Source organism: Comamonas guangdongensis, from assembly GCF_041079535.1.
Taxonomy (GTDB): domain Bacteria; phylum Pseudomonadota; class Gammaproteobacteria; order Burkholderiales; family Burkholderiaceae_C; genus Comamonas; species Comamonas guangdongensis.
On sequence record NZ_JBFYGN010000005.1, the window covers coordinates 57342 to 242811 of the forward strand.

152 protein-coding genes, 3 tRNA genes, 4 pseudogenes and 2 riboswitches (1 of these 161 running past the window's edge) are annotated in these 185470 nt (G+C 64.7%); of the genes and pseudogenes, 94 read left to right on the forward strand and 65 right to left on the reverse strand.

The features are described from left to right. Window positions 1–532: pseudogene (locus AB6724_RS05825) on the reverse strand (terminase gpA endonuclease subunit) (it extends 704 nt beyond the left edge of the window). A 113-nt stretch (window positions 533–645) separates the two neighbouring features. Here AB6724_RS05825 and AB6724_RS05830 point away from each other — a divergent pair. The 5 genes from AB6724_RS05830 to AB6724_RS05850 all read left to right on the forward strand — a co-directional run bounded on the left by AB6724_RS05830 (window position 646) and on the right by AB6724_RS05850 (window position 3996). After that, window positions 646–939: a hypothetical protein gene (locus AB6724_RS05830; protein ID WP_369337563.1), complete on the forward strand. Its 294-nt coding sequence runs from the start codon at window positions 646–648 to the stop codon at window positions 937–939. 1 nt (window position 940) lies between these two features. Further along, entirely contained in the window at window positions 941–1120 is a 180-nt protein-coding gene (locus AB6724_RS05835) for a hypothetical protein (protein ID WP_369337564.1), read from the forward strand. A gap of 68 nt (window positions 1121–1188) precedes the next feature. Further along, window positions 1189–1383, forward strand: a complete 195-nt coding sequence (locus AB6724_RS05840; RefSeq protein ID WP_369337565.1) for a hypothetical protein — start codon at window positions 1189–1191, stop codon at window positions 1381–1383. A gap of 220 nt (window positions 1384–1603) precedes the next feature. Next, the gene (locus AB6724_RS05845; protein WP_369337566.1) at window positions 1604–3094 is read left to right on the forward strand and encodes a Fic family protein; all 1491 of its coding nucleotides are present in this window, start codon (window positions 1604–1606) and stop codon (window positions 3092–3094) included. Between the two features lie 293 nt (window positions 3095–3387). Continuing rightward, window positions 3388–3996, forward strand: coding sequence for a DUF4337 domain-containing protein (locus tag AB6724_RS05850; protein WP_369337567.1), 609 nt, complete (start codon window positions 3388–3390; stop codon window positions 3994–3996). A gap of 8 nt (window positions 3997–4004) precedes the next feature. On the opposite strand, the pseudogene AB6724_RS05855 reads toward AB6724_RS05850, so the two are convergent. Next, window positions 4005–4121 (reverse strand): annotated as a pseudogene (locus AB6724_RS05855) (IS5/IS1182 family transposase); the annotation flags it as partial. On the opposite strand from AB6724_RS05855, the pseudogene AB6724_RS05860 reads away from it, so the two are divergent. The 4 genes and pseudogenes from AB6724_RS05860 to AB6724_RS05875 form a co-directional block, all read left to right on the forward strand. Further along, window positions 4117–4331 (forward strand): annotated as a pseudogene (locus AB6724_RS05860) (IS5/IS1182 family transposase); the annotation flags it as partial. The pseudogenes AB6724_RS05855 and AB6724_RS05860 sit on opposite strands and share 5 nt — an antisense overlap. A gap of 422 nt (window positions 4332–4753) precedes the next feature. After that, window positions 4754–5335, forward strand: a complete 582-nt coding sequence (locus AB6724_RS05865; RefSeq protein WP_369337568.1) for a helix-turn-helix domain-containing protein — start codon at window positions 4754–4756, stop codon at window positions 5333–5335. A gap of 68 nt (window positions 5336–5403) precedes the next feature. Further along, window positions 5404–6021 (forward strand): annotated as a pseudogene (locus tag AB6724_RS05870) (HipA N-terminal domain-containing protein); the annotation flags it as partial. Between the two features lie 97 nt (window positions 6022–6118). Next, a complete protein-coding gene (locus AB6724_RS05875) occupies window positions 6119–6592 on the forward strand; it encodes a HipA domain-containing protein (RefSeq protein ID WP_369337569.1) in 474 nt (157 codons plus the stop codon). Window positions 6593–6682: 90 nt separating this feature from the next. Here the strand turns inward: AB6724_RS05875 and AB6724_RS05880 are convergent, their stop codons facing one another. Next, the gene (locus AB6724_RS05880) at window positions 6683–6874 is read right to left on the reverse strand and encodes a hypothetical protein (RefSeq protein WP_369337570.1); all 192 of its coding nucleotides are present in this window, start codon (window positions 6872–6874) and stop codon (window positions 6683–6685) included. A gap of 331 nt (window positions 6875–7205) precedes the next feature. On the opposite strand from AB6724_RS05880, the gene dusA reads away from it, so the two are divergent. From dusA to AB6724_RS05895, 3 genes are all read left to right on the forward strand, one after another. Continuing rightward, a complete protein-coding gene (gene dusA / locus AB6724_RS05885; RefSeq protein ID WP_369337571.1) occupies window positions 7206–8222 on the forward strand; it encodes a tRNA dihydrouridine(20/20a) synthase DusA in 1017 nt (338 codons plus the stop codon). 158 nt (window positions 8223–8380) lie between these two features. Next, on the forward strand, window positions 8381–9826 hold the full coding sequence (locus AB6724_RS05890) for a polyhydroxyalkanoate depolymerase (protein WP_369337572.1): 1446 nt from the start codon (window positions 8381–8383) through the stop codon (window positions 9824–9826). A 27-nt stretch (window positions 9827–9853) separates the two neighbouring features. Continuing rightward, complete coding sequence (locus AB6724_RS05895; protein ID WP_369337573.1) at window positions 9854–10507, forward strand: RnfABCDGE type electron transport complex subunit B; 654 nt, start codon at window positions 9854–9856, stop codon at window positions 10505–10507. A 65-nt stretch (window positions 10508–10572) separates the two neighbouring features. Here the strand turns inward: AB6724_RS05895 and AB6724_RS05900 are convergent, their stop codons facing one another. Further along, window positions 10573–12063 carry a methyl-accepting chemotaxis protein gene (locus tag AB6724_RS05900; RefSeq protein WP_369337574.1) on the reverse strand — a complete coding sequence of 497 codons (1491 nt, stop codon included), beginning with the start codon at window positions 12061–12063 and terminating at the stop codon, window positions 10573–10575. 178 nt (window positions 12064–12241) lie between these two features. Here AB6724_RS05900 and dapC point away from each other — a divergent pair, with 178 nt between their 5' ends. The 5 genes from dapC to prmB all read left to right on the forward strand — a co-directional run bounded on the left by dapC (window position 12242) and on the right by prmB (window position 17869). After that, on the forward strand, window positions 12242–13447 hold the full coding sequence (dapC, locus tag AB6724_RS05905; protein WP_369337575.1) for a succinyldiaminopimelate transaminase: 1206 nt from the start codon (window positions 12242–12244) through the stop codon (window positions 13445–13447). Window positions 13448–13525: 78 nt separating this feature from the next. Next, window positions 13526–14359, forward strand: a complete 834-nt coding sequence (dapD, locus tag AB6724_RS05910) for a 2,3,4,5-tetrahydropyridine-2,6-dicarboxylate N-succinyltransferase (RefSeq protein ID WP_369337576.1) — start codon at window positions 13526–13528, stop codon at window positions 14357–14359. A 169-nt stretch (window positions 14360–14528) separates the two neighbouring features. After that, the gene (locus AB6724_RS05915) at window positions 14529–15695 is read left to right on the forward strand and encodes a PilT/PilU family type 4a pilus ATPase (protein WP_369337577.1); all 1167 of its coding nucleotides are present in this window, start codon (window positions 14529–14531) and stop codon (window positions 15693–15695) included. Window positions 15696–15734: 39 nt separating this feature from the next. Further along, the gene (gene dapE / locus AB6724_RS05920; RefSeq protein WP_369337578.1) at window positions 15735–16934 is read left to right on the forward strand and encodes a succinyl-diaminopimelate desuccinylase; all 1200 of its coding nucleotides are present in this window, start codon (window positions 15735–15737) and stop codon (window positions 16932–16934) included. Then, on the forward strand, window positions 16931–17869 hold the full coding sequence (gene prmB / locus AB6724_RS05925) for a 50S ribosomal protein L3 N(5)-glutamine methyltransferase (protein ID WP_369337579.1): 939 nt from the start codon (window positions 16931–16933) through the stop codon (window positions 17867–17869). The genes dapE and prmB overlap by 4 nt, the downstream gene beginning before the upstream one ends. Window positions 17870–17936: 67 nt before the next feature. Here the strand turns inward: prmB and AB6724_RS05930 are convergent, their stop codons facing one another. Next, on the reverse strand, window positions 17937–18779 hold the full coding sequence (locus AB6724_RS05930) for a ferritin-like domain-containing protein (RefSeq protein ID WP_369337580.1): 843 nt from the start codon (window positions 18777–18779) through the stop codon (window positions 17937–17939). Between the two features lie 471 nt (window positions 18780–19250). Here AB6724_RS05930 and abc-f point away from each other — a divergent pair, with 471 nt between their 5' ends. Then, the gene (gene abc-f / locus AB6724_RS05935; RefSeq protein WP_369337581.1) at window positions 19251–21251 is read left to right on the forward strand and encodes a ribosomal protection-like ABC-F family protein; all 2001 of its coding nucleotides are present in this window, start codon (window positions 19251–19253) and stop codon (window positions 21249–21251) included. Window positions 21252–21953: 702 nt separating this feature from the next. Here the strand turns inward: abc-f and phbB are convergent. From phbB to AB6724_RS05950, 3 genes are all read right to left on the reverse strand, one after another. Continuing rightward, complete coding sequence (gene phbB / locus AB6724_RS05940) at window positions 21954–22691, reverse strand: acetoacetyl-CoA reductase (RefSeq protein WP_369337582.1); 738 nt, start codon at window positions 22689–22691, stop codon at window positions 21954–21956. A 212-nt stretch (window positions 22692–22903) separates the two neighbouring features. Next, window positions 22904–24085: an acetyl-CoA C-acetyltransferase gene (locus AB6724_RS05945; protein ID WP_369337583.1), complete on the reverse strand. Its 1182-nt coding sequence runs from the start codon at window positions 24083–24085 to the stop codon at window positions 22904–22906. Between the two features lie 127 nt (window positions 24086–24212). Next, on the reverse strand, window positions 24213–26105 hold the full coding sequence (locus AB6724_RS05950; RefSeq protein WP_369337584.1) for a PHA/PHB synthase family protein: 1893 nt from the start codon (window positions 26103–26105) through the stop codon (window positions 24213–24215). Between the two features lie 180 nt (window positions 26106–26285). On the opposite strand from AB6724_RS05950, the gene AB6724_RS05955 reads away from it, so the two are divergent. Further along, window positions 26286–26597 (forward strand): hypothetical protein, encoded by a 312-nt coding sequence (locus AB6724_RS05955; protein WP_369337585.1) that lies wholly within the window; start codon window positions 26286–26288, stop codon window positions 26595–26597. On the opposite strand, the gene AB6724_RS05960 is transcribed toward AB6724_RS05955, so the two are convergent. Both AB6724_RS05960 and maiA (AB6724_RS05965) read right to left on the reverse strand, forming a co-directional pair. Beyond that, window positions 26508–27404: a purine nucleoside phosphorylase YfiH/LACC1 family protein gene (locus tag AB6724_RS05960; protein WP_369337586.1), complete on the reverse strand. Its 897-nt coding sequence runs from the start codon at window positions 27402–27404 to the stop codon at window positions 26508–26510. The two genes, AB6724_RS05955 and AB6724_RS05960, sit on opposite strands and share 90 nt — an antisense overlap. After that, window positions 27401–28066 carry a maleylacetoacetate isomerase gene (gene maiA, locus AB6724_RS05965; RefSeq protein WP_369337587.1) on the reverse strand — a complete coding sequence of 222 codons (666 nt, stop codon included), beginning with the start codon at window positions 28064–28066 and terminating at the stop codon, window positions 27401–27403. The genes AB6724_RS05960 and maiA (AB6724_RS05965) overlap by 4 nt, the downstream gene beginning before the upstream one ends. A gap of 161 nt (window positions 28067–28227) precedes the next feature. On the opposite strand from maiA (AB6724_RS05965), the gene AB6724_RS05970 reads away from it, so the two are divergent. From AB6724_RS05970 to AB6724_RS05980, 3 genes are all read left to right on the forward strand, one after another. Further along, a complete protein-coding gene (locus AB6724_RS05970; protein WP_369337709.1) occupies window positions 28228–28923 on the forward strand; it encodes a fumarylacetoacetate hydrolase family protein in 696 nt (231 codons plus the stop codon). Between the two features lie 127 nt (window positions 28924–29050). Further along, window positions 29051–29611 carry an NUDIX hydrolase gene (locus AB6724_RS05975; RefSeq protein WP_369337588.1) on the forward strand — a complete coding sequence of 187 codons (561 nt, stop codon included), beginning with the start codon at window positions 29051–29053 and terminating at the stop codon, window positions 29609–29611. 529 nt (window positions 29612–30140) lie between these two features. Further along, on the forward strand, window positions 30141–32597 hold the full coding sequence (locus tag AB6724_RS05980; protein ID WP_369337589.1) for a putative bifunctional diguanylate cyclase/phosphodiesterase: 2457 nt from the start codon (window positions 30141–30143) through the stop codon (window positions 32595–32597). Window positions 32598–32631: 34 nt separating this feature from the next. Here AB6724_RS05980 and AB6724_RS05985 read toward each other — a convergent pair whose 3' ends face one another. The 5 genes from AB6724_RS05985 to AB6724_RS06005 all read right to left on the reverse strand — a co-directional run bounded on the left by AB6724_RS05985 (window position 32632) and on the right by AB6724_RS06005 (window position 38772). After that, the gene (locus tag AB6724_RS05985; protein ID WP_369337590.1) at window positions 32632–35136 is read right to left on the reverse strand and encodes a YgiQ family radical SAM protein; all 2505 of its coding nucleotides are present in this window, start codon (window positions 35134–35136) and stop codon (window positions 32632–32634) included. Window positions 35137–35419: 283 nt separating this feature from the next. Beyond that, on the reverse strand, window positions 35420–35611 hold the full coding sequence (locus AB6724_RS05990; RefSeq protein WP_369337591.1) for a DUF2783 domain-containing protein: 192 nt from the start codon (window positions 35609–35611) through the stop codon (window positions 35420–35422). Window positions 35612–35622: 11 nt separating this feature from the next. Beyond that, a complete protein-coding gene (locus tag AB6724_RS05995) occupies window positions 35623–37332 on the reverse strand; it encodes an FAD-dependent monooxygenase (RefSeq protein ID WP_369337592.1) in 1710 nt (569 codons plus the stop codon). Window positions 37333–37540: 208 nt separating this feature from the next. Next, window positions 37541–38431, reverse strand: a complete 891-nt coding sequence (locus AB6724_RS06000) for a helix-turn-helix transcriptional regulator (RefSeq protein WP_369337593.1) — start codon at window positions 38429–38431, stop codon at window positions 37541–37543. Between the two features lie 170 nt (window positions 38432–38601). Further along, complete coding sequence (locus AB6724_RS06005; RefSeq protein WP_369337594.1) at window positions 38602–38772, reverse strand: hypothetical protein; 171 nt, start codon at window positions 38770–38772, stop codon at window positions 38602–38604. Window positions 38773–38944: 172 nt separating this feature from the next. Between AB6724_RS06005 and AB6724_RS06010 the strand changes: the two genes are divergently transcribed. Continuing rightward, on the forward strand, window positions 38945–39535 hold the full coding sequence (locus AB6724_RS06010) for an IMPACT family protein (RefSeq protein WP_369337595.1): 591 nt from the start codon (window positions 38945–38947) through the stop codon (window positions 39533–39535). A gap of 215 nt (window positions 39536–39750) precedes the next feature. Continuing rightward, a complete protein-coding gene (locus AB6724_RS06015) occupies window positions 39751–41376 on the forward strand; it encodes a diguanylate cyclase domain-containing protein (protein WP_369337596.1) in 1626 nt (541 codons plus the stop codon). Between the two features lie 91 nt (window positions 41377–41467). Here the strand turns inward: AB6724_RS06015 and AB6724_RS06020 are convergent, their stop codons facing one another. The 5 genes from AB6724_RS06020 to AB6724_RS06040 all read right to left on the reverse strand — a co-directional run bounded on the left by AB6724_RS06020 (window position 41468) and on the right by AB6724_RS06040 (window position 44848). Continuing rightward, window positions 41468–42565 carry an NAD(P)-dependent alcohol dehydrogenase gene (locus AB6724_RS06020; RefSeq protein WP_369337597.1) on the reverse strand — a complete coding sequence of 366 codons (1098 nt, stop codon included), beginning with the start codon at window positions 42563–42565 and terminating at the stop codon, window positions 41468–41470. Window positions 42566–42743: 178 nt separating this feature from the next. After that, entirely contained in the window at window positions 42744–42941 is a 198-nt protein-coding gene (locus AB6724_RS06025) for a hypothetical protein (protein WP_369337598.1), read from the reverse strand. Window positions 42942–43403: 462 nt separating this feature from the next. After that, window positions 43404–43838, reverse strand: a complete 435-nt coding sequence (locus AB6724_RS06030; protein WP_369337599.1) for a glycine zipper family protein — start codon at window positions 43836–43838, stop codon at window positions 43404–43406. A gap of 46 nt (window positions 43839–43884) precedes the next feature. Continuing rightward, window positions 43885–44055 (reverse strand): hypothetical protein, encoded by a 171-nt coding sequence (locus tag AB6724_RS06035; RefSeq protein WP_369337600.1) that lies wholly within the window; start codon window positions 44053–44055, stop codon window positions 43885–43887. A gap of 719 nt (window positions 44056–44774) precedes the next feature. Further along, window positions 44775–44848, reverse strand: a tRNA-Gly gene (locus AB6724_RS06040). A gap of 478 nt (window positions 44849–45326) precedes the next feature. Between AB6724_RS06040 and AB6724_RS06045 the strand changes: the two genes are divergently transcribed. Next, window positions 45327–46514 (forward strand): COX15/CtaA family protein, encoded by a 1188-nt coding sequence (locus AB6724_RS06045; RefSeq protein WP_369337601.1) that lies wholly within the window; start codon window positions 45327–45329, stop codon window positions 46512–46514. Between the two features lie 25 nt (window positions 46515–46539). Continuing rightward, on the forward strand, window positions 46540–47445 hold the full coding sequence (gene cyoE / locus AB6724_RS06050; RefSeq protein WP_369337602.1) for a heme o synthase: 906 nt from the start codon (window positions 46540–46542) through the stop codon (window positions 47443–47445). A gap of 173 nt (window positions 47446–47618) precedes the next feature. Here cyoE and AB6724_RS06055 read toward each other — a convergent pair whose 3' ends face one another. The 4 genes from AB6724_RS06055 to AB6724_RS06070 form a co-directional block, all read right to left on the reverse strand. Continuing rightward, window positions 47619–48599, reverse strand: coding sequence for a c-type cytochrome (locus AB6724_RS06055; RefSeq protein WP_369337603.1), 981 nt, complete (start codon window positions 48597–48599; stop codon window positions 47619–47621). 7 nt (window positions 48600–48606) lie between these two features. Then, complete coding sequence (locus tag AB6724_RS06060; protein ID WP_369337604.1) at window positions 48607–49326, reverse strand: c-type cytochrome; 720 nt, start codon at window positions 49324–49326, stop codon at window positions 48607–48609. A 195-nt stretch (window positions 49327–49521) separates the two neighbouring features. Continuing rightward, a complete protein-coding gene (locus AB6724_RS06065; protein ID WP_369337605.1) occupies window positions 49522–51270 on the reverse strand; it encodes an ATP-binding protein in 1749 nt (582 codons plus the stop codon). Further along, window positions 51270–51944 carry a response regulator gene (locus AB6724_RS06070; protein ID WP_369337606.1) on the reverse strand — a complete coding sequence of 225 codons (675 nt, stop codon included), beginning with the start codon at window positions 51942–51944 and terminating at the stop codon, window positions 51270–51272. Before AB6724_RS06070 ends, AB6724_RS06065 begins: the two co-directional genes overlap by 1 nt. A gap of 184 nt (window positions 51945–52128) precedes the next feature. Between AB6724_RS06070 and AB6724_RS06075 the strand changes: the two genes are divergently transcribed. The 4 genes from AB6724_RS06075 to AB6724_RS06090 all read left to right on the forward strand — a co-directional run bounded on the left by AB6724_RS06075 (window position 52129) and on the right by AB6724_RS06090 (window position 55877). Continuing rightward, window positions 52129–53520: a prolipoprotein diacylglyceryl transferase family protein gene (locus tag AB6724_RS06075; protein WP_369337607.1), complete on the forward strand. Its 1392-nt coding sequence runs from the start codon at window positions 52129–52131 to the stop codon at window positions 53518–53520. A 22-nt stretch (window positions 53521–53542) separates the two neighbouring features. Beyond that, window positions 53543–54370 carry a thiol:disulfide interchange protein DsbG gene (gene dsbG, locus AB6724_RS06080; RefSeq protein ID WP_439329832.1) on the forward strand — a complete coding sequence of 276 codons (828 nt, stop codon included), beginning with the start codon at window positions 53543–53545 and terminating at the stop codon, window positions 54368–54370. A gap of 72 nt (window positions 54371–54442) precedes the next feature. Continuing rightward, window positions 54443–54793, forward strand: a complete 351-nt coding sequence (locus AB6724_RS06085; RefSeq protein ID WP_369337608.1) for a DsrE family protein — start codon at window positions 54443–54445, stop codon at window positions 54791–54793. Between the two features lie 172 nt (window positions 54794–54965). Beyond that, the gene (locus tag AB6724_RS06090; RefSeq protein WP_369337609.1) at window positions 54966–55877 is read left to right on the forward strand and encodes an amino acid ABC transporter substrate-binding protein; all 912 of its coding nucleotides are present in this window, start codon (window positions 54966–54968) and stop codon (window positions 55875–55877) included. 61 nt (window positions 55878–55938) lie between these two features. Here AB6724_RS06090 and AB6724_RS06095 read toward each other — a convergent pair whose 3' ends face one another. The 6 genes from AB6724_RS06095 to AB6724_RS06120 all read right to left on the reverse strand — a co-directional run bounded on the left by AB6724_RS06095 (window position 55939) and on the right by AB6724_RS06120 (window position 68012). Further along, complete coding sequence (locus tag AB6724_RS06095; RefSeq protein ID WP_369337610.1) at window positions 55939–56979, reverse strand: patatin-like phospholipase family protein; 1041 nt, start codon at window positions 56977–56979, stop codon at window positions 55939–55941. Window positions 56980–56995: 16 nt separating this feature from the next. Further along, window positions 56996–59194, reverse strand: a complete 2199-nt coding sequence (gene ligA, locus AB6724_RS06100) for an NAD-dependent DNA ligase LigA (protein WP_369337611.1) — start codon at window positions 59192–59194, stop codon at window positions 56996–56998. Between the two features lie 202 nt (window positions 59195–59396). Next, window positions 59397–60707: a cell division protein FtsZ gene (locus AB6724_RS06105; RefSeq protein WP_369337612.1), complete on the reverse strand. Its 1311-nt coding sequence runs from the start codon at window positions 60705–60707 to the stop codon at window positions 59397–59399. 38 nt (window positions 60708–60745) lie between these two features. Further along, entirely contained in the window at window positions 60746–64273 is a 3528-nt protein-coding gene (smc, locus tag AB6724_RS06110; RefSeq protein WP_369337613.1) for a chromosome segregation protein SMC, read from the reverse strand. Window positions 64274–64510: 237 nt separating this feature from the next. Next, window positions 64511–64840: a YnfA family protein gene (locus tag AB6724_RS06115; RefSeq protein WP_369337614.1), complete on the reverse strand. Its 330-nt coding sequence runs from the start codon at window positions 64838–64840 to the stop codon at window positions 64511–64513. Between the two features lie 52 nt (window positions 64841–64892). Then, window positions 64893–68012: a bifunctional diguanylate cyclase/phosphodiesterase gene (locus AB6724_RS06120; RefSeq protein WP_369337615.1), complete on the reverse strand. Its 3120-nt coding sequence runs from the start codon at window positions 68010–68012 to the stop codon at window positions 64893–64895. A 573-nt stretch (window positions 68013–68585) separates the two neighbouring features. Between AB6724_RS06120 and AB6724_RS06125 the strand changes: the two genes are divergently transcribed. The 3 genes from AB6724_RS06125 to AB6724_RS06135 all read left to right on the forward strand — a co-directional run bounded on the left by AB6724_RS06125 (window position 68586) and on the right by AB6724_RS06135 (window position 70360). Next, the gene (locus tag AB6724_RS06125; RefSeq protein WP_369337616.1) at window positions 68586–69086 is read left to right on the forward strand and encodes a flavodoxin family protein; all 501 of its coding nucleotides are present in this window, start codon (window positions 68586–68588) and stop codon (window positions 69084–69086) included. A gap of 177 nt (window positions 69087–69263) precedes the next feature. After that, window positions 69264–69992: a DUF6348 family protein gene (locus AB6724_RS06130; protein ID WP_369337617.1), complete on the forward strand. Its 729-nt coding sequence runs from the start codon at window positions 69264–69266 to the stop codon at window positions 69990–69992. Window positions 69993–70042: 50 nt separating this feature from the next. Next, window positions 70043–70360, forward strand: a complete 318-nt coding sequence (locus AB6724_RS06135; protein ID WP_369337618.1) for a hypothetical protein — start codon at window positions 70043–70045, stop codon at window positions 70358–70360. Between the two features lie 19 nt (window positions 70361–70379). Here AB6724_RS06135 and AB6724_RS06140 read toward each other — a convergent pair whose 3' ends face one another. Beyond that, complete coding sequence (locus AB6724_RS06140; RefSeq protein WP_439329834.1) at window positions 70380–71834, reverse strand: short-chain fatty acyl-CoA regulator family protein; 1455 nt, start codon at window positions 71832–71834, stop codon at window positions 70380–70382. Window positions 71835–72029: 195 nt separating this feature from the next. On the opposite strand from AB6724_RS06140, the gene prpC reads away from it, so the two are divergent. From prpC to prpF, 6 genes are all read left to right on the forward strand, one after another. Beyond that, window positions 72030–73214: a bifunctional 2-methylcitrate synthase/citrate synthase gene (gene prpC, locus AB6724_RS06145; protein ID WP_369337620.1), complete on the forward strand. Its 1185-nt coding sequence runs from the start codon at window positions 72030–72032 to the stop codon at window positions 73212–73214. Between the two features lie 68 nt (window positions 73215–73282). Beyond that, entirely contained in the window at window positions 73283–73762 is a 480-nt protein-coding gene (locus tag AB6724_RS06150) for a GntR family transcriptional regulator (RefSeq protein ID WP_369337621.1), read from the forward strand. Window positions 73763–73807: 45 nt separating this feature from the next. Beyond that, window positions 73808–74785: a tripartite tricarboxylate transporter substrate binding protein gene (locus tag AB6724_RS06155; RefSeq protein WP_369337622.1), complete on the forward strand. Its 978-nt coding sequence runs from the start codon at window positions 73808–73810 to the stop codon at window positions 74783–74785. A gap of 44 nt (window positions 74786–74829) precedes the next feature. Then, window positions 74830–77478: a Fe/S-dependent 2-methylisocitrate dehydratase AcnD gene (gene acnD, locus AB6724_RS06160; protein ID WP_369337623.1), complete on the forward strand. Its 2649-nt coding sequence runs from the start codon at window positions 74830–74832 to the stop codon at window positions 77476–77478. 9 nt (window positions 77479–77487) lie between these two features. After that, a complete protein-coding gene (locus AB6724_RS06165; protein WP_369337624.1) occupies window positions 77488–78060 on the forward strand; it encodes a 2'-5' RNA ligase family protein in 573 nt (190 codons plus the stop codon). Between the two features lie 56 nt (window positions 78061–78116). Further along, on the forward strand, window positions 78117–79322 hold the full coding sequence (prpF, locus tag AB6724_RS06170) for a 2-methylaconitate cis-trans isomerase PrpF (protein ID WP_369337625.1): 1206 nt from the start codon (window positions 78117–78119) through the stop codon (window positions 79320–79322). Window positions 79323–79327: 5 nt separating this feature from the next. Here prpF and AB6724_RS06175 read toward each other — a convergent pair whose 3' ends face one another. The 3 genes from AB6724_RS06175 to AB6724_RS06185 all read right to left on the reverse strand — a co-directional run bounded on the left by AB6724_RS06175 (window position 79328) and on the right by AB6724_RS06185 (window position 85114). After that, window positions 79328–80743: an efflux transporter outer membrane subunit gene (locus AB6724_RS06175; protein WP_369337626.1), complete on the reverse strand. Its 1416-nt coding sequence runs from the start codon at window positions 80741–80743 to the stop codon at window positions 79328–79330. Then, window positions 80740–83886, reverse strand: a complete 3147-nt coding sequence (locus AB6724_RS06180) for a multidrug efflux RND transporter permease subunit (RefSeq protein ID WP_369337627.1) — start codon at window positions 83884–83886, stop codon at window positions 80740–80742. The genes AB6724_RS06175 and AB6724_RS06180 overlap by 4 nt, the downstream gene beginning before the upstream one ends. A 64-nt stretch (window positions 83887–83950) precedes the next feature. Continuing rightward, the gene (locus tag AB6724_RS06185; RefSeq protein WP_369337628.1) at window positions 83951–85114 is read right to left on the reverse strand and encodes an efflux RND transporter periplasmic adaptor subunit; all 1164 of its coding nucleotides are present in this window, start codon (window positions 85112–85114) and stop codon (window positions 83951–83953) included. A gap of 192 nt (window positions 85115–85306) precedes the next feature. On the opposite strand from AB6724_RS06185, the gene AB6724_RS06190 reads away from it, so the two are divergent. Then, window positions 85307–85870 carry a TetR/AcrR family transcriptional regulator gene (locus tag AB6724_RS06190; RefSeq protein ID WP_369337629.1) on the forward strand — a complete coding sequence of 188 codons (564 nt, stop codon included), beginning with the start codon at window positions 85307–85309 and terminating at the stop codon, window positions 85868–85870. Window positions 85871–85921: 51 nt separating this feature from the next. On the opposite strand, the gene prpR is transcribed toward AB6724_RS06190, so the two are convergent. Continuing rightward, window positions 85922–87955: a propionate catabolism operon regulatory protein PrpR gene (prpR, locus tag AB6724_RS06195; protein WP_369337630.1), complete on the reverse strand. Its 2034-nt coding sequence runs from the start codon at window positions 87953–87955 to the stop codon at window positions 85922–85924. Window positions 87956–88157: 202 nt separating this feature from the next. On the opposite strand from prpR, the gene AB6724_RS06200 reads away from it, so the two are divergent. Both AB6724_RS06200 and AB6724_RS06205 read left to right on the forward strand, forming a co-directional pair. After that, a complete protein-coding gene (locus AB6724_RS06200) occupies window positions 88158–89144 on the forward strand; it encodes a Bug family tripartite tricarboxylate transporter substrate binding protein (RefSeq protein ID WP_369337631.1) in 987 nt (328 codons plus the stop codon). Between the two features lie 142 nt (window positions 89145–89286). Next, window positions 89287–90147, forward strand: a complete 861-nt coding sequence (locus AB6724_RS06205; RefSeq protein WP_369337632.1) for an isocitrate lyase/PEP mutase family protein — start codon at window positions 89287–89289, stop codon at window positions 90145–90147. A gap of 126 nt (window positions 90148–90273) precedes the next feature. On the opposite strand, the gene AB6724_RS06210 is transcribed toward AB6724_RS06205, so the two are convergent. Beyond that, entirely contained in the window at window positions 90274–90876 is a 603-nt protein-coding gene (locus AB6724_RS06210; protein WP_369337633.1) for a TetR/AcrR family transcriptional regulator, read from the reverse strand. A gap of 150 nt (window positions 90877–91026) precedes the next feature. Here AB6724_RS06210 and AB6724_RS06215 point away from each other — a divergent pair, with 150 nt between their 5' ends. Beyond that, the gene (locus AB6724_RS06215) at window positions 91027–92241 is read left to right on the forward strand and encodes an MFS transporter (RefSeq protein WP_369337634.1); all 1215 of its coding nucleotides are present in this window, start codon (window positions 91027–91029) and stop codon (window positions 92239–92241) included. Window positions 92242–92247: 6 nt separating this feature from the next. Here AB6724_RS06215 and AB6724_RS06220 read toward each other — a convergent pair whose 3' ends face one another. Together AB6724_RS06220 and AB6724_RS06225 are read right to left on the reverse strand one after the other, a co-directional pair. Continuing rightward, on the reverse strand, window positions 92248–93534 hold the full coding sequence (locus tag AB6724_RS06220) for an MFS transporter (protein WP_369337635.1): 1287 nt from the start codon (window positions 93532–93534) through the stop codon (window positions 92248–92250). A gap of 19 nt (window positions 93535–93553) precedes the next feature. Next, window positions 93554–94039 carry a MarR family winged helix-turn-helix transcriptional regulator gene (locus AB6724_RS06225; RefSeq protein ID WP_369337636.1) on the reverse strand — a complete coding sequence of 162 codons (486 nt, stop codon included), beginning with the start codon at window positions 94037–94039 and terminating at the stop codon, window positions 93554–93556. A 183-nt stretch (window positions 94040–94222) separates the two neighbouring features. Between AB6724_RS06225 and AB6724_RS06230 the strand changes: the two genes are divergently transcribed. Then, window positions 94223–94705, forward strand: a complete 483-nt coding sequence (locus tag AB6724_RS06230; protein ID WP_369337711.1) for a PaaI family thioesterase — start codon at window positions 94223–94225, stop codon at window positions 94703–94705. An 85-nt stretch (window positions 94706–94790) separates the two neighbouring features. Here the strand turns inward: AB6724_RS06230 and AB6724_RS06235 are convergent, their stop codons facing one another. Beyond that, entirely contained in the window at window positions 94791–95720 is a 930-nt protein-coding gene (locus tag AB6724_RS06235; protein ID WP_369337637.1) for a LysR family transcriptional regulator, read from the reverse strand. Window positions 95721–95837: 117 nt separating this feature from the next. On the opposite strand from AB6724_RS06235, the gene AB6724_RS06240 reads away from it, so the two are divergent. The 5 genes from AB6724_RS06240 to AB6724_RS06260 are packed head-to-tail and all read left to right on the forward strand — an operon-like array spanning window position 95838 to window position 101491. Next, the gene (locus AB6724_RS06240; protein ID WP_369337638.1) at window positions 95838–96812 is read left to right on the forward strand and encodes a Bug family tripartite tricarboxylate transporter substrate binding protein; all 975 of its coding nucleotides are present in this window, start codon (window positions 95838–95840) and stop codon (window positions 96810–96812) included. Between the two features lie 2 nt (window positions 96813–96814). Next, the gene (locus tag AB6724_RS06245) at window positions 96815–97861 is read left to right on the forward strand and encodes a 4-hydroxythreonine-4-phosphate dehydrogenase PdxA (RefSeq protein ID WP_369337639.1); all 1047 of its coding nucleotides are present in this window, start codon (window positions 96815–96817) and stop codon (window positions 97859–97861) included. A gap of 60 nt (window positions 97862–97921) precedes the next feature. After that, on the forward strand, window positions 97922–99094 hold the full coding sequence (locus AB6724_RS06250; RefSeq protein ID WP_369337640.1) for an L-rhamnonate dehydratase: 1173 nt from the start codon (window positions 97922–97924) through the stop codon (window positions 99092–99094). A gap of 8 nt (window positions 99095–99102) precedes the next feature. Beyond that, window positions 99103–100032: a dihydrodipicolinate synthase family protein gene (locus AB6724_RS06255; RefSeq protein ID WP_369337641.1), complete on the forward strand. Its 930-nt coding sequence runs from the start codon at window positions 99103–99105 to the stop codon at window positions 100030–100032. Window positions 100033–100042: 10 nt separating this feature from the next. Further along, a complete protein-coding gene (locus AB6724_RS06260) occupies window positions 100043–101491 on the forward strand; it encodes an aldehyde dehydrogenase family protein (protein ID WP_369337642.1) in 1449 nt (482 codons plus the stop codon). 24 nt (window positions 101492–101515) lie between these two features. Here AB6724_RS06260 and AB6724_RS06265 read toward each other — a convergent pair whose 3' ends face one another. Then, window positions 101516–101767 carry a hypothetical protein gene (locus AB6724_RS06265; protein WP_369337643.1) on the reverse strand — a complete coding sequence of 84 codons (252 nt, stop codon included), beginning with the start codon at window positions 101765–101767 and terminating at the stop codon, window positions 101516–101518. A 139-nt stretch (window positions 101768–101906) separates the two neighbouring features. On the opposite strand from AB6724_RS06265, the gene AB6724_RS06270 reads away from it, so the two are divergent. The 5 genes from AB6724_RS06270 to AB6724_RS06290 all read left to right on the forward strand — a co-directional run bounded on the left by AB6724_RS06270 (window position 101907) and on the right by AB6724_RS06290 (window position 107745). Then, window positions 101907–102377, forward strand: coding sequence for a CopD family protein (locus tag AB6724_RS06270; RefSeq protein WP_369337644.1), 471 nt, complete (start codon window positions 101907–101909; stop codon window positions 102375–102377). A 242-nt stretch (window positions 102378–102619) separates the two neighbouring features. Then, window positions 102620–103159 carry a MarR family winged helix-turn-helix transcriptional regulator gene (locus AB6724_RS06275; protein WP_369337645.1) on the forward strand — a complete coding sequence of 180 codons (540 nt, stop codon included), beginning with the start codon at window positions 102620–102622 and terminating at the stop codon, window positions 103157–103159. 59 nt (window positions 103160–103218) lie between these two features. Further along, entirely contained in the window at window positions 103219–104694 is a 1476-nt protein-coding gene (locus AB6724_RS06280) for an efflux transporter outer membrane subunit (protein ID WP_369337646.1), read from the forward strand. A gap of 93 nt (window positions 104695–104787) precedes the next feature. Next, complete coding sequence (locus tag AB6724_RS06285) at window positions 104788–106116, forward strand: HlyD family secretion protein (RefSeq protein ID WP_369337647.1); 1329 nt, start codon at window positions 104788–104790, stop codon at window positions 106114–106116. Between the two features lie 12 nt (window positions 106117–106128). Further along, window positions 106129–107745 carry a DHA2 family efflux MFS transporter permease subunit gene (locus AB6724_RS06290; protein WP_369337648.1) on the forward strand — a complete coding sequence of 539 codons (1617 nt, stop codon included), beginning with the start codon at window positions 106129–106131 and terminating at the stop codon, window positions 107743–107745. 101 nt (window positions 107746–107846) lie between these two features. On the opposite strand, the gene AB6724_RS06295 is transcribed toward AB6724_RS06290, so the two are convergent. Continuing rightward, window positions 107847–108176 carry a tetratricopeptide repeat protein gene (locus AB6724_RS06295; protein ID WP_369337649.1) on the reverse strand — a complete coding sequence of 110 codons (330 nt, stop codon included), beginning with the start codon at window positions 108174–108176 and terminating at the stop codon, window positions 107847–107849. Between the two features lie 151 nt (window positions 108177–108327). On the opposite strand from AB6724_RS06295, the gene AB6724_RS06300 reads away from it, so the two are divergent. The 15 genes from AB6724_RS06300 to AB6724_RS06370 all read left to right on the forward strand — a co-directional run bounded on the left by AB6724_RS06300 (window position 108328) and on the right by AB6724_RS06370 (window position 126184). Next, on the forward strand, window positions 108328–109404 hold the full coding sequence (locus AB6724_RS06300) for an MBL fold metallo-hydrolase (RefSeq protein ID WP_369337650.1): 1077 nt from the start codon (window positions 108328–108330) through the stop codon (window positions 109402–109404). Between the two features lie 30 nt (window positions 109405–109434). Beyond that, on the forward strand, window positions 109435–109947 hold the full coding sequence (locus tag AB6724_RS06305) for an energy transducer TonB (protein WP_369337651.1): 513 nt from the start codon (window positions 109435–109437) through the stop codon (window positions 109945–109947). A 105-nt stretch (window positions 109948–110052) separates the two neighbouring features. Continuing rightward, window positions 110053–110164: riboswitch (glycine riboswitch) on the forward strand. Window positions 110165–110182: 18 nt separating this feature from the next. Further along, a riboswitch (glycine riboswitch) is annotated at window positions 110183–110291 on the forward strand. A 79-nt stretch (window positions 110292–110370) separates the two neighbouring features. Next, entirely contained in the window at window positions 110371–111507 is a 1137-nt protein-coding gene (gene gcvT / locus AB6724_RS06310) for a glycine cleavage system aminomethyltransferase GcvT (protein WP_369337652.1), read from the forward strand. Between the two features lie 118 nt (window positions 111508–111625). Next, entirely contained in the window at window positions 111626–112000 is a 375-nt protein-coding gene (gene gcvH / locus AB6724_RS06315) for a glycine cleavage system protein GcvH (protein ID WP_369337653.1), read from the forward strand. Window positions 112001–112045: 45 nt separating this feature from the next. After that, the gene (locus tag AB6724_RS06320; protein ID WP_369337654.1) at window positions 112046–112597 is read left to right on the forward strand and encodes a MolR family transcriptional regulator; all 552 of its coding nucleotides are present in this window, start codon (window positions 112046–112048) and stop codon (window positions 112595–112597) included. 92 nt (window positions 112598–112689) lie between these two features. After that, a complete protein-coding gene (gene gcvP / locus AB6724_RS06325; protein WP_369337655.1) occupies window positions 112690–115593 on the forward strand; it encodes an aminomethyl-transferring glycine dehydrogenase in 2904 nt (967 codons plus the stop codon). A gap of 138 nt (window positions 115594–115731) precedes the next feature. Further along, a complete protein-coding gene (locus AB6724_RS06330; RefSeq protein WP_369337656.1) occupies window positions 115732–117906 on the forward strand; it encodes a PAS domain-containing hybrid sensor histidine kinase/response regulator in 2175 nt (724 codons plus the stop codon). After that, window positions 117903–118568, forward strand: coding sequence for an RluA family pseudouridine synthase (locus AB6724_RS06335; RefSeq protein WP_369337657.1), 666 nt, complete (start codon window positions 117903–117905; stop codon window positions 118566–118568). Before AB6724_RS06330 ends, AB6724_RS06335 begins: the two co-directional genes overlap by 4 nt. 325 nt (window positions 118569–118893) lie before the next feature. Continuing rightward, window positions 118894–120012 carry a branched-chain amino acid ABC transporter substrate-binding protein gene (locus tag AB6724_RS06340; RefSeq protein ID WP_369337658.1) on the forward strand — a complete coding sequence of 373 codons (1119 nt, stop codon included), beginning with the start codon at window positions 118894–118896 and terminating at the stop codon, window positions 120010–120012. 101 nt (window positions 120013–120113) lie between these two features. After that, window positions 120114–121040, forward strand: a complete 927-nt coding sequence (gene livH, locus AB6724_RS06345) for a high-affinity branched-chain amino acid ABC transporter permease LivH (protein WP_369337659.1) — start codon at window positions 120114–120116, stop codon at window positions 121038–121040. After that, a complete protein-coding gene (locus tag AB6724_RS06350; RefSeq protein ID WP_369337660.1) occupies window positions 121040–122278 on the forward strand; it encodes a high-affinity branched-chain amino acid ABC transporter permease LivM in 1239 nt (412 codons plus the stop codon). Before livH ends, AB6724_RS06350 begins: the two co-directional genes overlap by 1 nt. Window positions 122279–122333: 55 nt before the next feature. Further along, the gene (livG, locus tag AB6724_RS06355) at window positions 122334–123101 is read left to right on the forward strand and encodes a high-affinity branched-chain amino acid ABC transporter ATP-binding protein LivG (RefSeq protein WP_369337661.1); all 768 of its coding nucleotides are present in this window, start codon (window positions 122334–122336) and stop codon (window positions 123099–123101) included. Between the two features lies 1 nt (window position 123102). Next, window positions 123103–123816: an ABC transporter ATP-binding protein gene (locus AB6724_RS06360; RefSeq protein ID WP_369337662.1), complete on the forward strand. Its 714-nt coding sequence runs from the start codon at window positions 123103–123105 to the stop codon at window positions 123814–123816. A gap of 88 nt (window positions 123817–123904) precedes the next feature. Beyond that, window positions 123905–124660 carry an SDR family NAD(P)-dependent oxidoreductase gene (locus tag AB6724_RS06365; RefSeq protein ID WP_369337663.1) on the forward strand — a complete coding sequence of 252 codons (756 nt, stop codon included), beginning with the start codon at window positions 123905–123907 and terminating at the stop codon, window positions 124658–124660. A gap of 540 nt (window positions 124661–125200) precedes the next feature. Next, window positions 125201–126184 (forward strand): Bug family tripartite tricarboxylate transporter substrate binding protein, encoded by a 984-nt coding sequence (locus AB6724_RS06370; RefSeq protein ID WP_369337664.1) that lies wholly within the window; start codon window positions 125201–125203, stop codon window positions 126182–126184. A gap of 162 nt (window positions 126185–126346) precedes the next feature. Here AB6724_RS06370 and AB6724_RS06375 read toward each other — a convergent pair whose 3' ends face one another. From AB6724_RS06375 to pobA, 3 genes are all read right to left on the reverse strand, one after another. Next, on the reverse strand, window positions 126347–126784 hold the full coding sequence (locus AB6724_RS06375) for a universal stress protein (RefSeq protein ID WP_369337712.1): 438 nt from the start codon (window positions 126782–126784) through the stop codon (window positions 126347–126349). A gap of 173 nt (window positions 126785–126957) precedes the next feature. Then, complete coding sequence (locus tag AB6724_RS06380; protein WP_369337665.1) at window positions 126958–127707, reverse strand: 2OG-Fe dioxygenase family protein; 750 nt, start codon at window positions 127705–127707, stop codon at window positions 126958–126960. A gap of 201 nt (window positions 127708–127908) precedes the next feature. After that, window positions 127909–129084, reverse strand: a complete 1176-nt coding sequence (pobA, locus tag AB6724_RS06385) for a 4-hydroxybenzoate 3-monooxygenase (protein ID WP_369337666.1) — start codon at window positions 129082–129084, stop codon at window positions 127909–127911. 180 nt (window positions 129085–129264) lie between these two features. On the opposite strand from pobA, the gene AB6724_RS06390 reads away from it, so the two are divergent. Further along, window positions 129265–130050, forward strand: coding sequence for an IclR family transcriptional regulator domain-containing protein (locus AB6724_RS06390; protein WP_369337667.1), 786 nt, complete (start codon window positions 129265–129267; stop codon window positions 130048–130050). A 127-nt stretch (window positions 130051–130177) separates the two neighbouring features. On the opposite strand, the gene AB6724_RS06395 is transcribed toward AB6724_RS06390, so the two are convergent. Next, on the reverse strand, window positions 130178–131089 hold the full coding sequence (locus AB6724_RS06395) for a LysR family transcriptional regulator (protein WP_369337668.1): 912 nt from the start codon (window positions 131087–131089) through the stop codon (window positions 130178–130180). A gap of 210 nt (window positions 131090–131299) precedes the next feature. Between AB6724_RS06395 and AB6724_RS06400 the strand changes: the two genes are divergently transcribed. Beyond that, complete coding sequence (locus AB6724_RS06400; protein WP_369337669.1) at window positions 131300–132304, forward strand: Bug family tripartite tricarboxylate transporter substrate binding protein; 1005 nt, start codon at window positions 131300–131302, stop codon at window positions 132302–132304. Between the two features lie 106 nt (window positions 132305–132410). Here the strand turns inward: AB6724_RS06400 and AB6724_RS06405 are convergent, their stop codons facing one another. Continuing rightward, window positions 132411–133751 (reverse strand): MFS transporter, encoded by a 1341-nt coding sequence (locus AB6724_RS06405; RefSeq protein ID WP_369337670.1) that lies wholly within the window; start codon window positions 133749–133751, stop codon window positions 132411–132413. A gap of 337 nt (window positions 133752–134088) precedes the next feature. Here AB6724_RS06405 and cyoA point away from each other — a divergent pair, with 337 nt between their 5' ends. From cyoA to AB6724_RS06440, 7 genes are all read left to right on the forward strand, one after another. Then, the gene (gene cyoA, locus AB6724_RS06410) at window positions 134089–135135 is read left to right on the forward strand and encodes a ubiquinol oxidase subunit II (RefSeq protein ID WP_369337671.1); all 1047 of its coding nucleotides are present in this window, start codon (window positions 134089–134091) and stop codon (window positions 135133–135135) included. A gap of 24 nt (window positions 135136–135159) precedes the next feature. Beyond that, the gene (cyoB, locus tag AB6724_RS06415; RefSeq protein WP_369337672.1) at window positions 135160–137163 is read left to right on the forward strand and encodes a cytochrome o ubiquinol oxidase subunit I; all 2004 of its coding nucleotides are present in this window, start codon (window positions 135160–135162) and stop codon (window positions 137161–137163) included. Further along, a complete protein-coding gene (cyoC, locus tag AB6724_RS06420; protein WP_369337673.1) occupies window positions 137156–137788 on the forward strand; it encodes a cytochrome o ubiquinol oxidase subunit III in 633 nt (210 codons plus the stop codon). Before cyoB ends, cyoC begins: the two co-directional genes overlap by 8 nt. Continuing rightward, window positions 137789–138196, forward strand: a complete 408-nt coding sequence (cyoD, locus tag AB6724_RS06425; protein ID WP_369337674.1) for a cytochrome o ubiquinol oxidase subunit IV — start codon at window positions 137789–137791, stop codon at window positions 138194–138196. A gap of 8 nt (window positions 138197–138204) precedes the next feature. Beyond that, a complete protein-coding gene (locus AB6724_RS06430; protein WP_369337713.1) occupies window positions 138205–138981 on the forward strand; it encodes an SURF1 family protein in 777 nt (258 codons plus the stop codon). 216 nt (window positions 138982–139197) lie between these two features. Continuing rightward, window positions 139198–140499 (forward strand): ATP-binding protein, encoded by a 1302-nt coding sequence (locus AB6724_RS06435; RefSeq protein WP_369337675.1) that lies wholly within the window; start codon window positions 139198–139200, stop codon window positions 140497–140499. Between the two features lie 14 nt (window positions 140500–140513). After that, the gene (locus tag AB6724_RS06440; protein ID WP_369337676.1) at window positions 140514–141050 is read left to right on the forward strand and encodes a response regulator transcription factor; all 537 of its coding nucleotides are present in this window, start codon (window positions 140514–140516) and stop codon (window positions 141048–141050) included. A 251-nt stretch (window positions 141051–141301) separates the two neighbouring features. Here AB6724_RS06440 and clpA read toward each other — a convergent pair whose 3' ends face one another. From clpA to dnaE, 3 genes are all read right to left on the reverse strand, one after another. After that, window positions 141302–143629, reverse strand: coding sequence for an ATP-dependent Clp protease ATP-binding subunit ClpA (gene clpA / locus AB6724_RS06445; RefSeq protein WP_369337677.1), 2328 nt, complete (start codon window positions 143627–143629; stop codon window positions 141302–141304). A 63-nt stretch (window positions 143630–143692) separates the two neighbouring features. Further along, window positions 143693–144061: an ATP-dependent Clp protease adapter ClpS gene (gene clpS, locus AB6724_RS06450; RefSeq protein WP_369337678.1), complete on the reverse strand. Its 369-nt coding sequence runs from the start codon at window positions 144059–144061 to the stop codon at window positions 143693–143695. Between the two features lie 193 nt (window positions 144062–144254). Further along, complete coding sequence (dnaE, locus tag AB6724_RS06455; RefSeq protein ID WP_369337679.1) at window positions 144255–147788, reverse strand: DNA polymerase III subunit alpha; 3534 nt, start codon at window positions 147786–147788, stop codon at window positions 144255–144257. Window positions 147789–148018: 230 nt separating this feature from the next. On the opposite strand from dnaE, the gene AB6724_RS06460 reads away from it, so the two are divergent. Further along, complete coding sequence (locus tag AB6724_RS06460; RefSeq protein WP_369337680.1) at window positions 148019–148813, forward strand: outer membrane protein assembly factor BamD; 795 nt, start codon at window positions 148019–148021, stop codon at window positions 148811–148813. A 53-nt stretch (window positions 148814–148866) separates the two neighbouring features. Here the strand turns inward: AB6724_RS06460 and yoaA are convergent, their stop codons facing one another. Next, window positions 148867–150882, reverse strand: coding sequence for a DNA repair helicase YoaA (yoaA, locus tag AB6724_RS06465; RefSeq protein WP_369337714.1), 2016 nt, complete (start codon window positions 150880–150882; stop codon window positions 148867–148869). 146 nt (window positions 150883–151028) lie between these two features. Between yoaA and AB6724_RS06470 the strand changes: the two genes are divergently transcribed. Continuing rightward, a complete protein-coding gene (locus AB6724_RS06470; RefSeq protein WP_369337681.1) occupies window positions 151029–151796 on the forward strand; it encodes a PP2C family protein-serine/threonine phosphatase in 768 nt (255 codons plus the stop codon). A 116-nt stretch (window positions 151797–151912) separates the two neighbouring features. On the opposite strand, the gene AB6724_RS06475 is transcribed toward AB6724_RS06470, so the two are convergent. The 5 genes from AB6724_RS06475 to AB6724_RS06495 form a co-directional block, all read right to left on the reverse strand. After that, window positions 151913–152686 (reverse strand): hypothetical protein, encoded by a 774-nt coding sequence (locus AB6724_RS06475; RefSeq protein ID WP_369337682.1) that lies wholly within the window; start codon window positions 152684–152686, stop codon window positions 151913–151915. 130 nt (window positions 152687–152816) lie between these two features. Next, entirely contained in the window at window positions 152817–153914 is a 1098-nt protein-coding gene (gene zapE / locus AB6724_RS06480) for a cell division protein ZapE (protein ID WP_369337683.1), read from the reverse strand. Between the two features lie 149 nt (window positions 153915–154063). After that, window positions 154064–155491 carry a dihydrolipoyl dehydrogenase gene (gene lpdA / locus AB6724_RS06485; RefSeq protein ID WP_369337684.1) on the reverse strand — a complete coding sequence of 476 codons (1428 nt, stop codon included), beginning with the start codon at window positions 155489–155491 and terminating at the stop codon, window positions 154064–154066. Window positions 155492–155579: 88 nt separating this feature from the next. Further along, on the reverse strand, window positions 155580–156824 hold the full coding sequence (gene odhB / locus AB6724_RS06490; protein ID WP_369337685.1) for a 2-oxoglutarate dehydrogenase complex dihydrolipoyllysine-residue succinyltransferase: 1245 nt from the start codon (window positions 156822–156824) through the stop codon (window positions 155580–155582). 151 nt (window positions 156825–156975) lie between these two features. Next, window positions 156976–159855: a 2-oxoglutarate dehydrogenase E1 component gene (locus AB6724_RS06495; protein WP_369337686.1), complete on the reverse strand. Its 2880-nt coding sequence runs from the start codon at window positions 159853–159855 to the stop codon at window positions 156976–156978. A gap of 226 nt (window positions 159856–160081) precedes the next feature. Between AB6724_RS06495 and AB6724_RS06500 the strand changes: the two genes are divergently transcribed. The 8 genes from AB6724_RS06500 (at window position 160082) to AB6724_RS06535 (ending at window position 171098) form a co-directional block, all read left to right on the forward strand. Then, window positions 160082–161272 (forward strand): AI-2E family transporter, encoded by a 1191-nt coding sequence (locus tag AB6724_RS06500; protein WP_369337687.1) that lies wholly within the window; start codon window positions 160082–160084, stop codon window positions 161270–161272. Between the two features lie 212 nt (window positions 161273–161484). Continuing rightward, the gene (gene fdnG / locus AB6724_RS06505) at window positions 161485–164550 is read left to right on the forward strand and encodes a formate dehydrogenase-N subunit alpha (protein ID WP_369337688.1); all 3066 of its coding nucleotides are present in this window, start codon (window positions 161485–161487) and stop codon (window positions 164548–164550) included. Window positions 164551–164560: 10 nt separating this feature from the next. Continuing rightward, window positions 164561–165493, forward strand: coding sequence for a formate dehydrogenase subunit beta (gene fdxH / locus AB6724_RS06510; RefSeq protein ID WP_369337689.1), 933 nt, complete (start codon window positions 164561–164563; stop codon window positions 165491–165493). Continuing rightward, a complete protein-coding gene (locus tag AB6724_RS06515) occupies window positions 165493–166119 on the forward strand; it encodes a formate dehydrogenase subunit gamma (protein WP_369337690.1) in 627 nt (208 codons plus the stop codon). The genes fdxH and AB6724_RS06515 overlap by 1 nt, the downstream gene beginning before the upstream one ends. Before the next feature lie 175 nt (window positions 166120–166294). Then, window positions 166295–167260: a formate dehydrogenase accessory protein FdhE gene (fdhE, locus tag AB6724_RS06520; RefSeq protein WP_369337691.1), complete on the forward strand. Its 966-nt coding sequence runs from the start codon at window positions 166295–166297 to the stop codon at window positions 167258–167260. A gap of 103 nt (window positions 167261–167363) precedes the next feature. Next, on the forward strand, window positions 167364–168815 hold the full coding sequence (gene selA, locus AB6724_RS06525; RefSeq protein ID WP_369337692.1) for an L-seryl-tRNA(Sec) selenium transferase: 1452 nt from the start codon (window positions 167364–167366) through the stop codon (window positions 168813–168815). A gap of 92 nt (window positions 168816–168907) precedes the next feature. Next, a complete protein-coding gene (selB, locus tag AB6724_RS06530) occupies window positions 168908–170854 on the forward strand; it encodes a selenocysteine-specific translation elongation factor (RefSeq protein WP_369337693.1) in 1947 nt (648 codons plus the stop codon). A 148-nt stretch (window positions 170855–171002) separates the two neighbouring features. Then, window positions 171003–171098 (forward strand) — tRNA-Sec (locus AB6724_RS06535). Here AB6724_RS06535 and yfiB read toward each other — a convergent pair. The 3 genes from yfiB to yfiR are packed head-to-tail and all read right to left on the reverse strand — an operon-like array spanning window position 171099 to window position 173367. Continuing rightward, entirely contained in the window at window positions 171099–171605 is a 507-nt protein-coding gene (gene yfiB / locus AB6724_RS06540) for an outer membrane lipoprotein YfiB (protein ID WP_439329833.1), read from the reverse strand. A gap of 2 nt (window positions 171606–171607) precedes the next feature. Beyond that, complete coding sequence (dgcN, locus tag AB6724_RS06545) at window positions 171608–172837, reverse strand: diguanylate cyclase DgcN/YfiN (protein WP_369337694.1); 1230 nt, start codon at window positions 172835–172837, stop codon at window positions 171608–171610. Then, on the reverse strand, window positions 172834–173367 hold the full coding sequence (yfiR, locus tag AB6724_RS06550) for a regulatory sequestration protein YfiR (RefSeq protein ID WP_369337695.1): 534 nt from the start codon (window positions 173365–173367) through the stop codon (window positions 172834–172836). Before yfiR ends, dgcN begins: the two co-directional genes overlap by 4 nt. Before the next feature lie 282 nt (window positions 173368–173649). On the opposite strand from yfiR, the gene selD reads away from it, so the two are divergent. Further along, on the forward strand, window positions 173650–174696 hold the full coding sequence (gene selD / locus AB6724_RS06555) for a selenide, water dikinase SelD (RefSeq protein WP_439329835.1): 1047 nt from the start codon (window positions 173650–173652) through the stop codon (window positions 174694–174696). 168 nt (window positions 174697–174864) lie between these two features. Continuing rightward, window positions 174865–176124: an NAD(P)/FAD-dependent oxidoreductase gene (locus AB6724_RS06560; protein WP_369337697.1), complete on the forward strand. Its 1260-nt coding sequence runs from the start codon at window positions 174865–174867 to the stop codon at window positions 176122–176124. 63 nt (window positions 176125–176187) lie between these two features. Here AB6724_RS06560 and AB6724_RS06565 read toward each other — a convergent pair whose 3' ends face one another. The 7 genes from AB6724_RS06565 to AB6724_RS06595 all read right to left on the reverse strand — a co-directional run bounded on the left by AB6724_RS06565 (window position 176188) and on the right by AB6724_RS06595 (window position 181293). Continuing rightward, complete coding sequence (locus AB6724_RS06565; protein WP_369337698.1) at window positions 176188–176664, reverse strand: Lrp/AsnC family transcriptional regulator; 477 nt, start codon at window positions 176662–176664, stop codon at window positions 176188–176190. Between the two features lie 44 nt (window positions 176665–176708). Beyond that, a complete protein-coding gene (locus AB6724_RS06570; RefSeq protein ID WP_369337699.1) occupies window positions 176709–177494 on the reverse strand; it encodes an amino acid ABC transporter ATP-binding protein in 786 nt (261 codons plus the stop codon). 3 nt (window positions 177495–177497) lie between these two features. Beyond that, on the reverse strand, window positions 177498–178166 hold the full coding sequence (locus tag AB6724_RS06575; RefSeq protein WP_369337700.1) for an amino acid ABC transporter permease: 669 nt from the start codon (window positions 178164–178166) through the stop codon (window positions 177498–177500). A 145-nt stretch (window positions 178167–178311) separates the two neighbouring features. Beyond that, complete coding sequence (locus tag AB6724_RS06580) at window positions 178312–179142, reverse strand: transporter substrate-binding domain-containing protein (RefSeq protein WP_369337701.1); 831 nt, start codon at window positions 179140–179142, stop codon at window positions 178312–178314. A 466-nt stretch (window positions 179143–179608) separates the two neighbouring features. Next, window positions 179609–179685: transfer RNA gene (locus tag AB6724_RS06585), tRNA-Gln, on the reverse strand. Between the two features lie 133 nt (window positions 179686–179818). Beyond that, window positions 179819–180721 (reverse strand): LysR family transcriptional regulator, encoded by a 903-nt coding sequence (locus AB6724_RS06590; protein WP_369337702.1) that lies wholly within the window; start codon window positions 180719–180721, stop codon window positions 179819–179821. 23 nt (window positions 180722–180744) lie between these two features. Then, window positions 180745–181293, reverse strand: coding sequence for a MarR family winged helix-turn-helix transcriptional regulator (locus AB6724_RS06595; protein ID WP_369337703.1), 549 nt, complete (start codon window positions 181291–181293; stop codon window positions 180745–180747). Window positions 181294–181560: 267 nt separating this feature from the next. Between AB6724_RS06595 and AB6724_RS06600 the strand changes: the two genes are divergently transcribed. From AB6724_RS06600 to AB6724_RS06615, 4 genes are all read left to right on the forward strand, one after another. Next, window positions 181561–182688: a cupin domain-containing protein gene (locus tag AB6724_RS06600; RefSeq protein ID WP_369337704.1), complete on the forward strand. Its 1128-nt coding sequence runs from the start codon at window positions 181561–181563 to the stop codon at window positions 182686–182688. A 146-nt stretch (window positions 182689–182834) separates the two neighbouring features. Next, window positions 182835–183542 (forward strand): fumarylacetoacetate hydrolase family protein, encoded by a 708-nt coding sequence (locus AB6724_RS06605; RefSeq protein ID WP_369337705.1) that lies wholly within the window; start codon window positions 182835–182837, stop codon window positions 183540–183542. A 5-nt stretch (window positions 183543–183547) separates the two neighbouring features. Then, window positions 183548–184192 carry a maleylacetoacetate isomerase gene (maiA, locus tag AB6724_RS06610; protein WP_369337706.1) on the forward strand — a complete coding sequence of 215 codons (645 nt, stop codon included), beginning with the start codon at window positions 183548–183550 and terminating at the stop codon, window positions 184190–184192. Window positions 184193–184330: 138 nt separating this feature from the next. After that, the gene (locus AB6724_RS06615; RefSeq protein ID WP_369337707.1) at window positions 184331–185308 is read left to right on the forward strand and encodes a Bug family tripartite tricarboxylate transporter substrate binding protein; all 978 of its coding nucleotides are present in this window, start codon (window positions 184331–184333) and stop codon (window positions 185306–185308) included. The last annotated feature ends 162 nt before the right edge of the window (window positions 185309–185470 follow it).

The following is a 185470-nucleotide window of genomic DNA, read 5'->3' on the forward strand; positions in this document are numbered from 1 at the left end:
CCCAATTGGACTCGCTGGTGGGGTTGCCCTGGATGACCTGGTGGGCGACGGCCCAGCTTTCAAGACCACGGCCCCAGGCCCCGATGGCGATCTCTCACCGGTCGCGCTGCACGTCGACCCCGGCGGTGAGCAACAGCGCGCTGGCGGGCACGCGGCCCAGGGGGTAGTCGTCGGCCCGGGCCGGCAGTGCGTGTTCGTCGCTGCTGTCGCCTTTCAGCTCCCAGGTCTCGCCCAGGGTTTCGTTGGTGAAGCCGGTCATGGGCCCCACGTCGCCAGCCTGCAGGGCGCGGTGTGCCTTTTCAAACTCGTCCACGGGCTGACCCAGGAGTACGGGGCTCAGTGGGCAGAACTCATTCACCCAGCAACGGCCGGAGCTGCTCAAGGCCGGCCCGAGCTTTCCGCTGCCCGCGGACTTCCTCCCAGCCCAGCCCAGGCCAAGAGGCAGGCAGGCGGCGGCGTAGCAACGCCAAACAACACCTGATCGCAAATTCGGTTGACGAACCGAACAGGCAAAATTTAAACTACTGTACATATGCACAGTACTGATCAAAATAACAGCAAAATACTGAACAGCATGCCGCTCCAAGCATATGCCCTTACCCGCAGGGCTGAAGCGGGGCCATCAAGAAAGAGTGCGAGCCGGGTGTGGACCTTGGCAATGCAATGCCGCCACCGACAGACCGAAAGCCGGGCATCGCACTCTTTCTTGATGGAGCTGCCGCACAGCAGCCGTCAACGATTCTTGCCAGTAGCGAAGCGCATTCACTCCGCTCCCTTCGTTGGTTTCGCGCGCCCTCCGGGGCACTGGCCTTTTATCTCTGCGGCCCGCCGCCGCGGGTTTTCTTCTCGGCTCAAGGAGTTCTCATGCTGTACGGCACCGTTCCTCAACCCATCGACGAAGACCTCGTGCAGCGCCTGCGCGAGAAGGGAGGCCTGTGAAATGGCCGAACGTCCGCTCCCTGGCGCTGACGCTGCTGCTGGCAGCCCTGCTTCTGCTCGCCCCAAGCTTGGGACAAAACTTCTGATCGCCGCGCAATGGGGCCTGACCGTGCTGGGCATCTTCTGCCTTGTCGGCGCGGCCGTGGTCATCGCCATCACGCCCAGCGCCTGGCCGCTTTGAGCGTCGGCACCCTCAAATTCGATAGCTGCAAGCGCTTGCCGCACAAGCGCCAGACACGGAGCACGAACATGGAAAAAATCTTTGAAACCCTGGCCCTTGTGGCCGCCATCTTCATGGGTGTCCTGTGGCTGGCCAGCCCTGCCGCTCAGGCGGACGAGCCGACGACCATCGCCAAATCCCAGCGCGACGAATTTGCCTGCCCCGGCATGCATGCGGAATGGCTGGACGCCCACACCGTGCAATGCCTGCGCGAAAAGCCCTGAGCCCCACCGCCCTCGCCCGCCCATGCACCGCATCGATACCCTGCTGCAAGAGTTGCGACGCAACCAGCGCCAGCGCAGCCACCTGGATTGGCCTCGCGGGGCTAGCCACCTTGAAAATAGAAAAAATCCCAATTTAGGGCCAGGAAGTAATTTTTTCCTTGCTGAAATAGCAAAAACTGCGTTTAGGATTCGCTAAATCATTTTTTCTGCAAAGGACGCGATGGCATACCACCGCAAAGTCGGCTACGCCCATTTGCGCGACAAGCTCGACACCGGGGCTTTTGAGCCGGAGCGCCCCGCCAAAGTCTACCCCGTACAGAAGTTTGTGCCTTTGGCCGAGTGCCTGCAAGTCCCCGAGCAGTCGGCTCCCGCAGCCGATGCCAGCCCGCTGGAGCACTTGCTGTTCGCGCTCAAGCACGAGGACCTGGACCTGCAGGCCGCCATTCTGGCGCTCAAGAAAATCGATGCAGCACCGCTGGTGGCTCAATTTGCCGCCGCTCCCAGCAGCCGTTTTCTGCAGCAGGCTTGTTTTCTGTGGGAGGTCGCAAACCGCCAGCAACTGGATGCCCCCCTGGCCAAAGGGCCCACCTTGCCGCTGTTCGATCCGGCCACTTTCCTGACCGGCCCATCGCAGAAATTCACACGTTGGCGAGTGGACTTCAACGGTCTTGGTTCGCCCCAGTACAGTCCTAGCGTCCGCCTGACGCCCGAAATCAAGGCTCTGCTCAACGCAGACATTCTTGGCCAGGCCCGCGAGTTCATCCAGTCCATCGACCCGGAAATGGTGCAGCGAGCCGTGCGCTGGGCCTACCTCAGCGAAACCGAGGGCTCTTATGCAATCGAACGTGAAGCCCCCACCGGGAACCGGACCGAAGCCTTTGCCCGGCTGCTGGCCCGCGCCCACGAAGAAGAACAGCTCACCGAAGACTATCTGGCCGTGCTGCAGAACCTGACCGTGCAATCGGCCATCGACCACGCCGTGCAATACCGCCACCGGCAAAACTGGCTGCGGCGGGACAGCAGCGTCACCTATGTCCCGCCCGCGCCAGAGCACCTGATCCCCGTCATGGAGGGTCTGCTGGCTCTTGCCAACCGCAAGGACGGCCATATCCCTCCGCTGGTGTTGGGCTCGCTGGTCAGCTTCGGTTTCGTGTTTGCCCACCCGTTCATGGACGGCAACGGCCGTCTGTCACGCTTTCTGTTCCACAAAATGGCCTGCCGTGACGCCAATCTGCCTAACGGCCTGGTGCTGCCCATCTCTACCGCCATGGCCCGGCACGAGGACCGCTACCTGCAGGCCCTGTGCTCGTTCTCGGCCCCGGCCCGGGAGCTATGGACGGTTGCCAAGGTCTCCGATCTTGAATACGAATGCAGTTTTGACGGCTCGCCGGAGATCTACCACTACTGGGATGCGACCCAGTGCGTGCAATTCGGCCTGGAAATGGCCAAGGAAGCACTGCAGCACGACCTGCACACCGAGGTTCAGTTCCTAGGCCAGTTCGACCGCGTGTACAAGCACGTCAACAAGGCCATCGATATGAACAACAACCTCATGAACACCCTGGTGCAACTGCTGGTCAAGAACCAGGGCCGGCTGTCGAACAACAAACGCAAGATGTTTTCCGCCAAAGGCTACCCGGAAGCCGTGCTCGACGAAGCCGAACGCATTGCGCAAGCCACGCTGCAGCAAGAAGACGAATACCGCGACTGATACCGCACCTCGCAAGCTTTTTCATCGCCAAGGAGCTTCGACGGCCGCGAGCGTCGCTTCAGCCATGTCCGTGCCAAAGCCTTTCGGGTGAAAGTCCGAGCCTTTGTGTGCGCAACAACGTTCTTGTCCTCTGGTGGATCCGGGCCGTGCATGCGGCTCGGCCGTCCGCCCGCTTCCTGGGCCAGTTTCAGCAGCGCTTGGTGGACAGGCGGTGTTAGCGGCTCCAAAGCCCTGGGCTGCAGTCATACCGGCCCCATAATGCGCCACCCATTGCTATCAAGGAGTTGGCACCTATGTCTTCCGACGGTTTTCACGTCCATGGCCCGCACGATCACGAACTTGAACATGCCGCCGAGGGCGAGCATGGCCAAACCGCCCACCACGGCATCGGCGGCGGCAGCCTGACCAACCAGATCGCCATGTGCACCGCAGTCATCGCCACGGTGGGCGCCATCTTCTCGTACATGGGTGGTGCGACCCAGGCCAATGCCGGGCTGTACAAAAACGACGCAGCCATCAAGAAGACCGAGGCGGCCAACCAGTGGGCCTTCTACCAAGCCAAGAGCACCAAGCAGTCGATGTCCGAGTTCGCGCGCGATCTGGTGGCCACGGATGACAAGCGGGCAGCCTACCAGGCCAAGGTGGAGCGCTACGAAAAGGAAAAGGATGACATCAAGCGCGATGCCGAGCGTCTGGAAGCGGAGGCCCGGCACTGGGACGAGCAGTCCGAGATGCAGATGCACCTACATCACCGCTGGGCCCAGGCTACCACCGCACTGCAGGTCGCCATTGCCCTCGCAGCCATTGCGCTGCTGACCAAGAAGAAGTGGCTCGAATACGCCATGCTGGGCGTGGCCGTGCTCGGCCTGGGCGTGGGCGGGCTGGCGATGCTGCATATCTAAGAACGTGTCTACGATCTCCTGAGCAGTAGCGCCAGGAATGCGAGATGGACGAACTGCAGGCTGGCGTTGATCAGCCGCCCGCAGTTCTTCCGCAGCCTAAGACTCTTCTCCAGCCACGCAAAGCTGCACGCAAGCAAAGGCTACGACTACAAGCACTGCCGTGCCGAGGCATCGCCAGCCGGATTGCAAGGCGAGGAGTCGAGAGCAGCGAAAAACTCGGCCAGCATCGCTGGGGCGTGGAGAAAGCACGCGGATGGTTTGCAGGCTTTAACAAGCTGCGTATCTGCTTTGAAAGGCGGTCGGACATCCACGAAGCGCTGCTGAAACTGCGCGCGGTAGGTTGCGTTGCGTCGCTCGGCATCGAGCTGCAAGAGCTGCAGCGCCAAGACCGCCAGCGCAGCCGCCTGCTACGCGCTATTGAAAGCAAAGCAGCTAGCGCAAGCCGATCAACGCTATCGGTAGAAAACTACTTTCAAATGCAGATAGAGCGAGCGCCGCACGCTCATAAACTTCGCAAGCAAAGCCACGCTCAAGTATCATCTATTCATAGATGAATTAAATTGCGATAAATATGCATATCTATGCTGCATGGAGATAGACGGCGTGGCTCTCCGGTAGCGGCCGGCCCCCGGCATCAAACGCATTGATGGCACACCCTCAGCACAAAAACAATTCATAGATTTGCATGTTTTAGCCAAAACATTAACATCTATGCATGCCACGCCAAAACACACCGCCCGCAGACTACCCGCAAGCCGTGCTCCAGCAGATCGAGCAGCTTGCACAGAACATCGTCATCGCCCGTAAACGGCGCGGCGAGTCGCAGGCGCAGTGGGCCAAGAAGCTGGGCATATCGCAACCCACCATGGCGCGCATCGAACGCGGCGACCCATCCGTCGCCATGGCCTCGTATGTGATGTGCATGTGGCTGATCAATCAGGCTGGCGGGCTGGCCGACCTGATCGCGCCGCAGAACGACCATGCGGCGCTGGAGAAGGAAGTGGCCAAGGTGAGAGCCAAGCGCAAGCCTGCTGCCAGCCCTGCCCCATCGATGCCCTCAGCAGCCCAAACCCCTGTTGCTAGCAAACATGCGCTAGCTGCCTCGCAGAAAACGCCAGCCGTCCAAATTGGAGCGACCGTTCGAAACATGCCTACGGGGCGAATCGAGGAAGCGATGTCAAAGCTCCCAGGCGCTCAGATAGGAAAAGCTCTGTCGCCCGGTCTCGAAGCTGTGATGGCATTTCACAACTCACCGACCGGGCAAATGTTCAAAACTGCCAACAAAAATTCGGATGGCCTGGCCGCCCTCCTAGCCAAAACAGACCCTAAAAAGAAATGACCCAGCCCGCCATCAACGCCGTCTCGCCCCGCACCTACGTGCCGCAAGACCAGCTCTATGTGTGGGTCATGGTCAACCCCGCGGCGCCCACGCTGGTGGGCGAGGTCAGCCTCTCGCAGCTGGTGGCCGACTGCGCCACTTTTACCTACACGGCGGACTGGTGGAACTTTGCGCTCAGCGAAGACATGCCCATCGTCCAAGGCCAAGTCTTCAGCACCGGCGAGAGAAGCACCGCCCCCGGCGCGATCGACGACGCCCGCCCGGACCGCTGGGGCGAGCGCATCATCCGCCACATCGACCGGCCTGCCCGCCTGTCCATCCTGGAAATGCTGCTCTTCGCGGGCGACGACCGCTTTGGCGCGCTGGGCGTGTCCACCTCGGCAGAGCAGTACATACCTCGCTACCTCGGGCCCTATCCGCAGTTAAAGGATCTGGCCCAGCTCGCCGCCGCGGTGGAAGACGTGCAGACCCAGGCCCCGATCACCGCAGAGATACAGCGCCTTATCCAGCCCGGCGTCACCCTCGGCGGCGCGCGGCCCAAGGCATTGCTGCAGACGGATAACGGCCCCTGCGTCATCAAGTTCAGCGAGCTGGACGACCCCGTGGACACCCCGCTCATCGAGCACGCCACCATGACGCTGGCCGCCCAGGCCGGCATGTATGTGGCCGACACCGCCGTGCTGCCACTGCCGCCACGCTACGGCAAGGCGCGGCACGCACTCACCATCGAGCGGTTCGACCGCCTGTGCCCCCCCCCAGTCCGCCCACACCGCCCTGCGCGCTGTGGGTCTGGAGCAAAGCTACAGCAATCTGGCCACCATCCTGCTGAGGCTGGGCCACCCGGACCGGCAGGCCGCCATGCGCGAGGAGCTGTTCAAACGCATGGTCTTCAACATCCTCATGGACAACACCGACGACCACGAGCGCAACCACAGCATCAGCCTCAATCTGGCAGACGGCTACTACGACCTCACGCCCGCCTACGACGTCGTGCCCAGCCTGCAAAACCTGGGCTATCAGGCACTCATCGTGGGCACCGCGGGCTCCGAATCCAGCCTTGAAAACGCGCTTACCCAGATCAACGAATACGGCATCAAAATGCCCCGCGCCGTCGAGCTGACACGGCAAGTGGCCGCCGCCGTCGATCGCTGGGCCGCGCACTTCACGGCCCTGGGCGTCAGCCAGTCCGATATGGAGCTGCTCGCCTCCAGCATCGACCGAGATGCGCTCAGATCGCAGAGACAGGCCTTTCTGTAAAAGCCAACCTCTTCCGCCCAAGCAAAAGCCCGCAAGGTTCCAGACCCGGCGGGCTTTTTTGATCACCAAGGAGTCTTGATGACCGACACCTCAGACCGCGACGAACTGGTGCGCCTGGCTGGCGAGCAGGCCCTGCTCTCCAGAGATCTGCGCAACCTGAATGCAGATCAGCAGCGCGACCTGTTGGCCTTGCGCAATCTGGCCACCGATATGGCACCACATGCCGACTGGCATGCCAAAGGTACAGCCTTGCTGGACAGGCTTCGCGACCGACAACAGCAAATGGCCACCATAACCTTGGCTGCCTGCAGCGTGCCCAGGGCCCGCGCCTCCTGCAACTGCGCCTCGCGGCGCTTCAGTCACGCCTGCGCCAAAGCCTTTCTGGTGAAAGTCTGTGCCTCTGTGTGCACAATAACGCTCTTATCCTTCAGGCGGATCTGGGCCGTGTATGCGGTTGAGCCGTCCGCTCGTTTCCTGGCTGTGATCGTTCCCATGGTGCCGGTGCTACAAGTCGTTCTCGTAGCACTCAATGTAGCACCGAGGAACAGAAATCGGGGTTTTTGGGCGTTTTTCAGGGTGCTAAATCAGTGCTACAAGCCCTTAAATTACATCGATGACCAATACAAATATCAAACAAAATCAAATAGATACAAGCATGTGGCGCATGTCTGTTGCGCCCATGATGGACTGGACGGACAAGCATTGCCGCTATCTGCACCGTCTGCTGAGCCAGCACACCCTGCTCTATACCGAAATGGTGACGACCGGAGCCCTGATTCACGGCGATGTGGCCCGCCATCTGCGCTTCGAGGCCGAGGAGCATCCCGTGGCCCTGCAGCTGGGCGGCAGCGAGCCGGCCGATCTGGCCCAGAGCGCGCGCCTGGGCGAGCAATGGGGCTATGACGAGATCAACCTCAACTGCGGCTGCCCCAGCGAGCGTGTGCAACGCGGCGCGTTTGGCGCCTGCCTGATGAACGAGGCCGGCCTGGTCGCCGATTGTGTCAAGGCCATGGTCGATGTGGTCCAGGTGCCCGTGACCGTCAAGCATCGCATAGGCATCGACAAGATCGAGAGCTACGACTTTGTGCGCGACTTCGTGGGCACGGTGGCCGACGCCGGCTGCGAGGTCTTTATCGTCCATGCGCGTAATGCCTGGCTCAAGGGCCTGTCGCCCAAGGAGAACCGCGAGATCCCGCCGCTGCGCTATGAGCTCGTGGCCCAGCTCAAGCGCGACTTTCCGGCGCTGACGATTGCCGTCAACGGTGGCATCAAGACCGACGAGGTGGCGCTGCAGCAGCTGGAACAGGTGGACGGCGTGATGGTGGGCCGCGAGGCCTATCACAATCCCTGGTGGATGGCCTCCTGGGATGCTCTCTACTATCAGGACGAGAGCAGGCAACGCACGCGCGAAGCCGTGGAAGAGCAGATGGTGCTCTATATGGAGCGCGAAGCGCGCGAGCACGGCACCCACTGGTATTCGATTGCGCGCCATATGCTGGGCCTGCGCAACGGCCTGGCCGGCGCGCGGCGCTGGCGCCAGGTCTGGAGCGACCACCGGCTCAAGACCCTGCCTCCGCACGAGGTGATGAAGCTGGCCCGTACCAAGCCCGCCGAAGCCGTGCCGGCCTAGCAACCCGCGGAACCCGCCACTGCTCCCTACCTTTCAACGAAGCCTGCGCAGACTTCGTTGCGAGTTACCATCAATCGGAGGCATGAAGGGATATTACTGGTTCGCATGTCAAATACGGCTGCTATATTGCACTGCAACATAATCGCAGAAGTGCCCCCATGCTTTACCAGATCTACGAAATGCAGCGCGCCATGGTCGAGCCGTTTGCAGACTTCGCCCAGGCCGCCTCCAAGTTCTACAACAACCCACACTCGGTCTTCAGCCAGGTCCCGCTGGCGCAGCGCATGGCCGCGGGCTTCAATCTGATGTACCGCCTGGGCAAGGACTACGAAAAGCCCGGGTTCGATCTGCACGGGGTCGAGGTCAACGGCGTGGAGGTGACCATCCGCGAGCGCGTGGAAGTCGACAAGCCGTTCTGCGAACTGCGCCGCTTCAAGCGTTTCTCCGACGACCCCGAGACGCTCAAAGCCATGCTCAGCCAGCCCGTGGTGCTGATCGTGGCGCCGCTGTCGGGCCACTACGCGACCCTGCTGCGCGATACCGTGCAGAGCATGCTGGGCGGCCACAAGGTCTATATCACCGACTGGAAGAACGCGCGCACCGTGCCCCTGTCAGAAGGCGAGTTCCACCTGGACGACTATGTGAACTATGTGCAGGAGTTCATCCGCTATCTGCAGGGCCGCTATGGCCAATGCCATGTAGTCAGCGTCTGCCAGCCCACGGTGCCGGTGCTGGCCGCCGTGTCGCTGATGGCCAGCCGCGGCGAGGCCACGCCGCTGTCCATGACCATGATGGGCGGCCCCATAGACGCGCGCCGTTCGCCCACGGCCGTGAACAATCTGGCCGAAACGCGCAGCTACGAGTGGTTCGAGAACAATGTGATCTACGAGGTGCCGAACAACTACCCGGGCGCGGGCCGCCGCGTGTATCCGGGCTTTCTGCAGTATTCGGGCTTTGTGGCCATGAACCCCGACCGCCACGCCAAGAGCCATTACGACTACTTCAAGGACCTGATCAAGGGCGACGAGGCCAGCGCCGAGCACCACCGCAAGTTCTATGACGAGTACAACGCCGTGCTCGACATGGATGCCGACTACTATCTGGAAACCATTGCCACGGTGTTCCAGGAATACAAGCTGGTCAAGGGAACCTGGGATGTGCGCAACGACGCCGGTCAGCCCGAGCGCGTGCGCCCCCAGGACATCACCCATACGGCCCTGCTGACGGTGGAAGGCGAGCTCGACGATATCTCCGGCGCCGGCCAGACCCGCGCCGCACACGATCTGTGCACGGGCATTGCCGCCGAGGCGCGCGAGCATATCGAGGTGCCGGGCGCGGGCCACTACGGCATCTTCAGCGGCAGCCGCTGGCGCAAGAGTGTGTATCCGCAGGTGCGCGACTTCATCCTGGCCCACCAGCCCGCCAGCGCCACCGCGGCCAGCGCCGCTGGCCATATCAGCAGCATGAGCGACGATGAGCTAGAGGAGGAAGAGGACCTGCTGCTGGCCGAGGATGCCGACGACAAGGCTCCGGCCGCCGTGAAAAACGGTCAAAATAGCGCCCCGCCCCGGAATGCGCGCGCCGCGCGCCAATCCCGGGCATAGAGGCCCAAGACCAGCATGACCCCATCCATGTCCGCAGCCTCCCCGCTTCAAGCACTGGCTGCGAACATCGATGCAGCACTGCCCCAGACCCAATGCACGCGCTGCGGCTATCCCGACTGCGCGGCCTATGCAGGGGCTGTGGCCAGCGGGGAAGCTCCCATCAATCAATGCCCGCCCGGCGGCCAGGAAGGCATACGCCGCCTGGCGGCCATCACGGGCCGGGCCGAGCTGCCGCTGAGCGCCGAACATGGCGTGGAGGCCCCGCGCACCGTGGCCCTGGTCGACGAGGCCTGGTGCATAGGCTGCACGCTGTGCATCAAGGCCTGCCCCACGGATGCGATCCTGGGCGCCAACAAGCGCATGCATACGGTGATCGCCGAGCATTGCACGGGCTGCGAGCTGTGCATTCCCGTCTGCCCCGTGGATTGCATAGAGCTGATCAATGCCAGCGGCTCGGCCACCAGCTGGAATGCCTGGAGCCCGGCCCAGGCCGAGCATGCGCGCGGCCGCTACGCGACGCATCGGCAGCGGCTGGGTGCCAAGTCCGGCAAGGCTCCGGCCGCATTGCCGGCCGCTGCTGCGGCTGCGAGCACTGAAGAAGCCCCGCCCCCCCCCACCGACAAGAAGGCGACGATTGCGGCGATTCTGGCCAAGGCCAAGGCCCGGCAAACGGGCTCCTGAATACGCATCAAATCGGGCTGCAGCGCTTTCCCTTCAAGGGCCTGCTGCTATAGCTTCGCAAGCACTCAGGCCACGGCCAGGCTTTTGTACACGCCGCAACCCCAGTACAGGCCCTCGTGCTTGCAGACATAGGACATCTTGGTCTGCACCTGCTGGGTGCTGGGATTGAGGTAGTCGTACTCCACCCAGCCGGGGCAGGCCTCGGCCTGGGCGATGATGTCGGCAATCAGGCGCTCGCCCTGGATGCCGGGAACGTCCTGCACTCTTGCACCCACCTTGGTGGGATTGCCGCCGAAGGCCAGATACTCGCCTTGGGCCGACAGCGCAAACACATACATATCGCGGTCGTGATAGGGCTGCTGGGGGTCGCTGATGGAATGCAGCACGCTGCCCAGGTTGCGCGAGCCCTTGGCCAGATGCATGGCCGCGTCGACCAGGGCCACGGCCTCCTCGGCCGTGCCCTGCTGCAGGCGAAAGCGCGCCACCGCCCCCGACAGATCCTGGGCCCGCAGCTGCAAAGCCTGGGCCTGCTGCAGCGCATGGCCGACCATTTGCGCGTTGTGCCGCGTGATCTCGTCGATCTGCCGCACGGCATTGCTGATTTCCTGCAGGCCCGAGCTCTGGTTGCTGGCCGAATCGGACAGCTGGCCCATATGGCTCACCACATCATGAATGGCACGCGTGACGCCATGAATCTCCTGGCCCGCATCGCGCAGCAGCTGCGTGCTGTGGGCCACCTGCTGCACGGTCTCGCCGATCAGCTGGCGGATTTCCTTGGCCGCATCACCGGAGCGCTGGGCCAGGGAGCGCACCTCGCTGGCCACCACGGCAAAGCCGCGGCCTTGCTCGCCCGCACGCGCGGCCTCCACGGCCGCATTGAGTGCCAGGATATTGGTCTGAAAGGCGATGCCGTCGATCACACCGATGATCTCGCGCATGCGGCCCGCGTTGCGCTCTATGGACTCCACCGAGTGCACGGCGTTCTGCATGGCAGCCGCCCCCTGGTCCGCCGCCGCACGCACGCCATGAGCCTGGGAATGGGCCTCGCGCGCAACTTCAACATTGCTCTGCACGGCGCTGGTGAGCTGCTCCACGCTGACCACGGTTTGGGCCAGATTGCTGGCCTGCAGCTCGGTACGGCCGGCCAGCGCCTGATGCTCGTTGACCATGTTCTGGCCGGCCTGGGCCACCAGGGCAGCATTGCTGCGCACATCGGCAACCATGCCCGACAGCGCATGCACCATGCCTCGCGTAAGATCGCCGGCGCCCTGGCTTTGGCTCAGGTCGCCATGGGCCACCCGCTCCATGGCCTGCTGCATGCCCTGCCACTGCTGCTGCCAGCCGGTATACAGTGTGCGCATCCACAGCAGCACGCCCAGACCCCAGACCACCAGCCAGCCCACATGTACCGCGGTATTCAGCTTCAGCAATGTCAACGCGGGCCCGGCCAGCAACCATGCCAGGCCCGCGGCCAGCGCCAGCCGGCGCAGGCCCGGCTGCCTGGGCCTGGCCCCGGCCCGGGTATCCTTGTTCGTCGAACTGATGTCGTGCTGCATCGCCTCTCCTTGATCTGCTTGTTGTTGTATGCGCTTCATGTGTTCACGGTAGCGCTGTGCTCTGTCGGTTAGCTTACGTAACAATTTGCAAATTTCCGAGTCCGGTAAACCCGCAAATGCATGCCATATGCACATCCTTTGCTCATGCGCAAATGGCATCAGCCCATAATATGAGTCTATGAACCCCCTGCTCTCGCGCCTCCAGCCCTACCCGTTTGAACGTCTTCGCCAACTGTTCGCCTCCGTGCAGCCGCCTGCCGGAATCCGGCCCATCAGCCTGGGCATAGGCGAGCCGCGCCACCCCACGCCTGCGTTCATCGAACAGGCCCTGAGCAGCGAGCTGCAAGGCCTGTCCGTCTACCCTGCCACGGCCGGCACTGCGGCGCTGCGCGAAGCCTGCGCCCAATGGGCCAACCAGCGCTACGGCATAGCGCTCGATGCAGCCACCCAGGTGCTGCCGGTCAATGGTTCGCGCGAGGCCTTGTTCGCCTTCACCCAGGTGGTCGTGGACAGCAGCCGTCCCGAGGCACGGGTCATCTGCCCCAACCCCTTCTATCAAATCTACGAGGGCGCCACGCTGCTGGCCGGCGCCACGCCCTATTACGCGGCCAGCGACGCAGCGCGCAACTTTGCGGTGAACTGGGATGCCGTGCCCGAGCAGGTCTGGCAGAACACGCAGATGATCTTCGTCTGCTCGCCCGGCAACCCCACGGGCGCGGTGATGCCGCTGTCCGAATGGGAAAAGCTGTTCGCGCTGTCGGACCGCCACGGCTTCGTGATCGCCAGCGACGAGTGCTATAGCGAGATCTACTTCCAGGACGAAGCGCCGCTGGGCGGCCTGGAAGCCGCGCAGAAGCTGGGCCGCCATGATTTCAAGAACCTGGTGATGTTCACCAGCCTCTCCAAGCGCAGCAATGTGCCCGGCCTGCGCAGCGGCTTCGTGGCCGGCGATGCGGCCCTGCTCAAGTCCTTCCTGCTGTATCGCACCTATCACGGCGGCGCCATGAGCCCCGTGGTGCAGAATGCATCGGTGGCTGCCTGGGGCGACGAAGCCCATGTGGTGGAAAACCGCCGCCTGTATCGCGAAAAGTTCGCCCAGGTCACGCCGGTGCTGGCCAAGGTCATGGACGTGAAGCTGCCCGATGCGAGCTTTTACCTCTGGGCAGGCATCCCCTCTGCATTGGGCATGGATGATGCGCAGTTCGCCCGCGAGCTGTATGCTCATACAGGTGTTACAGTGTTGCCGGGCAGCTATCTGGCCCGCGAAGCCCATGGCACGAACCCCGGTGCCAACCGCGTGCGCATGGCTTTGGTCGCCGAAACGGCAGAATGCCTGGAAGCCGCGCAGCGCATTGCCCAGTTCATCGAGAGCCGTAGCCGCTGACAATTCCAAGGCCTGCCATCGCAGGCCTTTTATTCCTCTTCGATTCACCTCAACTTTCGATCTTTGACCGAAAACATCATGACGCAACAACTGCAATCCATCATCGACAACGCCTGGGACAACCGTGCCAATATCTCGCCTTCCGCCGCCCCCAAGGAAGTGGTGGATGCCGTGGAGCATGTGATCGCCGAACTCAACAACGGCAAGCTGCGCGTGGCCTCCCGCGAAGGCGTGGGCCAGTGGACCGTGCACCAGTGGATCAAGAAGGCCGTGCTGCTATCCTTCCGTCTCAAGGACAATGCTCTGATCAAGTCCGGCGACCTGAGCTTCTTCGACAAGGTGCCCACCAAGTTTGAAGGTATGAGCGAAGCCGAGATCGCCGCCACCGGCGTGCGCGTCGTGCCTCCGGCCGTGGCCCGCCGCGGCTCCTTCATCGCCAAGGGCGCCATCCTGATGCCTTCCTATGTGAACATCGGCGCCTATGTGGACGAAGGCACCATGGTCGACACCTGGGCCACCGTGGGCTCCTGCGCCCAAGTGGGCAAGAACGTCCACCTGTCGGGCGGCGTGGGCCTGGGCGGCGTGCTCGAGCCCCTGCAAGCCAACCCCACCATCATCGAAGACAACTGCTTCATCGGCGCGCGCTCCGAAGTCGTCGAAGGCGTGATCGTCGAAGAGAACTCCGTGCTGGGCATGGGCGTGTACATCGGCCAGTCGACACCTCTGTTCAACCGCGAAACCGGCGAAATCAGCTATGGCCGCGTGCCCAGCGGCTCGGTGGTGGTCAGCGGCAACATCCCCAAGAAGGCCAAGGACGGCAAGGACTACTCCATGTACGCGGCCATCATCGTCAAGCGCGTGGATGCCCAGACTCGCTCCAAGACCAGCATCAACGACCTGCTGCGCGACTGATAGCGCGACGAGGCCCTAGCCGCCTCGACGCGACCAAGCCTGCCCGCCTAGGCGCGCAGGCTTTTTTCATGCCCAGGATCAGTGCGCGCGGGCCGCCAGCACGCGGCCCGCATCACAAGACGCTAACATGCGCGGATAGAGAGCTCGCGCATAACAAGCTGAGGAACGAATGAGCACCATGGAAAAAATTCTGCGTCTGATGGCCGAAAAGAATGCCTCGGACGTGTATCTGTCGGCCCGCGCCCCGGCGCTGATCAAGATCAACGGCGTCTGCGTTCCCATCAACAACCAGGAACTGCCCCCCGAAGCTCCGCTGGCCCTGCTGGCCGAAGTCGTGACGCCGGCCGCGATCGAGGAGCTCAAGCAGAAGCACGAGCTCAATATCGCGATTCCCATCAGCGGCATAGGTCGCTTCCGTATCAGCGCCATGCGCCAGCGCGGCAGCTATGCGGTGGTGATTCGCTATATCTCGCTGCAAGTGCCCACGCGCGACAGCCTGAACCTGCCTCCGGTCCTCAGCAATCTGATCATGGAAAAGCGCGGGCTGGTGCTGGTGGTGGGCGCCACGGGCTCGGGCAAGAGCACCAGCCTGGCCGCCATGATCGAGGAGCGCAATACCAAGCTCACGGGCCACATCCTCACGGTGGAAGACCCTATCGAATTCCAGTTCCGCAGCAAGAAGTCCATCGTCAACCAGCGCGAGGTGGGCACCGATACCGACTCGCTGCACACCGCCCTCAAGAACGCGCTGCGCCAGGCGCCCGACGTGATCCTGATCGGCGAAATCCGCGACCGCGAGACCATGTCCGCCGCCCTGGCCTATGCGCAATCGGGCCATCTATGCCTGGCCACGCTGCACGCCAACAACAGTTACCAGACGCTCAACCGCATACTGTCATTCTTCCCCGAGGAGGTGCGCCCCACCATGCTGGGCGAGCTGGCCGCCTCGCTCAAGGCCGTGATCTCCCAGCGCCTGGTGCGCACCGTCACGGGCTCGCGCGTGCCGGCCGTGGAAGTCATGCTCAACACCAAGCTGATAGGCGACATGATTCTGCGCGGCGACTTCGCCGGAGTGAAGGAAGCCATGGAGAAATCCATGGCCGAAGGCTCGCAAACCTTTGAGGATGCGCTGTCCGCCCTGGTGTGCAGTGGCACAATTGAGCGCAGCGAAGCGCTGGCCTATGCCGATTCGCCCACCAATCTGATGTGGCGCCTGGACCATGACCTCAACCATGCCTCGCGCCCCAGCGCACCGGAAAGCCCCGATGTGATGCTACCCGGCGATGACGATATGCCGTCGTTCACGGAAATCACCCTGGATGTCAAGCCCGCCTGAAACGGCAACCCTGACATCGTTTTAGTTTGAAGCCCCTCCATGTCCCGCACCCTGCAACTGACCGAGCAGCTCATCAGCCTGCCCTCTGTCACCCCCGAAGACGCCGGCTGCCTTGAGCTGCTGGCCGATGCCCTGACGCCCATGGGCTTTGCCTGCGAGAGGCTGGACAGCGGCCCCGAAGATTTCCGCGTGCGCAATCTGTGGGCCAAGCGCATCTCGGCCCACAGCCCGGCGGCGCCCGGTGCCATTCATTCCGACAGGCCCGTGCTGGTGTTCGCCGGCCATACCGATGTCGTGCCTCCGGGCCCGCTCAAGGAATGGAGCAGCCCGCCGTTTGTGCCCATGCACCGCGACGGCCGCCTCTACGGCCGTGGCGCCAGCGATATGAAGACCTCCATCGCCGCCTTCGTCGTGGCGCTGGAAGAGTTTCTGCTCGCCACGTCCGAGCCGGCCTTCGACATTGCCCTGTTGCTGACCAGCGACGAGGAAGGTCCGTCCGTGGACGGCACCAAGGTCGTGGTCGAGGAGCTCAGAAAGCGCGGCGAGCGCCTGGACTGGTGCATCGTGGGCGAGCCCACCTCGGTGAAGCAGACCGGCGACATGATCAAGAACGGCCGCCGCGGCACCATGAGCGGCAAGCTCACCGTCAACGGCGTGCAAGGCCATATCGCCTACCCGCAGCTGGCGCGCAACCCGATTCACGAGGCCCTGCCCGCGCTGGCCGAACTCGCGGCCACGGTCTGGGACCGCGGCAATGAATTCTTTCAGCCCACCAGCTGGCAGATCAGCAATATCCACGGCGGCACCGGAGCCAGCAATGTGATTCCCGGCCATGTGGTGATCGATTTCAACTTCCGCTTCTGCACCGAATCCAGCTCGGAGTCGCTGCAAAAGCGCGTGCACGAGGTGCTGGACCGCCACGGCCTGGAATATTCGCTGGTCTGGACCATAGGCGGCCAGCCTTTCCTGACCACGCCCGGCACTCTGGTCGGCGCGGTGCAGGCCGCCATCAAGGACGAAACCGGACTGGATACCGAACTCTCGACCACGGGCGGCACCAGCGACGGGCGCTTCATCGCCCAGATCTGCCCCCAGGTCATCGAGATGGGCCCGCCCAACGCCAGCATCCACAAGATCGACGAACACATTGCCGTGGCCGATATCGAGCCGCTCAAGAACATCTACCGCAAGACGCTGGAACAACTCCAGCGCCAGCAGACCAGCCCGCAGACCGCATGAGCAACAGCACCACCTCTCAAATCTCCGGCGCCACGATTGCCGCCCTGATTGCCAGCGGCGCGCAGGCGCTGACCGCGGCCGCAGTGGCCTTCGGCCACGGCACGGCCACGGCCGAGGACGAGGCCGCCTGGCTCACGCTCTGGAAGCTGGGCCTGCCGCTGGACAGCGAACTCACGCCGGGCGCCCCGGAATCCGTCGCAGATCAGGCCGTCACCAAGGAGCAGCAAGCGCAGGTAGCCATGCTTTTTGAGGAGCGCATCCGTACGCGCAAGCCCGCCGCCTACCTGACCCGCGAGGCCTGGCTGGTGGGTGTGCCTTTCTACGTCGACGAGCGCTCCATCGTTCCGCGCAGCTTCATCGCCGAGCTGCTGGCCGACGGCAGCATAGACGGCTGGCTCTCGGACAAGACCCTGCAGGTGCTGGATCTGTGCACCGGCAACGGCTCCCTGGCCTGCCTGGCCGCCATGGCCTACCCCGAGGTCAGCGTCACGGGCGCCGACATCTCGCAGGATGCCCTGGCCGTAGCCCGCATCAATGTGGACAAGCACGGGCTGCAGCAGCGCGTGAAGCTGGTGGAAAGCGATGGACTGAGCCAGCTGCCCGGCCCCTGGGACCTGGTGCTGTGCAACCCGCCCTATGTGAACGCCGACAGCATGAGCAAGCTGCCCGCCGAGTACCAGGCCGAGCCCGAGCTGGCCCTGGCCGGCGGCCGTGACGGCATGGACTTCATCCGCCAGCTGTTCCAGGACCTGCCTGCACGCCTGAACAAGGAAGCCGTGGTGATTCTGGAAATCGGCAATGAAAAGCCGTTCTTCGAGGCCGCCTTCCCCGATCTGCCCGTGTTCTGGCTCGACACCAGCTCGGGCGACGAGCAGGTGCTCTTGATCACCGAAGAGGCGCTGCGCCACTGGTCAAACCACGACCTGCCACGCTAGACATTCGCAGCGGCCAAGCCAAAAGGCCCGGAATATCCGGGCCTTTTTCATTCTGCGCCAGCTTCCATCAGTGAGACATCACGCGTGTCGCCAGCTTGGAGATCGGCGTGCGGATCAGCCCCTCCACGCGCGCGGGCAGCAGCATAGGCTTGAGCAGCATGCGCACCGCGAGATCGGCCGGCAGGCGCCGGCTCACCAGCTCGTAGATATGCCGGGCCAGGTCTTCGAAACGCCTGCCGCTGTTAGCGAAATAACGGCCCTTGTGCGCCCAGACATGGCGCAGCGCGATGTCCGAATCGCTCTCGCGCAACTCCTTGAGCCGTCCATACAAAGCCCCGGCAATGCGCATGCGCCCCACGGGCGACTGGCCCTGCAGTTGCTTGAAATACTTGAGGAAATGCTTGTAGTGGCTGACCTCGTCGCTGCGGATATTGTCCAGCAGCCCCGTCAGCACCGGCTCGTCGCTGAGTTCGCGCAGCGTGTGATAGTAAGCCGTGGTGCCGGTCTCCACCACGCAGCGCGCCACCATTTCCAGGCGCTGGTCGGGGTAGAGCTCCTCCATGGTGCAGAGCTTGGAATATTCGGCAAAAAAGCTGTCATAGGCCTGCTGCCAGGGAAATTCGGGCCAGACGGTCTCCACATAGACGCGCAGGGACTGGCCGTGCTGCAGTTCCTCGGCCTCCCAGTGGTCCTTGAGCCAGGACGCAATCTCCGGATAGGCCGCATAGTGCTCGGCGAGATTGGTGGCATAGGTATCGGAGCCGGTTTCGACAAAGGAAGCACTCATCAGCAGAAAGAACAGGTCTTCATTGTTCTCGACCGCCGCACGATCAATCTCGGCAAAAGCGATATCTTCAATGCGCCAATGAGGAGAGCCGCTCTGGCTTGAATAGGACAGGTTTTGCTGCATCAGTTGTTAGACCCGTTATATCAGCGAACAAGTTAATTATTTAATTAAAGATACGCCATCCAGCGAGGCCTTCCGCCCGATCCATGCCGGATCGAACCAACATTACAACCTGCTAACAATTCTTCAAATACCCCCGGCGCAATCCCTTACTCGCCTCGCCGTTCCAATTAAATGTTCCACGCCATTTCATCACAGTCTTGAAGGGCAGCCCAATTTCGTCCATGCGGCCCAATGACTGCCAGCCCAAACGACTGGCGCCCGGCTCCAACTCTGCGTTTCTGGATTAAAGCCGCGAGGCAAAGCTGCATTATCGAAAAATACCAAGGCAGTATAGGCGCAGAGATCGTCGCGCCTGGGACCGGATGGCAGCGGCAGTACTAGCTGAGGCCTGCGGCTCCCGCGTCCACACCGCGGCCACAATCCCAACACAAACCGGCCTGCACCCAATCGCTGGGATAATCGGGCCCAGTCATGATCAGCCTCAAGAACATCATCCTGCGCCGCGGCACCCGCGTGCTGCTGGACAACGCCTCCATCACCATCAATCCCGGCGAATCCGTGGGCCTTGTCGGCCGCAACGGCGCAGGCAAATCCACCCTGTTTGCCCTGCTCAATGGCTCGCTCCATGAAGACGGCGGTGATTTTTTCATCCCCGCGCAATGGCGCATGGCCCAGGTCGCCCAGCACATGCCGGAGACCGACGAGTCCGCCACCCAGTTTGTGCTGGACGGCGACACCCGCCTGGCCGAAGTCACGGCCCAGCTGGCAGCGGCTGAAAAGTCGGGTGACGGCATGGCGATTGCCCAGGCCCATGCCGACCTCGCCGATGCCGGCGCCCATGATGCCGTGTCGCGCGCCCAGTCGCTGATTCTGGGCCTGGGCTTCAAGGTGTCCGAGCTCGATCACCCCGTCAACAGCTTCTCGGGCGGTTGGCGCATGCGATTGCAGCTGGCCCGCGCGCTGATGTGCCCCTCGGATCTGCTGCTGCTGGACGAACCGACCAACCACCTGGATCTGGACGCCCTGGTCTGGCTGGAAGCCTGGCTCAAGCGCTACCCCGGCACGCTGATCACCATCAGCCACGACCGCGAGTTTCTCGATGCCATCACCAATGTCACCCTGCATATCGAAAATGCACGACTGACACGCTACGGCGGCAATTACAGCAAGTTCGAAGAGCTGCAGGCCCTGCAGCTGGAGCAGCAGCAGGCCGCCTTCGAGCGCCAGCAGGACAAGATTGCCCATCTGCAGAAGTTCATCGACCGCTTCAAGGCCAAGGCCACCAAGGCCAAGCAGGCGCAAAGCCGGGTCAAGCAGATCGAGCGCATGGAAAAGATCGCGCCCGTGCTCGCAGCCGCCGAATTCACCTTCGAATTCAAGGAGCCCGCCAATCTACCCAATCCCATGCTGGCCATCACCGATGCGGCTTTCGGCTATGAGGATGAGGACGGCAACCAGACCACCATCCTGCAGGGCGTCAACCGCTCCGTGCTGGCAGGCCAGCGCATCGGCATTCTGGGTGCCAACGGTCAGGGTAAATCCACGCTGGTCAAGACCATTGCGCGCGAGATGAAGGCGCTGGCCGGCAAGGTGACCGAGGGCAAGGGCCTGAACATAGGCTACTTTGCCCAGCAGGAGCTGGACGTGCTGCGCCCCGGCGAGAACCCGCTGGAGCACATGATCCGTCTGGCCAAGGAGGTCGGCGACGCGGGCAACTCGGCCCGCGAGCAGGATCTGCGCAACTACCTGGGTACCTTCAATTTCAGCGGCGACATGGTCAAGCAGAACGTGGGCAGCATGAGCGGCGGCGAAAAAGCCCGCCTGGTGCTGGCCATGATCGTCTGGCAACGCCCCAATCTGCTGCTGCTGGACGAGCCCACCAACCACCTGGACCTGGCCACGCGCGAAGCCCTGGCCATGGCCATCAATGACTTTGACGGCACCGTGATGCTGGTCTCCCACGACCGTCACCTGCTGCGCGCCGTCTGCGAGGACTTCTGGATGGTGGGACGCGGCAAGGTCGGCCCGTTTGACGGCGACCTGGACGACTACCAGCGCTATCTGCTGGAAGAGTCCAAGCGCTTGCGCGAGGAAGCCCGTCTGGCCGACCAGGGCGGCCAGACGGCCGAAGCATATCGAGCCCTGGCGCCCGCCGGGGCGACCGTCCCCCAGGCCGAGACCAGCGTCGATCCCAGAGAGGCCCGGCGCCTGGCTGCAGCGGCCCGCCAGCAACTGGCCGACAAGACCAAGCCCTTCAAGAAGGAGCTGGAGCAGATCGACAAGCGCCTGCCAAAGTTGGGCCATGAACGCAGCGCGCTGGAGGAGAAACTGGCCATGCCTGGCCTGTCCGGCACCGATATTGCCGAGGCCGGACGCCAGCTCAAAACGCTCAACGATGAGATCGAGCTGCTCGAGGAGCGCTGGCTGGAGCTCTCGGAGCAGATCGAGGCCCTGGCCGCAGAAGCCAATTAAAAACAGCGGCTGGCGCAGATCAGATCTGCGTTAGCCGCTATGTTTTTATTCAGCTCGACGTCCGACTGACAACATCGTCAAACCCTGCTTGCATTTTTTTGCGGTTTTTCTTCGACCTTCGGTCAACCTGCACCCACGGCCCTGCGTTGAACACGCAAAGGAGTGAAGCGCAATGACCAACACTGTTATCGACACTGCAAAAGCCCAGGCAACCGGCATGTCTCTGATGGCTTGGCCCTGGGACGAGCGTGACCGCAAGCGCACGCCCCGCGTTGCAGCCTGAGTCCATAACTGGATAAAAGAACAGCAAAAAATTTTGGAAATGCTGTCAACGAGCTGAACCGCTCAAGCGTTGTACAGGCAAACAGGAGAAATTCCCCATGCAAACCACCAACATCATGTCCATCTGGCCCGAAGACGAACGCGACCGCAAGCGTTAAGCGCTTGCCAGCAATACCGGAGCAGGTATTGCGGCCAGGTGCCTATGCAGCAAGGCACTGATCGGCGAACTTGAAGCACAAGTACCGCGACCTTGCTGCAGGCCACCATCTCAGTGGCATGTTTCAAAAAATCCACGCCAAACCCGCTTCTTGCGGGTTTTGTCATTTAGGGCTTTTCGATGCCAAGCCATTGCAAGTCAAGCGCCGACCGATATAAAAAAAGGAGCGCGAAGCTCCTTTTTTGGTCGCGGCCGAAAAAGGCCTAGTGCATGTGCAGGCCACCATTGACGGCAAAATCCGCACCTGTGGAATAGCTGCCCTCTTCGGAAGCCAGCCAGGAGATGATGGAGGCAATTTCGCTGGGCTCGCCCAGTCGCTTGACGGGCACGCCGGCCACGATCTTGTCCAGCACATCGGGACGGATGGCCTTGACCATGTCGGTACCGATATAGCCGGGGCTCACGGTATTCACCGTCACACCCTTGGCCGCCAGCTCCTGCGCCAGCGCCATGGTGAAGCCATGCATGCCGGCCTTGGCCGCCGAGTAGTTGGTCTGGCCGGCCTGCCCCTTGGCGCCGTTGACCGAGCTGATATTGATGATCCGGCCCCAGCCCTTTTCAACCATGTCGCCCACCACCTGTTTGGTGACGTTGAACATGGAGTTGAGGTTGGTTTCGATCACCGACTTCCAGTCATCGGGCGTCATCTTGATGAACATGCGGTCACGCGTGATACCCGCATTGTTCACCAGCACATCGATGCTGCCGTGTTCGGCCTTGGTCTGGTTGAAGGCCTCGACGGTGGAGCCCCAGTCGCCCACATTGCCGACCGATGCATAAAACGTATAACCCTGAGCCTTTTGCTCGTCCAGCCACTTTTGGAAGTCGCGCGATGGGCCGCAGCCCGCGATCACCTTGAAGCCATCCTTATGCAAACGCTGGCAAATCGCGGTACCGATACCACCCATGCCTCCCGTGACGTACGCTACTTTCTGTCCCATTCTTGCCTCCTGTCAATCAAGGGTTATTTCACGATCACACTATCAGGGATAGACAGTCATTAGCTGCTTATCCTCCGGATCGGCCTGCACCCACCTGCCGGCACTTCCGGCGGAAAACAGGGTTTGAGCCGACCCGAACTCTTTCATCTATCGATCTTCGCCGAGAATGCGCAGCAAGGATTTGCCACGCATCAAGCACCCGGCCCCGGCTATCAGCAAGCCTCGAGAGCCATGGCGACACCCATGCCGCCACCAATGCACAGACCGGCCAAGCCCTTCTTGGCACCACTGCGCTGCATTTCGTGCAGCAGGGTCACCAGAATGCGGCAGCCCGAGGCGCCGATGGGATGGCCGATGGCGATGGCGCCGCCGTTGACATTGACCTTGGCCGCATCGATGCCCAGTTCCTGGTTTACGGCACAGGCTTGTGCGGCAAACGCTTCGTTGAGTTCGAACAGATCCACATCGGCGGCCGTCCAGCCCGCGCGGTCCAGAGCCTTGCGCGTTGCATAGATCGGTCCCAGGCCCATGACTTCGGGCGCCAGACCGCTGGTCGCATAGGAAACAATCCTGGCCAGGGGCTTGAGGCCCAGGGCCTTGGCCTTGGCGGCGCTCATGACCACCACGGCGGCCGCACCGTCATTCAGGCCCGAGGCATTGCCGGCCGTCACCGAGCCGGCCTTGTCGAAAGCGGGCTTGAGCGTGGCCAGCACATCGGCGTTGGTCTTGCGGTTGATGTACTCGTCGCTATCAAAGACGATAGCGTCGCCCTTGCGCTGGGGAATGCTCACGGGCACGATTTCGCTCTTGAACTTGCCTGCGTCCTGAGCGGCCGCGGCCTTTTGCTGGCTGGCCAGCGCCAGCGCATCCTGCTGGGCACGGCTGACCTGCTTTTCCTTGGCCACGTTTTCGGCCGTGATGCCCATGTGGTACTGGTTGTAGACGTCCCAGAGGCCGTCGACGATCATGGTGTCCACCAGCTTCCAGTCGCCCATGCGCTGGCCGTCACGCGAGCCCGGCAGAGTATGGGGGGCCAGGCTCATGTTCTCCTGGCCGCCGGCCACCACGATCTCGCTGTCGCCCGTGGCCACGGCCTGGGCGGCCAGCATCACGGCCTTCAGGCCCGATCCGCAGACGGCGTTGATGGTCAAGGCCGGAGTTTCCTTGGCAATGCCTGCGGCCATCATGGCCTGGCGCGCGGGATTCTGGCCGGCGCCGGCCGTGAGCACCTGGCCCATGATGACTTCACCCACCTGATCCTTGCTCACCTTGGCGCGGGCCAGGGCTTCGCTGATCACGGTCGCGCCCAGCTGCGTGGCAGGAATCTTGGCCAGAGAGCCGCCGAATTTGCCTACTGCCGTACGCACGGCGGAAACGATAACGATGTCTTCCATGATGACGAACCTTTCTAGGTTTCTTTCCCTTGATGCATGAACGCAGGCCGGAGCATGTTCATCGTGCCACCGGCGCCCACCTATTGCAATGCGGTTGCTGCACTGCAATATGGAAGCTCATTGTGCCTCAGGCCTTTGCCAGAACATAGCGTCCCGGAGCATCTTCAATGGCGGCATAGGCGCGTGCGCGGCCATAGCTCTTGGGCGCGGCAATCTGTGTGCCCGCATGGCCGCCCAGCCATTCGCTCCAGTCGGTCCACCAACTGCCCGGATACTCGCAGGAGCCGGCCAGCCACTCCTGCAGCGTGGCCGGGAACTTCCCGTCCTCGCGCAGCCAGTGGCTGCGCTTGTTCTTGGCCGGTGGGTTGATGACGCCGGCGATATGGCCCGAAGCTCCCATCGCGAAGCGCAGCTCGCCGCCCAGCACCTGGGAAGAGGCATAGGCCGCCCCCACGGGCACGATATGGTCGTCGCGAGAGCCATAGATGTAGACGGGCATCTTGAGCTGGCTCATGTCGATCTTTTCGCCGCAGACGGTGAGCGCACCCGGCTTGATCAGGCTGTTTTCTAGGTAGAGATGGCGCAGATACCAGGCGTAGAACGGGCCGGGCAGATTGGTCGAATCGCTGTTCCAGTACAGCAGGTCGAACGGCGGCGGGGTCTCGCCCTTGAGGTAATTGCCCACCACATAGTTCCAGACCAGATCGTTGGGGCGCAGAAAGCTGAAGGTGGACGCCATGTCCTGGCCCTTCATGAGACCGCTCTTGCCCATCTGCATCTCGCGAAAGCGCACCACGTTTTCGTCGATGAAGATATCGAGAATGCCGGTATCGCGGAAATCGATCAGCGTGGTCAGCAGCGTCATGCTGGCCACCGGGAAAGGCCTGGATTCGGGCTTGGCCGTGGCCCGTGCACTCGTCTTCGCCGCGGCGGAACGGCTGCGCGCAGCCTTAGCCGCGGGCGCACGTCCCTGTTCGCGTGCATGGCGCGCTGCCAGCACGCCCATGGCCGTGGACAGCATGGTGCCGCCCACGCAAAAGCCCAGCACATTGATCTGCGGCGCCTCGCAAATGTCCTGCACCGTGCTCACGGCCTTGAGCACACCGTCCTCGATATAGTCGTCCCAGGTCTTGTGACCCAGGCTCTCGTCGGGGTTGCGCCAGCTGACCACGAAAGTACGGTGACCCTGGCTGACCGCATAGCGGATGAGGGAGTTGTCGGGCTGCAGATCGAGGATGTAGAACTTGTTGATGCAGGGCGGCACCATGAGAAAAGGCTTCTCGTAGACCTTGGCCGTCAGCGGCTTGTATTCGATGAGCTGGAACAGCTCGTTCTCGAATATCACGGCACCCTCGGTGGTCGCCACGTTCTTGCCCACGGTGAACAGACTCTCGTCGGTCATGGACACATGGCCCTGGCGCATATCGGCCAGCAGATTGGAGATACCCTGAGCCAGGCTCTCCCCCTTGGTCTCCACCACCTTGTGCAACGCATCCGCGTTGAGCGCCAGAAAATTGCTGGGCGCCATGGCGGCCACCCATTGCTCGACCGCAAAGCGCACGCGGTTGCGCGTCTTGTCGTCGCCCTGCACGGCTTCGGCCATGCCCATCAGCATGCGGCTGCCCAGCAGATAGTTGGCGGCCGTGACGGCGGCCAGAGGATTTTCCGCCCACTCGGTGGCCGCAAAGCGCTTGTCCTTGGCCAGCATGGCTTGCACCGAATGATTGTCTGCCAGCGACTGCACGGCGCTCAGGTACTCCTGCTGCAGACCCTGCAACTGGGCGGCATCGAACTGCAGCGCCGTGCCCGCAGCCGCCTGCGGCATGGCCGATTGCATGGCTTCCATCAGGCCATGCCAGGGATTGCCGGCGGTAGCCCCCCCTGCCGCCGGCCAGTCGGCCAGCCCTGCTGGCGCCGCCGAACCCATTTGCTGCAGGCTTTGAAGGCTGCGGCTCCACTGTTCCTGCCAAAACTGTTGAATGGACTGGCCGGTCTGGCCCCAGAGTGGGTCAAAATTCATGCTTACATCCTAGTCAAGGCATGATCTGCTCTTTTCGAAGCCCGGATCATGCGGAATCTGCAATACGGCTGACGCTTTGCATTGTCACCTATGTAGCTGCATGCTTTGACGAAAAACGCTTACTGAAAACCCCATGTGAAGCCGCGACGCGGAGCGCATGGACCGAACCCGACACCGCTTATGTATCTGGTTGCCATTGCCTGGGCCTATGTCACCGTCATGATGGCCATTGCCGAAGCCGCCAGCCCCGGCGGCACGCTGCTGGGCGCCTTCTTCACGCTGCTGCTGTATGGCGTGCTGCCGCTGTCCATCGTGCTCTACATACTGGGCACGCCGGCGCGCAAGCGCCGCATCAAGGCGCGCCAGCAAACGCCGGCCGACAGCGGCAGCGTCCAGGCAGCTTCAAACGCCAGCGTCGCGCCAGATGCAGGCGGCCAGACGCCCGCTGCTGCCCAGCCGCCCGGCGTCGCGCCGGTGCGAGAAGAAGCTTGAGGCATTGCTCACGGTACACCAGCGCTGGCTGCCGTCATTGCCGTAGACCGCGGCAATCCCCATGACCGCGAGGCGCTGACGTGCGAGCCGCGGCAGATCGGCCAGATACTTGCCCTGCGCGGCGCCAGGCCTGAAGTGGCGCGCGGCCGTCGGGTCATGGGCCAGAAAAGCCTCGCGCACCTCGACTCCAACCTCGAAAGCCTCGGTACCTATGCACGGCCCCAGCCAGGCCTGGGTATGGGCCGCAATCTCGGCAGCGGATTTGATGGCCGTCTGCTCAGACGCTTCCCGGACCTTCCCGCAAAAAGCCTCGAACAGTGTCTCCAGCACGCCCATGGGCAACGGGCCTTCGTCTCGCACACGACCGGGCGGCATGCCCGCCAGGCCGCGCCAGCCCGCATGGGCTGCTCCCACGACAAGCCCCGAATCATGGGCCAACAACACGGGCAGGCAGTCCGCCACCATGATGGTGCAGACCACACCGGCATCGGCGGTCACGCAGGCATCGAAGGCCGCTCCCTCGGACGCCGCCACATTGGCGGCATCCAGCGCCAGCACCTCCACTCCATGGACCTGCTGCAGAAAAGCCGTGCAAGCACCGGGCGTCTCGCGCCGGATCGCCGCGGCCAGCAGCTCCCGGTTGCGGCGCACATGCTCGGACTCGTCACCCACATGATCGCCGAGGTTCAGACTACCCCAGGGCTGGGCGCTGACCCCGCCCTCACGCGAGGTGCATACCGCATGTACGCCGGGCAAGGCGGGCCAGTCGGGCACCAGCCAGGAGGCCGGCCAGGCGTCGCCCGTCATTCCGCGTCCGGGCAAGCCGAGGGATGGGCCAGCTGGAACGCCGGCAAGGCATTGCAGCGCTCGACCACTCCCATCAGACGCGGCAGGCCCTCGAGGCTCACGTTGAAGCGCTGGGCATTGAAGACCTGGGGAATCAGGCAGCACTCGGCCAGCGTGGGTGTGTCGCCCCAGCAGAACGGGGATGGCGGCAGGCCATCGGCCTGGCGCTCGGCGTCCAGCAGCGTCAGTTGGCGCTCGAAGGCTTCGAGGCCCGAGCGTGCCCAGTGCGCATACCAGCCCGTCTTGGCCTCGTCGCCCACTCCGAGCTCGTGCACCAGGTACTTGAGCACGCGCAGATTGTTGAGCGGATGTATCTCGCAGGCCACCATCTGCGCCAGCGCCCGCACATGGGCCCGGCCCAGAGCATCGCGCGGCAGCAGCGGTGTTTCGGCATGGGTCTCATCGAGATATTCGATGATGGCCATGGACTGGGTCAGCCAGTGGCCGTCATCGGTGATCAGCGAAGGCACCAGAGCATCGCCCACATGGGCGGCATAGGCCGGCGCCTTTTGCTCGCCGCGCACCAGGTGCACGGGCAGAGAATCATAGGGCAGGCCCTTGAGATGCAGCGCGATGCGCACGCGGTAGGAGGCCGATGAGCGGAAGTAGGTATGCAGCTTCATGATATGTGCAGCATAGCGCGCACCGGAACCTGTGTAAGCGGTTTCGGGTCGGGATACGTAAAAGCCGTCACGCATCTGCCCGCCGAAACCGTCACTCCATGGCACACTGTTTGTCACATCAACCAATGCTGATTCCAGCGCGTGTTTTTGCCGAGGACTTCATGAGCTACGTGTTCAATCCCCCTGCCGTTGCCAGCCTGCCCGTTCTGGGCCGTGGCGAGCGCTTTCCCATTCACCGCATTTACTGCGTGGGCCGCAACTATGAGGAGCATGCCAAGGAAATGGGCTTTACGGGCCGCGAGCCGCCGTTCTTCTTTCTGAAACCGGCCGATGCCGTGGTCGCAGTGGAAGCCGGCAGCACCGCCGAGGTCGACTACCCCACGCTGACCCAGAATCTGCACCATGAGATCGAACTCGTGGTCGCCATCGGCAAGGGCGGCAAGAACATCAAGGCCGCCGACGCGCTGCAGCATATCTACGGCTACGCCGTGGGTCTGGACATGACGCGCCGTGACCTGCAAAACGAAATGAAAAAACAGGGCCGGCCCTGGTGCATAGGCAAGGCCTTCGAGCAGTCGGCTCCCATCGGCCCCATCACCCCTGCAGCTCAGGCCGGCGACATCGTCAACGCCGAGATTTCCCTGCAGGTCAACGGCGCAGACCGCCAGCGCAGCCATATCAACAAGCTGATCTGGAATATCGCCGAGACCATAGAGCACCTGTCCGCGGCCTGGGAGCTGCAGCCCGGCGATCTGATCATGACCGGCACCCCCGAAGGCGTGGCTGCCGTCGTCCGAGGCGATGTGCTTGAAGGCGCCGTCGCGGGGCTGACCCCCATCAAGCTGCAGATCGTCTAAGACTCCGCTGCGCACCGGCCTATGGCGTCAAGGGGGTTGAACCGAGCTTTTTGGTCAACTCCCTTTTTCATAGCTTGCAGTGCCTGTTGTGCCTGCGCTTGTGGGCCATATTGCTTATAGTGCTGGAATGATTTTCCGCAGCCCCATCAAGTTCTGCCGCAATTGCGGCACCGCAGTCACCTACCGCGTTCCCGACGATGGGGACACGCGCGAGCGTGCTGTCTGCCCGGCCTGCGGCACCATTCATTATGAAAATCCGCTCAATGTGGTGGGCACCCTGCCCGTGATGGATGACGGACGCGTTCTGCTGTGCAAGCGCAATATCGAGCCGCGCTACGGCAAATGGACGCTGCCGGCCGGTTTTATGGAACTGGCCGAAACCACCAGCGGCGGCGCACAGCGCGAAACCGACGAGGAAGCCGGTGCCGATATCGAGATGGGGCGTCTGTTTTCCGTGATCAACGTGCCTCAGGTCGGCCAGGTGCATTTCTTCTACCTGGCCCGGCTCAAAAGCGAGCAGTGCTACCCCGGCCCCGAGACCCTGGAGGCCAGGCTCTTTGCCGAGGCCGAGATTCCGTGGGAGGAAATCGCCTTCCGCACCGTCAAGGCGACCCTGGAGCGCTATTTCGCCGACCGCAAGGCCAGACAGCTGGACAACGGGCATATCCACTGCATCGACCTCGCCTGAGCGCCAGTAAGGCCCGAAGTACAACCCGCTTTGACGCTTGCCGGCTCTTGCCCGGCCGGCAAGCGCGCTGCTCGCGCACGGCCATAGCCGCGGCAGCATTGAAACGCTGACGCCCGAGACCGCTCTGCGCCCGGGCATCCGTCCCGCGACGGCTCCCGCCCCTCCCAGCTCCGCATCGCACCAGCCGCAGATCCGCGCGCACCGATCTGCTCCTGGCGCCCGGCTGCCCGTAGCCTGCAACAGTACTCGGCCCACTCATTTTATTGATGAGAAATAACGGCTGTTTATCTGTTTTCTGCCCAATATATCTATTCAGGAAACAAGGCCATTGGGCTTTTCTGTCATTAACTTTAGGCAGGGGTTTATGGAAGTTGTCCGACTTGCCGCTCTAGACGGGTATTCAACAGAATTACGAATAAATACAAGCCAAACAAGACCTAACACCCTGTGAACGCTCTGGCAGCAGACGCAGGGGCTTCAGACATTCGGCCCGGACAAAAGCAGACGTTTAAACCACCCGCCAAGATATATGCAGTCAAACACCAGCACCCATGGCTACTCTCTGCAGTTTCTGCAGCGAGTATGGCCTTTCGCCCTGCTGGTCGGCGTGCTGATACTCAGCGCCAGTTCCAGCCTTTATCTGCTTTCCTCCGTACGCAGCTTCGTCAACGGCGAAAGCCTCTGGTCCAAGGCGCAAAAAGACGCCATCTATTACCTCTCGCGCTATGCCGATAACGGCAAGCAGGCGGATCTGGACCGCTACCAGCAGGCTTTGCTGGTTCCCCATGGCGACGCCCAGGCCAGGGAGGCCCTCTACGGCGAGCCCGTCCAGCTCGATGTCGCGCGCCATGGCATAGAGCAAGGCCAGAACCACCCCGACGATGTGGACGGCATCATCTGGCTGCTGCGCACCTTCCGCCACTTCGCCTGGGTGCAGGAGCCCGTCCACTACTGGAAGCAAGGCGATCAATACCTGGAACAGCTGGACGCGCTGGCCCGGGAGATCCGCAAAAGCTATGAGGCCGGCGATCCGTCTGCCGCCAGCATCGCCACCTGGAAAAGCGAGATCGATCTGCTCAACCAGGGCGCGACGGCCGTCACCAAGGCCTTCAGCGATTCCCTGGGCCAGAGCTCGCGCAAGATGGTGGCGCTGCTGCTGGTGCTCAATTGCAGTCTGGCCCTGATCCTCATGGTTCTCTGGACCTGGCACACCTGGCACCTGGTGCAGCAGCGCGAGCAGATCCAGGCCGGTCTCAGAACCGAAAAAGAGCGCGCCGAAACCACGCTGGCCGCACTCGGCGATGCCGTCATCACCGCCGATGCCAGCGGCGTGGTCAATTTCATCAATCCCGTGGCCATAGGCCTGCTGGGCCTGCAAAAGCACAGCTCCGTGGGCAAGTCCATCAAGCAGGTGCTGCAGTTCTACACCATGGACTCGTCGTTCACCAGCGAAAGCCTGCTGACCCAGCTCATGGCCGACGAGGTCACCGTGCGCGACGAGCAGACGCACTGGGTGCGCCGCGCCGACCACAGCATTGTTCCGGTCAAGGTCATGGGCTCGTCCATAGTGCGCGACGGACAGGCCACGGGCGCGGTATTCGTGCTGCACGATGTCTCGCGCGAGCAGCAGTACATGGACCAGCTGTCCTGGAACGCGCGCCATGACACGCTCACCGGTCTTGAGAACCGCAGCGAATTCGAGCGCCGGCTGCAGAAACTGCTAACCCAAGGCCTGCACCAGGTCAAGCCCTGCGCGGTGCTCTACATCGATCTGGACCAGTTCAAGCTGATCAACGAAACCTGCACCCATTCGGCCGGCGACGAAATGCTGCGCGAAGTCTCGCGCATGCTGCAGGCCAGCCTGCGCGGCAGCGATTTCCTGGCCCGCATGGGCGGCGACGAATTTGGCGTGCTGCTGGAGAATTGTCCGCCGCCATCGGTTTCGGCGATTGCCGAAAAGCTGCGCCAGGCCGCCCAGCAGCTGCAGGTGAGCTGGGGCGAGAAAAGCCTGCGCACCAGCTTCTCCATCGGCGTGGTCCATATCCCCGGCGACGCCAGCAAGGTCTCGGACCTGCTGCGCATGGCCGACATGGCCTGCTGCCAGGCCAAGGAACGCGGGCGCAACAAGATCTTCGTCTACACGCCCGAAGACGGCATCTACAGCCGCTATGTGAGCGAGATGGAATGGGCCACGCGCATCCGCGCGGCGCTGGACGAGGACCGCTTCTGCCTCTATGCGCAGAGCATTGCCCCGCTGCAAAAAGGCGGCGAAGCCGGACTGCATTTCGAGGTGCTGCTGCGTCTGCGCGACGAGCAAGGCCAGATTCTGGGGCCCGGCGCCTTTATTCCCGCGGCGGAGCGCTACGGCCTCATGCCCTCGCTGGACCGCTGGGTGATCTCCAGAACCCTGCAGACCCTGGCCCAGCAGAGCGCCGGCTCCCAGCGCGTGGGCACCTGCGCCATCAATCTCTCCGGCACCAGCCTGGACGACGACAGCCTGCTGGAATTCGTGCAGTCCGAGATGCAGCAATACGGTATCGCGCCGCACACGCTGTGCTTCGAGATCACCGAAACCTGCGCCATCGAGAACCTCAGCAATGCCACACGGCTGATCCAGGCCCTGCGCTCCATGGGCTGCCGCTTTGCGCTCGACGATTTCGGCGTGGGCATGTCCTCCCTCACCTACCTCAAGCAGCTGCCCGTGGACTATCTGAAGATAGACGGCGGCTTCGTGCGCGACATGCTGCAGGATGCGGGCAACCACGCCATGGTGGAGATGATCAACCGCATAGGCCATATCCTGGGCAAAAAGACCGTGGCCGAATTCGTGGAAAACCGCGAAATCGCCGAAACCCTCAAGACCATAGGCGTGGACTACGCACAAGGCTATGCCGTGGCCCGCCCCCGGCCCATGACGGCCGACTACTTTGCGCCCACGCACGAAAACCAGCTGCCGCAGTGGTGCGACGCGCTGGCTCTGAGTTGAGGCCCTGACTCCGCGGAACTCCGCCGAACTCCGCTTAGCGCGGCTTGCGCGTGCCGCCGCTCTTGGCCGGCCCGGCCGCTGCCTTGAAGCCCGGCTTGGCCTTGCCGCCCACGCCCGCACGCGGCGGCAGTCCCGTGTGCTGGGTCAGCAGCTTGCCCGGCTGGGGCTGGCTGCTACGGAAACGCACGTCACCCTTGGGCTCCAGGCTGGCATCTTCCGAACGGCGGCGCACGGCCACGGCCTTGCCATCCTTGTTGGTGGTGTAGCCGATGCCGCCACCGCTCTTGGACGAGGTGCTGTTCTTCTTGCGCGCACTCTGATAACTGCCGTCCACCAGAGGCTGGAAGGTCGGAATCAGATGCTGCTTGCCGTTGCCGATCAGGTCGGCGCGGCCCATGGCCTTGAGCGCCTCGCGCAACAGCGGCCAGTTGTTGGGGTCGTGGTAGCGCAGAAAAGCCTTGTGCAGGCGGCGACGCTTTTCGCCACGCACGATGTCCACGCGTTCCTCGGCCTCGTCGCGCATCTGGCGGCGCACCTTGGTCAGCGTGTTGCGGCCGCTGTGGTACATGGCCGTGGCCGTGGCCATTGGGCTTGGGTAGAAGGTCTGGACCTGGTCGGCGCGGAAGCCGTTCTTCTTGAGCCAGATGGCCAGATTCATCATGTCTTCGTCGCTGGTGCCCGGGTGGGCGGCGATGAAGTAGGGAATCAGGAACTGTTTCTTGCCGGCCTCTTCGCTGAACTTCTCGAACAGCTGCTTGAACTTGTCATAGCTGCCTATGCCCGGCTTCATCATCTTGGTCAGCGGGCCCTGCTCGGTATGTTCGGGCGCGATCTTCAGATAGCCGCCCACATGGTGCTGTACCAGTTCCTTGACGTACTCGGGCGACTTGACGGCCAGGTCGTAGCGCAGACCGGAGCCGATCAGGATCTTCTTGATGCCGGGCAGCTTGCGCGCGCGGCGGTAGATCTTGATCAGCGGCCCGTGGTCCGTGTGCAGGTTCTGGCAGATGCCGGGGAACACGCAGCTGGGCTTGCGGCAGGCCGCTTCGATCTGCGGGCTCTTGCAGCCCAGGCGGTACATATTGGCCGTGGGGCCGCCCAGGTCGGAAATGGTGCCGGTAAAGCCCTTGACCTTGTCGCGGATCTCTTCGAGCTCCTGGATGATCGAGTCTTCCGAGCGGCTCTGGATGATGCGGCCCTCGTGCTCGGTGATGGAGCAGAAGGTGCAACCGCCAAAGCAGCCGCGCATGATGTTCACCGAGGTGCGGATCATCTCCCAGGCCGGAATCTTGGTCGCACCCTCGTGGCTGCCGCTTTCGTCGGCATAGGCGGGATGCGGGCTGCGTGCATACGGCAGGCCGAAAACCCAGTCCATCTCTGCCGTGGTCAGCGGAATGGGCGGCGGGTTCATCCACACATCGCGGGCCGTGGTCCCCTCGCCGTGAGCCTGGACCAGCGCACGGGCATTGCCGGGGTTGGTCTCCAGGTGCAGCACGCGATTGGCATGGGCGTAGAGAATCGGGTCGCTCTTGACCTCTTCGTAGCTGGGCAGGCGCAGCACGGTACGCTCGCGCGGAGGCAGCTTGGACTTGCTGCGCAGCGAGAGATTGGGCACGAACTGTATGGGCTGTACCGATGCCACGGATTTGGCATCATTTGCGCCGCTGCCACAGGCCGCGGCTGCGCTGTCGGCGCCTGATTTCGCAGCATCTTCCTTGGAGCAGCTCTGGCCCTGGGCCTCGGCCTGCTCGCTGGTCGTCATATAGGGGTTGATATGGGGCTCGACCTCGCCGGGCTCGTCCACCGTGGTGGAATCGACCTCGAACCAGCCCTCTTCCGACGCACGGCGGAAAAACGAGGTACCGCGCACATCGGTGATGTTCTCCACGGGTTCGCGCGCCGCGATGCGGTGCGCCACCTCGACCAGGGCCCGCTCGGCATTGCCATAGAGCAGGATGTCGCACTTGCTGTCCACCACGATGGAGCGGCGCACCTTGTCGCTCCAGTAGTCATAGTGGGCGATGCGGCGCAGCGAGCCCTCGATGCCGCCCAGCACGATGGGCACGTCCTTGTAGGCCTCGCGGCAGCGCTGGCAATAGACGATGGCCGCGCGATCGGGGCGCTTGCCGGCCACATCGCCGGGCGTGTAGGCGTCGTCGGAGCGGATTTTGCGATCGGCCGTGTAACGGTTGATCATCGAGTCCATGTTGCCGGCCGTCACGCCCCAGAACAGATTGGGCTTGCCCAGGGCCTTGAAGGCCTCGGCGCTCTGCCAGTCGGGCTGGGCGATGATGCCCACGCGAAAGCCCTGGGCCTCAAGCACGCGGCCGATCACGGCCATGCCAAAGCTCGGGTGGTCCACATAGGCATCGCCCGTGACCAGAATGATGTCGCAGCTGTCCCAGCCCAGCTGATCCATCTCCGCCCGGCTCATGGGCAGGAACGGCGCCGGGCCAAAGCGCTTGGCCCAGTACGGTTTGTAGCTGGTCAGCGGTTTGGCATCGCGATGAAAAAAGGAAACATCAACCGGGGCGTTCATGTGGATGGGGCTCTAGCGGCCAGTGCGGGGAAAGAACCGGCCAGTGTACTTTTCCGGCCCCGGCCTTGCACGCCTAAGGTCTTGCGCGTGCAGAGCTGGACTCCGAGTTTCATAGCATCCAGCGCCTTCCCCAATTAGAAATCAAACGGTATTCAGCGTGAAACCAAGTAAAAACAGGCGCTTGCCACTTTCAACTTCATAGCAGATCAAGTCGGCTTTTAGCCGGCCTGCAAGCAAAAAAGCCCGCCATGCGCCGGCGGGCTCGATGGATTGGAGTCCCGATTCAAAGATCGCGCTGGGCCGCGGCAATCAGCTCAGCAAAGAGCTGGGCATCGCCCAGGCGGTTGGCGGCCAGCAGCGCCAGCTTGACGAGCAAAAGCTCGGACTTGTCGGCACCCGCGCCATCTATGGCCGTGGCAAGCTGGTCGTAGACGGTTTCCAGGCCGGCGATATCCAGGGTCTTGGCAGTGTTCATTTCGGGTCTCCTCAGGCGGGCAAGGCCGCCTTGAATGCGGCTTGCAGGCGGTTGGCGTCCAGCGCCATCCAGCGCGCGCAGACATGTTGATCGGGGCGCAGCAGATAGGCCGCGCCGTTGGCCATCACTCCGTAGCGGCCGCGGCAGCGGCCCTGGCTGTCGTCCAAGACCAGATCGGCGCCAGCCACCGCTGCCGCCCCCAGGCTGCTGACGGCGATGATGCGCGCGCCGACACCGCGCGCCCTCACGGCGTCCACCACCTGGCGCAGCTCGGCAGGGATGGGCTGGCCGTCGCTGAAGTACAGCAGATCGAAGCCGCCGCCCAAGTGATCAAGCAGATAGCTGTCGGCCGCGAAGCGCACGTTCACGGGCGGCGCGCCATGGGCGGGGCCGGATTTGAACAGCAGATTGTCGTCGCCCACGCTGTTGAGCGGCGATTGGCCGTACTCATGCGGGCGCGAAGTGCGCCAGTGATAGAGCGGGCCCACAAAGGGCTGACTCAGCGACAGGGACAGCACGGCATCGCGCAGCAGCCTGAAGCCGCGCGTGGGCGGCGCCATGAAGCGCGTGCTCTTGCCCGCCTCCTCGACGATCTCGCGGGCCGCGCCCACGCGTTCGCTGCTGTAGCTGTCGAGCAGCCTGGGGCTGGCCGCGCCCTTGGCCACCAGGGCCAGGCGCCAGCCCAGGCCTTGCGCATCCTGAAAGCCGGTGTTGGCACCGCGCACGCCGAAGATCGGCAGCATATGGGCGGCATCGCCCGCAAAGATCACGCGGCCATGCACATAGCTGGGCAGGGTCAGAGCGCGCGCCGAGTAGACCGAGCTCCAGTCCATCTCCCAGGGCGTGCCGCCAAAACCTATCATTTCCAGCTGGGCGTCGATGCGCGCCTTGAGCGACTCGGGCTTGAGCGCATCTTCGGGGTCTTCGCCGGCGGGCAGCTGATAGTCCACGCGCCAGATGCCATGCGGCTCGCGGTGCATGAGAATGGTATTGCCGGGGTTCCAGCCGGGGTCGAAGAATGCCAGGCGCTCGGTGGGCAGGGGCAGATCGATGCGGATGTCGGCGATCACGAAACGGCCTTCGTAGGAAGCGCCTTCCATCAGCAGATTCATGGCCGTGCGTATGCCCGAGCGCGCGCCGTCGCAGGCCACCAGCCAATCGGCCTGCAGCTCGTAGCTGCCTTCGGGAGTATCGACTTCCACCTTGGCCGTCGCGCCCTCGCCTGCGCCGATCTGCTCGACCTTGTTCACGCGATTGCCCCAGCGCAGCTCGATCAGCGGGTTGGCCGCCACGGCATCGACCAGATATTCCTCCAGATACTGCTGCTGCAGATTGATCATGGGGAAGAAGCGGTCGTCGTCGGCGCGCGCGTTTTCCATGCGGAACACGCGCTGGCCGCGGTAGATGGAGTTGCCATAGCACCAGGGCAGCCCGGTTTCGGTCACGCGCTGAGCCACGCCCACCTGCTGCAGGATCTCCATGGAGCGGCGTGTGAACACGATGGCGCGACTGCCTTCGGAAACCTGGAGTTCGGACTCCAGCACCACGCAGCGCTGGCCGTGGCGCGCGATCTCCAGCGCCGTGGTCAGGCCCACGGGGCCGGTGCCGACGATGACTATCGGGTGTTTCTGTGCGCCCGGATGCTCGGAGGCCAGCCAGGGCCGGTGAACCCGGTATTGGTAATAGATAGAGCGGCGTGGCTCTGCGTGGGGCTGATGCATGTCTGTGTCTCCTTGGAGGGCGCCAGGGTGGAACCTGCGGGCGCCCAAGCCTGTTGCTGGCTGGAAGCACAGTGTAGAAAAGCCCGTCGCGCCGCATGTCACCATATGGAGACATATGGTCGGATGCCTATCGCATCGTAATCGAGTACGCCTCCAGCCCTTGCCTGCTCTGCGCCAGCAGCTATCAAAACAAGTATCCGACAGAGGTTTACAGCGGCCCGTCCATGGCTTCGGCAGGCTCCATGAGCAGCGCAAACAGCTCGCGCTGGCCCTGCACGCCGAGCTTGGCGCAGACGCGCTTGATATAGGTGCGCGCGCTGCTGAGCGTGATCCCCAGGCGCTGCGCGAGCGCATCGGCATCCAGCCCCTGGGCGAGAGCCCGCACCACATCCAGATCCCGCACGGTCAGCTGCTCGAAGCGCCGCGCCAGCCGCCCCAGCACCAGGCCCACCAGATCATCCTGCAACGCCTGGCCCGCATAGTGCAGGCGCATGGCCTGCATGACCAGGGGCGCAAAAGCCTCGATCTGCGCAATGGCCGCGGCATCGAAGCGGCCATGCTCCTCGCCCCGGTAGAGGTTGACGGACAGCCAGCGCGCGTTCTCCTGCAGCATCAGCAGCGACAGCCGCTCGGCAATGCTGGGCAGCTCGTAGCAGACATGGCGGTATTCGGGGTGCTGCACATCGTCCGGCGCCTGGCGGTGCAGCCAGACGCGCGGCTTGGCGTGCGGGTCTGCGGCCAGGCGCGCCAGCTCGGCCTGCATCACGCGCTGCGAACCGTCTAGCGGATAGAAGCGCTCGCTGTAATCCTGCGAGATCATGGGCAGCGCGCCGGTGCGCGCCCTGTCGCCCAGGCCCACCACACGCGGCCGCGCCATGCCCTGGAAGGAAAAAATCGTGCATTGCGCCAGCGGCACCTGCCGCCCCAGCAGATGCAGAATCTGCTCGGCCAGCGCATCGCTGCTGCTGCGCCCCACTTTCTCCAGCAAGGCCGTGACATCGGCCAGAGCCACGGGCAGCTGAGCGGCCTGCGCGGCCGCAGGCAGCAGCATCCAGTGCGAACGATGGGCAACAGAAGCGGAGCAAGAAGAGGCAGACATGCGCTGGGGAAAACAGGCCAGCCTGGATTGTCACCGCAAGGCCCGCGTCAAACACGGCCACGGGCAAAAACCGGCCGATCGGGTGCAGATCAAGCGGTTCGGGCATTCAGCAACAGTCGCATGGCAGCCGTCTTGTGCCGCGGCCGCAGTCGCGCAGATCCGTAGAGCGCCTACCACTCGCCCACATTGCGAATGCGCTGCAGCAGATCCCATTCGTCCTCGGCGCCGCTGGTCTGCATCAAGGGTTCGTCTTGCTCCTGAGCCAGCGGCGGCGGGGAATAGTGCTCACGGCCAAAGGTGTGCTCGCTCAAGACCTGATCTGCGGTGGTATGCATGTTCATGGCTGCCTCCTTCTCGCAAAAGCTTAATGCGCCCATCGGACCTCGTCTGTAGGAAAGCGAAACGGCGGCGCGTCTGCCTGAGCTGACCGCGGCGTCATCCTGCCATCGGGCCGTCATCAAATCGCCAACCTGCCCAGCAGGCCGCTGCTTTGGGGTTATGCTGCCGACCGCCATGCCCCAGACTCTCCGCGCCCCTGCACACAGTGACCTGACCATCAAGAAAAGCCGCTTCATCGGCTGCGTGCAGCCCATGACGGACCGTGCCAGCGCCCAGGCCGTGGTGGAAACACTGAGGCGCGAACACCCGGGCGCGGCCCATGTCTGCTGGGCCCTGCTGGCCGGCGGCCAATCGGCGGCCGTCGACGATGGCGAGCCCAGCGGCACGGCCGGCCGCCCCATGCTGGATGTGCTGCGCCACCAGGATCTCGAAGGCGTGCTGGCCACCGTGGTGCGCTATTTCGGCGGCGTCAAGCTGGGTGCCGGCGGGCTGGTACGCGCCTATACCGACGCCATTGCCCAGGCGCTGCTGCAGGCCGAAAAAATCGCCATCCAGCGCATGCAGACCCTGCTGTGCACCGCCCCCTATGCGCTCGAAGGCCTGGTGCGGCGCATGGCGGAGTCTGCCGGCGCCGAGCTGCTACAGGTTGAGCATGGCAGCCTGGTCAACTTCCGGCTCAAGCTGCCCGAATCCCAGGCCGCGGCCTTTGTCAGTGCCCTCAATGAAAGCGGCCAGGGCCGCATAGGCTGGCTCGAACCCGACTGAGGTCCGGCCAACAGCCCTCCCCGGCCTGTCCGCGTCTGCAGATTCCCCAATACCGGCCGCACCTCGTTTATAAAGAGAGGATAGAGAGACATCCAGGCGGAGCGCCCCGTGTTCGAGCGGGCAGGCACCGACCAGGAGCGAGGGACCAGCCTAGGCCTACCTAGCGCAGCAGTGCGCAGCGACGGAGCCCGGGCGCCGATAGGGGGTTGCAGCACATGTACAACATCGCGGAAGCAGGCCGAAAGTTCGTCCGGCCGGCCCAGGGCTGGGCCTCATGGTCATTGCGCCTGCCCCAAAACCAGAGCGAATCCCCGAGCATCCGCGCCACCCTGGCCTTGCTGGTCGTGCTGTGCATTCTGCCTATCTCGCTGGTGGCCGGGCTGCTGCTCGTCAACTACTACAAGCACGAGCAGCGCCAGCTTTCCATCAGCGTCCTCAACCAGGCGCAAAGCCTGATGCTTGCCGTCGACAGGGAATTTGCCGCCACCCAGGCTGCGCTGCAGGCGCTGAGCACCTCGCACCGCCTGGCCACCGGAGATCTGGAGGGCTTTCACAACCGCGCCGAAGAGGTGCTGGAGAATGTGCAGGCGGACAGCATCGTGGTCGTCGACCCTTCGGGCCAGCTGCTGCTTTCCACGCATCTTCCCTATGGCGCTCCACTGCCAAAACTCAAGGACAGGACTCTGCTGAACCAGATTCTGGAGACCGGCAAACCCGGGGTCTCCAACCTGTTCACGGGCCCCATCGTCAACCGCCCCATCTTTACCGTCGGCGTTCCGGTGAAAATCGCCAACACCACGGCCTACTCGCTCAACGCGACATTCACCTCGAAACAGATAATGGCCGTGCTGCAGGCCCATGGCTTTCCCGATTCGTGGCGGGTAGTCGTCATGGACAGCACGGGCCATATCGTGGCGCGCTCCCGTGACCTGGACAAGTTTCTCGGCAAATCCGTGACCCCGGACCTGATCGACCACATGCGCCAGTCCAACGACGACAGCTTCGACTCCGTGACACTGGACGGCGTGCCGGTACTGACGGCTTTCAGCGCCTCGCCGGTTTCCCACTGGTGTGTTGCCGTGGGCATTCCCAAGGCCGAATTGACGGCGGGACTGCGACACACCTTGCTGCGCCTGGTGTTTGGGACCGCTGCGGCCCTGGGCATAGGCCTGTGGCTGGCCTGGTTTGTCGGCGGGCGCGTGGCGCGCTCCATCACCGGGCTGATGCAGCCGGCCATCGAACTGGTCTCGGGCGAGAAGCTGGAAATCCCTCCCCTGCATTTCAAGGAGGCCAACGCCATGCGCAGCGCACTGCTGCAGGCCTCGGAGCTGCTGCAGCAATCCAGGCATGATGCCCATCACGATGGGCTCACGGGCCTGCCGAATCGCACGCTGTTCCATTACTCCGTGGCCCAGCAACTGGCGCTGTGCCAGCGCAACAACAAGGAGCTGTGCATTCTCTTCATCGACCTGGACGGCTTCAAGGCCGTAAACGATACCCTCGGCCATGCGGCGGGTGACCAGCTGCTGCGCGAGGTTTCGCAGCGCATGACCCGTGCCTGCCGGGAGTCGGACATTTCGGCCCGGCTTGGCGGCGACGAGTTTGCCGTGGCCCTGATCCATTCGGATCTCGAGCATTCGCGCGTCTTTGCCACGCAGCTGGTGGAGCTGATCTCCCAGCCCTATATGCTGGGCGGTTGCCGGGCCGAGGTCTCGGCCAGCATAGGCATAGCGCACTTCCCGAGCACGGCCACCGATGTGGATACGCTGCTGGCCAAGGCCGATCACGCCATGTACCAGGCCAAATCCACGGGCAAACGGCGGGTTTGCCTGGCGAGCTGATCGCCCTTGTCTGAAGGCCTGTGTTCCGGCATGGCTCAAGCAAAAGGCCACCCTCGGGTGGCCTTCAAACTACCATGAGCGACTAGCCAAGTCAGGGCTTGATCGCGATCTTCAGCACCCCGTCGCGCTGATGGCTGAACAGGTCGTAGGCATCGACGATGTTTTCGAGCTGGTACTTGTGCGTGACCAGGGGGTTGAGATCGATGCGCCCGCTGGCGATGACCGACATCAGCCGCCGCATGCGCTCCTTGCCACCCGGGCACAGTGCCGTATTGATGCGGTGATCGCCCAGCCCCGCGCCAAAAGCATCGAGCGGAATCTTCAGATCCGTGGAATAGACGCCCAGACTGGACAGAGTCCCGCCAGGACGGATGCAGCGCAGCGCGCTCTCGAACGTGCCCTGGGTGCCAAGCGCCTCGATGGCGCTGTCGGCTCCCTTGCCTCCCGTGATCTTCAGCACTTCGGCCACCACATCCTGGGTCTTGAAGTTCAAGGTGATATCGGCGCCCAGCGCCTTGGATACGGCCAGCCGCTCCTCATTTCCGTCCACGGCAATGATGGTGCTGGCTCCGCGCAGCTTGGCGCCGGCCGTCGCGCACAGGCCGATCGGACCCTGGGCGAACACCACCACCACATCGCCGATCTTGATATTGGCGTTTTCCGCACCCGCAAAACCCGTGGACATGATGTCCGGGCACATCAGCACCTGCTCATCGCTCAGCCCGTCCGGGACGGGAGCCAGATTGCCCTGGGCATCGGGCACGAGGATGTACTCTGCCTGCGCTCCGTCGATCAGGTTGCCGAAACGCCAGCCGGCGGTCAATTTATAGCCATGGCAGCCGCAGCGGCCGCTTGCGGCCAGATAGCTGCCGTCCTGAGAGGAGGCTCCATCCTGCGCCGCATAGCTGTTGAAATTGGGGCAGATCGCGCCCGCAATGACGCGCTGCCCCTCCTGATAGCCCTGGACCGCGCTGCCCAGCTTGACGATGACGCCCACGGGCTCATGTCCGACCGTGAGCCCCTTGGCAACCGGATATTCACCTTTGAGAATATGCACGTCCGTGCCGCAGATCGTGGTCGTGGTGATCTTGATCAGCGCATCGTTGGGACCTATATCGGGAATCGGCTTGTCTGCGAGCTCGATGCGACCGGGCTCCACAAAGACGGCTGCTTTCATCATCTGTGCCATGACGTTTCCTCTCAATCCTTGGGTGGTTGGGAACTGCAATGTGCAGACTCGTCCGAAAGACTACCCCTCCCGGCGCCCAAGCTGATTGATGCACATCAACGACGCCGTCCTGCTGCAGCAAACCATGAAGCGCGGAAGTCATTGGGTTTCGCATATCAGTATGCTGCAGCAGCCTGCCTTAGCCACGGGTGCGGTGAACGTGTTGTGCCTGGGACAGCTCGGCACTGGGCAGCTGCGATCCGGGCGCGAACAACGGAAAGCCGATGCCGCTGATCACGGGTGGGAGCGACTCGTATTTGGGCGCAGGGGCCTTGTCATCACAGCCCACAAGAGCAGCGGCGGCAACAAGCAATGCGATGGTGCATGGCAATCTCATGGCGGTCTCCTTTCACGATTGGAGCCCATGGTAAGTCCGGCCGAATCCTGAATATGCCCCAAAGTTGCAGCATCCATATCCGCTTGCATTCGCATGCAAGCTTGCGGAAAACGCCGCATGGCGTGAAATTCTGCAAAGTCGGAGGGATTGAATTGCGGCTCAACGGGCCTCGCGCGACCACCGGTTCAAGATTGCCGTAAAAATTCCAAAAAGATGTAGCAACCGGCCCGCTGTCGCGCTTTTTGGCTGGAGCCGTCTTCGTTGGCCGGGGAAATGGCGAGTCCTGGATCAATTAAAGCGCTGCCTAAAGCCCCGTCCATCTCCCATGCTGCAATAACTTGGGCAGCCGGCCTAGGCGGTCGACAATGGAGCGCTATCGAGATCAAGCTGCTGTTTGAGCTCGTCATCCCGGCGAGCGCCAGGATGACGAAACATCACGACTTCAAAGAGCCCGAGCACCTGTCACCGCATGTACCTCGGAACCTGATTGCCACGCGCATACATGCACTGCATGTAGGCGTTGTTGTACTGGTACTGGATCGCCCCCTGCGAATATGACGTGCTGGGTCCAGCGGCACTGGTTCCCACGATCGCACCGCCGGCGGCGCCTATACCGGCCCCCTGGTGGTTGCCCACGGCCGCACCGAGCGCGGCGCCGAGCACTGCGCCGACGGCGGCCGAGCCCACGGCACGCTCGTTGGCCGCCTGGGCCTGACCTCCAACCATGGACTGGGCGTACTGCATGCACATCGCCTGGTCCTGTTGGAACACTTCGAACGGCTTGGCCGGCGCCGGCATCACCAGCACCGTCGGGCCCATGGGCTGCGTCGCGCAGCCCACGAGCGCCAGCGTGCACGGCAGCGCCAGGGCCAGTAAACGTGAGGGTGTGAATGCCATGATCGTCAACTCGATGGAAAGACAAAAATCGGAGGCTGCGCGCCGCTCACGGACTGTCCGCCGGCGTTCTGGACTCGTGCCACGGCGTGCTGCATTGCTGCACCGCGGGGTAATAGCCCGGAGGGTCATCGCAGTAGTACGAGAAGGCCGGTTGCGGCGCCAGGTCGGTCACGCCCGCCGCATACGCCGGGTCCGCGTAGATAATGGGTGATACCACCAGTGGGTACGGATACACCGGTGCGGCATAGAAATACCACAGGCCTCCGGTAGCCCACCACCAGCCGCAGCGCCCGCCCCAGCAGGTCTGGCTCCAGCGGCCGCCGCTCCAACGCGCCCAACGGCCAGAATCCATGCGGTAGCCACCCCCGCCACGGGCCGGTCCGCCGCCCCAATGGCTACCGTAGGCCGCGCCACCATGGGAGAAGCCACCGCCATGACCACCATGGCCGCCGTGTTGCGCCAGGGCCAGGCCCGAGCCGCTCAGAAGAAGTGCGCCCGCGAGCAGCCAGCGCAGCGTGCGAGGTGAAGAAGATGCAGACATGTCCGTGCTCCTCGTCCACCGAATCGCGCCCTCCACACGCAGCGAAGAACGCTCCATCGATACCTTGCACGATACGCCTGTACTGTAAAGAGTGCATTGCCCCTGTGTAAATTTGCGCGACCGAGGCTGCGCGCCCAGGTCTTCGCTCTGCACGACGTATTCCCCAATGTGCTGCACGGCATACCCACGCGGCCATGCTGTTGATGGCGGGAGCAACGTCGGCCTATGCCGCCGGCCAGATGGGGCACTCAGTGGAGATGCTTTTGAACGTCTACGCGAAGTGGCTGGGGACGGCCACGGCGATCTGGAGCAGGCGAAACTGGAAAGCTCTATGCTCCATTCATGCCCCAAAAACCAGGCTTTCGAAGTAAGCCATTGATTTCAAAGAGGAAAATTGGAGCGGGCGATGGGAATCGAACCCACGTTATTTGCTTGGGAAGCAAGAGTCCTACCATTGAACGACGCCCGCATTTCTTGGCGAAACCACGAAATGGTTGCCCGGATACGCGACCGCGGCCGGGGCCGGGGCCGCGTGGTATGGGCGCTATCGTACATCAAGCCCATGCCCGATCCGCCAAAAATCCGGTGCTGCTGCCAAATTTCGGCTCGGGCTTTCCCTCAAAGGTAGCGGCTGGGAGAGCGCCTTCCTTGGCTTTATTAGGGGCACTTGGGTCGCAGCGGCTTTGCCACAAATCGCACGAGTAAAATTGTGCGGGATCAAACAGTCTGCATTTGGCTTGCAGCTCTGACACGGAGCGGCCGCCAGCCCATACAGGTTTCCGCCCATGCCGCACCGGGCTGTGATCCCTAACATCCATAACCACAAGTCTCGCCCGCGTCCGCCGAACCATGTCGATCTCTTTTTGCGACTTCGCCCTGCTTGCCGCGCATCGCCCGATCCGATGCACGGATGACGGCCGGATTGCCGCAGTTCCCGAGGTGCGGGCATGAGCGAGCAGGCGCTGTATGACCTGGCTCCGGCCCTGGAGCTGATGGCTTTCGGCCTGTGCCTGGCACTTGGGCCTTTGTTCTGGGTCTGGTGGCGCAATCGCGGCACCGGTCCCGGCAAGCGCCTGCAGGCGCTGTGCGTGCTGACGCTGTTTCTGACCTTCGATCTGGTGCTGTTCGGCGCCTTTACGCGCCTCACGGACTCGGGCCTGGGCTGCCCCGACTGGCCCGGCTGCTACGGAACCTCCAGCCCCATCGCGGCCCATGCGCAGATTTCCTCGGCACAGGCGGCCATGCCTACCGGCCCCGTCACACATGGCAAGGCCTGGGTGGAGATGATCCACCGCTATCTGGCCACCACCGTGGGCGTTCTCATCATTGCCATGACCTGGATGTCGTGGAAGCGTGCCATGGCCGCACGCCGCGCCGGCAATCCAGAGGCTGCGACGGGTGCCGCCAGCCCCTGGTGGCCCACGCTGGCCCTGCTCTGGGTCTGCATTCAGGGGGCTTTCGGCGCACTGACGGTGACCATGAAGCTGTTCCCGGCCATCGTCACCCTGCATCTGCTGGGCGGCACCGGCCTGCTGGCGCTGCTGTGCATTCCGGCTTCGGCCCTGAGCCGGCAGCAGGCCGGGCTGTCGCCCGCACCGCTGGCCTGGAGTTTGCGCTCCGCCCTGTGGCTGTGCCTGATTTTGCTGGTGCTGCAGGTCAGCCTGGGCGGCTGGGTCAGCACCAATTACGCGGTGCTGGCCTGCACCAGCTTCCCGACCTGCCACGGCAGCTGGTGGCCGGCCATGAATTTTGGCGAAGCACTGCAGATCTGGCGTCCACTGGGTCTGCTGGCCGACGGCAGCAACATCAGCTTCGAGGCCCTGACGGCCATCCACTACAGCCACCGCCTCATGGCCTATGTGGTGGTGCTGGCGCTGGCCGCCCTGTGGTGGGCGCTGGGCCGCGCACCGGCTCTGGCCCAGCAGCGCCGCCTGCTGGCCTTTTTCGTGCTGCTCCAAGTTTTGACGGGTCTGTCCAATGTGGTGTTGGACTGGCCTCTGGTGGCGGCCGTGCTTCACACGGGTGGAGCCGCGGCCCTGGTAACGATTGTGGTCTGGAGTCTGGCCGTGACGCGAGCAAATGCCGCCGTCGTCGCCGACACGGCAGGCCCGAGAACTGCGCAGCGCCTGGCCTGAGGTGGCGCGCATAAAGAGTGATTGCATGAATCAAAGTGAAGCCTTGCTGGACAACAGCTCTCGCCTGAGTCAGTTCTATGCGCTGACCAAGCCCCGCGTGGTCCAGCTCATCGTGTTCTGTGCGCTGATCGGCATGGTGTTGGCCGTGCCCGGCTGGCCCAGCGGCGCCCAGTGGCTGCATATGGCCCAGGCCTGTGCCGGCATCTGGCTGGTGGCCGCCGCCGCCGCCGCCTTCAACTGTCTGGTGGAGCGCCATATCGACGCCAAGATGAAGCGCACGGCCTGGCGCCCTACAGCGCGCGGCGAGCTGTCCGGTCAGCAGGCCCTGGCCTTCTCGGCCATTCTGTGCATGGTTGGCGCGACAATTCTCTGGGTCTGCACCAATGCGCTGACCATGTGGCTGACGCTGGCCACCTTCGTCGGCTATGCCGTGATCTACACCGTGGTGCTCAAGCCGGCCACGCCGCAGAACATCGTGATCGGCGGCGCCTCGGGCGCCATGCCGCCGGTGCTGGGCTGGGCCGCCATGACCGGCGACGTGGGCGCCGAAGCGCTGATTCTGTTTCTGATCATCTTCCTCTGGACGCCGCCACATTTCTGGGCGCTGGCACTGTATCGCGTCGATGACTACCGCAAGTCCGGACTGCCCATGCTGCCCGTGACCCACGGCAGCGAATACACCAGGCTGCAGATCCTGCTGTATACGCTGGTGCTGTTTGCGGCCGGCCTGCTGCCGTTCATGTACGGCATGAGCAGCTGGATCTACCTGATCGCCGCCGTCGTTCTGGGCGCGGGCTTTTGCGCCTATGCCCTGGCCCTGTACCGCAATTACTCGGACGAGCTTTCGCGCCGGACTTTCCGCTTCTCGCTGATTCACCTGAGCCTGCTGTTCCTGGCCCTGCTGGTCGACCACTACATCTGGCTGGGCTGATTGAAAGCCCCGCAGTCGACGCCAAGCCCGGTCACGCCGGGCTTTTTCATGCTCACCCAAAGATAGCTGGCGACACATATTGCATAAAGGCCAGCGGCCTGTTCGGCATCAAATCATAAAAAACGGCCAGCTCCGCGAGGAACTGGCCGTCTACATTGCTGCGTCGGGTCTCTTTACAGGCCCTTGAGCAGCTTGCCGTTGACTTCCTTGCCGTACATGGAGAACTTGCCGCCATGGTACTTCTCTGCCGTGGCCTGCAGATTGCCGTTGAAGCGCGGGTCCTGGCCGCGTTCCTGGCTGTTGATGAAGGTGGACACGTCCCAGGCTTCCTGGTCGGTCAGCGTGGCATTGCCGTAAGGCATGTTGTTCTTGATGAAGTTGGCAGCCTTGTCGATGTCGTGCATGCCGGCGCCCCAGTTGTAGGAGTCCTTGCCCCACAGCGGCGGGAACACGGGCACATTGCCCGACTTCTGGCCCTGGCCGTCCGCACCGTGGCACAGCGCGCACTTGGCTTCATAGACGGTGGCGCCACGCTCGTAGCTCGGGGTCTCGGCGGGCTCGCCCGCCTTCTTGAAGCCCGATCCCGGCAGCTTCTCGCCGGTCGGGGCCTTCTGCGCCATCCAGTAGGCATAGCTCTCCAGCGCCACCAGGATGTCGTGACCGTCCTGAGGAGCCTTGCCGTTCATGGAATACATGAAGCAGCCGCGGATGCGCTCGGCAAAAGTATCCACATGGTCGGTCTTCTTGCGATAGGCCGGGTACAACGGATAGGCGCCCCACATGGGAGCCGCACCCTTGAGGCGGCCTGCGTCCAGGTGGCAGTTCACGCAGTTGAGCGAGTTGCCCGAAAATCCCACGGCATTGTCGGGCGTGCGCAGGAACAGGGCTTCGCCGCGGCGGATCCAGTCGCCCATGGGGCCGTCGGGAATGTCGGTGGCGGCGGGCGGTGCGAACTCGCCGCTCTTGGCCACCACGGGCACGGCCTTGGCATCGGCCTGGACCACCTTGGCAGGCTCGGCCTTCTCGGGCTTGGCGGGGCTGCTGACATGCATGCCGTACCAGAGGGCACCTCCGAGGCCCGCGAACATGCAGGCCACGACGGCGTATTCGGCCAGATTGGAAGACTTGGCCGTATCTTGTTGTGCTTTGGACATGTTCACCTCAGGGCTTGGCGGGCGCTGCGGCGGCGCCGGGGTTGTGCAGACGCTGGTAGTAGGCCGCTACGGCCTTGACGTCATCGGCCGTGAGCTTCTTGGCAACCTTGCCCATCAGGCCCAGGGGACCGGCATCGCGCTGGCCCTTGTTCCAGGCATCGACCTGGGACTGCATATAGTCGGCGGGCAGATGGCCGATGGCCGGGAAATCCTTGCCCACACCCACGCCGCCCGGGCCGTGGCATTGCGCGCAGGCCGGAATGCCGTCGGCCCAGCGGCCGCGCTCGACCAGCCAGGCGCCGTCATCGTCCTTCTTGCCGGGCAAGGCGCCGCGCACAGGCTTGATGGGCAGAGCCAGGCCCGAGTAATAGGCGGCCACGTCGGCACGTTCCTGCTCGCTCAAGGCCTTGGCCATGGGCGCCATCACCGTGGATTGGCGTGCCCCTGCAGCCAGCTGGGTCAGCTGGCGCTCCAGATAGCCCGCATGCTGGCCCGCGAGTGCGGGAAAGCCGGCCTGGCCTTCGCCCTTGGCACCGTGGCAGGTGGCACAGGCTGCCGCACCGCCGGCGGAGCCGGACTGGGCGATCTTTTCACCGGCAGTTGCATTGCCGCGCAGTGCTGCCTTGGCCGCAGCAGGTTCTTGCGCCCAGGCGCTGGTCGCCATCAGCATGGAAATGCCGACAGCCACCCACGACCGGGGCAGAGTCTTTGTGTTCAAGCGATTCATCTTGGGAATGGAGAAAAACGCGGCGCGCAACTGCAGCAATCAGCCAGGTGCAAACACTGCGTCCGAGCTTTGAAATCGGGAGCTTGCGCAGCAGCACCGCGCAAGTCCCGACTGGACATAGGCTGAAGATACTTACAAAAGATTAAGCAACGGTTAAACCTGAAACGGCTTCAAACCGGAGCGGCCGCCAGAATGCTAGACCTCGACGCCCTCGCAGGCCGCATCGGCAACGCGCAGATACAGGCGCACCACCAGGCCTGTAGCGCCAGCCGGCCCCTGGCCGCCCTGCTCCAGCCAGAGCGCGCGCGGCAACAGCTGCAGCAGGCCGCCGCTGCACTGGGCGATGCGCTGCACTATGGCCAGCCCCAGGCCGCTGCCATGGGCCTGATGCTGCTTGCGCCAGAAGCGCTGGGTGGCCACCGCACAATCCTCGGCGCTCAAGCCTGGCCCCTGGTCCAGCACGCAGAACTCCACATAGCCCGCAGACGCGGCGGGCAGCGTGGCCCGATCGGCACCCGGGCAATCCTCAGGCAGCCGCAGCACATGGCGCAGGCCCAGAAACACCGGGCACTGGACCGGATCCAGCCCGGGCACGCAGCCGTAGCGCAAAGCGTTTTCCAGCAGATTGCGCAGCGCCGAAACCAGCAGGGACTGGGGCACCACGACCTGCAGGTCCTCCAGGCGCGCATCCTCATGATCCTGTTGCGGCAGCCAGCGCAGACGCTGCTGGCCCGAGGGAATGGCGGTTGCCGCCAACGCCCAGGCTTTTTCCAGCGCCTCGCAGGCGCTGCCCGGTTCGCTGCCGCAGACCACCGCACCTGCGCCGTCACCCCCTCCGTCCGCGCCATCCACCGCCTGACAGTCGAGCCGCGCCAGCAACAGCAACTGCTCCAGCGTGTGCTGCAGATGGTCGACGCCTTCGCCGGCCTGCTGCAGCGCATCCCTGGCCATCAGCCACTGCGTAGTCTCGGAAATGGGAAGCAACGCCGGCGCCGCGCCGGCCGCATGCACCGCGCAATCCTGGCTCAGCACCTGCTGCGTGCTCGCGCTGGCCACGGCCATCTGCGCGACCTGCACATGGGTTTTGACGGCAGTCAGCGGCGTGCGCAGTTCGTGAGCCGCATCATCGCTCCAGCGCCGCTCGCGCGCTATGGCACTGTGCACGCGCTGCAGCAAATGGTTGATGGTCTGCACCAGCGGCGCGAGCTCGCGCACATGCAGGCCCTGTGCCACCGGGGAATCGTCGCCGGGCGGGCGCCGCCTGAGCTCCTGGCGCAAGGATTCCAGCGGCCTCAGGCCCCGCGTCACGCCCCACCACATCAGCAGCATGCTGGCCAGCAGCGCCAGCACAAAAGGCAGGACGATGGTGTAGGCAAAGCCCTGGATCAGGCCTTCGCGCACATCGATGCGGTCTGCCGTGGCAATGCGCACGCCGTGCTCCTCCAGCACATAGGTGCGCCACAGGCGACCGCCCTTTTTCATGGTGGAAAAGCCCAGCTGCAGCGGCGCCTGGAAGCTGGGAGCGCCTTCGGTGCGGGCCACGACGCTGCGCTCGGCGGCATCCGCCGGCCGCGAGCGCGGTGCCTGCAGCGGCGAAGCCGGGATCAGCGCCGGGCGTGCGACCCGGTCTCCGCGCGCTGCCGCGTCAGGTGCATCCGGCAAGGGCGCGGCCTGGATTTCGCTGCGCACAATGCTGACCTCGCAGGCCACGCCGTCACGCGCAATCACATTGAGCATGGGCTCCCAGTCACCGGGGCTGGCGTTCTGGGGCTTGAACTGGTGAACAATGCCGGCCACCATGCGGGCCGAGGCGATCAGCCGGTCGTCCAGCACCGAGCGCAGCTCGTGGCGCATGCCGGCAAACATCCAGGCAGCGACTCCGCCCCATAGCGTGCACAGCGCCAGGCACAGCCACAGCAGCAGCCTGACCCGCAGGCTGCGCATCAGTGCCCGCTCCCCTGGGCACGCCCCAGGCGAAAGCCAACGCCGCGCACGGTTTCCACCATGTCCGCGCCCAGCTTGCGGCGCAGATGGTGGACATGCACGTTCACGGCATTGCTCTCCACGTCCTGGCTATAGCCATACAGGCTGTCCCGCAGCTGCTCCAGATTGAGCACCCGGCCCGGCGACTGCAGCAGCGCGCGCAGCAGCGCCCATTCGCGGCGCGACAGATCCACGGGGCGGCCGGCGCGCTGGGCGCGGCCCGCTGCCAGGTCCACCTTCACGTCGCCCAGCAAAATCCAGTCCACGCTGCGGCCCGCGGCGCGGCGCAGCAGCGCATGCAGGCGTGCGGAGAGCTCGTGCAGGTCGAAGGGCTTGACCAGATAGTCGTCCGCGCCGGTCTGCAGACCCTCTATGCGCTGGTCCACCGCATCCCGCGCGGTCAGCACCAGCACCGGCAGCTCCAGACCCTGGCTGCGCCAGCGCGCCAGCAGCTGCAGGCCATCCTCGTCGGGCAGGCCCAGATCCAGCACGCAGACATCGAAATGCGAGGATTTGACGGCCGCATCCGCCTGGCTGGCACAGCCCACCACATCGACGCCAAAGCCCTGTAGCTGCAGGCCCGCCTTGACCCCGCTGGCGACCAAGGCGTTGTCTTCCACTAACAGCACATGCATCGTCTCACCCCGAAAAACCCGCGCCCGCCGCACTCCCATAGCGCGCCGGCCGCCGGTTTCGTTTCCATTTGTCAAAGCAGCCGAGCATCGCAGATTTGGCTTTTTCCAGCGTTAACCACGGCTTAATCCCTTGGCCACAAGATGCGGCCCACTTCCGATTGCCTCCCTGCCTCGCTCCCAGACCATGCGCTTCACGCCTCTTGCCGCCTCCGCCCTCATCCCGGCCCTGCTGCTGACGGCTGCGGTCGCCCGGGCACAACCTCTGCAAGTGCCCGGTCTTGCTGCGCCCTCTGCGGACCAGGCCGAGGTCCTGAGCGCGGAACAGGCTTTTGTGCTGCAGCGGCCCCTGCTGAGCATCAACGATGGAGATACACGAAAACTCGCACTGGCCTGGAACATTGCCCCCGGCTATTACCTGTACCGCGACCAGATCCGCATCACCGACGCCCAGGGGCTGAGCCTTGGCCCAGAAGTTCCCGTGGGCGAGTCGCTGACGGACCCGTTCTTTGGCCGGGTACAGGTGTTCCACCAGCGGCTGGAGGTACAGGCCCGCCTGCCCGAGCACTCTAGCCAGTGGCCGCTGCAAGTGCACTGGCAGGGCTGCGCCCATCTGGGTGTCTGCTACCAGCCGCAGCAGGCGACGGTGACGGCGCTGCAGCTGGGACTGGATCAGCCGCCCGCGCCGGCCGATCGCGCCGAACCGGATCGGCCGCTGTTGCCGACCCTGGGCCGCTGGCTGGCCCTGCCGCCCAGCCTGTCGCTGGGCCCGCTCGTCCTGCCCACGATGGCACTGGCGACTTTGCTCGCCCTCTTTGTCGGCCAGTGGTGGGCGGCCGGCCGCCAGCGGCGCAGCGGCCAGCCGGTGGAAGCCGTTCTGCTGCAAGCCGCTGCGGCCGGCCTGATTGCCGCACGCCTGGCCTATGTGGCCCGCTGGTGGCAGCAATACCTGGCCGAGCTGCCCTCGGGCCTGCTGCAGATAATGGACATACGCGACGGCGGCTGGAACCTCTGGGCCGGTCTGCTTGCCGCGCTGCTCTGGACCCTCTGGTTCGGCCGACACAGTCGCGGCCTGCGTCGCTCAGCGCTGCAGGCGCTGGCCGCAGCTGCTCTGATTCTGGTAGCTGCCAAGGCGCTGCTCACCCTGCCCGAGCCGCAGAAAACCGCTTTGCCCAACATGGCTTTTGTCAACGCGGCCGCCCAGACGGTGGACCTGCGCAGCCATGCGGGTCAGCCCCTGGTCATCAATCTCTGGGCCAGCTGGTGCCCGCCATGCAGGCGCGAGATGCCGGCGCTGGCCCAGGCGCAGAAAGAGCATCCCGAGATTCGCTTTGTCTGGATCAACCAGGGCGAGGATGCGGCTGCCGTGATGCGCTATCTGCAGACCATGGCGCTGCCGCCCGAGCAGGTTCTGCTGGACCCGCAGCAGCGCGCAGGCCAGCACTGGCAGCAGCGCGGCCTGCCCTCGACCTTTTTCTACGACGCCCGCGGGCGGCTGCAGGGCATGCGCATGGGGGAGCTGTCCCGTGCCAGCCTGGCCGAGCAGCTGCGCTTGCTCGAATCGCCACCCACGCGCTGACAACAACTTCAGAAAGGCTTTTGTGCTGAATCTCTCCAAGACCGCGCCTGCAGGCATTGCCGCCCTGGCCGCCATTGCCATCGCCACCTATGCCTGGGCGGCACCGGCCGGCAATGCGGCTGCGGCAGCCGATCTGCCCTCGGAACAATTTCTGGCCGAACAGGGCCTGACCATCGTCGGCCCCATGCAGGCCGCGGGCGGACTCAAGGCCTGGGCCGCCTATCGAGAGCAGCAACCGATTCCCATCTACCGTCTGCCGGACGGCAAGCACTGGGTCATAGGCACGGTAATCGACGCCCAGGGCAAGGATGTGAATGCCAAGACCCTGCAGGCCGCGGTACAGAAGCCCATGGGCCAGCAGATCTGGGGCGATCTCGAACGCAGCCACTGGATAGGCGACGGCAGGCCCGACGCAGCCCATATCGCCTATGTGTTCACCGACCCCAATTGCCCTTACTGCAACCAGCTCTGGCGCGAGGCCCGCCCCTGGGTGCAGTCGGGCCAGCTGCAGCTGCGCCATATCCTGGTGGCCGTGCTGCGCCCCAGCAGCGAAGGCAAGGCCGCGGCCATTCTGGGCGCCAAGTCTCCCGAGCAGGCACTGGCCGGCCACGCACAGGCCTATGCGGACGCCCAGGGCAAAAACCCCGACACCCTGGGCATTGCAGCACTGCCGCGCATTCCGCTGTCGGCGCGCGATGCCCTGGCCAACAATGTCTCGCTGATGACGGCCATGGGTCTGCGCGCCACGCCCGCGAGCATCTGGAAGAATGCCCAGGGCCAGGTCCAGACCCGAACCGGCATGCCGCCGGGGCTGCTGGAAGAGATGCTGGGCAAGCCCGCCGGCAAATAAGCTGCCGCCGCATAAGCCTGATATGCAGAGCGCAAGCAGCTATAGTCCCAATAGCAAACTACGGCCATCACGATGAGCACTCCCGACTGGAACACCCTGCTGCCCGCACTGCGCCCCGGCACCCGCGTGGCGCTGCATGCGCCCACGGCACAAGCCCTGGCCCGCGCACGCGGCAACTTCAAGAATCTGAGCGCAGCCCAGCCACAGGCCAAGGTCTGGATCGTGGCCAATGCCCAGGCCGTGCAGGCCGTGCTGGACGCGCCCGAAGAAATGGGGCCGGCCCTGGCGCGCGTGCTGCTCTGCCCCAACACGCTCAAGAACAACGGCCAGACGGCACCCGACAATGTGCAGGTGCTGCCCATGGGCGCCGTCGAAGCCCTGGCCCGCATGCAGCAGGACGGCTGGGTCTACATCCGTAGCTGAGTTGACGATACGCATCAATTTGTATCAAACCCCGCCGACCATTCCCGAGCGATAGGCAAAGCTGAGTACATTTCGGTACACGTATCACCCAACGTGTGACCGCCCACGGCAGGGCGCTGCGATCCAGCCCTGCGGCGAGGCCTTGGTCCCGATCTGCATCCAAGGAGTTCTCATGCTTTTTGCCGCCCGCCTGTTTCCCTGCCTGCGCTTCCTGCCTCTGGGCGCAGCGCTGATCGCCGGCCTGGCCGCTCCCCAGGCCCAGGCCGCAGAGCTCGAGAAAATCAAGGCGGCCGGGCGTATCGTGATCGCCCACCGGGAATCCTCGATCCCGTTCTCCTACTGGGATGCCAACAAACAGCCCGTAGGCTATGCGGTAGATCTGTGCCGCAAGATTGCCGAGGCCGTGCGCCTGCAGCTGCAGCTGCCTTCCCTGCCCGTGGAATATCTGGCCGTGACCTCGGCGTCGCGCATCCCCGCCATTGCCGAGGGCAAGGCCTCGCTGGAATGCGGCTCCACCACCAACAATGCCGAACGCCGCAAGCAGGTGGATTTCACGATCCCCCACTACGTGGCCTCGGTGCGTCTGCTGGTGCCCGCGGCCAGCGGCATCAAGAGCGTCGAAGACCTGGCCGGCAAGAGCGTGGCCTCCACCCAGGGCACGACCAGCCTGAGCGAGCTCAACCGCCTCAATACCGAGCGCGGGCTCAAGCTGCAGATCACGCCCGTCAAAGACCACCAGGACGGTTTCAACACCGTGGCAGCGGGCAAGGCTGCCGCCTTCGCCATGGACGATGTGCTGCTCTCCGGCCTGCGCGCCCAGTCCAAGGAGCCGGCCAAATACGCGATCGTGGGCAAGCCCATGACCGTGGAGCCCTATGCCATCATGCTGCCCAAGGGTGATGCGGCCTTCAAGAAGCTGGTGAACCAGGAAATGCTGCGGCTGATCCGCAGCGGCGAGCTGCAGGAGCTCTATACCAAATGGTTCCAGAAGCCGATTGCACCCAACGGCATCAATCTGGAATGGCCCATGCCCTATCTGCTGCGCGAGTCGCTGCGCTTTCCCACGGACCGAATCGGCGACTGAGCCGGCCCGCCCGCTCGCCGGCCTTGATAGGTAATGGGCGGGGCGGCAGCCGGTCTTCGGGCTACAGCCCCCAGCCCCGCAATGCCGGCATGGCCAGCTGCGCGGCCGCATAGCCTTCGTCTATGGATTTCCGCCCCTGGTGAAAGTCCATCTGGCCGATATGGGACACGCGCGGCGCGATCAGCACCTCGGCCGGGTCGCCGGCCATGCGGCTGCGCGTGATGCGCATCTGCATGATGTTGATGCTGGCCAGGAGCACATTCGTCAGCGAAGGAATGCGCGGGGGCTCGTCGTCCTCCGCATCGCCTTCGCTTTTCTGCCCGCGACGCATCACCGAGGCCGACAGCGTCTTCACGCTGCTTACGCTGCGCCGCCATTTGCCGCTCCAGCCCGCGGGCTCCGCCACCGGGGATTGCGGCGGTGCGCCGTCGCCGTCCACGGGAAGCTCGGCCTCCAGCTGCAGCTCTGACAGGCTGACCTCGCGGCTCTGAACCCTGAGCTCGCTGTCGCGCGGCCCCTGCTGCCGCATATGACGGCGCATGATGTCGGCATTCAGGTCCACGGCGATCACGATATCGGCGCCCATGGCTCTGGCCAGCGACACCGGCACGGGGTTGACCAGGCCGCCGTCGACCAGCAGACGCCCCTCATGCATCACCGGCGTGAACAGGCCCGGCAGGGCAATCGACGCGCGCACGGCCTCGGCGATCGATCCCTTGCGCAGCCAGACTTCGGCGCCAGTCTGCAGATCGGTGGCCACGCAGCCAAACGGCGCGCCCAGCTCCTCCATCGTCTCCTGCACGAAATTCTCGCGCCAGAACTCGATGATTTTCTCGCCCTTGAGCAGGCCGCCGCCGAGGTTGAAATCCATGAAGCCGAAGACCTTGCGCTTGCCCAGGCCCAGCACCCAGTTCTCGAAGCTGTCCATCTCGCCGGCCGCATAGGTGGCCCCGACCAGCGAGCCTATGGAGGTGCCGCAGATGATGTCGGGGGCGATGCCGGCCTCGCGCAGCGCGTGCAGCACGCCGAAATGCGCCCAACCGCGCGCCGAGCCGCTGCCCAAGGCCAGGCCCACAACGGGTTTGCGCCGCAATCTGCTCATGTCCCGACCTCCTGGTTCAAGTCGCGCTCTGGCCCTTGAGCAGGGCCAGCATTCCCGCCTCGTCGAGCACGGTCACGCCCAGCTCCTCGGCCTTGGCCAGCTTGCTGCCGGCCTCGGCTCCGGCCACCACATAGCTGGTCTTCTTGCTGACCGAGCCCGAAACCTTGGCGCCCGCGGCCTCCAGCATATCCTTGGCCGCATCGCGACTCAGCGTCGGCAGGGTTCCGGTCAGCACCACGGTCAGGCCGGCCAGGATCTGCGGCGCTTTCTCGGCCGGCTCGCCCTCTTCCCAGTGCACGCCGCAGGCGCGCAGCTGCTCGACCACCTCGCGGTTATGGGGCTGGGCGAAAAAGGTATGGATGCTGTCGGCCACCACAGGGCCTACGTCCTTGACCTGCAGCAGCTCCTCCACGCTCGCGTCCATCATGGCATCGAGATTGCCGAAATGCTTGGCCAGATCACGCGCCGTGGATTCGCCCACATTGCGAATGCCCAGGCCGAACAAAAAGCGCTGCAGCGTGGTGCTCTTGGATTTTTCCAGCGCAGCCAGCACGTTCTGGGCCGATTTCTCGGCCATGCGATCCAGCGCGGCCAGCGAGGTCAGGCCCAGCTTGTACAGATCGGGCAGCACGCGCACCACCTGGGCATCGACGAGCTGGTCGACCAGCTTGTCGCCCAGGCCCTCGATATCCATGGCCCGGCGGTGGGCAAAATGCAGGATCGCCTCCTTGCGCTGGGCCGCGCAGAACAGGCCGCCCGTGCAGCGGTGATTGGCTTCGCCTTTTTCACGCACCACGGCGCTGCCGCAGATCGGGCAGGTCTTGGGCATGCGGAAGTTAGGTACATAAGGCTGTCGCGAGCCGGGTACGGTTTCGCCGCCGGGCCGCCCCAAGGCGAAACCAGCCCCCTCGGGGGGCAGCGAGGACACGCCAGTGCCGAGCGTGGGGGCCATCAGTCTTCCCACCACTTCGGGAATCACATCGCCGGCGCGGCGCACGATCACCGTATCACCGACACGCACGCCTTTTTTGCGAATGTCGAACAGATTGGACAAGGTGGCATTGGTCACCACCACGCCGCCGACCTGCACGGGTGCCAGTCGCGCCACGGGCGTGAGCTTGCCCGTGCGACCCACCTGCACGTCGATGGCCTCCATCAGCGTGGGCATCTCCTGGGCCGGATATTTGTGGGCCACGGCCCAGCGCGGCTCGCGCGACTTGAAACCCAGCTGGCGCTGCAGCGCCAGGCTGTTGACCTTGTAGACCACGCCGTCGATTTCGAACGGCAGGCTTTCGCGCGCCGCGCCCAGGCGTTCATGAAACGCTACCAATTCCGAAGCACCTGTCGCCACGCACACCTGAGGCGCCACCGGGAAACCCCAGGACTTCAGCGTCTGCAGCATGCCGTAGTGGGTGCCAAAGTCGGGCCCACCCTGATCCGCCGGCGTGATCTCGCCCAGGCCATAGGCAAAAAAGGACAGCGGGCGCTGGGCCGCGATACCCGAGTCCAGCTGCCGTACCGAGCCTGCAGCCGCATTGCGCGGGTTGGCAAAGGTCTTGCCGCCGGTCGCGAGCTGGCGCTCGTTGAGTTTGAGCAGATCGGCCTTGGCCATATGCACCTCGCCGCGCACCTCGACCACAGGCGGCACCTTCAGATCTACGGGCAGGGACAGCGGAATCTGGCGTATGGTGCGGATGTTGTGCGTCACATCCTCGCCCACCTCGCCGTCGCCGCGCGTGGTGGCCTGCACCAGCTGGCCTCTCTCGTAGCGCAGATTCATGGCCAGGCCGTCGAATTTGGGCTCGGCCACATATTCGATGGCGGGATCAGCATCGCTCAGGCCCAGTTCCCGGCGCACGCGCTGGTCGAAAGCGATGGCTCCCGTGGCCTCGTTGTCGGTTTCGGTCTGAATGCTGAGCATGGGCACGGCATGGCGCACGGGCGCCAGGCCTTCGAGCACCGCGCCGATCACACGCTGCGTGGGCGAGTCGGGCGTGACCAGCTGCGGATAAGCGCCCTCGAGCGCCTGCAGCTGCTGGAAAACGCGGTCGTATTCGCCGTCGGGCACCGAAGGCGCGTCCTGCACATAGTATTCATGCGCCCACTGCTTGAGCTGGGCGCGCAGCTCCTGCACCTTAGCAATCACTTTTTCAGGAGCAGCCACCGCGCTCTGCGGGGGCGTTTCAACGGAAAAAAGGTCAAAATTCTCGGTCATGCTCTAGCCACTGGAGTAGCGATGAAAAAGGCCAACATTGTTGGCCCTGATTATTGGTGTTATTTGTTCATGGTGCGCGACCAAACCGCGGCACTGGCAACTTGCACAGCCTCGGCCAGGGACGGCAAGCAAAAGCCCATCCGGGCCGCGCCGCCTCGCCACTCCCGCGAGGAAGCCGCGAAGCGACTCGGGAGGCATGCCCTCAGCTGAACAGCCTGCGTGCCAGCAGCGAGCCGGCCGACAGTTCGCGGCTGTCGAGCTTGTCGTAGAGCAGCTCCAGATCGTGCTGGATCGGGTCCAGCGCCGAGACCGGCAGCAGATAGCCGTTCTGGTCGCAGAGCACGCCGTCCATGGTCTGGCACAGCTGCTCGGCCACCTGGCGCAGCCGCGCGAAAGGCTGCTGGCCGCGCGGCACCTGGGCCACGTCCAGGCTCAGCAAAAACTCCCGCACCACGGACTGGTCGAGATCGTCACCCATGGCGGCCTGGGGGTCGTAGCCCAGCACCAGCACCGGTGGCAGGCCCTGGATCGGCGAAGCCAGCACCATGCGCCCGGGCATGGCACTACCCACAAAGCCCAGGCGGTTGGCGTTCTGCTGCACATAGCCGGCACTCCACGAGGCCTGGCGCGCGCGCAACATAAAGCTCAGCTGAGCATCGTGTTCGCTGGCGAACTGATCGAGCTCGCGGGCACGCGCGACCTCGTTGAGCATATCGGGCACATCGGCCATGGCGCCCAGCGCATCGGCAAAGCGCTGAACCTTGGTGACGAACTCCGAGAACTCGATCTCGTTGAGCGCCCCGGTGCGGTTGGCCAGTTGCACGCCGGCCTGAAAGCCGAGATAGCGCTGGCCCGCCTGCAATGGCTCCCACTGCCGGCTGTCCTGATTCATGCCCTCGATCGCGAACGGCTTGTTGCCAGCGCGGCGCGTGCTGGGCTGGGCCTGCAGCGCCACCTCGCCGGGCACGGCCTGGGCCACGGTGATGGGGGCGATGGCATCGATCAGCGGATCCAGGTGTCCGCGGCGCTCGGCCGCGGCCGCCTTGCTCGCGGCCAGGGGCGCATCGGTGAGCACGGGTTCCACCGCCTGCCTGGGCGCTGCGGCCGGTTCGGCCACGGCCTGCTCGGCCGCGGGCGGCTCGGGCTCGGCAACCGACTGTTGAGCCTGGGCGGCCTGGCGCTGCTGCTCCTCATGGGCTTCGCGCGCCACTAGGCGGGCCAGCTCGGCCTCGGTTTCGGCAAAACGCCCCTCGGGCTCGGGCATCTGCACGGGCTCGGTGCCGGGAATGGCCTTGCCGAAATCGCCGAGCACGGGCTCGTGCTGGTATTTGGTGAGGTCAGCACCATGGCCCACGGTGCTCATACCGGGCTCCAGGCGCTGCGGATCGGAGCTTTCGTCCAGGGGTTCGGCCCGCCGGGGCGCATTGCGCCGCGAGGACCAAGAGTTGTAGGCAACGATCAGGGCCAACAGCACCACACCCAGGACGGCCAGACTGATTTGCAAGTTACTCATGTGAGAAAACGGTTTTCCTAAAAATCGGGTGACGGGGTTCAGGATAGCTCAGCCATGGACAAGGCGGACTCCATGTCCACTGCAACAATTCGTGAAACGCCTTGCTCCTGCATCGTCACGCCAATCAGTTGCTCGGCCATTTCCATGGCGATCTTGTTGTGGCTGATGAACAGGAATTGCGTGCCCTTGCTCATGCTGTAGACCAGCTTGGCATAGCGCTCGGTATTCGCGTCGTCCAGCGGCGCATCCACCTCGTCGAGCAGACAGAAGGGCGCGGGATTGAGCTGGAAGATCGCAAACACCAGAGCAATCGCGGTCAGCGCCTTCTCGCCGCCCGAGAGCAGATGGATGGTCTGGTTCTTCTTGCCCGGCGGCTGGGCAATCACCTGCACGCCGGCATCGAGGATTTCGTCGCCGGTAATCACCAGCTTGGCCTGGCCGCCGCCGAACAGCTCGGGGAACATGCGGCCAAAGTGACGGTTGACGATATCGAAGGTGCCGGTCAGCAAATCCCGCGTCTCGGCGTCGATCTTGCGAATCGCCTCTTCCAGGGTATTCATGGCCTTGGTCAGGTCGTCCATCTGCGCGTCGAGGAAGGTCTTGCGCTCGCGCGCCAGCGTCAGCTCGTCGAGCGCGGCCAGGTTCACCGCGCCCAGTGCCTGAATCTCGCGGTGCAGACGATCGATCTCGCCCTGCAGGCCGTGCATGCGTACATTGCCCTCGGCAATCGACTGGGCCACGGCGGCGAGATCGGCGTTGGCCTCGGTCAGCAGATTGCTGTACTGTTCCAGGCCCAGGCGCGCGGCCTGTTCCTTGAGCTGGAATTCGGTGATGCGCTGGCGCAGCGGGTCCAGCGCTTTTTCCAGCGACTGGCGGCGCTCGTCGCTGGCGCGCAGCTTGTTGGTCAGATCGTCGTATTCGCTGCGGCGCTCGGCAACGTCTTTTTCGCGCTGCATCTTCAGATCCAGCGCATCTTGCAGCCCGCCCTGGGCCGCGGCATCGGACAGGCGGGCCAGCTCGTCCTGGGCGCGCTGCTGCTCTTCGGCCAGCGACTTGGCCTGCTGGCTGGCGGTTTCTATGGTGCGCGACAGCTCGGCGCGTCGCGCATGCAGGCTGCGCTGCGAGAAGGTCGCCTCCTGAGCCTGGCGCTCCAGGCTGCGCAGCTGCTCGCGCGACTCATTGAGGCGGCGCTCGGCTTCGAGCACGCGGTCGCCCAGCTGGGCATGGCGCTCCTGGCTGTCGGCCAGCTGCATGTCCAGCTCTTCGAAACGGGCCTCGGCCGCGACCTTGCGCTCCTCGATGTCCGACAGCTGGGCCTCGACCTCGGACAGGTCCGCCGAAATCTGGGCATTGCGGGCACGCGCCTGCTCCGCGAGTTGCGACAGGCGCAGCGTCTCGACCTGCAGCTCATGGGCCCGGCCCTGGGACTCCGTGGCTTCGCGGCGCGCGGCAAGCAGACGCTGGGAGGCATCGGCATAGGCGCTTTCGGCACGCACCAGCGCCGAACGCGATTCGTCGGCGATCAGGGCCTGGGCGCGCACTTCCTTTTCAAGATGCTCGATTTCCTGGGCGCGCGCCAGCAGGCCCGACTGTTCGGAATCCTGGGCGTAAAAAGTCACGCCATGGGCGGTGACCGCATGGCCCGTGGGCACATAAATGGTTTCGCCGGCGCGCAGCTCGGCGCGCTTAGCTAAAGCTTCATCCAGCGTGGGCGCCGTATAGCAACCGGCAAGCCAGTCGACCAGCACCGCACGCAGGCCGGCGTCGCTGACCTTGAGCAGCTCTGACAGAGATGCGAAACGGCTGGCTGCAGCTGCGCCCACCGCCTGCGGCGGACTGAAGAAGGCCAGGCGTGCGGGCGGCGCATCCTGCCCGCCCGAGCCCAGAAAGCCGCGCACCATGTCCAGGCGCCCAACCTCGAGAGCGCCCAGGCGCTCGCGCAGCGCAGCTTCCAGCGCGTTTTCCCAGCCGCTTTCGATGGCGATGCGGCTCCACAGGCCTTGCAGGCCGTCGAGGCCATGCTTGGCCAGCCAGGGCTGGAGCTTGCCGTCGGTCTTGACCTTTTCCTGCAGCGCCTTGAGCGCCTCCAGTCGCGCGGACAGATCGGCGTGGCGGCTGCTTTCGGCATTCACGGCCTGCTGGCGCGTGCGGCGATCCTCGTCGAGCTGGGGCACGGACTCCTGCAGCTCATTGAGCACGGCGTCGGCCATCTCGGCCAGTTCCTGGGCCTCGGCCAGCTGGGCCTGCAGATTGCTCAGCCGCGCCTCATCGGGCGTTTCCAGCGCATTGCGGTCGGCACGCAGGCGCTCGTAACGGGTTTCGTACTGACGGCGCTGCTCGTCCAGGCTGCGCTGCTCGGCGGCCAGCACCTGGATCTGCTGCTGCACCTGCACGACGGAGCCGCGCTGGTCGCTATCGGCTTTTTGCGCGTTGCGCAGCGCATCCTCCAGGTCCGGCAGGCGCATGGTCTGCTCCTCGACCTGAGCGGCCAGCATCTCGGCCTGCTCCTCGGCATCCATGCCCGCGCCTTCGATGTTCTCGATCTCGGCCTGGGCTTCCTCGCTGCGGCTGCTCCACAGCAGCAGCTGCTCGGCCAGCTGCTGCAGGCGCTGCTGCACGCGCTGGCGGCCTTCGACCACATAGCGGATCTCGGCCTCGAGCTTGCCGACCTCGGCCGTGGCCTCGTAGAGCTTGCTTTGCGCCTGGTTGACCTGGTCGCTGGCGTCGTAGTGGGCCTGGCGCAGGGTTTCGAGACCGCTTTCGTTGTTGCGGATATCGGCCATGCGCTCTTCGAGCTCGTTGACGACCTTGAGCCCTTCGACGCGCACGCGGTCCTGTTCGGCCTCGGCCTCGCCACGCTTCATGAACCACAGCTGGTGCTGCTTGAGCGTGACCTGGGCGTTCAGGCCGTTGTATTTGGCCGCGACCTCGGCCTGCTTCTCAAGCTTGTCGAGATTGGCATTGAGTTCGCGCAGAATATCTTCCACACGGGTGAGGTTTTCGGTCGTGGCCGAAAGGCGGTTTTCCGTCTCACGCCTGCGCTCCTTGTATTTGGATACCCCTGCCGCTTCCTCGAGGAACAGGCGCAGCTCTTCGGGGCGCGACTCGATGATGCGGCTGATCGTGCCCTGACCGATGATGGCGTAGGCACGCGGGCCCAGGCCCGTGCCCAGAAACACGTCCTGCACGTCGCGGCGACGCACGGGCTGGTTGTTGATGAAATAGCTGCTGTTGCCCTCGCGCGTGAGCACGCGCTTGACGGCGATCTCGCCGAACTGGCCCCACTGGCCGCCCGCGCGGTGATCACTGTTGTCGAAGGTCAGCTCCACGCTGGCGCGGCTGGACGGCTTTCTGTGCGTGGTGCCGTTGAAGATCACGTCCTGCATGGACTCGCCGCGCAGCTCGCTGGCCTTGCTCTCGCCCAGCACCCAGCGCACCGCGTCCATGATGTTGGACTTGCCGCAACCGTTGGGGCCGACCACGCCGACCATCTGGCCCGGCAGGACAAAATTGGTCGGCTCGGCAAAGGATTTGAAGCCGGAGAGCTTGATGGAATTCAGGCGCACGGTGTCGGGGTCGGTCTAGCGAGGATTTTTTGTGGGAAATCAGAAACGGCAAAACCGGCTGCGCCATCGCCAAACCGGAAAAAACCGGGCCTGGCGCGCAACCGATGACAGGCGGGAATCATAACGCGCCCCACCGGCCGGCACGCCGAGATTGCGGCAACTCATCAAACCATAGCAGCTTGCGCTGGATTCTCAATGACCAGCGACGGATTTTCAGGATGTTTGACCTTCCCCGGCTCAGGCCCGGGGCTGAAACGCGATCAACCCCGCGCCAAGCAGGCATACCGCCACGCCGGCCATATCCCAGGCGCTGGGTTTCACGCCATCGACCAGCCATAGCCACAGCAGGGCCATGCTGATATAGATCCCGCCATAAGCCGCATAAATGCGCCCGGATGCCCAGGGATGGTGGGCGAGCAGCCAGACGAACAGGGCCAGACTGGCCGCCGCAGGCAGCAGCAGCCAGACGCTGGCGCCCTGCTTGAGCCAGAGCCAGGGCAGATAGCAGCCCACAATCTCGGCCACGGCGGTCAGCGCAAACAGCAACAGGGTCTTGATTTCAGGCACGCAATTCTCGCAAGCAGCAAAAAGCGGGCATTGTAGAGATCCCGAACACGCCCTAGCGCATGGAGCTGGGACTGAGTGCAGGCGCCGAAGCTCCCGGCACGTTGCCATTGGTGACCAACCGCTCGAACTCCAGCACCGGCAGCGGCGGGCTCATCAGATAGCCCTGCCAGGCATAGCAGCGCACGCCTTCGAGGAAGCGGCACTGGGCCTGGGTTTCCACGCCTTCGGCAATCACATGCAGACCCAGGCTCTTGGCCAGGGCCACGATGGTGCGCGCAATCGCGGCATCGTTGGGGTCGGTGAGCACGTCGCGCACAAAGCTGCGGTCGATCTTGAGCTGGTCCAGCGGCAGGCGCTTCAGATAGGCCAGCGAAGAGTAGCCGGTGCCGAAGTCATCGAGCGAAAAGCCTATGCCATAGGACTTCAGGCGCGCCATCTTGGCGATGGTGTCGTCCACATCGGCGACCAGCATGCCCTCGGTCAGCTCCAGCTTCAGGCGGTGGGCGTCGGCACCGTGCTCGGCCAGGGCCTTGAGCACCTGGTCGACAAAGCCGCTTTGATGAAACTGCCTGGGGCTGACATTGACCGACAGCACCAACTGCCCGAAGCGCGGGTGGTTGGCCCATCGCGCGAGCTGATGGCAGGCGGCCTGCAGCACCCAGTCGCCCAGCGGCAGGATGAAGCCGGTCTCCTCGGCCAGCGGAATGAATTGCGCCGGAGGCACATGGCCTTTTTGCGGGTGCTTCCAGCGCAGCAGCGCCTCGGCACCGATCACGCGCCCCATCTCCACTTGCGGCTGGTAGAAAAGCTCGAACTGCCCGGTCTGCAGCCCGGAGCGCATATCGTGCTCCAGCGTGCGACGCTCCAGCAAGGCCGATTGCAGCTGCGGATCGAAAAAGCAGATGGCGTTGCGGCCCAGGCTCTTGGCCTGGTACATGGCCATTTCCGTGCGGCGCAGCACCTCCTCGGCACGCAGCTCCTGGCCGCCGAACAGGCTCAGTCCCATGCTCACCGTAATCTGGCGCGGCGTGCCCGCGATCTCCATCGGTTCGCGCAGCGCGGTCATCCAGCGCTCGGCCTCGTGCTCCAGACGCGCGGCCGCGGCCACGGGGTCGCCGCCGAGATCGTCGAGCAGCAGCACGAAATCATCGCCGCCCTGGCGCGCAATCGTGGCCCCCGGCGGCAGCAAAGCCTGTATGCGCTGGCTCAGTCCCTTGAGCAGCAGATCGCCCTGCTCCAGACCGAAAGCCTCGTTAAAGGCCTTGAAATTGTCCACGTCCAGCAGCACCACGCCGCCGAAATGCTGGCGCCGCAAGCCCATGGCCAGGGCCTGCTGCAGGCGGTCGGCCATGAGGCGGCGATTGGGCAGATCCGTGAGCGCATCGTAGAAAGCCAGGCGCCGGACCTCCCGCTCGGCGGCCTTGCGCTGGCTCTGATCCTGCAGAACCATCAGGCAGCCATCGGCCTGCACCACCCCCGACAGAGCCACCGCGCGGCGCTGGCCGTCGCCGCCGGTGAGCAGCATTTCCTGGGGCTCGATCATGCTGGCCGCGGAGTCTGCCAAGGACTTGTTCCAGTCCTGGGCGGCTGCCGCCAGGTCCGTGGTGTTGGCGTCGTCCAGCGCCAGGCGCGCCTTGGCCTGCGCCGCCTGCCAGCGCTGCATCACCCGCTCGCGCTCGGCCGCATCGGGATACATGCGCTGCCACCATTGCAGGCCATGGCTGTCGGGTTGGCCCGCCTGGCCGGCCAGACGCAGAAACTCGTCGTTCCAGTAGACGAAGCGCCCGTCCAGGTCCTCCATGACCAGGCCCACGGGAAGGCGCTGCATCAGATCGCGCAGCTGCTGATGCCCCTGGCGCTCCATCTGCTCCAGACGCTTGCGGCCGCTGATGTCGCGCACCAGCACCAGCAGGTGCCGTGCATCCAGCGGACCGCTGAGAAAAGCACTGAGCTCCACCCACAGCAGTGAACCGTTCTTGGCCCTCAGGCTGAATTCATCGGCGCTGTGATGGAATTGCTCGAGATCGAGTCCGTCCATGAAGCGCGCGCAACGCGCCCTGTCCTCGGGCTGAACCATTTCCAGCACATTGCACTGCAGCAGTTCCTGCTGGCTATAGCCGAGCAGACGGCAGTAATGCTGATTGGCCTTGACCACGGCCCGGCTGGCCAGGTCCACCTCGACCACGCCAAACGCGGCCTGCTCGCACATGGCGTGAAAGCGCGCATCGCTTTCCTGTCTGGCCTGGGTCGAGGATCTGATGCTCCGCAACCAGCTGGAGCGGCTTTGCCACCAGCCCGACAACCAGGCCGCCAGGGCCAGCCCCGCCAGCATGCCCAGGACCAGCACGGCCCAGGGCAGGCTCTTGTCCACCCAGGCCTGGCTGTTCAGCGCGGGCTTGAACTGCAGCACCCAGACGCGGTCATAGACCCGCATCTGGCGCTCCAGCGGCTTGGCCAGCTCGAACTCGGGATCGCTTTCGCTGTCGGCCCAGAGATGGCCGGTATACATGGTCTGCGTCAGCCCCGCGGAGTCGTCCTGAACAGGCTTTTGAGCCCGGCCAGGCGCGGCCGGCCCCAGATCCAGCAGGCGCATGGCCACATGGGGATAGGCCTCGGCCGGCACCAGGCCGCGCACCAGATCCTGCAGCCGGATGCGCGCATTGACCGTGCCCAACAGGGGCGGTACCGGGGTGGAATTCTCCTGGGCGCCGGCTTGATGCTGGCCGGGAAACAAGGGCGCGCGCACGATCACGCCCAGCGGGCTGTCGGGCAGCTGCAGAAAGCTGAATGGCGCCGAGATCGACATGGAGCGCGAGCGCCAGGCCGACATCAAGGAATTCCAGGCCTCCTCGGGCTGGCGCGCATTGGTGCCGGCCAGGGCTTCGTTGCCTATCAGCGGCCAGACATAGGACACCTCGAACGCCTGCATGCCTGCGGGCAGCTCGGCAGAGCCTTCCTGCTCCACCACGCGGGTCAGGCTCAGCGCCTTCAGACCCGCCAAGCGCTCCTCGCTCAGCAGGTGGTGGGCATGCTGGGCAAACACCTGCTGGCCTTCATCGGCGTTGTCGCCCATGCGTTCGGCCAGCTGCTGCAGCAGAGCGGTATAGGCATCGAGCCGCTCCTGCAGCACGCGCTCGGCCATATCGGCACTTTGCAGCAAGCGCTGTTGCACACGCGACTGCAGACCGCTGTGAACCTGCCATGCACCAAAAGCACCGCAGCCCGCTCCCAGCAGCAGTGCGAGCGAGAACCTCCAGTGAGGGCGTGTTTTCAACGACGGACGAAGAACTGAACGCAGCATGCGAGAAACACGGATAGCAGAATGTGAAGGGATGGCTGAGTCCTGCTGCCGTATGCCGCGCGAACACTTTTGGTGCCCCAGCTCGCCACATGCAAGATGCACATCGCATAGTGTGTAGGAAACAACCTACACCCCCAAGCCCTTGACTCCGCGAGATTTCCCTGAGTCAGTCGCATATATCCGGTAAATCCTGAGCTAAATCAAGTCTAAGGTATATACAGTCGTCGGGAAGCGCTTCTAAATCAAGAGCACTGCCACACATCATAAATTGATAAATGTCAATTTTTATCCAGCGCCACCCGACACGCGGATTGTTTTCAAATACCTCAAAACCTGTATTTTTTCTGCAACAAGTCATTGCTGCGTCATGCGCCCGCGCTCCCAGGCCCGCGGGCGCGCAAAATGGGTTTTCCATCTCGGCGGACCCACCCCACAATGCCGGACATGGCCTATCTACCGACCCTGCTCATCGTCTATCACTCGCTGACCGGCGGCACGCGCCAGATGGCGGAAGCGGCTTGCGCCGGCGCCCGCCAGGAGAGCGGTGTTGCCGTTCGCGTGCTGCACGCCACCCGGGCCTCGGCGCAGGATCTGTTGGACGCCCAGGGCTATGTGTTTGCCACGCCCGAGAATCTGGCCGCCATCAGCGGCCTGATGAAGGATTTTTTCGACCGCAGCTACTACGGTGCGCTGGACCGGATACAAGGCCGGCCCTATGCGAGCCTGATCTGCGCGGGCAGCGACGGCCATAACGCGGCCCGGCAGATAGAGCGCATCGCCACGGGCTGGCGCCTCAAGGCCGTGGCCGAGCCGCTGATAGTCTGCACCCATGCGCAGACGCCGCAAGCCATCTTGGCGCCCAAGCAGATCGAGCAGGCCGAGCTGCAGCGCTGCGAAGAGCTGGGCCAGTCGCTGGCCGCGGGGCTGGCGCTGGGAATTTTTTAAGGACTATTGAATTTACGGCTTCAAGCGCTTTCGGGGTGTGCGCTCTCAAGCCCATTCAGGGCCTTCCCCCCGATTCTTCGGCCCACACTTGGCACTCGGCTGCGGTCGCATGCGATGCCGGGAAAGCGCCCCACACTTCGCTACCATCGCAGACACCTTTCACCCTCCCAAGCCTTCATGCCCGACCAGCCCGAATCACCGCCCCTCTCCCTGCAGGGCCTGCTCACCCATACCCTGAGCGAACTGGGCATCAAAAGCCGCCATGAGGGCGAGCGCATCGCACTGGACGATGGCCTGCAACTGGTGCCGTTTGAGCTCAAGACTGAAGCCAGATCCAATGGCAGCTGGAGCACCAGCACGGTGATCGAGGTCCATCACCCGCTGATCCAGGATGCGCTGTTCGAGTATCAGCATTCGGCGGGCAGCTCGTTACTTGAAAGTCTGCGGTCAGGCTTCAGAAGCTGGGCCCGCATGGACCTCGTCACGCTGCAGCAGGCCGTGCAGGACGAACTTGAGTGTCCATCGCTGGGCATGGGCTACACCGACGCGCAGACGGGCACCGAATACCGCCGCCAAGTCGTGCTCGGCCCCATGGCGCACTATCGGCAGTACCCTCCCGAGCCCTCCGCCACACAGGCCGACGACGAGGCCGGGCATGACTTCTGTCCTTGCTGCCTGTTCACCAACAGCATGGATGCCTTCACCGATGCGCTCCAAGGACGCGAATTTGTGGGCGTGCGTCTCTACGCCGCGCGAGATGCCGATGGCCAGGTCAGCGCGGACTGCCGCATCAATGGGGAAGACTTTCCCGCCGCCCTGCAGCATCTCGAGGACTACGCCCGGAGCTGGCCCCAGGCCGGGCTGGAGTTCCGCAAGCAATACGTGGTGATACGCAACCAGCCATGAACCATCAAGCATTGCAAGCCCACTCATGGGCCCACCGTTGAAAGCCGCCCATGGCCTTTGATTTCGTGATCGGCACCGCTTATCGGGTCAAGGACCGGCCCTCCATCGTCGGCAGCATCGAATTTGACGAATTGCCGCAGCTCGAGCGCTTAGGGCAGCGCATCGATTCGTTTTTTCTGCAGCGCATCGCCAATCTGTTTGCAGACCAGCAGTTCTCTGTCGCCGAGGTGGCGCAAGCCCTCGATCATCTTCTGCCACTGCTGTCACAGACCATGCCCGATGCGGAGCGCGCCATGCTGCACAAGCTGATTGCGGTACTGGCCTTCGCCCAGAGCCGCCAGCAAACGCTGTTTGGTGTGGCCGACTGATGGGCGCACCGCAGGCCTCTCACCTGTCCACCGCCCCATAGGGCACGAATCCGCTTTCGTTTTCGTTGACGCGCAGCGGCTTGCCCACGAACGGGAAGGCGCGCTGCGGGCAGGCGCTGCGCTCGCAGACCTTGCAGCCCATGCCTATGGGGGTGGCCGCATCGAGATTGCGCAGATCCAGCCCCTTGGAATACACCAGCCGCGCCGCATGCTGCAGATCGCAACCCAGGCCAATCGAGAAAGTCTTGCCCGGCGCGCCCCAGCCCTGGCCCGCGTGGGAGATGGTGCGGGCGATCCACAGATAGACACGGCCATCGGGCATGCTGGCCAGCTGCGGCACGATGCGGCCCGGCTGGGTGAATGCTTCGTAGACCACCCACAGCGGGCAGGTGCCGCCGGTCTTGGAGAAGTGGAAATGCGTGGCCGACTGGCGCTTGCTGATATTGCCGGCGCGGTCCACGCGGATGAAGAAAAACGGCACGCCCGGAGCCTCGGCACGCTGCAACGTCGACAGACGGTGGCACACGGTCTCGAAGCCCACGCCGAAGCGGCGCGCGAGCAGGTCTATGTCGTACTGCAGGCTCTCGGCTGCCTGCAGGAACTCGCCATAGGGCAGGATGAAAGCACCCGCCACATAGTTGGCCAGGCCCATGCGCGCCAGGCGGCGCGTGGCCTCGTCCTGCCAATGCGCGGACTGCAGCTGCTCCTCGATCCGCGCGTCGAACTCCAGCAGCGCCAGTTGGGTGGCCAACTGGAACGCCTGCTGCGCCGGCCGCAGCTGGGGCGCGACATAGAGCGTGCGCGTGGCCGCATCGAAGCGGCGATGGCCGTTTTCACGGCTGCCGGGCCTGTCCGCGCTGCGCAGCACCAGCACATTGTGGCGCGCCTGCAGCCGGTATTGCAGCCATTCCTGCAGGCTGCCGCCCTGTTCCCGGGCCTGCTTGGCCAGGACCTCCGCGCTGCGGTCCAGCGCGTCGAAATGATTGCGATGGGCAAAGAAAAAGTCGCGCACGGCCTCGAACGGCATCTGCCGCGCGGGCTCGGCCGGCCGGCCGCCGGCGGGGGAGCCGCCCTCCTCCAATTCGGCACGCCCGTCGCCCAGGCGCGCGCTCAGCGCTTCCAGCCGCTCGGCATCGGCCAGGTGGCGCCGGTGCATGGCCAGCAGCGCCTGGGCCAGCTGCGGCAGTCTGGAGGCCACTTCGCGCAGCTCGGGCAGCGGCACCGAGCCCTCGGGCTGGGGCATGGCGGCCAGCACGTCGCGCAGCTGGGCCAGCAGCCGCGCCTCCTCGTCCTCGGAAAACTGCTGGATGTCCACGCCCAGCACCTTGTGAATCTTGAGCAGCACCGCCACCGTCAGCGGACGCTGGTCCTGCTCGATCTGGTTCAGATAGCTGGGCGACAGCTCCAGCGCCTGCGCCAGCGCCGCCTGGGTCATGCCGCGCTCGGCGCGCAGGCTGCGCAGACGCACTCCCATAAAAGTCTTGGCCACGGCATCTCCTCGCTGCATCGTCATTCGCAAACTTTGCAAATCACGCAATTTCTCTTCGCAATCATTCACCAATTCAGCCCTACCCCTCTGAAAGGCAAATGCGTAGATTGCGAAGTATGGCAGATCAAGCGGCGCCGCAAAACGTCGCCCCTGCCTTACCCCATATTTCAGGAGACCTGCATGAGCACCGTGGCCGAAACCGCCGTCCAATCCCCAACCGCTGCCGCGGGCAGCGTCAAACCCAAGAAATCGGTCGCCCTATCGGGGGTGACGGCCGGCAATACCGCGCTGTGCACCGTGGGCAAGACCGGCAACGACCTGCACTACCGCGGCTACGACATTCTCGATATCGCCGAGGTTTGCGAATTCGAGGAAATCGCCCATCTGCTGGTGCACGGCAAACTGCCCACACGTGCCGAACTCAAGGCCTACAAGACCAAGCTCAAGGCGCTGCGCGGCCTGCCCACCAGCGTGAAGACCGCGCTGGAGCAGTTGCCGGCCGCCAGCCACCCCATGGATGTGATGCGCACCGGCGTCTCGGCCCTGGGCTGCGCTCTGCCCGAGAAGGACGACCACAACCTGGCGGGCAGCCGCGATATCGCCGACCGGCTGATGGCCTCGCTGGGCTCCATGCTGCTGTACTGGTACCACTTCAGCAACTCGGGCCGCCGCATTGCGGTGGAGACCGACGACGACTCCATAGGCGGCCACTTTCTGCACCTGCTGCACGGTGCCAGGCCTTCGGACAGCTGGGTGCGCGCCATGCACACCTCGCTCAATCTGTATGCCGAGCACGAGTTCAACGCCTCCACCTTCACGGCCCGCGTGGTGGCCGGCACGGGCAGCGATATGTACTCGGCCATCACCGCTGCGATTGGCGCACTGCGCGGCCCCAAGCATGGCGGCGCCAACGAAGTGGCCTTCGAGATCCAGAAGCGCTACGACAACCCGGCCGAGGCCGAGGCCGACATCCGCCGCCGCGTCGCCGCCAAGGAAGTGGTGATCGGTTTCGGCCACCCCGTCTACACCGTCAGCGACCCGCGCAATGTGGTGATCAAGGGCGTGGCCAAGCAGCTCTCCGACGAGGCCGGCAGCACCAAGATGTACGACATCGCGGCGCGCCTGGAGTCGGTGATGTGGGAAGTCAAGAACATGTTCCCCAACCTCGACTGGTTCAGCGCCGTGAGCTACCACATGATGGGCGTGCCCACCGCCATGTTCACGCCGCTGTTCGTGATCGCGCGCACCAGCGGCTGGTCGGCCCACATCATCGAGCAGCGCCTGGACAACAAGATCATCCGCCCCAGCGCCCATTACACCGGGCCCGACGATCTGCGCTTCGTGCCCATCGAAGAGCGCCGGTAAGCGCGCTCATTCAACGCCGAGCCTGTATGACTCTGTTCCCGAGCCTTTCTCCCCCCAGCGCCCAAGCCATGCAACCCCATTCGCTGTGCATCGCCATTGCCGACAAGCTGCGCGAGCGGATACTCGCGCACCTCATGCCGCCCGGCAGCGATGTGAACGATGGAGCCCTGGCTCGGGAGTTCGGCGTGAGTCGTACACCGGTCCGCGAGGCCATGAAACTGCTTTGCCACGAAGGCCTGCTCACCGCCCATGCCCGCCGCGGCATGACCGTGACCGAGCTGAGCGCCCATCAGGTCAACGAGGCCAGGCAGCTCAGCGCCCTGCTGGCCTCGAGGCTGCGGGAGCTAGAGTTCCAGGCGCCAGACAGCTGCACGGAGCTGACGCTGTCCATGTACCGCCTGGCCCAGTCACGCTTGCGACTCTCGCTAGGCCCCGACTTTGCCGACCCGCCTCTGGCGCACCAGCCTCGGCCTATGTCTGCAGCGCCAGACAGGGATTCGGGGCCGGGCGGCCGTCCGTCGCCTGCGCAGCTGGAAGCAAGGCATTAAGGCGTTACAAATAAGTTCCTAGAACATCACACCCAGGGGACAAGCATGATTTCCATTTCACGCAGGCAATTCAGCGCCGGCCTCGCCGCTCTCGGCCTGGGCTTTCAAGGTCTGGCACAGGCAGACGGCCGGTTTCCCGGCAAGCCGCTCAAGATCATCTGCCCTTTTGCGCCCGGCGGCGGCTCGGACTTCATCGCGCGAGTGGCCGCCAATGTGCTCACCGAGCGCCTGGGCCAGCCCGTCTATGTGGAAAACCGCCCCGGTGCCGGCGGCACCCTGGGCACCGAATACGCGCTGCGCGCCCCCGCCGACGGCTATACCCTGCTGCTGATTGCGGGCAGCTACACGGTCAACCCCGCGCTCTACAAGCTGCGTTTCGACCCCGTCGCCGACATGACTCCCGTGATCCAGCTGTCCAGGGGCGCTTATGTGGTTTGCGTGAACCCCAAGCTCCCCGTCAGGAACCTGCAGGAGCTGTTTGCCTATGCACGCAAGGAGCCGGGCCGGCTCACTTTCGCCTCGGCCGGCAATGGCAGCCATCTGCATATCGCCACGGAATACATGCTGGGCATGGCCAAGGTCAAGGCAACCCATGTGCCCTACAAGGGCACGGGCCCCGCCATCACGGATCTGCTCGCCGGCAATGTGGACATGTTTGTTGCCGGCACCGAAGGCCTGATGCCGCATGTCAAGTCCGGCAAGCTGCGCGCCCTGGCCGTCACCACGGCCCAGCGCCTGACGGCCTATCCCGATATCGCTTCGGTGGCCGAAAGCGGCCTGCCCGACTACGACGTGGTCGCCTGGCACGGCCTGATCGCACCCAGGGGCCTGCCCGCCGCCGTGCTGGCCGCGCTTAACAGCGCGCTGGACAGCGGACTCAAATCCAAGGAGCTGCTGGCCCAGCTCGAGCCTATGGGAGTCTCCCCGGCCGGCGACAGCCCCGAACAGTTCGGCCAGTTGATCCAGGCCGAAATTCCACGCTACAGCAAAGTGGTGCGAGATAACGGCATCTCCAGCCAGTAAGCCCTGTTTCCCCGACTTCCATATTTCCAACGGCTACGACAACCATGACTTCGCCCCAGAGCACCAACGCCTATCGCAAACCGCTGCCCGGCACGGCATTGCACTTCTTCGACGCCCAGGCCGCCGTCGAAACCATCCGCCCCGGCGCCTGGGCCTCGCTGCCCTACACCAGCCGCGTCCATGCCGAAAACCTGGTGCGCCGCTGCGACCCCGCCATGCTCACCGAATGCCTGACGCAGATCGTCCTGCGCAAGCGCGAGCGCGACTTTCCCTGGTTCCCGGCACGCGTGGTCTGCCACGACATCCTGGGCCAGACGGCTCTCGTCGATCTGGCGGGTCTGCGCGATGCGATTGCGGACCAGGGCGGCGACCCGGCGGCCGTGAACCCCGTGGTGCCCGTGCAGCTCATCGTCGACCACTCGCTGGCCGTGGAATGCGGCGGCCATGACCCCGAAGCCTTCGAGAAAAACCGCGCCATCGAGGACCGGCGCAACGAGGATCGCTTTCACTTCATAGACTGGTGCAAGCGCGCCTTCAAGAATGTGGAGGTGATTCCACCGGGCAACGGCATCATGCACCAGATCAATCTGGAGCGCATGAGCCCTGTGATCCACGCCATCAATGGCGAGGCATATCCGGACACCCTGGTCGGCACGGACAGCCACACCCCCCATGTCGACGCACTGGGCGTGATCGCCGTCGGCGTGGGCGGCCTGGAGGCCGAAAACGTGATGCTGGGCCGCGCCTCGTGGATGCGCCTGCCCGAAATCATTGGTGTGCAACTGACCGGCAAGCGCCAGCACGGCATCACGGCCACCGACATCGTGCTGGCCCTGACCCAGTTCCTGCGCCAGCAAAAAGTGGTCGGCGCCTATCTGGAGTTCCATGGCGCAGGCGCGCGCAGCCTGACGATTGGCGACCGCGCCACCATCTCCAATATGGCGCCCGAATACGGTGCCACGGCTGCCATGTTCGCCATCGACGAGCAGACCATTGACTATCTGCGCCTCACGGGCCGCGAGCCTGCCCAGGTGCAACTGGTCGAAACCTATGCCAAGCAGGCCGGGCTGTGGGCCGATACGCTGGCAAACGCCGAATACGAGCGCACGCTCACGTTCGATCTGTCCAGCGTGGTACGCAATATGGCCGGTCCGTCCAACCCGCATGCTCGTCTGGCCACCAGCGATCTGACGGCCAAGGGCATTGCCGGTGAATGGACCGAGCAAGAAGGCCAGATGCCCGATGGTGCCGTCATCATTGCGGCCATCACCAGTTGCACCAACACCAGCAACCCGCGCAATGTGATCGCGGCCGGCCTGCTGGCGCGCAATGCCCGCAATCTGGGCCTGACGCGCAAGCCCTGGGTCAAATCGTCCCTGGCTCCGGGTTCCAGGACCGTACCCCTGTATCTGGAACAAGCCGGGCTCATGCATGACCTCGAAGCCCTGGGCTTTGGCGTGGTGGCCTTTGCCTGCACCACCTGCAACGGCATGAGCGGTGCGCTGGACCCTGCCATTCAGCAGGAAATCATTGACCGCGACCTCTACACCACGGCCGTGCTCTCGGGCAACCGCAATTTCGACGGCCGCATCCACCCCTATGCCAAGCAGGCATTTCTGGCTTCTCCGCCACTGGTCGTGGCCTATGCGATTGCGGGCACCATCCGCTTTGATATTGAAAACGATGTGCTGGGAGTCTTCCAGGGCCGTGAAATCCGCCTCAAGGACATCTGGCCCGGCGACGAGGAAATCGATGCCGTGGCCAAGGCCGCCGTGCAGCCCGAGCAGTTCCGCAAGGTGTACGAGCCCATGTTCGCCATCCATGCCGACAACGGCGAAAACGTGGAGGCACTGTACGACTGGCGCCCTCGATCGACCTATATCCGCCGTCCGCCCTACTGGGATACAGAGGGTGAAGGTGGTCTGGCGGGAGAGCGCACGCTGCGCGGCATGCGCCCCTTGGCCATACTGCCCAACAACATCACCACCGACCACCTCTCGCCATCGAATGCCATCCTGCTCGACAGCGCTGCTGGCGAATATCTGCACAAGATGGGCCTGCCCGAGGAGGACTTCAACTCCTACGCCACCCATCGAGGCGACCACCTGACCGCGCAGCGCGCGACCTTCGCCAACCCCAAGCTGTTCAATGAAATGGTGGTGGACGGCAACGGCAAGGTGCGCCAGGGCTCTCTGGCCCGCGTCGAGCCCGAAGGCCGGGTCATGCGCATGTGGGAAGCCATAGAGACCTATATGCAGCGCAAGCAGCCGCTGATCATCATCGCGGGGGCCGACTACGGCCAGGGCTCCAGCCGCGACTGGGCCGCCAAGGGCGTGCGACTGGCGGGAGTGGAAGCGATTGCGGCCGAAGGTTTTGAACGCATCCACCGCACCAATCTGATCGGCATGGGCGTGCTGCCGCTGGAGTTTTTGCCAGGCACCACCCGCCACACCCTGGGTCTGGATGGCACCGAGACCTTTGATGTCATTGGCCAGCGCCAGCCTCGCGCCAGGCTTACACTGCATATCTATCGCACGACAGGCGCCCGCACCGATGTGCCGGTGACCTGCCGCCTCGATACCGCGGAAGAGGTTTCGATATACGAAGCCGGCGGCGTGCTGCAACGCTTTGCCCAGGACTTTCTGGCCGACAGCACGGCAGCCAAGACCGCCTCTGCTGAACTCGTCAGCTAAGGAGTCGCTATGAACCAGGCGCGCGTAATGATTGTGTCCCAGCCCAACCTTTGGCTACGTGAACACATGCGTGCCCAGGTTCATGCACTGGGTCTGGACGATGAACTGGGCTGGCGGCTGTTTGCACCGCCCCACTGGCACCAGACCCTGTGCGGCCCGTTTGACACTTGCGAGCAGGCACTACTGGCCTTGATGGCGGCAGGTGATGCAGCTCAGGCGGAGCAGCCTGCCTTTGAACTCAGCTTTAACCGTATTCGTGGTGATAAAGGGAAGCACATTCACTGGTCCTTCCAGGCCTGCGGTCGCCCCAAGCCTTTCGATCACATGCTGGAAACGCTGCAAACCGAGTTAAAGCCTTTCGGCCTCAAAGATGGCGGGCACCGACCCCATATCACCATCAGCTACCAAGCGCCCTATGGCCTGCCCACCTTGCCCATTGGGCCGCTTGAATGGCTGATTGATGAGATTCAGCTGGTTGAGCGAAGCGGCAGAGGCAAGGACTTTCACTACGAGGTGCTGCATCGCTGGGCGCTAAAACCGCCGGCCATGCCACGCCCCGAACAGCTCAAGCTGTTTCACTAAATCCTATGCCCGGCTTCTTGGCCGGGCTTTCCAAACCTAGTTCGTTTGCCACTTTCATGTCTGAACGTCCTCAAATCCGCATACCCGCCACCTATATGCGCGGAGGCACCAGCAAAGGCGTGTTCTTCAAGCTGCAGGACCTGCCGGCATCGGCCCAGCAACCGGGCACCGTGCGCGACGCCATCTTTCTGCGCACCCTGGGCAGCCCCGATCCCTATGGCAAGCAGATCGACGGCATGGGCAATGCCTCTTCATCGACCAGCAAGGGCGTGATCCTCAGCAAAAGCACACGCGCCAATCATGATGTGGACTATCTGTTCGGCCAGGTCGCGATAGACCAGGCTTTTGTGGACTGGAGCGGCAACTGCGGCAACCTGAGCGCGGCCGTCGGCCCCTGCGCCATTCACATGGGGCTGATCGACGCGGCCAGGATTCCGCACAACGGCGTGGCCAGGATCCGCATCTGGCAGGCCAATATCGCCAAGACCATCGTGGCCCATGTGCCCATCACCGATGGCCAGGTGCAGGAAACCGGGGGCTTCGAGCTCGACGGCGTGACCTTCCCCGCTGCCGAGGTGCCGCTGGAATTCCTCGATCCTGCCGACGAGGGCGAGGACGGCGGCGCGATGTTCCCCACGGGCAATCTGATGGACCGGCTCGATGTGCCCGGCGTGGGCAGTTTTGTGGCGACCATGATCAATGCGGGCATTCCCACCATCTTCCTCAACGCCAGGGACCTGGGCTATACGGGCTGCGAGCTGCAGGACGCGATCAACGGTGACGCCGAGGCTCTGCTCAGGTTCGAGGCCATACGCGCCCACGGCGCCCTCCGCATGGGCTTGATCAAGGAACTGGGCGAGGCCGCTACGCGCCAGCACACGCCCAAGATCGCTTTTGTGGGCCCGGCGCAAAGCTATGTCGCGTCCAGCGGCAAAGCGATTGCGGCCAAGGACATCGATCTGGTCGTGCGTGCCCTGTCCATGGGCAAGCTGCACCACGCCATGATGGGAACGGCCGCCGTGGCCATAGGCACGGCGGCGGCCGTTCCGGGCACGCTGGTCAATCTGGCCGCCGGCGGCGAGCGCCAGGCCGTGCCGAAATCCGTGGTGTTCGGCCATCCATCCGGCACGCTGCGCGTGGGCGCCGAGGCCAGGCAGCTCGACGGCGAATGGCAGGTGACCAAGGCCTTGATGAGCCGCAGCGCGCGCATCCTGATGGAAGGCTGGATCCGCGTGCCGGGCCTGGTGCTGGACGCCGCATAAGCGGCTCAGCCCGGTGCGCCCGGACTGGCCTGCCAGCCGCCGCCCAGTGCCTTGAACAGCGTGGCCAGGGCCATCTGCCGCTGTGCGCTGATCTCGATCAGCGCCATCTGCTGCGCGAAGTCCGTGCGCTGCGCGTCCAGATAGCGCAGATGGCTGTCCACCCCGGCGCGATAGCGCAGCTCGGCGAGCTTGAGCGTGCTCGCGCTGGTCTGCACCAGACGCTGGCGCGCAAGCTCCTCGCGCCTCAGGGTCTCGACGGCGGCCAGCGCGTCGCTGACCTCGCGAAACGCCGTCTGGATGCTGCGCTCGTAGGCGGCCACCGCCATGTCCTTGCGCAGCTGCGCGATTTCCAGATTGGCCCGGTTGCGGCCGCCATCAAAAATCGGCAGGCTGAGCTGGGGCATGAAGGACCAGGAACGCTGGCCGCCCGCAAACAGATCGGAGAGCTCGGCACTGGCCGAACCATAGGAGCCCGTGAGCGAGATGCGCGGAAAGAATGCGGCCCGCGCCGCGCCGATGCTTGCATTGCGCGAGCGCAGCTGATATTCGGCGGCGCGGATGTCGGGACGCTGCACCAGCAGATCGGACGGCAGACCGGCGCCAATCTCCTGCACCATGGGTGTGGCGCTCAGCTCCGCGGCGGCCTGCACCGCGCCATCGCCCACCAGCCAGTCCAGGGCGTTGCCGGCCTGGCGCAGCTCGCGCTCGAAGCGCTCGACATCGGCGCGCGCAAGTTCGAGCAGACCTTGGGCTTCCTGCTCGTCCAGACGGCTGGCCGTGCCGGTCTTTCTGCGCTCGCTCACCAGTTGCCATTCCTTCTCGCGCGCCTGCAAGGTGCGCAGCGCCAGGGCCTGGCGCTGCCGCGCGCTGTCCTGCGCCAGCGAGGCCTGGATCACTTCGGCGATCAGACTGATCTGCACGCTGCGCGTGGCCTCCTCGGTGGCCAGGTATTCCATCTGCGCGGCCTCGGACAGCGAACGCACGCGGCCGAAGAGGTCGAGCTCGAAAGCCATCAGTCCGGCGCTCAGCTGATAGTTGCTCTGCACCGCGGCCGCTCCCGTGCCGTTCAGGTCGGCAGGCAGGCGCTGGCGGTTGCCGCCGGCCTGCAGCTCCAGGCCCGGCAACTGGTCCGCGCGCTGCACGCGGTAGGCTGCACGCGCGGCCTGCACATTGAGCAGGGCCTGGCGCAGGTCGCGGTTGTTCGCAAGCGCCGTATCGATGCGCGAGCGCAATCGCTCATCGGTCACGAAATCCTTCCAGTCCAGGCTGGCTGCCGATGCCGGCGCGGCCGCGGAAGCCGCGCTCCAGGCGCTGGGGATGGGCGCCGCGGGCCTGTCATAGGTCGGCGCAAAAGAGCAGCCGGCCAGCACGATGGCAATCAGCGACAGAGCCGCCTTGCTCATGGGGTGATGCCTATTCATGCGGGTTCTCCTTCGGAGTCTGTGTTCCTCGCCTCGGGCTCGGCGCGGCGCTTGCGCCATAGCGAGAGCACGAAGACAAAAAAGATGGGCACAAACAGCACGCCCAGCAAGGTGGCGCTGAGCATGCCGCCGATCACGCCTATGCCGATGGCGGCCTGGCTGGAGGCGCCCGCCCCCGTGGCCAGCGCCAGCGGCACCACGCCCAGGATGAAGGCCAGCGAGGTCATCACGATGGGACGGAAGCGCAGACGGGCCGCCTGCAGCGCCGCCTCCGCCAGCGAGTGGCCGCGCTCGTGCAGATCCTTGGCGAACTCCACGATCAGGATGGCGTTCTTGGCCGCCAGGCCGATGATGGTGATCAGGCCCACCTTGAAGTACACGTCGTTGGACAGGCCCACGGCCGAGGTGGCCAGCACCGAGCCCAGCGCGCCTATGGGCACGATCAGCATCACGGCCGCAGGAATGCTCCAGCTTTCGTAAAGGGCCACGAGCAGCAGGAACACCACGACGATGGCCAGCGCGAACAGCTTGGGAGCCTGCGCGCCCGCGGCTTTTTCCTGGTAGGACAGAGCCGTCCATTCGTAGCCTATGCCGCGCGGCATCTCGCCCATGATGCGCTCGAGCTCGGCCATGGCCTCGCCCGTGGTGTGGCCAGGCTTGGCGTCGCCCGCGATGCGAAAGGCCGGGTAGCCGTTGTAGCGCGAAATCTGCACCGGCCCCAGTTCCCAGTCCACGCTGGCAAACGAGGCCAGCGGCACCTGCTCGCCCTGAGCATTGGGCACATACAGGCGCAGCAGGTCCTCGGGCGTCATGCGCGCCGCCGTGTCGGCCTGCACCACCACGCGCTGCAGGCGCCCGGCATTCGGGAACTCGTTGATCACCGCCGAGCCATAGGCCGTGGACAGCACGGCGCTGATGCTGGCGAAGCTCACGCCCTGGGCCTGGGCCTTGCGCCGGTCTATGTCCAGGCGCAGCTGCGGCGCGTCCTCAAGGTTCTCCATCATCGCGTAGGCGATCACCGGCGAGGCATTGGCCTTCTTCAGCAGCTCGTCGCGCGCGGCCACCAGGGCCTCGCGGCCCAGATTGGCGCGGTCCTGCAGGCGCAGCGCAAAGCCGCCGGAATTGCCCAGGCCGTCTATGGGTGGCGGGTCCACGGCCATGGCCGTGCCGTCGGACAGGCTGCCGAAGCGCTGGTTGAAGGCCTGAACCTCGTCCCAGGACGCCTGGCCCTTACCGCGCAAAGACCAGTCCTTGAGCGTGACAAAGGCCATGGCCGCGTTCTGCCCCATGCCCGAGAAGCTGTAGCCCATGAGGAACTCGGCCTGGGCCGTGGCCGGGCGGCCTTGCACATAGGCTTCCATGTCGCGCACCACGGCTTCGGTGCGCGCCTCGGTCGCGCCGGGCGGCAGTTGCAGGCTGACGATGTAGTAACCCATGTCTTCATAAGGCACAAAGGACTCGGGCATGCGCGTATAGGCAAAGCCCAGCCCGCCCACGATGGCCGCGTAGATCAGCATATAGCGGCCGGCGCGCTTGACCAGACGCTGGTTGAGCAGGGAAAAGCGCTCGGTCAGCCTGGCAAAGTGGCGGTTGAACCAGCCGAAGAGGCCTTTTTTCTCCTCGTGATGGCCCTGGGGAATGGGCTTGAGCAGCGTGGCGCACAGCGCCGGCGTGAAGGTCAGCGCCAGCAGGCCCGAGAACAGGATGGACACCGCCAGCGACAGCGAGAACTGGCGGTAGATCACACCCACCGAACCGCTCATGAAGGCCAGGGGCAGAAACACGGCCACCAGTACCAGGGTGATGCCGACAATCGCGCCCGACACCTGCTGCATGGCCTTGATGGTGGCCGCCAGCGGCGACAGCCCCTCCTCGGCCATGATGCGCTCTACGTTCTCCACCACCACGATGGCGTCGTCGACCAGGATGCCGATGGCCAGCACCATGCCGAACATGGTCATCATATTGACCGAGAAGCCCAGCGCATACATCACGGCCAGGGTGCCGGCCAGACACACCGGCACCACGATGGTGGGAATCAGCGTATAGCGCAGGTTCTGCAGAAACAGCCACATCACCAGGAACACCAGCACCACGGCCTCGACCAGGGTCTGGATCACCTTGCCGATGGCCACTTCTACGAAGCGCGAGGTGTCGTAGGGCACGGAGTACTGGATGTCGGCGGGGAAGTTCTGCGACAGCTGCTCCAGCCTGGCCTTGACGGCCTTGGCGGTCTGCATGGCATTGGCGCCGGGGGCCAGCTGCACGGCGGCGGCCACGCCCTTGTGACCATCCTCGCGCGAGGCGAAGCTGTAATCGAGCTGGCCGACCTCGAGACGCGCCACATCGGCCAGGTGCACCACCGAGCCGTCGGCCTTGGCGTGGAGCACGATCTGGCCGAACTCCTCGGGCGAGTTCAGCGTGCCCTTGACGGCGATGGTGGCGCTAAGCTCCTGCTCGGACGAACCGGGCTGGCTGCCGAAACTGCCGGCCGGCACCTGGGCGTTCTGCGCGGCGATGGCCGCGTTCACATCGGCCACCGACAATCCGTAGCCCAGCAGCTTCTGCGGGTCGACCCAGACCCGCATGGCCACGTCGGCGCCGAAGAACTGCACCTTGCCCACGCCGGGCACGCGGCGGATCTCGTTGTTGATGTTGCGCACCGCGTAGTCGGACAGCCGCACCTCGTTCCTGCCGCTGTCGTCGCCCTTGTAGGTCAGCGAGTAGATCAGCAGAAAGTTGGCGCTGGCCTGCTCGACCTGCAAACCCATCTGCATCACGGACGCGGGCAGCCGCGCCTCGGCCTTCTTGATGCGGTTCTGCACCTCGACCTGGGCCAAGGCGGGGTCGGTGCCCGGCGCAAACGTGGCCGTGATCTCGGCCAGGCCCGTGGAGCCGCTGGACGAGTCGAAGTACAGCAGCCCCTTGGTGCCGTTGAGCTCCTCCTCAATGACGCTGGTCACCGACTCCATCACCGTGGTCGCCGACGCACCCGGATAGGTCGCCGAAATGGAAATCTGCGGCGGCGCGACGTTCGGGAACTGCGCCACGGGCAAAGCCGGAATCGCCAGCAGGCCGGCAAGCAGAATGAAGATCGCTACCACCCAGGCGAGCTTGCTGCGATCGATAAAAAACCTGGACATTGTCTATCCTTGAATAAGGCTTGTCTTTCTGGAGCTAGGCGCTTGATGGGTCAGCGCAGATCGCTCACTTTTTTGTGGTGGCGGCCGTGTCTTTTTCAGCGGCGGCTCTGATCTGCACCTTGGTGCCGGGCACGGCCGCGGCCAGGCCGCCGACCAGCACCCTGGCGTTTTCCTTCAGGCCCTCGGTGATATGCCAGTCCGAGCCATACATGGCGCCGGTGCTCACGCTCTGGGACTGCACCACGCCCTGCTCGTCGAGCACCAGCACATGGGCCAGCCCGTCGCTGCCGCGCTGCACCGCGCGCTGGGGCACGAGGATGGCGGCAGGGTCCTGGCCCTGGGCCACGGTCACGCGCACATACATGCCTGGCAGCAGCAGTCCGTCCTTGTTCGGAAACTCGCCGCGCAGCGCCAGCTGGCCCGTGCCGCGATCCACGGTCACGTCGGAGAACAGCATGCGCCCCTGGCGCTTTCCGTCTATGCCGTCGGCCACCAGCGTCACGGGAGTGCTCGACTCCGGCTTGCCGCCCAGCATATGCTGTGCGCGCCAGCGTGTGGCCAGCGCCGCGGGCTGGCGGAAATCGGCATAGATGGGGTCGAGCTGCTGGATCACCGCCATGGGCGTGGCTTCGCCCTGGCCGACCAGGGCGCCTTCCGTCACCAGCGCGCGGCCGATGCGGCCCGAGATGGGCGCCTTCACCGTGGCGTAGTCGAGGTTCAGGCGCGCGGTTTCCACTTCGGCACGAGCCGACTGGCGCATGGCCTTGGCGCTGTGCAGTGCGGCCTTGGCGCTGTCAAAGTCCTGGCGGCTCACGGCCTCCTGCACGACCAGGGGCTCGTAGCGGCTGACCACGGACTGCGCATCCGCCAAAGCGGCCTCGGCGCGCGCCAGTTCGCCCTGGGCCCGCGACAGCGCCGCGCGCAGCGGCGCCGGGTCGATGTTGAACAGCACCTCTCCGGCCTTCACATCGGCGCCTTCCTTGAAATTGCGGCTCAGCACGATACCCGGTACGCGGGCCCGCACCTCGGCCACGCGCACGGGCTCGATACGCCCCGGCAACTCGGCGCTAAGGCTCAGCGGCCTGGGCTTGACGGTCATCACATCCACCAGCGGCAACTCCTGGGGCGGGCCGCCCGCCTCCGGCTGGATACAGCCGGCCAACATCATTGCGGCCGCCAATGCGGCCAAGGCTGACCAGGCGCGCAGATTCTGGCTTTTCGTCTTCATGCTTTTGAGTCTTGTCAGATCTAGAAAGATGCGCATGATGCATGAAAATATTTTTTGAATCAAATTTGACTCATTAAGATCTATATTGATTCTCGCCATTTTGATACCAAGTAAAGTTGGCTTCTGTGTGTTTTAGGCCCGCTGGTTGAATCAAAATAGGTTCATCCGTATCCGCCCCAACCGGAGCTACGAATGACAATAGTCCCCCACGACAACACAGCAATCCTTCCCCCATTGGCCCTGGCCCTGGTCAACCAGCCGCGCGCCACGCTGCAGGAGCTGGCCAAGGCCATAGGCATCAGCAAGGCCACGCTCTACCGTTTCTGTCCCACACGCGATCTGCTGATCAAGCGCCTGCTCGAACAAAGCCTGCGCACGCTGGACGAGGCACTGGACGAGGCCCGTATCGAGGAGGGCCCGGTGCTGGAGGCCCTCAAGCGTCTCAATGCCAAGCATCTCGAGCACCGCGAGTTCACGCTGTTCCTGACCTATTACTGGAACGAAGTCGAAAAGCCCATGGAAGAAAATGCGATCTGGGAGCCCAAGGTCGACGCTTTTTTCCTGCGCGGCCAACAGGAAGGCGTGTTCCGCATCGATTTCAGCGCCGCAACCCTGACCGAGCTATGGCTGGGAACCGTGATCGCCTTGATCGACGGCGAGCGCCGCGGCCGCATTCCGCGCGCGCCGCTGGCACAGCTCGCGGAGCAGGCGTTTTTGCAGGGAATCATGCGCAAGGACGGGGCCGCGGCGGCCTGATTGCCCGCCCCGCAGCCAGGCCCGGCGCTGAAGAACAGGCCGGCCCGCGGCTCAGGCCTGGTTGAGGCGCCGCCAGAGCGTGGCCCGGCTGATGCCCAGGACCTCGCAGGCGCGGCCCTGATCGCCGTCAACGCTTTCCAGCACCTCGCGCACACGCTTGCGTTCGGCCTGCCTGGCCGCGTCCTTGAGCCGGCTCTTGCGCGCCGCCTCGCTCGCAGCCAGAGGCATCAACGGCGCGCATTCGGGAAAGATCTCCAGCAGACGGGCCGCATCCAGCTCTGCAGCCCCATGCTGTGTGCTCGCCACCAGATAGTGCTGACAGGCCAGCAGCCGCTCTACCCAGTTGTCGAGCTCGCGCACATTGCCCGGCCAGGGGTGAGCCTGCGCGCGCAGCAGCACGGCGTCGAGCATGGCGGCCAGAGCCTTGTGCGACGCGGTCCGGGACAGGGCCTGGCCCTGCAATGCCTGCCCGCCCAGCCTCTGCGCCAGCATGCTGTGCGCGAGCTCGGCCACATCGGCGCTGCCGCGCTGCTGCAGCGTGGGCGTGGCCAATCTCAGCACGGCCAGGCGGTAATAGAGGTCGCGGCGAAACTGGCCACGCTCGACCTGGGCCGCGAGATCCGCATGGGTGGCCGCGATCACGCGCACATCGACGGGAATCGGCGTGGTCGAACCCACGCGCAGCACCTCGCGCTCCTGCAGCACGCGCAGCAGGCGTGACTGCAGGGCCAGCGGCATATCGCCGATCTCGTCAAGAAACAGCGTGCCCGTGTGCGCCGCCTCGATGAGGCCGGTCTTGCCACCGCGGCGCGCGCCGGTGAAAGCGCCGTCCTCGTAGCCAAAGAGTTCGCTCTCCAGCAGGCTTTCGGACAGGGCCGCGCAATTGACGGCCAGGAAGGGCTGGGCCGCGCGGCTGCCCGCGCGGTGTATGCCCTGGGCCACCAGCTCCTTGCCCGTGCCGCTCTCGCCGAGGATCAGCACCGTGGCCTCGCTGGCCGCAAACTGGCGCGCCAGCTGGCGCACGCGCTGGGCGGCCGGGCTGCTGCCCAGATAGTCCTCGATGCGCCAGCGCACGCCGGCGCCGCGCTGACGCTGGTCGGCACGCAGGCTGCGGTCGGCGCGCTGAATCACGGCCGGGTCGCGGCAGACCAGCAGTGCGCCCGTCAGCTGCCCGTTTTCCAGAATGGGCGCACGGCGTACCACCAGGGTACGCATGGCCAGCTGCACCACCTCCTCGCCGCCTTCCTCGCCGGCCAGAGCCCGGCCCATGCCCAGGGTGGGCGCCACCTCGTCCAGCGGGCGGCCGTGCAGCGCCTCCAGGGGCGCTCCCAACAGCGCGGCCATGCGCGGATTCAGCGCGCAGATGCGGCCGCGCTCGTCCACGGCCACCACGCCGTCCTGCAGCTGGTGCAGCACGGTTTCCAGGCGCTGGTGACGGTCGCGTTCGGCGCGCCGGTGGCGCGCCAGCAGCATGGCGTCGTTGAGCGCCTGGCGCACGGAGATATCGGAGTACAGCAGCACGCTGGACATGCCGGCCTGCTCGGCCAGATCGGCCACCAAGCCCGGCGCCACCACGGCTCCCACGCGCGCGGCCCTGAGTTTTTGCACGCAGGCCGCCGCATCCTGCGGCCCCTGGTAAGCGATCTGCACCAGACCCAGACCGAACAGGCTGTCGAACTGGGCCACCACGGCAGACGGCTCCCCGAAGGTCACCAGGCCCACATGGGGCGTTTCTGCCGTGGTCTGCAGCTTGGCCTGGCGCAGGGCCTGGAGCAGGTCCAGGCCACGCACTTCGACCATGGCCAGCGGGATGTCCACCCGCTCGCGTATCCAGGCTCCGCTGGCTCCCGCGCCCACCAGCGCATCGATGGGCTGTTTGCGGTTGAGCGCATGGACCTGGGCCACGGCATCGTCGAAAGACGCAGCGATATGCGAGAAGCGCGCCTGTCCCGACCACGGCTGGGCCAGCCGCTGCAGCACACGCCCTATGCGGTAGCGCCCCACGGTGACGATATGCGGCAGATGGCTGACATCCGGTAGCAGCCCGACCTCGACTGAACCCTTTGCAGCGGGCAAGACTTCCATTGCCTGTAATTCATCCATGAATTCCATTATTTCATTATTGAAATTTGAATGAGACATTGCCCGCCCCTGCAGATCGAGAAGCAGAGTAGAAATCCAATGATTTCAGTTACTTAGAAGAACAAGGGTTTTCCCTTGGTGAGGCTGGCACAGGGATTGCACAAGCAACCCGCATACAAATTGGATATGGATCCAGGAGATATCAATGTTTTTGAACCGTCGTTCCCTGCTCGCCACCGCCGTTGCCGCTGCCACGCTGCCCCCCATGGTGGGCGCCCAGGCCGCCGACAGCGCCGCCAAATGGCCCGCACGTCCCATCCGCCTGGTCGTGCCCTTCTCGGCGGGCGGCGCCAATGACCTGATGGCACGCTCCGCGGCCGAGGGTGCGTCCAAGATCCTCGGCCAGCCCGTGGTGATCGACAACCGTCCCGGCGCTGGCGGCACCGTGGGCGCCGACATCGTGGCCAAGGCCCAGCCCGATGGCTATACGCTGCTGGTCAGCGCTGCCGGCGTGATCTCCAACAGCATGATCAAGAAGACCATGCCGTTCAAGGACGATGCGCTGCAACCCGTGGTGATGATTGGCCTGGCTCCTTCGGTGATCGTGGTGCCCAAGAACGCCCCGTACAACAATCTGCGCGAGTTTGTGGAGGCCTCCAAGAAGGGCCAGGGCTTCAACTTCGCCACTGCCGGCACGGGCAGCACGCCGCACTTCGTGGCCGAGATGCTGAACGTGAAATACGGCGCCAAGCTGCAACCCGTGCCTTACAAGAGCGGCTCCGAGAGCACGACGGCCGTGCTGGGCGGTCAGGTGGAAGGCACTTCCGAGGCCAGCATCATCGCCCTGCCCCACATCCTTCACGAAGGCAAGTTCAAGCCTCTGGCCACGACCTGGACGCAGCGCATCTCCGCCTATCCGCAGCTGTCCACCGCCGTGGAACAGGGCTTTGCCGATCTGCAGATCGCGCACTGGGCCGGCATCCACGCCCCCAAGGGCACGCCGCCCGCCATTCTGGACAAGATCGCCGCGGCCGTTGACAAGGCCATGAAGGAACCCGCCACCGTCGAAAAGCTCAAGGGCCTGGGCATCGAGCCCGTAGGCGGCACGCGCGCCGAGTTCGTGAAATTCACCGACGCGGAAAGCAAGCGCCTGGGCGAGATCGTCAAGGCCGCCAACATGCAGGAAAAGTAAGACGGCAGCGAGCGCCCGGATCAGCTCCCGAGCGCCTTCGTTCTCCAGCCAGGCCCAACACGGCCCGGCTCGCCCACCGTTGCTCCGACAGCAGTCAGCGCCTGAAGCGCAGGCATTTGCATTGTTTTTTATAGGAAGCTTTATGAATCCCAAGCAAAAACTCAAAGCCCTGGCCGACGCCCGCCGCGGCGTCATCGTGCCCGGCGCTTTCAACGCCATGTCGGCCAGGCTGATAGCCGATCTGGGCTTTAAAGCCATTTATGTGACGGGTGCCGGCGTGACCAATATGTGGTTCGGCATGCCCGACCAGGGCTTTATGGGCCTGAGCGAGATCGCTGACCACACGGCCCGCATCCGCGATGCCGTGGAAGTGCCGCTGCTCGTCGATGCCGACACGGGCTTCGGCAATGCCGTCAACACCTATCACGCCGTGCGCACGCTGGAACGCGCCGGCGCCGACTGCATCCAGCTCGAGGACCAGGTCAGCCCCAAGCGCTGTGGCCATTTCAACGGCAAGGACGTGATCGAGACCGGCGAGATGCTGGGCAAGATCAAGGCCGCCGTAGACGCACGCCGCGATAGCGGCACCCTCATCATGGCCCGCACCGATGCCGCAGCCGTCCACGGCTTCGAGGCCGCCATAGAGCGCGCCCAGGCCTTCCAGGAGGCCGGCGCCGACATCCTGTTCGTCGAAGCCGTGACCAAGGCCGAGGAAGTGCGCGCCCTGCCCCAGTTGCTCAAGGCGCCCCAGCTCATGAACATGGTGATCGGCGGCAAGACGCCCATCTTCAATGCCGACGAACTCGGCGAGCTGGGCTTCGGCTTTGTGCTCTACGCCAACGCGGCCCTGCAGGGCGCCGTGGCCGGCATGCAGAAATGCCTGACCCTGCTGCGCGACGAGCACAAGGTCGATGAAGACCCGGCCATCGTCGCCCCGTTCCTGGAGCGCCAGCGCCTGGTGAACAAGGACTTCTGGGATTCGCTGGAGCAAAAGTACCAATAAGGCTCGGCGCAAGCTCTGCCGTGGACCTGAATGAAATCGAGCCAAGGCGCTTGCACAGCAAGCGCTACAAGCTCCTCATTAAATAGCAGACCCATTCTTTCTTCGGCAGCCACTCGGCTGCCGATTTCATTGCGGTGTCGCTTCACGCGGCCGCCAGCCTTGCAGCATCAGCTCCAGCGCCTGCATGGCTTCCGCCAGACGCGAGGTGGGGGCATCCTCCTCGGCAATCCAGAATGCGGCCTCGACCAGGCAACCGTTGAGCACACGCGCCAGTGCAGGCGCGCTGGCCTGGACGATCACACCCTGCTCCATCAGCCCCTGCAGAAAATTCGCCACAAACTGTATGCACTTGCGGTGCTGCTCGCCCTGGTCCGTGCCGGTGAGCACGGAGCGCGCGTCCTGCAGCACGATGCGGCGGATCTCGGCCTCCTGAGCCATGGCCAGATAGGCGCGGCAATAGGCCAGAAAGCCTTTCCAAGGGTCGGCATGGGCCGCCAGCACGGCCTCCAGGCGCTCGTCCATTTCCGCATCCATCTGCGCCACCACGGCCGCCAGCAGGCCCGGCTTGCCGCCGAAGTGGTGGTACAGCGCACCGCGCGTCAGGCCGGCCTGCGCCGTCAGATCGTCCATGGAGGCCTGGGCATAGCCCTGAGCCGCAAATGCCCGGCGACCCGCGGCCAGCAGCTTGGCGCGGGTGGCTTCAATCATGCTGGCGCGACTCTGGCGCATCTCCCACTCCATTTACATACAAATCGTATGCCAATGATACGGCGGCGGCCTGCATTGCATAGAATCACTCACATACATTGCGTATGTCATTTTTTCCATAGCCCATAAGCCAGCCTTTGGCCGCAGGTTTTTCTCTTTTCCGAGGTTTTGATGTTCAACGCCTACCGCCGGCTGTTTGCCGCACCCGGCACCACCAGCTTCGTGCTGGCGGGCCTGGTCGCCCGCATGCCCTTGTCGATGACGGGTATCGGCCTGATCACCATGCTGTCGCAGCAACGCGGTGCCTATACGCTGGCAGGAGCCGTGGCCGCCTGCTTTGCCCTGTCGATTGCTCTGCTGGCGCCCCGCATCTCGGCCCTGGTGGACCGGCACGGCCAGCGCAAGGTGTTGCCCCTGGCTGCGGCAACCAGCGCCAGCGCCATGTTCGCGCTGCTGGCCTGCGCGCACTGGCAGGGTCCGGACTGGCTGCTGCTGTTGCTGGCCGCACTGGTGGGCAGCCTGCCCAGCATGCCGGCCATGGTGCGCGCCCGCTGGACGATGCTGTACCGCGGCACGCCCCAGTTGCAGACGGCCTATGCGCTGGAGGCCGTACTCGACGATCTGTGCTTCATCATCGGCCCGCCGCTGTCCGTGGGACTGAGCATGGTGCTGTTCCCCGAGGCCGGCCCCATGGCCGCAGCCCTGCTGCTGCTGGGGGGCGTGACCCTGTTCGTGCTGCAGCGCCACACCGAACCGCCGGTGAATACCCATGAAAACCAGGTAGGCCAAAGCGCGCTGGTGCGCCATCAGAGCGTGGTGCGCACGCTGGCGCTGTTCATGCTGGCCCAGGGCATCATTGTGGGCACCATCGACGTGGCGGCCGTAGCCTTTGCCACCCAGCAAGGCCAGCCGGCCATGGCCAGCGTGGTGCTGTCCTTCTACGCGCTGGGTTCCTGTGTGATGGGACTGGTATTCGGCGCGCTGCACCTGAAGACGCCGCTCCACCGCCAGATCGTCTGGGTCGGCGGCTCGGTGGCTATCACGGCCGTGCCGCTGCTGCTGGCCAGCAATCTCACAGCGCTGACCCTGGCCGTGTTGCTGGCAGGCATTACCTTCGGCCCCACGATCACCGTGGCCATGGGCCTGGTGGAACAACAGGTCGCGGCCAGCCGTCTGACCGAAGGCATGACCTGGCTGCTGACGGGTCTGGCCATGGGCGTGGCACTGGGGGCGGCGGCGGCCGGCTGGGTGACCGACCACCTGGGCGCGCAGATGTCCTTTGTGGTCGCCCTGCTGGCCGGCGCCGCCATGTGGGCCTGGGGCGTCCAGGCCGGGCGGCTGGCTCGCGGCGCGGCACCGGTGGAGCCCGCCGCCTGCATGAGCTGATCGGGTTCAACCGGCAGGAGAAGGGTTCAATGCGGACCGCGGCGCAAGCCGCGCTTCATGGATAGGCAGATGGATCAGCGCCGCGCCCACGGCCAGCAGGATGTCGATGATCCAGACAATGTCGAAGCTGCCCGTGGCTTCGAACACCTTGCCGCCCAGCCAGGCCCCCAGAAAGCCGCCGATCTGATGCACCAGCATCACCAGCCCGAACAGCATGGCCATGTGGCGCGTGCCGAAGAACTTGGCCACCAGCCCCACGGTGGGCGGCACGGTGGACAGAAAGGTCAGCCCCATCACCGCGGCAAAGATCAGGGCCACCGCACCGGTCTTGGGCACCAGCATGAAGATCAGCACGGCCAGGGCGCGCGTGGCATAGACCAGCGACAGCAGCGACTTCATGCGCCATCGGCCCACGGCCCAGCCCATGGCCAGGCTGCCCACGATGTTGAACAGCCCCAGCATGGCCAGCGACCAGGCACCGAACTGCACGGGCAGGCCGCAGCTCTCGATCACGCCCGGCAGGTGCGTGCCCAGAAAAGCCACATGGAAACCACAGACGAAGAAGCCCACGCACAGCAGCAGATAGCTGCGGTTGCCCAGGGCCTGGACGATGACGGCGCGGCTGCCCTGATGTTCAGCGGCGCCTTTCGCGGCACCCATGGCCGATGAATCCCTGGCCAAAGCCTCGGGCCTGCCCTTGAGCACGAAGATGGCCGGCAAGGCCAGCAGCACCAGGCCGCCCAGCACCTGCAGCGCATTGCCCCAGCCCAGGCCCACCATCAGCGCACCGGCCAGCGGGGTGATCAGAAACTGCCCCGTGGAGCCGCCCGCATTGACGATGCCCGTGGCCAGGCCCCGGTAGCGCTCGGGTATCAGCCGCGCCGTGGTGCCCATGAGCACGGCCGGCCCGGCCATGCCTGCGCCGCCGGCGGACAGCACACCCACCGAGAGGATCAGGCCCAACGTGCTGCTCATATAGGGCGTGATGAAGCAGCCTACGGCCACCAGCAGCACACCGGTCAGCAGCACGCGGCCTGCGCCTATGCGGTCGGCCATGGCTCCGGCAAAGGGCTGGGTCAGCCCCCACCACAGCTGGCCAAAGGCAAAGGCCAGGCTGATCTGGGCCAGGCCCAGATGCGTGGCGCTGTTCAGAGGGCTGACAAACAGGCCCATGCTCTGGCGGCTGCCCATGGTCAGGGCAAAGGTGGAAGCCGCTGCCAGCAGCACCAGCCACACGCTCCACTGGCGGCCATGGCGGTCCTGCGGCGCCTGGCCGATCTGATCCTCATGCATAGCGGTCTCCCTCATGGTTTCAAGTGCCATGTTCGTCCGGGCATTCCGGCGAGCCGTCGTCATCCAGCAACTGCAGCGCATCGTCGATCAGCGCATGCAGCGCCAGCACGCGCTCCACGCCCAACTGCGCGTTGAGCTGCAGCTGCGCGTGGCGCCAATCGCTCTGGGCCCGGGCACGTTTTGCGCGCCCGGCCTCGGTGATCTGGATCAAACGGCTGCGCGCATCGGCGCCCGGCGCCACTTCCAGCCAGCCCGCAGCCACCAGGGGCTTGAGGTTGCGGGTCAGCGTGGAAGCGTCCATGGTCATGGCGCGCGCCAGGTCCACGGGGCGGATCGGTCCGCGGTGCAGCACCTGAGACAGCAGCGAATACTGCGTGGTCTTGAGCCCGGCCTGGGCCAGTTGCGCATCGTAATGCTGCGACACGCGGCGCAACAACTGGCGCAGCTTGAAATTGGTGCAGCCCTGCGGCTGCGGGAGCGACTTTCCATCCGGATTGCCATCCATGTTTTCTCTCCAGCCGGCCCATGGGCCTCGTGATGGTCGATTGCGTTCTGAATATCATTGTATCTACAATGATTGCATATGCAACACTAAGGAGGCAGCATGGATAGCACAGTCAGGACTCAGGACCCATCGTTCATTTCTTCCGTTGACTGGGACGCGCACAAGGCCCAGGTCGTGGACCGCATGCTGGCCGGCGGCGGCCAGCCCGGTGTAGCCACGCCCGCCCAGGTTCAGGGCAAGAGCGGCCTGGAGCTGATGCAGGCCATGCTGGCCGGCGAGCTGCCCTACCCGCATATCGCGGACACGCTGGACTTCGCGCTGATCGAGGTCGGCCACGGCAAGGCCGTGTTCCAGGGCTCGCCTCAGCGCAAGCACTACAACCCCATGGGCACCGTGCACGGCGGCTGGTTTGCCACACTGCTGGATTCGGCCTTGGGCTGCGCCGTACAGACCACGCTGCCCGCGGGCATGGCCTACACCACGGCAGAGCTGGGCGTGAACATCGTGCGCGCCGCGCGCGAAGATTCGGGCCCCTTGCGTGCCATAGGCCAGGTGGTGCACAGCGGCCGGCAGCTGGCCACGGCCGAGGCCCGCATCGTCGGCCCCGACGGCAAGCTCTACGCTCACGCCACCACCACCTGCCTGGTGTTTGCGGCCAGGACCTGACGCCCCCAGAATCTGTATTAAAACAGCCGCTAGCGCTTATGCAGAAAGCACCAGCAGCTATTCTTTTGAGAGATTCAAGACCGGGTCACTGGTGCAGCAGCTTCAGAAAATGCTGGGCCGGCTGGCTCAGCGGCCGGTCGCGGCGCACCAGGCTGCCGTAGGCCTCCAGCGCACGCCCGAAGCGGTAGGGAAGAATCTGCAGCAGACCATGCGCCTGATGGTCCTGGGCCACGGCCTGGGGAATCACGGCCAGCATGTCGGAATGGCGCACCAGATTCATCGAGGTCAGGATGGAGCCGGTCTCTATGAGATCGCGCGGCAGCGGCTGGCGATGGGCGTGGAACTCCTGATCGATCAGGGCCCGCATGGGGCTGCCGCGCGACTGCATCACCCAGCCATAGCCCTGCAACTGCTCGAACGACAGCTGCCTGGCCCGGGCCAAGGGATGGTTGTTGCCCACCACGATGCATAGCGCCTCGTCGTCGATGGCCCGGAACTCGTATTCGTCGCCGTCCTCGCCGGTCAACCGGCCTACCACCACTTCCAGCACGCCTTCGCGCAGTTGCGATAGCAGCCGGTCGCTGGTATCCACGGCCACCTCCATGGACAGCATGGGCCATTGCGCGCGCAGATCCAGCAGCGCCCGCGTGAGCCGGCCCGGCGAGGCCGCCATGATGCTGCCCACGGCCAGCCGCCCGGCACTGCCCCGACGCAGCTCGAGCAGTTCGCGGTTCAGCGCTTCCATGCCGCCGCGGAAATTCTGGAAATAGCAGGTCACGCGTTCGCCTGCGGCATTGAGCTTGAGGCCGCGGCCCACGCGATCGAACAGCGGCAGGCCCAGTGCATCCTCGAGGTCGTGCAGCATCTTGGTGGCCGCGGGCTGGGTCTGCCCCAGCTGGCCGGCCGCCGCGCGCAAAGTGCCCTGTTCGTCTATGGCCAGGATCAAGGCCACCTGCCGCATGCGCAAGCGGTTGAGCAACTGGGGCGTGCTGTCCTGGCGGTCTATGGAACCCATGCCGTCCTCTCCAAATGATTCCTATGGGTTATCAAAATATCATGATATTTCAATATACACGTATCAATTGCCTGCCTAGGATTGCAGCCATAACAACGACCTCAGGAGACATTCCCCATGCTGCGACGCACTCTGCTGGCAGGCGCTGCCCTCTGTTCCTTGCTGCCCCAGTTCGGGCAGGCCCAGACCCCCCCGGCCGACTGGCCCACGCGCCCCCTGCGCCTGCTGGTGGGCTCGGCCCCCGGCGGCGGCACCGACGCCATGGCGCGCGCCGTGGCCGACCGGCTGGGTCCGCTGCTCAAGCAGCCGGTGGTCGTGGAAAACCGCCCCGGCGTCTCCAACACCCTGGCCGTGGACATGACGGCCAAGGCCACGGACGGCTACACCATGGTCATGGGCGTGGTCACGGCCCACGCGATTGCGCCGCACCTGCTCAAGCTCAGTTACGACAACAACAAGGATCTGGTGCCCGTGGCCTTCGTGGGTACCGTGCCCAATGTGCTGATCGTCAGCAACAGCCTGCCGGCCAAGTCCGTGCCGGAACTGGTGGCCCTGGCCAAGAAGGAACCCAGCCGCATCAACTACGCCAGCAGCGGCACGGGCAGCACCCAGCACATCGCAGCCGAGATGTTCAAGGATGCGGCCGGCATCCAGATCACCCATGTGCCCTACAAGGGCAGCGCCGCGGCGCTGGTGGACCTGGTCAGCGGCCAGGTGCAGATGAGCTTCGACACCATGCCCTCGGTGCTGGGCCAGATCAAGAGCGGCAAGCTGCGTCCGCTGGCCGTGACCTCGGCCCAGCGCAATCCCCAGCTGCCCCAGGTGCCGACCATGGCCGAAGCCGGCCTGCCAGCTGTCGAGATCGGCGCCTGGTACGGCATCTACATGCCTGCCGCCACGCCCAAGGCCGTGCAGCAGAAGCTGCATGACGAGGTCAACAAGGTCATCACCATGCCGGAGACCAAGACCCGCCTCGAAGCCGTGGGTGCCGAGCTGCGCCCCATGTCCCAGGCCGAGTTCGCGAGCTTCCACATGGCCGAGTACAAGCGCTTCGGCGAAATCATTCGCAAGAACAATATCAAGCTGGACTGAGCATGAGCAACGCCTCCCTTCCCGTTGTCGCCCTGACCCTGGGCGACCCCTCAGGCATCGGCGCCGAACTCATCGCGCGCCTGCTGGCCAAACCCGAGGCCGTGCAGCAGGCCAATCTGGTGCTCATAGCCGACCCCTGGCTGTGGGAACAAGGCCAGCGCATCGCCGGCGTGCAGGTCGCGACCGCCCCGCTGGCCGATCTGGCAGCGGCGCGCAGCCGCAGCGACACCCGCCTGCCGGCTTTTGTGGCCGTCGACACCATCGCCCCGGCCGATGTGGTCCAGGGCCGGGTGGGTGCGGCCGGCGGCCGCTCGGTGCTGCAGGTGCTCGATCAGTGCATGGATGCGGCCCTGGCCGGCGATATCGACGCCATCTGCTTTGCGCCCCTGAACAAGCAGGCCATGAAAATGGGCGGCCTGCGCCACGAGGACGAGCTGCACCACTTTGCCGAGTACCTGGGCGTGACCGGCTACTTCTGCGAGTTCAACACGCTGGGCGATCTCTGGACCTCGCGCATCTCGTCCCATGTGCCGCTCAAGGATGTGGCCAGCTATCTGAGCCGAGAGCGCATCGCCCAGGCCGCCGAGCTGATCTACAACGCCCTGCGCGCCAGCGGCTTTGATGCGCCCAAGGTGGCGATTGCGGGTTTCAACCCGCACAACGGCGACGGCGGCACCTGCGGTCGCGAGGAAATCGACATCATCGCCCCCGCCGTCCAGGCCCTGCAGGAGCGCGACTGGCCAAGCGATGCGCCTTTCCACGGCCCGTTCCCGGCAGACACCATCTTTTTGAAGGCCCAGGCCGGCGAGTACCAGGCCATCGTGACCATGTACCACGACCAGGGCCAGATCGCGATCAAGCTGCTGGGCTTCTCGCGCGGCGTCACCGTGCAGGGCGGCCTGCCGATACCCATCACCACGCCGGCCCACGGTACGGCCTACGACATCGCGGGCCAGGGCAAGGCCAATGTCGAAGCCACCTGGCAGGCCCTGCAGATTGCCGCACGCATGGGTGCCGCCCATAGGGCCAACCAGACCACCGCCGTCTGAACCCACTTTCCGGGCGGCTTCCGCCGCCAGCCTTCTTCACTTTTTTCTACCGAGGTCTTTATGAAGATCAAGTCCGTCCGCGCCCGCGTCTATGAATGGAAGGGCAAGACCGTTCCGCCCCAGGGCAATTTCTGCTCCAACGCCATGGATCTCGTCTACTCCAAGACCGAGACCATGTCCACCTTCCGCTTTCACTCGTGGACCGTGGTGGAGATCGAGACCGACGACGGCATCGTCGGCCTGGGCAACGTGGCCCTGGCACCCAAGATCGCCAAGGCCATCATCGACGAGTACCTGGCACCCCTGGTCATCGGCCAGGACCCGTGGGACTACGAGTACCTGTGGCAGCGCATGTACCGCAGCACCCACGCCTGGGGCCGCAAGGGCGTGGCCATGGCCGCCATCTCGGCGGTGGACCTGGCCATCTGGGACATCCTGGGCAAGAGCGTGAACAAGCCCGTGTTCAAGCTGCTGGGCGGCCGCACCAAGGAAAAGATCCCCTGCTACTACAGCAAGCTGTACCGCACCGACCTCAAGGAAATGCAGGACGAGGCCCAGAAATTCCTCGACCAGGGCTTCAAGGCCTTCAAGATGCGCTTCGGCTACGGCCCGGCCCACCTGCAGGACGGAGTGAAGGAGAACCTCAAGTCCGTCGAGGCGGTGCGCGAAGTCATCGGCTACGACACCGACCTGATGCTGGAGTGCTACATGGGCTGGAATCTGGAGTACGCCAAGCGCATGCTGCCCAAGCTGGAGAAGTTCGAGCCGCGCTGGCTGGAAGAGCCGGTGATCGCCGACGACATCGGTGGCTATGCCGAGCTGAACAACATGGGCATCATCCCGATCTCGGGCGGCGAGCATGAATTCAGCCTCTACGGCTTCCAGCAATTGCTGGAAAAGAAGGCCGTGAGCGTGGTGCAGTACGACACCAACCGCGTCGGCGGCATCACCGCCGCGCACAAGATCAACGCGCTGTGCGAAGCCTACAGCGTGCCGGTGATCCCGCATGCCGGCCAGATGCACAACTACCACCTCACCATGAGCACGCTGGCCTCACCCATGGCCGAGTACTTCCCGATCTTCGACGTGGAAGTGGGCAACGAGCTGTTCTGGTACATCTTTGATGGCGAGCCGATCGCCGAGAACGGATTCCTGCAACTCAGGGACGATGTGCCCGGCCTGGGCCTCACGCTCAAGGCCGACTACCTCGACCAGTTCCAGATCACCGAGTGAGGACTGCCATGCCCGGACTCTCCAACCCGCGCTACCGGGGCATCTTCCCGGTCGTGCCCACCACCTTCCATGAAAACGGCACGCTGGACCTCGCCAGCCAGAAGCGCTGCCTCGACTTCATGATCGACTCCGGCGTCGACGGCCTGTGCATCCTGGCCAACTTCTCCGAGCAGTTCCTGGTCTCGGACGAGGAGCGCGAGATCCTCACGCGCACCTGCCTGGAGCACGTGGCAGGCCGCGTGCCAGTGATCGTGACCACCACCCACACCAGTACCAAGGTCTGCGCCGAACGCAGCCGCCGCGCGCAGGACATGGGCGCGGCCATGGTCATGGTCATGCCTCCCTACCACGGCGCCACCTTCCGTTTCGGCGAGGCGGCCATCCAGAGCTTCTACCAGGGCGTATCCGACGCCATCTCCATCCCCATCATGATCCAGGACGCGCCGGCAGCCGGCACGCCGCTGCCGCCGGCTTTTCTGGCCAAGATGGCCAGGGAGATCGAGCAGGTCAGCTACTTCAAGATGGAAACCGCGGGTGCGGCGGGCAAGCTGCGCGAACTGATCACCCTGGGCGGCGAAGCCATCGAAGGCCCCTGGGACGGCGAGGAAGCCATCACCCTGCTGGCCGATCTGGAGGCCGGCGCCACGGGGTCCATGACGGGCGGGGGCTTTGCCGATGGCATACGCCCCATCATCGAGGCGCACCGTGCAGGCGACAAGGACCTGGCCTTCGAGCAGTACCAGCGCTGGCTGCCGCTGATCAATCACGAGAACCGCCAGGCCGGCTTCCTGGCCGCGAAGGCGCTGATGAAACAGGGCGGCGTGATCGCCTGCGATGCGCCGCGCTCGCCCTGGCCGCCCATGCATCCCGAGGTGCGGCGCCAGCTGATCAACATCGCGCGCCGGCTCGACCCGCTGGTGCTGCGCTGGGCCCGTTGAAAGGATGAACATGCCCACCCATGACAACCTGATCAATGGCCGCTGGACTCCTGGCCAGTTCTACGCCCCGAACACCAACCCCAGCGACCTCAGCGATGTGGTCGGCGAGTACGCCCAGGGCGGTGCCGACGACGTGCAGGCCGCCGTGGCCGCGGCCTCGGCCGCCTTCCCGGCCTGGTCCACCTCGGGCATCCAGGCGCGCTCCGACGCGCTCGACAGGATCGGCTCCGAAATCCTGGCACGCAAGGAAGAGCTCGGCGAGCTGCTGGCGCGTGAGGAAGGCAAGACCCGCCCCGAGGCCATTGGCGAAGTGGCCCGCGCGGGCCAGATCTTCAAGTTCTTTGCGGGCGAATGCCTGCGTTTGAATGGCGAGACCCTGCCCTCGGTGCGCCCCGGCATTGGCGTGGAAATCACGCGCGAGCCCATAGGCGTGGTCGGCCTGATCACGCCCTGGAACTTTCCCATCGCCATTCCGGCTTGGAAAATCGCCCCGGCCCTGGCCTTCGGCAACTGCGTGGTGCTCAAGCCCGCGGATCTCGTGCCCGGCAGCGCCTGGGCCCTGGCCGACATCATCCACCGCTCGGGCATCCCCGCGGGGGTGTTCAATCTGGTCATGGGCCGCGGGCGCGTGATCGGCGAGGCCCTGGTCCACCACCCCGAGGTGGCGGCCATCAGCTTCACGGGCTCGGTGGGCGTGGGCCGCGGCATTGCCGAAGCCTGCGTGAAAAGCGGCAAAAAGGTGCAGTTGGAGATGGGCGGCAAGAACCCCCAGATCGTGCTCGACGACGCCGACCTGAACCAGGCCGTGGAACTGTCGGCCCAGAGCGGCTTCTACTCCACGGGCCAGCGCTGCACGGCTTCGAGCCGCCTCATCGTGACCGACAGGATCTACCCGGCCTTTGTCGAGGCCCTGCAGCAGCGCATGGCCCAGATCAAGGTCGGCGATGCACGCGCCGCGGGCACCGATATGGGCCCGGTGGTCAGCCAGGCCCAGCTCGAGCAAGACCTGTCCTATGTGGAAATCGCCAAGGCCGAAGGCGCGCGGCTGGCCGCGGGCGGCGGCCGCGTGGCCTGCCACACGGGCAGCGGCAAGAGCGGCTTCTTCATGGCGCCCACGCTGTTCGTCGATACCGAGGCCGGCATGCGCATCAACCGCGAGGAAGTCTTCGGTCCCGTGGCCAGCGTGATCCGCGTCAAGGACTACGAGCAGGCGCTGCAGGTCGCCAACGACACGGAGTTCGGCCTGTCGGCCGGCATTGCGACCACCAGCCTCAAGTACGCGAGCCACTTCAAGCGCCACAGCCAGGCCGGCATGGTCATGGTCAACATGCCCACGGCGGGCGTGGACTACCACGTGCCGTTCGGCGGGCGCAAGGGCTCGAGCTACGGCCCGCGCGAGCAGGGCCGCTGTGCGCAGGAGTTCTACACCACGGTCAAGACAGCCTATACCCTGGCCTGATATGACCCGAGGCCGGAGCGGCCGTCAGCGCATTTCCATCTCCACGGCCTCCTGAGACAGATCCCAGCCCAGCACAAAGACCTGGTACTGGGTCTGGCCACCGGCGTCGCTCCAGGTCTCGGGGCCGAATTCGCGCATATTGCCGAGCAGGCTCAGCCCCTCGCGCAGCGGGCTGGCATCGGTCTGCTCGGCCAGAACAAAGCCGCCGTCGCTGCTGCGCAGGGTCACGCGTCCGGTTGAAGGTTTGAAGGCGACAACAGTGGCTTGATCCGACATGGCTGCTCCGGTTTCTGGTGGCCACCAGTCTAATCATGCACGCCAGCCCCTGCTAGCCACAGCAATTCGACCAATGTGTTCCATGGGCGGGACGATCTCCGTTAGGCTTGGGCCATTTCCTCGCTACAACCACACGCCCATGCTTTTTGTTCTGTTCAAACTTCTGCACCTGCTTGCCGTCATCATCTGGGTCGGCGGCATGTTCTTTGCCCATTTCTTTCTGCGCCCCGCTGCCCAGGGGCTGCAGCCGCCGCAGCGGGTGACACTGATGCACGGCGTGCTCAAGCGCTTTCTCGCCGTGGTGCTGGTGCTGGTCGTGGTGGTCCTGGCCTCGGGCGTGGGCATGATCGCCAGCATCCATGCCATGGCCAAACAGGCGGGCAGTCAGTTCAACATGCCCGCGAGCTGGATCGTGATGAGCCTTCTGGGCCTGCTGATGATGGGTGTGTTCGGCCATATCCGCTTTGCGCTGTTCAAGCGCCTGGACGCTGCCGTCCAGGCCGCGGACTGGCCCGCTGGCGGCAAGGCGCTGGAGAGCATACGCAAATGGGTGGCTTTCAATCTGGCCCTGGGCCTGGTGATCGTGGTGGTGCTGCGCGTGCCGCTGTAAGCCCCCTCCACCAGCACCAAAAGCCCGGCCGAAACATGGCCGGGCTTTTTTATTTCCGGCTCCAACCCGCCATTAGCCTTACCCACCGAGCGCAACCGCTTCATTTTCAGGAGCAATCTGTCGTCTCAGGGACCGCAGATGTTCACCCTGCTGCGATTGAGGTCAGACACAAAACCGTCGGCTTGCGCAATAATTGCACCAACAATCATTGACCAGACAAACATTGGCATCACAAGTGCATCATGAGCTCCAGCACTCTTATTGATCCCGGCGACGAGTCGACCTTCTTCTATCAGGACGGCGTCTATACGCCCGACCAGAGCATAGGCTTTCTCATGCGTCGCGTGCTCAGTTCCATTCTGCAGGTCGCGGATGGCCAGCTGGCCGAGCACGGCCTGACCTATGTGCAGTGGCTGCCGCTGTACAAGCTGCTGATCTGCTCCGACACCACGAATGCCTCTCTGGCCAAGGACCTGGGCATGGACCCGGCCTCGGTCACGCGTGCTCTGGACCGCATCGAGGCCAAGGGCCTGCTGCAGCGCGAGCGCTCCACCACGGACCGCCGCGTCGTGCACCTCGTGCTCACCGACGAGGGCCGCCGCGTCGCCCAACAGGTGCCCAAGGTGCTGACCAAGGTGCTCAACTGCCACCTCAAGGGCTTCAACCACGAGGAATGCACGCTGATGCTGTCCCTGCTGCAGCGCATGCTGAGCAACGGCGAAGCGCTGCGCGAAGCCATGAGCTGCGCGGCCCACGAGCCCGGCGCCAAACCTGCGGCCTAGGCCGAGCAAACGGCTTCTCAACCCTGCCCCATTTCAATAAAAACCACTGGCAATCCGCTATGACTTCCCGCACCACAAGCTCCGCGCTCAAACCCGTGACTGCCGCAGCCGCCCTGCTGGCAGCGCTGACCCTGGCGGGCTGCGCCTCGCAAGGCCCCCAGCACCAGCCGATAGCGCAGCTCAAGGCCGCCGAGCTGGGCCTGACCGCCGCGACCGACAAGGACGCCGCCAGCGACGCCACGGCCCTGTCCACCTCCCAATGGTGGACAGGTCTCGGCGATGACCGGCTCAACCAGCTCATAGGCCAGGCCCTGGCCGGCAACCCGAGTCTCGCAGCCAGCAACGCGCGCTTTGAAAAAGCCGCGGCCCTGGCCACGGCCAGCAGCACGGCCAGCGACGTCCACGGCACGCTGAGCGCCGACGCCACGCGCCAGCGCTATAGCGCCAACGGACTGTTCCCGCCGCCGCTGGCCGGCAATATCTTCAACAGCGGCAATCTGCAGGCCGGCCTGTCCTGGTCGCCGGATTTCTTCGGCAAGCATTCGGCCGATCTCGAGGCCGCCCTGGGCCAGGCCCGTGCGGCCAAGGCCGATGGCGCCGCCGCGGCCAATCAGCTGGCCGCCCAGGTCGCGCGCAGCTATGTGGCGCTGGCCCGTCTGCTGGCGCAGCGCGAGGTCGCGCAACGCACGCTGGGCCAGCGCCAGTCCCTGCTGAGCCTGAGCGAGCAGCGCACCCGGGCGGGACTGGACAGCCAGGTGGAGCTGACCCAGGCCCAGGCCGGCATGCCCGACGCGCGCACGCAGATCGAGATGCTCGACGAGCAGATCACGCTGACGCGCCGCACCATCGCCGTGCTCTGCGCCCAGGCCCCCGATGCGCAGAACGCGCTCGCGCCCAGCCTGGCCGCGCTGCGCATCCAGCCCGTGCCCCAGGTGCTGGGCGCCGACCTGCTGGGCCGCCGCCCCGACGTGGTGGCCGCGCGCTGGCGCGTGGAAGCCGCGACCCGCGGCATAGACTCGGCCAAGGCCGACTTCTACCCCGACATCAACCTCACGGCTTTTGTTGGCCTATCGGCCCTGGGTTTCGACAATGTGTTCCAGGGCAGCTCGCGCCAGATGGGCATCACCCCCGCACTGCGGCTACCGATCTTCGACGGCAAGCGCCTGCGCGCCCAGCTGCGCGGCAAGCAGGCCGACCTGGATACGGCCATTGCCCAGTACAACGGCGCGGTCCTCGATGCCGTCAAGCAGGCCGGCGATGCCATCGCCTCGGTGCAGTCGCTGGACCGCCAGCAGCAGCTGCAGGCCGAGTCGCTGTCCAAGGCCGAGCGCGCCTATGACTTTGCCGTGCAGCGCTACAAGGCCGGCCTGGGCAACCAGATCACCGTGCTCAACACCGAGACCCAGGTGATCACCCAGCGCCGCCTGGCCGTGGACCTGCAGGCGCGCGAGCTCGACACCCGCGTGGCCCTGGCCGCGGCTCTGGGCGGCGGCTGGAGCGACGACACCCAGTCCGTGCAGGCCGGCGGCAACTGAGCCCCCTATTCCATCACCGCAGCGCGGCCGCCAACTGCTTCGGGGCCGCGCCCAGGCAGCAAAACCATTGACAGATAACAAAGCGCCAACATCATGACCGACAACACCAAACCTCAGAATGCCGCACCGCAAGCGCCCGCTGCCGCATCTCCCACCGCCAACCCCACGGGCCGCCGCAAGGGCCTGACCATAGTGGCCGCCGCCGTGGCCGTGGCCGCCATCGCCTGGGGCGGCTGGCACTGGATGGTGGCCCGCAACTACCAGACCACGGACAACGCCTATGTGGCGGGCAATGTGGTGCAGATCACGCCCCAGGTCGGCGGCACCGTGATCAGCATCGGCGCCGACGATACCGACTATGTGAAGGCCGGCCAGGTGCTGGTGCAGCTGGACCCCGCCGACTCCCTGGTGCAGCTGGCCCAGGCCGAGTCCCAGTTGGCCCAGACCGCGCGCCAGACCCGCACGCTGTATGCCAACAACGCGCCGCTGGCGGCCCAGGTGGCCCAGCGTGAGGCCGATCTGCTGCGCCTCAAGGCCGATGCGGCCAAGGCCAGGGAGGATGTGGAGCGCCGCCGTCCGCTGACCGTCACGGGGGCCGTGGGCAAGGAAGAGTTCGACCATGCCAAGGCCCTGGCCACGGCGGCCGACAACGCCGTGGTCGCAGCCGAAGCCGCGGTGCGCGCCGCCAAGGCCCAGCTGACGGCCGCCGAAGCCCAGACCAAGGGCACGACGGCCGAAGGCTTCCCTTCGGTGCTGGCGGCCGCAGCCAAGGTGCGCGAAGCGTATCTGGCGCTGCAGCGCACACGCCTGATCTCGCCCGTCGACGGCTATGTGGCCAAGCGCGGCGTGCAGCTGGGCCAGCGCGTGGCCGCGGGCTCGCCGATGATGACCGTGGTGGACCTGCACAACCTCTGGGTCGATGCCAACTTCAAGGAAAGCCAGCTCGCCGATCTGCGCATGGGCCAGAAGGTGGAGCTGACCGCCGATGTCTATGGCGACAAGGCCAGCTATGAAGGCAAGGTCGTGGGCCTGGGTGCCGGCACGGGCTCGGCCTTCTCGCTGCTGCCCGCGCAGAACGCCACGGGCAACTGGATCAAGGTGGTGCAACGCGTGCCGGTGCGCGTGAGCCTGGCGCCCGAAGCCCTGGCCAAGCACCCGCTGCGCGTGGGCCTGTCCATGGATGTGAAGGTCGATATCCGTGACCGCGACGGCCTGGCCCTGGCCAATGCCCCGCGCACCGAGCCGGTCGCGCAGACCGCGGTCTACGACGGCACGCTGGCCCAGGCCGAGGAGCGCATCCAGCGCATCATCGCCGGCGAAAGCCTGCCCGCGCTGACCTCCGTCGACGGCGTGCCCGCAGCCCGCCCCGCAGCACAGGCCGCGGCCAAGACCGAGGCGCCCGCAGCCGAGCAGGCCAAGTAAACCGGATCTGCCATGACTTCCACTTCCTCTGTCACGCCGCAAGCCCCGGACGGCGCAGGCGCTGCACCGCCGCCGGCCCTGGCGCAGCGCCAGCCCGCGCCGCTCAAGGGCGCGCAGCTGGCCATCGGCACGCTGGCCCTGTCGCTGGCGACCTTTATGAACGTGCTGGACTCCTCCATCGCCAACGTGGCCATTCCGGCCATCTCCGGCGATGTGGGCGTCAGCCCCAGCCAGGGCACCTGGGTCATCACCAGCTTCGGCGTGGCCAACGCCATCTCCGTGCCGCTCACCGGCTGGCTTACGCAGCGCTTCGGCGCCGTGCGCCTGTTCACCATGAGCGTGCTGCTGTTCGTGCTGACCTCCTGGCTCTGCGGCTTTGCCTCCTCGCTGGAGATGCTGGTGCTGTTCCGCGTGCTGCAGGGCGCGGTGGCCGGCCCCATGATTCCGCTGTCGCAGACCCTGCTGCTGTCGAGCTACCCGCCGGCCAAGGCCGGCGTGGCCCTGGCCCTGTGGGGCGTGACCACGCTGGTGGCTCCCGTGGTCGGGCCGCTGCTGGGCGGCTGGATCACGGACAACATCTCCTGGCCCTGGATCTTCTACATCAACGTGCCCGTGGGCCTGCTCTCGGCCCTGATGACCTGGAACATCTACCGCGACCGCGAAACCCCGACGCGCAAGCTGCCCATAGATACCGTGGGCCTGACGCTGCTGGTGCTGTGGGTGGGCGCGCTGCAGCTGATGCTGGACAAGGGCAAGGAGCTGGACTGGTTCGCCTCCACCGAGATCATCACCTTTGCCCTGGTTGCGGTTGTGGCCTTCGTGGTCTTCGTCGTCTGGGAGCTGACCGACGCCCACCCCGTGGTGGAGCTGCGCCTGTTCATGCGGCGCAACTTTGCCGCGGGCTCGATCGCGCTGTCGATTGCCTACGGCCTGTTCTTCGGCAATGTGGTGCTGCTGCCGCTGTGGCTGCAGCAGTGGATGGGCTATACCTCCACCTCGGCCGGCCTGGCGCTGGCTCCGGTGGGGCTGCTGGCCATCGTTCTGACGCCCTTGGTGGGCCGCAAGGTCTCCGTCTGGGACCCGCGCAAGATGGCCACCATGGCCTTCATCGTGTTCGCGCTGGTGCTGTGGATGCGCTCGCAGTTCACCGTGGAGACGGACTTCCGCCACATCCTGATTCCCACGCTGATCCAGGGTGCCGCCATGGCCTTCTTCTTCATTCCGCTGACCACGATCACGCTCAGCGGCCTGACGCCGGACCGCATTCCGGCCGCTGCAGGCCTGTCCAACTTCGTGCGTATCACGGCCGGCGCCATGGGCACCTCGATCGCCACCACGCTCTGGGAAAACCGCGCGGCCCTGCACCATGCGCATCTGACCGAGCTGCTGGTGCAAGGCCAGGGCACGTTTGCCATCACCGTCAATCAGCTGCAGGCCTCGGGCATGAGCGCCGAGCAGGCTTACGCGCAGATCAACCGCATGATCGACCAGCAGGCGTTCACGCGCGCAGCCGACGACATCTTTCTGGCGTCGTCCATGCTGTTCCTGAGCCTGATCGTGCTGATCTGGTTCACCAAGCGCCCCGCTGCCCATGCGGGAGGAGCCGAGGCGGCTGCCGGCGCGCACTAGGCCTCGGAAGCCACTGCCAGGAGCTGCCCCCGCCGCATCCACTGGCGCGGGTAGCTCTTTTTGATGGCGGTGCTGGCGCGTTCGGGCCCTGGCAAGCCGCTTCAAGCCTCGCCGGAGCGCTTGTCCAGGCGGCGCAGAAAGACCTGCAGCTCCTTGACCACCTGGGCGTCACCCTTGGCCTGGGCGCAGGCCAAGCCCTGCTGCCATGCCTGGCGCGCGGCCTCCGCGTCGCCCAGCGCCAACTGCGCCTTGCCCAACTGCTTCCAGGCCACCGAATAGTTGGGATCCAGGCGCGTGGCCTGCTGCAGATGGCTACAGGCCAGCAGCTCCTGGCCTTCGTCGGCATAGGCCTTGCCCAGGGTATAGCGCAGCAATGCGCTGTCCTTGCCGGCGGCCAGCATGTTCTCCAGATTGCGAACCATGGGATTCATCTCGTGCGTGCTCCTGTGGCGGCCAGTGTCTCACCCCGGCCGCCGCGGGCAAGAATGGCCGGCCTGCCGATACGGCCTCTTGCAAACGCCTGCTTGCAACAGCTGCAGCCGCCCCAAACTACGCCGAATCTGCCACTTGCCGCAATCTATCTTGTTCAAGAACTCCAGACCTGCCGCCGCCGGCTACGAGGACTCGCCCCAGTATGCGGACGGGCGTTTTCGCAACACCCATCCGCGCCCGGCCAACGGCCCCAAGCCCGACGCCAGAACGCTGTGGAACTTCTTTTTCAACAAGCCCGCGGACTCCGTACCCGGCCAGGCTCTGCCGGTGCAGAGCCTGAACGCGGCCGCCCTGGAGGCCGCCCCCGAGCGCAGCCTCTACCGCCTGGGCCACTCCACGCTGCTGCTCAAGCTGCGCGGCGGCTGGTGGCTTACCGACCCCGTGTTCTCGGAGCGCGCCTCGCCTCTGCCGTTTGCCGGGCCCAAGCGCTTTCATGCGCCGCCCGTAGGCTTGGACGAGCTGCCGCCGCTGCGCGGCGTGCTGCTGTCGCATGACCATTACGACCATCTGGACCGCACCACCATCCGCGTGCTTGCACCCAAGGTGGGGATTTTTCTGTGCCCGCTGGGGGTTGGCGACCGGCTTGCGGCCTGGGGCGTGCCGGCCGACAAGATCGTGCAGCACGACTGGTGGCAGGGCAGCGAGGTCGACGGCCTGCGCTTCACGGCCACGCCGGCCCAGCATTTCTCGGGCCGTGGCCTGCGCGACGGCAACCGCACGCTCTGGGCTTCCTGGGTCATAGAGGATTTGCAGGACTCCCGGCCGCTGCGCATTTTCTTCAGCGGCGACGGCGGCTATTTCGACGGCTTTGCCAAGATAGGCCGGCACTTCGGCCCGTTTGAGCTCACGCTCATGGAAACCGGGGCCTACGATCCGCACTGGCCCTATGTCCACATGCATCCGGCCCAGACCCTGCAGGCCCACCAGGATCTCGGGGGGCGCTGGCTGCTGCCCATACACAACGGCACCTTCAGCCTGGCCATGCATGCCTGGTGGGACCCGTTCGAGCAGATCCTGGGCCTGAGCCGGAAACACGGCGTCGCGATCTCCACCCCCATGATGGGCGAGCGCCTGGACCTCGATGCCCCGCATACGGGAACGCCCTGGTGGCGGGCCTGCGCCGAGGCCGATGGCGCCAGGCAGGCCCTGATTCCCGCGCAATCCTGAGACCGGGAGCGGCATGGCCGAGAATGCCGCATGGAAATTTCGCGCCACTCACGCTGCCTCGCCCTCTGCACCTCCTTCCTGACGGCCCTGCTGCTCGGTGCCTGCGCCGGCGCCATCCCACCACAGGCGGTCGAGCCTACTCCAGAACCGCAGGCCGATTCAACACCGGCCTCCAGCGGCCAGGCCGAGGGCTGGCCGGCCTGGATCGCTGCCGACTGCATACCACCGGGCCAGCTGGAGCGAAGCCCGCGGGCGCAGCAGCGCGGAACACCGGTCATCCATGCCAACTGGTTTCCCCAGGGCCTGCAGATCCAGGTCGTGGTCAGGCTGGAAGTGACGCCCCAGGGAGAGCTGGGCCGCGTGGCCTATCTGCCCGCCGGCACCGATCCACGCATCATGGCGGCCATCACGCGCTCGCTCAAGCGCTGGAAGTTCGAACCCGGCATGCGCGACGGCAAGCCGGTCACGGCCTGCTTCGAGCAGCCCTACGCTCTGAGTTTTCCGCGCCAAGACATTCCCTCCTCGGCAGCTGGCAAGCAGTGAGCACGCCGGGCGCCGGATTGCGCGCAAGCAGTTGCCCGGCTCTGGCCTATCGAAAACCCCGAAACTGCGTATTGCGGTGATGCGGGGCCCGCGCCCACGGCTAGAATTCCCAGGTCAGGAGAGAGTGCCTGCCGCTTCGAGCGGCCATGCACCGCCGAAGGCGCAGACACCCCATCCCGGTGCCCAAACGCTCAGGCAAAAGGACTGGCAACCGCTGTCGCACCTTGGTGCTACGGCGTTCCTTGTTGGAGAGAGATGCCGGATGGCATCCACCGAAGGAGCAAACTGCCCGGCCTCAATGCGCGGCAGTGAATCTCTCAGGTAAAGCGGACAGCAGGGCAAGCCCGCCATTCGTGGCCCGGCCATTCATGGCCCTGCCATGCATGGCAACTCATTTTGGTTTGACCACCGGAGCGCTTGCCTGTGACTGCTGCCGACACCTCTTCCGCCCTGCGTACCACGCCGCTGTTTGCGCTGCACCAAAAGCTCGGCGCCCGCATGGTGCCGTTTGCCGGCTACTCCATGCCCGTGCAATATCCCCAGGGGCTGATGGCCGAGCATCTGCACACGCGCCAGGCCGCGGGCCTGTTCGACGTCTCCCATATGGGCCAGCTGCTGCTGCGCGGGCCCGATGCGGCCGCCGCCCTCGAGTCGCTGATGCCCGTGGACGTGATCGGCCTGGGTCTGCACAAGCAGCGCTACGGCCTGCTGCTCAACGACGAGGGCGGCATTCTCGACGATCTGATGTTCGTCAATCGCGGCGCGGATCTGTTCCTCATCGTCAACGGCGCCTGCAAAGAGGCCGATATCGCCCATATCCAAGGCCGCATCGGCAGCCGCTGCGAGCTTGTCCCCCTGCCCGATCGCGCGCTGCTGGCCCTGCAAGGCCCCCAGGCAGCCACCGCGCTGCAGCGGCTTATCCCCGGCATCGGTGCACTGGTCTTCATGACCGGCAATCATTGCGACTGGCAAGGTCATGCGCTCTACATCACGCGCAGCGGCTATACCGGCGAGGACGGCTTTGAAATCTCCCTGCCCGGCGATGCGGCTCAAGCGTTTGCCGAAGCCTTGCTGGCCCAGCCCGAAGTGGCCCCCGTGGGCCTGGGCGCGCGCAACTCGCTGCGCCTGGAGGCGGGGCTCTGTCTCTATGGCAATGACATCGACACCACGACAACGCCGGTCGAAGCGGCCCTGAACTGGGCCATGCAGAAGGTGCGCCGCCCCGGCGGCGAGCGCGCGGGCGGCTTTCCCGGCGCTGCCATCGTTTTCGAGCAGCTGCAGGAGCCGCAGCGACTCAAGCGCAAGCGCGTGGGCCTGATTGCGCTGGAGCGCATTCCCGTGCGCGAGCCCGCGGTGCTGGAGAACATGGACGGCCAGCATATAGGCCATATCACCAGCGGCCTGCTGAGCCCCACGCTCAACCAGCCCGTGGCCCTGGCCTATGTGGCGCCCGACTACGCGGCGCCGGAGACGCAGATTTTTGCCATGGTGCGCGGCAAGCCCGTGCCCATGAAGGTGACGGCCACCCCATTCGTGCCCACCAACTACTACCGGAGCTAGGCCCGTGGCCTCGCGCTTGAGCAGGCCAGTTCGCCAAACCAGGCCCCGAACGCCGCTACAGTGCGAGCTGGACCTTTCTCAAAACCCGATTCCCCTGAATCCCCATCCGGAGCTTTTCATGAGCATCAAATATTCCAAAGAACACGAATGGATCAACGCCGCTGATACCCAGGCAGCCATTGTCGGCATCACCGTCCACGCGCAGGACGCACTGGGCGACGTGGTGTTCGTGGACCTGCCCGCCGTGGGCGCGACCTTCAAGGCCGGCGACGTGGCCGGCGTGGTCGAGTCGGTCAAGGCCGCGGCCGATGTCTACATGCCCGTGACCGGCGAGATCGTGGCGGTCAACGAAGCCCTGCGTGCCGATCCGGCCCTGGCCAACAGCGATCCCCTGAACACCGGCTGGTTCTTCAAGGTCAAGATGAGCAATGCGAGCGAGCTTGAAGGCCTGATGGAAGAAACTGCCTACAACGACTTCGCCAAGGACAACTAATGGCACACGGCCTTCGCCCAGCGAAGGCCGTTTTTGCATACCATCATGAGCACCACCCTGTACTTCGACGATCCTGAAGAAGGCCTTGCTCGCAGCACCAGCCATCCGGCTTTTGTGCGAGTGGCGGCGCATGAGTTCTACTACGACTGCGGTGACGACTTCAGCCCCTTCGGCAGCGATGACGGCAATGACACCCTGGCCTCTCTGCAGGACTGGTACCAGGAGCAGGCCGGCGGCAGGTCCCCCAAAGTCATGGTTTTCCTGCGCCAGCATCTTAGCGACTGGGATCTGCCCGTTCCCGAGGACATGCTCGAGCGCGACGACGCTGCCAGAACCCAGTGGCTGGCCGACGACGACATGAACCACCGCTATCTGCAATCGGTATGCCGTGCCCATGTGGCGACGGCCTTTGGCCAGCTCAAGATCGCCGGAGCCATCGATGCCGATGTACGCAGGCAGGCCCGGCTGGCCCTGGCATGCCAGCAATGGCTCAACGCCGTGGCGCGCAGCAAACAGCCCGATTGGGAATACGCCGATCAGGAAAGCCAGCGCCTGGCCCTCATGCATGACGCGCTGGAGCAAGCCTGCGCACCTTGAAACACCGGCCATGTGCCGCCCCTGGCATATGGCCGCCACGCATGCCTCGCATGCGGTCCGTCAGTCACAGTATTTGAGAATAGGTCCCTCCCATGCTGATGTCGCCCCCCGCTCCCGTCGCCTCGCTTGAATCGCTGGAAAACAGCGGCGAGTTCATTCCCCGCCACATCGGCCCCGACGCCGACGATGCCGCCAAAATGCTGGCCGCCATCGGCCAGCCCTCGCTGGATGCGCTGATCGACAAGGTCGTGCCGGCCTCCATTGCGCGCGCCAGGCCCATGGACCTGCCCGCCCCGGTGACCGAAGCCGCCGCGCTGGCCGAGCTGAAGACGATTGCCAGCAAGAACCAGGTCCTGAAAAGCTTTCTCGGCCAAGGCTATTACGGCACGCTCACGCCCGGCGTGATCCTGCGCAATGTGCTGGAGAACCCGGCCTGGTACACGGCTTACACCCCCTACCAGGCCGAGATCTCCCAGGGCCGCATGGAAGCGCTGATCAACTTCCAGACCATGGTCTGCGACCTGACCGGCATGCCCATCGCCAATGCCTCCATGCTCGACGAGGCCACGGCCGCCGCCGAAGCCATGACCCTGGCCAGACGCTCGGTCAAATCCAAGAGCCACCGCATCGTGCTGACCGGCGATGTGCATCCGCAGACCATTGAAGTCATACAGACCCGTGCCAAGCCCCTGGCGCTCGAGGTGCTGGTGGTCAATAGCAAAGAGGAATGGGAGGCCGCACTGGCGGGCGACTTCTTTGCGGCCCTCATCCAGTACCCGGCCTCCAGCGGCTGGATAGCGGACTGGAAGGCCGATGTCGAGGCCATACACGCCAAGCACGCGGCTGCGATCGTGGCGACCGATCTGCTGGCCCTGACCCTGCTCACGCCTCCGGGCGAATGGGGGGCCGATATCGTGGTCGGCAACAGCCAGCGCTTCGGCATGCCCATGGGTGCCGGCGGCCCGCACGCGGCCTTCATGGCCTGCCGCGACGAATACAAGCGCTCCCTGCCGGGCCGACTGGTCGGCGTCAGCGTCGATGCGCATGGCAAGCCTGCCTATCGCCTGGCGCTGCAGACGCGCGAGCAACACATACGTCGCGAAAAAGCCACCTCCAATATCTGCACCGCCCAGGTACTGCCGGCCGTGATCGCCAGCATGTACGCGGTCTATCACGGCCCGCAAGGCCTGAGCCGCATCGCCCAGCGGGTGGCTCGCTTCACGGCCATCCTGAGCCGCGGCCTGGCCCAGCTGGGCTTTGGCCAGCGCCACCACGGAACGGCTTTCGACACGCTGTGCCTGCACACCCAGGACGCCACTGATGCGCTAGTCGCCCGCGCACGGTCCAGAGGCGTGAACCTGCGCCAGGCCTGGAAGGAATACATCTGCATCAGCCTGGATGAAACCAGCACCCGCGCCGATGTGGAGCTGATCTGGAGCATCTTCGCCAAGGACGGCGCAGAGCTGCCCAGCGTGGAGGCCATGGATGAAGGCCCGACTTCGCTGATTCCCGAGAGCCTGCAGCGCAGCAGCCGCTATCTGGCCCACCCGGTCTTCAATACCCACCATTCCGAAACCGCCATGCTGCGCTATATACGCAGCCTCAGCGACAAGGACCTGGCGCTGGACCGCAGCATGATTCCGCTGGGCTCGTGCACCATGAAGCTCAACGCCACCAGCGAGATGATTCCCATCACCTGGCCCGGGTTTGCCGATGTCCACCCGTTCGCGCCGGCCGACCAGCTCCAGGGCTATGCCGAGCTGGACGCGCAGCTGCGCCGCTGGCTGTGCCAGGCCACGGGCTATGCGGGCATCAGCCTCCAGCCCAATGCCGGCTCCCAGGGCGAATACGCGGGTCTGCTGGCCATCAAGGCCTTTCACGACTCCAAGGGCCAGAGCCATCGCAATATCTGCCTGATCCCCAGCAGCGCCCATGGCACCAATCCGGCCTCGGCGCATATGGTGGGCCTGAAGGTCGTCGTCACCAAATGCGACGACAACGGCAATGTGGACCTGGACGACCTCCGGGCGCACTGCGAAAAGCACAGCGCCCACCTGGCTTGCGTCATGATCACCTACCCCAGCACGCACGGCGTGTTCGAGACCCAGGTGAAGCAGCTGTGCGAGCTGGTGCACAGCCATGGCGGCCGTGTCTATGTGGACGGCGCCAATATGAATGCGCTGGTCGGCCTGGCCGCGCCCGGAGAATTCGGTGGCGACGTCAGCCATCTGAATCTGCACAAGACCTTCTGCATTCCCCACGGTGGCGGCGGCCCCGGCGTGGGCCCCGTCTGCGTGGTCGAGGACCTCGTGCCTTTCCTGCCCGGCCATGCCACGGCCGGCATTGCGGGCCGGGTCGGCGCGGTCAGCGCCGCACCCCTGGGCAACGCGGCCGTGCTGCCCATCAGCTGGATGTATATCCGCATGATGGGCGAGCCAGGCCTGAAGCTGGCAACCGAAACAGCAATCCTCAATGCCAATTACATCAGCGCCCGCCTGCAGCCGCATTTCCCTACGCTGTACGCGGGCGAGCACGGTCATGTGGCCCATGAATGCATTCTGGACCTGCGCCAGTTCAAGGACAGCTGCGGCGTGATGGCCGAGGATGTGGCCAAACGCCTGATCGACTACGGCTTCCACGCACCCACGCTGTCCTTTCCCGTGCCCAACACCCTGATGGTGGAGCCCACCGAAAGCGAAAGCCTGTACGAGCTGGACCGCTTCATCGACGCCATGATCGCCATCCGCGGCGAGATTGCGGCGATCGAAGCCGGTGCGCTGCCGCGGGACGACAACCCACTCAAGAATGCGCCCCACACGGCCCAGGCCCTGCTGGCCGCGGACTGGACCCATGGCTACAGCCGCGAAGCCGCCGCCTACCCCTTACCCGCCCTGCGCCACACCAAGTACTGGAGCCCCGTGGGCCGGGTGGACAATGTCTACGGCGACCGCAATCTGTTCTGCAGCTGCGTTCCCATGGACGGCAACGAGGGCTAGGGGCTCCGGGTCCGGCAGCGCGGCCGCAGCGACGGCCGCCGCTGCTTGCGACCGGGTGCCGCGGCTTGTTGCCGGCAGCGTCCGCGCTTACACTGCGCGTGTTTCCCGCTTACCGGGCCTGCACCCCCCTATTGCCTCATGAGCAGCCCTGCCGCCGCCACACCCGATCCCGCCGAAGCCCTGGACATTCTCCCTTTGCACGCACTTCTGGCGCCGGGGACTGCGCCGCCGGCACTGGCCACCCAGATCCGCCCCATAGTCCCCGAGGACGACGATCCGCTGCAGGCTCTGGTCGCGGAGCTGCGCAACTACCAGCGCGAGCTGGAGCTGCAGAACGAGGTGCTCAATTACAGCCAGGCCGTGGCCGAAAGCGCCTCGGAGCGCTTCGAGACCCTGTTTGCCAGCATTCCGCTGCCGCTGCTGGTGGTGGATGAATACGATATGGTGGTCCAGGCCAACGCCATGGCCCACCGCGCGTTCCAGCCCACGGAAAAAGACCGGCTGCTGGTCAACTTCAAGCCCTTTGTCCATGCCCAGGACAAGGAACGCGTGCTCGAAGCCTTTGCCCTGGCCCAGGCCTCGGGCCGCGCCGAGCTTCACGAGGTGGCGTTCGACATCACCGAAGGCCATCAGCTCTGCGGCGACCTGCATGTGGCCGGCGTGGCCGTGCCCCAGCAAAGCGGGCCGCCTACCTGGCAATATCTGTGCGCCGTGGTCAATCAAGGCCCTTTGCTGGCCGAGCGCAAGGCGCTGCAGGAGCGCAACCAGCAGCTCTACGCCAGCGAGCGGAGGCTGGAATCCGTCATCAATTCGGCGCTGGACGCCATCATCTGCGTGGACAGAAACCAGCGCATCACCGTGTTCAACCCCACGGCAGCGGCCCTGTTCCTGTGCTCGCCGCAGGATGCGCTGGGCAGCCCGCTGGAGCGCTTTCTGCCCGACGCCTCGCGCGCGCTGGCCTTCGCGCAGCTGACCACCCAGGCCGTGCTCGGCGAGATGACGGGCATGACGGCCAGCGGCCATGACATACCGGTGGAGGTCAGCGTCTCCTTCGAGCACCACAGCAGCGGCGACACCACCACCATTTTTGCGCGCGACCTGACCAGCCGCAAACGCGCCGAAGCCCAGCGCGGGGCGCTGGAAAACCAGTTGCGCGAGTCGCACAAGATGCAGGCCGTGGGCACCATGGCCGGCGGCATTGCCCACGACTTCAACAATATCGTGGGCGCCATCCTGGGCAATGTGGAGCTGGCCAAGGCCGACTGCCTGGACAACCCCGCGGCGCTGGAAAGCCTGCGCGAGATCGAGAAAGCCGGTCGGCGGGCGCGGGATCTGGTGCGCCAGATCCTTACCTTCAGCCGCAACGACAAGCCCGAGCGCCGCCCCGTGCAGATACGCGAGGTCATGCTTGACACGGCCAGGCTGCTGCGCGTGTCGCTGCCCCCGGCCATAGAGCTGCAGGTGCACGAGCCCGATGCCGACCTGCCCCCGCTCATGGCCGACCCCACGCAGGTGGAGCAGGCGCTGTTCAACCTCTGCAACAACGCCATGCAGGCCCTGGGCGAGGAGCGCGGCAGCATCCAGATGAAGGCCCTGTGCGTGGCGCCCGACAGCTATCAGTGCGAGCGCATGGGCCTGCCGGTGGCCGAGTACATGGTCTTCATGGTCCAGGACTCGGGGCCCGGCATGGACGCGGCCACCCAGCGCCGCATCTTCGAGCCTTTCTTCACCACCAAGCCCGTGGGCCAGGGTACGGGCCTGGGCCTGGCCGTGGTCCATGGCGTGATGCGCACCCATGGCGGCGCCGTGGACGTGCACAGCGAACCCGGCCAGGGCAGCTGCTTCACGCTGTATTTCCCGCTCGGCGGCACGCCCGCGGAGGCCGCGCCTCCCTGCAGTGCCCCGCTGGCCGCGCCGCCCGCGGCGCAGCCGTCTGCCGCCGCGGCCGCACGCCATGTCATGTACGTGGACGACGATCAGGCCCTGGTCTTTCTCTTCCAGCGCCTGCTGCGCCGCCGCGGCTACCAGGTCAGCGGCTTCAATGATCCGCATGAGGCCGTGGCCGCGCTGCGCGAAAATCCCGCGCGCTTCGATCTGCTGGTCACCGACTACAACATGCCGGGCTTCAGCGGCGTCGATCTGCTGACCCAGGCCCTGCAGATCAATCCCGGTCTGCCCGTGGCCCTGGCCTCGGGCTATGTGACCGCGGAGATCGAGCAGGCGGCGCTGGCCGCCGGCGCCAAGGCCTTGATCCACAAACCCAATGACGTGCAGGAGTTCTGCGCCACGGTCCACGAGCTGCTGAACCCATGAACCAGCCCGTCTGCCACTACGAGGACGAGTCCCTGCTGGTGCTCGAAAAGCCAGCGGGCCTGCTGTGCGTTCCCGGCCGGGGCCCCGACAAGCAGGACTGTCTGAGTCTGCGCGCCCAGCAGCGCTGGCCCGATGCGCTCATCGTCCACCGGCTCGACCAGGCCACCTCGGGCCTGCTCATCATGGCGCGCAGCCTGGCCGTGCAGCGCCAGCTGAGCCAGGCCTTCGCCGACCGGCTGGTGCACAAGCGCTACATCGCCGTGGTCGCGGGCCGGCTGCAGGAGTCGCCGGAGAGCGCCGACGACCAGGGCTGGCAGCGGATAGACCTGCCCATAGCCGCCGACTGGGAACGGCGCCCGCTGCGCGTCATCGACCACGAGAACGGCAAGAGCAGCCAGACGCTGTGGCGGGTCCTCGCGCATCAGAGCGGGCCAGCGGGCCAGGCCTGCACGCGCGTGCTGCTCAGCCCCCTCACGGGCCGCACCCACCAGCTGCGCCTGCACATGGCAGCCCTGGGCCACGCCATGCTCGGGGATGCACTGTATGCGAGCGAAGCGCTGGCGCGCAGCACGCCGCGGCTGCTGCTGCATGCGGCAGCGCTGGAGTTTGCGCACCCGGTCAGCGGCCGGCCGCTGAAGCTGGAATCCGCGCCCGACTTTTAATCCGCGTCAAACCCGCGGCAGGCCCGGCACGCGCAAAGTTGCTGCGCTGCAACAAAAATAGCAGAAAAACCGTAACAACCTTGCCTGTCGCTGTGTTTTTATGCCTAGCCGCCGCCCGGCCGGATATTTCAAAAAGAAACACGGCTCAGCGCAGAGCCTTGCGGCGCAGGCTGCTATGCAGTGCGTAGCAAAAACCCAGGCCTCACGCCAGCCCCTGCATTCCCTGTTGCCACGGACCACCACTCGTTTAATCTGGCCTTCTTTTCGCGGCCCGTGCTTTGGCGCCGCGTTTCTCGAACGCTTACCGACTTTGAAGGAAGTCCACATGAACATTCCGTTCCGCATGCAGACCGTTGTTGCAGCCCTGGGCCTGGCCGGCGTCGCCCTGTTCTCCACAGCGCATGCCCAGATCAAGATCGCCATGGTGGTCCCCACGACCGGCCCGCTGACCCAGTACGGCGACATGGTCAAGGAAGGCGCGATGACCGCCGTCGAAATGGCCAATGCGGCCGGCGGCATCGGCGGCAAGAAGATCGAACTGGTGCCCGTGGACGATGCCTGCGAGCCCAAGCAGGGCCCCGTGGCCGCCAACCGCGTGGTCAACAGCAAGATCGGCTACGTGATCGGCCCCGTGTGCTCGGGCGCCTCGATCGCCGCCGCTCCCATCTACAACAACGAAGGCGTGGTGGTGGTGACCCCCTCCGCAACTTCGCCCGCGCTGACCGACGGCAAGAACTACCACTTCATCTTCCGCACCATCGGCCGCGATGACCAGCAAGGCCCTGCGGCCGCCAAGTTCATCATCGAGAAGATCAAGCCCAAGAAGGTTGCAGTGCTGCACGACAAGCAGTCCTATGGCCAGGGCATCGCCTCCTCGGTGCGTGACGACCTGAAGAAGGCCAACGTGCCCGTGGCCCTGTTCGAAGGCATCAATGCCGGCGACAGCGATTACTCCGCCGTGATCACCAAGCTCAAGAGCGCAGGCGTGGACTTCGTCTACTACGGCGGCTACCACCCCGAGATGGGCCTGCTGCTGCGCCAGGCTGCCGAGCAGGGCCTGAAGGTCAAGATGATGGGCCCCGAAGGCGTGGGCAACCCCGAAGTCAACGCCATTGCCGGCCCCGCCGTCGAAGGCATGCTGGTGACCCTGCCGGCCGACTTCGCCGCCAACCCCAAGAATGCTGCCGTGGTCAAGGCCTTCCAGGACAAGAAACGCAATGCTTCGGGCGCCTTCCAGCTGACCTCGTTCGCTGCCGCCCAGTCCCTGCTGGCCGCCATCAAGGCTGCTGGCGACAATCCCGCCAAGGTCGCCGACTGGATGCACAAGTCCAACGTCGACACCGTGCTGGGCCCCGTATCCTGGAACAAGCAGGGCGACCTGAATTCCTTCGACTTCCAGGTGTTCCAGTGGCATAAGGACGGCAGCAAGTCCATCGCCAAGTAATTCCACCACCGCCTTCCGGAGCGCGTATGGCCCAGGCCATAGGCCTCCGGATGCTTGCTATCTGGCCCTCGGGCCTTTTCCTGTTTAAACGGTGGCATTGCATGTCAGACTTTTTCCCTCAGCTGATACAACAGCTATTCAACGGGCTCTCACTCGGAGCCATTTACGCCCTGATCGCCATTGGCTACACCATGGTCTACGGCATCATCGGCATGATCAACTTCGCACACGGTGACATCTACATGATCGGGGCCTATATAGGCCTCGTCACGCTTTCGGCCGTCGGCACGCAAAGCGGCCTGCCGGTCTGGGCCATCATCGGCCTGATGCTGGTGGTGGCGGTCTTCGTCACCGGCGTCTACGGACTGGTGGTGGAACAGGTGGCCTACAAGCCCGTGCGGCAGAGCCCGCGCCTGGTGGCGCTGATCTCGGCCATCGGCATGTCCATCTTTCTGCAGAACTGGGTGGCCCTGGGCCAGGGCGCACGCGACATGGCCGTGCCCTCGCTGCTGCCCGGAGCCATCAACTTCAGCATGGGTGGTGGCTTCGAGGTCTTCGTGCCCTATACCCGCATCCTGATCATCGTGGTCACGGTGGTGCTGATGGTGCTGCTCACGCTCTACATCAAGCACTCACGCATGGGCCGCGCCTCGCGCGCCTGCGCTCAGGACATGCACATGGCCAATCTGCTGGGCATAGACACCAACAAGGTGATTTCCTTCACCTTCGTGCTGGGCGCCATGCTGGCCGCCGTGGGCGGCGTGCTGATCGCGCTGGCCGTGGGCAAGCTCAACCCCTTCATCGGCTTTCTGGCCGGCATCAAGGCCTTCACGGCCGCGGTGCTGGGCGGCATCGGCTCCATTCCCGGCGCCATGCTGGGCGGCGTGATCCTGGGCGTGGCGGAAACCTTTGCCGCCGCCTATATCTCCTCGGAATACAAGGACATCGTGGCCTTCGGCCTGCTGGTGACGATTCTGATGTTCCGCCCCACTGGCCTGCTGGGCAAACCTGAAGTGGAGAAGGTCTGATGAAGTACAGCTTTTCCTCCGCTTTGCGCGATGCTCTGATCGCCACGGTGATGACGGCCATCGTCGTCGCCCCCATCTTCAGCCTGCACCTGGAGCGCGCCGGAGTGCGCACCATCATCGTCCCCGACTGGCGCATGACGGCCTGGGCCTGCCTGGCGGTGTTTGTGGTGCAGATGCTCAAGCCGCTGCTCGCGGGCAAGCTGCCCAAGCCCAACCTGCCCGCCCTGCCCGAGGTGAAATCCAGCACCCGCCATGTGCTGATCTTCGTGGCACTGATGATGGCCGCCTCCTGGCCTTTCTTCGCGGGCCGCAATGCCGTGGACATCGCGACGCTGGCCCTGATCTACGTGATGCTGGGCCTGGGCCTGAACGTGGTCGTGGGTTTTGCGGGTCTGCTCGACCTGGGCTTCGTGGGCTTCTATGCCGTGGGTGCCTATACCTATGCGCTGCTGTTCCACTGGGCCGGCTGGAGCTTCTGGGAGGCGCTGCCGTTCGCGGGCCTGGCCTCGGCGACCTTCGGCTTTGTGCTGGGCTTTCCGGTGCTACGCCTGCGCGGCGACTACCTGGCCATTGTGACGCTGGGCTTCGGTGAAATCATCCGCCTGCTGCTGACCAATCTGACCAGCTTCACGGGCGGTCCCGACGGCATCTCCAGCATCCCCAAGCCCACGGCGCTGGGCCTGCCCATGACGCGCTCGCCGCTGACCGAAGGCGGAACCACCTTCCATCAGTTCCTGGGGCTGGAGTTCAACTCCATGCACACGGTGATCTTCGTCTATCTGATGGCGCTGCTGCTGGCCATGGTGACGCTGTTCATCAGCAGCCGCCTGATCCGCATGCCCATAGGCCGCGCCTGGGAGGCGCTGCGCGAAGACGAGATCGCCTGCCGCTCCCTGGGCCTGAACCCCATGAAGATCAAGCTCTCGGCCTTCACGCTGGGCGCCATGTTCGCAGGCTTCGGCGGCGCCTTCTTCGCGGCGCGCCAGGGCATCGTGAATCCCGAATCCTTCACCTTCATCGAGTCGGCCCTGATCCTGGCCATCGTGGTGCTGGGCGGCATGGGCTCCATGCTGGGCGTGATTGTTGCGGCCCTGATCCTGACCGTGCTGCCCGAGCTGGCACGCGAATTCTCGGAATACCGCATGCTGATCTTCGGCCTGGTCATGATTCTGATGATGATCTGGCGCCCTCAGGGCCTGCTGCCCGTGAAGCGCCGCCAAGTGAAGGTGCCCTCATGACACCCTGCTTTAACGCTCTCATTTTGATAACTACAACCACAAGCAGGACAGACGCATGAGCGATTATTTGCTAGAAGTCAACGACCTGTGCATGCGCTTCGGCGGCCTGCTGGCCGTGGACCATGTGGGCTTCAATGTGCGCCCGCAGGAAGTGTTTGCCATCATCGGCCCCAACGGCGCCGGCAAGACCACGGTGTTCAACTGCATCAGCGGTTTCTACCAGCCCTCGGCGGGCTCCATCGTTCTCGACGGACAAGGCATTGCGGGCCAGAGCAGCCACCAGGTCGCCAACCACGGCGTGGTGCGCACTTTCCAGAACGTGCGCCTGTTCAAGAACATGACGGTGCTCGAAAACCTGCTGGTCGCCCAGCACCGCCAGTCGCGCGCCACGCTGTTCGGCGGCCTGTTCAACACCCCCGGCTACCGCCGCGCCGAAGAGGAGAAGATCGAGAACGCGCTCAAATGGCTGGACGTCATGGGCCTGCGCTCCTTCGTCAACCGCGAGGCCGGCAACCTGGCCTACGGCCACCAGCGCCGCCTGGAGATCGCGCGCTGCATGATCACCAAGCCGCGCGTGCTCATGCTCGACGAGCCGGCCGCGGGTCTGAATCCGCAGGAGAAGAAAGACCTGCAGCATCTGATCGACGATCTGCGCAAGCAGTACGGCGTGGCCGTGCTGCTGATCGAGCACGATATGAGCCTGGTGATGGGCGTGTCCGAGCGCATTCTGGTCATGGAATATGGCAAGCCCATCGCCATGGGCCTGCCCGAGGCGATTCGCAACGATGAACGGGTCATCAAGGCCTATCTGGGAGAGGCCTGAGATGAGCCAGCATATGTTGCAACTGGAGCAGGTCTCCACCCATTACGGCGCCATCTGCGCGGTCAACCATGTGAGCCTGCACGTCAACCAGGGCGAGATCGTCACGCTGATCGGCAGCAACGGCGCGGGCAAGACCTCGCTGCTGATGACGGTGTGCGGCAACCCGCGCGCCAGCAGCGGCCGCATCGCCTTCGAAGGCGAGGACATCACCCAGATGTCCACCCACCACATCATGCGCCGCGGCATTGCCGTCTCGCCCGAAGGCCGCCGGGTCTTCAAGGACCTGACGGTGACCGAGAACCTGCAGATGGGCGGCTTCTTCCTGAACAAGACCGAGATTGCCGACGGCATAGAACATGTGTTCACACTGTTTCCGCGCCTCAAGGAGCGGGCCGCGCAGCGCTCGGGCACCATGTCGGGCGGCGAGCAGCAGATGCTGGCCATAGGCCGTGCGCTGATGAGCAAGCCGCGGCTGCTGCTGCTCGACGAACCCACGCTGGGCCTGGCGCCGCTGATCATCGCCCAGATCTTCGAGATCATCCAGACCATACGCGCGGCGGGCGTGACGGTGTTCCTCGTCGAGCAGAATGCCAACCGCGCGCTGCAGATCGCCGACCGCGGCTATGTGCTGGAAACCGGCAAGGTGGTGCTCGAAGACACGGGCGCCAATCTGCTGACCAATGATGCGGTGCGCAAGGCCTATCTCGGCCATTGAGCCGCCGGCGCGCTCCTGACGCCAGCCCCGGTCGATGCGAATCGCCCGGGGCTGTTTTTTTGTCACGAATCGCCCCTAAGATGCGCATATGACCAAGCATTTGACGATTCTGACGGGCGGCTCGCGCGGCATGGGACTGGCCATGGGCCAGCAGCTGCTGCAAAAAGGCCAGCATGTGCTGAGCATTGCGCGCAAGACCAGCCCCGAGCTGGCCACCTCTGCCGCCACGCCCCAGCAGCTGCTGCAATGGGAGCAGGACCTGGCACAGAGCGCCACCGCCGCCCAGCGCCTGGCGACCTGGCTGGGCACGCTCAAAAGCAGCGACTGGGCCAGCCTCACGCTGATCAACAACGCTGGCGTGATCCCGCAGATCGCGCCGCTGTCGCAGCTGCCCACGGCCGAGATGATCCACGCGCTGCGCGTGGGCCTCGAGGCCCCCATGGCCATGACCGCGGCATTTCTGGCCGCCACCGAGGGCTGGACCCCGCCGCGCAAGGTGCTCAACATCTCTTCGGGCCTGGGCCGCCGCGCCATGGCCTCCCAGGCCAGCTATTGCACGGCCAAGGCGGGCATGGATCAGTTCAGCAGCTGCGTGGCGCTCGAGGAAGCCGCCAAGCCCCATGGCGCGCGCATCGTCTCGCTGGCCCCGGGCGTGATCGACACCGAGATGCAGCTGCAGCTGCGCAGCGCGCACAGCGGCGACTTCCCCGATGTGGACCGTTTTGCCCAGCTGCATGCGGCGGGTCAGCTGACTTCGGCCCAGGATGCTGCCGCTCGCGTACTCGCCTGGCTGGACAGGCCCGACTTCGGCGCGCAGGTGGTGGCCGATGTGCGCCAGCCCTGAGCCGCGACCCATCACAAAACCATAGCTGCAGGCGCTTGTCCATCAAGTGCTTGCGGCGAATTTCCCTCGAAACACCCCGGCTCCGGCCGCAGGCCTGAGCTTGCGCCCCATCTTCCGAAATCCCGTGTCACTCGCTCTCGCGCGGGCATTGGCATGGCAGAATGGTTCGCCTGTTCCGAAGCTGCTCGACCGCGGCTTCGGCAGCGCAATCCGCGCCCGTGGGCCACATCGGCGGCGATACCTGATCGGAACGCCGCCCCAGTGCAAGTCTTTGCAGCCACCCTGCAAAACAGCGCGCGCGACTGCAGCCGGCCATGCCCGTACCGCATGGCGGCGGTCTCTTCGGTAAAGACAAATACCCTCTTGATGGCGGAACCATCGTCCCCGATCATCGAAACGCCCACCTTCCGTGACCCGGCCCCGGACTCAGGAGCGCTTTAGCTCTGCGGCCGACGGTCATCGGCGCCAACACCGGAGTGTTGCCACAAGCAATGCGCCAGTGCCGCCGCACACCCCATCCGTCTCTGGAGTTTCTTTTTCATGTTTCGCCAACTGATCACCTGCACCGCCATGCTTGCCACCGCAGGCCTGAGCTTTTCCGCCGCCGCTCAAAGTCCTGCCGCCGACTATCCCAACAAGGCCGTGCGCCTGATCGTGCCCTTCCCTCCCGGCGGTGGCACCGACATCCTCTCGCGCGTGATCTCCAACAAGCTCACCGAAGTCAGCCACTGGACCGTGGTGCCCGACAACCGCGCAGGCGCGGGCGGCACCATAGGCATCACCGAGGCCGTGAAGTCCGCGCCCACGGGCTACGATATGGTGATGGGCCAGAAGGACAATGTGGTCCTCGGCCCTTATCTGTACAAGAATCTGAGCTGGAACCCCACCAGGGACCTGACGCCCGTGGCCCATGTGGCCTACACCCCCATCGTGATCGCCACTGCGGCCAACTCGCCCTACAAGACCCTGGCCGACGTGATTGCCGCGGCCAAGAAGAACCCGGCCAAGATCACCTATGGCTCGCCGGGCAACGGCACCAGCATCCACCTGGCCGGCGTGATGCTGGAAAAGGCCGCGGGCATTGCGCTGACCCATGTGCCCTACAAGGGCTCCAACCCGGCCATGATGGACGCGCTGGCCGGCAATGTGGACCTGCTGGTGTCCTCCGTGCCCTCGGCCATCGCCCAGATCAAGTCCGGCAAGCTGCGCGCGATTGCCGTGACCTCGGCGGCCCGCTCCACTTCGCTGCCCGAAACGCCTACCCTGGCCGAATCCGGCCTCAAGGGCTTCAATGTGAGCACCTGGTATGGCATCTTCATGCCCAGGAACACGCCCACGCCCATCGTCAACAAGGTCAATGCCGAGGTGAACAAGCTGCTGGCCATGCCCGAGGTCAAGGAAGCCATCCTGACCCAGGGCGCCGAGCCCCAGGCCATGAGCGTGCAGGCCTTCGACAAATTCTTCCAGGCGGACTTCAAGGCCAACAAGGCCATCGTCGAGGCCTCCGGGGCGACGATTCAATAACCCCCTGAGCGGCTGCGCCGCTTCCCCCTGAAGGGGGACGGCATCTTCGCTGCGGGGCGGCCCTTGCTCGCTGCCCCTGGGTTGGGACATGCTTGTTTTGAGCATGGCATCCCAAAAAGAAAGACCTCCGGATGGAGGCCTTTTGCATGGAGGTGCAGCCTCTTATTCGCGCACGACCAGCACCGGGATCTTGACTGCACCCAGCACGCGCTGGGTGACGCTGCCCAGCACCAGCTTTTCGAGGCCGCGGCGGCCCTGGGAGCCCATGACGATGAGGTCGGCGCCCACGCTTTCCATGGTGCGCACGATGCCGTCATGGACCGCATGGCCCTCGCCCACGAGGGCGCTCACGTTGACGCCGGCCTGCTGCATGATGTCCTTGACGGCATCCAGGGCCGCATTGGCCTCGGCCGTGGCGGCGCTCAGATACTGGGACTGGCCGTAGGCGAAGTCCGCCCCCACGCCGGTGAAAGGGTAGGGATCGACCACATAGACCGCCGTGACGGCGCTGCCGAACACCTTGGCCAGTTCGGCCGCCTTGCGGGCCGCGAGCAGCGAGGGTTTGGAGCCGTCGATGGGAACCAGGATGTGATTGAACATGGTCATGTGCTTCTCCTTCATGCTTGGCAGCGCTGGTTCACGCAGCCGCCGCCGTTTCGATGCAAGCAGTCTGCTCCTATCATGCACCCGCGTATTGACTTGCATCAACCGCAAGTCCCTGACTCCAGCCCGGGCCTCGATGGGCGACACCTCGACCTGTTTCAGGCCACGGCTTAGGCGCCCTGAAAGCCGCCGCGGCGATAGGTCAGTACCAGCGTATCGCGCACGCCGCCGGGCTGCACGGGCTGTATGGGCGTGGTCTCATGAATCATGCGCGCATCGTCGAGCAGCATCACGGACCAGGGCTCGGTCAGGGTAAAGCGCTGGCCGCTGGGGCCCGCGGCCTCGAACACCCGGGTCTCGCCGCCCTTCACACCCTTGCGTCCCACCAGAATCACTACCACCAGATCCACGCCGTCGCGGTGCGCGCCCTCGGGCGTGGGCCGGCCTATGCCGTCCGTGGTGTCGATGCGAAACTGGTGCGCCTCCACAAACCAGCGCTGGGTCTGGCCTGGCGCGCAGAACACCTGGTCGGACAGCTGGGCCAGCGCCTGCAGCATGCGGCTCCAGGCCGGGCTTTGGACGGTCGTCGGCAACATCGGATCAAACAGACGCTGCATGCCGCCATGCAGGGCGTTGTATTCCACGGGCTGCCAATGGGCACGGTGCGGCACCTGCTCCAGCGCATCCGCCTGCGCCACAAAGCAGGAATGGCGGCGACGCCGGTAGCGTCCGCCATCCTTGAGAAAAGCATCGGGCGGCAGGCCCTGCCAGTCGGCGTCCATGGCCTGCAGATCGTCCAGGCCCAGACCCAGCCACTGGGCGAAATCCTCGGGCTGCAGCACGGCATAGCCATGCTCGCGCAGGGACCGGGCCGCCTGCGCGGCAGCGATATACGGAGGGGAAAACATGATGTGCGCCATAAGTGGGGCAAGCTTACTCCTCGCTGGCGGCGCTCGCGGCTGGGCGGCATCAAAATTTGCGCAAGGCTGCAGCGACGAATTCGCATGGATAAAAAAAAAGCCCGCATCGCGCGCGGCAATGCAGGCAGTTCAAGCATGGCGACCAAGATCGGGCGCCATGCGGTTCATCAGGACAGTGATGGGAGCAAAAATTCCCGGCCCTTAAACCAGAGGCAGGCCCACGTAGTTCTCGGCCAGCGAGGTCGAAGCGGCCACGGAGTTGACGATGTAGTCGAGCTCGGCCTCCTGCACCTTGGTGTTGAACTCGCCCTCGCCGGGGAAGTTGTGCAGCATGGAGGTCATCCACCAGGAGAAGCGCTCGGCCTTCCAGACGCGGCGCAGGCACTGCTCGGAATAGCGGTCGATACCGGCTTCGGACCTGTCCCGGTAGTACTCGGTGAAGGCCTGCGACAGATAGCCGACATCGGAAGCTGCCAGGTTCAGGCCCTTGGCGCCCGTGGGAGGCACGATATGGGCCGCATCGCCGGCCAGGAACATGCGGCCGAAGCGCATGGGCTCGGTCACGAAGCTGCGCAGCGGCGCAATGCTTTTCTCCAGCGAGGGGCCGGTCACCAGATTGGCACGGGCTTCGGGGTCCAGGCGCTTCTTGAGCTCTTCCCAGAAAGCCTCGTCGCTCCAGTCCTCGACCTTGTCGGTCAGCGGCACCTGCAGGTAGTAGCGGCTGCGCGTGGCGCTGCGCTGGCTGCACAGCGCAAAGCCGCGCTCGGTGTTGGCGTAGATCAGCTCTTCGGAAACCGGCGGCGTATCGGACAGCAGGCCCAGCCAGCCGAAGGGATAGACCTTCTCGAAGGTCTTGATCTGGTCCTTGGGCGCGCTGGCACGGCAGATGCCGTGGAAGCCGTCGCAGCCGGCGATGAAATCGCACTCGATCTCGTGCACCTGGCCGTCTTTTTCGTACCGCACCTTGGGCTTGTCGCTTTCGAAGTCGACCGGCTGCACATGGCTGGCCTCGTACACCGTGGTCAGGCCTTCCTGGGCACGCACCTCCATCAGATCGCGCGTCACCTCGGTCTGGCCGTAGACCATCACGCGCTTGCCGCCGGTCAGGCCGTGCAGGTCGATGCGGTGGCGCTGGCCCTTGAACAGCAGCTCGATGCCGTCGTGCGGCAGGCCTTCCTCGTTCATGCGCTTGTCGGCGCCGGCCTGCTTGAGCAGATCGACGGTCACCTGCTCCAGCACGCCGGCGCGGATGCGGCCCAGCACATAGTCGGCGCTGCGCTGCTCGATGATGATGTTGTCGATGCCTGCCTTGTACAGCAGTTGTCCCAGCAGAAGACCCGAGGGACCTGCACCAATGATGGCTACTTGTGTACGCACGATGTGTGCCTCCTTGTTATGGCTCAAAAACTGGCCACCCAGCGCGCGCTGCACCGCTGATCTGGCTCAAGGGCAAGATTAAGTTTTGTGCTGCTCCGGGGCACAGAGGCATACGCGCAGTTTGCGCGATAATCGCGCAAACATACCGATAATCGCGCAAAACACTTTCACCACCCGACCATGACCGAGCGCAGCAGCAGCATCGCCCCCGCCGACTTCATTGCGGGACTGGCCAAGGGCCTGGCCGTGCTGGAGAGCTTCGATACCGAGCGCCAGCGCCTGAACGCCACGATGGCGGCCGAACGCGCCAGCATCACCCGTGCGGCCGCCAGGCGCCATCTGCTGACCCTCGCCCACCTCGGCTATCTGGAAACCGACGGCAGCTATTTCTGGCTCGCGCCCAAGGTGCTGCGCCTGTCGGGCAGCTATCTGGCCTCGGCGCGCCTGCCGCGCATCGTGCAGCCGGTGCTGCACCGCCTGGCGGCCCAGACCGGGCTCTCCTACTCCTGCGTGGTACGCGAAGGGCCCGAGGTCGTCATCGTGGCGCGCAGCGCGGTGCATGAACAGGGCGAGCGGCTGATGGCCCACGGCCTGCATCTGGGCACGCGCCTGCCCGCCCACGCGACCTCCACGGGCCGGGTGCTGCTGGCCGCGCTCTCGCCCGCGGAACTCGACGCCTGGCTGGCCACCTACGACCTGCCCAAGCTCACGGCCCATACGGTGACGGATATTGCGGCGCTCAAGGCCGTGCTCGACGAGGTGCGCCGCCTGGACTACTGCCTAGCCCAGGAAGAGCATGAACTGGCTATCCAGGCCGTGGCCGTGCCGCTGCGCAATATGCAGGGCCGCACCGTGGCCGCATTGAATATGGTGGCCTCGTCGCGGCGCATGAGCCCGCAGGTCATGCAGCGCGAAATCCTGCCGCTGCTGCAGGAAGGCGCGAGAACCCTGCGTCCGCTGATCTGAGCGCTATCGTTTAAAAAGCATCCAGCGCCTGTATTCGCATAGTTTCAGGGCTGATCAAGCCTGAAATTCATTGCCCACCAGCGCCAGCAGCACTGTTTTCAATAGCAGCCGTGCCGCCGCGAGAGGCTTATAGATGGCCGCTTTCCACGGAGCAGACCTGCAGGCTCAAGCGCCGCAGCAGCTCCGCCGTGCGCCGAATCAGCGGCGTGGACTTCTTCTTGGCCGACTGCACCAGGCACAGCGTGCTCACGATATGCGGCGACTTGATGGGCACCTCGGCCAGAGAGGCGTCGGCGGCATGGCTGAGCATGGCACTGTCCGTAAGCGCCGCATAGCCATAGCCGCCGCGCACCAGGTCCAGAATCGCGGGTACGCTGGAGACTTCCCACACCACGTTGAGCTTGACCTGCGACAGCGTGGCCTGAGCCTCCATGAGCTTGCGGAAGATCTGTCCCCGCTGGGGCATGATCAGCGGAAATTCGTTGAGATGCTCGAACGGAATGCTGGTGCGGCCCGCCAGGGCGCTGGCCGGCCCGATCAGGCACAGGCGCTCCTCGAGCACCGGCGAGACCTCGATATGCGGGTGGGGCTCGGGCGTGTAGACCAGCCCCAGGTCCATGCGCCCCGAGGTCAGCCACTCCGAGATATTCATGGAAAAGCCCTCGACCACGGCCAGCCGCGCCTTGGGCATCTCGCGGCTGAAGCCGTCGATCAGGGGCAGGGTCAGGCGCCGCGCCAGGCTGGGCGGCAGGCCCACGGTGATGCGCCCCACGGGCTCGTCGCGCTGGCTGCTCAGGTCTTCCTTGGCCAGGGCCACGCGCTGCATGATGGCATGGCCGTGCTCGAGCAGGCGGCGGCCCGCGTCCGTCAGCGTCACGCCGCGGCCCGTGCGTATGAGCAGGGTCTCGCGCAGCTCGGTCTCCAGCGCACGCACCTGGCGGCTGAGCGCGGGCTGCGCCGTGTCCAGCAGCACCGCGGCCTTGCTGAAACTGCCGGACTCGGCCACCTGGACAAAGGTTTCTATCTGCTGAAGATTCATCGCGCCATTCCCAAAACAAGCTATGCCATTTTGCTATAGCTGCTAGCCAGAGGTAGAACTAGGTGTTTTGTATCCAAATGACACAATCTGTCGATCTGAAACGCTGCCCCAACGGGTTTCAGCTATAGAAAACATAAGGCGTGAGAGCCCCGAGCCAACACGCAAACGCATTATCGACAGACCATCCTCTTCAGGATCAGGGAGACAAGCATGACCCATAAGCTCAATCTGAGCCGTCGCCAAGCCGCATTTGCGCTCGGCGCCATCGCCGCATCCATCGCGGCCCCGGCGCTGGCCCAGGCCGATGCCAGCAAGTGGCCCACCAAGTCCTCGCGCATCATCAACCCCTTCCCCGTGGGTGGCGGACCCGACGGCGTCTCGCGCCTGGTGGCCGACAAGCTGGGCCGAGCCTGGGGTCAGCCCGTGGTGGTGGAAAACCGCCCCGGCGGTAACGGCTTCATCGCCATCGAAGCCTTCAAGCGCGGTGCTACCGACGGCACGGACATGATCCAGCTGGACAATGTCCACATCGCCGCCTACCCCCACCTGTTCAAGAAGCTGCCCTACGACTTGAACAAGGACTTCGACATTCTGATGCCCTTGTTCCGCAACTACTTCTTCGTCTGCGTGCCCACCAACAGCCCCTACAAGACCATGGGCGACCTGATTGCCGATGCCAAGGCCCATCCCGGCAAGCTCAACTACGGCTCCTGGTCCGTGGGCAACCCCGTGCACCTGGGCTCGGCCCTGCTGGAAAACCAGACCGGTACCAAGATGGAGCATGTGATCTACAAGGAAACCAGCCAGCTGTACCAGGGCGTGGCCAATGGCGAGCTGACCTTTGCGCTGGGCTCCCTGGGCACGGCCGGCCCCCTGGTGCGCGGCGGCAAGCTGCGCTTCCTGGCCGTGGCCGCGCCCCAGCGCCTGGCCGGCTTCGAGAACGTGCCCACGGTGTCCGAGTCGGGCGGCCCCCAGGACTTCACGGCCATAGGCTGGAACGCCCTGGCCGTGCGCCCCGGCACGCCGGCCGCCGTGATCGAGAAGATCCGCAACGATGTGCGCCAGGCCTTGACGGGCAACGATGTGAAGGAAAAATTCGCGGCCTTCGGCTATGAATCCTTCAACCCCACGCCCGCGGAGTTCAAGGCCTTCATGGCCTCCGAAAGCAAGCGCTTCGGCGAGGTGATCAAGAAGGCCGGCCTGGCTCTGGACTGATCTCCGGCCCGCAAAAAAAAGCCGCCTGCCCGGGCGGCTTTTTCATGCGCGGCAGCAACAAAAAAACGCCCGGAACCAGCCGGGCGTTCCCGTTGAGCGACAGCGCTTACTGGTCGCGCGCCTCGATCGCGCGGTTGATGCCCAGGGCCGCCAACGTGCACAGCGCGCCGGACAGCAGATACAGGCCCAGCGCCACCAGCCCGAACCGGGCAGACACGCCCAGCGCCACCAGCGGCGCAAAGGCCGCGCCTATCAGCCAGGCCATGTCGGTGGACAGGGCCGCACCGGTGTAACGGTAGCGCGAGGGGAAGTTCGAGGTCACCGTGCCCGAGGACTGACCGTAGGACAGGCCCAGCAGAACGAAGCCCACGATGATGAACACATTGTTGCCCACGGTGCCGCTGCCCAGCAGCCAGGGGGCGAGAAAGCTGAAAATGCCGATCAGGCAGGCCATGGCGCCCAGCGTGTTGCGGCGCCCCACGCGGTCGGCCAGCCAGCCCGAGAACATGATGGCTCCGGCCGCAAGCACGGCGCCTATGATCTGCACCACCAGCACCTCCGTCACCGACTGGTTGGAGTACATGGAGATCCAGGACAGCGGGAAGACGGTCACCAGATGGAACAGCGCAAAGCTGGCCAGGGCTGCAAAAGCGCCGATCATCACGTTGCGGCCTTCGTCGCGCATCAGGCTGGTCACGCCGATGGGCTCAAGCTCCCGCTCCTGCAGCATCTGCACATAGGATTGGCCCACCACCAGGCGCAGGCGCGCAAACAGGGCCACCACGTTGATGGCAAAAGCCACGCAGAAGGGATAGCGCCAGCCCCAGCTCAGGAAATCCTCAGCGCTCAGGCTCGCATAGAAATAGGCAAAAAGCGCGGCGGCGATGACGAAACCCACGGGCGCGCCCAGCTGGCCGATCATCGAATACCAGCCGCGGCGATTCTTGGGGGCCGACATGGCCAGCAGCGACGGCAGCCCGTCCCAGGAGCCGCCCAGAGCCAGGCCCTGGCCGACGCGCAGCACCATCAGTGCCCAGACGGCTTTCATGCCGGCGTCATGATAGCTGGGCAGAAAAGTCATGCCCACGGTGCAGACCCCGAGCAGGAACAGGGCCAGCGTCAGCTTGGTCGCGCGGCCCCAGCGCCGTTGCACGGCCATGGACAGCGCCGTGCCGACGGGACGCGCCACAAAGGCCAGGGAGAAGATCGCGAACGCGGCCAGCGTGCCATCGAGCTTGGACAGATAGGGGAACAGCAGCGCCGGAAACACCAGAACGCAGGCGATGCCGAATACAAAGAAGTCGAAATACTCGGAAGATCGTCCGATGATCACGCCGACGGCAATCTCGCCGGGAGTCACATCCTCATCGGTCTGCGCGTAGCCCAGTTTTTCGAAATGGTCGTAGTCTTGCTGAGTAAGACCAATGGACGGGTTCAGGCTTGTCATATGGTGTATCTCCTTGTCTTACTTGCTGTCGCTGGGACGCTTTCCGTTCTACGCCCAAGCATGTGCAGCTGCAATAGAGTTTTTGCCCCGGGTGCTGTCGGCCAGGGGCCAGCCGGGCTGGCCTCATGGGGCCGGTTCTGACAATTGCAAGCTTTTTTGCGCCAGCGAGTACACTGCTGTCCGAGACAGCTAAACCCTTGTCGCATAGCGCATTTTGATATCCTGCGGTTTGACCTTGGACAAAATGTCCAATGGACAAACACCCGGTTCGTATTACATTCGCCCAGATCCAGTAATCCGCGTTTACACCTAAGCGCGACTTTGTCACGCCCAAAGCATGTTAAAAATCAAGGAAATCCGTGGGCCCGCGTGGCTCTCAGCGGCCGCTTTGACCGCAACCCTCGCCGGTTGCAGCAAAGCCGTCGTGCTCAATCCAGCTGGCGACATTGCCAAGCAACAAGGCGATCTGGTCATTACGGCCACCTTGCTGATGCTGCTCATCATCGTCCCCGTCATCTTTCTGACCCTGCTGTTTGCCTGGAAGTACCGCCAGTCCAACACCGAGGCCAAGTACGATCCCGAATGGCACCACTCCACCGCGCTGGAGCTGGTGATCTGGACCGTGCCGCTGCTGATCATCATCGCTCTGGGCGCCATCACCTGGATCAGCACCCACAAGCTCGACCCCTATCGTCCGCTGGACCGCATCTCCGAGACCAAGCCCCTGTCGGCCGACGTCAAGCCCCTGGAAGTGCAAGTGGTTTCCATGGACTGGAAATGGCTGTTCTTCTACCCCGAACAAGGCATTGCGACCGTGAACGAGGTGGCTGCTCCCGTGGATCGCCCGATTCACTTCAAGCTGACCGCCTCCGACACCATGAGCGCCTTCTACGTGCCTGACCTGGCCGGCATGATCTACACCATGCCCGGCATGCAGACCGAACTCCACGCCGTGATCAACAAGCCCGGCATCTACGGTGGCAAGGCTTCGCACTACAGCGGCGCCGGTTTCGCCGGCATGACCTTCAAGTTCCACGGCGTGAGCAACGAAGAGTTCGCACAATGGGTTGCCAAGGCCAAGACCGAAGGCAAGGTGCTGACCCGCGAGGCCTATCTGGATCTGGCCAAGCCCAGCGAACGCAACCCCGTCGAGCGCTTCTCCTCCGTGGCCGAAGGCCTGTACGACAAGGTGCTCAACCGCTGCGTCGAAGACGGCAAGATGTGCATGCACCACATGATGGCCATCGACGCTGCGGGCGGCGAAGCCCATATGAAGGCCTCGGGTCTGAACCTGCCCCAGGACGTGTGCACGGTTCAGAACGCCGATCGCGTTGTGGCCCTGCTGGACTCGCAGAACGCCCAAGCCAAGGCCGTGCTGCAGTAACGAAGAGAACAAACGAGACTCAACATGTCTGAACAAACAACACCGGCACACTGGCTGCTCGGCCGCATCACGTGGGATCAGATCCCCATGACGCACGAGCCCATCGTGCTCTATACCTTCCTCGCCGTGATGCTCGGCGGCCTCGTCGTCGTGGCCGGCATCACCAAGTTCCGCCTCTGGGCTCCGCTGTGGAACGACTGGATCTGCTCGATCGACCACAAGAAGATCGGCATCATGTACATGATCCTCGGTCTGGTCATGTTCCTGCGCGGCTTCGCCGACGCCGTGATGATGCGTCTGCAGCAGTCCATGGCCTTTGGCGAGAACATGGGCTATCTGCCCCCTCACCACTACGACCAGATCTTCACCGCCCACGGCGTGATCATGATCTTCTTCGTGGCCATGCCTTTCGTGACGGGCCTGATGAACTATCTGGTGCCGCTGCAGATCGGCGCGCGCGACGTGTCCTTCCCGTTCCTGAACAACTTCAGCTTCTGGATGACCACCGGCGGCGCCGTGCTGGTGATGATCTCCCTGTTCCTGGGCGAGTTCTCCACCTCCGGCTGGCTGGCTCTGTCCAATCTGGGACACCAGAACCCCGGAACCGGCCTTGACTACTACATCTGGGGCCTGCAGGTCGCGGGTGTCGGCACGACGCTATCGGGTATCAACCTGATCGTGACCATCATCAAGATGCGCGCGCCCGGCATGAACCTGATGAAGATGCCCGTCTTCACCTGGACCGCCCTGTGCACCAACGCCCTGATCGTGGCCTCCTTCCCCGTGCTGACGGCTGCCCTGGTGCTGATGACCCTGGACCGCTACCTGGGCACGCACTTCTTCTCGAACGACTTCGGCGGCAACCCGATGTTGTACGTGAACCTGATCTGGATCTGGGGCCACCCCGAGGTCTACATCCTGATCCTGCCCTGCTTCGGCGTGTTCTCCGAAATCGTGGCCACCTTCAGCCGCAAGCGTCTGTTCGGCTACACCTCCATGGTCTACGCCACCGTGTGTATCACCGTGCTGTCCTACCTGGTGTGGCTGCACCACTTCTTCACCATGGGCTCGGGCGCCAGCGTGAATACCTTCTTCGGTATCACCACGATGATCATCTCGATCCCTACGGGCGCGAAGATCTTCAACTGGTTGTTCACCATGTACCGCGGCCGCATCCGCTTCTCGGTGCCCATGCTGTGGACCGTGGGCTTCATGGTCACCTTCGCCATCGGCGGCATGACCGGCGTGCTGCTGGCCGTGCCTCCCGCAGACTTCGTGCTGCACAACTCGCTGTTCCTGATCGCCCACTTCCACAACGTGATCATCGGCGGCGTGGTGTTTGCCGTGTTTGCCGGCATCAACTACTGGTTCCCCAAGGCTTTCGGCTTCAAGCTCAACGAGTTCTGGGGCAAGGCTTCGTTCTGGTTCTGGCTGGTGGGTTTCTGGGTTGCGTTCACGCCCCTGTACATCCTGGGCCTGATGGGCGTGACCCGTCGTGCCAACCACTTTGACGATCCTTCGCTGCAGATCTGGTTCATCATCGCTGCCTGCGGTGCGGCCCTGATCGCTGCCGGCATCGGCTGCTTCTTCATCCAGCTGGCGGTGTCCATCTGGAAGCGCGACGAGCTGCGCGACGAGACCGGCGACCCCTGGGAAGGCCGTACGCTGGAATGGGCAACTTCCTCGCCCCCTCCCCAGTACAACTTTGCCTTCACCCCCGTGGTGCATGACATCGATGCCTGGACCGACATGAAGAAGCATGGCTACCAGCGTCCGCTGAACGGCTTCCAAGCCATCCACATGCCCGCCAACACCGGCGCCGGCGTGGTGATCGCTGCCCTGTCCTCCGTCTTCGGCTTTGCCATGATCTGGCACATGTGGCCTCTGGCGATCGGCTCCTTCGCACTGACCGTGCTGGCCTCGATCATCCATACCTTCAACTACAAGCGTGACTACTACATCCCCGCGGCCGAAGTGACCGTGACGGAAGAAGCACGTACCAAGCAGCTTGCAGCAGCCCATGTCTAATACGCATATCAACGCTGGCGGCGCAGCCGCCCTGGCTACTCGCGAGTACCACCTCGCCCACGAGCCGCATCCAGAGAACGGCACTTCGCTGGGCTTCTGGCTCTACCTGATGAGCGACTGCCTGATCTTCGCAGCGCTGTTCGCCACCTATGGCGTGCTGGGCCGCAACTATGCGGCCGGCCCTACGGGCAAGGAGCTGTTCGATCTGGGCCTGGTGGCCCTGAACACGGCCTTCCTGCTGATGTCGTCCATCACCTTCGGCTTCGCCATGCTGCAAAAGCAGAAGAAGAATGTGAACGGCACGCTGCTCTGGCTGGCCATCACCGGCCTGCTGGGCGCGGCCTTCCTGGCGGTGGAACTGTATGAGTTCCACCACCTGATCCATGAAGGCGCGGGCCCCACGCGCAGCGCCTTCCTGTCGTCCTTCTTCACCCTGGTGAGCACCCACGGTCTGCACGTGACCTTCGGTCTGATCTGGCTGATCACGCTGATGATCCAGATCAGCAAGCACGGCCTGATCGAAGCCAACGTGCGCCGCATCAACTGCCTGTCCATGTTCTGGCACTTCTTGGACGTGGTCTGGATCGGCGTGTTCACCTTTGTGTATCTGATGGGGGTGCTGTAAATGAGCGCACACGATATCCACGCCGGCCATGACGACCACCACGCACATGACGACCTGCACGTCAGCCTGGGCGACTATGTCAAGGGCTTTATCCTGGCCGTCATCCTGACCGCCATTCCCTTCGCACTGGTCATGGGCAATGTGATCCAGGACCGCGCAACCGCCGTGGCGGTGCTGGGCCTGTTTGCCGTGGTGCAGATCATTGTGCACATGGTGTACTTCCTGCACATGAACGGCAAGATCCAGGGCGGCTGGACCATGCTGTCCACCATCTTCACGGTCGTCTTCGTGGCCATCGGCATTGCCGGCACCTTGTGGGTCATGTTCCACATGAACACCAATATGATGCCCAAGCACGAAATGCCCATGGCGCCCGCCATGTCGGCTCCTGCTGCAGTCACACCTTGACTCAGACACTGAAGAACCGGAGCGCCGCGCAGCGGCGCTCCCCCTTCGCCAAGGCGATGCTCATTTGCGTGGGCATCGCCTTGTTTTTAGGCTTCATGGCTCTGGGCAGCTGGCAGGTGCAGCGCCGCGCCTGGAAGCTGGACCTCATCGCGCGCGTGGAGCAGCGCGTGCATGCAGCCCCCGTGGCCGTGCCCGCGCCCGGCCTGTGGCCGCAGATCGATGCCGCGGGCTACGAATACCTGCCCGTCCAGGCCCACGGCCTGTGGCTGGACAAGCAAAGCGTGCTGACCAAGGCCTTGACCGAAGACGGCGCGGGCTTCTGGCTCATGACGCCGCTGCAGCTGGCCGACGGCACGCAGATCCTGGTCAACCGTGGCTTCACGCCCGAAAAGCTGCGCGCCGCATGGCTGCAGCGGATAGACGCGGCCAAGCCTGCGACGGAGCCCGTGACGGTGATCGGCCTGATGCGCATGAGCGAGCCCGGCGGCGGCTTTCTGCGCCACAACGATGCGGCCGCAGGCCAGTGGTTCTCGCGCGACGTGGCGGCCATTGCCCAAAGCCGGGGTCTGAGCCGGGCCGCACCTTATTTCATCGATCTGGGCGTTCCCGCGGGCAACCCGGCCCATGCGGACAGCGCGCCGGCGACCGCCGAGCTTCGCCCCGGCATGACCGTGATCCAGTTCTCCAACAGCCATCTGGTCTATGCGCTGACCTGGTACGGGCTGGCAGCCATGGTCGTGGTCGCTGCCTGGCTGGTGCGCCGGCACGACAGGGCCAGGGCCTGACCCCATCCGCTCGACCAAGCGCCCCTCGGGGCGCTTTTTTCATCGCCGGGCTGTTCCCAGAATGAAGAACGTCCGTCCCTGAGGGGCCGCAAACCCAGGCTGCGCGGGCGCGTGGAAACTCTTTTTTCATGGCCGTGCCGCTTTGGCACCCGCCCTACAGCAGAACGACATGGCCCCAGGACACCGCACGGAAGCGGGCTCGGGGACAATTGCGCGGTGAGCAAAAATTCCGATTCCCTGTTCCGCGTACAGCGGCTGACCGAGCGGCAGAACATGCAGCTGCTGATTCAGCTGCGCTGGATAGCCGTGATCGGCCAGGTCGTCACCATCTCCCTGGTGCACTATGGTTTTCATATCACCCTGCCCCTGCTGCCCATGGCCCTGGTGCTGGTGGCGCTGGTGGCGACGAATCTGGCCTATATCTACTGGAGCCAGGGGCTGCACCGGCCCGTCACCTCGCGCAGCGTCTTCTACGCGCTGCTGGCCGACGTGCTGGCGCTGACCATACAGCTGTACCTGAGCGGCGGCGCCAGCAACCCCTTCATCTACCTGTATCTGCTGCAGGGCATTCTGAGCGCCGTGCTGCTCAGGCCCTACTACACCTGGTGCGTGGTCGCGGCCTCCTTTGTGGGCGTCATCGGCCTGATCCTGTTCCACCTGCCGCTGCATGTGCAGTTCGAGAGCCAGGAAGGCCTGCCCAGCCTGTACGTGGTGGGCGTGCTGATCAGCTTTGCGCTGACCAGCATCCTGACCATCGTGTTTCTCACGCGCATCGTGGACAATCTGCGCCGCCGCGACACGCGCATCTCCGACATGCGCCAGCGCGCCAGCGAAGAGGAGCACATCGTGCGCCTGGGCCTGCTGGCCACGGGCGCCGCCCACGAGCTGGGCACGCCCATGGCCACCATGTCGGTGATTCTGGGCGACTGGCAGCATATGCGGGCGCTGATGCAGGACCAGGACCTGCGCGAAGACCTGCAGGAGATGCAGCGCCAGCTGCTGCGCTGCAAATCCATAGTCTCGGGCGTGCTGCTGTCGGCCGGCGAAACGCGCGCCGAGGGGGCGGAAACCACCACTTTCGTGAGCTTTGTGCAGGGCATAGTCGGCCACTGGCAAGGCCATAACAGCCTGGCCCATTTCGCGCTCCACGACCGGGGCGTGACGGACTTTGCCATGCTCTCGGATACTGCGCTGCAGCAAATGATTTGCAATTTGCTGGACAATGCGCTCGAAGCCTCGCCCGACTGGGTGGAGCTGAGCATGGACAGTGACCAGCAGCAGGTGCTGCTGCAGGTACGCGACCATGGACCTGGGTTCGACGCCGCTGTGCTGCAGCAGCTGGGCCAGTGCCATGTCTCCACCAAGCAGGAACGTCCGGGCCGGGGCCTGGGACTGTTTCTGGTCATGAATGTGGCCCGTGCCCTGGGCGGCCAGGTTCAGGCACGTAATCTGCCGCCCCACGAGGGCGGCGGAGCGCTGGTGGAAGTGCGCCTGCCCCAGTCCGCCATGGCGATTTGAAGCGTTTTTGTTGCATGGAAGAAGACCGTTTATTGCTGCTGGTCGAGGATGACGCAGCTTTTGCCCGCACCCTCAAGCGCTCGTTCGAGCGCCGGGGCTATCGCGTGCTGCATGCCGTCAGCGGCGACGAGCTGCAGGACCTGCTGGCCCGGCACAAGCCGCATTACGCGGTCATGGACCTCAAGCTGGCCGGCAATGCCTCGGGCCTGAACTGCGTGCAGATGCTGCACCAGCACAACCCCGAGGCGCTGATCGTGGTGCTCACCGGCTATGCGAGCATCGCCACGGCCGTGGAGGCCGTCAAGCTAGGCGCCTGCCACTATCTGGCCAAGCCTTCGAACACCGACGACATCGAAGCCGCCTTCGGCCGCGTCGAAGGTCGCACCGATGTGGAGGTCAGCAACCAGACCACCTCCATCAAGACCCTGGAGTGGGAGCATATCCACGAAACCCTGGCCGAGACCGGATTCAATATCTCGGAAGCCGCGCGCCGCCTGGGCATGCACCGCCGAACGCTGGCGCGCAAGCTCGAAAAACGCCAGGTCAAGTAACCATTTTTGATAGCTGCTTGCGCTGGCTGCTCCTGAATTTCAGATTCAAACCAGTGCGCACATCAAACGAGGCTTGCGCTGGAAGCTATTCATAACGGAGCAGCAAAGAAAAAGCCGACAGCTTTGACACTGTCGGCTTTTTCATGAACCGGCACACCCTAAAGCCAGGGGCACCGAGCAAGGGCCGCCCCGCCGCGATGGTGCCGCCCCCTTTCAGGGGGAAGCGGCATCGCCGCTCAGGGGGGGGCCCTTTATTCGGCCACGGCCTGCTCGGGCGCCGACTTGGGCGAATCGTCCTTGGGCAGCTCGGCGATATCGAGCTTCACGTCGCCCTTGCCGTCGTTGGCCGCATCGTCCCAGTCCACGGCCAGGCGCCCGCCCTTGACCAGGCGGCCGAACAGCAGCTCGTCTGCCAGCGAACGGCGGATCGTGTCCTGGATCAGGCGCTGCATGGGGCGTGCGCCCATCAGCGGATCGAAGCCCTTCTTGGCCAGATGCTTGCGCAGAACGTCGGTGAAGGTGACCTCCACCTTCTTCTCGGCCAGCTGCTGTTCCAGCTGCAGCAGGAACTTGTCCACCACGCGCAGGATGATCTGCTCGTCCAGCGGCTTGAAGCTCACGATAGCATCCAGGCGGTTGCGGAACTCCGGCGTGAACAGGCGCTTGATGTCGGCCATCTCGTCGCCGGCTTCACGCGCGTTCATGAAGCCGATGCTGGCCTTGTTCATGGTCTCGGCGCCCGCGTTTGTGGTCATGATGATGATCACGTTGCGGAAGTCGGCCTTGCGCCCGTTGTTGTCGGTCAGCGTGCCGTGGTCCATGACCTGCAGCAGCACGTTGAAGATGTCCGGATGCGCCTTCTCGATCTCGTCGAGCAGCAGCACCGAATGCGGCTTCTTGGTGACGGCCTCGGTCAGGAGACCGCCCTGGTCGAAGCCCACATAGCCGGGAGGCGCACCGATCAGGCGGCTGACCGCATGGCGCTCCATGTACTCGGACATGTCGAAGCGGATCAGGTCCACGCCCAGGATATAGGCCAGCTGCTTGGCGGCCTCGGTCTTGCCCACGCCCGTGGGGCCCGAGAACAGGAAGGAGCCGATGGGCTTGTCCGGCTTGCCCAGACCCGAGCGCGCCATCTTCACGGCCGACGACAGCACCTCCAGCGCCTTGTCCTGGCCGAAGACCACGCTCTTGAGGTCACGCTCCAGCGTCTGCAGCTTGCTGCGGTCGTCGTTGCTGACATTGGCGGGCGGAATGCGCGCTATTTTTGCAACGATGGCCTCGATCTCGGCCTTGCCAATCATGTCCTTGCGCTGCTCCAGCGGAACAATGCGCTGGGCGGCACCGGCCTCGTCGATCACGTCGATGGCCTTGTCGGGCAGATGGCGGTCGTTGATGTACTTGGCCGACAGCTCGGCCGCGGCCTGCAGGGCTTCCTGCGCATACTTGATGCTGTGGTGCTCCTCGAAGCGCGACTTCAGGCCCTTGAGAATGTCCACGGTCTCGGCCACGGAGGGCTCGACCACATCCACCTTCTGGAAACGACGCGACAGGGCCGCGTCCTTCTCGAAGATGCCGCGATACTCCGTGAAGGTGGTCGCGCCTATGCAGCGCAGCTGACCGCTGGACAGCGCGGGCTTGAGCAGATTAGACGCATCCAGCGTGCCACCCGAGGCCGCACCCGCACCGATCAGGGTGTGGATCTCGTCGATGAACAGAATCGCCTGCGGCTTGTCTTTTAGCGATTTGAGCACGCCCTTGAGGCGCTGCTCGAAATCACCGCGGTACTTGGTGCCGGCCAGCAGCGCGCCCATGTCCAGCGAATAGACCACGCCGTCCTTGAGCACCTCGGGCACCGTGCCTTCGGTGATGCGCCAGGCCAGGCCCTCGGCGATGGCCGTCTTGCCCACGCCGGCCTCGCCCACCAGCAGCGGGTTGTTCTTGCGGCGGCGGCAGAGGATCTGGATGGTGCGCTCGACCTCGTACTCGCGCCCGATCAGCGGATCGATCTTGCCCTCCTTGGCGGCCTGGTTCAGGTTGAGCGTGAACTGCTCCAGCGGCGAAGCCTTTTCGTTGCGTTCGCTGCCCGCCCCCTCTTCGCTCTCCGAAGGCGCTTCGGCCTTGGCTGGCTCGGGCGGCTCGCCCTTCTTGATGCCGTGGGCGATGAAGTTGACCACGTCCAGGCGCGTCACTCCCTGCTGATGCAGGTAGTACACGGCATGGGAGTCTTTTTCACCGAAGATGGCCACGAGCACATTGGCGCCCGTCACCTCCTTCTTGCCATTGCCCGTGGATTGCACATGCATGATGGCGCGCTGAATCACGCGCTGGAAGCCCAGCGTGGGCTGGGTATCCACCTCTTCCGTGCCATCCACCTGCGGCGTGTTGTCCTTGATGAAGTTGGACAGCGACGAACGCAGGTCGTCGATATTGGCCGCGCAGGCGCGCAGCACCTCGGCTGCACTGGGATTGTCCAGCAGGGCCAGCAGCAGGTGTTCCACGGTGATGAACTCGTGGCGCTGCTGACGGGCCTCGACAAAAGCCATGTGCAAGCTGACTTCCAGTTCTTGAGCGATCATGTGCGACTCCTTTCGGCTTGCTTGGTAATACTTACTGCTACCTAATCTGGGGGCTCCCAGCGTTTATTCAACAGGCTCGTATGTAGCCTGCAGCGGATGCCCCGCCTTCTGGGCGGCCTGCAGCACCTGTTCGACCTTGGTCGCTGCCACATCCTGGGTATAGACGCCGCAGACGCCGCGGCCGTCCAGATGAATCTTGAGCATGATCTGGGTGGCGGTTTCCCGGTCCTTGCCGAAAAGTTCCTGCAACACCGCAATGACGAACTCCATGGGCGTGAAGTCGTCGTTGAGCATCACGACCTGGTACATGCGCGGCGGCTGCAGTCGCTGGCGGCGGCGCTCCAGTACCAAGGAATCACCATTGTCAGGCGGATTGCCGACCGTAGGCGAGACCGGGGGAATTGATGGGAGTTGGGTAGCCATGAAATCCATTCTAGCGAGCCATTGCGCTGTTTTTGCGCTGGCATATGCATAGCATTGTTAGGGATTTCAAGGCTGACGGATACAAATCCCGGGCCTAGGATGGAAATTCCGCCCCAGCCCAGATGAACAAAGCGCCTGCTGCTATGAATTCAGTCAGCAGGCGCAGCCCCCCAAGCGGCGCTCGAGGTGCGGCTTGGGCCGGTTATTCGTAGACCACCTTGACCTGGCCCGTGCCGGCCGAGCCATACCAGGCGGCCAGCGCCGCGTCCGAGGGGTAGAAGCGGCTGCCCTCGCCCAGCGCCAGCTCGCAGGAGGCAGAGCCGCGCTCGTCCTGGCAGACCAGGTCCAGCCTGACCTTCACGCCCCGCTGCAGCGGGCCGTTCTCGGTTTCCTCGACCTTGGCCGGGAACTGGCGCAGCAGCGCCGGCACATCGGGCATATGCTCGCCCACGCTGACCTGCAGATAGCGCGCATAGCGGCAGCGCGCGTCGGCCAGGCTCCACATCTGCTGCACCTTCAAGCGCAGGCCGCCGCTGAAGCGATCGGGCTGCAGACGGCCCGAGACCACGACGAACTCGTCGTCCTTGAGCAGCTCGGCGCAGGCGGTCAGCACTTTTTCGTCGGCCGAGGCCTCGATCACGCCCGATTTGTCATCCAGCGTGAAGATGCCCAGCTTGCCGCGCTGGCCGTTGATGGTGCGCAGGCCGCCGATGATGCCGGCCATGGTCTGGGGCTCGCGGCTGTCGCGCATCTCGCCTATGGGGGTGCGCACAAAGCGGCGCACCTCGGACTCCACCTCGTCGAACAGATGGCCGGTCAGGTAAAAGCCTATGGCCGTCTTCTCCAGCGTCAGCTTTTCCTTCACCCCCCAGGGCAGCACATCGGCCATGGGCGGCTCCGCCGTGCTGGAGCCCACAGCGTCGTCGCCCATCATGTCGAACAGGCCGCCCTGGTTGGCGTTGGCGATCGAGGTGGCGGCAAAGCCGAAAGCCGTGTCCAGCGTCGCCATCAGCGATGCACGGTTCATGTGGATGGAATCGAAGGCGCCGCCCTTGATCAGCGCTTCCACCGTGCGCTTGTTGAGCTTGCTGCGGTCCACGCGCAGGCAGAAGTCGAACAGACTCCTGAACGGCCCTTTTTCGTGGCCGTTGGGGCCCGTGCCCTCACCGTTGCGCGCGGCCACGATGGCCTCGATCGCGGCCTGACCTGTTCCCTTGATGGCACCGAGACCATAACGGATGACCTTGTCCGTCACCGGCTCGAAGCGGTACACGCCACGGTTCACATCGGGCATCTCGAAGGTGATGCCCATCTTGAGTGCGTCCTCGTACAACACCTTGAGCTTGTCGGTGTTGTCCATTTCCACGGTCATATTGCCGCAGTAGAACTCGGCCGTGTAATGCACCTTGAGCCAGCCGGTGTGATAGGCCAGCAGGGAGTAGGCTGCCGCGTGCGACTTGTTGAAGCCGTAGCCCGCGAACTTCTCCATCAGGTCGAAGACCTCGTCGGCCTTTTCCTCGGTCAGTCCATTCTTGGCCGCGCCCTCGCGGAAGATGGCCCGGTGCTTGACCATTTCCTCGACCTTTTTCTTGCCCATGGCACGGCGCAGCAAGTCAGCGCCGCCCAGCGAGTAGCCGCCCAGCACCTGGGCCGTCTGCATCACCTGCTCCTGGTACACCATGATGCCGTAGGTCTCGGCCAGCACCGGCTCGACCAGCGGATGCGGGTACTCCACGACTTCCTGTCCGTGCTTGCGGGCAATGAAGGAGGGAATCAGGTCCATGGGACCGGGTCGATAGAGGGCATTCAGCGCAATCAGGTCTTCCAGGCGTGAAGGCTTGGCCTCCTTGAGCATCTGCTGCATGCCGCGCGATTCAAACTGGAATACGGCTTCTGTCTTGCCGTCGGAGAACAGCTTGTACGTCGGGTAGTCGTCAAGCGGAATGTTCTCGAACTGGAAGTTCTCCTGGCCCTTGTGGCGTTTCATGATGAATTCGCGCGCAATCTCCAGAATCGTCAGCGTGGCCAGGCCCAAGAAGTCGAACTTCACCAGACCCACGGCCTCCACGTCGTCCTTGTCGTACATGGCCACGGCCGAGGTGCTGCCGGGCTGCTGGTACAGCGGGCAGAAGTCGGCCAGCTTGCCCGGCGCGATCACCACGCCACCGGCGTGCATGCCGATGTTGCGGGTCATGCCCTCCAGGCTTTGCGCCATCTCGATCAGGGTTTTAACGTCTTCCTCGCGCTCTATGCGCTCGGCCAGGATCGGCTCTTCCTTGATCGCATAGGTGTATTTGTCGCCTTCCTTGGGCGGATTGGGCGGGTATTTGAGCGTGACATGCAGACCCGGCTTGTTCGGGATCAGTTTGGAGATGCCGTCGCAGAAGGTATAGCTCATGTCCAGCACCCGGCCCACGTCGCGGATGGCCGCGCGCGCGGCCATGGTGCCGAAGGTGGCGATCTGGCTCACGGCGTCGCGGCCGTAGAGCTGCTTGACGTACTCGATCACGCGGTCGCGGTTTTGCTGACAGAAGTCCACGTCGAAGTCGGGCATGGACACGCGCTCGGGGTTCAGGAAGCGCTCGAACAGCAGGTTGTATTCCAGCGGGTCAAGGTCCGTGATCTTGAGCACATAGGCCACCAGCGAGCCCGCACCCGAGCCGCGGCCCGGCCCCACGGGGCAGCCGTTTTGCTTGGCCCACTTGATGAAGTCGCCCACGATGAGGAAGTAGCCCGGAAAGCCCATCTTCAGGATGGTGTCCAGCTCGAACTCCAGACGCTCCACATAGCGCGGGCGCTCGGCATCGCGCTTGGCCGGATCGGGATACAGGTGGAGCAGGCGCTCCTCCAGGCCTTGATAGGACTCCTGGCGGAAGAACTCGGCCTCCGTCATGCCTTCGGGCACGGGGAAGTTGGGCAGCTGCGGCTTGCCCAACACCAGCGTCAGGCTGCAGCGGCGCGCGATTTCCACCGTGTTGGCGATGGCGCTGGGGATATCGGCGAACAGCTGCTCCATCTCGGCAGCGGTCTTGAAATACTGCTCGCGCGTGAATTTGCGCACGCGCTTGGCGTTGCCGAGGATCTCGCCCTCGGCGATGCACACGCGCGCCTCGTGGGATTCATAGTCCTCGGGCTTGGAGTACTGGATCGGGTGGGTCGCCACCACGGGCAGATTCAGGCGGCTGGCCAGCTTCACGGCGGCCAGCACATGCGACTCGTCATCGGCGCGGCCCGCGCGCTGCAGCTCCATATAGAAGCGGTGCGGGAACATGCTGGCCAGGCGCTGGGCGATCTCGGCCGCGCCTTTTTCATCGCCGCGCGCCAGCGCAATGCCCACGGGTCCGGCCTGGGCGCCCGAGAGCACGATCAGGCCTTCGCCAAGCTCCTGCAGCCACTCCCATTTGTGCTGGGCCTGGTCGCGCACCACATTGCGCGTCCAGCCGCGAGCCAGCAGCTCCGCCAGATTGTGATAGCCCTGCTTGCTTTGCACGAGCACGATGAGGCGCGAGGCCGGTGCCTCGTTGACGCCCTCGACCACGATCTCGGCGCCCAGCACGGGCTTGACGCCCTTGGCGCGGCCTTCGCGGTAGAACTTGATGCCGCCGAACAGGCTGTTGAAGTCGGTGATGGCCATCGCCACCTGCCCGTCTTCGGCTGCGGCCTTGATCATGGCATTGATGCGAGTGGTTCCGTCGACGACGGAAAATTCGGTGTGCAGGCGCAGATGGACAAACATGGGCGCTATTGTAGAAAGCCCGCTGCGTCCCTGCGGGCTCAATGACTCTGCGCCAAGCCGCGCCCGCGTAAAGAGCCCGGCAAGTCGCTGCGGCGATGCAGCAGCCCATTACAATGCTTTGCTCCCGGGCCATGCGCGCGGTGGTGTATGGTGTAGGTTTCACGCCATGCCGCAGGGCCGTATCGGCCTGCTTCTACTTACAGCCAATGATTGTCAGAAAACTGTCCAACATGCCGCGTATTTCACTGACTCTAGTCCCTGCCGTGTTCATCGCCGCTGCCCTGGCGGGATGCTCCAGCACCAAGGACGATCCGACGGCCAAGTGGACACCCGAGCGCATCTATACCGAGGCGCGTGACGAATCCTCGTCCGGCGCCTATGACAAGGCCGTGCCGCTGTTCGAAAAGCTTGAAGGCCGCGCCGCGGGCACGCCTCTGGCCCAGCAGGCCCAGCTCGAGAAGGCCTACGCCCAGTACAAGGGCGGTGAAAAAGTGCAGGCCCTGGCCACGCTGGACCGCTTCACGAAGCTGCACCCGGCCAGTCCCGCCATGGACTATGCGCTCTACCTCAAGGGCCTGGTCAACTTCAATGACAACCTGGGCATGTTCGGCTGGCTGACCCGCCAGGACCTGTCCGAGCGCGACCAGAAGGCCGCCAAGGACTCCTTCGAGTCCTTCCGTGAACTGGTGACGCGCTTTCCGGACTCCAAGTACGCCGAAGATTCGCGCCAGCGCATGCAGTACATCGTGAACTCGCTGGCCCAGTACGAAGTCCATGTGGCCAAGTACTACTACAGCCGCGGCGCCTATGTGGCGGCCATCGCCCGTGCACAGGCCGCCATCAAGGACTACCAGGGCGTGCCCTCAGTGCGCGATGCCATGCTCATCCTCGTCAAATCCTACGACGCCCTGGGCATGACCCAGCTGCGCGACGATGCCGAGCGCGTGCTCAAGGCCAGCTATGGTGACAATCCCGAGCAGGACCCGAACAAGGCACAAAGCAAGTCCTGGTGGAAGCTCTGGTAAGCCTTCAGCACCCCATCACCTCCATGGCTGCGCACTGCGCAGCCATTTTTGTTTCAGCCCGGCGCCGCTGGCCGCGCCAGACCGTCGAGCGCCTGCTCGAACTCGCCCTGACCGGCCAGCAAGCGCATGGGAGGCAGGGCGGCCAGCAGCTCGGCGCCGTAAGCCATGGTCATCAGGCGCGGGTCGCAGATCACCAGCACGCCCCGGTCGGTTTCGCTGCGGATCAGCCGCCCCGCGCCCTGCTTGAGCGCCATCGCGGCCTCGGGCAGCATGTAGTCGTGAAAGCCCGCGCGGCCCACCCCCTCCAGGCGCCGGCAGCGCGCCTCGACCAGCGGATCGTCGGGCGGCGGAAACGGCAGCTTGTCGATGACCACCAGCTGCAGCACATCGCCGGGCAGATCCACGCCCTCCCAGAAGGTCGCCGAGGCCACCAAAATGCTGCCGCGCTGGGAGCGCGCAGCGCCCGCAGCCATGAAACGCTGGATCAGCGCCAACTTGGGCGCCTCTCCCTGGACCAGCACATCGAGATCGGCAAACAGGCCCAAAGCCGCACGCAGCGCCTCGCTGATCGCGTGCAGCGCCTTGAGCGTGGTGGTCAGCACCAGGGTGCGACCGCCCAGGCGCTGGGCCGCGTCCAGCACCAGCCGGGCCACCTGCTGGCTGTGCTGGGCGCTGCCGGCCGTGGCAAACGGCTGGGGCACGTAGACGCCGGCCTGCTCGTGGTAGTCAAACGGGCTGTCCACGCGCAGCAGCCGGGCTTCGCGCAGGCCGCAGGGCTCGGTAAACCAGCTCAGCTGGGCATCGCTGCCCAGCGTGGCCGAGGTGAAAATCCAGGCCTTGCGCGGCTGCTGCTCTGCGCCCTCGCCTTCAAGGCCGCGCTGCAGCAGGCGCTCTTGCATGACGGCGGCGATCGATAGCGGAGATTCGAGCATGCGCAGATGCTGGGACCCCAGCTCCAGCCAGCGCACGCAGTCCTCGTCGGCTGCCGCCGCAAACCTGGCCAGAGCGGCGAGCAGCCCGGCCCCGCGCTCGTACAGACGCTGCAGATCGGCGGCCATGGCCTCCGTGCCGGCCAGCGGCGTGAGCAAGGAACGCAGGCTCTGACCCAGCCGCACCAGGGCCGCACGCCAGCGCTGGGCGTCCAGCCCCAGCGGCGTGACCGCCTGCCAGGGGATGCGCCCGCCCACGGGAGGCTTGCCGGCCTGCAGCCGCAGCTCCCTTACCGCCTGCTCCAGCGTGGCGCACAGCACCAGCCAGTCGGCCATGCCGCGCGCATGCTCCTGGGTCACGCGCAGGGCGTCGCGCGCATAGCCGATCAGCTGCTGGCTAGACAGGGCCTGGCCCGCAAACTGTACGCCGATGTCGTTGAGCTGGTGGGCCTCGTCCACCACCACCACGCCCGTGCTGGGCAGCAGCCTGGCCATGCCGGAGTCGCGCACATCCAGATCGGCGAACAGCAGGTGATGGTTGATGACGACCACGTCGGCCTGCAAGGCCTGTTGCCGCGCCTGGTTGACATGGCAGCCCTGCCAGTGCGCGCAGCCCGAGCCCAGGCAGTTGTCCTTGGTCGAGGTGACCAGCGGCACGACGGGCGAGCGCTCGTCCAGCGCCGGCAGCTCGGCCAGATCGCCGCTGCGCGTGGTTCTGGCCCAGCGCTCCACATCAGCCACGGCGCGCAGCACCTGCGGATCCTGCGGCGCACCGCGCCCCTGGCGCACGCGCTCCAGCCGCTCCAGGCACAGATAGGAAGAGCGCCCCTTGAGGCGCGCCATGCGCAGCGGCAGGCCCAGGCCGTGGACCAGGCGTGGCAGATCGCGCGCAAACAGCTGGTCCTGCAAGGCCTTGGTGGCCGTGGACACCAGCACGCGCTGGCCGCTGAGCAGGGCCGGCACCAGATAGGCATAGGTCTTGCCGACGCCCGTGCCCGCCTCCACCACCAGCACCTCGCCGTCTTCAATCGCAGCGGCCACGGCCCGGGCCATGGCGGTCTGGCCGGCGCGCGGCGTAAACGCGGGTTCGGCGGCCGACAGCAGACCGTCGGGCGAAAATGCGGCGCTGACCGCTTCCATCAATGGACTCAAGACTGGTTCACCTTGTTTGCTCACGGCACGAGCAAGATCTCTATCATTCACAGCCATCGGGCCTGATCGCCAGGCACTAAAATGTAACTACCGGTAAAGATCTCGCTTTACCTTTCTGCGCTTCCATATTTCCCATGTCTTCGAACTTCCGCATCCAGGCCGCCACCGGCATTCACCGTGGCGACCGGGAGTATCAGCAGGATCAGGTCCTGCTCATGGCCCATCCCCACGCCAAGAGCTGCATTCTCGGCGTAGTGGCGGATGGCATGGGCGGGCGCAGCGGCGGGCGCAAGGCCTCGGACCAGGTCATGCTCACCGCGCGCCAGCTGTTCGAACGCTTCGAGCCCGCCAAGGAAGACTGCACGCATTTGCTGCACACCATTGTGCAGGATGCCCACACCGTCATCCGCCTCACGGCCATTGCCGCCGAGCAGGAGCCGCACAGCACGATCGCCGCTTTCGTGGTGCTGCCCGACGGCAGCTGCCACTTCATGCATTCGGGCGATTCGCGTCTATACCATTTCCACGGCCAGCAGCAGCGCTACCGCACCAAGGACCACTCCTATGTGCAGGCCCTGGTCGATCGCGGCGAGCTGACCGAGGCCCAGGCGCACAACCACCCCCAGTCCAATATCTTGCTGGGCTGCCTGGGCTCCGTAAGCGCACCGCCCATGGAGCATTACAGGATTGAAAAACTGCAGCCCGGCGACACGCTGATGGCCTGCTCGGACGGTGTCTGGCACTACTTCACCAGCGAGGAGCTGGGCCGGGTGCTGGAGGCACTGTCGCCGCGCGAAGCCTCGCAGTTTCTGATCGAGAAGGCGCGCCAGCGCGCCTCGGGCCTTGGCGACAATCTGTCGCTGGCCATTCTGAAACTGGCCGCTGCGCAAGAAACGGCTTAAGGCCAACCCAGCCCGCAGCCCTGAAAAAACCGCAAACGCTTGTGCCTCCAGCGCTTGCAGCCATGGTTTTGCTAGCAAACTCTATGACTGGGCACCTGGCCCGGCCATGAGCCGCATCAGGGCGCCGGCGGCGGCAGGGGCGCCGCCGTCTTGCCGCGCTCCTGGGCCTGCTTCAGCGAGCTGGCCTTGTGCTCGGCCGCGGCCTTGAGCTTGGCCTCGTAGTCCGCACGGGCCTTGGCTTCACGCTCGGCCTTGCCCTGCTCGGCCTGGGCCCGGTTCTGCTCGTGGCGGCGCACATAGTCGGCCTGCTTGGCCGCACGCTGCTGGGCTTCGCTCTGGCGCTGGGCCTGCACCGCCTGCTCATCCACGGGCGGCTTGGCGCCGCTGCCGGAGGGGGACGGCGGGTTCTTCGCATTTTTCTCGCGCTGCTGCGACTTCATGGGCACGGCAGCGTTCTGGGCTTTTTTCTCCTCGATGCTCTTCAGGCGCTCTGTGGCCTTTTCCTTGCGCTCGATATCGTTGATTTCCAGCTCGCGCGCGCGCAGCGGTGCATCTTTCTCGCGCGCCAGACGGCGCGCCTCGGCCAAACAGCCTTCCACGGCGAACTTCTGATAGCACAGCTTCTCGTCGGCGATACGCTGCTGCTCGATGATCGCGCGCTTGCCCACGATTTCGCGGCGCTCCGCGTCGCGCTCCTGCTTCACGCGTTGACGCTCCTTGTCGGCCGCGGCCTTCTGCGCCGACCTGTCCACCTCGCCGCCGGCCGGCTGGCCAGCGCCTTGCTGCTGAGCCTGGGCCGACAGGGCCAGCAGCCAGACCGCGGCCACGGGCAGCGCCAGCCGCGCGAGGCTGTGCGCAGAGCGCTTGAAGGAGAGAGTGGAGATCTGCATGGACTTGAGAGCTAAAGCGGGAGAACACATCCGGAACTGGGGCCAACCAAGGCCCACAGCGGGCATTTCCGGAAGAGAAATGCCCGGGCCGAATCTGCACCAGTCACGACATCTTAAGGCGCATGCGCGCTCAGGTCAGACTGGTGTCGACCACGCGGCGCTCCAGTGCCAGATATTCCTTGGACTGCATCTCGTTGAGGCGCGAGACCGTGCGCGGGAACTCGTGGGCCAGCGGCCCTTCGGTATAGATCTGCTCGGGCGGTACGGCCGCGGACATGATGAGCTTGACATGGCGGTCATAGAGCACGTCGACCAGCAGCGTGAAGCGCCGTGCGGCCGAAGCCATGTTCACATGCAGCTGCGGCACGTCGGACAGCAGGATGGTGTGGAACTGGGTCGCGATTTCGAGGTAGTCGTTCTGCGAACGCGGGCCGGCGCACAACTCGCGGAAATCGAACCACACCATGCCGCCGGCGCGGCGCTTGGCCGCGATCTTGCGCGTCTCGATCTGCACCACGGGCTCCTCGTCATGGGCCTCGGCCAGGCGGTTGAAGGTGTCCATCATGGCCGCATCGGCCTCGGAACCCAGCGGGCAGTGATAGAGCTTGGCATCCTCCAGCGTGCGGCGGCGGTAATCCGTACCGTTGTCGACGTTCACGACCTCCATGCGCTCGTTGAGCAGCGCGATCGCTGGCAGGATACGGTCCCGGTGCAGCCCCCCGGGATAAAGCCCGTCGGGGGTAAAGTTGGAGGTGGTCACAAAGCCCACGCCGTTGGCAAACAGGGAATCCAGCAGGCGGTAGAGGATCATGGCGTCCGTGATGTCCGCCACATGGAATTCGTCGAAACAGATCAGCTTGTACTTCTTGGCGATCTTGGCGCCCAGGGCGTCGAGCGGATTCTGCGTGCCCTGCATCAGATGCATCTCGCGGTGCACCTCACGCATGAATTCGTGAAAGTGCAGGCGCACCTTGCGCTTGAGGGGCACGGCGTTGAAGAAGCAGTCCATCAGAAAGCTCTTGCCGCGCCCCACCCCGCCATACATATAGACGCCTTTGGGCAGATCGGGGTGGTTGATCAGTTTCTTGAGTGCATTGGAGCGCTTGCCCTTGTACACGGTCCACTCGTCGGCGCAGCGCTGCAGCGCCTCGACCGCGCGCAGTTGCGCAGGATCGCTTTTAAAACCCTTGGCGGCCAGCTCTGCCTCGTAGGCCTGTTTTACATTCACCGTCTCGTCTCCAGATGCTCAAAAAACAATAGCCGCTGGCGCTTATTCGACAAGCGCTAGCAGCCATTTTTGCCTGACTTTAAGAAACTTCAGCTTGCGCGCAGGCACATCACAGCCATGTCACAGCCGGCGCGCAAGACTGAAAAACCTTAGAAGTTCAAGGTGCGCTTGTCCACGGCCAGAGCCGCTTCCTTGGTGGATTCGGACAGCGAGGGGTGAGCGTGGCAGATGCGGGCGATGTCTTCGCTCGATGCCTTGAACTCCATGGCCACCACGGCTTCGGAGATCAGCTCGGAGACCATGGGGCCGACCATGTGCACGCCCAGGATTTCGTCGGTTTCGGCGTCGGCCAGGAACTTGACCATGCCGGTGGTGTCACCCAGCGCGCGTGCGCGGCCGTTGGCCAGGAAGGGGAAGGTGCCGGCCTTGTACTTGACGCCCTGCTCCTTGAGCTGCTGCTCGGTGCGGCCCACCCATGCCACTTCGGGGCTGGTGTAGATCACGGAAGGCAGGGTCGCGAAATTCACATGGCCATGCTGGCCGGCGATGCGCTCGGCCACGGCCACGGCTTCTTCCTCGGCCTTGTGCGCCAGCATCGGGCCGCGCACCACGTCACCCACGGCCCAGACGCCGGGCAGATTGGTCTTGCACAGCTCATCCACCACAACCATGCCGCGCTCGTCCAGGGCCAGGCCCACGGCTTCGGCGTTCAGGCCATTGGTGTTGGCGCTGCGGCCGATGGAGACGATCAGCTTGTCCACGTCCAGCGTCTGGGCTTCGCCCTTGGCGTTGGTGTAGGCCACGGACACGCCCTTCTTGCCGACCTTGACTTCGCCGACCTTCACGCCCAGCTCGATCTTCAGGCCCTGCTTGTCGAAAGCCTTCTTGGCTTCCTTGGCGATCTGCTCGTCCACCACGGGCAGGAACTTGTCCATGCCTTCAAGCACGGTCACTTCCGTGCCCAGGCGGCGCCAGACCGAGCCCATTTCCAGGCCGATCACGCCAGCGCCGATCAGGCCCAGCTTCTTGGGCATCTTGTCCAGGCTCAGCGCGCCGTCGTTCGACAGGATGTACTCCTCATCGAAAGGCAGGCCGGGCAGTGCGCGGGCATTGGAGCCCGTGGCCACCACGATCTGCTTGCCGGTGATGACTTCCTCTTCCTTGCCGGCCACCTTGATCTCGTAGCCGCCGTCGACAGCGCGCGCGAAGGAGCCGCGGCCGTGGAAGAAGGTGACCTTGTTCTTCTTGAACAGGTAGAGGATGCCGTCGTTGTTCTGCTTCACGATCGCTTCCTTGCGGGCGATCATCTTGGCCACGTCCATCTCGACCTTGCCGGTGGAGATGCCGTGGTCGGCGAAGTGCAGCTTGGCATGTTCGAAATGCTCGGAGGACTGCAGCAGCGCCTTGGAGGGAATGCAGCCCACATTGGTGCAGGTACCGCCGGGAGCGGCACCGCCGGCGGCGTTCTTCCACTCGTCGATACAGGCGACGTTGAAGCCCAGCTGGGCCGCGCGGATGGCCGCGATATAGCCGCCGGGGCCGGCGCCGATCACGATGACGTCAAATTGCTTGCTCATGACTCAATCTCTTGTGTTTGGTGCTTGAAAAAACCCACCGCTGGGCGCTCGGCCTGGGTGGGTTTTCGTACGAGGGACCCGTAGCGGATTACAGGTCGAACAGCAGGCGCGAAGGATCTTCCAGCGCGTCCTTCATGGCCACCAGGCTCAGCACGGCTTCGCGGCCGTCGATGATGCGGTGGTCATAGGACATGGCCAGGTAGTTCATGGGGCGAACCACGACCTGACCGTTCTCGACCACGGCACGGTCCTTGGTGGCGTGCACGCCCAGGATGGCGGACTGGGGCGGGTTGATGATGGGGGTGGACATCATCGAGCCGAAGGTGCCGCCGTTGGAGATGGAGAAGGTACCGCCGGTCATTTCTTCGATGCCCAGCTTGCCTTCCTTGGCCTTCTGGCCGAATTCGGCAATCTTCTTCTCGATATCGGCGAAGCTCATCTGGTCTGCATTGCGCAGGATGGGCACCACCAGGCCGCGAGGCGAGCTCACGGCGATACCGATGTCGAAATAGCCGTGGTAGACGATGTCGTTGCCGTCGATCGAGGCGTTCACGGCGGGGAACTTCTTCAGGGCGTGCACGGCAGCCTTGACGAAGAAGGACATGAAGCCCAGCTTCACGCCATGTTCCTTGGTGAACTGGTCCTGGAACTTCTTGCGCATCTCCATCACGGGAGCCATGTTCACTTCGTTGAAAGTGGTCAGGATGGCGTTGGTGGCTTGCGACTGCAGCAGGCGCTCGGCGATGCGGGCGCGCAGGCGGGTCATGGGCACGCGCTGCTCGGGACGCTCGCCCAGGTCTTCCTTGGCGGCAGGAGCGGCCACCTGGGGCAGAGCCTTGGTAGGTGCGCCGGTGGGGATGGCGGCGCCACCCTTGATGGCGGCCAGGGCATCGCCCTTGGTCACGCGGCCGTCCTTGCCCGTGCCGGACACGCCGGCTGCGGACAGGTTGTTGTCGGCCAGGATCTTGGCGGCGGCGGGCATGGCCACGCCGCTCTTGTTGCCACCGGCGGCGGCGGCAGCGACGGGAGCTGCAGCGGGAGCCGAAGCTGCGGCGGCAGGTGCGGCGGCGGGAGCAGCAGCGCCGGCCACGGCTTCGGTGTCGATCTTGGCGATCACCTGCTCGGCGGCCACGGTCGCGCCGTCGCCCTGCAGGATTTCGGTGATCACGCCGGCCGAGGGAGCGGGCACTTCCAGCACCACCTTGTCGGTTTCGATTTCGATGAGGATTTCATCGACGGCCACGGCCTCGCCGACCTTCTTCTTCCAGGTCAGCATGGTGGCTTCGGTGATGGACTCGGACAGCTGGGGAACTTTGACTTCTACGATAGCCATTTTGAATTCTTTCCAAAAGTGTGACGACTTACGCAAATCAGTTTCTAGCCAGGCGCCTGCACGGGGGCAGGGCGACGATATGCATGCTGGTCTGCGTAAGTCCTAGGTGTTTTGTCTGTGAGGTAACCGCGTAATAAAGGGGTCTACAGCCTTACTTGGTCAGGACAAAACCCTTGAGCTTGGCGAATGCGCCTTCCACCAGTGCCTTCTGTTGCTCTTGGTGCAGATGCGAGTAGCCGACGGCGGGCGAAGCGGACGCAGCGCGACCGGAGTAGCCCAGCTTTTGGCCTTCACGCATGTTCTCGTGAATATTGTGCTGGATGAAGAACCAGGCGCCCTGGTTCTGCGGCTCGTCCTGGCACCACACGATTTCGGTAGCGTTGGCGTACTTCTTGACTTCGGCAGCGAAAGCCTTGTGCGGGAAGGGATAGAGCTGCTCGACGCGGATGATGGCCACGTCCTTGCTTTCCTTCTCGGCGCGCTTCTTGACCAGGTCGTAGTACACCTTGCCCGAGCAAGCGATGATGCGCTTGACTTTGGCCGCATTCTTGACCACGGATTCGTCCTGCTCGGGAATCACGGTCTGGAAGCCACCGCTGGTGAATTCGGTCAGCGGCGAGGTAGCGTCCTTGTTGCGCAGCAGCGACTTGGGCGTGAAGATGACCAGCGGCTTGCGCAAGCCACGCACCATCTGGCGACGCAGCACGTGGAAGATCTGGCTGGCCGTGGTCGGCTGCACGATCTGCATGTTAGCGTCGGCAGCCAGCTGCATGAAGCGCTCCACGCGGGCCGAGCTGTGCTCGGGGCCCTGGCCTTCATAGCCGTGCGGCAGCATCAGCGTGATGCCGTTGACACGGCCCCACTTGACTTCGCCGGAAGCGATGAACTGGTCGATCACCACCTGGGCGCCGTTGGCGAAGTCGCCGAACTGGGCTTCCCAGATCACCAGGGTGTTGGGGTCGTTCGAAGCGTAGCCGTATTCGAAGCCCAGCACCGCCTCTTCGGACAGGATGGAGTCGATCACGACGAACGGAGCCTGGTTGTCGGCCACGTTCTGCAGGGGGATATAAGTGCCCTCGTCCCACTTTTCACGCTTTTGGTCGTGAATCACGGAATGACGGTGCGTGAAGGTGCCGCGGCCGCAGTCCTCGCCGGACAGACGCACGGGATAGCCCGAAGCCACCAGCGAGGCGAAAGCCATGTGCTCGCCCATGCCCCAGTCCACGTTCACGTCGCCACGCCCCATGGCAGCGCGGTCGTCGTAGACCTTCTTGACCAGAGCGTGAGGCGTTGTGGTTGCGGGAATGGTGGTGATCTTCTCGGCCAGACGCTTCCACTCGGTCAGAGGGATGGCGGTGTCGCCGGCATCGGTCCAGGCCTTGCCCACGAAGGGGCTCCAGTCCACGGCGTACTTGCTCTTGAAGTTGGTCAGCACGGGGTCCACCGTGTGACGGCCTTCGTCCATGGCCGCACGGTAGGCCTTGACCATGTCGTCGCCCAGCGTGTCGCCCAGACCTTGGGCAGCCAGCTTGTCGGCGTACAGCTTGCGCGTGCCGGGGTGGGCAGCGATCTTCTTGTACATCAGCGGCTGGGTCAGTGCAGGCGTGTCCTGCTCGTTGTGGCCCAGCTTGCGGAAGCAGATGATATCGACGACCACGTCCTTGGAGAATTCCATGCGGAAGTCCAGGGCCAGTTGCACGGCCAGTGCCACGGCTTCTGGATCATCGCCGTTAACGTGCAGCACGGGCGACTCGATCATCTTCACGATGTCGGTGCAGTACAGCGTGGAGCGTGCGTCGCGCGGATCGGAGGTGGTGAAGCCGATCTGGTTGTTGATGATGATGTGCACCGTGCCGCCCGTGGAGTAGCCACGGGTCTGGGCCAGCGCCAGGGTTTCCTGGTTCACGCCCTGGCCGGCGAAGGCCGCGTCGCCGTGCACCAGCACCGGCAGAACCTGCTTGCCATGGGGGTCGTCACGACGGTCCATGCGCGAGCGCACCGAGCCTTCGACCACGGGGTTGACGATTTCCAGGTGGGAAGGGTTGAAGGCCAGCGACAGATGCACTGGGCCGCCCTTGGCCGACACGTCGGAGCTGAAGCCCTGGTGGTACTTCACGTCACCCGCGGTCAGTTCTTCGGGAGCGGTGTGATCGAACTCGGCAAACAGATCCTTGGGCATCTTGCCCAGGGTGTTGACCAGCACATTCAGACGGCCGCGGTGAGCCATGCCGATCACGACTTCCTGCACGCCCTTGAGGCTGGCAGCATTGATCAGCTGGTCCATGGCGACGATGAAGGACTCGCCGCCTTCCAGCGAGAAGCGCTTCTGGCCCACGTACTTGGTGTGCAGATAGCGCTCCAGGCCTTCGGCTGCCGTCAGGCGGTCCAGAATGCGCGACTTTTCGGCGGCATTGAAGGCGGGCTTGCTGCGGATGGTTTCCAGCTTCTGCTGCCACCAGCGCTTCTGGTTCTGGTCGGTGGCATACATGTACTCGGAACCGATCGTGCTGCAGTAGGTTTCGCGCAGCGCATTGATCAGTTCGCGCAGAGTCATGGACTCCTTGCCGAAGAAGGTGTTGCCCACGTTGAACACGGTTTCCTGGTCGGCATCGGCGAAGCCGTAGAAAGCAGGATCGAGTTCGGGAATTTCGGGGCGCTCGGTGCGCTTCAGAGGATCGAGATCGGCCCAGCGCTGACCCACATTGCGGTAGGCGGCAATCAGCTGCTGCACGGCGGTGCGCTTGCGACCCAGCTCGGAGTCCGCACCGGAGGCCACGACCACCTTGGTGCCGCCTTGCTTTGCACGCTCGGCAAAGGCGTTGATCACGGGCAGGTGGGGAACGTCCTTGTTGTCCGTACCGTCGACAGCGGGAACATGCTGCAGAGCATCAAAGTACTCACGCCAAGAATCCGGCACGCTGCCGGGATTGGCCAGGTAGTTCTCGTACATCTCTTCGACATAGGGCGCATTGCCGCCGAAGAGGTAGGTGTTGCCTTGGTAGGCTTGATAGATCGATGACTGATCGCTCATATTGCGCTGACCTCCGCTTCCCTGCGGGAAGCATTAGCTGGTTTGTAGAACCTTCCGCGACACGGCTGTACCGGTTGGCGGATGCGACTGTGGCTGGGAAGGGCCTTGAGTTGCGTGCGCCATTGTGCCACCGTTCATGCCCCTACTGCTGCGAGTGGACTCAGCTTTACGTCCGGCCACCTCGCTTACATTGCAGCCAACGTACAGAAAAAGGAAAAGGAACGGCATGCCGGTTTCGCCATTGCACAAACGTGTGTTCATCTTGCTGCTGATTGCAGTAACCCTTGGCTTTGGACTTGTATTGTCGGAATACTCGGTCGCCATTTTCTGGGGCATCGTGCTGGCCATCGTGTTCGCCCCCATGCACCGTCGCATGCTGGAGCGCATGCCCAACAAGCCCACGCTGGCCGCCCTGCTCACGCTGCTGTCCAGCCTGGTGATCGCCATCCTGCCGCTGGTGCTCATCAGCATCTCCCTGGTCCGGGAAACGGCCGCCATCTACGAGCGCGTGAGCAGCGGCAATCTTTCCGCCAGCACCTATCTGCAGCAGATCTTCGACGGACTGCCGGGCTGGATGACGCCCTGGCTCGAGAAACTGCACCTGGGCACGCTGGCCGAACTGCAGGACAAGATCACCGAAGTCACCATGCAGGCCAGCAAGCAGGCCGCGGCCGTGGCCGTCGGCTTCGGCCAGAACACGCTGGGCTTTTTGCTGGGCTTCTGCGTGATGCTGTATCTGATGTTTTTTCTGATGCGCGACGGCAAGGCCCTGGCTCAGCGGGTCTGGGACGCAACGCCGCTGCAGGCCGAGCACAAGCGCGAGCTGGCCACCAAGTTCATCACCGTCATCCGCGCCACGGTCAAGGGCAATCTGGCCGTGGCCGCGGCCCAGGGTGCGCTGGGCGGGCTGATTTTCTGGATTCTGGGCATCCAGGGCGCCGTGCTCTGGGCCGTGGTCATGGCCTTCCTGTCCTTGCTGCCCGCCGTGGGCGCAAGCCTGGTCTGGGGCCCGGTGGCCATCTACTTCCTGGCCACGGGCGCCACCAGCAAGGGCGTCGTGCTGGCGTCCTATGGTTTTCTGGTCATCGGCCTGATCGACAACCTGCTGCGCCCGCTGCTGGTCGGCAAGGACACCAAGATGCCCGACTACATCGTGCTGATTTCCACGCTGGGCGGCATGTCCGTGTTCGGCCTGACGGGCTTCGTCCTGGGACCCGCCATTGCGGCGCTCTTCATGGCCACCTGGGATCTGTTTGCGAATATGCAAAAGCAGGAAGAGCTGCGACTGCAACAGCATGGTGCGCACCGGCACGCAATGCAGAGCGCCGAGGCTGCCGCCGCGCAGCAGCAGCCGGCACCCGAGACTCCGGCGCTGGATGGAATACCGGAAAAATCGGAAAAACTACGCGATATTTAATACTAAATAACTAGTAACCAAGCTGGCGAACAGCGATAAAAATTTGCATCGCGACCTTTTCAGAACATTTAAAACCGATAGCAACCCAGCATTACAGGCCAATGGCGCACGCGCCTACTCAACAATTAAGGGTTTGTAACCTGGGTACGCTGCGGCATGAAACGTAAAATTTACTTTCACACAAAAGCGTTTATCTGAAAAGGTACCCCACAATGGTCCAATTCTCCAGACGCCAGTTCATGAAAGTGACTGGTTCGACTCTGGCGGGTTCCAGCCTGGCGCTGATGGGCTTCTCGCCCACAGCCGCTCTTGCTGAGGTGCGACAGTACAAGCTGTCCTCCACCACGGTCACCCGCCAAACCTGTACCTACTGCTCCGTAGGCTGCGGCATTCTGATGTACTCGCTTGGCGATGGTGCCAAGAATGCCAAGCTGTCGGTGATGCACGTCGAAGGCGACCCCGACCATCCGGTCAACCGCGGCACGCTGTGCCCCAAGGGTGCTTCGCTGATGGACTTCGTGCACAGCCCGCACCGCCTCAAGTACCCCGAATATCGCGCGCCCGGCTCCAGCGAGTGGAAGCGCATGTCCTGGGACGAGGCCCTGGATCGCATCACCAAGCTGCTCAAGGCCGACCGCGACGCCAACTTCGTTGAAAAGAACGACAAGGGGCAGACGGTCAACCGCTGGCTGACCACCGGCATGCTGGCCGCCTCGGCCGCCAGCAACGAAGCCGGTTACATCACGCACAAAGTGGCCCGCTCCTGGGGCCTTCTTGCACTCGACAACCAAGCACGTGTCTGACACGGCCCGACGGTGGCAGGTCTTGCCCCGACGTTTGGCCGTGGAGCGATGACGAACCATTGGGTCGACATCAAGAACGCGGACGTTATTTTGATCATGGGCGGCAATGCCGCCGAAGCACACCCCTGCGGCTTCAAGTGGGTGACCGAAGCGAAGGAGCACAACAAGGCTCACTTCATGGTGGTCGATCCGCGCTTCAACCGCTCGGCATCGGTGGCTGACTTCTACACACCGATCCGTTCCGGCTCGGACATCGCCTTCCTGGGCGGCGTGATCAACTATCTGCTGACGAACGACAAGATTCACCACGAGTATGTGAAGAACTACACGGACTTCACCTTCATCGTGCGCGAGGACTTTGCGTTCGACGACGGCATCTTCTCGGGCTACAACCCCGAAAAGCGCACCTACGAGAAGGGTTCGTGGGACTACGAGATGGGCGACGATGGCTTTGCCAAGGTGGACCCGACTCTGCAGCACCCCCGATGCGTCTATCAGCTGCTCAAGAAGCACTACGAGAGCTACACGCCCGAAAAGGTTGAAAGCATTTGCGGCACGCCCAAGGAAAAATTCCTGCATGTCTGCGAAAAGCTGGCCTCCACGGCCGAAGCCGGTCGCTCGGCCACCATCATGTATGCCCTGGGCTGGACCCAGCACACGATCGGTGCCCAGATGCTGCGTACCGGTGCCATGATCCAGCTGCTGCTGGGCAATATCGGCATCGCCGGCGGCGGCATGAACGCCTTGCGCGGACACTCCAACATCCAGGGCCTGACGGACCTGGGCATCCTGTCCGCCTCGCTTCCCGGCTATCTGACTCTGCCCAACGAGGCCGAGCAGGACTACCAGGGGTACATCACCGCGCGCACGCCCAAGACGCTGCGCCCCGGCCAGATGAACTACTGGCAGAACACGCCCAAGTTCCACGTGAGCCTGATGAAGGCCTGGTGGGGCCCCGCGGCGACCGCCGAGAACAACTGGGCGTTCGACTACCTGCCCAAGCTGGACAAGCAGTACGACATGCTGCAGGTCTTCGACCTGATGACCCAGGGCAAGCTCAACGGCTATATCGCCCAGGGCTTCAACCCGCTGGCGGCCCTAGCCAACAGCAACAGCGTGCGCGAAGGCCTGAAGAAGCTCAAGTTCCTGGTCATCATGGATCCGCTGGTCACCGAGACTTCCGAATTCTGGAAGAACTACGGCGAATTCAACGACGTGGACTCGGCTTCGATCCAGACCGAGGTGTTCCGGCTGCCGACCACCTGCTTCGCCGAAGAAGAGGGTTCGGTGGTGAGCTCGTCCCGCGTGCTGCAGTGGCACTGGAAGGCTTCCGAGCCTCCGGGAGAAGCCAAGACCGACATCAACATCATGTCGGAGCTGCATCTGCGCCTGAAGGCCTTGTACGAGAAGGAAGGCGGCAAGTTCTTCGAGCCCATCGCCAAGCTCTACTGGCCTTATCTGCAGGCCAAGCACCCGGGCGCCGACGAGGTAGCCAAGGAGTACAACGGCCGCGCGCTGGTGGACCTGTTCGATCCCAAGGATCCGACCAAGCTCATCCGCAAGGCCGGCGAGCAGCTGGCCGGCTTCGGCGAGATGCGCGACGACGGCTCCACCCTGGGTGGCTGCTGGATCTGGGCTGGCAGCTGGACCTCGTCCGGCAACCAGATGGCACGCCGCGACAACTCGGACCCCAGCGGTCTGGGCAACACGCTGAACTGGGCCTGGGCCTGGCCGGCCAACCGCCGTGTGCTGTACAACCGTGCATCCTGCGACCGCGAAGGCAAGCCGTTCAACCCCCAGCGTGCGCTGATCAAGTGGAATGGCTCCAGCTGGGGCGGCATCGACGTGCCCGACATGGGCCCGACCATGCCACCCGAGACGACCAACCCCTTCATCATGAACCCCGAAGGTGTGGCGCGCCTGTTCGCCCGCAAGGGCATGGCCGAAGGTCCGTTCCCCACGCACTACGAGGCGTTTGACAACCCGCTGGGCTACAACCCCATGTACCCCAACAACAAGCAGGCCGTCAGCAGCCCCGTGATGCGCATTCTGTCCACCGCCAAGGACACCATGGGCGATCCCAAGGACTACCCGCATGTGGGCACGACCTATCGCCTGACCGAACACTTCCACTACTGGACCAAGCATGTGCAGCTGAACAACATCGTTCAGCCCGACCAGTTCGTGGAAATCGGCGAAGCCTTGGCCAAGGAGCTGGGCATCGAGACCGGCCAGCAAGTCAAGGTCAGCTCCAAGCGTGGCTTTGTGAAGGCGGCCGCCATCGTGACCAAGCGCCTCAAGCCCATGAAGATCGATGGCAAGACCATCCATCACGTGGGTGTGCCAATTCACTGGGGCTTCTCGTCTACGGGACGCAAGGGCTATCTGGCTAACAACCTGACGGCCTCGGTGGGTGACGGTAACAGCTTGACCCCTGAATCCAAGACCTTCCTCGTGAAGGTAGAAAAGATCTAAGGAGCAGCTGATGTCATCAACCATGTCTTTAGATATCAAGCGCCGCTCGGCCACGACCACGACCGCCCCCAGCGCGCGTGGCGCCCATTCGGGCGAAGTGGCCAAGCTGATCGACGTCTCCAAATGCATAGGCTGCAAGGCCTGCCAGACGGCCTGCATGGAGTGGAACGATCTGCGCGACGAAATCGGCACGGCCGCCGCCGGCGTCTACGACAACCCGACGGATCTGACGTCGGAGTCGTGGACCGTGATGCGCTTTACCGAGTACGAAAACGAGGCCACGGGCAATCTGGAATGGCTGATCCGCAAGGACGGCTGCATGCACTGCGAAGACCCGGGCTGCCTCAAGGCCTGCCCTTCGCCAGGCGCCATCGTCCAGTACGCCAACGGCATCGTGGACTTCCAGCAGGATCAGTGCGTGGGCTGCGGCTACTGCGTGACCGGTTGCCCGTTCAACATTCCGCGCATCTCCAAGAAAGACAACAAGGCGTACAAGTGCACCTTGTGCTCGGACCGCGTGGCCGTGGGCCAGGAGCCTGCCTGCGTCAAGACCTGCCCGACCGGAGCCATCTCCTTCGGCACCAAGGAAGCCATGCAGGAGCAGGCCGCGCATCGCGTGGTCGACCTCAAGGAGCGCGGCTACGAGCAGGCCGGTCTGTACGACCCGCAAGGCGTGGGCGGCACCCATGTGATGTACGTGCTGCATCACGCCGACAAGCCTTCGCTGTACAAGGGCCTGCCCGACGATCCGTCGATCAGCCCCATGGTGTCCCTGTGGAAGGGCGTTGCCAAGCCTCTGGCCATGGCCGCTCTGGGCGCTGCCGCAATCGGCAGCCTGTTCCACTACATCACCAAGGGACCGAACGACGTGTCCAAGGAACTGGAAGACGAAATGGACCGCAAGGACCAAGCCGCGGATAAAGCCGGAAAGGAGGCCCGCTGATGCAACGCAATCCTCGTGACCTCGTGCGCTACACGGCGTCGGAACGTGCCAACCACTGGATCGTAGGCATCTGCTTCATCCTGCTGGCCCTGTCCGGCCTGGCCTTCTTCCATCCGGCCTTCTTCTGGCTGACCAACCTGTTCGGTGGTGGACCCTGGACCCGCATCCTGCACCCCTATGTGGGCGTGGTGATGGGCCTGTTCTTCGTCATCATGGCCTGCCGTTTTGCCAAGCTCAACGTCGTGGAATCCCGCGACATCGAATGGCTCAAGAACGTCAACAAGATGATCGACGGCGACGACCATGACATGCCCGAACAGGGCAAGTACAACGGCGGCCAGAAGCTGCTGTTCTGGGGCCTGGTGATCGGCATGCTGCTCATCGTCATCACCGGCTTCGTGATGTGGCGCGCCTGGTGGACGCTGCCCGTGAACGTGGTGCGCGCCGCCACCCTGGTCCACGCCGTGGCGGCCGTGTGGATGATCGGCCTGATCATCCTGCACGTCTATGCGGCCATTTGGACGCGCGGCACGATTCGTGCCATGCTCTACGGCACGGTGACCCGCGCCTGGGCCAAGCAGCATCACCGCGGCTGGTACCGCAAGGTGACGGGTGACAACGACTAAAGCCGCGCTGCTTTAGTTGCCACCCCGGCAACCCGGCCGCCAAGCGTCCAGACGGTGCTTGGCGGCTGAATTTTTTGTAGGACTTGCGCAAACGAGGATGCACACGGGCATTTCCATGAGTGAAATGCCTCGCCTGAGCCGAATTTGCGTAAGTCGTGTTTTGGAATCTTTGTCAATGCAACGCATTCTTCAACCTGGCGAGATCGAAGCGCTGGACCACACCAGCTTTCCCCGCGTTCTGCTGCCCGTGGCCGGCAGCCTGTTTGCCGAACGCGCCGCGCGCCTGCGCCAGCTCGCCGAAGGCAATCCCATTGCCGACTATCTGCGGTTCGTTGCCCAGATCATGGATGCCCAGCACCAGGCCGTGGGCAGCGTGGAAGTCGGCGCGCCCGATGCGGCCGGCATCGCGCGCGCGCAAGAACACTCCATGCCCTTGCTGCCCGCTGTGGAGCATATCGATCCGGCCTGGCAGACCGTTCTGGACAGCATGCTCGGCACCCTGGAAGGCGCCCAGGGGCTGCCCGCGGCACTGCAGCCCCTGCTCCAGGAGCTGCGCCATCTGGCACCCGAGACGCGCGACGACATCGCCAAAAAGCTGCTGCAAAAAGAGGTAGCCGCCCGCCATGTGGGCATGGCTCCCTTCATCATGGCCGCGCTGCAGGTGGTGTTCACCATGCGTGCAGCCAATATCGGCGCCCGGGAGGTTCCGATCACCGACCCGGCCAGCATCTGTCCCATCTGCGCCAGCGAGCCCGTGAGCAGCGTGATCCGCATCGGCGGCAAGTCGGCCGGCCATCGCTATCTGCACTGCGGCACCTGCGCTTGCGAGTGGCATATGGTGCGCGTCAAGTGCACGCACTGCGAGTCCACCAAGGGCGTTCACTACCAGGGCATCGATGGCGCCGGCGAGGCCGTGCTGGCCGAGACCTGCGACGAATGCGGCAGCTACCGCAAGATCGTGAACCAGGAAAAGGACCCGCGAGTCGACCCTCTGGCCGACGATCTGGCCAGCCTGATGCTGGACCTGCTGATGAGCGAAACCAAGTTCCAGCGCGCCAGCCCCAATCCCCTGCTCTTCGTGGCGTTTGCCGAGGAGCAGGAGGCGGAGTCGGACCACGCGCTGATCGATCCGGCCGCCTGAGGACCCCGGCCACACCAGTTCTCTGGGCCACAATCGCAAGGGCGGCGGGGAGCTTTCCGCCGCCCTTTTGCATTGCCAATGCTGAATATTCTTGTAGCGCCTTATGCAAACCACTGCCGCACCCAAGCCCCACACCAAGCCGGAAATCACGCACCCTTCCCAGCTGCCGGCCGTCGACAAGCTGCTGCTCGCCGATGTCATGCAGACGTTGCGGCACAGCTATGGCCTGGAGGCATGCACCCAGGCCGTGCGTGAGGTGCTGGGCAGACTGCGCTCGCGCCTGCTGGCGGGCGAGGCCTTGCACTGCGATGCCGCAGACATGCTGCAGGAGGCGCAACAGCAGCTGGAGCAGCGCTTTGCGCCCAGGCTCAGGCCCGTGTTCAATCTCAGCGGCACGGTTTTGCATACCAATCTGGGCCGGGCACTGCTGCCGCAGGCGGCCATCGATGCCGTGGTCGAAGCCATGGCCGCACCGGCCAATCTCGAATACGACCTCGAAGACGGCGGCCGCGGCGACCGCGACGACCTCGTCGAGTCGCTGATCTGCGAGCTAACCGGCGCCGAGGCCGCGACCATCGTCAACAACAATGCGGCCGCCGTGCTGCTGGTGCTGTCCACCATGGCTGCGGGCAGGGAAGTGATAGTCTCGCGCGGCGAACTGGTGGAGATCGGCGGCGCATTCCGCATCCCCGATGTGATGACGCGTGCCGGCGCCAGACTGGTCGAGGTCGGCACCACCAACCGCACCCATGAGAAAGACTATCTGGGCGCCATTGGCGAGCACACGGCCGCACTCATGAAAGTGCATTGCAGCAACTACGCCATCACGGGCTTCACCAAATCGGTGAGCGACGCCGAGGTGGCGCGCATCGCGGGCGAGAAAGGCCTGCCCGTGATCGTGGACCTGGGCAGCGGCACGCTGGTAGACATGCGTGCCTGGGGCCTGCCCCATGAGGTGACGGTGCGCGAAACCGTGGCCGCTGGCGCCGATATCGTGACCTTCAGCGGCGACAAGCTGCTCGGCGGGCCGCAGGCCGGCATCATCGTGGGCAAGAAGGAATGGATTGCCCAGATCAAGAAGAATCCGCTCAAGCGCGCGCTGCGGGTCGGCAAGATCACGCTCGCGGCGCTCGAGCCCACGCTGCGCCTCTACCTCAACCCCGAGACCCTGGCCCAGCAGCTGACCACGCTGCGCCTGTTCACCCGCAAGCCCGCAGAGATGCAGGCCCAGGCCGAGCAGCTGCAACCCCTGCTGCAGCTGCTGCTGGGCACGGGCTTTGTGGTGGAAACCGCCGCGATGAGCAGCCAGATCGGCAGCGGCGCCCTGCCCGTGGAAAGCCTGCCCAGCTTCGGCCTCAGAATCTATCCGGCCAGCGGCAGGCAGGCCGGCCGCCTGCTCACGCAGCTCGAAGCGCGTTTCAGAAAGCTGCCCCGCCCCGTGATTGGCCGCCTGCATGAGGACGCCCTGTGGCTGGACCTGCGCTGCCTGGAGAGTTCGGCCCAGCCTGCATTCGAGCGACAGCTGCACGAGCTGGGCACGGCCGACCACATCTAGCACCCCACAATCAATAGCTGCATACGCCTGTCCGGAAGGCGTTAGGCAGCGAATCACCGCATACCCGAACGCCGGCAGAGAAAGCAGACTTCATGATCATTGGCACAGCAGGCCATATCGACCACGGCAAGACCACCCTGGTGCGCGCGCTGACCGGCGTGGAAACCGACCGCCTCAAGGAAGAAAAAGCGCGCGGTATTTCCATCGAGCTGGGTTATGCCTATGCGCCGCTGCCCAATGGCGATGTGCTCGGCATCATCGACGTGCCCGGCCATGAGAAATTCGTCCACACCATGGCCGCCGGCGCCGTCGGGATCGACCATGCGCTGCTGGTCGTGGCCGCCGACGACGGCATCATGCCCCAGACCATAGAGCACCTCGAGATCCTGCAGCTGCTCGGCGTCAGGCGGGGCACGGTGGCGCTGACCAAGGTGGACCGCGTGCCGCGCGAGCGCATCGACGAGGTGCGCGAGGAGATCGCCGCCATTCTCTCGGCCACGGCCCTGGCGGGCTCGCCGGTTTTCGAAACTGCCGCCGCCCTGCCCAACGACCCCGGAGTCTGGGCGCTGCGCCAGCACCTGGATCTGCAGGCCCAGCAAATGCCGGCCCGCGCGCGCGAGGGTCTGTTCCGCCTCGCGGTGGACCGCGTCTTCACGCTCGCGGGCCAGGGCACGGTGGTCACGGGCACGGTCTTCAACGGCCAGGTCACGGTCGGCGATACGCTGCTGCACTCGGCCAGCGGCAAGCAGGTGCGCGTGCGCGGCATCCATGCGCAGAACCAGGCCAGCGCAACCGGCGTGGCCGGCCAGCGCTGCGCGCTGAATCTGGTCGGCATTGCCAAGGACGAGATCGAGCGCGGCGACTGGATCGCCGATGCACGGCTGCTGCAGGCTACGGAGCGCATCGACATCCATATGCATCTGCTGGCCGAGGCCGCACCCATGCAGCAATGGACCCCGGTGCATGTACATGCAGGAACCCGGCGCACCACCGGCCATGTGGCACTGCTCCAGGACACGGCCATCGAGCCCGGCACCGAGGCCCGGGTGCAGTTGGTGCTCGACGCTCCCCTCTTCACCCTGCCCGGCGACCGCCTGATTCTGCGCAATGCCCAGGCCAGCCGCACCATTGCCGGCGGCATGGTGCTGGACCCCTACGCTCCGGCGCGCAAGCGCCGCAGCGCGGAACGCATGGCCTATCTGGACGCGATGGAGCAACTGGTTACCCACGGCCACCTGGCCGCGCTGATTGCCCAGGCACCGCACGGCATCGCGCTGTCCCAGCTCATGCGCCTGAGCGGGCATGGACTGGATGCGACAGCACCGCGGCCCGGCACCGTGACCTTGTCCGTCGGCAATGGCGACGCCCTGGTGCTGGACGAGCAGCGTTGGCAGGCCCTGCAGGATCAAACCTTGCAGACCCTGGCCCGCTTTCATGAAAAATCCCCCGACGAGCCCGGCGTCAACGCCGCGCGCCTGCGCCGCATGGCTCTGCCCGGCCTGCAGCAGGCTGCGCACGATGCGCTCTACCAAGGCCTGGTCGAGGCGCTGCTGGCGCAGAAGCAGCTGGCCAGCACGGGCGCCTGGCTGCACCTGCCCGAGCATCGCGTTCAGCTGTCGGCCGCAGAACAGGCGCTGGCCGAGAAGCTGCTGCCGGCCATAGCAGCCGGCCGCTACGACCCGCCCTGGGTGCGCGATCTGGCGCGCGACCACGGCGCAGGCGAGGAGCTCGTGCGCCAACTGCTCAAAAAGCTCTCGCGCCAGGGCCTGCTGTTCCAGGTCGTCAAGGACCTGTTCTACGCCTCCTCGCGCATGGACGAGCTGGCCGCGCTGATTACCGGCCTGGCGGCCGATGCCCCCCGGCACGAGGTCGAGGCCCGTGCTTTTCGCGACGCCACCGATCTGGGCCGCAAGCGCGCGATCCAGATTCTGGAATTCTTCGACCGCATAGGCTATACCCGCCGCGTGCACGATGCGCATCTGCTGCGCCCCGACGTACGCTGGCAAGCTACCGACAGCCCAGGCTCTGCCGGCCTGTAGCCCAGGCAGCAGCTGCGCCAGCCGCTATGGCATTGATAGAAGACTAGCCCGCCGGGCCATGGCGGCGCCAGCCTCATGACGCTGCAAATGCTGGCTACAATCCTCTATCTTCTACAAGACTGAGGCCATGGCTTTGGCTCTTGCTCAAGGAAGGCAATCGTGCCCGGTGGCGCGGCCGGGCTTCAAACCCGGTGGGGGGCGTCAGCCGCTCCCGGGTAGGTTCGACTCCTGCTGCTTTCCGCCATCACATCAAGGGCACGACGATGGCCACGCGGCGGTTTTCCGCGGCACCGCCCGAAACCACGGGCATGGAACGGCCCAGCCCCTTGACCTCGATGTTCTGCCGCGGCATGCCGGCCTCCACCAGCACCTCGGCCACGGCCTGTGCGCGGCGCTCCGACAGCTTCAGGTTATAGGCATCGCTGCCCCGGTCATCGGTATGACCTTCGACGCGCAGCCGCTCTATACCGGCCTTCATCAGCGCATGGGCAAGTTCCGCGACCCTGGTACGCGCCTTGTCGCCAAGCTCGTAGGAGTCGAATTCGAACAACAGCTTGCCCGACATCTGAAGTTCCCAGCCCTCTTGCGCTGGCTCGAAGCCCTGCGCGCGCAATGCCTGCTGCTGCTGGGCCGTCAGTCCCTTGGGCGGGGTCTGGCATGCGGCCAGCAGCAGGGCCAAGGCCATGGCCAGGCACCAGCGACCCCAGCCGGCAGCCCTCCAGCCCCCAAGAATCTGCTTGCTCTCTTGCATATTCATTCCTTGTCCCGGTCATTTGCACTATGCCGCGCGAGCTTGGCCTGGTACATGGCCTGGTCCGCGTGGTTCATCAAGGCCTCGAGATCCTGGCCGTGCTGCGGATAGACGGCCAGGCCCACACTGACCGAAGGCTGGAGCTGCACGCCGCTGCCCATGAGCACGGGCTCGCGCATCGCATCCTGGATCTTGTCGGCCACGAACTGCGCATCGGCCACGCCGCCCACCGGGTACAGCAGGATGGCGAATTCATCCCCGCCCAGACGCGCGACCAGATCCGCCTCCCGCACCATGGCATGCAGGCGCTCCCCCACGGCCCTGAGCAGGGCATCGCCGGCCGCATGGCCATGGACGTCGTTGACCTGCTTGAAGCGGTCGTTGTCGAGAAACAGCACGGCCAGCTTGCGCCCGGTCTCGGCCGCATCGCCCAGGGCCTGGCGCAGGCGCTTCTCGAAATGGGAGCGGTTCGCGAGACCCGTCAGGCCGTCGCGCGAGGCCTTGAGCTCCAGCACCGAATTCTGCTGCCGCAGCTTTTCGTGGCGCATCTGCAGCTCCGACAGCAAGGCATTGAAGTCGTCGCCCAGCTCACGCAGCTCGGCGATGCGGGCCGCGGGCACGCGCTGCTCCATGGAGCGGTCGCGCCGCACCGCCCGCGCCACCCTGGCCAGCTGCTCCAGCGGCTCGGCGATGTCTCTGAGCATGCGCCGCGATTGCCGCAAGCCCAGATAACCGCTGATGCCCAGGCAGAAGACCAGCACCGCGAGACCCGCGCACAGAAAGCGCACCACCCCGGCGCCGTCGCTGTAGAGCACCACGCGCCCCACCGGCTTGCCGTCCTGGCTGACCTCGGCCTCCTCGGGCCGCAGTCCTATGCCGGCCGCCAGCATCTCGCCGACGCCGCCGCGTGCCGACTTTCGCGACGACCATTGCACAAACACCTGATTGCGCGCGTCGAACACCTGGGCCCGCGCCACGTCCTCGCCGCGCAGCAGCTGCTCCAGCAGCTTGCCGGCCTCGTCGCGATCCTCGAAGACCAGCGCGGCCTCGACCGTATAGGCCAGGGACCGGGCCATGAGCTGCAGATTGTTGAGCAGATACAGGCGCAGCACCACGACGCCGACCAGCAGCAGCAGCACGCCGGCCAGCGAAATGGCCCAGGCGGCCATGCGCAGATGGGCGCGCCGGATCACGTCATGCAACGAGGCATTGCGGTGCGGGACAAAGCTCATGGCGTGGCCCTGGATCGCGCCAGCTGCAGCACCTTGGGGCTGATGCGCAGGCCGCTGCGCGCGACCGAATCAAGATTGACCTCGAAACCCGGGCCCTCGCCCTGGCGCCGCAGGCAGAACATGGCACCGATGCGGCACAGCGCGCTGCGCTCGCTGATCGTCAGCAGCGGGCGCCCAGCCTCCCGCCGCATCAGGCTGCGCCACTGCAGCTCTTCCACATCGCCCAAATAAATTCCCTCGCAGTCCGTCGCTTTCAGCTGTTCGATCTCCACACGCCTGACGTCCAGGCGCTGAGTGCCGACCATCTGGCCCGAGCTTTGCATCAGGCCCGACGCATAGGCCGTGGCTCCGGTCACGCACAGCCGCAGCACCGCGCTGTCGGCGGGCCAGCGCGTGTAGCCGAGAATGCCGAGCACGGTGCGCGTCACGGCCTGCACATGGTCTTCGGCCTCGGCTTCCGCGCGGGCCGTGGTGGAGGCCCAGGCCAGGCAGAGCGCGAGCAGCCATGCCCATCGGCCGGCACAAGCCAAGCACGGCGCTCCACGACTATGACCTGGCTTGCGATATGACAACAACGGCTCCATCAAAAAAGCGGGCACCTCGCTGCGCGCCTGCACCCGCATTCTGTACACATTTTTTCACATCTTTGGCGGTGACTCTGTGAACCTTTGTCCCCAAAGTACGGATCGCCGGATGCGGCTTGCCGCCTGTGAGCGCGCAGGAAATGCGCAGGCTGCCGATAATACAGCTCACGCTTCAGGCCGTTTCGCACCGCCTGCCCACTCAGCCAGACTCCATCCATGACCACAGATATCTCACAAGCTCCGCGTCTCACCTCCCTGTCCCATGGCGGCGGCTGCGGCTGCAAGATTGCCCCCGGCGTACTGTCCGAGCTGCTGGCCAAGAGCAATCTGCCCAAGCAGTTCTTCCCCGATCTGCTGGTGGGCACCGAGACCGCCGACGATGCGGCCGTCTACCGCATCAACGACGAGCAGGCCATAGTCGCGACCACGGACTTCTTCATGCCCATCGTCGACGATCCCTATGACTTCGGCCGCATTGCCGCGACCAACGCGCTGTCCGACATCTACGCCATGGGTGGCACACCGCTGATGGCGCTGGCCATTGTCGGCATGCCCATCAACGTGCTGCCTCACGATGTGATCGCCAAGATCCTCGAGGGCGGCGAATCCGTCTGCCGCGATGCCGGCATTCCCCTGGCCGGCGGCCATTCCATCGATTCGGTCGAACCCATCTACGGCCTGGTCGGCATAGGCCTGGTCAATCCCAGGCAGATGAAGCGCAATGCCGATGCCAAGGCCGGCGACGTGCTGATTCTGGGCAAGCCGCTGGGCGTGGGCATTCTGTCGGCCGCGCTCAAGAAGAATCTGCTCGATGAGGCCGGCTACCGAGCCATGGTGGACGCCACCACCAAGCTCAACCGCCCGGGCGCACAGCTGTCCCAGCTCGCAGGCGTGCATGCGCTGACCGATGTGACCGGCTTCGGCCTGCTGGGCCACGGCCTGGAGCTGGCGCGCGGCGCCAATCTCACGGCCCGCATCACCAGCCGCCAGCTGCCCGTGCTGCCCGGGGTCCAGGCCCTGGCCGAGCAAGGCGTGTTCACGGGTGCTTCGGGCCGCAACTGGGCCTCTTATGGCGCCCAGGTCCAGCTGGCCTCCTGCGTCAGCGATGCCCAGCGCGCGCTGCTGACCGACCCGCAGACCTCGGGCGGCCTGCTGGTTTCCTGCGCGCCCGAGGTCGTGGATCAGGTGCTCAAGCTCTTTGCCGACAACGGTTTTGCCGATGCCGCCGTCGTCGGCAGCATGGAAGCCGGCCCGGCCAGGGTCGTGGTGGACTGAGCGCGCCTTCTGCGACAGGAACGGGAGCCTTCGGCTCCCGTTTTGCATTCATGACGACGCGCGGCCGCAGCCCAGGTCGAGCGTTCGCCACGCCCATTCGCGGGACAATAGGGTCCGCGTTTTTTGGACTCTCAACGTGGCAGCTCACCGCCCTGCCACGCGCTTTTCATGACAGACAACACAGTGGCCGTACTCGGCGCCGGCATGGTCGGCGTGGCGACGGCCTTGGAATTGCAGCGCCGCGGCATGGCCGTGACGCTGATGGACCGGCGTGCGCCGGGGCAGGAAACCTCCTACGGCAATGCCGGCGTGATCGCACGCAGCTCGCTCATGCCGTTCAACCACCCCCGGCTCTGGGGTACTCTGCCCGGACTGCTCAGGAACCGGAGTGCGGGCTTTTGCTACAACCCGGCCTTCGTCGCCGGCAATCTGCGCTGGGCCACAAGCTTTGTGGGCAATGCACGCCAGAACATATTCGCCGAAACGACGGCTGCGCTCGACGGCCTGATTCGTCTGTCCACGGCCGAACACCGACGACTGCTGGCCGAGGTCCAGGAACTGCAGCGCCTGCGCGACAACGGCTGGCTGTTTCTCTACCGCGATGCGGCCGGCTTCGATGGACCCGGCGCAGAGCTGGGCCGCGCGACCATGGCGCAATTCGGCATCGCCACTCAGACCTTGAATGCGGCCGAGCTGCAGGACCTGGAGCCCGTACTCAAGCCCGTGTTCGCCAAGGCGCTGTGGATACAGGACAGCTGCTCGGTCGACAGTCCCGGCGCCGTGGTCCGCGCCTATGCCGATGCCTTTGTGGCGCGCGGCGGAGCACTGCAAACCGCCGACCTGCGCACGGTGCGCCATGCCGGCGACGGCCGTTGGCAGGTGATCGACAGCAGCGGCGCAGCCCGGGACTTCGGCCGCGTGGTCGTGGCCCTGGGCCCATGGAGCCAGAAGTTCATGGCCGAGCTGGGCGTGGATGTCCCCATGGGCTTCGAGCGCGGCTACCACCTGCACTACGCGGCGGGCGGCTCTGGCGCCCTGCAGCGCCCCATCTACGACACGGCGGGAGGCTATGTGCTCTCGCCCATGGAGCAGGGCCTGCGCCTGTCCACGGGCGTGGAGCTCAACCACTGCGATGCCCCCATGAAGCCTCGGCAGCTGGAGGCGGCCGAAGCCTCGGCACGCGAGGCCCTGCCTCTGGGCGAGCGGCTGGAGCAGCCGCTATGGATGGGCCGCCGCCCCACCCTGCCCGACAGCCGGCCCGTGATCGATGAAATGCCGGGCCGGCCCGGCCTGTGGCTGGCCTTCGGCCATCAGCACATAGGCTTCAGCACCGGCCCCGGCACGGCCGCCCTGCTGGCCTCCCTGATGCTGGGCGACCGGCAGCTGCCGCTGGACCCGCGGCCGTTTCGCGCCAGCCGCTTTCTCTGATCTTCACCCCGAGCTGCCTAGAGCAGCGGCGCAAAAACGCCGGCCGCCCCTGCGGTGGCGGACTCAGCCGGCGGCGGGCTCGCCCACGACCTCCGCCGTGGTGCGGCGGTCTATCTTGCGGCTCAGGACCACGGAGGTATAGGTCTGCTGGATGCCATCGATCAGGCCGATGCGGTCCAGCAGCGCATCGAGCTTTTCATTGCTCTCGCAGCGCACAAACACCATGTAGTCATACTGGCCGCTGACGGCCGAGACCTCTTCCACCTCGGTGAAGCGGTTCAGCGCCTGCATCACGGAGGTGGCCGTCTTGGGCTGCACACGGATGCCGCAATAGGCACGCACGGCCGACTGCTCCATGCGCGAGCCCAGGCGCACGCCATAGCCGGCGATCACGCCCTCCTGCTCCAGCTTGGCGATGCGCGCCACCACCGTAGTGCGCGCCAGATTCATCTGCCGCGCCAGGTGGGCCGTCGAGGCTCGTGCATTGGTCTGCAACAGGCGCAGCAGCTGACGGTCGGTTTCATCGAGTCGATATTCCATAGCTTATCCATCCAAATCTTGCGCTCTCGCGCACGCCGACACACTCAGGCCTTGGCGGCCGCGGGGCTGCTGCCCAGAATCCGCCCCAGAAAGCTGCGGGTTGCCTCCTGCTGCGGATTGTCGATCACCTGCGACGGCGGGCCGGATTCCACCACCACGCCGTCGCGCATAAAGACCACCTGATCCGCCACCTCGCGCGCAAACGCGATCTCGTGGGTGACCAGAATCATGGTCATGCCTTCCCTGGCCAGGGCCTGGATCACGCCCAGCACCTCGGCCACCAGCTCGGGGTCCAGCGCCGAAGTCGCCTCGTCAAACAGCATGACCGCGGGCTCCATGGCCAGCGCGCGCGCAATCGCCACGCGCTGCTTCTGGCCGCCCGACATTTTGTCAGGGAGCATGTCGGCACGGTCGGCCAGTCCCACCTTGGCCAGCAGCTCGCGCGCCTTGGCCTCGGCCTCGCGCCGGCTCTTTCTGAGCACGGTGACCGGGCCCTCCATCACGTTCTGCAGCACCGTCATATGCGGGAACAGATTGAAGTGCTGGAACACCATGCCGGTACGCGCTCTGAAGCCGGCCAGCACCTTGTCGCCGGGCAGCTCGGTGGCCTCCCCGTCGAAGGCCAGGGACTGCTCGCCCACGCGGATCCGGCCGCCGTCGGGCACGGTGAGCAGATTCACGCAGCGCAGCAGCGTGGACTTGCCCGAGCCCGAGGGGCCGATCAGCGCCACCACGGTGCCGCGCTCCACGGACAGCGAGATATTTTTCAGAACCGCCAGGTCGCCGAAGGACTTCCTGAGCTGGCTGATCTCGATAACAGGAGCACTCATCGCTTATGCCTCCTTGGCCTGAGAGTGGTTTTGCTCCATGCGCTTGGCCCAGATGGTGGCCGGCAGCAGGATGATGAAATAGGCCACGGCAATAAAGGTGTAGACCTCCAGCGGGCGGTAGGTGTCGTGCGCGATCACCTGGCCCTGGTAGAGCAGATCGGGCACGGCCAGCACGGACAGCAGCGAGGTGTTCTTGAGCTGCATGATGGACTGACTCATCAGCGGCGGCACCATGCGCTTGAAGGCCTGGGGCAGGACCACGCGGCGCATGACCTGAATTCGCGTCATGCCCAGCGCCTGGCCGGCTTCGGTCTGGCCGGGGTCGATGGAGATGATGCCGCCGCGGATGATCTCGGAATAGAAGGCTCCGCCATACAGCGACAGGCATAGGCCCGCAGCCATGGGCGCCGACATCTCTATGCCGGTCAGCACGGGCAGTGCGTAATAGAACCAGACCAGCTGCACCAGCACGGGCGTGCAGCGGAACACTTCGACGAAGGCGCGCAGCGGCGCCGTGATCCACCGGCTGGCGGACAAGCGGCCCAGGCCCGCAATCAGGCCCACGGCCAGACCGCCCACCACGCAGATGGCCGTAAACAGCAGCGTGTAGGCAATGCCCTGCAGCAGCAGGGTCTTATAGGTCCAGAGCAGGGAAAAGTCCCATTCGTACATCTTGTCTCCTCAGCGCGCCACGGCCGCCAGCAAGGGCGGCCGCAAGTGCTTTGAGCGGTCCCGCCAGGCCTCGAGCCTGCAGACCGCCATCGAAACCCGGGGGCAGCCGGCTGCCGCTGGTGTCTGCGGCGGCGGCTCCAGGGCTTTAGAACTTGACCTGCTTGGGGAAGCTCTCGGGCTTCACGCCGGCCAGCTTTTCCATGTTCTTGACGATCACGGACTGCACCTCGCCCTTGCCGCGCGCTTCCTTGAGCCAGTCGTTCACGACATTCTCGAAGTCCTTGTTGCTGCTCTTTTGCAGGCCGATGTGCGTGGGCGAGGTGGTCACGGGCTCAGGCACATACATGGTGCCCACATCGGGGCGCTTGGCCAGCAGCGGCTGCGCCAGCAGCACCATCAGGATCTGGCAGTCGGCGCGGCCGGTCTGCACGGCCATGGAGGCCGCACCCGAGCTGTCGAGGCGCGAAATACTGGCCTTGGGCAGCATCTTGGTCGCGTACTGGTCCTGGTTGGAGCCCACGTCCACCACGATCTTGACCTTGGGATCGTTGAGCTGCTCCCAGCTCTTGACGGGGCCGAAGCCCTTTTTGCAGACCGCGGTGAGCGTGTTGTTGAACAGCATCTCCGAGAAGTCCACCATCTCCCGGCGTGCGGGCGTGGGGCCCATGCCGAACATCACGTCGATCTTGTTGGCCTGCAGATCCATCACCGAGTTGCCCCAGGTCGTTTCCACCAGCTCGATCTTGGTGCCCAGCTTCTTGGCCAGGCTGACGGCGAAGTCCGGGCCAAAGCCTTCCCATTTCTGCGAGACCAGATCCTTGTGGAAGTACGGCGTGGCGCCCGAGATCACGCCCACGCGCAGCACCTTGGTGCGCTCCACGCGCTGCATGGGGGTCTCCTGCGCGATGGCGGCCGTGCCCAGGCACAGTGTGGCCGCCAGAGCCGCGGACTTGAGAATCGAAGATTTGCTGGACATACGCTGCTCCCGAAAACTGCCAATCGACTTCGACTCGAATCGAACACAAAACGACAGCAAGTCGAACCAAAGAGCGCAAAGTCTAAAACCAGATTTGCAAGCTTTCAGCTTTAAATTGACGATTCGACGAAATCCATCGATCAATCTGTTTGAAATCCATCAATATTTATTGACGAATACGTAGTATCCACAAGCCCTCTGGGGTGGTCTTGAGCGGATTTTCGCCGGCCTGGCCGACGTTTTGTCGGTACCCCGCGATGACTCACCGAACGCTGCCGCCGGACCGTGCCCTGCACGCGCGGCATTGTCGCAACAAACAGGCTCAAGCCCATGCTGGAGCTGCGTTGCCAGCTATGAATTTCAGAGACAGTGAGAATGCAGTGCGCCTCTGCATGGGCAGCTCCGCAGCGCCGGGCAGCGGACAACAAAAAACCCTGCTCACTTTCATGAGCAGGGTTTTGTATCTTGGCAGGGGAAGAAGGATTCGAACCTTCGCATGCCGGAATCAAAATCCGGTGCCTTAACCAGCTTGGCGACTCCCCTACGATGAACGGAATTGTACAACGAGTTTTAGCTACAAATTTTGAAGTACGAGAAAAATGTGCATTCGCACAAAAAGAAGTTTCGGAACCGAAGCGACCTGGTTCGCCGCCGCAGCGGCGGCCAGTGCCAAGACCTACTGCGGCGGGCACAGTTCGCTGCGCATGGCCTGCACGGCATCGCGCAGGAAATTCCAGGTCGTGGCAATGCGCGCTATCTGGCGCGACTCCACGGGCATGCTCATCCAGAAGGTGCGCGTGAAGCGTGCCTGTTCGGGCAGCACCCGGCTCAGTATCGGGTCCTTGTCGGCCACAAAGGCCGGCAGCACCGCCAGACCGGCGCCGGCGCGCACGGCCTCATATTGGGCGGTGATGCTGGTGCTGCGCAGCGCAAAGCGCTCGGGCCGGTACAAGGTGTCCAGCAACTGCAGCTCACGCGTGAAGAGCAGGTCGTCCACATAGTGCACAAAACTATGGTGGCGCAGGTCCTCGGTGCGGGCCACCAGGGGCTTGCGCGCCAGGTATTCGCGCTGCCCATATAGATAGAGGCGGTAGTCGGCCAGCTTGGTGACGACCACCGAGCCCCGCTTGGGGCGCTCCAGCGAGATGACGATATCGGCCTCGCGGCTGGACAGATGCAGCATGCGCGGCAGCGCCAGCAGGTCCACGCTGAGCAGCGGGTAGCGCAGCGTCAGCTTGGCCAGTTCGGAGGCCAGCATCTGCGTGCCGAAACCCTCGGTCGCTCCTACGCGCACCAGGCCCGCCGGTCCCTCGCTGGCTGCAGCCTGGGCCAGCGGTCCGTGCTCCAGGGCATCGACAGCGCTTTGCATGGTGTTGGCCACGGTGAGTAATTGCCGCCCGGCTTCCGTCAGCCGCCACTGCCCGCCCTCGCGTGCAAACAGCACGGCCCCCAGTTGCTTTTCGAGCGTCTGAATGCGCCGCGATACCGTGGTGTGCTCCACACCCATATGCCGCGCGGCAGCCGCCATGCTGCCGCTACGGGCCAGCTCGCCAAAAAAACGCAGGTGGTCCCAGTCCAAAGTGCGTACCTTGTTGCTTGTATTCAGTCACTGCCCGCAGTGCGAGGCTTGCCAGCCAGCCCTTTGACGGCCTTGACGGCCGCGCTGCGTTTGCGCTCGGCGCTGTGCTGAGCCACAGCACTGGGCGCACGCGCAAATTCGTCATTCTCGTGAATCAGCAGCGACAGCATTTCCATGAACTGGGCGCGCTTGTCATCGGGCAGGGGCTCCAGCATGCGGCGCTGCGCGCGCAATACCGAAGGCTCGGCCGCCTGTAGCAAAGCCAGGCCCTCCTCGGTCAAGCTCAGCAAACGCACGCGTCGATCTGCGGGGCTGACATTGCGCGCCATGAGTCCGCGCGCCTCGAGCCGATCGATGACGCTGCCAATGGTGGAGGTGTCGAAACCGATATTGCGGGCCAGCGTGCGCTGGTCTATGCCCGGCTGACGCAGCACGGCGGACAGGGAGGCGTACTGCACGGGAGTGACGCCGAATTCCTCGGTCTCCTCCATGAACACGGCCACCGCAATCTGCTGCAGTCGGCGAATGTGATAGCCGGGATAGTTTTCTAGTTCTGCGGGTTGGTATTGCATGTCTTGATGGGCTGGCACAGGCCTGCCTTGCAATGCAGGGCTTTCTCTGAAGCCCCGATGTTCGCACGACTAGCCCTGCAGACGGAGGCAAACCGGTCTACCTGGGTTAATCCCATGAGAACTGACGCAAATCAACATTATGCTAATCATCAGCATGCTGTTTATTTATGGTGTTGACGACCTTTGGCCGCATCAAGGCCATGAGAGCAAACCCAAGGCAGCAGTGCACCTCAAAACAGATATGGCCCGCAGAAGAGAGAGACAGAAATGAGCCTGGTAGAAGCCCTGCCCTCCCCGGTCAAGCTCACGACCCCGAACGCCCCCGGCCAGCCCGAGCCCACGCCCGCACTCGAGCAGCTGTACCTCGGCTTCGAGCAGGAAATGCTGGTGCCGCTGTGGACGCAGATCGGCGACCTCATGCCGGCCCACCCGAGCAGCAAGGCCGCACCCCACCTGTGGCGCTGGGACCAGCTGCTCAAGCTGGCCGACGAGGCCGGCCGCATCGTGCCCGTGGGCCGCGGCGGCGAGCGCCGTGCGATTGCGCTGGCCAACCCGGCGCTGGGCGGCCGCCCGTTTGCCACACCCACGCTGTGGGCCGCCATCCAGTACCTGATGCCCGGCGAGGATGCGCCCGAACACCGCCACACCCAGCATGCCTTCCGCTTCGTGGTCGAAGGCGAAGGCGTGTGGACCGTGGTCAACGGCGATTCGGTGCGCATGTCGCGCGGCGACTTCCTGCCCCAGGGCGGCTGGAACTGGCACGCCCACCACAACGCGGCCAGCGAGCCCATGGCCTGGATAGACGGCCTGGACATCCCGTTCGCCTATTACGGCGAATCGCAGTTCTTCGAACACGGCCGCCTGCACCTGGACCCGCAGGAACGCATCACGCCTGAGCATTCGCGCTCCGAACGCCTGTGGGGCCATCCCGGACTGCGTCCCGTGGCGCATCTGGAAGTGACTCCGGTCACGCCGCTGCTGGCCTACCGCTGGGTGGATACCGACCGCGCGCTGAGCGAGCAGTTGGCACTCGAAGCCGAAGGCCATGCCGCCACCGTCAGTCTCGGCCATGCGGCCGTGCGCTACACCAATCCCACCAACGGCCGCGACGTGCTGCCCACCATACGCTGCGAAATGCACCGCGTGAAAAGCGGTGCCTGCACCCAACCCAAGCGCGAAGTGGGCTCGGCCGTGTTCCAGGTCTTCGACGGCCGGGGCACGGTCACCGTGGGCGAGAAGCAATGGCAGGTGTGCCGCGGCGACATGTTCGTCGTGCCCTCGTGGCAGAGCTTTACCGCCAGCTGCGATGCAGACCAGCCGCAGCTGGATCTGTTCCGCTTTGCGGATACCCCGATCTTCGAAGCCGTTCATGCGTATCGAGCCGAAACCCTCTGAGCCGCTTCGCGCCTTCCCCCTGGAAGGGGAACGACAGCCTTTGCTGCGGGGCGGCGGGGCCGCCTAGGCCCTTGCTGGCTGTCCCGTATATGAAGCGCGCCAGCTTTCAGCAGCAAGCCCCAATACCGATATCTATAAGGAATCACATGACCCAAGCCAGCTACCTGTGGGCGCCCGCGCCCGTCCAGTCCCTGCCCGTGCGCGGCAGCGAGCAGCGCCTGCCCGTCAACCGCCTGTTCTTCGTGGGCCGCAACTATCACGCCCATGCTTTGGAAATGGGCCGCCCCGTGGACAAGAGCGCGGAGCGACCCTTCTATTTCACCAAGACGCCGCAGACGCTGACGCCATCGGGCGCCACCGTGGCCTACCCGCCCGAGACCCAGAACTACCATTTCGAGATGGAACTGGTGGTCGCCATCGGCAAGGCGGGCTTCCGCATCGCGCCCGAACAGGCCCATGAACACATCTACGGCTATGCCTGTGGCCTGGACATGACGCGCCGCGACCTGCAACTGGCGGCGCGCGACAAGGGCCGACCCTGGGATCTGGGCAAGGATGTGGAGCAATCCTCCGTCGCCAGCGAAGTCGTGCCCATGCCCGGCCAAGTCATCGAATCGGGCGCCATCGAGCTGTCGGTCAACGGCGAAGTCAAGCAGCAGTCCGATGTGAACAAGCTGATCTGGAACATCCGCGAAATCATTGCCGACCTGTCCCTGTTCTATCACTTGCAGCCCGGCGACCTGATCTACACGGGCACGCCCGAAGGCGTGGGCGCGGTGCTGCCCGGTGACCAGATCACCGGCCGTGTGGCAGGCGTGGGCGAGATAGCCCTGACCGTGGGCCAGCCGGAGTGAAGCCGATGCAGCTCTACAGTTTTTTCCGCAGCGGCACCTCGCACCGGTTGCGCATTGCGCTCAAGCTCAAAGGCCTCGCGCCCGACTACATTCCCGTCGACCTGCGCATGGACGAGCAGACCGAGTCAGCCTACAAGGCCGTGAACCCGCAAGGCCTGGTGCCGGCCCTCGCGCTGGACAGCGGCGAGACACTGATTCAGTCGCCCGCCATCATCGAATGGCTGGAAGAGCGCTACCCCACGCCCGCCCTGCTGCCTCAGAACCCCGAGGCTCGCGCCCACGTGCGCGCCCTGGCCGCCATCGTGGGCTGCGACGTGCATCCCATCAACAACCGCCGCATCCTGCAAACCCTGCGCCAGCAGTTCGGAGCCGACGAGGCCGCCGTCAACGCCTGGTGCGCCAGCTGGATCACGGCCGGCTTCGATGCCATCGAAGCCCTGCTGGCCCAGGACAAGGCGCGTGGCGACTTCTGCTTCGGCAACGCGCCCTCCATGGCCGATGTCTACCTGATTCCCCAGGCGGAGAGCGCGCGCCGCTTCGGCGTGGACCTGGCCCGCTGGCCGCTGATCAGCGCCGTCGATAGGGCCTGCAGCGCTCTGCCGGCCTTTGCCCAGGCGGCGCCGCTGGCCCAGCCAGACGCCTCGCAATAAGCGCATCTCCTGCGGCCGATTGCCCAGCCCGGCCGCCCGTTACCGCTCTGCAGTCCCTAAAAAATTCATCATCCGGAGACAACTGTGAAATACGAGCAAAACAAGACCCAAGCCCACTCGCCATATGCGCAAGCTGCTATGAAAACAGCGATCCTCGGCGCCGCCCTGCTGGCCACTGCCGGCCATGCTCTGGCCCAGGGCGATGCGGCGGCCGGTTACCCCAACCGCCCCGTGACCGTGGTCACGGCCTTTGCCGTGGGCAGCGGCCCCGATGCCGTGCTGCGCATCGTGGGCGAAAAGCTGGCCCAACGCTGGAAGCAAGGCGTGACCGTGGACAACCGCCCCGGCGGCGGCGGCTTTGTGGCCATCGAATATGCGCGCCGCGCCAAGCCCGACGGCTATACCCTGCTGCAGTTGGACAGCGAACATGTCTCCGCCCTGCCCTATCTCTACAAGAACAAGAACTTCAACACGCTGAGCCACTTCGACCCCGTGGCCCCGCTGTTCCTGACGCCGTTCTTCGTGGCCGTGCCCACGAACTCCCCGTGGAAGAACATGGGCGACCTGATCAAGGCCGCCAAGAGCGAGCCCGGCAAGCTCAGCTACGGCTCCTGGGGCGTGGGCAGCCCCGGCCATCTGGGCGGCGAATGGCTGGACTATCTGACGGGCAGCAAGATGACCCATGTACCCTATCGCGAGGTCAGCCAGCTGTTCACCTCGGTCGCCAATGGCGACCCCAGCTGGAGCTTTGCTAGCCTGCCCTCCAGCCAGGGCATCTACAAAAGCGGCAAGATCCGCTATCTGGCCGTGGCCGCACCCAAGCGCATCGCGCAAATGCCCGACGTGCCCACCGTCGCCGAAGCCGGCGGCCCCGCCGAACTGGACGTGAACTCCTTTGTCTCCCTGCTCAGCCCCAAGGGCGTGGACGCCGCCGTGCGCGAGAAAATCCGCAGCGACGTGATGGCCGTGCTGCAGGACCCGCAGGTCAGGGAGAAGTTCTCCACCTTCGCCTTCCAGCCCATGAGCTTCACGGTTCCAGAGATGCAGCAGTTCGCCAAGAAGAAGTCCGAGCAATACAAGCTGCTGATCGACAAGGCGCAGATCAGCCTGGATTGATGGGCCGGCGCCGCTCTCAAGCAGAGATCGGTCGGCCCCCCTCTCGAGCAACGCCCTGCCGGCGCCAGCTGCGCAGGGCTTTTTTCAAGGCTCTGTCTGCGTTCAGTGTTGAACTCTCCATATTTCCCGCCAGTCCAACGTACATGTAGGACTGTCGGGAGA

What these genes read in the sequence shown, in the direction of transcription:
- AB6724_RS06045 (WP_369337601.1), top strand. Translation starts at nt 45,327, where the DNA reads ATGAGCGAGCAGGCGCTGTATGACCTGGCTCCGGCCCTGGAGCTGATG.
- prmB (WP_369337579.1), top strand. Translation starts at nt 16,931, where the DNA reads ATGAGCAACAGCACCACCTCTCAAATCTCCGGCGCCACGATTGCCGCC.
- AB6724_RS05890 (WP_369337572.1), top strand. Translation starts at nt 8,381, where the DNA reads ATGCTTTACCAGATCTACGAAATGCAGCGCGCCATGGTCGAGCCGTTT.
- AB6724_RS06130 (WP_369337617.1), top strand. Translation starts at nt 69,264, where the DNA reads ATGCCCGACCAGCCCGAATCACCGCCCCTCTCCCTGCAGGGCCTGCTC.
- AB6724_RS06280 (WP_369337646.1), top strand. Translation starts at nt 103,219, where the DNA reads ATGACTTCCCGCACCACAAGCTCCGCGCTCAAACCCGTGACTGCCGCA.
- AB6724_RS06330 (WP_369337656.1), top strand. Translation starts at nt 115,732, where the DNA reads ATGAGCAGCCCTGCCGCCGCCACACCCGATCCCGCCGAAGCCCTGGAC.
- AB6724_RS06090 (WP_369337609.1), top strand. Translation starts at nt 54,966, where the DNA reads ATGCTTTTTGCCGCCCGCCTGTTTCCCTGCCTGCGCTTCCTGCCTCTG.
- AB6724_RS06220 (WP_369337635.1), bottom strand. Translation starts at nt 93,534, where the DNA reads ATGCATGAGGATCAGATCGGCCAGGCGCCGCAGGACCGCCATGGCCGC.
- dapD (WP_369337576.1), top strand. Translation starts at nt 13,526, where the DNA reads ATGACGCAACAACTGCAATCCATCATCGACAACGCCTGGGACAACCGT.
- AB6724_RS06320 (WP_369337654.1), top strand. Translation starts at nt 112,046, where the DNA reads ATGAGCACCACCCTGTACTTCGACGATCCTGAAGAAGGCCTTGCTCGC.
- prpR (WP_369337630.1), bottom strand. Translation starts at nt 87,955, where the DNA reads ATGGAAGTCTTGCCCGCTGCAAAGGGTTCAGTCGAGGTCGGGCTGCTA.
- AB6724_RS06235 (WP_369337637.1), bottom strand. Translation starts at nt 95,720, where the DNA reads ATGGGTTCCATAGACCGCCAGGACAGCACGCCCCAGTTGCTCAACCGC.
- acnD (WP_369337623.1), top strand. Translation starts at nt 74,830, where the DNA reads ATGACTTCGCCCCAGAGCACCAACGCCTATCGCAAACCGCTGCCCGGC.
- AB6724_RS06495 (WP_369337686.1), bottom strand. Translation starts at nt 159,855, where the DNA reads ATGAGCGATCAGTCATCGATCTATCAAGCCTACCAAGGCAACACCTAC.
- AB6724_RS06135 (WP_369337618.1), top strand. Translation starts at nt 70,043, where the DNA reads ATGGCCTTTGATTTCGTGATCGGCACCGCTTATCGGGTCAAGGACCGG.
- AB6724_RS05835 (WP_369337564.1), top strand. Translation starts at nt 941, where the DNA reads ATGGCCGAACGTCCGCTCCCTGGCGCTGACGCTGCTGCTGGCAGCCCT.
- AB6724_RS06375 (WP_369337712.1), bottom strand. Translation starts at nt 126,784, where the DNA reads ATGTTCAATCACATCCTGGTTCCCATCGACGGCTCCAAACCCTCGCTG.
- clpA (WP_369337677.1), bottom strand. Translation starts at nt 143,629, where the DNA reads ATGATCGCTCAAGAACTGGAAGTCAGCTTGCACATGGCTTTTGTCGAG.
- AB6724_RS06295 (WP_369337649.1), bottom strand. Translation starts at nt 108,176, where the DNA reads ATGAATCCCATGGTTCGCAATCTGGAGAACATGCTGGCCGCCGGCAAG.
- AB6724_RS05975 (WP_369337588.1), top strand. Translation starts at nt 29,051, where the DNA reads ATGATTTTCCGCAGCCCCATCAAGTTCTGCCGCAATTGCGGCACCGCA.
- AB6724_RS06565 (WP_369337698.1), bottom strand. Translation starts at nt 176,664, where the DNA reads ATGGAATATCGACTCGATGAAACCGACCGTCAGCTGCTGCGCCTGTTG.
- AB6724_RS06470 (WP_369337681.1), top strand. Translation starts at nt 151,029, where the DNA reads ATGTCTTCGAACTTCCGCATCCAGGCCGCCACCGGCATTCACCGTGGC.
- AB6724_RS06380 (WP_369337665.1), bottom strand. Translation starts at nt 127,707, where the DNA reads ATGGCGCACATCATGTTTTCCCCTCCGTATATCGCTGCCGCGCAGGCG.
- AB6724_RS06200 (WP_369337631.1), top strand. Translation starts at nt 88,158, where the DNA reads ATGTTTTTGAACCGTCGTTCCCTGCTCGCCACCGCCGTTGCCGCTGCC.
- AB6724_RS05960 (WP_369337586.1), bottom strand. Translation starts at nt 27,404, where the DNA reads ATGACGGGCGACGCCTGGCCGGCCTCCTGGCTGGTGCCCGACTGGCCC.
- AB6724_RS06210 (WP_369337633.1), bottom strand. Translation starts at nt 90,876, where the DNA reads ATGCGCCAGAGTCGCGCCAGCATGATTGAAGCCACCCGCGCCAAGCTG.
- AB6724_RS06010 (WP_369337595.1), top strand. Translation starts at nt 38,945, where the DNA reads ATGCCCCAGACTCTCCGCGCCCCTGCACACAGTGACCTGACCATCAAG.
- dapE (WP_369337578.1), top strand. Translation starts at nt 15,735, where the DNA reads ATGTCCCGCACCCTGCAACTGACCGAGCAGCTCATCAGCCTGCCCTCT.
- AB6724_RS05950 (WP_369337584.1), bottom strand. Translation starts at nt 26,105, where the DNA reads ATGAATTTTGACCCACTCTGGGGCCAGACCGGCCAGTCCATTCAACAG.
- prpF (WP_369337625.1), top strand. Translation starts at nt 78,117, where the DNA reads ATGTCTGAACGTCCTCAAATCCGCATACCCGCCACCTATATGCGCGGA.
- ligA (WP_369337611.1), bottom strand. Translation starts at nt 59,194, where the DNA reads ATGACCGAGAATTTTGACCTTTTTTCCGTTGAAACGCCCCCGCAGAGC.
- AB6724_RS06340 (WP_369337658.1), top strand. Translation starts at nt 118,894, where the DNA reads ATGAACATTCCGTTCCGCATGCAGACCGTTGTTGCAGCCCTGGGCCTG.
- AB6724_RS06335 (WP_369337657.1), top strand. Translation starts at nt 117,903, where the DNA reads ATGAACCAGCCCGTCTGCCACTACGAGGACGAGTCCCTGCTGGTGCTC.
- AB6724_RS06180 (WP_369337627.1), bottom strand. Translation starts at nt 83,886, where the DNA reads ATGTCCAGGTTTTTTATCGATCGCAGCAAGCTCGCCTGGGTGGTAGCG.
- AB6724_RS05985 (WP_369337590.1), bottom strand. Translation starts at nt 35,136, where the DNA reads ATGAACGCCCCGGTTGATGTTTCCTTTTTTCATCGCGATGCCAAACCG.
- AB6724_RS06395 (WP_369337668.1), bottom strand. Translation starts at nt 131,089, where the DNA reads ATGAATCTTCAGCAGATAGAAACCTTTGTCCAGGTGGCCGAGTCCGGC.
- AB6724_RS06475 (WP_369337682.1), bottom strand. Translation starts at nt 152,686, where the DNA reads ATGCAGATCTCCACTCTCTCCTTCAAGCGCTCTGCGCACAGCCTCGCG.
- AB6724_RS06105 (WP_369337612.1), bottom strand. Translation starts at nt 60,707, where the DNA reads ATGAGTAACTTGCAAATCAGTCTGGCCGTCCTGGGTGTGGTGCTGTTG.
- AB6724_RS06305 (WP_369337651.1), top strand. Translation starts at nt 109,435, where the DNA reads ATGGAAATTTCGCGCCACTCACGCTGCCTCGCCCTCTGCACCTCCTTC.
- AB6724_RS06015 (WP_369337596.1), top strand. Translation starts at nt 39,751, where the DNA reads ATGTACAACATCGCGGAAGCAGGCCGAAAGTTCGTCCGGCCGGCCCAG.
- AB6724_RS05900 (WP_369337574.1), bottom strand. Translation starts at nt 12,063, where the DNA reads ATGCAGCACGACATCAGTTCGACGAACAAGGATACCCGGGCCGGGGCC.
- AB6724_RS06285 (WP_369337647.1), top strand. Translation starts at nt 104,788, where the DNA reads ATGACCGACAACACCAAACCTCAGAATGCCGCACCGCAAGCGCCCGCT.
- selB (WP_369337693.1), top strand. Translation starts at nt 168,908, where the DNA reads ATGATCATTGGCACAGCAGGCCATATCGACCACGGCAAGACCACCCTG.
- lpdA (WP_369337684.1), bottom strand. Translation starts at nt 155,491, where the DNA reads ATGAGCAAGCAATTTGACGTCATCGTGATCGGCGCCGGCCCCGGCGGC.
- AB6724_RS06615 (WP_369337707.1), top strand. Translation starts at nt 184,331, where the DNA reads ATGAAAACAGCGATCCTCGGCGCCGCCCTGCTGGCCACTGCCGGCCAT.
- cyoA (WP_369337671.1), top strand. Translation starts at nt 134,089, where the DNA reads ATGTTAAAAATCAAGGAAATCCGTGGGCCCGCGTGGCTCTCAGCGGCC.
- AB6724_RS05990 (WP_369337591.1), bottom strand. Translation starts at nt 35,611, where the DNA reads ATGAACACTGCCAAGACCCTGGATATCGCCGGCCTGGAAACCGTCTAC.
- AB6724_RS06065 (WP_369337605.1), bottom strand. Translation starts at nt 51,270, where the DNA reads ATGCGCAGCCTGCGGGTCAGGCTGCTGCTGTGGCTGTGCCTGGCGCTG.
- abc-f (WP_369337581.1), top strand. Translation starts at nt 19,251, where the DNA reads ATGATCAGCCTCAAGAACATCATCCTGCGCCGCGGCACCCGCGTGCTG.
- dusA (WP_369337571.1), top strand. Translation starts at nt 7,206, where the DNA reads ATGACCAATACAAATATCAAACAAAATCAAATAGATACAAGCATGTGG.
- AB6724_RS06140 (WP_439329834.1), bottom strand. Translation starts at nt 71,834, where the DNA reads ATGGGAGTGCGTCTGCGCAGCCTGCGCGCCGAGCGCGGCATGACCCAG.
- dnaE (WP_369337679.1), bottom strand. Translation starts at nt 147,788, where the DNA reads ATGTTTGTCCATCTGCGCCTGCACACCGAATTTTCCGTCGTCGACGGA.
- clpS (WP_369337678.1), bottom strand. Translation starts at nt 144,061, where the DNA reads ATGGATTTCATGGCTACCCAACTCCCATCAATTCCCCCGGTCTCGCCT.
- dapC (WP_369337575.1), top strand. Translation starts at nt 12,242, where the DNA reads ATGAACCCCCTGCTCTCGCGCCTCCAGCCCTACCCGTTTGAACGTCTT.
- cyoC (WP_369337673.1), top strand. Translation starts at nt 137,156, where the DNA reads ATGTCTAATACGCATATCAACGCTGGCGGCGCAGCCGCCCTGGCTACT.
- cyoE (WP_369337602.1), top strand. Translation starts at nt 46,540, where the DNA reads ATGAATCAAAGTGAAGCCTTGCTGGACAACAGCTCTCGCCTGAGTCAG.
- yoaA (WP_369337714.1), bottom strand. Translation starts at nt 150,882, where the DNA reads ATGGAAGCGGTCAGCGCCGCATTTTCGCCCGACGGTCTGCTGTCGGCC.
- maiA (WP_369337587.1), bottom strand. Translation starts at nt 28,066, where the DNA reads ATGAAGCTGCATACCTACTTCCGCTCATCGGCCTCCTACCGCGTGCGC.
- prpC (WP_369337620.1), top strand. Translation starts at nt 72,030, where the DNA reads ATGAGCACCGTGGCCGAAACCGCCGTCCAATCCCCAACCGCTGCCGCG.
- AB6724_RS05995 (WP_369337592.1), bottom strand. Translation starts at nt 37,332, where the DNA reads ATGCATCAGCCCCACGCAGAGCCACGCCGCTCTATCTATTACCAATAC.
- AB6724_RS06025 (WP_369337598.1), bottom strand. Translation starts at nt 42,941, where the DNA reads ATGAGATTGCCATGCACCATCGCATTGCTTGTTGCCGCCGCTGCTCTT.
- AB6724_RS06275 (WP_369337645.1), top strand. Translation starts at nt 102,620, where the DNA reads ATGAGCTCCAGCACTCTTATTGATCCCGGCGACGAGTCGACCTTCTTC.
- AB6724_RS06515 (WP_369337690.1), top strand. Translation starts at nt 165,493, where the DNA reads ATGCAACGCAATCCTCGTGACCTCGTGCGCTACACGGCGTCGGAACGT.
- dgcN (WP_369337694.1), bottom strand. Translation starts at nt 172,837, where the DNA reads ATGAGCTTTGTCCCGCACCGCAATGCCTCGTTGCATGACGTGATCCGG.
- AB6724_RS06190 (WP_369337629.1), top strand. Translation starts at nt 85,307, where the DNA reads ATGACAATAGTCCCCCACGACAACACAGCAATCCTTCCCCCATTGGCC.
- AB6724_RS06365 (WP_369337663.1), top strand. Translation starts at nt 123,905, where the DNA reads ATGACCAAGCATTTGACGATTCTGACGGGCGGCTCGCGCGGCATGGGA.
- AB6724_RS06255 (WP_369337641.1), top strand. Translation starts at nt 99,103, where the DNA reads ATGCCCGGACTCTCCAACCCGCGCTACCGGGGCATCTTCCCGGTCGTG.
- AB6724_RS06605 (WP_369337705.1), top strand. Translation starts at nt 182,835, where the DNA reads ATGACCCAAGCCAGCTACCTGTGGGCGCCCGCGCCCGTCCAGTCCCTG.
- AB6724_RS06000 (WP_369337593.1), bottom strand. Translation starts at nt 38,431, where the DNA reads ATGTCTGCCTCTTCTTGCTCCGCTTCTGTTGCCCATCGTTCGCACTGG.
- AB6724_RS06095 (WP_369337610.1), bottom strand. Translation starts at nt 56,979, where the DNA reads ATGAGCAGATTGCGGCGCAAACCCGTTGTGGGCCTGGCCTTGGGCAGC.
- gcvH (WP_369337653.1), top strand. Translation starts at nt 111,626, where the DNA reads ATGAGCATCAAATATTCCAAAGAACACGAATGGATCAACGCCGCTGAT.
- AB6724_RS06155 (WP_369337622.1), top strand. Translation starts at nt 73,808, where the DNA reads ATGATTTCCATTTCACGCAGGCAATTCAGCGCCGGCCTCGCCGCTCTC.
- AB6724_RS06405 (WP_369337670.1), bottom strand. Translation starts at nt 133,751, where the DNA reads ATGACAAGCCTGAACCCGTCCATTGGTCTTACTCAGCAAGACTACGAC.
- AB6724_RS06005 (WP_369337594.1), bottom strand. Translation starts at nt 38,772, where the DNA reads ATGAACATGCATACCACCGCAGATCAGGTCTTGAGCGAGCACACCTTT.
- AB6724_RS06245 (WP_369337639.1), top strand. Translation starts at nt 96,815, where the DNA reads ATGAGCAACGCCTCCCTTCCCGTTGTCGCCCTGACCCTGGGCGACCCC.
- AB6724_RS06070 (WP_369337606.1), bottom strand. Translation starts at nt 51,944, where the DNA reads ATGCATGTGCTGTTAGTGGAAGACAACGCCTTGGTCGCCAGCGGGGTC.
- AB6724_RS05945 (WP_369337583.1), bottom strand. Translation starts at nt 24,085, where the DNA reads ATGGAAGACATCGTTATCGTTTCCGCCGTGCGTACGGCAGTAGGCAAA.
- AB6724_RS05845 (WP_369337566.1), top strand. Translation starts at nt 1,604, where the DNA reads ATGGCATACCACCGCAAAGTCGGCTACGCCCATTTGCGCGACAAGCTC.
- AB6724_RS06085 (WP_369337608.1), top strand. Translation starts at nt 54,443, where the DNA reads ATGAGCACTCCCGACTGGAACACCCTGCTGCCCGCACTGCGCCCCGGC.
- AB6724_RS06400 (WP_369337669.1), top strand. Translation starts at nt 131,300, where the DNA reads ATGACCCATAAGCTCAATCTGAGCCGTCGCCAAGCCGCATTTGCGCTC.
- AB6724_RS06370 (WP_369337664.1), top strand. Translation starts at nt 125,201, where the DNA reads ATGTTTCGCCAACTGATCACCTGCACCGCCATGCTTGCCACCGCAGGC.
- AB6724_RS06205 (WP_369337632.1), top strand. Translation starts at nt 89,287, where the DNA reads ATGAATCCCAAGCAAAAACTCAAAGCCCTGGCCGACGCCCGCCGCGGC.
- AB6724_RS06360 (WP_369337662.1), top strand. Translation starts at nt 123,103, where the DNA reads ATGAGCCAGCATATGTTGCAACTGGAGCAGGTCTCCACCCATTACGGC.
- AB6724_RS06390 (WP_369337667.1), top strand. Translation starts at nt 129,265, where the DNA reads ATGACCGAGCGCAGCAGCAGCATCGCCCCCGCCGACTTCATTGCGGGA.
- AB6724_RS06060 (WP_369337604.1), bottom strand. Translation starts at nt 49,326, where the DNA reads ATGAATCGCTTGAACACAAAGACTCTGCCCCGGTCGTGGGTGGCTGTC.
- AB6724_RS05955 (WP_369337585.1), top strand. Translation starts at nt 26,286, where the DNA reads ATGTATCTGGTTGCCATTGCCTGGGCCTATGTCACCGTCATGATGGCC.
- AB6724_RS06230 (WP_369337711.1), top strand. Translation starts at nt 94,223, where the DNA reads ATGCTGGCCGGCGGCGGCCAGCCCGGTGTAGCCACGCCCGCCCAGGTT.
- AB6724_RS06250 (WP_369337640.1), top strand. Translation starts at nt 97,922, where the DNA reads ATGAAGATCAAGTCCGTCCGCGCCCGCGTCTATGAATGGAAGGGCAAG.
- AB6724_RS06270 (WP_369337644.1), top strand. Translation starts at nt 101,907, where the DNA reads ATGCTTTTTGTTCTGTTCAAACTTCTGCACCTGCTTGCCGTCATCATC.
- AB6724_RS06265 (WP_369337643.1), bottom strand. Translation starts at nt 101,767, where the DNA reads ATGTCGGATCAAGCCACTGTTGTCGCCTTCAAACCTTCAACCGGACGC.
- AB6724_RS06460 (WP_369337680.1), top strand. Translation starts at nt 148,019, where the DNA reads ATGCCGCGTATTTCACTGACTCTAGTCCCTGCCGTGTTCATCGCCGCT.
- AB6724_RS06225 (WP_369337636.1), bottom strand. Translation starts at nt 94,039, where the DNA reads ATGGATGGCAATCCGGATGGAAAGTCGCTCCCGCAGCCGCAGGGCTGC.
- AB6724_RS05970 (WP_369337709.1), top strand. Translation starts at nt 28,228, where the DNA reads ATGAGCTACGTGTTCAATCCCCCTGCCGTTGCCAGCCTGCCCGTTCTG.
- livG (WP_369337661.1), top strand. Translation starts at nt 122,334, where the DNA reads ATGAGCGATTATTTGCTAGAAGTCAACGACCTGTGCATGCGCTTCGGC.
- AB6724_RS06580 (WP_369337701.1), bottom strand. Translation starts at nt 179,142, where the DNA reads ATGTCCAGCAAATCTTCGATTCTCAAGTCCGCGGCTCTGGCGGCCACA.
- AB6724_RS06125 (WP_369337616.1), top strand. Translation starts at nt 68,586, where the DNA reads ATGGCCTATCTACCGACCCTGCTCATCGTCTATCACTCGCTGACCGGC.
- AB6724_RS06595 (WP_369337703.1), bottom strand. Translation starts at nt 181,293, where the DNA reads ATGCAATACCAACCCGCAGAACTAGAAAACTATCCCGGCTATCACATT.
- AB6724_RS06240 (WP_369337638.1), top strand. Translation starts at nt 95,838, where the DNA reads ATGCTGCGACGCACTCTGCTGGCAGGCGCTGCCCTCTGTTCCTTGCTG.
- AB6724_RS05895 (WP_369337573.1), top strand. Translation starts at nt 9,854, where the DNA reads ATGTCCGCAGCCTCCCCGCTTCAAGCACTGGCTGCGAACATCGATGCA.
- AB6724_RS06575 (WP_369337700.1), bottom strand. Translation starts at nt 178,166, where the DNA reads ATGTACGAATGGGACTTTTCCCTGCTCTGGACCTATAAGACCCTGCTG.
- AB6724_RS06560 (WP_369337697.1), top strand. Translation starts at nt 174,865, where the DNA reads ATGACAGACAACACAGTGGCCGTACTCGGCGCCGGCATGGTCGGCGTG.
- AB6724_RS06290 (WP_369337648.1), top strand. Translation starts at nt 106,129, where the DNA reads ATGACTTCCACTTCCTCTGTCACGCCGCAAGCCCCGGACGGCGCAGGC.
- AB6724_RS06600 (WP_369337704.1), top strand. Translation starts at nt 181,561, where the DNA reads ATGAGCCTGGTAGAAGCCCTGCCCTCCCCGGTCAAGCTCACGACCCCG.
- AB6724_RS06500 (WP_369337687.1), top strand. Translation starts at nt 160,082, where the DNA reads ATGCCGGTTTCGCCATTGCACAAACGTGTGTTCATCTTGCTGCTGATT.
- gcvP (WP_369337655.1), top strand. Translation starts at nt 112,690, where the DNA reads ATGCTGATGTCGCCCCCCGCTCCCGTCGCCTCGCTTGAATCGCTGGAA.
- AB6724_RS05840 (WP_369337565.1), top strand. Translation starts at nt 1,189, where the DNA reads ATGGAAAAAATCTTTGAAACCCTGGCCCTTGTGGCCGCCATCTTCATG.
- AB6724_RS05930 (WP_369337580.1), bottom strand. Translation starts at nt 18,779, where the DNA reads ATGCAGCAAAACCTGTCCTATTCAAGCCAGAGCGGCTCTCCTCATTGG.
- AB6724_RS06075 (WP_369337607.1), top strand. Translation starts at nt 52,129, where the DNA reads ATGCGCTTCACGCCTCTTGCCGCCTCCGCCCTCATCCCGGCCCTGCTG.
- AB6724_RS05915 (WP_369337577.1), top strand. Translation starts at nt 14,529, where the DNA reads ATGAGCACCATGGAAAAAATTCTGCGTCTGATGGCCGAAAAGAATGCC.
- phbB (WP_369337582.1), bottom strand. Translation starts at nt 22,691, where the DNA reads ATGGGACAGAAAGTAGCGTACGTCACGGGAGGCATGGGTGGTATCGGT.
- AB6724_RS06260 (WP_369337642.1), top strand. Translation starts at nt 100,043, where the DNA reads ATGCCCACCCATGACAACCTGATCAATGGCCGCTGGACTCCTGGCCAG.
- AB6724_RS06350 (WP_369337660.1), top strand. Translation starts at nt 121,040, where the DNA reads ATGAAGTACAGCTTTTCCTCCGCTTTGCGCGATGCTCTGATCGCCACG.
- AB6724_RS06165 (WP_369337624.1), top strand. Translation starts at nt 77,488, where the DNA reads ATGAACCAGGCGCGCGTAATGATTGTGTCCCAGCCCAACCTTTGGCTA.
- AB6724_RS06215 (WP_369337634.1), top strand. Translation starts at nt 91,027, where the DNA reads ATGTTCAACGCCTACCGCCGGCTGTTTGCCGCACCCGGCACCACCAGC.
- AB6724_RS06570 (WP_369337699.1), bottom strand. Translation starts at nt 177,494, where the DNA reads ATGAGTGCTCCTGTTATCGAGATCAGCCAGCTCAGGAAGTCCTTCGGC.
- AB6724_RS06020 (WP_369337597.1), bottom strand. Translation starts at nt 42,565, where the DNA reads ATGGCACAGATGATGAAAGCAGCCGTCTTTGTGGAGCCCGGTCGCATC.
- AB6724_RS06175 (WP_369337626.1), bottom strand. Translation starts at nt 80,743, where the DNA reads ATGAATAGGCATCACCCCATGAGCAAGGCGGCTCTGTCGCTGATTGCC.
- AB6724_RS06185 (WP_369337628.1), bottom strand. Translation starts at nt 85,114, where the DNA reads ATGAAGACGAAAAGCCAGAATCTGCGCGCCTGGTCAGCCTTGGCCGCA.
- odhB (WP_369337685.1), bottom strand. Translation starts at nt 156,824, where the DNA reads ATGGCTATCGTAGAAGTCAAAGTTCCCCAGCTGTCCGAGTCCATCACC.
- AB6724_RS06055 (WP_369337603.1), bottom strand. Translation starts at nt 48,599, where the DNA reads ATGTCCAAAGCACAACAAGATACGGCCAAGTCTTCCAATCTGGCCGAA.
- cyoD (WP_369337674.1), top strand. Translation starts at nt 137,789, where the DNA reads ATGAGCGCACACGATATCCACGCCGGCCATGACGACCACCACGCACAT.
- AB6724_RS06440 (WP_369337676.1), top strand. Translation starts at nt 140,514, where the DNA reads ATGGAAGAAGACCGTTTATTGCTGCTGGTCGAGGATGACGCAGCTTTT.
- livH (WP_369337659.1), top strand. Translation starts at nt 120,114, where the DNA reads ATGTCAGACTTTTTCCCTCAGCTGATACAACAGCTATTCAACGGGCTC.
- AB6724_RS05980 (WP_369337589.1), top strand. Translation starts at nt 30,141, where the DNA reads ATGCAGTCAAACACCAGCACCCATGGCTACTCTCTGCAGTTTCTGCAG.
- AB6724_RS06030 (WP_369337599.1), bottom strand. Translation starts at nt 43,838, where the DNA reads ATGGCATTCACACCCTCACGTTTACTGGCCCTGGCGCTGCCGTGCACG.
- AB6724_RS06150 (WP_369337621.1), top strand. Translation starts at nt 73,283, where the DNA reads ATGCAACCCCATTCGCTGTGCATCGCCATTGCCGACAAGCTGCGCGAG.
- AB6724_RS05850 (WP_369337567.1), top strand. Translation starts at nt 3,388, where the DNA reads ATGTCTTCCGACGGTTTTCACGTCCATGGCCCGCACGATCACGAACTT.
- maiA (WP_369337706.1), top strand. Translation starts at nt 183,548, where the DNA reads ATGCAGCTCTACAGTTTTTTCCGCAGCGGCACCTCGCACCGGTTGCGC.
- fdxH (WP_369337689.1), top strand. Translation starts at nt 164,561, where the DNA reads ATGTCATCAACCATGTCTTTAGATATCAAGCGCCGCTCGGCCACGACC.
- cyoB (WP_369337672.1), top strand. Translation starts at nt 135,160, where the DNA reads ATGTCTGAACAAACAACACCGGCACACTGGCTGCTCGGCCGCATCACG.
- yfiB (WP_439329833.1), bottom strand. Translation starts at nt 171,605, where the DNA reads ATGCAAGAGAGCAAGCAGATTCTTGGGGGCTGGAGGGCTGCCGGCTGG.
- fdhE (WP_369337691.1), top strand. Translation starts at nt 166,295, where the DNA reads ATGCAACGCATTCTTCAACCTGGCGAGATCGAAGCGCTGGACCACACC.
- selA (WP_369337692.1), top strand. Translation starts at nt 167,364, where the DNA reads ATGCAAACCACTGCCGCACCCAAGCCCCACACCAAGCCGGAAATCACG.